This is a genomic window from Kribbella amoyensis (assembly GCF_007828865.1).
Lineage (GTDB): Bacteria > Actinomycetota > Actinomycetes > Propionibacteriales > Kribbellaceae > Kribbella > Kribbella amoyensis.
In genome coordinates this window covers 5,167,629-5,398,314 of the sequence record NZ_VIVK01000001.1, presented here as the reverse complement: position 1 = coordinate 5,398,314, position 230,686 = coordinate 5,167,629, and the positions used below count along the sequence as shown (strand labels likewise).

The 230,686-nt window shown below is 70.7% G+C and carries 210 protein-coding genes, 2 pseudogenes and 3 riboswitches (2 of these 215 only partly in view); of the genes and pseudogenes, 73 read left to right on the top strand and 139 right to left on the bottom strand.

All coding sequences use genetic code 11. From position 1 onward, the window contains the following. The 3 genes in view from FB561_RS25250 to cobT are tightly spaced (at most 16 nt apart) and all read right to left on the bottom strand, a layout consistent with a single transcriptional unit that may run on beyond the window. Positions 1-390 carry the 5' end (the start) of a TrmH family RNA methyltransferase gene (locus FB561_RS25250; protein ID WP_145810922.1) on the bottom strand. Its footprint begins 417 nt before the window's first position, so the window shows 390 of its 807 coding nt (coding positions 1-390); its start codon is at positions 388-390; the stop codon falls past the left edge of the window. Positions 391-406: 16 nt separating this feature from the next. Further along, positions 407-1,627, bottom strand: coding sequence for a uroporphyrinogen-III C-methyltransferase (gene cobA, locus FB561_RS25245; RefSeq protein WP_145810920.1), 1,221 nt, complete (start codon positions 1,625-1,627; stop codon positions 407-409). After that, on the bottom strand, positions 1,624-2,676 hold the full coding sequence (cobT, locus tag FB561_RS25240) for a nicotinate-nucleotide--dimethylbenzimidazole phosphoribosyltransferase (protein ID WP_202880731.1): 1,053 nt from the start codon (positions 2,674-2,676) through the stop codon (positions 1,624-1,626). Before cobT ends, cobA begins: the two co-directional genes overlap by 4 nt. Before the next feature lie 148 nt (positions 2,677-2,824). On the opposite strand from cobT, the gene FB561_RS25235 reads away from it, so the two are divergent. Beyond that, entirely contained in the window at positions 2,825-3,355 is a 531-nt protein-coding gene (locus FB561_RS25235) for a YbhB/YbcL family Raf kinase inhibitor-like protein (RefSeq protein ID WP_145810915.1), read from the top strand. Between the two features lie 45 nt (positions 3,356-3,400). Here FB561_RS25235 and FB561_RS25230 read toward each other — a convergent pair whose 3' ends face one another. The 5 genes from FB561_RS25230 to FB561_RS25210 all read right to left on the bottom strand — a co-directional run bounded on the left by FB561_RS25230 (position 3,401) and on the right by FB561_RS25210 (position 10,040). Further along, a complete protein-coding gene (locus tag FB561_RS25230; RefSeq protein ID WP_145810913.1) occupies positions 3,401-4,285 on the bottom strand; it encodes a carbohydrate ABC transporter permease in 885 nt (294 codons plus the stop codon). Further along, entirely contained in the window at positions 4,285-5,226 is a 942-nt protein-coding gene (locus FB561_RS25225; RefSeq protein ID WP_145810911.1) for a carbohydrate ABC transporter permease, read from the bottom strand. The genes FB561_RS25230 and FB561_RS25225 overlap by 1 nt, the downstream gene beginning before the upstream one ends. Beyond that, entirely contained in the window at positions 5,223-6,503 is a 1,281-nt protein-coding gene (locus tag FB561_RS25220) for an ABC transporter substrate-binding protein (protein WP_145810909.1), read from the bottom strand. The genes FB561_RS25225 and FB561_RS25220 overlap by 4 nt, the downstream gene beginning before the upstream one ends. A 175-nt stretch (positions 6,504-6,678) precedes the next feature. Next, positions 6,679-8,817, bottom strand: coding sequence for a 3-hydroxyacyl-CoA dehydrogenase NAD-binding domain-containing protein (locus FB561_RS25215; RefSeq protein ID WP_145810907.1), 2,139 nt, complete (start codon positions 8,815-8,817; stop codon positions 6,679-6,681). Continuing rightward, positions 8,814-10,040: an acetyl-CoA C-acetyltransferase gene (locus FB561_RS25210; protein WP_145810905.1), complete on the bottom strand. Its 1,227-nt coding sequence runs from the start codon at positions 10,038-10,040 to the stop codon at positions 8,814-8,816. Before FB561_RS25210 ends, FB561_RS25215 begins: the two co-directional genes overlap by 4 nt. 89 nt (positions 10,041-10,129) lie before the next feature. Here FB561_RS25210 and FB561_RS25205 point away from each other — a divergent pair, with 89 nt between their 5' ends. Beyond that, positions 10,130-10,867 (top strand): MerR family transcriptional regulator, encoded by a 738-nt coding sequence (locus tag FB561_RS25205; protein WP_170284756.1) that lies wholly within the window; start codon positions 10,130-10,132, stop codon positions 10,865-10,867. A gap of 1,412 nt (positions 10,868-12,279) precedes the next feature. Here FB561_RS25205 and FB561_RS25195 read toward each other — a convergent pair. The 11 genes and pseudogenes from FB561_RS25195 to FB561_RS25145 all read right to left on the bottom strand — a co-directional run bounded on the left by FB561_RS25195 (position 12,280) and on the right by FB561_RS25145 (position 23,338). Continuing rightward, positions 12,280-12,552, bottom strand: a complete 273-nt coding sequence (locus FB561_RS25195; protein ID WP_145810901.1) for a DUF6510 family protein — start codon at positions 12,550-12,552, stop codon at positions 12,280-12,282. Beyond that, entirely contained in the window at positions 12,549-13,301 is a 753-nt protein-coding gene (locus tag FB561_RS25190) for a ferredoxin reductase (RefSeq protein ID WP_145810900.1), read from the bottom strand. The genes FB561_RS25195 and FB561_RS25190 overlap by 4 nt, the downstream gene beginning before the upstream one ends. Then, a complete protein-coding gene (locus FB561_RS25185; protein WP_145810898.1) occupies positions 13,271-13,867 on the bottom strand; it encodes a molybdopterin-dependent oxidoreductase in 597 nt (198 codons plus the stop codon). Before FB561_RS25185 ends, FB561_RS25190 begins: the two co-directional genes overlap by 31 nt. Before the next feature lie 51 nt (positions 13,868-13,918). After that, positions 13,919-15,060 (bottom strand): annotated as a pseudogene (locus tag FB561_RS25180) (acyl-CoA dehydrogenase family protein). 10 nt (positions 15,061-15,070) lie between these two features. Further along, the gene (locus tag FB561_RS25175) at positions 15,071-16,216 is read right to left on the bottom strand and encodes a CaiB/BaiF CoA transferase family protein (protein WP_145810896.1); all 1,146 of its coding nucleotides are present in this window, start codon (positions 16,214-16,216) and stop codon (positions 15,071-15,073) included. 33 nt (positions 16,217-16,249) lie between these two features. Beyond that, positions 16,250-16,651, bottom strand: a complete 402-nt coding sequence (locus FB561_RS25170; RefSeq protein WP_145810894.1) for a hypothetical protein — start codon at positions 16,649-16,651, stop codon at positions 16,250-16,252. Beyond that, positions 16,648-17,391, bottom strand: coding sequence for an SDR family oxidoreductase (locus FB561_RS25165; protein ID WP_145810892.1), 744 nt, complete (start codon positions 17,389-17,391; stop codon positions 16,648-16,650). The genes FB561_RS25170 and FB561_RS25165 overlap by 4 nt, the downstream gene beginning before the upstream one ends. A 16-nt stretch (positions 17,392-17,407) precedes the next feature. Continuing rightward, on the bottom strand, positions 17,408-18,310 hold the full coding sequence (gene sigJ, locus FB561_RS25160; protein WP_238335044.1) for an RNA polymerase sigma factor SigJ: 903 nt from the start codon (positions 18,308-18,310) through the stop codon (positions 17,408-17,410). 44 nt (positions 18,311-18,354) lie between these two features. Continuing rightward, a complete protein-coding gene (locus FB561_RS25155; protein WP_145810890.1) occupies positions 18,355-18,924 on the bottom strand; it encodes a DinB family protein in 570 nt (189 codons plus the stop codon). Between the two features lie 34 nt (positions 18,925-18,958). Then, positions 18,959-20,419: a cobyric acid synthase gene (locus tag FB561_RS25150; RefSeq protein ID WP_145810888.1), complete on the bottom strand. Its 1,461-nt coding sequence runs from the start codon at positions 20,417-20,419 to the stop codon at positions 18,959-18,961. 1,299 nt (positions 20,420-21,718) lie between these two features. Beyond that, complete coding sequence (locus FB561_RS25145) at positions 21,719-23,338, bottom strand: MFS transporter (RefSeq protein WP_145810886.1); 1,620 nt, start codon at positions 23,336-23,338, stop codon at positions 21,719-21,721. Positions 23,339-23,437: 99 nt separating this feature from the next. Here FB561_RS25145 and FB561_RS25140 point away from each other — a divergent pair, with 99 nt between their 5' ends. From FB561_RS25140 to FB561_RS25130, 3 genes are all read left to right on the top strand, one after another. Further along, positions 23,438-23,731: a GNAT family N-acetyltransferase gene (locus tag FB561_RS25140; protein ID WP_145810884.1), complete on the top strand. Its 294-nt coding sequence runs from the start codon at positions 23,438-23,440 to the stop codon at positions 23,729-23,731. After that, entirely contained in the window at positions 23,728-24,261 is a 534-nt protein-coding gene (locus tag FB561_RS25135) for a YbaK/EbsC family protein (RefSeq protein WP_145810882.1), read from the top strand. The genes FB561_RS25140 and FB561_RS25135 overlap by 4 nt, the downstream gene beginning before the upstream one ends. A gap of 148 nt (positions 24,262-24,409) precedes the next feature. Then, positions 24,410-25,234: a helix-turn-helix domain-containing protein gene (locus tag FB561_RS25130; protein ID WP_145813351.1), complete on the top strand. Its 825-nt coding sequence runs from the start codon at positions 24,410-24,412 to the stop codon at positions 25,232-25,234. A gap of 21 nt (positions 25,235-25,255) precedes the next feature. On the opposite strand, the gene FB561_RS25125 is transcribed toward FB561_RS25130, so the two are convergent. Both FB561_RS25125 and FB561_RS25120 read right to left on the bottom strand, forming a co-directional pair. Continuing rightward, positions 25,256-25,690: an organic hydroperoxide resistance protein gene (locus FB561_RS25125; RefSeq protein ID WP_145810880.1), complete on the bottom strand. Its 435-nt coding sequence runs from the start codon at positions 25,688-25,690 to the stop codon at positions 25,256-25,258. A 40-nt stretch (positions 25,691-25,730) separates the two neighbouring features. Beyond that, the gene (locus tag FB561_RS25120) at positions 25,731-26,684 is read right to left on the bottom strand and encodes a quinone oxidoreductase family protein (protein WP_145810878.1); all 954 of its coding nucleotides are present in this window, start codon (positions 26,682-26,684) and stop codon (positions 25,731-25,733) included. Between the two features lie 70 nt (positions 26,685-26,754). Between FB561_RS25120 and FB561_RS25115 the strand changes: the two genes are divergently transcribed. After that, the gene (locus FB561_RS25115) at positions 26,755-27,423 is read left to right on the top strand and encodes a TetR/AcrR family transcriptional regulator (RefSeq protein ID WP_145810876.1); all 669 of its coding nucleotides are present in this window, start codon (positions 26,755-26,757) and stop codon (positions 27,421-27,423) included. Here the strand turns inward: FB561_RS25115 and FB561_RS25110 are convergent. From FB561_RS25110 to FB561_RS25095, 4 genes are all read right to left on the bottom strand, one after another. Continuing rightward, positions 27,407-28,153, bottom strand: coding sequence for a sulfite exporter TauE/SafE family protein (locus tag FB561_RS25110; RefSeq protein ID WP_145810874.1), 747 nt, complete (start codon positions 28,151-28,153; stop codon positions 27,407-27,409). The genes FB561_RS25115 and FB561_RS25110 overlap by 17 nt on opposite strands. A 133-nt stretch (positions 28,154-28,286) precedes the next feature. After that, positions 28,287-29,438: an SPFH domain-containing protein gene (locus FB561_RS25105; protein WP_145810871.1), complete on the bottom strand. Its 1,152-nt coding sequence runs from the start codon at positions 29,436-29,438 to the stop codon at positions 28,287-28,289. A 132-nt stretch (positions 29,439-29,570) separates the two neighbouring features. Further along, the gene (locus tag FB561_RS25100; protein WP_145810870.1) at positions 29,571-30,077 is read right to left on the bottom strand and encodes an NfeD family protein; all 507 of its coding nucleotides are present in this window, start codon (positions 30,075-30,077) and stop codon (positions 29,571-29,573) included. Positions 30,078-30,223: 146 nt separating this feature from the next. Beyond that, a complete protein-coding gene (locus FB561_RS25095; protein ID WP_145810867.1) occupies positions 30,224-31,006 on the bottom strand; it encodes an ABC transporter ATP-binding protein in 783 nt (260 codons plus the stop codon). Positions 31,007-31,094: 88 nt separating this feature from the next. Here FB561_RS25095 and FB561_RS25090 point away from each other — a divergent pair, with 88 nt between their 5' ends. Beyond that, positions 31,095-31,829 carry a hypothetical protein gene (locus tag FB561_RS25090; RefSeq protein ID WP_145810865.1) on the top strand — a complete coding sequence of 245 codons (735 nt, stop codon included), beginning with the start codon at positions 31,095-31,097 and terminating at the stop codon, positions 31,827-31,829. Positions 31,830-31,857: 28 nt separating this feature from the next. Beyond that, a complete protein-coding gene (serB, locus tag FB561_RS25085; protein WP_145810864.1) occupies positions 31,858-33,072 on the top strand; it encodes a phosphoserine phosphatase SerB in 1,215 nt (404 codons plus the stop codon). Here serB and FB561_RS25080 read toward each other — a convergent pair. After that, positions 33,069-33,878 (bottom strand): hypothetical protein, encoded by an 810-nt coding sequence (locus FB561_RS25080; RefSeq protein ID WP_145810862.1) that lies wholly within the window; start codon positions 33,876-33,878, stop codon positions 33,069-33,071. The two genes, serB and FB561_RS25080, sit on opposite strands and share 4 nt — an antisense overlap. A 156-nt stretch (positions 33,879-34,034) precedes the next feature. On the opposite strand from FB561_RS25080, the gene FB561_RS25075 reads away from it, so the two are divergent. From FB561_RS25075 to FB561_RS25055, 5 genes are all read left to right on the top strand, one after another. Next, positions 34,035-34,940 carry a GNAT family N-acetyltransferase gene (locus FB561_RS25075; RefSeq protein ID WP_145810859.1) on the top strand — a complete coding sequence of 302 codons (906 nt, stop codon included), beginning with the start codon at positions 34,035-34,037 and terminating at the stop codon, positions 34,938-34,940. Between the two features lie 378 nt (positions 34,941-35,318). Next, positions 35,319-36,416: a cyanophycinase gene (locus FB561_RS25070; protein ID WP_145810857.1), complete on the top strand. Its 1,098-nt coding sequence runs from the start codon at positions 35,319-35,321 to the stop codon at positions 36,414-36,416. After that, the gene (gene cphA, locus FB561_RS25065) at positions 36,413-39,220 is read left to right on the top strand and encodes a cyanophycin synthetase (RefSeq protein WP_145810855.1); all 2,808 of its coding nucleotides are present in this window, start codon (positions 36,413-36,415) and stop codon (positions 39,218-39,220) included. The genes FB561_RS25070 and cphA overlap by 4 nt, the downstream gene beginning before the upstream one ends. A 76-nt stretch (positions 39,221-39,296) precedes the next feature. Continuing rightward, positions 39,297-39,830, top strand: coding sequence for a copper chaperone PCu(A)C (locus tag FB561_RS25060; RefSeq protein WP_145810853.1), 534 nt, complete (start codon positions 39,297-39,299; stop codon positions 39,828-39,830). Continuing rightward, positions 39,827-41,029, top strand: a complete 1,203-nt coding sequence (locus tag FB561_RS25055; protein ID WP_145810851.1) for a Dyp-type peroxidase — start codon at positions 39,827-39,829, stop codon at positions 41,027-41,029. Before FB561_RS25060 ends, FB561_RS25055 begins: the two co-directional genes overlap by 4 nt. Positions 41,030-41,035: 6 nt before the next feature. Here the strand turns inward: FB561_RS25055 and FB561_RS25050 are convergent, their stop codons facing one another. The 5 genes from FB561_RS25050 to FB561_RS25030 form a co-directional block, all read right to left on the bottom strand. After that, a complete protein-coding gene (locus tag FB561_RS25050; RefSeq protein ID WP_145810849.1) occupies positions 41,036-41,896 on the bottom strand; it encodes a hypothetical protein in 861 nt (286 codons plus the stop codon). 55 nt (positions 41,897-41,951) lie between these two features. Then, positions 41,952-43,646, bottom strand: a complete 1,695-nt coding sequence (locus FB561_RS25045; protein ID WP_145810847.1) for a Mur ligase family protein — start codon at positions 43,644-43,646, stop codon at positions 41,952-41,954. Continuing rightward, on the bottom strand, positions 43,647-44,417 hold the full coding sequence (gene fabI, locus FB561_RS25040) for an enoyl-ACP reductase FabI (protein WP_145810845.1): 771 nt from the start codon (positions 44,415-44,417) through the stop codon (positions 43,647-43,649). Between the two features lie 36 nt (positions 44,418-44,453). After that, positions 44,454-45,158: a 3-oxoacyl-[acyl-carrier-protein] reductase gene (gene fabG / locus FB561_RS25035; RefSeq protein ID WP_145810842.1), complete on the bottom strand. Its 705-nt coding sequence runs from the start codon at positions 45,156-45,158 to the stop codon at positions 44,454-44,456. 99 nt (positions 45,159-45,257) lie between these two features. Further along, entirely contained in the window at positions 45,258-45,470 is a 213-nt protein-coding gene (locus tag FB561_RS25030; RefSeq protein WP_145810840.1) for a dodecin, read from the bottom strand. A gap of 74 nt (positions 45,471-45,544) precedes the next feature. On the opposite strand from FB561_RS25030, the gene FB561_RS25025 reads away from it, so the two are divergent. Further along, a complete protein-coding gene (locus FB561_RS25025; protein ID WP_145810838.1) occupies positions 45,545-45,892 on the top strand; it encodes a DUF3099 domain-containing protein in 348 nt (115 codons plus the stop codon). Positions 45,893-46,103: 211 nt separating this feature from the next. Then, positions 46,104-46,307 (top strand): hypothetical protein, encoded by a 204-nt coding sequence (locus tag FB561_RS25020; protein WP_145810836.1) that lies wholly within the window; start codon positions 46,104-46,106, stop codon positions 46,305-46,307. A gap of 124 nt (positions 46,308-46,431) precedes the next feature. Here FB561_RS25020 and moaA read toward each other — a convergent pair whose 3' ends face one another. Then, on the bottom strand, positions 46,432-47,442 hold the full coding sequence (gene moaA / locus FB561_RS25015; protein WP_145810834.1) for a GTP 3',8-cyclase MoaA: 1,011 nt from the start codon (positions 47,440-47,442) through the stop codon (positions 46,432-46,434). Positions 47,443-47,510: 68 nt separating this feature from the next. Between moaA and FB561_RS25010 the strand changes: the two genes are divergently transcribed. Next, positions 47,511-48,353, top strand: coding sequence for an SURF1 family cytochrome oxidase biogenesis protein (locus FB561_RS25010; protein ID WP_238335043.1), 843 nt, complete (start codon positions 47,511-47,513; stop codon positions 48,351-48,353). Beyond that, a complete protein-coding gene (locus FB561_RS25005) occupies positions 48,250-50,079 on the top strand; it encodes a glycoside hydrolase family 15 protein (protein ID WP_238335200.1) in 1,830 nt (609 codons plus the stop codon). The genes FB561_RS25010 and FB561_RS25005 overlap by 104 nt, the downstream gene beginning before the upstream one ends. Before the next feature lie 9 nt (positions 50,080-50,088). Here FB561_RS25005 and FB561_RS25000 read toward each other — a convergent pair whose 3' ends face one another. After that, the gene (locus tag FB561_RS25000) at positions 50,089-50,724 is read right to left on the bottom strand and encodes a TetR/AcrR family transcriptional regulator (RefSeq protein ID WP_145810832.1); all 636 of its coding nucleotides are present in this window, start codon (positions 50,722-50,724) and stop codon (positions 50,089-50,091) included. A 30-nt stretch (positions 50,725-50,754) separates the two neighbouring features. Here FB561_RS25000 and FB561_RS24995 point away from each other — a divergent pair, with 30 nt between their 5' ends. Both FB561_RS24995 and FB561_RS24990 read left to right on the top strand, forming a co-directional pair. Beyond that, positions 50,755-51,699, top strand: a complete 945-nt coding sequence (locus FB561_RS24995; RefSeq protein ID WP_202880730.1) for an alpha/beta fold hydrolase — start codon at positions 50,755-50,757, stop codon at positions 51,697-51,699. 124 nt (positions 51,700-51,823) lie between these two features. Continuing rightward, complete coding sequence (locus FB561_RS24990; protein ID WP_145810830.1) at positions 51,824-52,579, top strand: SDR family oxidoreductase; 756 nt, start codon at positions 51,824-51,826, stop codon at positions 52,577-52,579. Between the two features lie 226 nt (positions 52,580-52,805). Here the strand turns inward: FB561_RS24990 and ligD are convergent, their stop codons facing one another. Then, positions 52,806-53,864, bottom strand: a complete 1,059-nt coding sequence (ligD, locus tag FB561_RS24985) for a non-homologous end-joining DNA ligase (protein WP_145810828.1) — start codon at positions 53,862-53,864, stop codon at positions 52,806-52,808. Between the two features lie 162 nt (positions 53,865-54,026). Between ligD and FB561_RS24980 the strand changes: the two genes are divergently transcribed. The 6 genes from FB561_RS24980 (at position 54,027) to FB561_RS24955 (ending at position 64,018) form a co-directional block, all read left to right on the top strand. Continuing rightward, a complete protein-coding gene (locus FB561_RS24980) occupies positions 54,027-55,619 on the top strand; it encodes a M4 family metallopeptidase (RefSeq protein ID WP_145810826.1) in 1,593 nt (530 codons plus the stop codon). 145 nt (positions 55,620-55,764) lie between these two features. Continuing rightward, on the top strand, positions 55,765-57,486 hold the full coding sequence (locus FB561_RS24975; RefSeq protein ID WP_145810824.1) for an NAD(P)/FAD-dependent oxidoreductase: 1,722 nt from the start codon (positions 55,765-55,767) through the stop codon (positions 57,484-57,486). Continuing rightward, on the top strand, positions 57,479-58,858 hold the full coding sequence (locus tag FB561_RS24970) for an adenylate/guanylate cyclase domain-containing protein (protein ID WP_145810822.1): 1,380 nt from the start codon (positions 57,479-57,481) through the stop codon (positions 58,856-58,858). Before FB561_RS24975 ends, FB561_RS24970 begins: the two co-directional genes overlap by 8 nt. Positions 58,859-58,945: 87 nt before the next feature. Further along, on the top strand, positions 58,946-61,348 hold the full coding sequence (locus FB561_RS24965) for a lamin tail domain-containing protein (RefSeq protein ID WP_145810820.1): 2,403 nt from the start codon (positions 58,946-58,948) through the stop codon (positions 61,346-61,348). A gap of 117 nt (positions 61,349-61,465) precedes the next feature. Next, entirely contained in the window at positions 61,466-61,882 is a 417-nt protein-coding gene (gene msrB / locus FB561_RS24960; RefSeq protein WP_145810818.1) for a peptide-methionine (R)-S-oxide reductase MsrB, read from the top strand. A 99-nt stretch (positions 61,883-61,981) separates the two neighbouring features. Continuing rightward, the gene (locus tag FB561_RS24955; protein WP_238335042.1) at positions 61,982-64,018 is read left to right on the top strand and encodes an AAA family ATPase; all 2,037 of its coding nucleotides are present in this window, start codon (positions 61,982-61,984) and stop codon (positions 64,016-64,018) included. 48 nt (positions 64,019-64,066) lie between these two features. On the opposite strand, the gene FB561_RS24950 is transcribed toward FB561_RS24955, so the two are convergent. The 4 genes from FB561_RS24950 to hemE all read right to left on the bottom strand — a co-directional run bounded on the left by FB561_RS24950 (position 64,067) and on the right by hemE (position 67,790). Then, a complete protein-coding gene (locus FB561_RS24950) occupies positions 64,067-64,444 on the bottom strand; it encodes a VOC family protein (RefSeq protein WP_145810816.1) in 378 nt (125 codons plus the stop codon). Between the two features lie 2 nt (positions 64,445-64,446). Then, the gene (hemQ, locus tag FB561_RS24945) at positions 64,447-65,208 is read right to left on the bottom strand and encodes a hydrogen peroxide-dependent heme synthase (RefSeq protein ID WP_145810814.1); all 762 of its coding nucleotides are present in this window, start codon (positions 65,206-65,208) and stop codon (positions 64,447-64,449) included. Next, positions 65,205-66,626, bottom strand: a complete 1,422-nt coding sequence (gene hemG, locus FB561_RS24940; protein WP_238335041.1) for a protoporphyrinogen oxidase — start codon at positions 66,624-66,626, stop codon at positions 65,205-65,207. Before hemG ends, hemQ begins: the two co-directional genes overlap by 4 nt. A gap of 144 nt (positions 66,627-66,770) precedes the next feature. After that, complete coding sequence (hemE, locus tag FB561_RS24935; protein WP_238335199.1) at positions 66,771-67,790, bottom strand: uroporphyrinogen decarboxylase; 1,020 nt, start codon at positions 67,788-67,790, stop codon at positions 66,771-66,773. Between the two features lie 138 nt (positions 67,791-67,928). Between hemE and FB561_RS24930 the strand changes: the two genes are divergently transcribed. Both FB561_RS24930 and FB561_RS24925 read left to right on the top strand, forming a co-directional pair. Then, positions 67,929-68,531, top strand: a complete 603-nt coding sequence (locus tag FB561_RS24930; RefSeq protein ID WP_145810807.1) for a DUF3000 domain-containing protein — start codon at positions 67,929-67,931, stop codon at positions 68,529-68,531. Continuing rightward, positions 68,528-69,787 carry an HRDC domain-containing protein gene (locus FB561_RS24925; protein WP_145810806.1) on the top strand — a complete coding sequence of 420 codons (1,260 nt, stop codon included), beginning with the start codon at positions 68,528-68,530 and terminating at the stop codon, positions 69,785-69,787. Before FB561_RS24930 ends, FB561_RS24925 begins: the two co-directional genes overlap by 4 nt. A gap of 76 nt (positions 69,788-69,863) precedes the next feature. Here the strand turns inward: FB561_RS24925 and FB561_RS24920 are convergent, their stop codons facing one another. Genes FB561_RS24920 through FB561_RS24910 form a run of 3 tightly spaced genes read right to left on the bottom strand, consistent with a single transcriptional unit; the run spans position 69,864 to position 71,745 of the window. Continuing rightward, the gene (locus FB561_RS24920) at positions 69,864-70,352 is read right to left on the bottom strand and encodes a glutathione peroxidase (protein WP_145810804.1); all 489 of its coding nucleotides are present in this window, start codon (positions 70,350-70,352) and stop codon (positions 69,864-69,866) included. Next, positions 70,349-71,032, bottom strand: a complete 684-nt coding sequence (locus tag FB561_RS24915) for a dienelactone hydrolase family protein (RefSeq protein ID WP_145810802.1) — start codon at positions 71,030-71,032, stop codon at positions 70,349-70,351. The genes FB561_RS24920 and FB561_RS24915 overlap by 4 nt, the downstream gene beginning before the upstream one ends. Before the next feature lie 20 nt (positions 71,033-71,052). Continuing rightward, positions 71,053-71,745: a hypothetical protein gene (locus tag FB561_RS24910; protein WP_238335040.1), complete on the bottom strand. Its 693-nt coding sequence runs from the start codon at positions 71,743-71,745 to the stop codon at positions 71,053-71,055. A 268-nt stretch (positions 71,746-72,013) separates the two neighbouring features. Here FB561_RS24910 and FB561_RS24905 point away from each other — a divergent pair, with 268 nt between their 5' ends. The 3 genes and pseudogenes from FB561_RS24905 to FB561_RS39270 all read left to right on the top strand — a co-directional run. Continuing rightward, positions 72,014-73,213 (top strand): thiolase family protein, encoded by a 1,200-nt coding sequence (locus tag FB561_RS24905; RefSeq protein ID WP_145810800.1) that lies wholly within the window; start codon positions 72,014-72,016, stop codon positions 73,211-73,213. Further along, positions 73,210-75,324 carry a 3-hydroxyacyl-CoA dehydrogenase NAD-binding domain-containing protein gene (locus FB561_RS24900; protein ID WP_202880729.1) on the top strand — a complete coding sequence of 705 codons (2,115 nt, stop codon included), beginning with the start codon at positions 73,210-73,212 and terminating at the stop codon, positions 75,322-75,324. Before FB561_RS24905 ends, FB561_RS24900 begins: the two co-directional genes overlap by 4 nt. A gap of 150 nt (positions 75,325-75,474) precedes the next feature. Beyond that, positions 75,475-76,218, top strand: a pseudogene (locus FB561_RS39270) (DUF222 domain-containing protein); the annotation flags it as partial. A 637-nt stretch (positions 76,219-76,855) separates the two neighbouring features. Here the strand turns inward: FB561_RS39270 and FB561_RS38790 are convergent. After that, positions 76,856-78,211, bottom strand: a complete 1,356-nt coding sequence (locus FB561_RS38790) for a hypothetical protein (protein ID WP_238335039.1) — start codon at positions 78,209-78,211, stop codon at positions 76,856-76,858. Between the two features lie 47 nt (positions 78,212-78,258). Here FB561_RS38790 and FB561_RS24885 point away from each other — a divergent pair, with 47 nt between their 5' ends. Further along, positions 78,259-79,038, top strand: a complete 780-nt coding sequence (locus FB561_RS24885; RefSeq protein ID WP_145810797.1) for an aminoglycoside adenylyltransferase domain-containing protein — start codon at positions 78,259-78,261, stop codon at positions 79,036-79,038. Here the strand turns inward: FB561_RS24885 and FB561_RS24880 are convergent. The 4 genes from FB561_RS24880 to dxs form a co-directional block, all read right to left on the bottom strand. Beyond that, positions 79,035-80,516 (bottom strand): APC family permease, encoded by a 1,482-nt coding sequence (locus FB561_RS24880; RefSeq protein ID WP_145810795.1) that lies wholly within the window; start codon positions 80,514-80,516, stop codon positions 79,035-79,037. The two genes, FB561_RS24885 and FB561_RS24880, sit on opposite strands and share 4 nt — an antisense overlap. Positions 80,517-80,589: 73 nt before the next feature. After that, entirely contained in the window at positions 80,590-81,969 is a 1,380-nt protein-coding gene (locus FB561_RS24875; protein WP_145810793.1) for a hypothetical protein, read from the bottom strand. A gap of 173 nt (positions 81,970-82,142) precedes the next feature. Continuing rightward, positions 82,143-83,510, bottom strand: a complete 1,368-nt coding sequence (locus FB561_RS24870; protein ID WP_238335038.1) for a hypothetical protein — start codon at positions 83,508-83,510, stop codon at positions 82,143-82,145. 40 nt (positions 83,511-83,550) lie between these two features. After that, the gene (dxs, locus tag FB561_RS24865; protein WP_145810789.1) at positions 83,551-85,446 is read right to left on the bottom strand and encodes a 1-deoxy-D-xylulose-5-phosphate synthase; all 1,896 of its coding nucleotides are present in this window, start codon (positions 85,444-85,446) and stop codon (positions 83,551-83,553) included. Positions 85,447-85,603: 157 nt separating this feature from the next. On the opposite strand from dxs, the gene FB561_RS24860 reads away from it, so the two are divergent. Next, entirely contained in the window at positions 85,604-86,113 is a 510-nt protein-coding gene (locus FB561_RS24860; RefSeq protein WP_145810787.1) for a ribonuclease FAU-1 family protein, read from the top strand. Between the two features lie 12 nt (positions 86,114-86,125). Here the strand turns inward: FB561_RS24860 and rfbB are convergent, their stop codons facing one another. Beyond that, on the bottom strand, positions 86,126-87,124 hold the full coding sequence (rfbB, locus tag FB561_RS24855) for a dTDP-glucose 4,6-dehydratase (RefSeq protein WP_202880728.1): 999 nt from the start codon (positions 87,122-87,124) through the stop codon (positions 86,126-86,128). Positions 87,125-87,178: 54 nt separating this feature from the next. On the opposite strand from rfbB, the gene FB561_RS24850 reads away from it, so the two are divergent. Continuing rightward, positions 87,179-87,673, top strand: coding sequence for a DUF402 domain-containing protein (locus FB561_RS24850; protein ID WP_145810786.1), 495 nt, complete (start codon positions 87,179-87,181; stop codon positions 87,671-87,673). Here FB561_RS24850 and FB561_RS24845 read toward each other — a convergent pair. Genes FB561_RS24845 through FB561_RS24825 form a run of 5 tightly spaced genes read right to left on the bottom strand, consistent with a single transcriptional unit; the run spans position 87,670 to position 92,852 of the window. Further along, entirely contained in the window at positions 87,670-88,542 is an 873-nt protein-coding gene (locus tag FB561_RS24845) for an ABC transporter permease (protein WP_145810784.1), read from the bottom strand. The genes FB561_RS24850 and FB561_RS24845 overlap by 4 nt on opposite strands. Then, positions 88,542-89,438, bottom strand: a complete 897-nt coding sequence (locus tag FB561_RS24840) for an ABC transporter permease (RefSeq protein WP_145810782.1) — start codon at positions 89,436-89,438, stop codon at positions 88,542-88,544. The genes FB561_RS24845 and FB561_RS24840 overlap by 1 nt, the downstream gene beginning before the upstream one ends. Continuing rightward, positions 89,435-90,592: an ABC transporter ATP-binding protein gene (locus FB561_RS24835; protein WP_145810780.1), complete on the bottom strand. Its 1,158-nt coding sequence runs from the start codon at positions 90,590-90,592 to the stop codon at positions 89,435-89,437. Before FB561_RS24835 ends, FB561_RS24840 begins: the two co-directional genes overlap by 4 nt. Beyond that, the gene (locus FB561_RS24830; RefSeq protein ID WP_145810778.1) at positions 90,589-91,812 is read right to left on the bottom strand and encodes an extracellular solute-binding protein; all 1,224 of its coding nucleotides are present in this window, start codon (positions 91,810-91,812) and stop codon (positions 90,589-90,591) included. Before FB561_RS24830 ends, FB561_RS24835 begins: the two co-directional genes overlap by 4 nt. Before the next feature lie 14 nt (positions 91,813-91,826). Continuing rightward, positions 91,827-92,852 (bottom strand): LacI family DNA-binding transcriptional regulator, encoded by a 1,026-nt coding sequence (locus FB561_RS24825; protein WP_145810776.1) that lies wholly within the window; start codon positions 92,850-92,852, stop codon positions 91,827-91,829. 269 nt (positions 92,853-93,121) lie between these two features. Here FB561_RS24825 and FB561_RS24820 point away from each other — a divergent pair, with 269 nt between their 5' ends. Together FB561_RS24820 and FB561_RS24815 are read left to right on the top strand one after the other, a co-directional pair. Beyond that, entirely contained in the window at positions 93,122-95,035 is a 1,914-nt protein-coding gene (locus tag FB561_RS24820) for a Na+/H+ antiporter (protein ID WP_202880727.1), read from the top strand. Continuing rightward, entirely contained in the window at positions 95,035-95,454 is a 420-nt protein-coding gene (locus tag FB561_RS24815; protein WP_145810772.1) for an HIT family protein, read from the top strand. Before FB561_RS24820 ends, FB561_RS24815 begins: the two co-directional genes overlap by 1 nt. A gap of 25 nt (positions 95,455-95,479) precedes the next feature. On the opposite strand, the gene FB561_RS24810 is transcribed toward FB561_RS24815, so the two are convergent. From FB561_RS24810 to FB561_RS24775, 8 genes are all read right to left on the bottom strand, one after another. Then, on the bottom strand, positions 95,480-96,040 hold the full coding sequence (locus FB561_RS24810) for a HEAT repeat domain-containing protein (protein WP_145810770.1): 561 nt from the start codon (positions 96,038-96,040) through the stop codon (positions 95,480-95,482). Positions 96,041-96,107: 67 nt separating this feature from the next. Beyond that, positions 96,108-96,824, bottom strand: a complete 717-nt coding sequence (locus tag FB561_RS24805; RefSeq protein WP_145810768.1) for a sulfite exporter TauE/SafE family protein — start codon at positions 96,822-96,824, stop codon at positions 96,108-96,110. Positions 96,825-96,961: 137 nt separating this feature from the next. Continuing rightward, entirely contained in the window at positions 96,962-99,736 is a 2,775-nt protein-coding gene (gene acnA / locus FB561_RS24800; RefSeq protein ID WP_145810767.1) for an aconitate hydratase AcnA, read from the bottom strand. A gap of 186 nt (positions 99,737-99,922) precedes the next feature. After that, on the bottom strand, positions 99,923-100,855 hold the full coding sequence (locus FB561_RS24795; RefSeq protein WP_145810765.1) for an LLM class F420-dependent oxidoreductase: 933 nt from the start codon (positions 100,853-100,855) through the stop codon (positions 99,923-99,925). Positions 100,856-100,865: 10 nt separating this feature from the next. Further along, positions 100,866-105,032, bottom strand: coding sequence for a hypothetical protein (locus FB561_RS24790; protein ID WP_145810764.1), 4,167 nt, complete (start codon positions 105,030-105,032; stop codon positions 100,866-100,868). Positions 105,033-105,162: 130 nt separating this feature from the next. Beyond that, on the bottom strand, positions 105,163-105,600 hold the full coding sequence (locus FB561_RS24785; RefSeq protein ID WP_145810762.1) for a YybH family protein: 438 nt from the start codon (positions 105,598-105,600) through the stop codon (positions 105,163-105,165). A gap of 112 nt (positions 105,601-105,712) precedes the next feature. Further along, entirely contained in the window at positions 105,713-106,888 is a 1,176-nt protein-coding gene (locus FB561_RS24780; RefSeq protein ID WP_145810760.1) for a class I SAM-dependent RNA methyltransferase, read from the bottom strand. Then, positions 106,885-108,915: an APC family permease gene (locus FB561_RS24775; RefSeq protein ID WP_145810758.1), complete on the bottom strand. Its 2,031-nt coding sequence runs from the start codon at positions 108,913-108,915 to the stop codon at positions 106,885-106,887. Before FB561_RS24775 ends, FB561_RS24780 begins: the two co-directional genes overlap by 4 nt. 145 nt (positions 108,916-109,060) lie before the next feature. Between FB561_RS24775 and FB561_RS24770 the strand changes: the two genes are divergently transcribed. Together FB561_RS24770 and FB561_RS24765 are read left to right on the top strand one after the other, a co-directional pair. Continuing rightward, positions 109,061-109,723 (top strand): potassium channel family protein, encoded by a 663-nt coding sequence (locus FB561_RS24770; protein ID WP_145810756.1) that lies wholly within the window; start codon positions 109,061-109,063, stop codon positions 109,721-109,723. Then, complete coding sequence (locus tag FB561_RS24765) at positions 109,723-110,394, top strand: potassium channel family protein (RefSeq protein ID WP_145810754.1); 672 nt, start codon at positions 109,723-109,725, stop codon at positions 110,392-110,394. The genes FB561_RS24770 and FB561_RS24765 overlap by 1 nt, the downstream gene beginning before the upstream one ends. Positions 110,395-110,460: 66 nt before the next feature. Here the strand turns inward: FB561_RS24765 and FB561_RS24760 are convergent, their stop codons facing one another. The 8 genes from FB561_RS24760 to FB561_RS24725 all read right to left on the bottom strand — a co-directional run bounded on the left by FB561_RS24760 (position 110,461) and on the right by FB561_RS24725 (position 115,908). Beyond that, positions 110,461-111,438, bottom strand: coding sequence for a helix-turn-helix domain-containing protein (locus FB561_RS24760; RefSeq protein WP_145810752.1), 978 nt, complete (start codon positions 111,436-111,438; stop codon positions 110,461-110,463). A 174-nt stretch (positions 111,439-111,612) separates the two neighbouring features. Next, a complete protein-coding gene (locus FB561_RS24755) occupies positions 111,613-111,978 on the bottom strand; it encodes a hypothetical protein (protein WP_145810750.1) in 366 nt (121 codons plus the stop codon). Positions 111,979-112,116: 138 nt separating this feature from the next. Continuing rightward, positions 112,117-112,689, bottom strand: a complete 573-nt coding sequence (locus FB561_RS24750; protein WP_145810748.1) for a dienelactone hydrolase family protein — start codon at positions 112,687-112,689, stop codon at positions 112,117-112,119. A gap of 149 nt (positions 112,690-112,838) precedes the next feature. Then, positions 112,839-113,675: a DUF3159 domain-containing protein gene (locus FB561_RS24745; protein ID WP_145810745.1), complete on the bottom strand. Its 837-nt coding sequence runs from the start codon at positions 113,673-113,675 to the stop codon at positions 112,839-112,841. Further along, positions 113,668-114,057 carry an OB-fold nucleic acid binding domain-containing protein gene (locus FB561_RS24740; RefSeq protein WP_145810743.1) on the bottom strand — a complete coding sequence of 130 codons (390 nt, stop codon included), beginning with the start codon at positions 114,055-114,057 and terminating at the stop codon, positions 113,668-113,670. Before FB561_RS24740 ends, FB561_RS24745 begins: the two co-directional genes overlap by 8 nt. Positions 114,058-114,111: 54 nt before the next feature. Then, positions 114,112-114,804, bottom strand: coding sequence for a DUF3710 domain-containing protein (locus FB561_RS24735; RefSeq protein WP_145810741.1), 693 nt, complete (start codon positions 114,802-114,804; stop codon positions 114,112-114,114). A 97-nt stretch (positions 114,805-114,901) separates the two neighbouring features. Next, complete coding sequence (gene dut / locus FB561_RS24730) at positions 114,902-115,354, bottom strand: dUTP diphosphatase (protein WP_145810739.1); 453 nt, start codon at positions 115,352-115,354, stop codon at positions 114,902-114,904. Further along, complete coding sequence (locus tag FB561_RS24725; RefSeq protein WP_202880726.1) at positions 115,351-115,908, bottom strand: PaaI family thioesterase; 558 nt, start codon at positions 115,906-115,908, stop codon at positions 115,351-115,353. Before FB561_RS24725 ends, dut begins: the two co-directional genes overlap by 4 nt. A gap of 52 nt (positions 115,909-115,960) precedes the next feature. Here FB561_RS24725 and FB561_RS24720 point away from each other — a divergent pair, with 52 nt between their 5' ends. Continuing rightward, positions 115,961-116,416: a DUF3093 domain-containing protein gene (locus tag FB561_RS24720; RefSeq protein WP_145810737.1), complete on the top strand. Its 456-nt coding sequence runs from the start codon at positions 115,961-115,963 to the stop codon at positions 116,414-116,416. A gap of 34 nt (positions 116,417-116,450) precedes the next feature. Then, a complete protein-coding gene (locus FB561_RS24715) occupies positions 116,451-116,759 on the top strand; it encodes a DUF4235 domain-containing protein (protein ID WP_145810735.1) in 309 nt (102 codons plus the stop codon). A gap of 84 nt (positions 116,760-116,843) precedes the next feature. Here FB561_RS24715 and FB561_RS24710 read toward each other — a convergent pair whose 3' ends face one another. From FB561_RS24710 to FB561_RS24700, 3 genes are all read right to left on the bottom strand, one after another. Next, positions 116,844-117,143: a DUF4193 domain-containing protein gene (locus FB561_RS24710; protein WP_145810732.1), complete on the bottom strand. Its 300-nt coding sequence runs from the start codon at positions 117,141-117,143 to the stop codon at positions 116,844-116,846. A gap of 265 nt (positions 117,144-117,408) precedes the next feature. Continuing rightward, complete coding sequence (locus FB561_RS24705; protein ID WP_145810730.1) at positions 117,409-118,209, bottom strand: inositol monophosphatase family protein; 801 nt, start codon at positions 118,207-118,209, stop codon at positions 117,409-117,411. Next, on the bottom strand, positions 118,206-119,306 hold the full coding sequence (locus tag FB561_RS24700; RefSeq protein WP_145810728.1) for a ferrochelatase: 1,101 nt from the start codon (positions 119,304-119,306) through the stop codon (positions 118,206-118,208). Before FB561_RS24700 ends, FB561_RS24705 begins: the two co-directional genes overlap by 4 nt. A 46-nt stretch (positions 119,307-119,352) precedes the next feature. Here FB561_RS24700 and FB561_RS24695 point away from each other — a divergent pair, with 46 nt between their 5' ends. Then, positions 119,353-120,552, top strand: coding sequence for an MFS transporter (locus tag FB561_RS24695; RefSeq protein ID WP_145810726.1), 1,200 nt, complete (start codon positions 119,353-119,355; stop codon positions 120,550-120,552). 2 nt (positions 120,553-120,554) lie between these two features. On the opposite strand, the gene FB561_RS24690 is transcribed toward FB561_RS24695, so the two are convergent. Next, positions 120,555-121,160 (bottom strand): trimeric intracellular cation channel family protein, encoded by a 606-nt coding sequence (locus FB561_RS24690; protein ID WP_145813335.1) that lies wholly within the window; start codon positions 121,158-121,160, stop codon positions 120,555-120,557. Positions 121,161-121,330: 170 nt separating this feature from the next. On the opposite strand from FB561_RS24690, the gene FB561_RS24685 reads away from it, so the two are divergent. Beyond that, positions 121,331-122,311, top strand: a complete 981-nt coding sequence (locus FB561_RS24685; RefSeq protein ID WP_145810724.1) for a phosphotransferase family protein — start codon at positions 121,331-121,333, stop codon at positions 122,309-122,311. Here the strand turns inward: FB561_RS24685 and FB561_RS24680 are convergent. Next, positions 122,308-123,057: a peptide deformylase gene (locus FB561_RS24680; protein WP_238335037.1), complete on the bottom strand. Its 750-nt coding sequence runs from the start codon at positions 123,055-123,057 to the stop codon at positions 122,308-122,310. The two genes, FB561_RS24685 and FB561_RS24680, sit on opposite strands and share 4 nt — an antisense overlap. 97 nt (positions 123,058-123,154) lie before the next feature. On the opposite strand from FB561_RS24680, the gene fdhD reads away from it, so the two are divergent. The 4 genes from fdhD (at position 123,155) to FB561_RS24660 (ending at position 125,615) form a co-directional block, all read left to right on the top strand. Beyond that, complete coding sequence (fdhD, locus tag FB561_RS24675; RefSeq protein WP_145810722.1) at positions 123,155-123,985, top strand: formate dehydrogenase accessory sulfurtransferase FdhD; 831 nt, start codon at positions 123,155-123,157, stop codon at positions 123,983-123,985. A 67-nt stretch (positions 123,986-124,052) separates the two neighbouring features. Beyond that, positions 124,053-124,652 carry a sigma-70 family RNA polymerase sigma factor gene (locus FB561_RS24670; RefSeq protein WP_145810720.1) on the top strand — a complete coding sequence of 200 codons (600 nt, stop codon included), beginning with the start codon at positions 124,053-124,055 and terminating at the stop codon, positions 124,650-124,652. An 8-nt stretch (positions 124,653-124,660) separates the two neighbouring features. Next, complete coding sequence (locus FB561_RS24665; RefSeq protein WP_145810718.1) at positions 124,661-125,380, top strand: anti-sigma factor; 720 nt, start codon at positions 124,661-124,663, stop codon at positions 125,378-125,380. 13 nt (positions 125,381-125,393) lie between these two features. Continuing rightward, the gene (locus FB561_RS24660; RefSeq protein WP_145810716.1) at positions 125,394-125,615 is read left to right on the top strand and encodes a hypothetical protein; all 222 of its coding nucleotides are present in this window, start codon (positions 125,394-125,396) and stop codon (positions 125,613-125,615) included. Here FB561_RS24660 and FB561_RS39045 read toward each other — a convergent pair. After that, complete coding sequence (locus tag FB561_RS39045) at positions 125,612-128,386, bottom strand: AAA family ATPase (protein WP_145810714.1); 2,775 nt, start codon at positions 128,384-128,386, stop codon at positions 125,612-125,614. The genes FB561_RS24660 and FB561_RS39045 overlap by 4 nt on opposite strands. Continuing rightward, the gene (locus FB561_RS24650) at positions 128,383-129,507 is read right to left on the bottom strand and encodes a metallophosphoesterase family protein (RefSeq protein WP_145810712.1); all 1,125 of its coding nucleotides are present in this window, start codon (positions 129,505-129,507) and stop codon (positions 128,383-128,385) included. The genes FB561_RS39045 and FB561_RS24650 overlap by 4 nt, the downstream gene beginning before the upstream one ends. Positions 129,508-129,721: 214 nt before the next feature. On the opposite strand from FB561_RS24650, the gene FB561_RS24645 reads away from it, so the two are divergent. From FB561_RS24645 to FB561_RS24625, 5 genes are all read left to right on the top strand, one after another. Next, complete coding sequence (locus FB561_RS24645) at positions 129,722-130,276, top strand: GNAT family N-acetyltransferase (protein ID WP_145810710.1); 555 nt, start codon at positions 129,722-129,724, stop codon at positions 130,274-130,276. Then, positions 130,269-130,766 (top strand): phosphatase domain-containing protein, encoded by a 498-nt coding sequence (locus tag FB561_RS24640; RefSeq protein ID WP_145810708.1) that lies wholly within the window; start codon positions 130,269-130,271, stop codon positions 130,764-130,766. Before FB561_RS24645 ends, FB561_RS24640 begins: the two co-directional genes overlap by 8 nt. A 117-nt stretch (positions 130,767-130,883) precedes the next feature. Beyond that, positions 130,884-131,909 carry an NADPH:quinone reductase gene (locus tag FB561_RS24635; RefSeq protein ID WP_145810706.1) on the top strand — a complete coding sequence of 342 codons (1,026 nt, stop codon included), beginning with the start codon at positions 130,884-130,886 and terminating at the stop codon, positions 131,907-131,909. Between the two features lie 72 nt (positions 131,910-131,981). Next, the gene (locus tag FB561_RS24630; protein WP_238335036.1) at positions 131,982-133,499 is read left to right on the top strand and encodes a TldD/PmbA family protein; all 1,518 of its coding nucleotides are present in this window, start codon (positions 131,982-131,984) and stop codon (positions 133,497-133,499) included. Then, positions 133,496-134,902: a metallopeptidase TldD-related protein gene (locus tag FB561_RS24625; RefSeq protein ID WP_145810703.1), complete on the top strand. Its 1,407-nt coding sequence runs from the start codon at positions 133,496-133,498 to the stop codon at positions 134,900-134,902. Before FB561_RS24630 ends, FB561_RS24625 begins: the two co-directional genes overlap by 4 nt. A 66-nt stretch (positions 134,903-134,968) precedes the next feature. Here the strand turns inward: FB561_RS24625 and FB561_RS24620 are convergent, their stop codons facing one another. Both FB561_RS24620 and FB561_RS24615 read right to left on the bottom strand, forming a co-directional pair. Continuing rightward, a complete protein-coding gene (locus tag FB561_RS24620) occupies positions 134,969-135,382 on the bottom strand; it encodes a DUF805 domain-containing protein (protein WP_145810700.1) in 414 nt (137 codons plus the stop codon). Between the two features lie 107 nt (positions 135,383-135,489). After that, positions 135,490-136,149: a class I SAM-dependent methyltransferase gene (locus FB561_RS24615; RefSeq protein ID WP_145810698.1), complete on the bottom strand. Its 660-nt coding sequence runs from the start codon at positions 136,147-136,149 to the stop codon at positions 135,490-135,492. Between the two features lie 460 nt (positions 136,150-136,609). Here FB561_RS24615 and FB561_RS24610 point away from each other — a divergent pair, with 460 nt between their 5' ends. After that, on the top strand, positions 136,610-138,544 hold the full coding sequence (locus FB561_RS24610) for a DUF2157 domain-containing protein (RefSeq protein ID WP_238335217.1): 1,935 nt from the start codon (positions 136,610-136,612) through the stop codon (positions 138,542-138,544). 77 nt (positions 138,545-138,621) lie between these two features. Beyond that, positions 138,622-140,163 (top strand): PfkB family carbohydrate kinase, encoded by a 1,542-nt coding sequence (locus FB561_RS24605; RefSeq protein WP_145810697.1) that lies wholly within the window; start codon positions 138,622-138,624, stop codon positions 140,161-140,163. A 30-nt stretch (positions 140,164-140,193) separates the two neighbouring features. Here FB561_RS24605 and FB561_RS24600 read toward each other — a convergent pair whose 3' ends face one another. Beyond that, positions 140,194-141,099, bottom strand: coding sequence for a Mom family adenine methylcarbamoylation protein (locus tag FB561_RS24600; RefSeq protein WP_475422036.1), 906 nt, complete (start codon positions 141,097-141,099; stop codon positions 140,194-140,196). Positions 141,100-141,450: 351 nt separating this feature from the next. Between FB561_RS24600 and FB561_RS37970 the strand changes: the two genes are divergently transcribed. Together FB561_RS37970 and FB561_RS24595 are read left to right on the top strand one after the other, a co-directional pair. After that, positions 141,451-141,606: a hypothetical protein gene (locus tag FB561_RS37970; RefSeq protein ID WP_170284754.1), complete on the top strand. Its 156-nt coding sequence runs from the start codon at positions 141,451-141,453 to the stop codon at positions 141,604-141,606. A 91-nt stretch (positions 141,607-141,697) separates the two neighbouring features. Beyond that, positions 141,698-143,086 carry an amidase gene (locus FB561_RS24595; protein ID WP_145810693.1) on the top strand — a complete coding sequence of 463 codons (1,389 nt, stop codon included), beginning with the start codon at positions 141,698-141,700 and terminating at the stop codon, positions 143,084-143,086. 4 nt (positions 143,087-143,090) lie between these two features. Here the strand turns inward: FB561_RS24595 and FB561_RS24590 are convergent, their stop codons facing one another. From FB561_RS24590 to clsA, 17 genes are all read right to left on the bottom strand, one after another. After that, on the bottom strand, positions 143,091-144,827 hold the full coding sequence (locus FB561_RS24590) for an IucA/IucC family protein (RefSeq protein ID WP_145810691.1): 1,737 nt from the start codon (positions 144,825-144,827) through the stop codon (positions 143,091-143,093). Then, a complete protein-coding gene (locus FB561_RS24585) occupies positions 144,824-146,107 on the bottom strand; it encodes a lysine N(6)-hydroxylase/L-ornithine N(5)-oxygenase family protein (RefSeq protein ID WP_145810689.1) in 1,284 nt (427 codons plus the stop codon). The genes FB561_RS24590 and FB561_RS24585 overlap by 4 nt, the downstream gene beginning before the upstream one ends. Before the next feature lies 1 nt (position 146,108). Continuing rightward, a complete protein-coding gene (locus tag FB561_RS24580; RefSeq protein ID WP_145810687.1) occupies positions 146,109-146,654 on the bottom strand; it encodes a GNAT family N-acetyltransferase in 546 nt (181 codons plus the stop codon). Then, complete coding sequence (locus FB561_RS24575) at positions 146,651-148,327, bottom strand: IucA/IucC family protein (RefSeq protein WP_145810685.1); 1,677 nt, start codon at positions 148,325-148,327, stop codon at positions 146,651-146,653. Before FB561_RS24575 ends, FB561_RS24580 begins: the two co-directional genes overlap by 4 nt. Further along, positions 148,324-149,856: a pyridoxal phosphate-dependent decarboxylase family protein gene (locus tag FB561_RS24570; protein WP_145810683.1), complete on the bottom strand. Its 1,533-nt coding sequence runs from the start codon at positions 149,854-149,856 to the stop codon at positions 148,324-148,326. The genes FB561_RS24575 and FB561_RS24570 overlap by 4 nt, the downstream gene beginning before the upstream one ends. Before the next feature lie 225 nt (positions 149,857-150,081). After that, positions 150,082-150,846 (bottom strand): hypothetical protein, encoded by a 765-nt coding sequence (locus FB561_RS24565; protein ID WP_145810681.1) that lies wholly within the window; start codon positions 150,844-150,846, stop codon positions 150,082-150,084. A 60-nt stretch (positions 150,847-150,906) separates the two neighbouring features. Beyond that, the gene (locus FB561_RS24560; RefSeq protein WP_145810679.1) at positions 150,907-152,208 is read right to left on the bottom strand and encodes a serine hydrolase domain-containing protein; all 1,302 of its coding nucleotides are present in this window, start codon (positions 152,206-152,208) and stop codon (positions 150,907-150,909) included. Next, positions 152,205-155,069, bottom strand: coding sequence for an aminomethyl-transferring glycine dehydrogenase (gcvP, locus tag FB561_RS24555; RefSeq protein WP_145810677.1), 2,865 nt, complete (start codon positions 155,067-155,069; stop codon positions 152,205-152,207). The genes FB561_RS24560 and gcvP overlap by 4 nt, the downstream gene beginning before the upstream one ends. A 75-nt stretch (positions 155,070-155,144) precedes the next feature. Continuing rightward, positions 155,145-155,237: riboswitch (glycine riboswitch) on the bottom strand. Positions 155,238-155,352: 115 nt separating this feature from the next. Continuing rightward, positions 155,353-155,967: a MerR family transcriptional regulator gene (locus tag FB561_RS24550; protein ID WP_145810675.1), complete on the bottom strand. Its 615-nt coding sequence runs from the start codon at positions 155,965-155,967 to the stop codon at positions 155,353-155,355. Between the two features lie 262 nt (positions 155,968-156,229). After that, positions 156,230-156,724 carry a bifunctional nuclease family protein gene (locus tag FB561_RS24545; RefSeq protein ID WP_145810672.1) on the bottom strand — a complete coding sequence of 165 codons (495 nt, stop codon included), beginning with the start codon at positions 156,722-156,724 and terminating at the stop codon, positions 156,230-156,232. Between the two features lie 115 nt (positions 156,725-156,839). After that, positions 156,840-157,526 carry a transcriptional regulator FtsR gene (gene ftsR, locus FB561_RS24540; protein WP_145810671.1) on the bottom strand — a complete coding sequence of 229 codons (687 nt, stop codon included), beginning with the start codon at positions 157,524-157,526 and terminating at the stop codon, positions 156,840-156,842. Beyond that, positions 157,510-158,034, bottom strand: a complete 525-nt coding sequence (locus FB561_RS24535; RefSeq protein ID WP_145810669.1) for an FHA domain-containing protein — start codon at positions 158,032-158,034, stop codon at positions 157,510-157,512. Before FB561_RS24535 ends, ftsR begins: the two co-directional genes overlap by 17 nt. Before the next feature lie 117 nt (positions 158,035-158,151). Further along, positions 158,152-158,535, bottom strand: coding sequence for a glycine cleavage system protein GcvH (gene gcvH, locus FB561_RS24530; protein ID WP_145810667.1), 384 nt, complete (start codon positions 158,533-158,535; stop codon positions 158,152-158,154). 38 nt (positions 158,536-158,573) lie between these two features. Beyond that, a complete protein-coding gene (locus FB561_RS24525) occupies positions 158,574-159,476 on the bottom strand; it encodes a DUF881 domain-containing protein (RefSeq protein ID WP_238335035.1) in 903 nt (300 codons plus the stop codon). Positions 159,477-159,478: 2 nt separating this feature from the next. After that, entirely contained in the window at positions 159,479-159,811 is a 333-nt protein-coding gene (locus tag FB561_RS24520; protein ID WP_130379362.1) for a small basic family protein, read from the bottom strand. After that, positions 159,808-160,644, bottom strand: coding sequence for a DUF881 domain-containing protein (locus tag FB561_RS24515; RefSeq protein ID WP_238335034.1), 837 nt, complete (start codon positions 160,642-160,644; stop codon positions 159,808-159,810). The genes FB561_RS24520 and FB561_RS24515 overlap by 4 nt, the downstream gene beginning before the upstream one ends. After that, positions 160,641-161,240 carry a cardiolipin synthase ClsA gene (gene clsA / locus FB561_RS24510; RefSeq protein WP_145810665.1) on the bottom strand — a complete coding sequence of 200 codons (600 nt, stop codon included), beginning with the start codon at positions 161,238-161,240 and terminating at the stop codon, positions 160,641-160,643. Before clsA ends, FB561_RS24515 begins: the two co-directional genes overlap by 4 nt. A gap of 252 nt (positions 161,241-161,492) precedes the next feature. Here clsA and FB561_RS24505 point away from each other — a divergent pair, with 252 nt between their 5' ends. Together FB561_RS24505 and FB561_RS24500 are read left to right on the top strand one after the other, a co-directional pair. Next, on the top strand, positions 161,493-161,867 hold the full coding sequence (locus FB561_RS24505; RefSeq protein ID WP_145810663.1) for a YciI family protein: 375 nt from the start codon (positions 161,493-161,495) through the stop codon (positions 161,865-161,867). Then, a complete protein-coding gene (locus FB561_RS24500; protein ID WP_145810661.1) occupies positions 161,864-163,066 on the top strand; it encodes an RNA polymerase sigma factor in 1,203 nt (400 codons plus the stop codon). The genes FB561_RS24505 and FB561_RS24500 overlap by 4 nt, the downstream gene beginning before the upstream one ends. A 6-nt stretch (positions 163,067-163,072) precedes the next feature. On the opposite strand, the gene FB561_RS24495 is transcribed toward FB561_RS24500, so the two are convergent. From FB561_RS24495 to FB561_RS24475, 5 genes are all read right to left on the bottom strand, one after another. Continuing rightward, entirely contained in the window at positions 163,073-164,062 is a 990-nt protein-coding gene (locus FB561_RS24495; protein ID WP_145810660.1) for an NAD(P)-dependent alcohol dehydrogenase, read from the bottom strand. A gap of 305 nt (positions 164,063-164,367) precedes the next feature. Beyond that, complete coding sequence (locus tag FB561_RS24490; protein WP_145810657.1) at positions 164,368-167,814, bottom strand: error-prone DNA polymerase; 3,447 nt, start codon at positions 167,812-167,814, stop codon at positions 164,368-164,370. A 45-nt stretch (positions 167,815-167,859) separates the two neighbouring features. Further along, positions 167,860-169,500: a DNA polymerase Y family protein gene (locus FB561_RS24485; RefSeq protein ID WP_145810655.1), complete on the bottom strand. Its 1,641-nt coding sequence runs from the start codon at positions 169,498-169,500 to the stop codon at positions 167,860-167,862. After that, positions 169,500-170,351 carry a hypothetical protein gene (locus tag FB561_RS24480; RefSeq protein ID WP_238335033.1) on the bottom strand — a complete coding sequence of 284 codons (852 nt, stop codon included), beginning with the start codon at positions 170,349-170,351 and terminating at the stop codon, positions 169,500-169,502. The genes FB561_RS24485 and FB561_RS24480 overlap by 1 nt, the downstream gene beginning before the upstream one ends. Positions 170,352-170,431: 80 nt before the next feature. Further along, positions 170,432-171,028 carry a hypothetical protein gene (locus tag FB561_RS24475; RefSeq protein ID WP_145810654.1) on the bottom strand — a complete coding sequence of 199 codons (597 nt, stop codon included), beginning with the start codon at positions 171,026-171,028 and terminating at the stop codon, positions 170,432-170,434. 122 nt (positions 171,029-171,150) lie between these two features. On the opposite strand from FB561_RS24475, the gene FB561_RS24470 reads away from it, so the two are divergent. From FB561_RS24470 to FB561_RS24460, 3 genes are read left to right on the top strand one after another with little or no spacing between them, the layout of a single operon-like run. Next, the gene (locus FB561_RS24470) at positions 171,151-171,681 is read left to right on the top strand and encodes a hypothetical protein (protein WP_145810652.1); all 531 of its coding nucleotides are present in this window, start codon (positions 171,151-171,153) and stop codon (positions 171,679-171,681) included. Further along, entirely contained in the window at positions 171,678-172,061 is a 384-nt protein-coding gene (locus tag FB561_RS24465) for a hypothetical protein (protein ID WP_145810650.1), read from the top strand. Before FB561_RS24470 ends, FB561_RS24465 begins: the two co-directional genes overlap by 4 nt. 13 nt (positions 172,062-172,074) lie before the next feature. Next, entirely contained in the window at positions 172,075-172,539 is a 465-nt protein-coding gene (locus FB561_RS24460) for a PPOX class F420-dependent oxidoreductase (protein ID WP_145810648.1), read from the top strand. Positions 172,540-172,599: 60 nt separating this feature from the next. Here FB561_RS24460 and FB561_RS24455 read toward each other — a convergent pair whose 3' ends face one another. The 13 genes from FB561_RS24455 to FB561_RS24395 all read right to left on the bottom strand — a co-directional run bounded on the left by FB561_RS24455 (position 172,600) and on the right by FB561_RS24395 (position 183,740). Continuing rightward, on the bottom strand, positions 172,600-173,292 hold the full coding sequence (locus FB561_RS24455; protein ID WP_145810646.1) for a GntR family transcriptional regulator: 693 nt from the start codon (positions 173,290-173,292) through the stop codon (positions 172,600-172,602). A gap of 106 nt (positions 173,293-173,398) precedes the next feature. Next, positions 173,399-174,364: a quinone oxidoreductase family protein gene (locus FB561_RS24450; RefSeq protein WP_145810644.1), complete on the bottom strand. Its 966-nt coding sequence runs from the start codon at positions 174,362-174,364 to the stop codon at positions 173,399-173,401. Positions 174,365-174,443: 79 nt separating this feature from the next. Then, positions 174,444-175,358 (bottom strand): amidohydrolase family protein, encoded by a 915-nt coding sequence (locus tag FB561_RS24445; RefSeq protein ID WP_145810642.1) that lies wholly within the window; start codon positions 175,356-175,358, stop codon positions 174,444-174,446. Between the two features lies 1 nt (position 175,359). After that, positions 175,360-175,752, bottom strand: coding sequence for a cupin domain-containing protein (locus tag FB561_RS24440; RefSeq protein ID WP_145810641.1), 393 nt, complete (start codon positions 175,750-175,752; stop codon positions 175,360-175,362). After that, entirely contained in the window at positions 175,752-177,338 is a 1,587-nt protein-coding gene (locus tag FB561_RS24435; protein WP_145810639.1) for an FAD-dependent monooxygenase, read from the bottom strand. The genes FB561_RS24440 and FB561_RS24435 overlap by 1 nt, the downstream gene beginning before the upstream one ends. Positions 177,339-177,341: 3 nt before the next feature. Next, entirely contained in the window at positions 177,342-178,070 is a 729-nt protein-coding gene (locus tag FB561_RS24430; RefSeq protein ID WP_145810638.1) for an SDR family NAD(P)-dependent oxidoreductase, read from the bottom strand. Continuing rightward, complete coding sequence (locus FB561_RS24425; protein ID WP_145810636.1) at positions 178,067-178,768, bottom strand: GntR family transcriptional regulator; 702 nt, start codon at positions 178,766-178,768, stop codon at positions 178,067-178,069. Before FB561_RS24425 ends, FB561_RS24430 begins: the two co-directional genes overlap by 4 nt. Beyond that, entirely contained in the window at positions 178,765-179,628 is an 864-nt protein-coding gene (locus FB561_RS24420; RefSeq protein WP_145810634.1) for a fumarylacetoacetate hydrolase family protein, read from the bottom strand. The genes FB561_RS24425 and FB561_RS24420 overlap by 4 nt, the downstream gene beginning before the upstream one ends. Positions 179,629-179,670: 42 nt before the next feature. Next, positions 179,671-180,066, bottom strand: coding sequence for a RidA family protein (locus FB561_RS24415; protein ID WP_145810632.1), 396 nt, complete (start codon positions 180,064-180,066; stop codon positions 179,671-179,673). Further along, a complete protein-coding gene (locus tag FB561_RS24410; protein WP_145810630.1) occupies positions 180,066-181,154 on the bottom strand; it encodes an Ldh family oxidoreductase in 1,089 nt (362 codons plus the stop codon). Before FB561_RS24410 ends, FB561_RS24415 begins: the two co-directional genes overlap by 1 nt. Beyond that, entirely contained in the window at positions 181,151-181,933 is a 783-nt protein-coding gene (locus FB561_RS24405) for an ABC transporter permease (RefSeq protein ID WP_145810628.1), read from the bottom strand. Before FB561_RS24405 ends, FB561_RS24410 begins: the two co-directional genes overlap by 4 nt. Next, entirely contained in the window at positions 181,930-182,718 is a 789-nt protein-coding gene (locus tag FB561_RS24400; RefSeq protein ID WP_145810625.1) for an ABC transporter ATP-binding protein, read from the bottom strand. The genes FB561_RS24405 and FB561_RS24400 overlap by 4 nt, the downstream gene beginning before the upstream one ends. 2 nt (positions 182,719-182,720) lie before the next feature. After that, positions 182,721-183,740: an ABC transporter substrate-binding protein gene (locus FB561_RS24395; RefSeq protein WP_145810624.1), complete on the bottom strand. Its 1,020-nt coding sequence runs from the start codon at positions 183,738-183,740 to the stop codon at positions 182,721-182,723. A gap of 461 nt (positions 183,741-184,201) precedes the next feature. On the opposite strand from FB561_RS24395, the gene FB561_RS24390 reads away from it, so the two are divergent. Both FB561_RS24390 and FB561_RS24385 read left to right on the top strand, forming a co-directional pair. Beyond that, positions 184,202-185,461, top strand: a complete 1,260-nt coding sequence (locus tag FB561_RS24390) for a sensor histidine kinase (RefSeq protein WP_145810622.1) — start codon at positions 184,202-184,204, stop codon at positions 185,459-185,461. Further along, positions 185,458-186,135 (top strand): response regulator, encoded by a 678-nt coding sequence (locus FB561_RS24385; RefSeq protein WP_145810619.1) that lies wholly within the window; start codon positions 185,458-185,460, stop codon positions 186,133-186,135. Before FB561_RS24390 ends, FB561_RS24385 begins: the two co-directional genes overlap by 4 nt. 24 nt (positions 186,136-186,159) lie before the next feature. Here FB561_RS24385 and FB561_RS24380 read toward each other — a convergent pair whose 3' ends face one another. Continuing rightward, positions 186,160-186,693 carry a MarR family winged helix-turn-helix transcriptional regulator gene (locus tag FB561_RS24380; RefSeq protein WP_145810617.1) on the bottom strand — a complete coding sequence of 178 codons (534 nt, stop codon included), beginning with the start codon at positions 186,691-186,693 and terminating at the stop codon, positions 186,160-186,162. Between the two features lie 120 nt (positions 186,694-186,813). Here FB561_RS24380 and FB561_RS24375 point away from each other — a divergent pair, with 120 nt between their 5' ends. After that, positions 186,814-187,479: an FMN-dependent NADH-azoreductase gene (locus FB561_RS24375; RefSeq protein ID WP_145810615.1), complete on the top strand. Its 666-nt coding sequence runs from the start codon at positions 186,814-186,816 to the stop codon at positions 187,477-187,479. Positions 187,480-187,589: 110 nt separating this feature from the next. Here the strand turns inward: FB561_RS24375 and FB561_RS24370 are convergent, their stop codons facing one another. From FB561_RS24370 to FB561_RS24305, 14 genes are all read right to left on the bottom strand, one after another. Further along, positions 187,590-188,417, bottom strand: a complete 828-nt coding sequence (locus FB561_RS24370) for a putative RNA methyltransferase (RefSeq protein ID WP_145810613.1) — start codon at positions 188,415-188,417, stop codon at positions 187,590-187,592. Between the two features lie 60 nt (positions 188,418-188,477). Beyond that, positions 188,478-189,278: an ABC transporter permease gene (locus FB561_RS24365; RefSeq protein WP_238335032.1), complete on the bottom strand. Its 801-nt coding sequence runs from the start codon at positions 189,276-189,278 to the stop codon at positions 188,478-188,480. 76 nt (positions 189,279-189,354) lie between these two features. Further along, the gene (locus FB561_RS24360) at positions 189,355-190,389 is read right to left on the bottom strand and encodes an ABC transporter ATP-binding protein (RefSeq protein WP_238335031.1); all 1,035 of its coding nucleotides are present in this window, start codon (positions 190,387-190,389) and stop codon (positions 189,355-189,357) included. Position 190,390: 1 nt separating this feature from the next. Beyond that, complete coding sequence (locus tag FB561_RS24355) at positions 190,391-191,482, bottom strand: LolA family protein (protein ID WP_238335029.1); 1,092 nt, start codon at positions 191,480-191,482, stop codon at positions 190,391-190,393. A 163-nt stretch (positions 191,483-191,645) separates the two neighbouring features. Beyond that, a complete protein-coding gene (locus FB561_RS24350; protein ID WP_145810612.1) occupies positions 191,646-192,263 on the bottom strand; it encodes an LURP-one-related family protein in 618 nt (205 codons plus the stop codon). Continuing rightward, entirely contained in the window at positions 192,260-193,699 is a 1,440-nt protein-coding gene (gene bluB, locus FB561_RS24345; RefSeq protein ID WP_145810610.1) for a 5,6-dimethylbenzimidazole synthase, read from the bottom strand. Before bluB ends, FB561_RS24350 begins: the two co-directional genes overlap by 4 nt. Beyond that, complete coding sequence (locus FB561_RS24340) at positions 193,696-195,051, bottom strand: cobyrinic acid a,c-diamide synthase CobB (protein WP_145810607.1); 1,356 nt, start codon at positions 195,049-195,051, stop codon at positions 193,696-193,698. The genes bluB and FB561_RS24340 overlap by 4 nt, the downstream gene beginning before the upstream one ends. Beyond that, positions 195,048-195,662 (bottom strand): cob(I)yrinic acid a,c-diamide adenosyltransferase, encoded by a 615-nt coding sequence (cobO, locus tag FB561_RS24335; protein WP_145810605.1) that lies wholly within the window; start codon positions 195,660-195,662, stop codon positions 195,048-195,050. Before cobO ends, FB561_RS24340 begins: the two co-directional genes overlap by 4 nt. Then, positions 195,662-197,698 carry a putative cobaltochelatase gene (locus tag FB561_RS24330; RefSeq protein ID WP_145810603.1) on the bottom strand — a complete coding sequence of 679 codons (2,037 nt, stop codon included), beginning with the start codon at positions 197,696-197,698 and terminating at the stop codon, positions 195,662-195,664. The genes cobO and FB561_RS24330 overlap by 1 nt, the downstream gene beginning before the upstream one ends. Before the next feature lie 71 nt (positions 197,699-197,769). Then, positions 197,770-197,896: riboswitch (cobalamin riboswitch) on the bottom strand. Between the two features lie 69 nt (positions 197,897-197,965). Next, complete coding sequence (gene surE, locus FB561_RS24325; protein ID WP_145810602.1) at positions 197,966-198,733, bottom strand: 5'/3'-nucleotidase SurE; 768 nt, start codon at positions 198,731-198,733, stop codon at positions 197,966-197,968. A gap of 58 nt (positions 198,734-198,791) precedes the next feature. After that, positions 198,792-202,508 (bottom strand): cobaltochelatase subunit CobN, encoded by a 3,717-nt coding sequence (gene cobN / locus FB561_RS24320; RefSeq protein ID WP_145810600.1) that lies wholly within the window; start codon positions 202,506-202,508, stop codon positions 198,792-198,794. A 56-nt stretch (positions 202,509-202,564) separates the two neighbouring features. Further along, positions 202,565-202,632: riboswitch (cobalamin riboswitch) on the bottom strand. A 27-nt stretch (positions 202,633-202,659) separates the two neighbouring features. Then, on the bottom strand, positions 202,660-203,643 hold the full coding sequence (locus FB561_RS24315) for a DUF3500 domain-containing protein (protein ID WP_145810598.1): 984 nt from the start codon (positions 203,641-203,643) through the stop codon (positions 202,660-202,662). Beyond that, positions 203,634-204,317: a histidine phosphatase family protein gene (locus tag FB561_RS24310; RefSeq protein ID WP_145810596.1), complete on the bottom strand. Its 684-nt coding sequence runs from the start codon at positions 204,315-204,317 to the stop codon at positions 203,634-203,636. The genes FB561_RS24315 and FB561_RS24310 overlap by 10 nt, the downstream gene beginning before the upstream one ends. Continuing rightward, on the bottom strand, positions 204,314-205,327 hold the full coding sequence (locus FB561_RS24305; RefSeq protein ID WP_145810594.1) for a cobalamin biosynthesis protein: 1,014 nt from the start codon (positions 205,325-205,327) through the stop codon (positions 204,314-204,316). Before FB561_RS24305 ends, FB561_RS24310 begins: the two co-directional genes overlap by 4 nt. Before the next feature lie 141 nt (positions 205,328-205,468). Between FB561_RS24305 and FB561_RS24300 the strand changes: the two genes are divergently transcribed. From FB561_RS24300 to FB561_RS24285, 4 genes are read left to right on the top strand one after another with little or no spacing between them, the layout of a single operon-like run. Next, positions 205,469-206,281, top strand: coding sequence for a serine hydrolase (locus FB561_RS24300; protein ID WP_145810592.1), 813 nt, complete (start codon positions 205,469-205,471; stop codon positions 206,279-206,281). Beyond that, positions 206,278-207,345: a mandelate racemase/muconate lactonizing enzyme family protein gene (locus FB561_RS24295; RefSeq protein WP_145810590.1), complete on the top strand. Its 1,068-nt coding sequence runs from the start codon at positions 206,278-206,280 to the stop codon at positions 207,343-207,345. Before FB561_RS24300 ends, FB561_RS24295 begins: the two co-directional genes overlap by 4 nt. Further along, a complete protein-coding gene (locus FB561_RS24290) occupies positions 207,342-208,208 on the top strand; it encodes a C40 family peptidase (RefSeq protein ID WP_145810588.1) in 867 nt (288 codons plus the stop codon). The genes FB561_RS24295 and FB561_RS24290 overlap by 4 nt, the downstream gene beginning before the upstream one ends. 39 nt (positions 208,209-208,247) lie before the next feature. Next, positions 208,248-209,546 carry an ADP-ribosylglycohydrolase family protein gene (locus FB561_RS24285; RefSeq protein WP_145810586.1) on the top strand — a complete coding sequence of 433 codons (1,299 nt, stop codon included), beginning with the start codon at positions 208,248-208,250 and terminating at the stop codon, positions 209,544-209,546. Between the two features lie 57 nt (positions 209,547-209,603). On the opposite strand, the gene FB561_RS24280 is transcribed toward FB561_RS24285, so the two are convergent. From FB561_RS24280 to coaE, 8 genes are all read right to left on the bottom strand, one after another. Next, positions 209,604-210,746 carry a TerC family protein gene (locus tag FB561_RS24280; RefSeq protein ID WP_145810584.1) on the bottom strand — a complete coding sequence of 381 codons (1,143 nt, stop codon included), beginning with the start codon at positions 210,744-210,746 and terminating at the stop codon, positions 209,604-209,606. 253 nt (positions 210,747-210,999) lie between these two features. Beyond that, the gene (locus tag FB561_RS24275; protein ID WP_145810582.1) at positions 211,000-211,353 is read right to left on the bottom strand and encodes an MmcQ/YjbR family DNA-binding protein; all 354 of its coding nucleotides are present in this window, start codon (positions 211,351-211,353) and stop codon (positions 211,000-211,002) included. Between the two features lie 206 nt (positions 211,354-211,559). Further along, on the bottom strand, positions 211,560-213,665 hold the full coding sequence (gene uvrB / locus FB561_RS24270; RefSeq protein ID WP_145810580.1) for an excinuclease ABC subunit UvrB: 2,106 nt from the start codon (positions 213,663-213,665) through the stop codon (positions 211,560-211,562). A gap of 45 nt (positions 213,666-213,710) precedes the next feature. Beyond that, positions 213,711-214,490 (bottom strand): hypothetical protein, encoded by a 780-nt coding sequence (locus FB561_RS24265; RefSeq protein ID WP_145810578.1) that lies wholly within the window; start codon positions 214,488-214,490, stop codon positions 213,711-213,713. Between the two features lie 43 nt (positions 214,491-214,533). After that, positions 214,534-215,526, bottom strand: coding sequence for a hypothetical protein (locus FB561_RS24260; RefSeq protein WP_145810576.1), 993 nt, complete (start codon positions 215,524-215,526; stop codon positions 214,534-214,536). Beyond that, positions 215,523-216,620: a PT domain-containing protein gene (locus FB561_RS38300; RefSeq protein ID WP_202880725.1), complete on the bottom strand. Its 1,098-nt coding sequence runs from the start codon at positions 216,618-216,620 to the stop codon at positions 215,523-215,525. Before FB561_RS38300 ends, FB561_RS24260 begins: the two co-directional genes overlap by 4 nt. Then, on the bottom strand, positions 216,617-217,786 hold the full coding sequence (locus FB561_RS24250; RefSeq protein WP_238335028.1) for a PrsW family glutamic-type intramembrane protease: 1,170 nt from the start codon (positions 217,784-217,786) through the stop codon (positions 216,617-216,619). The genes FB561_RS38300 and FB561_RS24250 overlap by 4 nt, the downstream gene beginning before the upstream one ends. A gap of 174 nt (positions 217,787-217,960) precedes the next feature. After that, complete coding sequence (gene coaE / locus FB561_RS24245) at positions 217,961-218,575, bottom strand: dephospho-CoA kinase (protein ID WP_145810572.1); 615 nt, start codon at positions 218,573-218,575, stop codon at positions 217,961-217,963. Positions 218,576-218,676: 101 nt separating this feature from the next. Here coaE and FB561_RS24240 point away from each other — a divergent pair, with 101 nt between their 5' ends. After that, complete coding sequence (locus FB561_RS24240; RefSeq protein ID WP_170284753.1) at positions 218,677-221,436, top strand: AfsR/SARP family transcriptional regulator; 2,760 nt, start codon at positions 218,677-218,679, stop codon at positions 221,434-221,436. Between the two features lie 100 nt (positions 221,437-221,536). Here FB561_RS24240 and rpsA read toward each other — a convergent pair whose 3' ends face one another. Both rpsA and FB561_RS24230 read right to left on the bottom strand, forming a co-directional pair. Further along, a complete protein-coding gene (rpsA, locus tag FB561_RS24235; RefSeq protein ID WP_145810569.1) occupies positions 221,537-223,018 on the bottom strand; it encodes a 30S ribosomal protein S1 in 1,482 nt (493 codons plus the stop codon). Positions 223,019-223,265: 247 nt separating this feature from the next. Then, positions 223,266-224,171, bottom strand: a complete 906-nt coding sequence (locus FB561_RS24230; RefSeq protein ID WP_145810567.1) for a phosphotransferase family protein — start codon at positions 224,169-224,171, stop codon at positions 223,266-223,268. Between the two features lie 81 nt (positions 224,172-224,252). On the opposite strand from FB561_RS24230, the gene FB561_RS24225 reads away from it, so the two are divergent. The 4 genes from FB561_RS24225 (at position 224,253) to FB561_RS24210 (ending at position 227,021) form a co-directional block, all read left to right on the top strand. Continuing rightward, the gene (locus tag FB561_RS24225) at positions 224,253-224,810 is read left to right on the top strand and encodes a TetR/AcrR family transcriptional regulator (RefSeq protein ID WP_145810565.1); all 558 of its coding nucleotides are present in this window, start codon (positions 224,253-224,255) and stop codon (positions 224,808-224,810) included. Continuing rightward, entirely contained in the window at positions 224,807-225,361 is a 555-nt protein-coding gene (locus tag FB561_RS24220) for an SRPBCC domain-containing protein (protein ID WP_145810563.1), read from the top strand. The genes FB561_RS24225 and FB561_RS24220 overlap by 4 nt, the downstream gene beginning before the upstream one ends. Before the next feature lie 72 nt (positions 225,362-225,433). Beyond that, a complete protein-coding gene (locus FB561_RS24215) occupies positions 225,434-226,180 on the top strand; it encodes a MerR family transcriptional regulator (RefSeq protein WP_145810559.1) in 747 nt (248 codons plus the stop codon). 49 nt (positions 226,181-226,229) lie between these two features. Then, a complete protein-coding gene (locus tag FB561_RS24210) occupies positions 226,230-227,021 on the top strand; it encodes a class I SAM-dependent methyltransferase (protein ID WP_145810558.1) in 792 nt (263 codons plus the stop codon). A 62-nt stretch (positions 227,022-227,083) separates the two neighbouring features. Here the strand turns inward: FB561_RS24210 and pgfA are convergent, their stop codons facing one another. Next, the gene (gene pgfA / locus FB561_RS24205; protein WP_145810556.1) at positions 227,084-228,175 is read right to left on the bottom strand and encodes a cell envelope lipid trafficking protein PgfA; all 1,092 of its coding nucleotides are present in this window, start codon (positions 228,173-228,175) and stop codon (positions 227,084-227,086) included. Positions 228,176-228,286: 111 nt separating this feature from the next. On the opposite strand from pgfA, the gene FB561_RS24200 reads away from it, so the two are divergent. Both FB561_RS24200 and FB561_RS24195 read left to right on the top strand, forming a co-directional pair. Continuing rightward, complete coding sequence (locus tag FB561_RS24200; protein ID WP_145810554.1) at positions 228,287-230,104, top strand: hypothetical protein; 1,818 nt, start codon at positions 228,287-228,289, stop codon at positions 230,102-230,104. Then, positions 230,101-230,686, top strand: partial view of an acyltransferase family protein gene (locus tag FB561_RS24195; protein ID WP_145810552.1) — the start only. It continues 638 nt past the right edge of the window; 586 of the gene's 1,224 nt are visible here — the first part of the coding sequence; its start codon is at positions 230,101-230,103; its stop codon lies off the right edge, out of view. Before FB561_RS24200 ends, FB561_RS24195 begins: the two co-directional genes overlap by 4 nt.

Here is a 230,686-nt window from a genome sequence, read left to right as displayed (position 1 = left end):
GTCCACGATGTCGTCGAAGATCGCGAGCCGACCGTGCCGAACGCCGTCCAGCAACGCCCCCAGATCGGCCGGCGGCTGACGCCGGTACGACGCCAGCGCGCCGCGGTGCACGTGGAATCCGGTCACCTGCTCGGCGAGTTCCTCGGTCACCACGTACACGGGGACGTCGGGCCACTTCGCCAGTACGTCGGCCAGCGAGTCGAGCCACCGAGGCGCGAGCAGGAAGGACCGTGGTTCGTACCCGGCCTCGCCCGCGCGGCGGATCACCTTGTCCCCTTCGGCGATGAACAGGCCGTGCTCCTCCTCAAGCAGGCGGCGCAGGTTCACCTCCCGCAACTGCACGTAGTCCGCCAGCCGCGGATCGTCGGCCGCCTCGACCGGGACGATCACGAGCGCCCGACCGCCGTCACCCCAGCACCTCGCGGGCCACGTCCACCACGTTGCCGATGACAACGATCGCCGGAGCTCCGACCCCGGCCTCGGTCATCGCCGGCGCGATTCCGGCCAGGTCGGACGTGACCATCCGCTGACCCGGCAACGTCCCGTCCGCGATCGCCGCGGCGGGCGTGTCGGCCGGCCGGCCGTGCTCGATCAGCGAGGCCGCGATCTTCGGCAGGTTCTCCACCGCCATCAGCAGCACCAGCGTGCCCCGCAACTGGGCCAGTGCCGCCCAGTTCACCAACGAGTCCGGGTGATCCGGCGGAATGTGCCCGGACACCACGGTGAACTCGTGCGTCACCCCGCGATGCGTCACCGGGATCCCGGACACCGCCGGAACCGAGATCGAGCTGGTGATGCCCGGGACGACCGTCCACGGCACCCCGGCCTCGGCACAAGCGATCGCCTCTTCGAACCCGCGGCCGAAGACGTACGAGTCGCCGCCCTTCAACCGCACGACCACCTTGCCCTGCTGGGCCCGGTCGACCAGGATCCGGTTGATCTCCTCCTGCTGCGCCGAGCGCCCGCGCGGCAACTTGGCCGCGTCGATCAACTCGACCTCGGGATGCAGCTCCTCCAGCAACGGTTGCGGCGCCAGCCGGTCCGCGACCACCACATCCGCCTCGGCCAGCAGTCGCCGGCCGCGCACGGTGATCAGGTCGGGGTCGCCGGGACCGCCACCCACCAGGTACACGCCCGGCCGCTTGGCCAGCGAGTCCCGCGCACCGAGCGCACCGGTCCGCAGCTCCTCCAGGATCGCGTCCCGCACGGCCGCCGATCGCCGGTGGTCACCACCCCCCAGTACGCCGACGGTGACGTGGTCGTGCTGCCCGGAAGCAGGCGTCCACGCGGTCGCCTGTGAGCGGTCGTCCGAGCGGACACAGAAGATGCGCCGCTCCTCCGCCTCGGCCGACACCTGGTCGTTGACCGCGGCGTCGTCGGTCGCGACCACCACGTACCACGCGCCGTCGAGGTCGCCCGCCGCGTACCCGCGCTCGATCCACTGCAGATCGGGGTGGCCCAACAGGCCCTCGATCGTCGGTGTGATCGCCGGGGAGATCAGCTCGATCTTCGCGCCCGTCTCGAGCAGCCGTGGCAGCCGCCGTTGCGCGACCCCACCGCCACCGACCACGACCACGCGTCGGCCGGTCAGCACCAGCCCGGACAGGTACGGCGCCGGCTCGCTCATGCGTCACCCTCCGACGTGATCCCGGCGGACTCGAAGGTCGCCATCTCGGCCAGCGCCCGCACCGCACAAGTCACGATCGGGTACGCCAGTACGGCACCGGTCCCCTCCCCCAGCCGGAGATCCAGGTCGACCAACGGCTGCAGTCCAAGGGCCTTGAGCGCGACCGCGTGCCCCGGCTCGGCCGAGCGATGCCCGGCGACGCAGTACTCCGTGACGGCCGGGTGGAACGCCTGGGCGACCAGCGCCGCGGCTCCCGCGATCACCCCGTCGAGGATCACGGGCACCTTGTTCGCCGCAGCGCCCAGGATGTACCCGGCGAGTGCGGCATGCTCCAGCCCGCCGTACGCCGCGAGCGCGCCGGCCGGATCGGAGGCCGGGACCTCGTGCAGCGCGAGCGCGGCGCGGACGATCTCGGTCTTGTGCGCGAGCGTGGTGTCGTCGATCCCCGTCCCGCGCCCGGTCACGTCGGCCGCGGTCGCACCCGTGAACGTCGCGATCAGCGCCGCGGACGCGGTCGTGTTCGCGATCCCCATGTCGCCGGTGAGCAGGCACCGGTACCCGTCGGCGACCAGGCGGTCGGCCAGCCCGAAGCCCACGTCGATCGCGGCCCGCACCTCCTCCGGCGTCAGGGCCGGCCCGGTGGACAGGTCGCGGGTACCCGGCCGGACCTTCGCGTGGACGATGTCCAGCTCGTCCACCGAGACGGCCACGCCGACGTCCACCACGCGCACGTCGACCCGGTTGTTCGCGGCGAACGCGTTCACCGCGGCACCACCGGCGGCGAAGTTCGCCAGCATCGCGGCGGTCACCTCCTGCGGCCACGGCGATACGCCCTGTGCGTGCACCCCGTGGTCGGCGGCGAAGACGGTGACGACCGCGGGACTCGGGACCGGCGGCGGGCAGCTCCCGGTGATCCCGGCGATCCGGACGGACAGCTCCTCGAGCACGCCGAGCGATCCGGCCGGCTTCGTCAGCACCTGCTGACGCTCCGTGGCCGCGCGCAACGCCGCCTCGTCGGCCGGCCCGATCCGGGCCAGGTACTCCTCCACCGCGGTCCTCCAGTCGCATCCGCGGGCCGCCTGGACGCGGCCCGCCCCCGATCTTCGCATCTCCGGGCCGCGTCCCGGTCCGGGCCCACGGCCGGTGGACAGTAATGTCGGCATCACCACACGTCCCGAGATCCCGGGAGGATCACCGATGTCGCTCGAACGGCCAGAAGCCCAGGACCCGTACGAGAAGCTGCCCCAGGTCGGCTCGTTCACCGTCACCAGTACCGACTTCACCCACGGCGGCCCGCTCGGCGACGCCCAGGTGTTTGCCGGTGGCAACACGTCCCCGCAGTTGAGCTGGTCCGGATTCCCGGCCGAGACCAAGGGTTTCGTGGTGAGCTGCTACGACCCGGACGCGCCGACGCCGTCCGGTTTCTGGCACTGGACGCTGGTGAACCTGCCCGCCGACGTGACGGAGCTGCCGGCCGGCGCCGGCGCGACGCCGCGGCTGGACAACGGCGCGTTCCACGTCCGCAACGACTACGGCAGCAAGGACTTCGGCGGCGCCGCGCCGCCCGCCGGTGACCGGGCGCACCGTTACTACTTCGTGGTGCACGCCCTCGACGTCGAGCGGCTGGACGTCGACGAGGACGCGAGCCCGACCGTGGTGAGCTTCAACCTCTGCTTCCACACGCTGGCGCGGGCGATCGCCACACCGACGTACCAGGCCACCGAGTAACCCCACCGGCCGGTGCGGCAGGTACGCCCTGCCGCACCGCCTGGCTCAGTCCTTGATGCCGGACTGGGTGACGCCCTGGATCAGGTACCGCTGCAGGAACGCGAAGATCAGCACCAGCGGCACGATCGACACGGCCGCGGCCATGAACAGCTCGTGGATGTTGATCGTCTGCGCGGTGATGAACGACGACATCGCCACCTGCACCGTCCACGACGACGAGTCCTGCCCGATCACCAGCGGCCAGATGAACGAGTTCCAGTTGCCGATGAACGTGATCGCCGCGATCGCCGCGAAGAACGGCAGCGAGTTCGGCACCACGATCCGCAGGAACGTGCCCAGGTGGCCGGCCCCGTCCACCCGGGCCGCCTCCTCCAGCTCCTTGGGGAAGCCGAGGAAGTACTGCCGGAACAGGAACGTCGCGAACGCGTTGAACAACGTCGGGATGATCAGCCCGCGCAACGAGCTGACCCAGCCCAGCGACGACACCACGATGAAGCTCGGGATGAAGCTCACCGCGGCCGGGATCATCAGCGTCGCCACGACCGCGTAGAACACCTTGTCGGCATGCCGGTACGGGATCCGGGCCAGCCCGTACCCGGCCATCGACGCCAGGATCAGCTGCCCGCCGGTGCCGAGGATGCCGACGACGGCCGAGTTCCACAGCGCCCGCGCCATCGGTACGTTCTCGTCCCGGAACAATTCGCCGAAGTTCCCCCACTGCAGGTCGCTCGGGAAGAACTTCCACTCCGGCGCGGTGATGTCCGCCTCGGTGGACAACGCGTTCCGCAGCACCAGGTAGAAGGGGATCAGGAACAGCACGGCCGCGATCAGCAAGGCGATCCAGCGCAGGATCATCCCGACCACGCCGAGCGGACTGCGGGTGTGGCCGATCGGCTGCGGGGTCCCGGTGGTTCTCTCCGCGGTCGCCATCAGTCGTTCGCCTTCCCGAACCCGAAGATGCGGTTCTGCAGCAACGTGAGCAACATGATGATCACCGCCAGGATGAGGGCCCCCGCCGATCCGCGGCCGAGGTCCTGGATGGCCCCGAGCGACGTGGAGTAGAGGTACACCAGCGGCGGCCGGGCGAAGCTCGCACCGGCGCCGAGCAGGTTGTAGAACTCGTCGAACGCCTGGTACGCCGCGATCAGGTTGAGCAACAGCACCGCCACCGAGGTCGCCCGCAACTGCGGCAGGGTGATGTACCGGAACGTCTGCCAGCCCGGCTTCGCCCCGTCCACGTACGCCGCCTCGTACAGCGTCGGCGAGATCCGTTGCAGACCGGCGATGAACAGGATCATGTAGAACCCGAGCTGCAGCCACAGCCGGACGGTCACCAGCGGCAGCCAGTACCACGGCGGGTCGATCGTGGACAGCCAGGCGATCTGGTCCAGGCCGAGCCAGCCGAGCACCGTGTTCGCCAGGCCGAACCGGACGCCGTTGAAGATCGACAGCTTCCAGATCAGCGAGGCGACCACGTACGAGCACGCCGTCGGCAGGAAGAACACCGACCGGAAGAACGCCCGGGCCACCTTCACCTGGTTGACCAGCAACGCCAGCGCCAGCGAGAGCACGAACGTCAGCGGCACGATGAACACCGCGAACACCGTGAACGTGCCCAGCGCCGACAGGAAGTTCCGGTCGGTCAGCATGTCCACGTAGTTGCGCAGCCCGACGAACGACGTCGGCGTCACCGTGTTCTGCGCGTCGAAGAAGCTGAGCACCAGGCTCCACACGATCGGCAGGTAGCCGAAGATCAGCAGCCCGACCACGAACGGCCCGACGAACACCCAGAACCACAGGGTGTTGCCGTGGATCCCGGCCGTCTTCGGCCGCCGCCGTGGAGCGCGCGACCGAGAGGCCAGCCGGCTCACCCGAAGAGCCTCTGGAGCTCGGCCGAGACGGTCTTCTCGGCCTTGGCGATCTCGGCCGCCGGATCGGCGCCCTTGCGGATGATGTTGGTCAGCATGTCGCCGTAGGCCGTACCCATCTTCGGCGTCCACGCGGGATTGTCGGTCTTGCCGTAGTCCTGGGTCAGCTTGACCGTGTCGGCGGCCGCACCGGACTGCAGCTTCGCGGCCTTCGCGGCCAGGCTCTTGCGCGGCGGGATGTGGAAGCCGTAGTTCAGCGCCCAGTCCTCCTGCAGGTCGGTCTTGTCGATCCACAGCCACTTGACGAACTTCTTCGCCGCTTCCACGTTCGCGCTCTTCGCCGACACGAACTGCGTCCAGCCGCCGGAGTACACCGCGGCCGTGCCCTGGGCGTCCAGCTTCGGGAACGCCATCACGCCGAGGTCGTCGCCGAACGCCTTCTGCATCGCGGGCAGCGCCCACATCCCGATCCACTGCATCGCGGTCAGGCCCTGCACGATCGCGCCCGGGTCGGTCCAGTCGGTCGGCGCCCCGAGCAACAGGCTCTTGCTCTCGTACAGCTCGCGCAGCTTGCCGAACGCCTGCGCGGCCCGGGCGTCGGTGAAGCCCGGCTTGTTGTCCTCGGTCAGGTACGCCCCGCCGGACGACCACAGCGCCGGGCCGCCGAGGGCGAGACCGCCGTCGTTGCCGACGAACAGGCCCTTCACCTTGTCGGTGGTGAGTTCCTTGGCCGCGGCGATCAGGTCGTCGATCGTCTCCGGCGGCTTGATCCCGGCCTTGTCCAGCAGGCTCTTGCGGTAGTAGATGACCTGCGGGTCGACGATCATCCGGACCCCGTAGACCTTGCCGTCCACCGTGTTGGTGGCCAGGTCGCCGGGCTGGAAGTCGTCCTTGACGTCGGCGATGATGTCGTCGAGCGCGACCACCTGGTTGCTCTTCACCATCGCGATGTTCAGCTGGCTCTCGAACACGTCCGGGCCCTTGCCGGACAGCAGCCCCGACGACAGCTTGGTCGCGTAGTCACCAGGCGTCCACTGCACCGAGACGGTCGCGTCGGCGTACTCCTTGGCGTACCGCAGCGCCGCTTCCTTCGTACCGGTCTCGCCGTACAGGTGGTACCACTGCGACAGCGCGGCCTTGCCGCCTTCGCCGCCGCCGCTGGGAGGTCGCCCGGTATTGCCGCCGCACGCCGCCGCGAACGCGGCGACGGCCGCGAGGCCTCCGGTCCGCTTGAGGAGATCCCGCCGGGACAGACCGGGGTTCGGGAGAGAAGCAGGCATGAACAACCACCCTTCGAAGGCAGCGCCGCGCACCAACCTGGCGGCGAGGGGAGAGCACCAGGTGAACGTCCTTCGACGTTAACCGCCGGTTTCGCACACGTTACAACGCGCTCGAACGCCCAGGAAGCTCAAACGATGGAAATTCTGCGGCCAGTCGCGGAAAGTTCGCGTCCGGTCAGAACGTCTCCCCCGCCTCCGCCTTGCGCACCAGCAGGGCCGGCGGAGTGAACCGCTCACCGTACGCCGCCGCGAGCTCGCGCGCCCGGGCGACGAAGCCCGGCAGCCCACCCGCGTACTGGTTGACGTACTGCAACGCGCCGCCGTACAAAGGCGGGAAGCCGATTCCGAAGATCGAGCCGATGTTCGCGTCGGCCACCGAGCGCAACACGCCCTCGTCGAGACACTTCACCGTCTCCAGCGCCATCGCGAACGTCATCCGCTCCTGCAGATCGGTGAACGGCACCTCGGCCGTCCCGCCGAAGTGCTCGACCAGTCCTGGCCACAGGTGTTTCGGCCCGTCGGCCGGGTACTCGTAGAACCCTGCCCCGGCTGCCTTGCCGCGCCGGTCGAACTCCGCCACCAACCGGTCCGTCACGGCCATCCCGGGATGCTCGTCGAACGCGCCCGCGCTGTCCCCGGCCGCCCGGGCGGCGTCGCGGATCTTCTGCGGCAGCGTCAACGTCACCTCGTCGAGCATCGCCAACGGCGGCGCCGGGAACCCGATCTGCGTCGCGGCCCGCTCGATCGTCACCGGGTGCACCCCCTCGCCGACCAGCGCGGCGCCTTCCATCACCAACGTGCCGAACACCCGGGAGGTGAAGAAGCCCCGGCTGTCGTTGACCACGATCGGCGTCTTGCGGATCTGCCGGACCAGGTCGTACGCCTTGGCCAGTGCGCGATCCGACGTCTTCGCCCCGACGATCAGCTCGACCAGCGGCATCCGGTCGACGGGCGAGAAGAAGTGCATGCCGAGGAAATCATCGGGTCGGTCGATGCCTTCGGCGAGCGAGGTGATCGGCAGTGTCGACGTGTTCGAGCAGAGCAGCGCGTCCGGCTCGACCACGCCGGCGATCTCGGCGAAGACCTTCTGCTTCAGCTCCTCGCTCTCGAACACGGCCTCGATCACCAGATCACAGCCGGCCAGGTCGTTCGGGTCCGCGGCCGGCGTGATCCGGCCGAGCAGCTCGGCCGCCTGCTCCGGTGTCGTCCGCCCTTTGCCGACCTGCTTGGCGAGCAGCTTCTCGGAGTACGCCTTGCCGTTCTCGGCGGCTTCCAGGCTGACGTCCTTGAGGACGACCTCGATGCCCACCTTCGCGCACACGTACGCGATTCCGGCGCCCATCATGCCCGCGCCGAGGACGCCGACCTTGCGCGCGGAGTACGCCGGGACGCCGGCGGGCCGGGACGCGCCGGCGTTGATGGCCTGCAGTTCGAAGAAGAACGCGTTGATCATGTTCTTCGCGATCTGCCCGGTGGCGAGCGACACGAAGCACCGCGACTCGATCCGGCTCGCGGTGGCGAAGTCGACCTGGCTGCCCTCGACCGCGGCGCTCATGATCGCCTTCGGGGCCGGATACGGCGCGCCCTTCAACTGCTTGCGCAGGTTCGCCGGGAAGGCCGGCAGGAACGCGGCCAGCTTCGGCGACGACGGCGTACCACCGGGGATCTTGTAGCCGTCGCGATCCCACGGCTGCTTGGCGTCGCCGTCGTACGCGTCGATCCACGCGCGGGCCCGGGTCAGCAGCTCGCCGGCCGGGACGATCTCGTCCACGATGCCGGTCGACAGAGCCCGCGACGGCTTCATCCGCTGGCCTTGCAGCAGCACCTTCGTCAACGCGTCCTGCAGGCCGAGCATCCGGACCGTCCGCGTGACCCCGCCACCACCGGGCAGCAGGCCGAGCGTCACCTCGGGGACACCGAGCTCGATCCGCTCGTCGTCGGCCACGATCCGGTGGTGGCAGGCGAGCGCGATCTCCAGCCCGCCGCCGAGCGCGGCCCCGTTGATCGCCGCGACCACGGGGAGGCCGAGCGTCTCCAGGATCCGGAGCTGGCACTTCGCCTCCTCGACGGTCTCGAACACCTCGGCCGCGTTCTCCGGGCGCGCCTGCGCGATCAGGTGCAGGTTTCCGCCGGCGAAGAACGTCTTCTTGGCGCTCGTGACGATGACGCCACGCAGTTGGTCCCGCTCCACCTGCAGCCGCTCGACCGTCGCCGCCATCGCGGTCAGGTACGCCTCGTTCATCGTGTTCGCGCCGGCGTCCGGGTCGTCCATCGTCAGCGTGACGACGCCGCCGTCCTCGGTCCAGGAGATCATGCCGCCAGCCTCTCGATGATGGTCGCGACGCCCATCCCGCCGCCGACGCACAGGGTTGCCAGGCCGTACCGCAGCTCGCGCCGCTCCAGCTCGTCCAGCAGGGTGCCGATCAGGATCGCGCCGGTCGCGCCGAGCGGGTGACCGAGCGCGATCGCGCCGCCGTTCACGTTGACCTTCTCGTGCGGGACGCCCAGATCGGCCATGAAGTGCAGGACCGCGGCCGCGAACGCCTCGTTCATCTCGAACAGGTCGATGTCCGACACCTCGAGACCGGCCTTCGCCAAGGCCTTGCGGGCGGCCGGGGCCGGTCCGGTCAGCATGATGGTCGGATCCGCGCCGCTCACCGCTGTCGCGACCACGCGGCCCCGCGGTGCCTGGCCGAGCGCCTCCCCCGCCTTTTCGTTGCCGACAGCAACCAGCGCCGCGCCGTCGACGATGCCGGACGAGTTGCCCGCGTGGTGCACGTGGTCGATCCGCTCGACCGTGACGTACTTCTCCAGCGCGACCGAGTCGAAGCCGCCGTGCTCGCCGATCGCCGCGAACGACACCGGCAACCCGGCCAGCGTCTCCACCGTCGTCCCCGGCCGGACCAGCTGGTCGTGGTCCAGGATCCGCAGCCCGTTGCGATCCTTCACCGGGACCACCGAGCGGCCGAAGTACCCGTTGGCCCAGGCCTTCGCGGCCCGCGCGTGCGACTCCGCGGCGTAGGTGTCGACATCGGTCCGGGAGAAGCCGTCGAGGGTGGCGATCAGGTCCGCGCTGATGCCCTGCGGGACGAAGTTCGTCGCCAGCGCGGTCTCCGGGTCCATCGCCCACGCGCCGCCGTCGGAGGCCATCGGGACCCGGGACATCGACTCGACCCCGCCGGCCAGGATGAAGTCCTCCCAGCCGGACCGGACCCGCTGCGCCGCCTGGTTGACCGCCTCCAGGCCGGACGCGCAGAACCGGTTGAGCTGCACGCCGCCGGTGGTCTCCGGGTACCCGGCCGCCAGCACCGCGGTCCGGGCGATGTCCATGCCCTGGTCGCCGATCGGGGTGACGACACCGAGGACGACGTCGTCGATCGTGGCCGGATCCAGCTCCGGGTGCCGCGCGCGCAGTTCGGTGAGCAGGCCGGTGATCAGCTGGATCGGCTTGACCTCGTACAGGGCGCCGGTCGGCTTGCCCTTGCCGCGCGGGGTCCGGATCGCGTCGTAGAGGAAGGCTTCGCTGGCTGCGGTCATCGTCGATCCCGTCGGTGTGGGGTGAACACCCCTGATTGTGACAGTTGCGCTGTCACAATGGTCAAGGCCCGCCGATTATGATCTGCGCCATGTCAGAAGTCACCGCGGACGAGGCGACCCTGACCGTCGACGAACTGTCCGCCCGGGTAGGGATGACGGTGCGGACGCTGCGGTTCTACGCGGGCCGGGGACTGATCCCGCCGCCGGTCCGCCGCGGCCGGGTCGGGTACTACGGCCCCGAGCACATCGCCCGTCTCGACCTGGTCCGGGAGCTGCAGGCGCACGGGTTCACGCTGTCGGCGATCGAGGGGTACCTGGACCGGATCCCGACCGACGCGACCCCGCAGGACATCGCGCTGCACCGTACCCTGCTCACGCCGTGGATGCGGGACCTGCCGGAGACCCTGGACCGGGCGGCGCTGATCCGGCGGACCGGGCGTGACCTGACCGACGACGACATCGAGATGCTGGTCGCGCTCGGCGTGGTCGAACCGACGCCGGACGAGGACGTGTTCCAGGTCGCCACGGCACACCTCAGCCTCGGCGTGGAACTGCTCGACCTCGACCTCCCGGTGGAGGCGGTGCAGGCCGCCGGCCGGATCTTCACCGAGCACGGCCGCGCGATCGCCGAGGAGCTGACCGAGGTGTTCCAGACCTTGGTCTGGCCGCACTACCGCGACTCGGGCGGACCACCGGAACACATCCAGCAGCTCGTCGAACGCTTCAAGCCGGTCACCATCCAGGGTCTCGTCCTCGCCTACGAACGCGCCGTCGGCGAGACCCAGCGCGACACGATCCGCCGCTCCCGGACCAAACCCCGCCGCTAGGCCGTCTCGACAAAGGCGGCACCGAGCTCGCCGAGTCGCTCAACCGCATACGCAGAATCGATCAGCGACTCGGGCGTGTGGAGGCCCGGCGGGACGGGGTCGCCGTGCAGACCCAGGAGGCGTTCGACGCCGAGCGCGAGACCGGCCGCGGTCAGAGGTCGTTGACCGTCCGGGTGCACTAGGCACCGGCTCATCGTCATGCACTCCCCACCCCGCGCACCCACATCGCGCCCCATCCCGTATCCCCGCACGTTGGCCGCGACCTTGTGCACCCATCGCCCACCCTGACCAGCTCATCCCAACCAACCCGCGCACGAAGTCGCCCGCCAGCACGACTCCGTGCACGCACCGACCGCCACGAACGCGGCCACTCGGCTGACAGGCACACAAAGTCGCCTCCGCACACGGGAGCACGCTGCGGATGCGTCTGCGGCAGGACCCCCAACGAGGCCTTCGTGACTTTGTGCGCGTACCGACCACGGCCCGCGGGCCGGCTTGGCCGGCGCGCGCACAAAGTCGCCGACCAGCACGACTCCGTGCACGCACCGACCGCCACGAACGCGGCCACTTGGCTGACGGGCGCATAAGGTCGCCTCCGCACACGGCGGACAGTCCCGATGTACTCGCCGCGGACACCGAGGAGGTTGAGGAACCGAGATGGTTGAGGAGGGAGCACGCTGCGGATGCGTCTGCGGCAGGACCCCCAACGAGGCCTTCGTGACTTTGTGCGCGTACCGACCACGGCCCGCGGGCCGGCTTGGCCGACGCGCGCACAAAGTCGCCGGCCTGCGTGACTCTGAGCACCGACCGACCACCACGAACGCGGCCACCTGGCTGACGGGCGCACAAAGTCCGCCACCGACTCACCGAGCACACCGAGCCCTCGTACACGACAGCGACTTCGGAGCGAGGCAGCGACACCGCGGCGCCGACACCGCGGAAGCGACCTGGGCGGGGCAGTTCTCTGTGCGCCTACCGGCCGCAGTGGGCGTGTCCGAGTGGCTGGAGAGTGCACAAAGTGCAGGGGCAGGGTGCAGGGGCCCAAGCGGGGCAAGCATGACTCCGTGCGCGAGCGCCGCGGGCGCGTGGCTGGCGAGTGCGTTATGGCGGCCGCCGTTGTGACCATCACCCCGCGCCGGGTGCCGTTGTGACGACCACCCCGCGCCGGGTGCCGTTGTGACCATCACCCCGCGCCGGGTGCCGTTGTGACCATCACCCCGCGCCGGCTGCCGTTGCGACCATCACCCCGCGCCGGCTGCCGTTGCGACCATCACCCCGCGCCGGCTGCCGTTGCGACGACCACCCCGCCGGGTGCCGTTGCGACGACCACCCCGCCGGGTGCCGTTGCGACGACCACCCCGCCGGGTGCCGTGCGGTCGGCCGCGTGGTTGGCGGGGATTGTCCAGTACTGGCTAGGCGTTCGGGACTTTCAGGTAGGTGAGACCTCGGAGGTCGAGGTACGTGTCATCCGGTGTCGTGACGACGCGCAGCAGGACTTGGTCGCAGCTTGCGCAGCGGGCGACCATGCCGGGTGCGTCGACGTACAGCCTGGTCTCGGCGAAGACACCTGTCTGGCCGCAGCCCGCGCAGCGTGCGATCGCCGCGGTGAGGTCCACGGCGAAGATCTCGCGCAGCTTGCCGGCGGCGGCGTTGCCGTCCAGGTGGGTGGGGACGTCGGCGGTCATCGCGGTCCTCCTGTCGGTCCGAAGCGTTCTGTCCTGATCCGGCTCGGGTCGTGCCCGCCGGCGACGAGGAGGTCGGCGACCGCCTCGACGAACGGCGTCGGCCCGCACACGTACGTCGTCAGCTCGTCGTCCGGCGCGAAGGCCTTCTCCTGCAGCAGGTCGGCGTCGATCCGCCCGACCCGCGGCTCCCCGGGTGGCGCCTCCCGGGTGTAGACGAAGGTGAGGTCGACGTCGTCCGACGCGGCCAGCTCCTTCAGCCCGTCCACGTAGATCACCGACGCGGGACGACGGACCGAGTACAGCAGCCGCACGGGTGTCGTACTCCCCTCGGCGGCGTGGGCACGCAGCATCGCCATCAGCGGCACGATCCCCGAGCCACCGCCGATCAGCTGGACCGGACCAGGCTGCTCCGGCTTCCAGACGAACCACCCGCCGACCGGCCCGCGGACCTCCAGCGGATCACCGGCCTTGAGCACCTCGACCAGGTACGGCGAGACCTCCCCGTCCGGGACCTGCTCCACGGTCAGCTCGATGCCCTGACCCGACCAGGCGGACGCGATCGAGTACGACCGGGAGGCCCGGTACCCGTCCGGCGCGGTGAGCCGGACGTCCAGGTGCTGTCCGGCCAGGTGACCCGGCCAGTCCGGCAGGTCGACCACGATCGTCCTGGCCGTCGCCGTCTCCTGGCGGATCTCGGTGACGGTGCCGACCTGCCAGGTCAGTCGCCTGCGTAGCGCTGTTCTTTCCATGGGTCTCCGTACTCGTGGTAGCCGGCGGTCTCCCAGAAGCCCAGGTCGTTCGTGTCGGACAGCACCAGGCCGCGGACCCACTTCGCGCTCTTCCACAGGTACAGGTGCGGCACCAGCAGCCGGGCCGGGCCGCCGTGCTCCGCGGCGAGCGGGTCACCGTCGTACTCGTACGCGATCCAGGCCTGGCCGTCGAGCAGGTCCTCGAGCGGCAGATTCGTCGTGTAGCCGCCGTAGCTGTGCGCCATCACGAAGTCGGCCCCGGTCTCGACGTCCTCGAACAGCGTGTCCAGCGAGACGCCCTTCCAGTCCGTCCCGAGCTTGGACCAGCGGGTGACGCAGTGCAGGTCGGTGGTGATGTCCTCGGCCGGCAGCGCCTGCAACGCCTGCCAGTCCCACCGGTACACCTCGCCGGTCTCGCTGGCGATGCTGAACTCCCAGTGCTCGGTCAGGATGTGCGGCGTCGGGCCCGCCGACAACACCGGGAAGTCCCGGGTCAGGTACTGCCCCGGCGGCAGGTCCGACCCACCCCGGCGGCGCCCGGTGAACCCCGGCGACACGATGCCCATGACAAGCCCCCTCCGGCTCGGCGGTACTTCTCGCAGTCTTCCACGAACCGGTCAGATTCCCATCGTTCTCCCGATGATCTCCTTCATGATCTCGGTGGTGCCGCCGTAGATCGTCTGGATCCGGGTGTCGAGGTACGCCTTGGCGATCGGGTACTCGGTCATGAAGCCGTAGCCGCCGTGCAACTGCAGGCAACGATCGGCCACCTTCTGCTGCAGTTCGGTGGTCCACCACTTCGCCATCGCGGCCTCGGCGACCGTCAGCGTGCCGGCGTTCAGTTCCTCGATGCAGCGGTCCACGAAGACGCGGGCGATCTGCGTCTCGGTGGCCAGTTCGGCGAGCACGAAGCGGCTGTTCTGGAACGAGCCGATCGGCCGGCCGAACGCCTTGCGCTCCTTCACGTACGCCAGCGTGGACCCGAGCATGTTCTCGCAGGCCGCGGCGGCGACCACGGCGATCGCGAGGCGCTCCTGGGGCAGTTTCTCCATCAGCTGGACGAAGCCGTTGCCCTCCTCGCCGAGCAGGTTCGCCGCCGGGACCCGGACGTGGTCGAAGAAGAGCTCGGCGGTGTCCTGCGCCTTCAGGCCGATCTTGTCCAGGTTCCGCCCGCGCTCGAAACCGGGCATGCCGCGTTCGGCCACGAGCAGTGAGATGCCCTGGTGCCCGGCCGCCGGGTCGGTCTTCGCGACGACGATGACCAGGTCGGCCAGGATGCCGTTGGAGATGAACGTCTTCTGCCCGGTCAGCACTACTCGTCGCCGTCGCGGACCGCGGTCGTCCGGATGCCCTGCAGATCGCTGCCCGCGCCCGGTTCGGTCATCGCGATCGCGGTGATCGTCTCGCCGCTGCAGAACTTCGGCAGCCAGCGCGCCTTCTGCTCGTCGGTCGCGTAGTCGAGCAGGTACGCGGAGGCGATGTCGGTGTGGATGGTGAACCCGACACCGCTGGCCCGGGCCCGGGTGAGCTCCTCGATCAGGACGGCGTTGAAGCGGAAATCGCGCACCCCGCCCCCGCCGTACTCGGCCGGCATCATGAACCCGAGCAACCCGGCCGCTCCCGCGGCGGTCCACAGCTCACGTGGGACGATACCGGCCTCCTCCCAGCTGCCGTGGTGCGGCACGATCTCCTTGTCGCAGAACGCCCGCGCTGTCTCCCGGAAGGCGTTGTGGTCGTCCTCGAACAGCTGACGGTGCACGGGCGGTCTCCTATCGGTCCTGGACGGCGGCGCCTCGGTCCTGGACGGCGGCGCCGGAGGCGAGCAGGTCGTCGACATCGGGGATACCCCAGTCGGTCAGCGCCGCGCGGGTGTGCTGACCCGGCCGGGCCGGTGGCTCGCCGAGCTCCGCGGGGGTCCGCGAGAACCGTGGCGCCGGGGCGGCCTGCCGGATCCCGTCCCGTTCGACAAAGGTGCCCCTGGCCACGAGATGCGGGTGGTCGCCGGCCAACGGCAGCACCGGGGCCACGCAAGCGTCCGAACCGTCGAACACCTCGGTCCACTCGGCCTGGGTCCGCCGCGCGAACGTCTCGGCCAGCACCTTGCGCAGCTCCGGCCAGTTCGCCTGGTCGTACCGGTCCGGCGCCGTGATCCCGAGCCGGTCCACGAGTTCGTCGTAGAACAGCGGTTCCAGCGCGCCGACCACGACGTACTGGCCGTCGGAGGTCTCGTACACGTCGTAGAACGGGGCGCCCGTGTCGAGCAGGTTCGTGCCGCGCTCCTGCTGCCAGGCCCCGGTCGCGAGGGCGCCGAGCATCATCGTGGTCAGGTGAGCCGCGCCGTCCACGATCGCGGCGTCGACGACCTGACCCCGGCCGCTCCCCCGGGCCTCGATCACCGCGGCCAGCACCCCGGTCACCAGGTACATCGAGCCGCCGGCGAAGTCGCCGAGCAGGTTCGCCGGGACCTGGGGCGGTCCACCGGCCCGGCCGATCAGGTGCAGGGCGCCGGACACCGCGAGGTAGTCGATGTCGTGCCCGGCCGACTGCGCGAGCGGCCCTTCCTGGCCCCACCCGGTCATCCGACCGTACACGAGGGCCGCGTTCACCGCGTGGCAGTCCGCCGGGCCGAGACCTAGCCGTTCGGCCACGCCCGGGCGGAATCCCTCGATCAGGATGTCGGCCTGCTCGACCAGCCGCAGCACGGTGGCGATGGCGGCCGGTTGCTTGAGGTCGAGGGCGACACTGCGCCGGCCACGGTTCAGCAGCTCGTACTCCGGTGGGCCCAGCGCGAGGCCCCCGCCCGGGCGGTCGATGCGCAGCACCTCGGCGCCGAGCTCAGCCAGGTGCAGGCATGCGAACGGCGCCGGGCCGATCCCGGCCAGCTCGACCACCTTGATCCCGCGCAGTGGACCCATGGCGTCATTGTGACAGTAGAACTGTCACGGTCGTCAAGTCGTCCGTGGCCCCAAGGCCGACCGGGCGGCGAAGATCAGCAGCAGGGGCAGCAGGACCGACAGCGCGAGCACGATCACCAGGACAACGGCCAACGGGGAGTCGGTACGGAGGTGGTGCGCGTGGAAGACCAGGTGCGGCGCCGAGAACAGCAGGTACGCGACCAGAGCCAGCACCACGATCCGCAGTTCGAACCACACCGCGGCCGCGATCACCACCACCGCGATCCCGAGCGTGGCCCCGCCGAAGTCGCGGAAGAGGTGCTCGCTGTACGGCGGGGTCCAGTCGACCGTGGGGACGTCATTGTAGAAGCTGGCCGGGAACAGCGCGGTCCACAGTCCGAGGACCACCTGGATCGCCGCGAGCGTGATCAGACCGGCCCGGACGACGCCCCTCACGATCGGACGGCCAGGCGCAGGTAGTCCGCGAAGGTGGTGCGTCCGTACGGCGCGCCGTCGGCGAGCAACGCGCCCGCGGAGTACGCGCGGAACGCCTTACCAGGAAGGCGAAGCGGGACGACCGGTCGACGTGAACCACGCGCCTCCTTCCATGCGTGGGCCAGCTCGACGGCGGATCGTTGCTCTGGGCCACCGATATCCGCGACCCGGTCGGCCGGGTCGCCCGAGGCCAGTTCGGTGAGCCGTTCGGCGACGTCCTCGACCGCGATCGGCTGCAGCTTGCCGGCCGGGGCGAGCAGGACGGGGAGAAAGCGTTGCGCCGTGAACACCTCGTCCACCAGGTTGTGGAACTGGGTCGCCCGCAGGATCGTCGACGGTACAGCCGACGCCTGGACGAGCCGCTCGGCCTCCACCTTGGCCCGGTAGTACGCCATCGGGACCTGCTCGATGCCGACGATCGAGATCAGTACCAGGTGTGGCGTGCCGGCCGATTCGAGGGCCCTGAGCAACGTTTTCGTCTGCTCGGCGTCGGCGCTGCGGCGGCTGGTCGCGAGGTGGACGACGACGTCGGCGCCGTCGACGGCCGGCGCCAGTCCCACTCCGGTCCCGAGATCGCCGGTGACCAGGCCCGGGCCGCCGCGCCGGCTGAGCACCCGCACGTCGTGACCGGCCGAGCGCAGCCGCTCGACGGTGGGCCGGCCGAGGGTCCCGGTCCCGCCGGTGACGAGGATGGTTCGCATGGTGGTTTCCTTTCGTTCACCAACCCTGACCCGACAGCCCGCCGAAACGTGACACCTGCCCGGCGGCGTACCCGAGTTTGTCCGGATTCATCGCGAACTCCAGCCCCACCACCTCGTCGTCCGCGAACGTGACGAAGCAGATCGCGAGCACCCCGTCCGGGCCGACCGCGACGATCGCGGGCTCGCCGTTCGCTTCGGCGAAGTACGGCACCACGCCTGCGCCGAAGCGCTGCAGGGTCCCGATCAGGTACCGGGCGACCTTCGTCCGGCCGGTCACGGGTCGGCGGGCCGCGTTCGCCTTGCCGCCGCCGTCCGCGCGGGACACGACGTCCTCGGCCAGCAGACGTTCGAGTTCGGCGAGCTCGCCGAGTTGTGCGGCCGCGAGGAACCGCTCGACGAGCTGCCGCCAGCGATCGCGGTCCACGTCGGCCCCTGTCCGGGGCTCCTGGGCGACCCGCTTGCGCGCTCGTGAATGCAGCTGCCGCGCGTTGATCTCCGTGGTCCCGACCAGCTCGGCCACCTCGCGATGCGAGTACCCGAACGCCTCCCGCAGCACGTACGCCGCGCGCTCGGCCGGGCCGAGGCGTTCGAGGATCGTCAGCAGCGCGAACGAGACCGACTCGCGCTCGGTGGCGAGGTCGAGCGGTCCTGGTTCGCGGAGCCCGGTGAGGACCGGCTCGGGCAGCCACTCCCCGACGTACGTCTCCCGGCGGGCCCGGGCGGACGTGAGCCGGCTGAGGCAGAGGTTGGTGACCGTCTTCGCGAGGAACGCGCCCGGGTCGTCGACGTCGTCGTGGTCCACGGAATGCCAGCGCAGCCAGGCGTCCTGCAGCACCTCCTCGGCATCCGTGACGGTCCCGAGCATCCGGTACGCGATGCCGAACATCCGTCCGCGCTGCCGCTCGAACTCCTCGACCACCTCGGCCCCGACGTCACCCCGCCATCCTCGCAGCCGCCGCGTGGTCAGGTGCGGAAGGTGTCGGCCGCCGCCTGGATCTGGTCGTGGAACGTGCGCCAGCCCTCGTCGTCGAGCGCATCGGAATCGGCTCCGCCCTTGCCGTCGATCAGCTCGCGGACGATGTCCAGATGGCCCGCGTGGTGAGCGGTCTCGCCGACCATCCGGATCAGCAGCACGGCGAGCGTGGTCGACCGAGCGCCCTCGGGCCAGTGCGCCACCTCGGCCGGCGCGTCCAGGTCGAGCTCGTCGATGGTCCGGTCGGCGTGCTCGCAGGCGCGCCGGTACAGGCCGATCAGGTACTCGCTCGACTCCGACGGCAGCGGCCACATGTCGGCACCGTCCCAGATCGACCCGTCCTCGACCCAGGCCAGCTTCTCTCCGGCGGATCGGCCGAGGCAGCCGCCGAGGTAGCTGTACTCGAGCCCGGCGAGATGCTTGACCAGGCCGAGCAGATTCGTCCCCGACGGCACCAGCGGCCGGCGCAGGTCGTACTCTCCGAGGCCGTCCAGGTTCGCCAGGATGGCCGCGCGGCTCTCCCGCAGCTTCTGGTGCAGCTCCGCCTTGATGTCTGTCATACCCGCGGACGTTAACGCAGCCCGCGGACAGTTCTCAGCCCGGCGCTCCTGGCGGCACGAACCGCAGCCCGCTGGGCGCGCCCCGCTCGATCAGATCCAGCAGCGCGTCGGTGTCGAGGTGTTCGTCGATCGCGTCCGCCAATCGTTCCAGCCGCTCCTCCCGCAGTCCCGCGAACGAGACCGACCCGTCCGGCGCCCGCTTCCCGGTCAGCCCGGCCACCTCGGTGAGGAACGCATGCCGCGCGGCGTCGTCGTCCAGCAACCCGTGCCAGATCGTCCCCCACGTCGCGCCCGCCCGGCAGCCACCCGGGAACTCCTCCGCGTCCCCGACCACCCGCACCACCCCGTGGTGGATCTCGTACGCCGTGGGCGCGGGCCGGGCCAGCGTCTTCTCGACCGCGAACTCGGTTGCTACCGGCAACAACCCGAGCCCGTCGTGCCGGCCACCACCTTCGACCCCGTACGGATCGTCGATCACCCCGCCGAGCACCTGGTACCCACCGCAGATCCCGAGGACGGGCCGATCCGCCGCGACCCGGGTCGCGACCGCGTCGGCCAGTCCGGTGGACCGCAGCCAGGCCAGGTCGGACGTGGTCGCGCGGGATCCCGGCAGGACGACCAGGTCGGCGTCACGGACCTCGGCCGGGCTCGCGGTGAAGAACACGCTCGTCGTCGGTTCCACCGCGAGCGCGTCGAGGTCGGTGAAGTTGCTGATCCGCGGGAACCGCACCACCGCGATCGTCAGCACCTCCGAATCCGCCGTGGTCCGCCGGGCCGGAATGTCCAGCGCGTCCTCGGAATCCAGCCACAACTCGGGCAACCACGGCACCACGCCGTACGTCGGCCGGTCCGTCACCGAGGTCAGCATGTCGATACCGGGCTGCAGCAACGAGACGTCCCCGCGGAACTTGTTCACCACGAACCCGCTGATCAATCGCTGGTCCTCGGGTGAGAGCAGCGCCACGGTGCCGAACATCGAGGCGAACAACCCGCCCCGGTCGATGTCCCCGACCACGACGACCGGCGCGCCGGTGTGCTGAGCCAGGCCCATGTTCACGTAATCGGACTGGCGCAGGTTGATCTCCGTCGGACTCCCCGCCCCCTCGCTGATCACCACGTCGTACCGGGACGCGAGATCGTCGTACGCGGCGAACGCGGCCTTGGCGAGCTCGGCCCGCTCGGTCAGGAAACCGCGCGCACTGAGCTCACCCCACGGTTCACCGAGCAGGACGACGTGGCTGCGGCGGTCGCTCCCGGGTTTGAGCAACACCGGATTCATCGCGGCCTCGGGCTCCGCACCGGCGGCGACGGCCTGGATCCACTGCGCCCGGCCGATCTCGGCACCGTCGGCACACACCATCGAGTTGTTCGACATGTTCTGCGCCTTGAAGGGAGCAACCCGAACCCCCCGCCGCCCCAGCCACCGGCAAACCCCGGTCACCAAAGTCGTCTTCCCAGCATCAGAAGTAGTCCCAGCAATCAACAACGAACCCACCCCAAGATCCTAAGCGCCCCACCACCCACCACCCACCTTGAGCACCACCCAGCCACCGATCCCGACTTTGAGCACCGGCCGGCCACCGATCCCGACTTTGAGCACCGGCCAGCCGCTGCACGTTCGCCTCTCCCGACCACCCCGCGCACAAAGTCGGCCAGGAGCCGCCGCCCACCCACCACCACGCCGACTTTGAGCACCGGCCAGCCACCCGAGTACTCCCCTCCCGACCACCCCGCGCACAGAGTCGCCCGCTGGCCAGCGCCGACCCCGGTACCGGCTGTGCTCAAGCGGAGCGAACGGCCAGCCGCGGTTGCCGACGGCCGCGGGGTCGCCGACGGCTGACGACTTGACTGACGGCTGACGGGGTTTCCTGGCCGATGGCGCGCTGCAGCGCGCCAGTCATCAAACAACCCGCCAGCCACCCACGACCACGCCGACCTTGAGCACCACCCAGCCATCCCCGAAGCCACCACCCGGCCGGTACGTACACAAAGTCGACCAGGAGCCGCCGCCCACCCACCACCACGCCGACCTTGAGCACCACCCAGCCACCCGCGTACTCCCCTCCCGACCGCCCCGCGCACAAAGTCGCCCGCTGGCCAGCGCCGACCCCGGTACCGGCTGTGCTCAAGCGGAGCGAGCGGCCAGCGGCCGGCCGCGGGTTGCCGACGGCCGCGGGGTCGCCGACGGCTGACGCGTTGCTTGACGGCTGACGCGTCGTCAGACGGCTGACGAGTTGTTTGACGGCTGACGGTGTTTCTTCGCCGATGGCGTGCTGTAACGCGTCAGCGGTCAAACAACCCGCCAGCCGCCCACCACCACGCTGACCTTGAGCACCAATCAGCCAACCCGATGTCGCCTTTGGGCATCAATCAGCCACGCGAGTACTTCCCTTCTGACCACCTCGCGCACAAAGTCAGCCCGATGGCCAGCGCCGACCCAGGTAGCGGCGCCGGGAGGCGGTCGATCGGGTGCCCGGGCGGGTGGCGGGGCGACGCCAGTTGGCGAGCATCATCGCGAGCGGGTTGCTCGACGGCTGACGGGGTTGCTTGGTCGATGGCGTGCTGCAGCGCGCTAGGCGCCAGACAACCCGCCAGGCGCCCACCACCGCGCCGACCTTGAGCACCAGCCAGCCACCCACGTACCAACCACGTGGCTGGTGTGTGCACAAAGTCGGCGGTGCCCGCACCGGCGGTGGCGACCCCGTACCGGCGGCGGTGCCCGCACCGGCGGTGGCCCGTGCCTGCGGTGGCCCGTGCCGGCGGTGGCGGCGGCCCGTGCCGGCGGTGGCTTGGGTCAGTCGTTGGGGTTGGGGTTGGGGTTCTGGTTGGGGGTGGGGTCGGGTGGGGGGTTTTGTTCGTCGGGTGGGAGGACTGGGGTGATGCGGCGGCCTTGGGCGTCGACGCTGGGGAGTCTTGGGGAGGTGCCTTGGAAGCGGCTTGCCGACGCGCGCTCACGGGCGGACAGCGGCTTCGCTACGTTCTCCAACGACTGCTGCTCGGCGTCCACCCCGAAGAACCACGCGATCAACCCGCCCACCAGCATGACCGCGGCGCCGATGATGTAGCCGACCGTCAGCGGCCCGCGGGCGGGGTTGTCGCCTTCGCCGATCAGCGACGCGAACAGGAACGGCGCCACCACGCCACCGGTCAGCTGGGAGATCGCGAAGAAGAACGAGATCGCCTGGCCGCGGAGTTCGATCGGGAAGATCTCGCTCACCGTCAGGTACGCCGAGGACGCTCCCGCCGACGCGAAGAAGAAGACCACGCACCACAGACCGGTCAGGCTCAGCGCGTTCAGCGCACCGGCGTTGAAGAGCAACGCGGTGACGAACAGCACGACCGCGGAGACCGAGTACGTGGCCAGGATCATCTTGCGCCGGCCGATCGTGTCGAACAGGTGGCCGAGCAACAACGGTCCGGCCAGGTTGCCGAGGGCGAACGGGAAGAAGTACAGCGCGATGCTCGAGTCGTTCAGCCCGAAGTACGACTTCAGCACCAGCGCGTAGGTGAAGAAGATCGCGTTGTAGAGGAACGCCTGGGTGACCATCATCGAGAAGCCGAGGAACGACCGGCTGCGGTAGTCGCGCAACATCACCCGGGCGATCTCGCGGTACGTCACCGGCGGGTAGTCGACCACGTTGATCGCCTCGTCGTCGCCGACCTTCCGCAGTTCGCCGCCCTGCCGCCGGACGGTCTCCTCGATCCCGTCGACGGTCCGCTCGGCCTCCTCGACCCGGCCGTGCGTCATCAGCCAGCGCGGGCTCTCCGGGATATGCCGGCGCAGGTAGATGATCATCAGGCCCATCACCGGCCCGATCAGGAAGCACAGCCGCCAGCCCCATTCGATCGGGACCAGGTCGTCGTTGAGCAGCACCAGGCCGACCGCCGACCCGATCAGCGCGCCACCCCAGTAGGTGCCGTTGACGCCGATGTCGACGCGGCCGCGGTACTTCGACGGGATCAGCTCGTCGATCGCGGAGTTGATCGCGGCGTACTCACCGCCGATCCCCATCCCGGCGACGAACCGGCACAGCGCGATCGACCAGAAGTCCCAGGTCAGACCGGCGGCGCCGGAGGCGATCAGATAGACGAGCAGCGTGATGATGAACAGGTTCCGCCGGCCCCACTTGTCGGTCAGCCGGCCGAACACCAGGGCGCCGACGACCTCACCGGCCAGGTAGATGGAGGCGAGCAGCCCGACCTGGGCGGTGGTCAGCCCGAGCGTCTGCGGCTCCTTCAGCACGTTGCCGACGAGCGAGACGAGCTGGATCTCCAGGCCGTCGAGGATCCAGGAGACGCCGAGCCCGACGACGATCATCCAGTGGAACCGGGTCCACGGCAACCGGTCCATCCGGGCCGGTACCAGGCTCGGTATCGCCTTGCCCTCCTCCAGAGCATGATCGGTGCTGCTCATCAGCGGCTCCTCTGATCTGTGAAATTGTCCTCAGGCCCGGTCCCCGCCCGCCGAGAACCAAAACCTGGCCCGGGTTCGGCGGCTGGCTAGAGTGACGGCATGGACAACGAGTTCCGGGTCGTCGACAACCCCTCCCTGCACCGGTACGAGGCGCGTGATGCCGACGACAACCTGATGGGCTTCGTCGACTACCGCCGGACCGAGCGCGCGATCGTCTTCCGGCACGCGGAGACCCTTCCGGAGTACCAGGGCCGCGGCGTGGCCGGGCGGATCGCGGGGCAGTCGCTCGACGAGGCGCGCGCGGCCGGACTGCGGGTGAAGCCGGCCTGCCCGTTCTACCTCGACTACCTCTCCAAGCACCCCGAGTACGCCGACCTGGTGGAGGCACGGTGACGGTCCCGGCCATGGGCAAGCTGGAGTGGCGCCCTGCCGCCGAGGTGCCCGAGTTGCTCGGCGAACCGGTCCGCGCCGCCCTCGGCGATCGACCCGGGTACGCGGTCGCCATCGACCCCGCGCTCGCGGACACGGCCACCTTCTGCGCGGAGTACGACGTCCCGATGGCCGCCTCGGCGAACTGCGTCGTCGTGCACGGCAAGCGCGCCGGCGAGTCCACGTACGCCGCGGTGATGGTGCTCGCCACCCACCGGGCGGACGTGAACGGGGTGGTCCGCAAGCACCTCGGTGTCCGGAAGATCTCGTTCGCCGCCCAGGACGACGCGGTGAGCCGGACCGGGATGGAGTACGGCGGCATCACCCCGATCGGGCTGCCGACGGACTGGCCCGTGCTCGTGGACGAGGCCGTCGCCCAGGCCGGACCGGTCGTCATCGGCAGCGGGATCCGCGGGTCCAAGGTGCTGATCGACGGTGCCGAGCTCGCCGAACTGCCGACCGCGACCGTACTCGCGCTCGGCTCGCCCGCCTGATTACTCCCGCCGGGCGCCCGGGACCGCTAGCATCGGTCGGGTCTTGGGTGAGAGGCTGCTTCGGCCTGCCCTCGAATGGCTGGTACTACCTGGGGAAGGCGGGGTGACCGTGGCTGGCGACGACGGCGGGCCGACCGCACTGCGGATCATGCTCGGCGGTCATCTCCGGCGGATGCGCGAGGCGGCCGGGATCAGCCGGGCCGACGCGGGCTGGCAGATCCGCTCCTCGGAGTCGAAGGTGAGCCGGATGGAGCTCGGCCGGGTCGGCTTCAAGGAACGCGACGTCAAGGACCTGCTCGCGTTCTACGGACTCCGCGACGAGCGCGAGCGGGACCGGCTGATGGAGCTGGCCCGGGCGGCGAACAACCCCGGCTGGTGGTCCCGGTACGGCGACGTGATGCCGGCCTGGTTCGCGAACTACGTCGGCCTCGAGGTCGCCGCCAAGCTGATCCGGACGTACGAGGTGCTGTTCGTCCCCGGGCTGTTGCAGACCGAGTCCTACGCGCGGGCCGTGGTCCAGCTCGGCCGGTCGTACCTGCCGAAGGAAGAGATCGACCAGCGCGTCGCCCTGCGGGTGGAACGGCAGCAGATCCTCACCAGGTCGAACCCGATCAAACTCTGGGTCGTCATCGACGAGGCGGTCCTGCACCGCCCGATCGGCGGCCGGGACGCGATGCGCGAGCAGATCGAGCACCTGCAGGCGATGGCCCGGCTGCCGAACATCACGTTGCAGGTGATGCCGTTCAGCAGCGTCGGGTACCCGAGTGCCGGTGGTGCGTTCAGCGTGCTCCGGTTCCCCGAGGGCGACCTGCCGGACGTGGTCTACATCGAGCACGCGGCCAGCGCGCTGTACCTGGACAAGATCGAGGACCTGGACGAGTACGCCGCGATCATGGACGCGCTCAGCATCGCCGCCTCGCCGGTCAACGACACCCAGAAGGCGCTGCATGAGGCGCTCGCCCGGATGTCCTGACCGGGACGAGCGCCTCCGCCCTCACTCCGCGAGGCTGAGGTCGACCTTCAGGTTGCCGCGGGTCGCGTTGGAGTACGGGCAGACCTCGTGCGCCTTCGCGACCAGCTCCTCGGCGACGGCCTTCTCGACCCCGGGCAGGGACACGACCAGGGCCACCTCGAGTCCGTAGCCGACGCCGTCCGCGATCGGCCCGATGCCCACCTCGGCGGTGACGGTCGAGCCCTCGGCGTCCTGGCGGGCCTTCCGCGCGACCAGCTTCAGCGCGCTGTGGAAGCAGGCCGCGTACCCGGCGGCGAACAGCTGCTCCGGGTTCGTCCCCTCGCCGGTGCCGCCCATCTCCTTCGGCGGCGCGACCACGACGTCCAGCTTGCCGTCGTCGCTCGCGGCGCGGCCGTCACGGCCGCCCTCGGCGGTGGCGCGCGCGGTGTACAGAACCTTCTCGACTGCGATGGTCATGCAGGAATCTCCCGGTGTTCGAGGGGGTGGGATGGGTGGATCAGCGGCTGGGGTCGAGCAGGAGCTTGCCGACGGTCTTGCGGGCGCGCATGTCCTCGTGCGCCCGGGCGACCTCGGACAGCCCGTACTCCCCGCCGACGACCGGGTGCAGGTCACCGGCCAGCGCGAGGTCGAACAGCTCACGCAGCGGATCGGCGAGCAGCGCCGGCTCCCGGAAGCAGTCCGCGAGCCAGAAGCCGGCGATCGTCTTCGAGCCCTTCATCAACCGGCGCGAGTCGATCGGCTGCGCGGGCTCCCGGGACGCGGCACCGAAGGTGACCAGGCGGCCGAACCGGCCGAGCGCCTCGAACGACTCGTCGAACGTCCGGCCGCCGACCATCTCCAGCACGATGTCGACCGGCCGGCCGGCGTTGGCCGCGAGGATGCGGTCCTTCAGCCCATCGGGGTCGCCGTCGATCGCGGCGTCGACGCCGAGCGCGAGAACGCGGTCCCGCTTCTGAGCCGAGGACGCGGTGGCGATCACGCGACCGGCGCCCCACAGCTTCGCGAGCTGCACGGCGAGCGATCCGACGCCCCCGGCGCCCGCATGGACGAGGACGGACTCGCCGGCGCGGAGATGGGTCGACGTCTTCAGCAGGTGCCACGCGGTGGTGCCCTGTAGAACGAGCGCGAGCGCGTCGCCGTCGCTGACACCTTCGGGTACGTCGAACGCGTACGGCGCCTGGGCGACCGCCTTCTCCGCGTACCCACCCGAGCCGACCAGCGCGACCACGCGCCGCCCGTCCTCGGTCCGGCCGACGACCTCGCCACCTGGGATCAGCGGCAGCGTCGCCTTGGCCAGATAACTGTTCTCGACCTGATGGGTGTCTGCGTAGTTGATGCCCGCCCGGCCGACGGTGACCAGTACCTGACCCTCCGCCGGAACCGGCTCGGCGACATCACTGACAGTCAGCACCTCGGGGCCACCGAACTCGGTGATCTGCACGGCTCGCACGACTCTGCGCGTCCCTTCCACGTCGGCTTCTCTACGTTGTACTATACACCGTACGTTAGGAGGGACGAGGATGACGCCGGCCAAGACCCGGACCCCGCGGAACACGCTCAGCGCCGAGCTGATCGTGCGGACCGCGCTGGACCTGATGGAGACCAAGGGACTCGACGCGTTCAGCCTGCGCGGAGTGGCCGCGGCCCTCGGGGTCGGGCCGATGGCGCTGTACACCTACTTCCGCAACAAGGACGACCTGTACGACGCGGTCCGCGACCACCTGATGGCGCTGGTCCCCGACGTCCCGGCGGACGTGCCGTGGCCCGACCAGGTCCGCGCCGTCTGCCGTGGCCTGCGCACCCTGATGCTCGAACATCCTTGCCTGGCGCAACTACTCTCCGGGCGCCCGTTGAGCGGCCACGAGACCGCGCGGACCGCGGAGGGTCTGCTCGGCGTCCTGCGCTCGGCCGGGTTCGACAAGGAGACGGCCGCGCGGACCCATACGACGTTGTTCACCTACGTGCTCGGATCGACGTCGTGGGAGATCCAGATGGCGGCCGAGCGGCGTGACCCGGACGCGTGGCGGCGGCTGCGGACGACGATGGAGTCGCTGTCGTCGGCCGAGTTCCCGACCGTGGTCGGGCTGGCGCCGGAGCTGGCCCGGACCACCGGCGGCGACGAGCAGTTCGACTACGGCCTGGACCTGTTGCTGGCCGGCCTGGAGGCGAAGGTCAGAAGACCAGCGTGACGATCGCGATCACACCGATCACCACGATCAGGGCGCGCAAGGCGATCGGCGGCAACCGGCGGCCGTAACGGGCGCCGAGGAAGCCGCCGATGGTGGAGCCGACCGCGATCAGCGCTGCGGCCAGCCAGTCGACATCGGCGACGATGATGAACAGGATCGCGGCGACGGTGTTCACCACGGTCGCCAGGACGTTCTTCAACCCGTTCATCCGTTGCAGGTTCGCGTCCAGGCCGAGCCCGAGGATCGCCATCAACAGGACACCCTGGGCGGCGCCGAAATATCCGCCGTACACCCCGGTGAGGAACACCGACGGCATCACCCACCAGGCGCCGCTGTGGGTGTGGGTGGGGACGCTGATCCACTTCGACAGCCAGGGCTGGAAGGCGACCAGGACACAGCCCAGCAGGATCAGCACCGGCACCACCGCGTGGAACGCGGAGTCGGGGAGCGTCAGCAGCAGCACTCCCCCGACGAGGCCCCCGAGCAGTGACGCCGGGACCAGCCGGATCATCCGGCCGCGCTGGCCCGCGAGTTCGCGCCGATAGCCGATCGCGCCGGCCGCCGTCCCCGGCGCCAGCCCCACGCTGTTGCTGACGTTGGCCAGCACCGGAGGGATGCCGACGGCAAGCAACGCCGGGAAGGTCAGCAGTGTCCCCGACCCCACCACGGCGTTGATCGTGCCCGCACCCGTTCCCGCCAGCAGAACGAACAGCGCTTCGTACCATGTCATTGTTGTCAGACTCTACGCAGCGGTCCCGCGCGACCGCGCATCCGTCCAGTCGTTGGGCGGCCGGACGGTCCCCCGGACAGCAGCCGGCCCGGCTACCGAGGACTGGTAGCCGGGCCGTTTCTGCGTCTGTCGGTCAGCGCTCGACCGGCGGTTCCGGGGACGGCGGCGGGGTCGACTGCTGCGGCGCGGCCTCCGGCGCGGAGCCGACGGCGGGCGGCGGGACCTGCGAGCGCGAGCTGACCGCGGCGTTCTGCGCGGCGGCGATCGCTTCCTGGACCGCGTTGTCGGCCTCGGCGACGGCCGCGTCCGGCGCGGCCTCCTCCAGCTCCGGGGTCACGTCCTGCGGCTGCTCCCACTGGCCGTCGGCCTTCTGCGGGATCCCGGCGATCTGGCCGACGGCGCTGCCGAGACCCTCCATCGCCTTGCCGATCTCGCTCGGGATGATCCACAGCTTGTTCGAGTCGCCCTGCGCGATCGACGGCAGCATCTGCAGGTACTGGTAGGCCAGCAGACCCTGGTCCGGCTTGCCGGCGTGGATCGCGTTGAAGACGGTGGTGATGGCCTGCGCCTCACCCTGCGCCTTCAGGATCCGGGCTTCCCGCTCGGCCTGCGCGCGCAGGATCCGGGACTCCTTGTCACCCTGCGCGGTGAGGATCGCGGACTGCTTCTGGCCCTCGGCCGACAGCACGGCCGACTGCCGCATACCTTCGGCGGTGAGGATCGCGGCGCGCTTGTCGCGGTCCGCGCGCATCTGCTTCTCCATCGAGTCCTGGATCGACGGCGGCGGGTCGATCGAGCGGAGCTCGACCCGGTTGACCCGGATGCCCCACTTGCCGGTCGCCTCGTCCAACACGTACCGGAGCTTCTCGTTGATCTCCTCGCGGCTGGTCAGCGTCTGCTCCAGGTCCATGCCACCGATGATGTTCCGCAGCGTGGTCATGGTCAGCTGCTCGATCGCCTGGATGTAGTTGGAGATCTCGTACGTCGCGCGCACCGGGTCGTTCACCTGGAAGTAGATGACGGAGTCGATCGACACCATCAGGTTGTCCTCGGTGATGACGCCCTGCGGCGGGAACGCGACCACCTGCTCGCGCATGTCGATCGTGTAGCGCACCTTGTCGACGAACGGGGTCAGCAGGTTCAGGCCCGGTTGCAGGCCCACCTTGAACTTGCCGAACCGTTCCACGATGCCGACGGTCTGCTGCTGCACGACCCGGACGGACTTGACCAGTGTGACGATGACCAGCAGGGCGACCAAGGCCAGCACTATCAGGAACGCGGTCACGTGACCCCTCCACTCGAACGATCAGGGACGGACAGTCTTTCCTATCGACGGGCCACTGCCCGGCACGGTTCCGTCACGATCCGGCCACACGACAACGGGGCGTCGAGGCAACGATGTCCTCGGACTTCGAGCCTACTGGTCGCGCGGTGGCTGATCGAGTTCCGGCTGCTCGAGTCCGAGCGGTTCGCCGATCGGGTACACCACCGCGGTGGCGCCGTCGATCGCCATCACCTCGACCCGGGTGCCGGGGCTGATCGTCGACATCTCGTCGTACGGGCGGGCCGTCCACAGCTCGCCGCCGAGCTTGATCGAGCCGCCGCCGTCGGGGTGGATCTCCTTCACCACCACGCCACTGCGGCCGATGACGTGCTGCGAACCGGTCTTGATCTCGACCCCGTGATGGATCTTGCGGACCAGCAGCGGACGGATCGCGGCCAGCATCGCGGCCGCCGTGATCAGGCCGATCACGATCTGCAGCCACAGCAGTCCCGGGAACACCACCGCCACGCCGGTCGCGGCGAGCGCACCGGCCGCCAGCATCAGCAAGGTGAAGTCCAGCGACGCGAGCTCGGCCAGACCGAGTACGACGGCGATCCCGAGCCAAGCCGCCCAGACGTTGTCCCGCAGCCAATCCATCATTTCCCAAGCCTATCCAGGAACCGGACCTCCGGCAGGTCCACAGCCCCTGGGACGCACCGGCTCCCCGCCGGGATTCCCGAACTGTTACCCGCAGGAGAAATCCGCGCCTCTTTCGAGACGGAGAGGTCCAGCTGATCAGCAGGAGCTCAGAAAGCGCGCGCGGTGTACCGGCCGGCCACGTGGTCCAGGGCCAGCGGCATCTCGAAGGTCTCGCTCAGCGTCTCGGCGGTGAGCGCCTGCGCGATCGGACCGGCGGCGACCGTGCGTCCGCGCTTGAGCAGCAGCGCGTGGGTGAATCCCGGCGGGATCTCCTCGACGTGGTGCGTCACCAGCACCATCGAGGGTGCGCCCTCAGCGGTCGCGATCGAGCTGAGCGACCGGACCAGCTGTTCGCGGCCACTGAGGTCGAGACCGGCGGCCGGCTCGTCGAGCAGCATCAGCTCGGGGTCGGTCATCAGCGCGCGGGCGATCTGGACCCGCTTCCGCTCGCCCTCCGACAAGGTGCCGAAGGTGCGGTCCGCGAGGTGGCCGATGCCGAGCTCGGTCAGCAACTCCTTGGCCCGCTGGTGATCCAGCTCGTCGTACTCCTCGTTCCAGCGGCCGAGCACGGCGTACGAGGCGGAGACCACCACGTCGGACACGGCCTCGGCCCGCGGCAGCTTGTCGGCCAGGGCCGCGCTGGTCAGGCCGATGCGGGGCCGGAGCTCGAACACGTCGACGGCGCCGAGTACCTCGCCGAGCAGGCCGACGACCCCGGTGGTCGGGTGCAGCTGGGCCGCGAGCACCTGCAGCAGCGTGGTCTTGCCGGCGCCGTTCGGGCCGATCACCACCCACCGGTCGGTCTCGTCGATGGTCCAGTCGATGCCGTCCAGGAGACGGGAGTCCCCGCGAACGATCGTGACACCGGCCAGCTCCGCCACAGCAGTCATGCAGCACAACCTACTGGGGCGCCGCACGCGCCTCGCGAGGACCCTGCTGGTGTCGGACCGACACCATGAGGGTGGGAGACTGGCGGGCGTGCTGACCACTGCCGCCTCGGTCCGGTTCACCGTCTGGACGAACGCGATGCTGACCGGCGCCTGCGATCCGGACACGGCCGCGCACCGGATCCTCGGCGACGACGTCGGCCACCACGTCTCCGGCCTCGCGGCCCACCCGACGCCCGCCACGTTGCCGGTCGCGCTGAACCTGCTGCGCGCCGCCGGAGCGAAGCAGGCGTTCCTCGCGTTGCCGATTCCCGGCGACCCGATCGGCCTGGCCGGGCCGCCGTCCTTCAACGAGTCCGCGCTGGAGGCCGGTGAGGCGGTCGTGCTGGCCGGCGCCGAGATCGGCCTCGTCCCGGCGTACGTCGGGCCGGCGGTGCAGTGGTCCGTACTGCCGGCGGCGAGCCCGTCGCCCGCGGACTTCGGCGAGGCGGATCGTGGTCTGCGGGCCGCGTTGATCCAGGCCGCCGACTCGCTGGCCGAGCTGGACGTGGCCAAGTGGAAGCCGGAGATCGCGGACGCGCTGATCGACATCCGGAAGATCGGTTCGGGCAAGGGCGACGACCTAGCCCCCGGGTACGAGCCGCGCGCCGTGAAGACGGCGGCGACGGCGCGGCGGTGTCTGGCGATCGCGGACGCGGCGTTGGACGACGACGGCGCCGCGATCACGGGCGCCGACGCGGACGCACGCCGCCGGACCCTGCTCGAGCTCGCCGCCGCGGCCAGGCGCGCGCTCGTCGCGGCATGTGGACCGCCCGTCTCGTTCTGACGGGTCCTTGGGTAGCGTTTGCCCTGCCATGACAGGACAGGCTGAGCAACAGACGCCCCCGCTGGACCGCCCGACGCTGCTGGTCACCCTCACCGGGGAAGACCGGCCGGGCCTGACGTCCGCCGTACTGTCGACGCTGGCCGGCCGCGGCCTCGAGGTGATCGACGCCGAGCAGGTCGTGCTCCGCGGTCATCTCGTCCTCGGCGTGCTGCTGTCGGCACCGCGCGACCACAAGCAGCTGAAGAAGGAGCTCAAGGACCTCGGTGAGCGGCTCGGCGTCGACATCGACGTCAAGAAGGGCTTCGGCGACAACGAGCCACGGCGCAAGGGCCGGACCCAGGTCACCGTGATCGGCAGCCCGCTGACCGCGCAGGGCTTCGCCGCGATCGCCGGCCGGATCGCCGACACCGGCGCGAACATCGACCGGATCAGCCGGATGGCGCGGTACCCGGTCACCGCGGTGGAGATCGCCGTCTCCGGCGCCGACACCGACGCGCTGCGGACCGTGCTCGCGCTCGAAGGCGTCCGGCAGGGCCTGGACGTCGCGGTCCAGGCGGGCGGGCTGTACCGGCGCGCGAAGCGGCTGATCGTGATGGACGTGGACTCGACCCTGATCCAGGGCGAGGTGATCGAGATGCTGGCCGCGCACGCGGGCCGGCTGGACGAGGTCGCCGAGGTGACCGAGCGGGCGATGCGCGGCGAGCTCGACTTCGCCGACTCGCTGCGGCACCGGGTGGCCGCGCTGGCGGGGCTGCCGGCCTCGACGCTCGACGAGGTGCACGGCGCGATCCAGCTCGCGCCCGGCGCCCGGACGATGGTGCGGACGCTGAAGCGGCTCGGGTACCAGTTCGCCATCGTCAGCGGCGGGTTCAGCCAGATCACCGACAAGCTGGCCGCCGACCTCGGCATCGACTACGCCGCCGCGAACGTGCTGGAGATCGTCGACGGCAAGCTCACCGGCCGCGTCGTCGGCGACATCGTCGACCGGGCCGGCAAGGCGGTCGCGCTGCGCCGGTTCGCCGAGTCGGCCGGTACGCCGCTGTCCCAGACGGTCGCGATCGGCGACGGCGCCAACGACCTCGACATGCTCGCCGCCGCCGGGCTGGGCGTCGCCTTCAACGCCAAGCCGGTCGTCCGCGAAGCCGCCGACACCCACCTCAGCGTCCCGTACCTGGACACGATCCTGTACCTGCTCGGCATCTCCCGCGAAGAGGTCGAAGCCGCCGACGCCGACCCGGCCTAGCGCAGCTTGCCGATTTTCGCCGCCGGCGGCGGGACGACCGGCGTCTTCTGACCGAAGCCGCGCAGGATCACCCGGACGTTCAGCGAGGATCCGTCCTTCGACCTGACCACGTATTCGATCCGCCGCGGCACCTCGTGCGCGTCGACGGCCACCGAGACGTTGAGCGTGCCGACCGCGTCGCGGATCATCGGCCAGGCGAAGAACTCCCCCGCCGCCTTGCGCGGATCGACGGTGAAGATGTACTCCTGCCCCGCTTCGGTGGCGTCGACGGCGGGTTGCCCACCCCGCTGGAAGCTGGTCGCGTGGGTCGCCCCGCCGAGGACCTGGTACGACAGTGCCAGCCCGATCACCGTGTCCGCGATCTCGTTCGCGTCCCGCTCGGCCCGGCTCTTGCCCTTCGGGTTCAGCCGCACCCACGGCCGGCGGCTGCTCCCGGTGAGGCTGTCGTCCTCGAAGTAGGTGACTCCGCCCGACCGGATCACCAGGGGTACCTCCTTGGTGCTCGCCGAGAGGTCGGCGGAGGTGCCGGTCAGCCGGACGTTCGCGCGGTAGTCGAGGTCGGTGTACCGCCTGTCGCCCCCGCGTTCGATCAGCAGGACCTCGACCTGGAAGCTGCCCTTCTTCTTCAGCGCGGCGAGCGTCCGGTTCGCCAGGTTCGCCTTCGTCAGCTCGGCCGGAACCGGGGACGTCACTGCCGGCGTCGGCGTCGGGCTCGGGGTGAGCACCGCCGGCGCGGCCGCCGGAGCGCCGCCGCAGCCGGACAGCGCCAGAGCCGACGCCAACAGGCAGGGAACGATGAAACGCACGGGGTACTCCTCCTGGTGTGACGGTCGCCGGTGCGGGGCGGCGCCAGATCATCACACGGAGAGGACCCCGGCGGCACCGAACGACGATTGCAACTTGCTGCAATCCCGACCGAAATCGGTTTGCGGTGGGTGGACTCAGGTCGGAGGATCCGGGGCGTGACCTCTCCCCTCGAACTGCCCGCGTCCTTTGTCAGCAGGCCCGCGACCGTCGCCGACGTCGGCGCCATCCACCAACTGGTCCGGGCAGTTGAGCTCGATCTGGTCGGGCAGGAGGAAACCGGGGCGGACGCGATCGAGGCTTCGTTGACGCGACCTGGGTTCGACGCTTCGGCCGACTCGCTTGTCGTCGTCGATGAGAACGGCGAGCTCGCCGGGTGGGCCTGGGTGAACCGGGGCCGGCGGTCGCAGGTCGACGTACACCCGGACTTCCGCGGCCGCGGTGTCGGTACGGCGCTGGTCGGGTGGGTCGAGCTGCGGGCCAAGGACGTCGGGGTCGAGTGGGTCTCGCAGACCGTCGACGACCTCGACGTGGCCGGGACCGAGCTGCTGCGCGCCCGTGGGTACGAGGTGCTGGCGACGAACTGGTTGCTCGAAATGGCCGTTGCGGACGGACAACCCGCGGTCCCGGACGGGATCGTGATCCGGCCGTTCCAGCCGGGCGACGAGCAGGCCGTGTACCAGGTGATCCAGGACGCGTTCGACGACTGGCAGCCGCGCCGTAAGGAGTACGAGGAGTGGGCCCGGATGACGATCGAGCGGGCCAGCTTCGCGCCCGGGATCTCGCCGGTCGCGATCGCGGGTGACGAGGTGGTCGGCGCGGTGCTCTGCCTCGATCTTCCTGGCGCGACGGAGGGGTACGTGGACGAGCTCGCCGTTCGCAAGGATCAGCGGGGCCGTGGAGTCGCGCGGGCGTTGCTCGCCGCCGCCGCGGAAGGGATCCGGCGGCAGGGCCTGGACACGGTGACACTGTGGACGCATTCGGGGACGGGCGCGCTCGCGATGTACGAGCGGCTCGGGATGCGGGTCCGGCGCAGCACCACCGTGTACCGCGTCCGGACCTGACGATCACCAGTTCGTGACGAGCTGGTGACTCGCGGCGATGGCGCGCGTCCCACCCGCCGCATCCGCCGCCGCATCCGCCGCCGAGTCTGCCGCCGCACTTTGAGGGGTTAACCCCTGAGATGCAGGGTTGACCCCCCGAAATTCGGTGGGCCAACCCGCAACCTGGCAGGCCAACCCCTCAAAGTGCGCGGGCCGGCAGGCACATGGCCGGGTCGGCGAGGTGCGTGGCGGGGGCGGCAGCCGCGTGGCCAGGTCGGCGAGGTGCGTGGCCAGGGCAAGTGCGTGGCCGGGGAGGTGCGTGGGTGAGGCGGGGCGGGGTCGGCGTACACGCCGGTGACCGACGCGGAGAGTACGGGCCCCAGCACCTATCCTTCGCGTATGTCTGAACCAGGGGTGCACAGCGGGCCGGGGCCGTTGTTCGCGATCGGTGGCGCCGAGGACAAGCTGAAGAAGCGCACGGTGCTGCAGGAGTTCGTGGAGGCGGCCGGTGGGGCCCGGGCCCGGATCGCGGTCGTGCCGACGGCGTCGTCGCTCGGGCCCGACGTGGTCGACGTGTACTCCGCCCTGTTCGCCGCACTCGGCGCCGAGACCGTGGTCGGGGTCCGGCCGGAGACGCGCGAAGACGCCGACGACCCGGCGTTCGTCGAGCCGCTGGCCAGCGCGACCGGGATCTTCATGACCGGCGGCAACCAGCTCAAGCTGAGTGGCGTGGTCACCGGGACGGCGTTCGGCCGGGCCGTGACCGCGGCGCACGCGCGGGGTGCCGCCGTCGGTGGGACGTCGGCGGGCGCGAGCATCCTGGCCGAGCACATGATCGCGTTCGGGCGGTCCGGGGCGACGCCGCGGCAGCGGATGAGCCAGCTGGCCGGCGGACTCGGGCTGGTCCAGGGCGCGATCGTCGACCAGCACTTCGCCCAGCGGAACCGGTACGGCCGGTTGCTGTCGCTGGTCGCGCAGTCCCCGGGGCTGCTCGGGATCGGCGTGGACGAGGACACCGCCGCCGTGGTCCGCGGCACCCATCTGGAGGTGGTCGGCCGCGGCGCGGTGACGATCTTCGACGGCAGCCGGATCACCTCGAACGCCCACCACGCCAAGCGATCCGAGGCGTTGCTCGCGTCCGGGGTGGTGCTGCACGTCCTGCCGGCCACGGCGACGTTCGACCTGAAGGCGCGCGCCCTGCTGTCGTACGGGCCGCAACCGCCGGCCGAGGAGATCGCCGAGATGCAGGCGGCCGGCGCGGATCTGCGCAAGCTGGCCAGGGAGATCGCGGCGGAGGGGGTGTCGCCGCGGTACTACGCCGAGCGCAAGCGCCGGGCCGGCAAGCGGGTCGCCCAGACCAGCAGACGTGCGGCGGCGGCCGAGTCCAGACCGGAGGCGACCGAGCCCCTGCGCCCGGGCGCCGAACCCAGCCGACCAGAACACGAGCCGGCCTCCGGGCCGGACAGCCAGCCGCAACCAGACAGTGGGACCGTATGACCGACACCGCCTCGACCCCGCCCCAGGGCGCCCCCAGCCCGGACCTGAAGATCATCGAGACCCGCGTCTACCGCGGGCCGAACGTCTGGAGTTACGACCCGGCCATCCACCTGGTGGTCGACCTGGGATCGCTGGAGAGCTTCCCGTCCAACACCATCCCCGGTTTCACCGAGCGGTTGCTCGCGGACCTGCCCCGGCTCGACCAGCACCACTGCTCGCGCGGCCGCAAGGGCGGGTTCATCGAGCGCCTGCACGAGGGGACCTGGCTCGGCCACATCGCCGAGCACGTCGCCCTGCAGCTGCAGCAGGAGGCCGGCCACGACATGCGGCGCGGCAAGACCCGCCAGGTCAAGGGTGTGCCCGGCCGGTACAACATCACCTACGCGTACGCCGACGAGGCGGTCGGCCTGGCCGCCGGCGAGCTCGCGGTCCGGTTCGTCAACCACCTGGTCCAGCCGGACCCGGACTTCGACTTCACCACCGAGCTCGAGCGCTTCATCAAGCAGGCCGAGCGAACCGCGTTCGGGCCGTCCACGCAGGCGATCGTGGACGAGGCGGTGTCCCGCGACATCCCCTGGATCCGGCTGAACAAGGCCAGCCTGGTCCAGCTCGGCCAGGGCGTGTACGCGAAGCGGATCCGGGCCACGATGACGTCCGAGACCGGCTCGATCGCGGTCGACGTGGCCAGCGACAAGGACCTGACCACCCGGCTGCTCGCGTCCGCTGGTCTGCCGGTCCCGCGCTCCGACTCGGTCCGGACGGTCGACGAAGCCGTCACGGTCGCGAACAAGATCGGGTACCCGGTGGTCTGCAAGCCGCTCGACGGCAACCACGGCCGCGGGGTCTGCCTGGACCTGCAGGACGCGGACGCGGTCCGGGCGGCGTTCCCGATCGCGGCCGAGCAGTCCCGCCGGGGCTGGGTGATCGTGGAGAACTTCGTCACCGGCAAGGACTACCGCTGCCTGATCATCAACGGCCGGATGGAGGCCATCGCCGAGCGGGTCCCCGCGCACGTGGTCGGCGACGGAGTACACACGATCGCCGAACTGGTCGACATCACCAACGCTGATCCGCGTCGCGGCGTCGGCCACGAGAAGATCCTGACCCGGATCACCCTCAACAACGCGGCCCGTGAACTCGTCCGCGGCCAGGGCTTCGAGCTGGACGACGTGCCGCCCGAGGACGTGATGGTCAAGCTCACCCTGACCGGCAACATGTCGACCGGTGGCATCTCGATCGACCGGACCCTCGAGGCGCACCCGGAGAACGTCGAGATCGCCGAGGAGGCGGCCCGGATGATCGGGCTCGACATCGCCGGCATCGACTTCATCTGCCCGGACATCACCCAGCCGGTCCGGGAGACCGGCGGCGCGATCTGCGAGGTGAACGCGGCCCCCGGGTTCCGGATGCACACCAACCCGACGGTCGGCGAACCGCAGTACATCGCCAAGCCGGTGGTGGACATGCTGTTCCCGCCGGGGGCGAAGAGCCGGATCCCGATCGTCGCGGTGACCGGGACGAACGGCAAGACCACCACCGCGCGGATGATCAGCCACGTCCTCAAGGGTCTGGGCCGCAAGGTCGGGATGACCTCGACCGACGGCATCGTGATCGACGAGCGGTTGGTGATCCGGTCCGACGCGTCCGGCCCGAAGTCGGCCCGGATGGTGCTGCAGAACCCGCGCGTCGACTTCGCCGTGTTCGAGGTCGCCCGCGGCGGGATCCTGCGGGAGGGACTCGGGTACGAGCGCAACGACGTCGCCGTGGTGCTGAACATCCAGCCCGACCACCTCGGTCTGCGCGGTGTGGACACGCTGGAGCAGCTCGCCGACGTGAAGGCCGTCCTGGTCGAGGCGGTACCGCGGGACGGGTTCGCCGTGCTCAACGCGGACGACCCGCTGGTCCGCAAGATGCGCCGGCGCTGCTCGGGTCAGGTGGTCTGGTTCAGCATGGCCGAGGCGGGCAGCGAGGTCCGCGACTACATCGAGGGGCACTGCCGGCGCGGCGGCCGGGCGGTCGTGCTGGAGCGGTCCGAGCTGGGCGACATGATCGTGATGAAGCACGGCACCCGGTCGATGCAGCTGGTCTGGACACACTTGCTGCCGGCAACGTTCGGCGGCCGGGCCACGATGAACGTGCAGAACGTGATGGCCGCCGCGGCCGCCGCGTTCGCCGCCGGTGCGCCGCTGCATGACATCCGGCAGGGCCTGCGCACGTTCAACACCTCGTACTACCTGTCGCCCGGCCGGCTGAACGAGCTGGAGGTGGACGGCCGGCACGTGATCGTCGACTACTGCCACAACGCGCCGGCGATGCGGATGCTCGGCGACTTCGTGGACAAGCTCGGCGAGAGCCTCGGCGCCTCCTCCGAGGCGGGCCGGCCGTCGCGGATCGGCGTGATCGCGACCGCGGGTGACCGGCGGGACGACGACATGCGCGAGCTCGGCGACGTGGCCGCACGGCACTTCGACGTGATCGTGGTCCGCGAGGACGTCCGGCTGCGCGGACGCAAGCGGGGCGAGTCGGCGGAGCTCATCACCGAAGGTATCCGGGCCGCGATGGCCGACGGTGCACGGTGCCGCTCGGTCGAGACGGTGCTGGAGGAGTTGTCCGCGGTGCAGCACGCACTCGGCCGCTCGAACCCCGGCGACCTGGTCGTGCTCTGCGTTGACCAGCACCAGTCCGTCCTGGCGGAGCTGGAGTCGGTGTCGCACCTGGCCCAGGCTGGTTCGCGGTCCGGCGACGAAGGCGGCGACCCGGACTTCGTCAAGCCCGACGAGGAACCTGACGACGCAGCCGAATGACGGGTGGGTGAGCGGGGACACACCGGTGCCCCCGCTCCCCCGGAACTCGGACCGGCCGCGCCTCGTTGGCCAGTCCGTGAAGAAGACGTTGCTGCTGGCGTGTTTCGCCGTCGCCCTGCCCCTGCTGGTGTCCTGCGGTTCCGGGGAGGACAAGACGGCTCCGGCGGCCGAGACCGTCGCGGCCAAGCCGACGGTGATCGTCGAGGACGCCTGGGTGCGGGCCACGGTCGGCGCCAAGGACACCTCGATGACGGCCGCGTTCATGTCGCTGACGAATCCGAGCGGCGCGGACATCAAGTTGACCTCGGCAACCTCTCCGGTGGCCGGGATGGTCCAGCTGCACGAGATGGCGATGCGGGACGGCAAGATGGTGATGCAGGAGAAGGCCGGCGGGATCACCGTGCCGAAGGAGTCGCACACGCACCTCAAGCCGAGCGGCGACCACGTGATGCTGATGCAGCTCGGCAAGGCGCTGAAGCCCGGTGACGAGGTGCCGCTGACGCTGACGTTCTCCGACGGGACCTCACACGACCTGACCGTCCCGGTGAAGAACTTCACCGAGGAAGAGGAGCACTACCACCCGTCCGAAACCCCCACCCCGGCCCCTTGACCGAGCAGACCGGCCCGAGCCGTCGCCGGCTGTTCGGGTACGCCGGGGCCGCGGTCGCCGGTGCGGTCGTGGCGGGCGGCGCGACGGCCGCCGGATTGCGGGCTGAGGGCAACGATCCCGTCGAGGCCGGGCAGACCCGCGACCTCACGCCGTACGGCGACCACCAGCCCGCCATCGCGGCCGCACCTCCCAAGCACGCGGAGCTCGTCGCGCTCAACCTGCTCGGTGGTTCGGATCGGGCCGCGCTCGGCCGGCTGATGCGGCTGTGGACCGCCGACATCGTCGCCCTGACCGCGGGCCGCCCGGCTCCCGGTGACACGGCACCCGAGCTGGCGGTACCGAACGCCGCCCTCACCGTCACGGTCGGATTCGGTCCTCGGGTCTTCACGTTGCCCGGGCTCACGACCGCCAAGCCACCGGGATTCGCCGAGCTTCCCGTGATGAAGCACGACCGGTTGCAGCCCGGCTGGTCCGGTGGGGACCTGCTCGTCCTGGTCGGCGCCGACGACCCGGTCTCGGTCGTTCACGCGGTTCGGCGGCTGGTCGCGGACGCGGCGCCGTTCGCCGAACCCACCTGGCGGCAGAGCGGCTTCTGGAACGGCACCGGCCCCGACGGACGACCCGTCACCGGCCGGAATCTCTTCGGCCAGGTGGACGGCACCGGCAACCCGGCACCGGGTACGCCGGACTTCGACGCGACCGTCTGGGCCGAGGGGCCGGAGTGGTTCCGTGGTGGGACGACGCTCGTGGTCCGGCGGATCATGATGAACCTCGACACCTGGGACGAGCTGACCAGGTCCGAACAGGAACGCGCCGTCGGCCGCAAGCTGTCCACGGGCGCTCCGCTGACCGGTACAGCCGAGCACGACGACCTCGATCTGGACGCCCGTGACGCCGACGGCCGGCTGGTGATCGCCGGGAACGCGCACTCGCGGCTCTCCCACCCCAGCGAGAACGACGGCCGGCGGATCTTCCGGAAAGGCCTGAACTACGTGCGGGACACGGGCGCCGTCCGCGAGAGCGGTCTCGTCTTCCTCAGCTACCAGGCGGACGTCTCCGGCCAGTTCCTGCCGTTGCTGGCCAGGCTCGACGCGGCCGACGCCCTGAACGAGTGGACCACCACGATCGGCTCGGCCGTCTTCGCGATCCCGCCGGGCTTCCGCGAAGGTGGCTGGCTCGCCGAGAGCCTGCTGCGCTGAACCGGGTCAGCTCACCGGCTGCCGGCGGCTGAGCAGGCGTCGGGGCTGCTCCTGCTGGTCGATCCAGTCCAGGTCGTCGGAGAGGACGGCATCGTTGCCGCGCTCGGCGTACGGGTCGGGCGGGGGCGGCGGAGGCGGCAGGGCGCGGAGTTTGAGGGCCGTCATCGGGATCGCGAGCAGCACGCCCAGCACCAGCCACGGCCAGTACTCGCGGAGCAGCGGCTCGAACGCCTGGAAGAACGCGTGCGTCCCCTGGTCGGCGACCTCGTTCACCGGGCCGCCCATCGATCCCGCGATCGCCCGCACGCCCTGGACCACGCCGAAGCCCAGCAGGTACGCCCCGGCGACGAACGGCCAGAAGGACGCCGACCGCCACCCGCGGCGCCAGCAGCAGATGTAGAGCAGCAGCGCGAGTCCGGCACCGACGAGCAGCCCGTTGAGCTGCCAGAGCCACCGCCAGTCCTCGAGCCGGGCGGCCGGGCGCAGGGCGTACCAGGCGACCGGGACCGCCAGCGCGAGGGCGGCCATCACGGTGCTCCGGGTGCCGAGCGCGCCGCAGAACCCGCCGACGACGCTTGCCACCAGCAACGTGATCAGCAGGTCGCGCTGGTCGAGCGAGTGGCCGCTCCACCACCAGGTGCCGGCGGCAACCACCAGGACGAGCGGCACGGTCACCCGCAACCGGGCGGCCAGCAGGCCAGCGGCCACTCCCCCGGCGAACCCGCCCAGGACGAGCAGGTCCACCCGGGACCCGGTGGCCGGGACCAGCGTGCCGGCGTCACCCGGCAGCCGGTCCAGGTAGGTCGCGGCGAAGCCGGCCACGAACCAGGCGATCACCGCCGCCGGGATCCTCCACAGATAGCGCATGACACCCCGCTTTCCCGAAGAAAGCCGTCACCCCCGGTCCGGGGTGGGCCGGGGGTCAGTGCTGTGCCCGCTCGACCTTGCCTCGCAAGATCTCCGGGGTATCGACGGTAGCCCCCTCGGACCGCAACCAGTCGTCAAGACGCGCCCGATCCTGCAGAACCATGATCGCGACCACGTCGCCCGGACCCGCCTCGGCGACCAGCGCCTTGGCCGCGTCCAGCTCGCTCGGGTACGACGGAACGTCGTCGACGCCGACCGACCGGGTGCCCTCGCGGAACACCTCGTCCAGCTCGGACGGCGGCCGGCCGCGCAGATAGGTGTCCTTGTGCCCGATCACCACCCGGTCCGCGCCGCGGGCTCCGATCGCGCCCATCGCGGTGACCATCTCGTCGGACCGGTCGCCGGGTGAGCCGAGGGCGAGCAGCAACCGGGATCCCTCCGGCCGAACGCCCTCCATGATCTCCAGCAGCGCCTCGAGCCCGGCCTCGTTGTGGGCCAGGTCGATCACGACGGTGAAGTCGCGGACCGTGTACATGTTCATCCGGCCCGGGTTGTCCTCGTTCGGCGCGAAGCTGGTCAGGCCCTCGATCACGGCGGCCCGCGGCAGGCCGAGACCGAGCGCGGCGGAGGCGGCGGCGAGCGCGTTCTCCACGTTGTAGTGCGACAGCCCGGACAGTGTCATCGGGACGTCGACCACCTTGACCAGCGGCTCCGCGTCGGTCGCCTGGTCGAGCACGGTGATGAACCCGTCCAGCACCGTCGTCGCCCGGCCGCCCTCGTCCAGGACGGTCCGGATCGACGGCGAGTCGGGATCGCGGGAGAACACCCAGCACTTGGCCGGCGATCCGAGCCGCATCGCGAACGTCCGCGGGTCGTCGCCGTTCACCACGCACCAGCCGCGCGGCCGGGTGATGTGGGTGATCACGGCCTTCACCTCGGCCAGCTGGTCGACGGTGTCGATCCCGCCGAGGCCGAGGTGGTCCGCGGTGACGTTGGTGACGACCGACACGTCGTTGTACGCGACCCCGACGCCACGTCGCAGGATGCCGCCGCGCGCGGTCTCGGTGACGGCCAGCTGGATCCCCGGCTGCGAGAGCACCTGACCGGCGCCGCTCGGGCCGGAGAAGTCGCCGTACTTGACCAGCTCGCCGTCGAAGTACACGCCGTCGGTGCTGGACCAGCCGACGTGCAGGCCGGCGGCGCGGCCGATGTGCGCGATCATCCGCGAGGTCGTGGTCTTCCCGTTCGTCCCGGTGACGGCGACGACCGGGACCTTCGGCCGCAGCGTCGGCGGCGGATCACCGGCCGGTTCGTTGCGGACCCGGTCGCCGACGCGGCCGACCAGGTCGGCGAGGTCGGATGCCGGCTCCTGCGGGTCGAACGCGTCGAGCACCTCGACGATCGCGGCGCCCAGGGCGCGGGCGCGGTTCTCGTGGGCCCACGGGTACGCGACGACCAGGCGGTGTACGTCCGCCTCGGCGCGGACGCGGACGCCGATCCGGCCGATCCCGGCCTCCCGGGCGATCCGCCGGACCACGTGACCGGCGACCCGGATCGCGAACCGCTGCCGGAACCCGGACCCGATCCGGCCCGGCCGCGTCGTGCCCAGACCGAGCGCCGACGCGTACGCCTTCGCCTGCGGGGCCGGTGCGTCGACGAGCGCGGTCAGGTCGAGGGTGAGCTTGACCGCGGCCCGGCTGAAGTACAGGTTGGCCCCGTCCAGGACCCGGAGCTCCACCAACGAGGTCATCTACGCACCCATCGCGTGGTAGCCGCCGTCGACGTGCACGATCTCGCCGGTGGTGGACGGGAAGTAGTCGCTCAGCAGGCCGACGATGGTGCGGCCGGTCGGCTCCAGGTCGGACGGGTCCCAGCCCAGCGGGGCCCGGTCCAGCCACGGCTCCTCGAACTTCTCGAAGCCCGGGATCGCCTTCGCCGCCAGCGTCTTCAGCGGGCCGGCCGAGACCAGGTTGCAGCGGATCCCCCGCGGCCCGAGATCGCGGGCGAGGTACCGCGAGGTGGACTCCAGCGCCGCCTTGGCCACGCCCATCCAGTCGTAGCCCGGCCAGGCCACGGTCGCGTCGAAGGTCAGGCCGACGACGCTGCTCCCCCGGCCCATCAACGGCGCACAGGTCACCGCGAGCGCCTTCAGGCTGTACGCCGAGACGTGCACGGCCCGGGACACGTCGTCCCACGGTCCGTCCAGGAACTTGCCGCCAAGGATCGTCTCGGGGTTCCCGTACGCGATCGAGTGGACCACCCCGTCCAGGCCGTCGACGTGTTCGCGGATCTTGTCCGGCAGCGCGGCCAGGTGCTCCGGATCGGTCACGTCCAGCTCGAGCACCGGTGGTTCGACCGGAAGCCGGCCGGCGATCCGCCGGGTGATGCCGAGCGCGCGGCCGAAGTTGGAGATCAGCACGGTGGCGCCCTGTTCCTGCGCCACCTTGGCCGTCGCGAACCCGATCGAGGAGTCGAGCGTGACTCCGGCGACCAGGATCCGCTTGCCGTCGAGGATGCCCACCGGCGTCCCTTTCTCAGAAGATGGTGGTGGTGATGATCAGTTGCCCATACCGATGCCGCCGTCGACCGGGATCACCGCGCCGGTGATGTAGCCGGCCTCGTCGGACGAGATCCAGCGGACCGCGTTCGCGATCTCCTCGGTCAGCCCGAACCGGCCGAGCGGGATCTGGCCGAGGTACTGCTTCTGCGTCTCCTCCGGCAGCACCGCGGTCATGTCGGTCTCGACGAACCCGGGCGCGACCACGTTCGCGGTGATGCCTCGGCTGCCGAGCTCGCGGGCCATCGACCGGGCCATCCCGACCAGGCCGGACTTGCTGGCCGCGTAGTTCACCTGGCCGGGCGAACCGAGCAGGCCGACGACCGAGGAGATGAACACGATCCGGCCCTTGCGCATCCGCAGCATCCCCTTGGCCGCGCGCCGGGCGACCCGGAACGAGCCGCTCAGGTTGGTCTGGATGACCGCGTCCCAGTCCTCGTCGGACATCCGCAGCAACAGCGTGTCCTTGGTGATCCCGGCGTTCGCGACCAGCACCTCGACCGGGCCGTGCTCGGCCTGGATCGTCTCGAAGGCGGCCTCGACCTGCTCGGTGTCGGTGACGTCGCACTTCACCGCGAGGAAGCCGGGTGGCGGCTCGGTGCTGTTGTAGGTGATGGCGACCTTGTCACCGGCCGCCTTGAAAGCGCCGGCGATGGCCAGGCCGATCCCCCGGCTGCCGCCGGTGACCAGTACCGATCTCGACACGTCTGCGTCTCCTCACCTGTTCGGGAACGGCAGAACGCTATCGCCCGGCCCCACCGGTCCCGCGAACCGGGCGGGTCCGGGCGGTTCGCGCCGGGCGGCTCAGGCGTCCTCGAGGCGGAATCCGACCTTGAGGCCGACCTGGTAGTGGTCGATCTCGTTGTCGACGATGTGGCCCCGGACCTGGGTCACCTCGAACCAGTCCAGGTGCCGCAGGGTCTCGCCGGCCCGGCTGATCGCGTTCTTGATCGCCTGGTCGACGCCGTCCTTCGACGTGCCGACGATCTCGGTCACGCGGTAGGTGCGATCTGTCATCGTCGTTCCCTTCGTAGGTGGCTGCGGCAACGCTGGCGTTCCGGCGTACCGTTGTCTATTGGTGAGGAGGATAGATGCAGCGACGACATGAGCGGGACGCCGAAACGGTCATCTCGGTGACCAGTGCGCAGCCCGGCCGCTCCGAGGATCTGGACAGCCGCATCGTCCGGTACGCCTGGATGATGTCGCTGCGGATCGTCTGCTTCGTGCTGGCGGTGCTGACGCCGTCGCCGTGGCGGTGGATGTTCATCGTCGGGGCGGTGTTCCTGCCCTCGGTCGCGGTGGTGCTGGCGAACGCGCACAAGACCCGGAAGCTGTCCGCCGGCGAGGCCTTCGTGGCCCCGGACCGGCCGCAGTTGCAGGGTCCGGCCGGGCCGGTCGTCTCCGGCGATCCGGGGCCGGGATCCGACACCAAAAAGTGATCCACGCCGGGACTGGATTCTCACGAGGGATTCGTGTCAGAATCTCCCGCGTGCTCTGAAGTTCACGGATGGAATTCAGAGACTTGATGCGGCGTCGGACGGCTCCCCCCGTGGCTGTCCGACGTCGCTTCATTTGTGCCAGGGTAATGATTATTGAGTGGTCAGGAACAATTGCTGTCCGCGCAATTGAGGATGCAGGAGACGTCCACCGATGACCGACGAAGCGCTGTCGACCGTGTGCTCTGCAAAGGGATGCGGCGCCCCGGCGCAGTGGGCGCTGCGCTGGAACAACCCGAAGATCCACACCGAGGATCGGCGCAAGACCTGGCTGGCCTGTGACGAGCACAAGGACAGCCTCGGCGACTTCCTGACGCGGCGTTCTTTCCTGCGCGAGGTGGAGCCTTTCAGCGGTTGAGAACAACCGTGGCGAAGGTAACGAGCGAAAAAGTAAATTTCCTGTTCAGATTCGCCCGGCGGACTGGGAACCTGCGCCCTTTCCTGCTCGGGGAGTTCAGGTAGATCCGCGCGTTCGTCCCGGGTCAGCCACCGATCGCCGACATCGGCCGGGCCGGCTGCAGGAAACTCGGGTCCGCGATGCCGTGCCCCGGCAACTTCCCGCGCATCGCCTTCCGCCAGCGGTCCGCGAGGTCCTCGTCGCTCGCGCCGTCCCGCAGCGCCGTCCGCAGATCCGACTCGGTCCGCGCGAACAGACAATCCCGGACCTGACCGTCGGCCGTCAGCCGGACCCGGTCGCAGTCACCGCAGAACGGCCGGGTGACGCTGGCGATGATCCCGACGGTCTGCGGACCACCCTGGACCGTGAAGGACTCGGCCGGCGCACTTCCGCGGGCCGCCGCGTCCGTCGGGGCCAGACCGAACCGGTCGCCGAGTAGCGCGAGGATCTCGTCCGCGGTGACCATCGTGGCCCGGTTCCAGCCGTGCTGCGCGTCCAGCGGCATCTGCTCGATGAAGCGCAGCTCGTACCCGTGGTCCAGGCAGAACTGCAGCAGTTCGGGCGCCTGGTCGTCGTTCAGCCCGCGCATCAGCACCGCATTGACCTTGACCGGGGTCAGACCGGCCGCCTGCGCCGCCTCCAGCCCGGCCAGGACGTCCTTCAGCCGGTCCCGGCGGGTCAGTTGCTGGAAGGTGTCCGGGCGGATCGTGTCGAGGCTGACGTTGACCCGGTCCAGCCCGGCCGCGGCGAGTGCCTCGGCCTGCCGGGCGAGCCCGATGCCGTTGGTCGTCAGCGACACCTGCGGGCGCGGCTCGAGCGCGGTGGTGCGGTCGACGATGCCGACCAGGCCGCGGCGCAGCAGCGGTTCGCCGCCGGTGAAGCGGATCTCGTCGACGCCGAGCCGGGTCACCGCGACGGTGACCAGGCGGACGATCTCGTCGTCGGTGAGCAGCTCGGGTTTGGCCAGCCAGTCCAGGCCTTCCTCGGGCATGCAGTACGTGCAGCGCAGGTTGCACCGGTCCGTCAGGGAGACCCTGAGGTCGGTGGCGACCCTGCCGTAGTTGTCCGCCAGGCCCGGCTGCGTGGTGGTCCTCACCTTGTCCAGCGTACGTGGCCGGGGCGGGCGAGGGCGCTGTGTTTCACGTCATGGCTTAAGTTCGAAGCGTGCGTCGTTTGCTCAACACCCGCTGGATCGGGACCGCGCTCGTCATTCTGGTGCTGTCGGTGGCCTGCGTGCAGCTCGGTCGCTGGCAACTGCATCGCCTGGACGAGCGGACGGCGCGCAACCACGTGACCACGAGCAACCTGGCCGCCGCGCCGACCGGTCTGGACCAGATCGTCGGGCCGGACCGGGTGGTCGGTCAGCAGCACGACTGGCGGACCGCGGTGGTCACCGGCCGGTACGACGCGACCAAACAGGTGGTCGTGCGGTACCGGAACGTGAACGACAAGCCGGGTTTCGAGATCGTCACCCCCCTCGTCCTGGCCGACGGCTCCGCGATCCTCGTCGATCGCGGTTTCCTGCCCCGCGAAGGCGGCAAGCTCGCACCGGCCACCGTCCCCCCGGTACCGGCGGGCGAGGTGACCGTCACGGGCCGCCTGCGCCGCAGCGAACACGGCGGCCACACCAGCGGTGGTACGCCGGTCGACGGCACCGCCCGGCTCATCAACGGGCCGGAGTACGCCCCGGTGCTCGGGCTGAAGCTGTACGACGGGTACCTGACCGTGGACCACCAGGAGCCGGCCGCGGATCCGGCCTTCGGTGGATTCCCCGGTCCCGAGATCGATTCCGGGCCACACTTCTTCTACGCGCTGCAATGGTTCTTCTTCGCCCTCCTGGCCATTGGCGGCTTGGTGTATTTCTCCAGACAGGACGTGCGCGGTGACGACTCCGGCGACGAAGGTGAAGAAGGCGAAGACGATCCCGAACCGGTCCCGGCCGGACCGGCGGATCGAGGACTACGCGCTGATCGGGGACCTGCAGACGGCGGCCCTGGTCGGGACTGACGGCTCGATCGACTGGCTCTGCTTCCCCCGGTTCGACTCCCCCGCGTGTTTCGCCGCGCTGCTCGGCGACGACGGCAACGGGCACTGGCGGATCGCGCCGCGGGACGCCGACGCGACCAGCAACCGGCACTACCGCGAGGGCACGCTGGTCCTGGAGACCGAGTGGTCCACGGCGAGCGGCTCGGTCCGGGTGATCGACTTCATGCCGTTGCGGGGCGCCGCGCCCGACCTGGTCCGGATCGTCCAGGGCATCAGCGGCACCGTCTCGATGCGCTCCGAGATCCGGCTCCGGTTCGACTACGGCCACGTGGTGCCCTGGGTCCGGCACCTGGACGGACGGGTGGTCGCGATCGCGGGCCCGGACGCGGTCTCGCTGCGCAGCGACATCCACCAGTACGGCCGCGACTTCGCCACGTACGGCGACTTCGAGATCAGCCCGGGTGAGACCGCCTGGTTCGTGCTGACCTGGCATCCCTCGCACGAGCCGGTGCCGAAGCCGCCCGACGCGCTCGCCTCGCTCGCGCCGACCGAGCGGTTCTGGACCGAGTGGATCGCGCAGGCGACCGACTCCGGCGACCTGGCCGAGGAGGTCACCCGATCCCTGCTCACGCTCAAGGCGCTCACCTACGCCCCGTCCGGCGGGATCGTCGCCGCTCCGACCACGTCGCTGCCCGAGTCGCTCGGCGGACCACGGAACTGGGACTACCGGTACTGCTGGTTGCGCGACGCAACGATGGCGCTGGCGGCGATGCTCCGGTTCGGGTACTCCGACGAGGCGCACGCCTGGCGGAACTGGCTGCTCCGGGCGATCGCCGGTTCGCCCGAGGACCTGCAGATCATGTACGGCGTGACGGGTGAGCGCCGGCTGTCCGAGTTCGAGGCGCCGTGGTTGCCCGGGTTCGCCGGCTCGTCCCCGGTACGGATCGGGAACGCGGCCGCCGAGCAGCTGCAGATCGACGTGTACGGCGAGGTGATGGACGTGCTCGCGCTGGCCCGGGAGAGCGTGATCGGGCCGAGCGACGACGCGTGGGCGTTGCAACGCGGGCTGATGCAGCACCTCGACACGGTCTGGTCGGAACCCGACGAGGGGATCTGGGAGGTCCGCGGCGACCGCCAGCACTTCACGTACTCGAAGGTGATGGCCTGGGTCGCGTACGACCGGGCCGCCCGCGCGGTCGAGCGGTTCGGGATGAGCGGGCCGGCCAAGCGCTGGCGGGCGACCTGCAACCAGCTGCACCAGCAGATCTGTACCGAGGCGTTCGACACCGACCGCAACACGTTCACCCAGGCGTACGGCAGCAAGGCGCTCGACGCCGCGGTCCTGCTGATCCCCCAGGTCGGGTTCCTGCCGGCCGACGATGCGCGCGTGGTCGGCACGGTCGACGCGATCCAGCGCGAGCTGTCGGTCGACGGGTTCGTCCAGCGGTACCTGACCGACACGGTGGACGACGGGCTGTCGTCCGGTGAGGGCTCGTTCCTGATCTGCAGCTTCTGGCTGGCCGACGCGCTCGCGCTGATCGGCCGGATCGGCGAGGCGCGCAACCTGTACGCGAAGCTGGTTGCCCTCCGCAATGACGTGGGCCTGCTCGCGGAGGAGTACGACCCGACGAACAAGCGGATGCTGGGGAACTTCCCGCAGGCCTTCTCGCACCTCGGCCTGGTCAACACCGCCTGGCACCTGAACGCCGCCGAACCAGGAAGCGCGCTCCGCCCGTCCGCGTACTGACGCTCTCGGTCAGGTCTGATCCGGGCGGCCGCCGGCGAGCCATCCGTCGCAGAGGGCGACCCAGCCCGCGATCAGCTCCGCGTCGGTGAGCCCGAGGGGTGGCGCGCCCAGGGTCCAGGTGGAGCGGCGGGCGTTGACCATCGCCCCGAGCAGGTGCACCGCGAGCCCGTCCACGAACCGGGGTTCGGCGGTCGGCCGGGCAGCGGACAGCCAGGCCGTCAGCAGGTTCCGCATGGTGCGGTACCCCGCGTCCGACACCCCGGCCCGGAATCGATCGCGGAGCGCCGGCAACCGGTGCCCGTTCCGCTCCAGGACCAGAGTGATGAGCTGCTGCCGGTCCATCTCGGCCAGGATCAGCGCGCCGACCTCGCCCGTACTCGCGACCGGCCGCTCGCCGTCGCCCTGGTACTGCAAGCCGGCGGCCGCCACCGATTGCAGGTGCGCCTCGACGGCGGCTTCGAGCAGGGCGTCCTTGCTCGCGAAGTGCCGGTACATCGCGCCCCGCCGCGGGACCAGACCGGCCGCCTCCTCGATGTCGCCGACCCTCACCGAGTGGAAGTCGTGCTCGGCGAACAGCCGGAGGCCGGCCGTCAGCAGCCGGTCGCGCGTCTTGCCGACGGCCGGACCGGTGAGTCTGTCAGGCATCCGCGCATCCCCTTGTCGACGCTGTAATCCGTGGATTACATTACACGTAATCCACGGATTACAGAGGAGTCGGTGATGGAGAGGAAGTCCCGGCAGCTCGGCGACACCACGCTCGAGTACGTCGACACCGGAACGGGTGACCGCCCGGTGGTGTTCTTGCACGGCGCCCTGATGGACGAGCGGCTCTGGGAGCCCGTGGTGGAGTTGCTGCGCCCGCACCTGCGCTGCATCGTCCCCGTGCTGCCACTGGGCGCGCATCGACTCCCCAGGCCGGAAGGAGCCGATCAGAGCCCCGCCGCCGTTGCCCGGTTGGTGGGTGAGCTCATCCGGTCCTTGGGGCTTCGCGAGGTGACGCTGGTGGGCAACGACACCGGCGGTGCGCTGGCTCAGCTGCTGGTGGCCGAGCAACCGGACCTGGTCGATCGACTCGTACTGGTGTCATCCGACGCGTTCGAGAACTTCCCGCCCGGTCTTCCTGGCCGGACGATGGCGATCGCGAGTGCCGTACCGGGCGGTCTGCGGATGGCGATGGCCACGCTGCGGATCCCGGCTCTGAGGCGCTTGCCGATGACGTTCGGATGGATGGCGAAGCGGCCGATCGACGCCGCGGTCTTCGGCGCGTGGCTGGCCGCGTTCGGCGCCGACGGCCGGGTCCGGCGCGATGTGATCAGGATGATGAAGGCGGTCGACCGGCGGCAGCTCGTCGACGCTGTCGAGCGGCTGCATCGCTTCGAGGGCGGGGCGCTCATCGTCTGGGCCGCCGAGGACCGGGTGATGCCCGTCGAGCACGCCGAGCGTCTCTCGCGGGCGCTCAGGAATTCCGAGGTGAAGCTCGTCGACGACTCGTACACGCTCGTGCCGCTGGACCAGCCCGATCACCTTGCGGCGCTGATCGCCGACTTCGTCACGTCAGCCTCGCGATCAGCGCAAGTGCCGGTCGAGGAATCTGCTCCGGCGAAGCCGATCCATCGATGAGCCGGATGGGTGCCGACAACTGGCGAGGGTTCGCGCCGAGGCGGCGTCGGCCGGCTCACCACGGGAGACACTCGGCCCGGCGTGCGCGGCGGCGCGCGGGCACGCAGTACGGCAGGATGGGGCCGTGGACCTCGGACTTCGCGATCGCACCTACATCGTCACCGGCGCCAGCGGCGGCCTCGGCCTCGCCACGGCGCGCGTTCTCGCCGAAGAGGGCGCCCGGCTGGTGATCTCCAGCCGCAACGAGGAGTCGATCGCGAGAGCCGCCGCCGAACTCGGCGAGAACGTCGTCGGCATCCCGGTCGACAACGCCGACCCGGAAAGCGCCGAACGCCTCGCCGCGACCGCGGTCGCCAAATGGGGTGCCCTCCACGGCGCCCTGATCAGCGTCGGCGGCCCGCGCCCCGGTACGGTCCTCGACTCCGAAGAGGACGACTGGCGAGCAGCCTTCGACAGCGTCTTCCTCGGCGGCCTCCGCATCGCCCGCTCGGTAGCCCGCTCCGGCTCGGACGGCACCTCCATCGCCTTCGTGCTGTCGTCGTCGGTGAAGGCGCCGCTGAACAATCTCGCCATCTCCAACGGCCTGCGTCCAGGGCTCGCGATGGTCGCCAAGAACCTCGCCGACGAGCTGGGCCCGAACGGCATCCGCGTCAACGGCCTCCTGCCCGGGCGTATCGCCACCGATCGGGTCCGGGAGCTCGACCGCAAAGCCGGCGACCCGGAATCCGCACGGCGCGCTGCGGAGAAGCTGATCCCGCTGAGGCGCTACGGCACGCCGGAAGAGTTCGGGCGGGTGGCGGCGTTCGTGCTGTCGCCGGCAGCCTCCTTCGTCACCGGCACGATGATCCCGGTCGACGGCGGCTACCTCCGCGCCCTCTGAACCCCAGCGCGACCACCAACGAACGCCGTCCCTCCCGCCGGCACCACCGCGCACCTCGGTACCAACGCGCAGCACCGAGTTCCGGCCTCACGACGCCGAACGAGCTGACCACGCCGAACTCAGGACAAGATCCGGGGACCTGGCACACCAGCACACCCTGTCCCAGGTCCCGACTGCGTGTCCTCCCCCAGCTACCCGGGACCTCGGACAGGGTTTGGGGAGCTTGCTAGTCGCGCGGCCTGTCCCGGTCCTTCGACGGCTGGACGCGTTTCGGTTCGCCTGGCATTTTCGGGTACTCCGGTGGGTACGGGAGGTCGCCTTCGCCGTGGTCGCGCTCTTGCTTGGCCGACAGCTCCAGCAGGGACTCCAGGGAGAACGCCTTCTCCCCCACCGCCGCATGCAGGTCGCCCACCTCGGCAAACCGCGCAGGCATCGTCAGCACGTCGAAGTCGTCCGGCACCACGTCGCCAACCTCTTCCCACCGCAGCGGCGCCGACACCCGCGCTCGCGCGTTCGGGCGGACCGAGTACGCCGAGGCGATCGTCCGGTCGCGGGCCATCTGGTTGAAGTCGATGAAGACGCGTTCGCCGCGTTCCTCCTTCCACCAGTTGACGGTGACCTGGTCCGGCATCCGGCGGGCGAGTTCGCGGCCCAGTGCGATCACGGCGCGGCGGGCTTCGACGAAGTTCCACCGCGGCTCGATCGGGACGTACACGTGCAGCCCGCGACCGCCCGAGGTCTTCGGGTACCCCTCGAGGCCGTGCTCGGCGAGGAGTTCGCGCAGGACCGGTGCCGCCTCGGCCGCGTTCTTGAAGTCCGTCCCGGGTTGGGGGTCGAGGTCGATCCGGAGCTGGTCCGGGAAGTCGACGTTGGGGCGGCGGACCGGCCACGGGTGGAAGGTGAGGGTGCCGAGGTTGACCGCCCAGGCGACGACGGCCAGCTCGGTCGGGCAGACCTCGTCGGCGGGGCGGCCGCTCGGGAAGGTGATGGTGGCGGTCTCGACCCAGTCGGGGGCGCCCTTGGCGACGCGCTTCTGGTAGAACGCGTCGCCGCGGTTGTCCATCCGGGTGGACAGCTTCGCGCCCTCGAACCAGCCGCCGGGCCAGCGCTCGAGCGTGGTCGGCCGGTCCCGGAGGGCGCCGAGGATGCCGTCGCCGACCGCGACGAAGTAGTTCACGATGTCCAGCTTGGTCAGGCCGCGGTCGGCGAAGTACGGCTTGTCGGGGTTGCTCACCCGTACCGTCCGCCCCGCGATCTCCAGCTCGATTGCCTTGGTCGCCGCCATGCTCGCGAACCTACCGCCCGGCACCGGCCAAGTCCGCCGGCAGCGCGCGGGAAAGCGAACTTTTCGCAACCCCTGGCCACCCTTGGTGACTGAGCGGTAACGTTCCAGCACCTCGTTCCTGGGGCGTGAGGCCCCCGGGACACTGCTTGAAGGAGCGCGAGGATGAACAGATCCGCCCTGCTCGCCGCTGCCACCGCAGTGGCGACCGTCACCGCCCTCGGTCTGGGGACCTCCACCGCCACCGGAGCCCCGAAGGCCGATCCCGCCCCCGCCCCGGCCGCCGCGGCCGCCCAGGTGAAGGCCGCGATCGCGGACCATCTCGGCACGCTGCGCGCGACCGGCGCCGACGCGTTCGCGGTCCGCGACGTGATCGTCGACGCGGACGGCACCAGCCATGTCCGGATGGACCGCAGTATCGGCGGCCTGAAGGTCCTCGGCGGCGACGTCGTCGTGCACCAGGCCAAGGACGGCGCCTGGAAGGGCGTCAGCCAGACCCTGACCCGGTCCGCGAACGTCGGCCGGACGCCGAAGGTCAGCATCGCCGGCGCCACCGCGAAGGGACTGGCCGGAGGGCACAAGGCCGAGGGGAAGCCGGCGCTGGTGATCGAGGCGCGCAAGGGCGCCCCGAGGCTCGCCTACCTGGTCGAGTCCGCCGGGACCCAGGCCGACGGCACCCCGAGCCACGTCAGCACCACGATCGACGCGCTGACCGGCGCGAAGCTGATCAGCGAGCAGCACATCCACACCGCCACCGGCGACGGCAAGAGCCTGTACAGCGGCACGGTCCCGCTGGACACCAGTACGGCGACCGGCGGGTTCACGCTCACCGACAGCGTTCGCGGCGGTGGCTGGACCACCGACGCGAACAACAAGACCGACTCGATCCTGTGCCAGCTGTTCGGGATCGGCTGCCCGGCCGCGACCCGGTTCACCGACGCGGACAACCACTGGGGTACCGGGACGACGGCCGACCGCGCCTCCGCGGCCGTGGACGCCCACTACGGCGCCGCGAAGACGTTCGACTACTACAAGTCGACCCACGGCCGGAACGGGATCTTCAACGACGGCAAGGGCGTCCAGAGCCGGGTGCACTACGGCACCAACTACGTGAACGCGTTCTGGGACGGCACCAAGATGACCTACGGCGACGGCGACAACGTCGTGGCGGGTCCGCTGGTCTCGATCGACGTGGCCGGTCACGAGATGTCCCACGGTGTCACCACCGCGACCGCGAACCTCACCTACTCCGGTGAGTCCGGCGGCCTGAACGAGGCGACCAGCGACATCTTCGGCACCCTGGTCGAGTTCTACGCCAACAACACCAACGACCCGGGCGACTACTACATCGGCGAGGAGATCATGAAGGACCGCCCGGCGCTGCGGTTCATGGACAAGCCGAGCAAGGACGGCAGCTCCAAGGACTGCTGGTACTCCGGGATCGGCAACATCGACGTGCACTACTCGTCCGGGGTCGCCAACCACTTCGCGTACCTGCTCGCCGAGGGCAGCGGCGCGAAGACGATCGGCGGGCTGCCGCACAACTCGTCGACCTGCAACGGCACCACCGTCGGCGGCATCGGCAAGGACAAGGTCGGCAAGATCTGGTACCGCGCGCTGACCACGTACTTCACCACCGGCACCACCTACGCGCAGGCCCGGACCGCGACGCTGAACGCGGCCACCGACCTGTACGGCGCGGCCAGCCCGGAGCGGGCGGCCGTGGCCGCGGCCTGGTCCGCGGTGAGCGTGAACTGAGCCGCAACAGCGGTTGATCCGCGACCTGATCGCGATCAGCCGCTCGTTGGGTACTTCGCCGGTCCTGTCCCACTGGGGCGGACAGGACCGGCGATCAAACGTTTGGGCCGTTGCCTGCCCCCGGCGGCAGACTTACCGTCGCAGCATGGGTGGGGAACCCGACGCCAGGCCGAGCCTGCGCGCGGCAAGGCCGTTGCTGCTCGTCGTCGACACCGATCCGGAACGACTGGATCGCATCGAGGCCGAGTTGGAACGGAGCTTCGGCGTCGATTTCAGAGTCCGCGGTGAGCTCACCGCGGACGCCGCGCTGGCCGGTCTCCAGTTCGCGCACGAACTGGGGCAACGCGTGGCGGTCGTCCTGGTCGATCACGCGCTCGCCGAGAACGAGCGGGCGCAGATCCTCGAGCAGGCCCGCACGCTGCATCCCGACGCCCGCCGGGCGCTGCTGATCGAGTGGGGCGCCTGGGCGCGCCGGACCACCGCGGCCGCGATCCTGGCCGCGATGGCCGTCGGGGACATCAACTACTACGTGCTGAAGCCGTGGATCGAGCGGGACGAGCTGTTCCACCGGACGGTGGCCGAGTTCGTCCAGGAGTGGTCGCGGAACGAGGTGGACAACCTCCGCGAGGTGGTCGTGGTCGCCGACGAGCGATCCCCGCGCGGCCACGCGATCCGCGGGCTCCTGGTCCGCAACGGCATCCCGAGTGCGTTCCGCGCGACCGGTACGCCGCTGGCGGACCTGGTCCTGCGGGAGCTCGACGAACCCGATCCCGGGGATCACGTGCTGGTCTGGATGCCCGCGATCGGCGGGACGTTGTTGCGCGATCCGACCGACGCCGAGGTCGCCGAGGCGTGGGGCGTCCGGACGACGCTGAAGGACGAGCAACGGGAGTTCGACGTGCTCGTGATCGGTGGTGGGCCGGCCGGCCTCGCGACCGCGGTGTACGCGTCGTCGGAGGGCCTGAGCACCCTGGTCGTCGAGCGGGAGGCGATCGGTGGCCAGGCGGGGACGAGCTCGCTGATCCGCAACTACCTCGGCTTCTCCCGCGGCGTCACCGGGTCGGAGCTCGCGCAACGCGGGTACCAGCAGGCGTGGGTGTTCGGCGCGCACTTCCTGCTGATGCGCGAGGTCCTCAAGCTCGACCAGGAGGGCGGCCATTTCCGGGCGGAGATCGGCGACGTCGGTGAGGTCCGGGCCCGCGCGGTCGTGCTCGCGATGGGCGTCGCGTACCGGCGGCTCGGCGTACCGGCGTTGGAGAAGCTGAGCGGCGCCGGGGTGTACTACGGGGCGTCCGTGTCCGAGGCACACGGGTTGACCGGCCTGGACGCGTGCGTGGTCGGCGCGGGGAACTCGGCCGGCCAGGCCGTGCTCCACCTGGCCCGGTACTGCCGCCTGGTCACGTTGGCGATCCGCGGCAAGGACCTGTCCGCGAGCATGTCGCAGTACCTGATCGACGCGATCGATGCCGCCGACAACGTGGTACTCCGGACCTCGTGCGAGGTGGTCGACGGGGGCGGCGACGGCCGGCTGGAGACGATCACGCTGCGGGACCGGACCACGGGCGCGGAGGAGGCGCTCCCCGTCGACGGGCTGTTCGTGATGATCGGCGCGGAACCGGGCACCGGCTGGTTGCCCGAGGCGGTCGGCCGGGACCGGTACGGGTTCGTGCTCGCCGGGACCGAGGCGGCCGCCGATCCCCGCTGGACCCTGGACCGGCCGCCGCAGCCGTACGAGTCGACCGTGCCCGGGTTGTTCGCGGTCGGCGACGTCCGCTGCGGCTCGGTGAAGCGCGTCGCCTCGGCGGTCGGTGAGGGCTCGGTCGTGGTGTCGCAGGTGCACACGTTCCTGAAGGGTCCCGATGGCTGACCGGAAGTTCGCGTACTCCGGCGGGATGCTCGTCGCCACCACGATCGTCCTGCTGGTCCCGCTCGCGTGGTTGCTCCTGCTGCTCCGCAAGCCCTCCCTGGACGTGCACTTCGAGCACCATCCGACCCACTTCTGGCTGGTCCTGCTGACCGCTCTCGTCAGTGCCGTACTCGCCTACGCGACCGGTGCGGCCGCGATCCGGCGCGGCGATCCGCGGGTCCTGTTCGTCGCGCTCGCGTTCCTGTCCGCGGCCGGGTTCCTCGGGCTGCACGCGTTGGCGACCCCGGGCGTCCTGCTCAGTACGCCGAACGCCGGGTTCACGCTGGCGACCCCGGTCGGTATCGCGCTGGGTTCGGTGTTCGCGTGCGTCTCCAGCCTGCGGTTCCACGGTGACCGGGTGGTCAAGGCGATGCGCTGGGGCCGCTGGGCGCGGGCCGGGCTGCTGACCCTGATGGCGTTGTGGGCGATCGCCTCGGTGGCCAAATTGCCGCCGCTGCAGGGCAAGGCGGTCCCGGAAGTTGCCGACGGCATCCTTACCGGGCTGGCGATCCCGGCCGTCCTGCTCTATGCGCTCGCCGGCGCCCGGTACCTGGTGCTGTGGTGGGAACGGCCCTCGTTGATGCTGCTCTCGATGATCTCGGCGTTCGTGCTGCTGGCCGAGGCGATGATCGCGGTCGTCTTCGCGCGGAACTGGGCGCTGTCCTGGTGGGAGTGGCACATCCTGCTGCTGTCCGCGTTCACGCTGGTGCTCGTCGGGGTGCGGATCCAGTGGTACGAGGAACGATTCTCCGACCTGTACCTGAAGGACACCGTCGCGGGGCGGCGCGAGCTGAGCGTGCTGTTCGCCGACCTGCAGGGGTTCACCAGCTTCTCGGAGAGCCACGAGCCCGGCGAGGTCACCACGATGCTGAACACGTACTTCGAGGTGGTGGTGCCGCCCGTGGTCCGCCGGCACGGGGGCGAGGTGGACCGGATCATCGGCGACGCGTTGATGGTGACGTTCAACAAGCGCGGGAACCAGCCGGACCACGCGGAACGGGCCGCGGCCGCCGCGCTCGCGTTGCAGGAGGCGGCCGGGAAGGTCCAGGGTGAGCACCCGAACTGGCCCCGGTTCCGGGTCGGGGTGAACAGCGGGATCGCCTCGGTCAGCCTGCTCGGCACCGAGGGCGGCCGGACCCACACGGTGATCGGCGACACGGTCAACGTGGCCTCGCGGATCGAGGGCAAGGCCCCCGTCGGTGGGGTCGCGATCGGCCCGGCGACGCTGGCGCTGTTGCCCGGGGCGCGGACCGAGTCGCTCGGCCTGGTCGACCTGAAGGGCAAGGCCGAGCCGGTCGAGGTGTTCCAGCTGCTGTCGCTGCCCCTCGGCTGAAGGATCACCCTCGCCTTCCTGCGGCGGTCCCTGGTGTTCATGTGTTGGACCTTGGCGGGGCCTGGTCCGGGTGTGAGAATCCGGCACATGTCTGCCCAGAACCGATCACGGCGCCGACTGGGCGCCCTCGTGGTCACCTCCAGTCTGCTGCTGTCCGGGGCCGCCGTGATCGCGGCCGCTCCGGCGCTCGCCGCCTCGTCCACCGTGGTGATCACCGAGGTGTACGGCGGTGGCGGCAACTCCGGTGCGCCGTACACCAACGACTTCGTCGAGCTGACCAACAACAGCGACGCCCCGGTCGACGTGACCGGCTGGTCGATCCAGTACGCGTCCTCGGCCGGGACCTCCTGGGCGAACAAGATCACCCTGTCCGGCACGATCGCGCCGGGCGGCGTCTACCTCGCCCAGGGCGCGTCGGGTGGAGCCAACGGCCAGCCGCTCCCCGCGGCCGACGCGACCGGCAGCGTCAACCTGTCGGCCACCTCGGGCAAGGTCGCGCTGGTCACCTCGACCACCAGCCTGACCTGTGCGACCGGCTGTGCGAGCGCCGACGGCGTGGTCGACTTCGTCGGGTACGGCGCGGCCAACGACGCTGAGACAAGCCCGGCGCCGGGCCTGTCGAACACGACCTCGGCGACCCGCAAGGACCCGACCAAGGACGGCGACAACAACGCTGCCGAGTTCGCTGCGGAGAACCCGTCGCCGAAGACGCTGACCTCGACGCCGCCCGACCCGGACCCGGTGGACGCGAAGATCCACGACATCCAGGGCACCGCGCACCGGTCGCCGCTCGCGGGCAAACTGGTCGGCAACGTCACCGGCGTCGTCACCGCGAAGAGCGCCAACGGGTTCTGGTTCCAGGACCCGCAGCCGGACGACGACCCGGCGACCAGCGAGGGCCTGTTCGTCTTCACCAGCTCGGTCCCGACCGTGTCCGTCGGCGACGTCGTCACCGTGCGCGGTACGGTCGCCGAGTTCCGGCCCGGCGGTTCGGGCGGTACCGACAACCTGACCACCACGGAGCTCACCAACCCGACGGTCACGGTGACCGGTACCGGCTCGGTCCCGGCGCCCACGATCGTCGGCCCGGGTGGCCGCGTCCCGCCGTCGACCGTGATCGACGACGACTCGTCCGGCGACGTCGAGACCACCGGCACCTTCGAGCCGGCCACCGACGGCCTGGACTTCTGGGAGTCGCTGGAGGGTATGTGGCTCGGCATCGACCAGGCCCAGGCGACCGGACCGACCAGCTCGTTCCGCGAACTGTCCGTCGTCCCGGTCGGCTCCGGCCTGCGCACGGTCCGCGGCGGCATCCTGCTGCAGCAGACCGACAGCAACCCGGAGCGGGTCCTGCTGGACGACGTGCTGACGCCCATCCCGGACGCCAAGACCGGTGACACGGTGACCGCGCCCGGCGGCGGGCCCTTGACCGGTGTGCTCGACTACGCGTTCGGCAACTTCAAGTTCCTCCCCACGCAGACCCCGGTCGTCGTCGACGGCCAGGTCGCGCGGGAGAAGTCGAAGGCCTCCTCTCCCCTGCAGGTGTCGGTGGCGACGTTCAACGTCGAGAACCTGGACCCGTCCGACGGCGCCGCCAAGTTCGACGGACTGGCCCAGGCGGTGGTGCGGAACCTCGCCTCTCCGGACATCCTCGGTCTGGAGGAAGTGCAGGACAACGACGGCGCGGTGAACTCAGGGAGCACTGGAGCGGACCTCACCCTGACCATGCTGGCCGACGCGATCCGCCGGGCCGGCGGTCCGAAGTACGCGTGGCGGCAGATCGACCCGGTGAACAACGCCGAGGGCGGCGAGCCGGGCGGCAACATCCGGGTCGCGTTCATGTACCGCACCGACCGGCCGGTGAAGTTCGTCGACCGGGCCGGTGGTGGCCCGACCACGCCCACCACGATCGTCACCGACAAGTTCGGCCGGCCGCAGCTGAGCTCGTCGCCGGGCCGCGTCGACCCCACCAACCCGGCCTGGGCGGCGACCCGGGTCCCGCTGGCCGGCGAGTTCAGCTGGCACGGGCAGAGCCTGTTCGTGGTGGTGAACCACTTCAGCTCCAAGGGCGGCGACGACCCGTTGTGGGGCCGGTTCCAGCCGCCGGTCCAGTCGTCCGCGCCGAAGCGGCACCAGCAGGCGCAGGCGGTCCGCGGGTTCGTCGACCAGATCCTGGCCAAGGACAAGGGCGCGAACGTCGTCGTCCTGGGTGACCTGAACGACTTCGACTTCAGCCGGACCGCCGACATCCTGGTCGGGTCCGGCCGCACCTCGCTGATCAACCTGCCGCGCACGCTGCCGGCCAAGGAGCGGTACAGCTACGTGTTCGAGGGCAACAGCCAGATCCTCGACCAGATCCTGATGTCGCAGAACCTGCGGCCGGGGTTCTCCTACGACATCGTGCACATGAACAGCGAGTTCCCGGACCAGATCAGCGACCACGACCCGCAGGTGGTCCGGATCACGCCGCTGCCGTCCTGGTACCGCTGACCTAACGGCGCGCTTACGGGCCGGGGCCGGGCGGGGTTTTCCTTGCCCGGCCGCCGATAATGGAGAGGAGCCGGAGCCCCTGGGGTTTCCGGCTCCTCGACTGAGGAGGTACCGGCAGTGACTGACAGCACCAGGCAGTACGCGGTGAACAAGACCGACGAGGAGTGGCGCGCGCAGCTGTCCCCGGCGGAGTTCCAGGTTCTGCGCAAGGCGGGCACCGAGCGCCCGTTCACCGGTGAGTACACCGACACCAAGACGGTCGGCGTGTACAAGTGCCGGGCCTGTGACGCCGAGCTGTTCCGGAGCGAGACGAAGTTCGACTCGCACTGCGGCTGGCCGTCGTTCTTCGCTCCGCTGTCCGAGGACCGGGTGGAGTACATCGAGGACTCCACGCTCGGGATGAAGCGGGTCGAGGTCCGCTGTGCGAACTGCGGCTCGCACCTCGGCCACGTGTTCGAGGGTGAGGGCTACGGCACCCCGACCGACCTGCGGTACTGCATCAACTCGGTCAGCCTCTCCCTGCAGCCCGCCTGACCCGCGGGACGGCACCGAACGCCGGTCGTCGGCCGCCGACGCACTAAAGTGAGCCAGCGCGGAACCAGGCCAGGTGCCCGACGGGCGGAAAGGATCCCAGTGGCTGACGACACCCGGAGACCAGGCGTGCTCGACGCGCTCGCTGCCGACCAGCCCTGGGAGATCCCGGCCGGCTGGCCGGCGAGTGTGCGGAGCCGATTGCGGGCCTGGGGCGACGACCCGAACGCCGTTCGGCCGTTGCGGGCCGGCGCCTTCCCGGACTTCGTCAACGGGACGCCGGCCGCGGTGTGGTTCACCCACCAGGTCGCTCCGTTGCTGACCGGCTGGATCCCCGTCCTGCACGGTGAGCGCGCCGATATCGGTGCCGAGCTCACCCGCGACTTCCACCGGCCGTCGGTCCGCTTCGGCGGCGCCGGCCACCTGGTCCGGATCGCGCCGACCGACTGGCCCCTGCAGGCGATCTCGGGGGCCCGGGGATTCCGCGAGGAGAGCCGCCGGCAGGCCGTGAAGCTGAGCCGGGACGTGATGAGCCTGTTCCTCGACGCCCCGCCGATGGCGGCGCGGGCGGAGGCCCTGGTGACCGCGTTCGACCGCGTGCTGGCCGACCGCGAGGCCCTGCGGATGCACGCCTCCGCCGACTACGACACGATCGCCCAGTACTGGCGGACCAGTGCGCTCACCGACCTCGAGCGCGCGGTGCTCCCGGAGCTGGCGGGACCGACGGCCGCGCTGCACTACTCGCTCAACTCGTTGCGGGACGCGCACGCCAAGCTGTCGATGGTGATGCCGGACGACCCGGGCGACTTCGCCCAGCTGCTGTCCGGCCTGATCCTGACCACCGGGCTGACCGGCCAGCCGCAGGCGGTCGGGCAGATCCTCGGCAACGCCGCCTGGGACGTGGAGAACGCCCTGGCCGGTCTGCGCGACGGCTTCGACAAGGACGAGTGGCTGGCCGGTAACACCGCGTGGCTGGGCCGCGCCGTTCGCCGCGACCACCAGGTCCTCGCCCGCTCCTGGGCGGCCGCCGCCACCCGCGTCTCGGTGCACCTGGCCGGCGTTCTCGGTGACGCGCCTTGGCCGGAGCCGCAGGTACCGGACCTGCACGAGTTCTTCCGGCTGCTCGACCTGGAGCGCCGGCTGACCGCCGACGCGACCGCGGGCAACTCGGACCAGTCGCTCACCGCTGCCTGGGGCGCCGTGAAGGCGAGCCAGTCCGCCGATGCGCAGGCCGAGGGTGAGCCCGCGGAGTCCGGCCCGAACCAGCCGGCCGCCCCGGTGGAGGCCGGGGACGGGGCACTGGCCGAGCTGGAGTCGCTGATCGGGCTGGAGTCGGTCAAGGAGTCGGTCCGCCGGATGGTGGCCGAGATCAAGACCAACCTGCGGCGCGCCGAGCTCGGCTTGGCGAGCCACGAACGCGCCCGGCACATGGTGTTCGTCGGCAAGCCCGGTACGGCGAAGACGACGATCGCCCGGCTGCTGGCCCGGATCTACCAGGACCTCGGCGTGCTGGAGAAGGGCCACGTGGTCGAGGTCGACCGGTCCGACCTGGTCGGCTCCAGCGTCGGTACCACCGCGCCGATGACCGCCGCCAAGTTCCGCGAGGCGCTCGGCGGCGTGCTGTTCGTCGACGAGGCGTACACGCTGGTCCCGGAGAACAGCCCGGGTGACTACGGCCTCGAAGCCGTCGCCACGCTGCTGAAGATGATGGAGGACCACCGCAACGACTGCGTCGTCATCGTCGCCGGGTACCACCGGGAGATGCAGCGGTTCATGGAGTCCAACACGGGTCTGTCGTCGCGGTTCCCGAAGATGCTGTCGTTCAGCGAGTACAACACCGACCAGCTGGTCGCGATCTTCGCGCTGCAGGCCCGGCAGAAGGGCATGATCATCACCGACGACGTGCTCGACGTGGTCCGCCGGGTGATCCCGCCCGCGCCGCGTGGCCACAACTTCGGTAACGGCCGCTTCATCCGGAACGTGCTCGAGGAGGCCATCTCCAACCAGGCGACCAGGCTCGCCCAGCGGGACCCGGACACCCTGACCGAGCGTGACCTGCGGATGATCTTCCCCGAGGACGTCAAGCCGGCCGCCTCGATGCGCGCCGAGGACTACCTGCTGCAGAAGCCGGGAACCTGAGCCCTACTCCCCCAGCAACACCGGCCGCCTGCCAGCTCCTCGTCCACGTCAGATCGGCGTGGCCAGGGCGACCGGGTTGCCGTCCGGGTCGGACACGTAGGCCTGGCGTTCGCCCCATGGCATCGTGGCCGGCTCCTGGAGGATCTTGTACCCGGCGTCGCGGAGCTTCTCCAGCTCGACCTCGACGTCGTCCACGTACACGAACAGCTCGAACCGTGGCGCCGTCCCGACCGTGATGCCGAGCTGCGCCTCGGGCCAGCTGGTGTCGGCCAGACCGAGCGAGGAGTCGCCGCGTTCGAGGCCGACGTAGTGCGGGTCGCCCTCCAGCGGGAACTGGTACACCGACTCGTAGCCGAGCCGGCCGTAGAACTCGATCGACCGCCGCACGTCGCCGACGTACAGGACCGGGAACGCCTTCCGCGGCATGATCAGGCCAGGTTGGCGACCAGCTCGCCGAGCTCGGTCCGCCGGCCGGTGTAGAACGGCGTCTCCTCGCGGACGTGCCGGCGGGCCGTGGACGCGCGCAGGTCCCGCATCAGGTCGACCATCCGGTACAGCTCGTCCGCCTCGAAGGCGAGCATCCACTCGTAGTCGCCGAGCGCGAACGACGCCACCGTGTTCGCCCGGACGTCCGGGTATCCCCGGGCCATCTTGCCGTGCTCGGCGAGCATGAACCGGCGCTCCTCGTCCGGCAGCAGGTACCACTCGTAGGAGCGGACGAACGGGTACACGCAGACGTACGCGCGCGCCTCCTCGTCGGCCAGGAACGCGGGGATGTGGCTCTTGTTGAACTCGGCCGGCCGGTGCAGCGCCAGCTGGGACCAGATCGGCGCGAGGTGCCGCCCGAGCCGGGACCGGCGCAGCGCGTGGTATGCCTTCTGCAGCGCGTCCGAGGACGGCGCGTGCCACCAGACCATGAAGTCGGCGTCGGCGCGGAAGCCCTCCACGTCGTACCAGCCGCGGATCACCACGTCGTCGGCGGCGAGCTTGCCGACCAGGTCCGCGAGCTCCGCGGCCAGCTCGTCGCGGTCCGCGTCACCGAGCGGGGTCTCCACCTTGAAGACCGACCACATCGTGTAGCGGATCACGGTGTTGAGCTCGCGGGCCTTCGGCTTCGCGGTCCGGGTCTCGGACGGCGCGGCGGTCTCGGCGTTCGCGGGCTGCTCGGGCTGGGCTGGCGTCTCGGTCACGGGGCCATTGTCGCCAATGCGTCCAGATGACCGCGCACCCGGGTTGCCGCCTTGGCCCCGGCGGCGACACACGCGGCGATCCCGACCCCCCGGTACGCCGCGCCGCAGACCGCGAGACCGGGCTGCTCGGCGACCGCGCGCTCCACCCGGTCGACCCGGTCCAGGTGCCCCACGGCGTACTGCGGGAGGCCGCCGCCCCACCGCGTAACGAGCGAGCCGACGACCGGTGCCTCCAGGCCGATCGCCTGGCGCAGATCGGCCGAGGCGAGCGCTACCAGCTCCTCGTCCGACCGCTGCAGCACGTACTCCTCACCGAGGCGGCCGACCGAGCAGCGCAGTACGGCGAGGTCTCCCCCGGCCTCGGCAGACCACTGCCACTTGGCGAAGGAGTACGTCGACGCCTTGATCGTGCGGCCCTCGACGGACGGGACCAGGAAGCCGGATCCGGTCGCGGACGCGGGGAAGTCGCTCTTCCGGACGGCGAGGGTGACGATCGCCATGCTCGCGTACTCGATCGCGGCCAGCTCGACCGAAGCGGCGGGGACCAGGTCGGCGAGCATGCGCGCGGCCGGGGTCGCCGGGGTGGCGACGATGACGGCGTCCGCCTTGACCAGGGTCGGCGCGGGCACGGGGCCGGTCACGAGCTCGTACCCGTCGGGGGTGCGGGTGATCCGGCGAACGGTCGCGGACCGGCGGATCTCGACGCCCCGGCTGGTCAGGTCCTGCTCGAGCGCCGTGATCAGGCGGTTGATGCCGCCGCGGATCCCGGCGAACACGGGCGCCCCGTCGGCCGCCCGGCGCTGGCTGGCCGCGCGGAGCTCGGTGGTCGCGGCGAGCAGGCCGGGGGCGGTCCGGAGCTTGGCGTACAGCTCGGGGACGGCGGCGGCGAGGGAGATCTCCTCGGCCCGGCCCGCGTACACGCCGCCGAGCAACGGGTCGACGAGCTTGTCGGTGACGGCGCGACCCATGCGCTCGGCAACGAACCGCCCGATGGCGACGTCCTCGGTCAACTCCGGCTGCGGGAGGCCGGCCTCCTGAGCCACGCGATCGGCGGCCTCGGGGCCGAGGACATCGGTGGTGGTGGCGGGGTCGGCCGGTACGCCCATGACGGTCGGCGGGATGGCGCGGATCCGGTCGCCGATCCAGAGCCCGGCCGAGGTGGTCGCCGGGTGGACGACGTCGTCGGCCAGACCGACCGCCTTGATCAGGTCGGTCGCTTCCGGGCGGCGGGCCAGCACCGACTCGGCACCGAGGTCGACGGGGACGCCTTCCAAGGTGTCGCCGGCCAGCTTCCCGCCGAGCCTGGGCGAACCCTCGAGTACGACGATCCGGGGCGCATCCGGCTCCCCGGCCAAAGCATGAGCAGCAGCAAGCCCACTGACCCCGCCACCGACAACAACCACCGTCCGCACATCCACGGCCCCATCCTCACCCATGGGATTCCAGCACCCGCCCCCACCCCGCTGTGGTTGCGGCAGGCAAGGGCCGAGGCCGATGGCAGGTTGTCGAGTGGCTGGCGGGTTGTAACGCGTTAGTGGGCCGACAACCCGCCAGCGGCGAGGTCAGCGGGCCGACTTCTGTTGGACTGCTCGCACCACGCGGTGGAGGACTTCGGGGTCTGCGGTCGGGGGGACGCCGTGGCCGAGGTTGAAGATGTGGCCGGGGGCGGCTTGGCCTTCTGCGAGGATTCGGTCGATTTCCGGCTCGATCGCCTCCCAGCCCGCGGACAGCAGAGCGGGGTCGAGGTTGCCCTGGACCGGTTTCGGGGTGCCGCTGGCCGCGGAGATCCGGCGGACTGCTTCGTCCAGGGGGACTCGCCAGTCGACGCCGACCACGTCCGCGCCGGCTTCGCTCATCAGGCCGAGCAGCTCGCCCGTGTTGACACCGAAGTGCAGGCGCGGGACGCCGTACTGCTCCAGCGCCGCGAAGACCTTGGCCGAGTGGGGCTGGACGTACTCGGCGTAGTCCCGGGGCGAGAGCGCTCCGGCCCACGAGTCGAAGAGCTGGATCGCCGAGGCGCCGGACTCGATCTGGACCGCGAGGTACGCGATCGCCACGTCGGCGAGGCGGTCGGCCAGCGCGTGCCAGAGCTTCGGGTCGCCGTGCATCAGCGCCTTGGTCTTGGCGTGGTCCTTGCTCGGCCCGCCCTCGACCAGGTACGACGCGACGGTGAACGGCGCGCCCGCGAATCCGATCAGCGGGGTGGTACCGAGCTCGCCGACCAGTTGCTTCACCGAGTCCGCGATGTACGGCACGTCGGACGGCTCGACCGGGCGGACCGCCGTCAGGTCGTCGGCGGACCGTACCGGGGACGCGACCACGGGGCCGACGCCCGGCTTGATCTCCAGGTCGACGCCGACCGCCTTGAGCGGCATCACGATGTCGGAGAAGAAGATCGCCGCGTCGACACCGTAACGGCGTACCGGCTGCAGCGTTATCTCCACGACGAGGTCGGGCCGCATACACGACTCGAGCATCGTGGTGCCCTCCCGGATCGCCCGGTACTCCGGTAGCGAGCGGCCCGCCTGGCGCATGAACCACACCGGCGTGTGCGGTCCGGGCTCGCCCCGGGCGGCCAGCAGAAAGGCGGAACGGTCGGTAGCAGTCGGTGATCGATCAGGCGATGTGAAGGGCACGGCATCGATGATCCCATGCCCGTGAAGCGGTTACCGGCGCGTCGTCCCCGGCGCCGGTGAGTAATCAGTCGTAGGCTGCGGAGCATGGGTGCCCGCAAGCAGGTCGACGCGCCACCCGCGGAGTTCGCCGAGGCGGTCGCGCAACTGCGCGAGGCCCGGCTCCGGCCCGAGGTCTTCGTCGAGGAGATGCCCGCGCCGCAGCGGATCGCACCGCACGCGGCCGCGGTCAGCGCCGACGTGACGGTCGACGGTGACGATGTCGCCACCGGCCGTCTGGTCGTCCTCTACGACCCGGACGGGAACGACGCCTGGCAGTCGACCTTCCGCTGTGTCGCGTACGTGCGCGCTGCCGTCGAGCCGGAAATGGTGACGGACGCGCTGCTCGGTGGCGTGGGCTGGACCTGGCTGATGGAGGCGCTGGCGGACCGGGGTGCCGAGTACTTGGCGCCGAGCGGTACCGTCACTCGGGTGGTATCCGAGAGTTTCGGCGGGATGGCCGACGACGAGGCGACGGCGGAGATCGAGATCCGCGCGTCCTGGAGTCCTGTGCCAGGCCCGGGCGGTCGGGTCGACGTGACCCGGCACGCGGAGGCCTGGGGCGAGGTGCTGTGCACCGCCGCCGGCCTGCCACCGGTTCCGCCGGGCGTGGTCGCCATGCCGACCCGGCGCGGTCAGCGGGGCCGATGAGCCCGGCCGAGACCCAGCAGCCCGTCCCGGACGACCCCACCGCGAACCTCCCGCTCCTGGAGTTGCGCGACGGGCTCTCCGAGGTGGTCGACGAGAACGCCGCCCTGACCGACGCGATCGAGGCCTTCCGGTCCGGGACCGGCCCGGTCGCCGTGGACGCCGAGCGAGCGTCCGGTTACCGGTACTCCCACCGCGCGTACCTGGTCCAGCTGCGGCGTGAGGGCGCCGGGTCGGCCCTGGTCGACCCGATCCCGTTCGGGGACCTGTCCGCACTCGGTGACGCGATCGTGGACGCCGAGTGGATCATCCACGCCGCGAACCAGGATCTGCCGTGTCTGGCCGAGATCGGGATGGTGCCGCGAGCGGTGTTCGACACCGAGCTGGCCGGCCGCCTGCTCGGGTACCCGAAGGTCGGGCTGGCGTCGCTGGTCAGCGAGGTGCTCGGCTTCCGGATGCGCAAGGAGCACTCGGCCGCGGACTGGTCCACCCGCCCGCTGCCGGCGCCCTGGCTGGTGTACGCCCAGCTCGACGTGGAGATGCTGATCGAGCTGCGCGACGCGATCGAGGCCGAGCTGCGCCGCGAGGGCAAGTGGGACTGGGCCCAGCAGGAGTTCGCCGCGATCCTTGCCGCTCCCCCGCGAGAGCCGAAGCCGGATCCGTGGCGCCGCACCTCCGGGATGCATCGGGTCCGGAACCGTCGCAGTCTGGCCGTGGTCCGCGCGTTGTGGGAGGCCCGCGACCAGATCGCGTCGTCGGCCGACATCTCGCCGGGCCGGATCCTCCCGGACGCCGCGATCGTCGAGGCGGCCGCCGCGATGCCGGTCGACCGGGACACGCTGCAGCGCCTGACCGCGTTCAAGGGACGCGGCGCCCACCGGCACATGCGGACCTGGTGGGAGGCGATCGACCACGCCCGTAAGCTGCCCGAGTCGCAGCTGCCGAAGCAGGGCCCGCGGTACGACGGCCCCCCGCCGGCGCGGGCCTGGGCCGACCGTGATCCCGACGCCGCGGCGCGGTTGTCGGCGGCACGGGCCGCGGTGAGCGAGATCGCCGAGGCACACCGGCTGCCGACCGAGAATCTGCTCGCTCCGGACACGATCCGGCGGCTGGCCTGGGCGCCGCCTGCGGACGCCTCGGTCGAGGTGGTCACCACGTTCCTGCGCGACCACGCGGCGCGCGAGTGGCAGATCGGCCTGACCGTCGAGGTCCTCACCGACGCCCTCGGCAAGACCGCCCCGGCCGAACCGCTCACCTGAGACCGCCGGCCCAGCCCTGAGACCACCGGCCCGACCGGGCCGCTGAACTCGGTCCAGCGGCCCGGCCGGGCGGGGCTCAGTTCGGGAGCAGCCGCTCGATCGCCTCGACGACCTCGTCCGACTCGGGCTCGGTCCGCGGCCGGAACCGCGCCGCCACCGTGCCGTCCGGGGTGAGCAGGAACTTCTCGAAGTTCCACTGGATGTCGCCCGCCTCGCCCGCGGCGTCCGGGGTGAGGGTGAGCTCGGCGTACAGCGGGTGCCGGTCGTCACCGTTCACGTCGAGCTTCGCCAGCATCGGGAAGGTGACGCCGTACGTCGTCGAGCAGAACGTCTCGATCTCCTCGGCCGTCCCCGGCTCCTGTCCGCCGAACTGGTTGCACGGCACCCCCAGCACGGTGAACCCGCGCGCGGCGTACCGCTTCTGCAGGTTCTCCAGGCCCTCGTACTGCGGGGTGAGGCCGCACTTCGACGCGACGTTCACGACGAGCACGGTCTGGCCCTTGTACTCCGCGAGCGACGTCGCGCCGCCGGACAGGGACTGCAACGGGAGGTCGTACAGGCTCATGCGGGATCCTCATTCGGAAGGTGACGGGACAGGAACGCCTCGGTGCGCTGCCATGCCAGGGCGGACGCCTCGGCGTGGTGGAAGGCGGGCATCGGATTGTCGAACGCGTGCCCGGCGCCGGGATAACGGTAGACCTCGACGTCGCCGAGCGCGGTGACGATGGCGTCCACGGTGTCGGGCGGCAGGTAGTCGTCCGCGTCGCCGAAGTGGTGCAGGCTCGTCGCGTCCACCTCGGGCGCGAGGCCGAGCAGGTTCGGCAGGGCGGAGCCGTAGTAGCTGACCAGGACGTCGGGCGACGAGACCGCCGCGACGTTGAACCCCAGCCCGCCACCGAAACAGAAGCCGACCACCCCGACCTGGGTGTCACGGCCACGCAAGTACTCCAGCGCGGCCACCGAGTCGGAGACCGCGGTCGGCCAGTCGAGCCGGCCCATCACCCCGAGCGCACGCTCGAGCAGATCGGGCGCGTCGGGATCCAGGTCGACGTCGGGCAGCCGCCAGTACACCTCGGGCGCCACCACGTAGTACCCGAGGGCCGCCAACTGGGCGCCGCGCTCCTGGATGTACTCGGAGACCCCGAAGATCTCCTGAAGCAACAGCACACCGGGTCCGGTACCGGACGCGGGTTCCCAGACGTGGACGGGCATCAACCCCGTACCGGTATCGATCTCCAGAGTCACACGGCGCAGCGTACTCGCTACTACCGAATGTGCACGGACTCCTCTTCGACCAGCGCCGGACCCGGTGTTTCAGCCGGCTCGTGGACGGTCGGTTTCGGCATCCAGCGCTTGCATTCGGAGATCGCGTCGTTGAGCAGCAGGAAGAGCCGCTCGTCCGGATCCGGGACGCAGGCCTGCGAGATCCCCTCCACCGCGCAGGAGACCGCTCTCGGCGCCGTCCGCCGGGCGAAGTCGGGGGTACCCCGATGCGGGCGGGCGGTGAACGACCGCGCCCACTTCGTCGCCGACGGGACCGCGTCGAGTACCGCCTGCGACTCCGGCGACATGCTGTCGGCCGGACGTCCGTCCAGCTGCGCCAGCTGCCGTTCGGCGACCAGCAGCGCGACCGCGAGGATGTACTGCCGCTCCTGCGACACCACCGGTAGCGCGTGCTGGATGCAGGCGGCGGTAACCCGTGGGACGACGTGTGGGTCGTCCGGGGTCAGCCCGATCACCGATGGGACCAACGGCGCGAGCCGGGATCGCCCGGCATCGGTCGTGCAGTCGTTGACGTCGCGGGCCACCCCGGCGAGCAGAGGATGTGTGCAGCCCGGATGGTCCGACCACGGCTCCCCCGCCAGGTACGACGCGAACTCCATGAAGCAGGCGCCCTTCCGCGGATTGCGATGTTTCCCCCGGCTGAGCACCGGTACCGCCAGATCAAGGTTGTTCATAGAACCGCTCCTGAGACGTGCGTGGCTTCCAGCATGCGCCTGATCGCGCCCGGATGCCACGGGTTACCGGACACCCACCACTCAGCAACTCCGACCGCTCTGGACCGGTCACGCTCAGCAGTCCCCCGCCGACGCCGGCCGGCCGAGTTGATGAGTGCTGGCGGTCCGGGGACGGGCTGTGAGCAGCGGCACAGGCGCGCCTTCTTGGGGCGTTGTGTTACCCACGGGTAGCATTCAGGCAGCTTCCGAGACGAAGGAGGGCGCCCTCGTGCCCCGTGAGATCCGCGATGTCGTGTTCGTCGACGGCGTTCGCACCCCGTTCGGCAAGGCCAAGGGCCAGTACGCCGAGACCCGCGCCGACGACCTGGTGATCAAGTGCATCCGTGAGCTGCTCCGGCGCAACCCGTCGTTGCCGGCCGAGACCGTGGACGAGGTCGCGATCGCGGCCACCACCCAGATCGGCGACCAGGGCCTGACCATCGGCCGGACCGCCGCGCTGCTGGCCGGGCTGCCGAACACCACGCCCGGCTACGCCATCGACCGGATGTGCGCCGGCGCGATGACCGCTGTCACCACCACCGCCGCCGGGATCGCGTTCGGCGCGTACGACGTGGTCGTGGCCGGCGGGGTCGAGCACATGGGCCGGCACCCGATGGGCGAGGGCGTCGACCCGAACCCGCGGATCATCTCCGAGAAGCTCGTCGACACCTCCGCGCTGGTGATGGGCTCGACCGCGGAGAACCTGCACGACCGGTTCCCCACCATCACCAAGCAGCGCGCCGACGCGTTCGCCGCGGCCTCCCAGGAGCGCGCCGCGAAGGCGTACGCGAACGACCTGATCCAGCCCGACCTGGTCCCGGTGGCGACCCGCTCGGCCGAGAACGGCTGGGGCTACGCTGCCACCGACGAGCCGATGCGCCCGGGCACGACGGTCGAGGACCTGGCCGCGCTGAAGACCCCGTTCCGCCCGCACGGCCGGGTGACCGCGGGCAACTCCGCCGGCATCAACGACGGCGCCACGGCCTGCATCCTGACCTCGGCCGAGGCGGCCGCGCAGTACGGGCTGACCCCGAAGATGAAGCTGGTGTCGTACGGCTTCGCGGGCGTCGAGCCGGAGGTGATGGGCGTCGGCCCGGTGCCGGCCACCGAGAAGGCGCTGAAGCTGGCCGGGCTGACCATCGACGACATCCAGGCGTTCGAGGTGAACGAGGCGTTCGCCGTTCAGGTATTGGCGTTCCTCGAGCACTACGGCATCGCCGACGACGACCCACGGGTCAACCCGTACGGCGGCGCGATCGCGTTCGGGCACCCGCTGGCCTCGTCCGGGGTCCGGCTGATGAACCAGCTGGCCAAGCAGTTCGAGCAGCGCCCCGAGGTCCGGTACGGCCTGACCACGATGTGCGTCGGCCTCGGCATGGGCGGCACCGTGATCTGGGAGAACCCGAACTGGGAAGGGGCGGCCAAGTGAGCCTGCAGGAGCTGATCGACGAGGCGGTCGCGATCGAGACCGACGAGGTCGTCACGTACGCGCACTCGCGCGACGTGGTGCTGCCGAACAAGGCCGGCACGATGGCGCTCATCACCCTCGACAACGGGCACGACCACACCAAGCCGAACACCTTCGGCCCCAAGGGTCTGGCCTCGCTCAACACCGCGATCGACACCGCCCTCGCGCGGGACGAGGTCGTCGCCATCGGGGTCACCGGCAAGCCGTTCATCCTGGCCGCCGGCGCCGACCTGACCGGCGTACCGAAGCTGGCCGGCCGGGAGCAGGCGCTGAACCTGGGCCGGATCGGCCATGGCGTGCTGCGCAAGCTGGTCGACGGTGGCAAGCCGTCGTTCGCCTTCGTCAACGGGGTGGCGCTCGGCGGCGGGCTCGAGGTCGCGCTGCACGCGCAGTACCGGACGATCTCGGTCGCGGCCGGGATGCTCGCGACGCCCGAGGTGTTCCTCGGCCTGATCCCCGGCTGGGGCGGCAACTTCCTGCTGCCGAACCTGATCGGCGCCGACAAGGCCGTCAAGGTCGTCGTCGAGAACGCGCTGAACCAGAACAAGATGCTCAGCGGTCCGGAGGCGGTGAAGTTCGGCCTCGGCGACGTGCTGCTGGAGTCGGCCGACTTCCTGGAGCAGTCGCTGCTGTGGGCGAGCCGGGTCCTCACCGGCGCTGTCGAGGTGACCCGGCCGGAGATCGACCGGGGCGACGCCTGGGACGCTGCTGTTGCCCGAGGCAAGGGATTCGCGGACCTCAAGGTGAGCGGCGCGGCGCCCGCGCCGTACCGGGCCCTGGACCTGATCGCGGCGGCCAAGGACAACGACCGCGATCGTGGGTTCGCGGCCGAGGACGAGGCGCTCGCGGACCTGATCATGAGCGAGGAACTGCGCAGCGGTCTCTACGCGTTCGACCTGGTCAACAAGCGCGCCAAGCGGCCGGCCGGGGCGCCGGACAAGTCGCTGGCGCGGCCGGTCGGCAAGGTCGGTGTCGTCGGCGCCGGCCTGATGGCCGGTCAGCTCGCGCTGCTGTTCGTCCGCCGGCTGGAGGTCCCGGTGGTCCTCACCGACCTGGACCAGGAGCGGGTCGACCGTGGCGTCGGGTACGTCCACGGCGAGATCGACAAGCTGCTCGGCAAGGGCCGGATCCGCCCGGATAAGGCGAACCAGCTGAAGGCGCTCGTCACCGGGTCGGTCGATCGCGCGGTGTTCGCCGACGCGGACTTCGTCATCGAGGCCGTGTTCGAGGAACTGCAGCTGAAGAAGACGATCTTCGCCGACCTGGAGAAGATCGTCCGCCCGGACGCGATCCTGGCGACCAACACGTCCTCGTTGTCGGTGACCGCGATGGCCGCGGACCTGGAGCACCCGGAACGCGTGGTCGGGTTCCACTTCTTCAACCCGGTCGCGGTGCTGCCGCTGCTGGAGATCGTCCGCGCCGACCAGACCGACGACGCCTCCCTGGCGACGGCGTTCGCGGTCGGCAAGACCCTGAAGAAGTCCTGCGTGCTGGTGAAGGACGCGCCCGCCTTCGTGGTCAACCGGCTGCTCACCCGCTTCCTGGGCGAGGTCAGCGCGGCGGTCGACGAGGGGACGCCGATCCCCGAGGCGGACCGCGCCCTGTCCGCCCTTGGGTTGCCGATGCCGCCGTTCGTCCTGCTCCAGCTGGTCGGTCTGCCGGTCGCGTTGCACGTGGCGGAGACGATGCACGGGGCGTACCCGGAGCGGTTCACGGTGTCGGAGAACCTCGTCAAGGTGGTTGCCGCCGGCAAGAGCTCCTTCTACGCGTGGAGCGCCGACGGCAAGCCCTCGGTCGACCCCGAGGTCGAGGCGATCGTGACGGTCGGCGACAAGCCCTCCACCGCCGACGAACTGCGCGAGCGGGTCCTCACGGCGCTGGCCGAAGAGGTCAAGATCATGCTCGACGAGGGCGTTGTCGCGGAGGCTCAGGACATCGACCTCTGCCTGCTCCTCGGCGCGGGCTGGCCGTTCCACCTGGGCGGCATCACGCCGTACCTGGACCGCACGGGCATCGCCGAGAAGGTCAACGGCGAGCGCTTCCTCCCGCGTGGCGTCGCCGGCGTGAGCTGACCCGAAGACCGCTGGGGGTCGGTGCGGAGCCGGAAGCCCGCTCCGGCCCCCAGCATGGATAGCGAGCTCTCGAGTTTCGCCTTGTTCGCAGAGCGTTCTGTGGATACTTGATTTGCGCTTCGCTCGATCCGTTGACATAGAATCGCACGCATGTTCGAAGGCGACGTGACCGAGCTCGACGCGACCGGGGTCCTGACCTCGGCCGCCGAGCTCCGCGCCGAAAGAGACCGGCTGGAAGCCCGCCTCCTCCAACACGCCCAGTACTTCGCCGACCTCCACACGGTCGACGCCCTCCAGTCCGATCACAGCGACAACCACGACGGCGGGTATGACAGGTGCGGGCGCGAACGCGGCATCGTCTACGGCGGCGAGGGCTGTCCCGCGATCGCCGAGTTCGCCCCCGCCGAGTTCGGAGCCCTGCTCGGTACCTCGGCCGGTGCGGCAGGCAACTACATCGGCCAGGCCCTCGCCCTGCGCCACCGCCTGCCACGGATCTGGGCAACCGTCCTGAACGGTGAGGCGACTCCCTGGAAGGCGTGCAAGGTCGCGACCGCCTGCTTGGACCTGTCGCAGGAGGCCGCTGCGATCGTCGACGAGCGTGTCGTCGGCCTGGTCGACACCGTGACCCCGATCCGCCTGCACAAGATCGTCACCGCCGCCCGCTACGAGGCTGACCACGAGGCGGCCCGCGCTGCCGCAGAGCGGAAGGCCCGTGAACGAGGCGTCTACATCGGCCGCACCGACGTTTACGGCACCAACTCCATCTGGATCCTCGCCGCCAGCGGTGACGTGATGCGCTTCGACGCCACCATCGACGCCCTCGCCGAAGCACTGAAGACCCTCGGCGACCCCGACCCCCTCCGCCTCCGCAGAGCCCGCGCCCTAGGCATCCTCGCCGACCCGGCCCACGCCCTGGCAATCCTCAACGCAAGCCGCAAAGGCGTTCAGCCCACCCCAGCACTCCCGGATGGAGCGGACCAGGCTCTCGGTCAGCCCAACTCCGCGCGGCCCAACCCGGCGAAGCCGACGGTCGTGGGTTCTGCGGCAGCCGTGGTGCAGGCGGAGCCTTGGGACGCAACGCCCGACGCCCAGGAGACGACTACGGGGCACGACGCGGCCGCACGCCGGGCCCTCAACGCCAACCTCGCTCAACTCGACGGCATCGCCGGCTCCCGCACCAGTCGCACCATCGTCTACGTCCACCTCACCGACCACGCGCTGACCACCGGCCACGGCGTCGCTCGCCTTGAAGGCGCGGGCCCGCTGCTCGCTGACCAGCTCGCCGACTTGATCGGCCACCGTCCGTACTCGATCCGCCCGGTGATCGACCTGAACAACAAGATCAGCGTCGACGCCTACGAGATCCCCCGCCGTCTCCGCGAGCAACTCAAACTGATCCACCCTGTCGAACAGTTCCCCTACGGCACCGCGGAAACAACGCTCGCCACCGACCTTGACCACATCCAGCCGTACGACCCGAACGGTCCACCGGGTCAGACCAGCACCACCAGCCTCATCCCGCTGCGGCGCTTCAGCCACCGGGTGAAGACCCATGGCCGCTGGAAGGTTCACCGGACGACGAACGGCGCCCTCGAATGGACCAGTCCCCACGGCTTCGTCTTCCACGTCGACCACACCGGAACCCGCCGCGTGCACCCCGCCGAACCCCGGCCGGGCTGACGTCGTCCACCCACTCGCGCCGACAGTGATACGGCGACGCGCCCACGAGGTACTCCACCACCCACCAGCTCAGCGCGTACGCCCGGTCGGCGTCGTCGTCGAACTGGTTCGGGCCTGGCAGTTTCTGCAGCGTCGGCAGGTACTTCGTGCGGACCGTCTTGCGGTACGGGTCGACCGTCCACTCCGGGTCGTCCTCGATCGAGTGGGCCCGGACGTACTCCGCGACGCCCTCGACCAACCAGATCGGCGTCTTCGCTCCGATCGGCACCGTGGCCACGTGCGTCATCTCGTGAACCAGCAGATCTTCCTCGAGCGTCTTGCGCATCGACGGGTTCACCACGATCCGGCTGCCGATCACCGGGCCGGACTCCTGACCGACCTGCTCGCCTTCGTGCAGCGTCACCGCCTTCGCCGCGATCGTCCAGCCCTGGCCGTTGCCGGCGGTCCACAGGGTCGCCATCACGCGCGGCTCCGACATCGCGACGACCAGGACGGCGCCGTTCCACGGGCGCGGCCAGTGGCGGCGGACGGCGTCGACCGCGCCTTCGGAGACGCGCGCGATCTTCTGGCCGAGGGCCGCTTCGGTTTTGTCGACGACCACGACGACCTTGCCCCGGCGGACGACCGTGACCTCGCCGAAGTCCCACGGCTGGCGGTGGCCGTCGTTGCTCAGGGTCTCGTCGATGGCGCCGTCCTCGACCAGCACCCAGAGGTTGGCCCGGCGGACGAAGGTGTAGCCGAGGTCGGTCTGCACCGGCTTCGGGTCGAGGCCGGCCAGCTGGTACCGCATCATCACGCGGGTCGTGTACGTGGTCGGGCCGTACTTCTCGGCCAGCGGCGGCACGTCCCAGCTGTCCGCGGTGAAGTACTTCAGGCTGCTGAAGCCGAACTTGCGCAGGTTCGTGAAGAGCAGCCGTTGCCGGGCCACCAGGGCGGGCTGCTTGGGATCCACGACGGCGAGGAAGCCCTTCAGGTCGCCCTTCAGCACAGCGGTCGCGCGGTGGGCGAGCAGGATGTCGACCTCGTGCTGCCGGGACTTCTTCTGCGCCTCGGTGAGCTCGCTCGCCGGCGGTGTCGCCTCGACGGCGGCGGCGGTACTGCCCGGTGCGTCGCCCTCGTCGCCGGACCAGGAAGCGGCCGCGGCGCCCGCGGAGCCGGCCAGGAGCAGCGCTGCGACGCCCGCGATCAGGCGTCTGGGGTGCTTCATCCGAAAATCCTGCTCTCTACGGCGACCGGCTGAGGGATCCTACCGTCATGACGCCGTACTCCGAGCTCAACGAACTGCTGGCCGACCTCACCTCCTCGGCACGGGACATTCTCGGCGACCACTTCGTCGGCGCCTACCTGCAGGGCTCCTTCGCCTTGGGCGACGCGGACCTGCAGAGCGACTGCGATTTCCTGATCCCGGTCAGCGCGCCGATCACCGCGGACCAGGAGAAGGAACTCCGCGTCCTCCACGACGAGATCCCCACCCGGCCGGGCTTCTGGACCAAGCACCTGGAGGGCTCGTACCCGCTGCTCGACGAGCTGCGCACCCTGGACGGTCTCGGCAGCGACTGGCTGTACATCGACCACGGGTGGCGCGACATGCAGTGGTCCACGCACTGCAACACCGAGGTGGTGCGCTGGACGTTCCGTGAGTACGGCGTGACGCTGGCCGGCCCGGATCCGCAGTCGCTCGTCGACGTAGTCCCGGCGGACGCGCTCCGGGAGCGGATGCGGTCCGACATCCCGCGGTTGCTGGACGACCTGGCGACCTGGGTCTCGATCGAGATGGCGTGGGGGCAGCGGTACGCCGTGACGACGTTGTGCCGGATGCTCTACACGCTCGACACCGGCCGGGTCGCGTCGAAGAGGGCGTCGTTGCTCTGGGCGATCGACGCCCTGGATCCGCGCTGGTCCGAGCTGTGCCGCCGAACGCTGGACGGCCGCGCCCTCGGGTTCGATCCCGAGGACGCGGCCGCTCCGGCAGACGTCGCCGCCACCGTCGCACTCGCGGCCGAAGCGACCGCGATCGCCCGGCGGACGGCTTAGGCCTTGGTGGACTCGCCCGTGCGCTCCTCCACGCCCACGCGGCTCTTGCGGTAGCCGTACACGGCGTAGACGAGGAAGCCGAGCACCATCCAGATCGCGAACCGCAGCCAGGTCTCCAGCGACAGGTTCAGCATCAGGTAGATGCAGATCGCGGCAGACAGGATCGGGATGACCGGGTTCCACGGCACCCGGAAGGCGCGCTCGATGTCGGGGCGGCGCTTGCGCAGCAGCGGGACCGCGATCGAGACCAGGGTGAACGCGGCCAGGGTGCCGATGTTCACCATCTCCTCCAGCTTGCCGATCGGGGTCAGACCGGCCACGATCGCGACCAGTACGCCGATCCCGACGGTGAGCCGGTACGGGGTCCCGAACTTCGGGTGCGTCTTGCCGAGCTGGCGCGGGACCAGGTGGTCGCGGCTCATCGCGAACACGACCCGGGCCGCGCCGATCATCAGCGTCAGCACGACCGTGGTGAGACCGGCGACGGCACCGGCCGAAATCAGCGTGGCGAACCCGGGTTTGCCGACCGAGCGGAACGCCTCGGCGAGCGCGGCCTCGCTGTTGATGTCGGTGTACTTGATCATCCCGGTGATCACGATGCAGACCAGCACGTACAGCACGGTGCAGATCGCCAGCGATCCGAGGATGCCGCGGGGCAGGTCGCGCTGCGGGTTCTCCGCCTCCTCGGCGGTGGTGGCGACGACGTCGAAGCCGATGAACGCGAAGAACACCAGCGAGGCGCCGGAGACCAGGCCCATGATCCCGAACGTCGACGGGGTGAACCCGAACAGCGCCTGGAACAGCGGCGTGGTGATGGTGACGTCGCCGTTCTCGGCCGGCACGCTCGGCGGGATGAACGGGGTCAGGTTGTCGCCGTTGACGTAGAACAGGCCGGCCACGATCACGAACAGCACCACGAACAGCTTCACCGCGACCAGCGCGAGGTTGACCCGCAGCGACTCCTTGATCCCGATCGTCGCCAGCACCGTCAGCACGATCACCAGCAGCATCGCCAGCACGTTGACGCTGCTGTCCGGCCCGATCGACTCCGGCCAGCCGAGGCCGATCTGCTCCAGGAAGAGCGCGGCGTACGTGGACCAGCCCTGGGCCACGACGCTTGCCCCGAGCATCAATTCGAGCAGCAGGTCCCAGCCGATGATCCAGGCGAAGATCTCACCCAGGGAGAAGTACGAGAACGTGTACGCCGACCCCGACACCGGAACAGTCGAGGAGAACTCCGCGTAGCAGAGCGCGGCCAGTCCGCAGCAGATCGCGGCGAGCACGAACGACAGCGCGATGCCGGGACCGGCGTACGCCTGGGCGGCGCGGCCGGTCAGGGTGAAGATGCCGGCGCCGATGATCACGCCGATCCCGAACACGGTCAGGTCCAGGGCGGTGAGACGCTTCTTGAGTTGGTACTCCGGCTCGTCGGTGTCGGCGATCGACTGCTCGATCGTCTTGGTCCGCAACAGACTCATCCGTACGCCTCCTCGAGATCCTCACACGTCACCCCGAGCATGTTCCTCTCACCGGGTGAGGTCAAACCGCCACTCAGCGTCGAGGTCGATAGTCCTTGAGGGAGAGCCAGAGCGACGCCTCGGTGAAGCCGGTCCGGGTCAACAGGATCCGATCCCGGTTCACCTGGTCGGTGCCGTGCCGGGCCAGGTCCTCGTAAAGCTCCTCTACCTTACTCAGCCCCAACTCCCTGACCAGCAGCCGCACGGCCAGCCAGCTGACGCCGTACACGTCGGCGTTGCTCTGGTAGAAGCCGAGGTCCGACGGCAGCGACTGCAGGGCCGGCAGCGCGTCGTCGACGACGTCCTGCTCCCACTTGGCCAGTTCCCCCGGTCCGCTGATCTCCTCGATCCCGCGCCAGGACACGTACTCCGCCGCGCCCTCGGCGAGCCAGAGCGGTTCGTACCCGCCGAGGTCCGCGGTCGCGACATGGGTGATCTCGTGCGACAGCAGGATCTCGTCGATCCGGTCGCGCTCCTTCGGGTTCACCACGATGTACGCCCCGGAGACGGTGCCGTCGGCGGTGTCCTGGCCGGGCAGCGAGGAGAACGTCGACCCCGCCGACGCGGCCGACTCCACGTCCTCGTCGGCGAACCGGGCGTCCCGGACCTCGGTGTCGTCCAGCGCCGCCACCAGCACCGAACCACGCCAGCGCCGCGGCCAGTACGCGGTCACCTGCGCGAGCGCTTCGGTGGCCTCGGCAACGATCGCCTTGGCCCGCTCGGTGTCACCCTCCTCGACCACGGCCAGCACCCTCGCTCCGTGGCGGACCTCGATCGGGCCGAGGTCCCACACCTCGCGGTGCGCGCCGGGCCCGAGGTCGTCGTCCAGGTCGTCGTCGTCCACCAGGATCCAGCGGCCGCCCCGCTGCACGAACGTGTACCCGAGCTCGGTGGTGACCGGATCCGTGTCCACCTTGGGGATCTGGTACCGCATCAGCACACGGGCCAGGTACGTCGAGGCGCCGTGTTCGCGGGCCGCCACCGGGTCGAACCGCTCCTCGGCCTGGCTGTACCCGATCTCGGCGAAGTCCAGCTCGACCAGGTTGTCGAACAGCACCCGCTGCTGGCGACGGAGCTCGGCGTTCGCGGGGTCCACGTCGGCCAGGAAGAGGTTCGCGTTCCGGGTCCGGACCGCCTTCGACCGGCGGAGCAGGATCGTGTCGACGGCGAGCCGGCGGGCCGCGATCGCAGCCGCGGTCTTGGACGGCGGCTTGGTGCCCTGGTTCGGGGTGGGCGGGGTGATCCGGGCGGCCGGCGGCCGGGCCCGGGCGTCCTCCTCGCGCTCCTCGACCGCGTAGACCACACCACCGGAGACGAGCGCGACCGCGACGAGCAGGCCGAGCCAGCGGCGGGGCCCCGGGGGCGGAGCAGGAGCGCCTGGCGGGGCGGCGCTCGATGGCGTGGTGACACTCACGTCGGGTCGATCCTCCGGTCCGCCCGTCAGTAACAGCCCGGCTACCCTACTCGGTCCGGCAGGATCCACCACCGACACGCCGGGGATCCGAAGTTGCCCCCGGAATCCCCGCGTTGCCCTGGGTGACATCGACCACAATGCGTGCTGATGGCAAGGGTTTACCGCCGGACCGGTCAGGTCGCGGCGGCGGCCTGGAGGGCCCGGAACAGCCCTGCCTCGGTGATCCCGACGTGCTCGAGCATGATCCGGTCGCGGGCGGCCTGGCTGGTCCCGAGGGCCGCGAGTTCGCGGTAGAGGGTGCCGACCTCGGTCCCGCCGAACCGCTGGAACAAGTAGTCGACGGCCAGCCAGGACAGCGGGTACGAGCGGTCCGAATTCTGGAAGAAGGTGGCGTCCGACGGCAGCGCCTTCGCCTTCGCCAGGTAGCTGGTCCGGACCTTCTCCCGGTAGGTGTCCAGCGCCAGGTCTGACGCACCGGCCATCGGCAGGTACTCGACGTAGGTCGCGGCGCCCTCGACCAGCCAGCGCGGCGCGTACGCCCCGTACGCCGCGGTCGCGACGTGGGTGAACTCGTGCGCGAGGATGCGGGAGTCCACCTTTGCCCTGTTCCGCGGATTCACGACGACGTAGGAATCGGTTCGCTCCCCCACCCCGTTCACCTCGCCGGGCAGGGTCCGGTACACCCAGGTCGCCATCGCCAGCGCGTCCTCGGCGTTCTTCGGCAGGGTGTAGTCGGCACCGCGGACGACCTTGTCGTCGAGGGCGATCACGACGCCGGATCCGGTCCAGCCGCCGGGCCAGCTCCCGCTCACCGCGCGGACGGCTCTGCTCGCCTTCGCGACCAGGCTGGTGGCCAGCTTGCCCTGGCTCTTCTCGACCACGACCAGCACCCGCGGCGCGCGCTTCACCAGCACCTGGCCGACGTCCCACGGCTCCTGGTGCGAGCCCCGCGGCAACCGGCGGTCCAGGTCGGTGTCGGCAACCAGCATCCACCGGCCGTTGTCGCGCTGGGTGAACGTGTACCCGAGCATGGTCCGCGCCGGCACCCGGTCGATCCCGCGGATCTGGTACGTCATCGCCACGGCCACCACGTACGTGGACGGGCCGTACTTGTCGGTCAGCGCCTGGTCGTACTGCTCCTGGAGCCGCTCGTACCGCAGGCTGGCGAACCCGAACTGCCGCAGGTTCGCGAACAACGTGCGCTGCCGGTCCACCAGCTTCTGGTTCCCGGCGTCCACGTCGGCGAGGAACTGGTCGACCTTGTTCGCCCGGACCGCCTGCGCGCGGCGGGCGAGCACCTGGTCCACACCGGCCGCACGAGCCGCCTGGTCCCGGGCCCGGACACCGGCCGCCTCGTCCGCGGCCGCCGTGGACGCGTCCAGGTCGCCCGAGGTGGACCGATGCAGCGCGAGTCCGCCACCGACGGCCGCGGCGACGAGAGCGAGCGACAGCAGCAACGGCCACACCCGACGCTCCCGCTTGGCCGAGGAGTGCCGCGCCCGCGCATGCCGGGCCCCGGCGCGGTCCGCGTCGGTGGGCATGCGGGAGCCGCCGGGTGGGATCCCGTCCCGGCCCTCGGGGTCAGGCTCCGCCGGGCCTGCCGCTCGCGGTGTCTGGCTCACTGGTGATCGCGTCCCCTGGGTGCTTGGCGATCATCTCTATCACGTCCCGCGCCAGTCCCTGACCGGTCAGCCCGATCTCCTGCAGGACCGCGGCCCGCTTGGCGTGGTCGAGGAAGCGCTGCGGGATGCCGAAGTCGCGCACCGGCGTGGTCACCCCGGCGTCCCGGATCGCCTGCGCGATCGCGGCCCCGCACCCGCCGGCCCGGCCGTTGTCCTCGATCGTCACGACGTACTGGTGGTCGCGGGCCAGCTCGACCAGCTCGGCCGGGACCGGCTTGACCCAGCGCGGGTCGACCACGGTCACGCCGAAGCCCTGCGCACCGAGTCGCTCGGCCACGTCCACGGCGGTCGCCGCCATCGCGCCGATCCCGATCAGCAGGACGTCGTGACCGGTCCGGACCAGCACGTCGACCTGGCCGATCCGCTCGATCGCGTCCATGTCGGGGAACACCTCGCCCTTCGCGTACCGGAGCACGGTGGGCGCGTCGTCGACCTCGATCGCCTCGTTCAGCAGCTCGGCCACCCGGGCGCCGTCGCGCGGTGCGGCCAGCCGCAGCCCCGGGACGACCTGCAGGATCGACATGTCCCACATGCCGTTGTGGCTGGCGCCGTCGTCACCGGTGACCCCGGCCCGGTCCAGCACGAACGTGACCCCGCACTTGTGCAGCGCGACGTCCATCAGCAGCTGGTCGAAGGCGCGGTTCAGGAACGTCGCGTACAACCCGACGACCGGGTGCAGCCCGCCCATCGCCAGTCCGGCCGCGCTCGTCACCGCGTGCTGCTCGGCGATCCCGACGTCGAACGTCCGGTCCGGGAACGCCTCCGCGAACGCGGCCAGCCCGGTCGGGTGCAGCATCGCCGCCGTGATCGCGACCACGTCCGGCCGCCGGTGCCCGATCTCGACCAGCTCTTCGGCGAACACGTCGGTCCACCCGCGCGGCTTGTGCAGCGGCCGGACCTGGTGGAAGTTGTCCTCCTCGTCCTGCTCGGCGGCGGCGTACCCGAAGCCCTTCTGGGTCACCGCGTGCACGATCACCGGGCCGCCGAACGCCTTCGCCCGGGCCAGCGCGTCCTCCATCGCCTGCCGGTCGTGGCCGTCCACCGGGCCGACGTACTTCAGGCCGAGGTCCTCGAACATGCCCTGGGGGGCCAGCATGTCCTTCAGGCCCTTCTTCACCCCGTGCAGCACCTCGTACATCGGCGGGCCGACCAGTGGGGTCCGGCCGAGGTTCTTCTTCACCAGCTCGAGGATCTTCTCGTACCGCGGGTTGGTCCGCAGGCTGGTCAGGTGGGTCGCCAGGCCGCCGACGGTCGGGCTGTACGAGCGGCCGTTGTCGTTGACGATGACGACCAGCTTGAGGTCCTTGCCGGAGGCGATGTTGTTCAGCGCCTCCCAGGCCATCCCGCCGGTCAGGCCGCCGTCGCCGATCAGCGCGACCACGTGCCGGTCCTCACCGCGCAGCCGGTACGCCTTGGCCAGGCCGTCGGCGTACGACAGCGCGGTCGAGGCGTGGCTGTTCTCGACCAGGTCGTGCTCGGACTCGGCCTGGCTCGGGTACCCGGACAGGCCGCCCTGCTGACGCAGCGTGTCGAACTTCGGCGCGCGGCCGGTCAGCAGCTTGTGCACATAGGTCTGGTGGCCGGTGTCGTACACCAGCCGGTCGGTGGGCGAGTCGAACACCCGGTGCATCGCCAGGGTGATCTCGACCATGCCCAGGTTCGGCCCCAGGTGGCCGCCGGTCCTGGACACCGTCTCGACCAGCACGTCGCGGATCTCCGCGGCCAGCTCCCCCAGCTGTTGGTCGGTCATGCCCTTGAGGTCGGCCGGTCCGCCGACCGTCTCCAGCACGCGCATCGAGCTCCTCCGCAGGTTGTCCTCGAATGGTCGAGTCTAAGCACGCGCCGGACGGATTCCGAACGCGACCGGGCTCCCCGGGCCAATCTCACAGGGTCCGACGCCGGCCGCGGCGATTTGTTCGCTCGTGCCGGGAGCCTCACCTAGAGTGATCGGCATGGAGATGGTGCGGACCCTGTTCCGCAAGTTCGACGGCACTCCGCACCGGTTGATGGAGTCGCTCGACCTCGGCGAGGACGAGCACGGCCTGTGGGTCGGCTCCCGGCCCGGCGACCGGGCCCAGCGCGCGGACGGCAGCTGGATCTCGGTCGACCACACCAGGGTCCGGCTGTTCCCGCGCGGCCAGTGGTGGAGTGCCCTCTTCAACGACGAACCACACCCGACCCGGATCTACTGCGACATCATCATGCCCGCGGAGTTCGGGGTCGAGTCGGTCACCGCCGTCGACCTCGACCTGGACGTCCGGCTGTACCGGGACGGCACCGTCAAGGTGATGGACGAGGACGAGTTCCGCACTCATCGTGAGGCCTACGGGTACCCGCCGCAGGTCGTCGCCACGGCTCAGGCCGCGTGTGCCTGGGTCGTGGACCACATCGACTCGGCCGAGCCGTTCCGGTCGGTGTACGAGCACTACCTCCAGCGGGTCCGCGAGCTCACGCCCGGCTGACCCGCGGCGCGCTCAGCGGCCGAGCACCTTGTACTTCGCCTCGGCGGCCGACTTCTGCGGCTCCCACCAGCCGGTGTTGGCCTTGTACCAGTCGATGGTGGCGGCCAGCCCGGCGTCGAAGTCGGCGTACCGCGGCTCCCAGCCGAGCTCGGTGCGGATCTTGGTGGAGTTGTTCGAGTACCGCAGGTCGTGGCCGGGGCGGTCGTTGACGTGCACGTACCCGTCGGCCGGCTCGCCCATCAGGGTGAGGATCTTCTCGATGATCTGCTTGTTGTTGCGCTCGTCGCCCGAGCCGATCAGGTACGTCTCGCCGAGCCGGCCGTCGGTGATGATCCGGTGCACGGCGTCGTTGTGGTCGTCGACGTGGGTCCACTCCCGGACGTTCTCGCCGGCGCCGTAGAGCTTCGGCTTGTCCCCGATCAGCACGTTGGTGATCTGCCGCGGGATCAGCTTCTCGACGTGCTGGTACGGGCCGTAGTTGTTCGCGCAGTTGGACAGCGTCGCGGCCACCCCGTACGACCGGGCCCAGGCGCGGACGAGCATGTCCGAGCCAGCCTTGCTCGCCGAGTACGGGCTGGACGGGTCGTACGCGGTCTCCTCGGTGAACTGCTCGACCGAGTCCAGCGGGAGGTCGCCGAACACCTCGTCGGTGGAGATGTGGTGCATCCGCTTGTCGTGCTTGCGGACCGCCTCCAGCAGCGTGAAGGTGCCGATCAGGTTGCTCTTGATGAACGGCGACGGGTCGTTCAGCGAGTTGTCCACGTGTGACTCGGCGGCGAAGTGGACCAGCACGTCGGTCGCGGCGACCAGCTTGTCCACCAGCTCGGTGTCGCAGATGTCGCCGTGCACGAAGGTGACCTGCTCGGCGACCGGGTCGAGGTTGCTCTGACTCCCGGCGTAGGTGAGCGCGTCGAGCACGGTGACTTCCGCGTCCGGGTACCGCCGGACCGTGTCGTGCACGAAGTTCGAGCCGATGAAGCCGGCGCCGCCGGTGATGAGCATCCGTCGCATGCGGCACAGGATAGCGGCGTTCGAGGTGACCGGCCGCGCCGGTACGGTGACGCCATGCGCAACGTCCGCGTGGTCTACCGCAAGTACGACGGCAAGCTGCACTGGCACCAGTGGATGCGGTACCTGGGAGAAGACCAGTACGGCGTCTGGTTGGGTGCGCCGGCGGGCGCGATCGCGCAGCGCGGCGACGAGCCGGAGATCACGATGCCGGCAGCCTGCGTGCAGCTGTTCCCACGGGACAAGTGGTTCACCGCGAGCTTCAACGACGTGCCGCAGAAGACGCTGATCTACTGCGACGTCACCACGCCGGTGACCTTCGGCGACGAGGAGTTCACCATGGTCGACCTCGACCTGGACGTGGTGAAACGCCGCGACGGCACGTTCTACGTGGACGACGAGGACGAGTTCGCCGAGCACCAGGTGAAGTACGGCTACCCGGCCGACGTGGTCCGGGCCGCGCAGGCGTCCTGCGACTGGCTGGTGGCCGCGGTGATGACCGAGGAGCCGTTCCTCACGACGTACAAGAAGTATCTGGACCAGGTCCGTTAGGGATCCGGGTCCTCCTTCACCTGGGCGACCAGCTGGGTCGGGTTGACGAAGCGCAGCGCGACCACCAGCAGCACCATCATCACCAGCATGTAGATGACCGCCATCGCGTCGACGGACTGCTGGGCCCGGATGCCGGCCGCGTTCATCGAGTTGAACAGCGCGACCACCAGCGTGTTCGAGTCCGGTCCCGCGGTCAGGAAGGTCAGCTCGAACATCCCGACGGTCCGGACCAGCACCAGGATCGACGACGCCAGGATGCCGGGCACCAGCAGCGGGGCCAGGATCCGGGTGAAGATCGCGAGCGTGCGGGCGCCGGACATCCGGGCGGCCCGTTCGATCGCGGGGTCGATCTGCTCGATGAACGGCGTCATGGTGAGGATGACGAACGGCACGCACGGCACCAGGTTCGCCAGGATCACCCCGGACAGGTGCCCGGCCAGCCCGAACTTGTAGAGCACGGTGGCCAGCGGGATGCCGTACGTGATCGGCGGCATCATGATCGGCAGCAGGAACGCGAGGTACACGACGCGCTTGCCCGGAAACGTCTTGCGGGCCAGCACGTACGACGCCGGGACGCCGACCAGGACCGACAGCAGCACGACGGCCGCGGCCACCTCGAGGGTGACCACGATGACCTGGAACAACCCGAAGTCGGTCCAGGCCTGGCTGTACCACTGGGCCGTGTACCCCTGCGGCAGCCAGGTCCCGAACCAGCGGGTCCCGAACGAGTTCACCAGTACCGAGCCGACGATGCCGACCAGGAACACCAGGAACAGCGCGACCGCGCCCCAGACCAGCCAGCCGGCCGGGCTGGCGACGATCCGGCGACGGGCCGGGGCCGCGCCGGCGGTGGGATCGAGCGTCGCCATCAGCCTTTACCTCCGGTCGAACCGACGTAGAACCTGCTCCGCCACAGCAGCACCAGGCCGATCACGAGCAGCTCGACCACGCCCATGATCACCGCGATCGCGGACGCGAACGGATAGTCGTACTGCTCGTACGCCGCCTGGTACGCGGCGATCGAGATCACCCGGGTCGAGCCGGTCGGGTCGCCGACCAGGATCGCGGACGGGAACACGCTGAACGCCAGCACGAAGGTCAGGCAGAACGTCGTCGCCAGACCGGGGGCCAGCAGCGGCAGCGTGATCCGCCGGAACCGCGCCCGCCAGTCCGCGCCGAGCGTCGCGGCCGCGCGTTCCAGACTCGGGTCGATCCCGGACAGGTAGGACAGGATCAGCAGGAACGCGAACGGGAACCCGGTGATCACCAGGGAGAAGAACACGCCCCAGTAGTTGTTGATCAGCCCGAGCGGCTCGTCGACGATCCCCGCGCCCTGCAGCGCCCGGTTGAGCCAGCCGGCCGGGCCGAGGAAGTTCAGCAGGCCCTCGGCGGTGAGCACGGTGCCGAGCGTGATCGGGATGACCAGCAGCGTGGTGATCAGCCGCTTGCCGCGGAACCGGCCGCGCATCCGGTACGCGATCGGGACCGAGGCGAGCACGTTGAACAGCGCCGCGGGGACGGCCAGCCGCAACGTCTTCCAGATCGTGTCCCGCTGGAACGCGTCGGAGAAGAACCGCTGGTAGTCGCCGAACGCGCCGCCGCCCTTGGTGGGCTGGAACGACAGCCCCAGCCCGTACAGGAACGGGTAGATGAACAGCCCGATCACGAACACGAGCGCGGGGACCAGCAACAACAGGGTGCTGTCGATCCCCCGCTCGGCCAGCCGGTGCCGCAGACTCAGGCCCGTGGTGGCCGGCGAACTCATGAACCGTCACCACCAGTTGCCGACAGCACCTTCTCCGGCGCACCCGGGTCGCCGAGCGCCGGCGTGGAAGCCGGCAGGGCCTCGTCGCCACGGTCGAACACGAGCAGCCGGTCCGGCGCGACCGAGACCGACACCGCGTCGCCGGCGGCCACCCGGTCCGGCGTCCGGATGTGCAGCCGCAGACCGTGCTCGGTGATCGCCTCGACCGCGAGCTCGCGGCCCTGGTACTCGACCACCTCGACCTCGGCCCGCAGGACGTTGCCGTCCTGCGCCGGCCCCGCGATCACCAGGTCCTCCGGCCGGACCGCGGCGACCACCTGGTCGCCCTGCCGGACCGGCGTCATCGCGGTCGCGGCCAGCCGTACCCCGTTGCCTTCGACAACGACCTGGCGGCCCTCCTCGGCCACGGTGAGCTGGAGCAGGTTGCGGAAGCCCATGAAGTCGGCGACGTGCCAGTTCGCCGGCCGGGTGTGCAGTTCCTCCGGCGTACCGATCTGCTGGACCTGACCCTTGCGCAGCACGACGAGGCGGTCGGCCATCGATAGCGCCTCCTCCTGGTCGTGCGTGACGTAGACCGTGGTCAGGCCGAGGCTCTGGTGCAGCCGGCGGATCTCGGTCCGCATCTCCAGCCGGAGCTTGGCGTCCAGGTTGCTCAGCGGCTCGTCCATCAGCACCAGCGACGGCTCCAGCACGACCGCGCGGGCGATCGCGACCCGCTGCTGCTGGCCACCGGAGAGCTGGCCGGGCAGCTTGCCGGCGTGCTCCTCCAGCTGGACCAGCTTGATCGCGTCCGCGGTCCGCTGGGCGATCTCCGCCTTCGGGAGCCGGCGCATCTGCAGGCCGAACGCGATGTTGCCGCGCACGGTCAGGTGCGGGAAGAGCGCGTAGTTCTGGAACACCATGCCGAAGCCGCGGCGTTCCGGCGGCAGCGTGTCGATCCGCCGGTCGTCCTGCCAGATGCTGCCCGCGGTGAGCGGGAGCAGCCCGGCCAGGCAGTTCAGCGCGGTCGACTTGCCGCACCCGGACGGCCCGAGCAGGGCGATGAACTCACCGGCCCGGACCGACAGGTCGAGGTCGCGGAGGGCGTCGTGCCCGCCGAAGCTGCGGCCGACACCGTCCAGCCGGAGCTGGTCGAAGGTCGCGGTGCCGGTCACTGCTGCTTCACCTTCGAGCCGCCGATCTCGCGGTCCCACTTGTCGAACGCGGCGACCATCGCCTTGTTGTCCAGCGGAACCTCCTTCGGCGTCTTCGCGATCAGCTCCTCGTACTCCGGCCGGCCGAACTTGGCGATCGCGTCCTGGCTCTTCTGCGGCGCCATCGAGATGTCGACGCCCTCGACCGCGGGACCCGGGTAGAAGTAGCCGTCGTCGTACGCCTTGGCCTGCTGCTCCTTGGTGAGCATGAACTGGATCAGCTGCAGCACGGCGGCCTGCTGATCACCGGAGGCGCCCTTCGGGATCACCGCGTAGTGCGCGTCGGTGACGAAGTGGAAGCCGTTCAGGGTGGTGATCTTCGCCGACTCCGGCACGGTGCCGAGAACGCGCGGGTTGATGTCCCAGCCGGTGGTCGAGGCGACGATGTTCACGGTGCCGTTGGCCAGGTCCTTCATCGTCTGGGTGGTGCCGCTGGGGTAGGTGTTCACGTACTTGCCGAGTTCGGCCAGGTACGCCCAGGTCTTCGCCCAGCCGTTCACCGGGTCCATCGGGTCCTTGTCACCGAGGATGTACGGCAGCCCCATCAGGAACGTCCGGCCGGGACCGGAGTTCGCGGGCCGCGCGTACGCGACCTTGCCCGGGTTCGCCTTGGCGTAGGCGAGCAGCTCCTCGGCCGTCTTGGGCGGGTTCGCCACCTTCTCGGGCAGGTACTCGAACAGCGGGCCGGACGGGTAGTACGTGACCACGACGCCGGCCTTGCCGCCGAGCTCCTGCATCTTCGCGGCCGGCTCCTGGTACGTGTCCATGTTGCTGAGCCGGTCCTTGAACGTCGGCAGGACGTCCTGCCACAGCCCCTGCTCGGCACCGGCCGACAGCCCGTCGGTCCCGGTCAGCACCAGGCCGATGTCGAGCCGGCCGGCCGACTGCTGCGCCTTCAGCTTGCCGACCAGGTCGGGCGCCGGCGCCTTCGAGTACGTCACCTTCGAGATGACGTCCGGGTGCTGCTTCACGAAGTCGTCGATCATGCCCTGGGTCAGCTGCAGGTTGCCCGCGACATCGAGGATGTTCAGCGTGACCGGCTTGGCCGGCTTGTCCGGGACCTGGCCGGGGTCGGCGCCGCTCGATTCCGCGCCCGGGGCGGTGGGCGCGCCACAGGCGGCGACCAGGCCGACCAGCAGAGCGCTCGTGGCGAGGATGGTGCTGCGCAGACTGGTGCGCATGGGTGTTCCCTTCGTCAGCGCCGCGGAGTACGGCGGGCGGATTGCTGCGACGTGGAGTTGATGGGGCCGGTGGTTTCCCGGACGACGAGTTCGGTGGGCATCTCCCGCACCCGGTCCGGGATGTCGGCGCGCTCGCCGAGCAGGTGCAGGAGCAGGTCGACCGAGGCGCGGCCGGTGCGTTCCTTCGGGATGTTCAGCGTGGTCAGCGGCGGGTGCACCATGGTGGCCATCTGGATGTCGTCGATGCCCACCACGCTCAGCTGCCCCGGGACGTCGACGCCCCGGGCCCGCAACGCGCTGAGCAGCCCGAACGCGGTCAGGTCGTTGTAGGCCACGACCGCCGTGACGCCGGAGATCAGCGCGCCCTCGGCCGCGTCCACCCCGCCCTCGAACGTGGGCGGGAAGTGCCCGAGCTCGACCAACTCGGTCCCGGTGGCGGTGGCGGCGACGCGGAGTCCGCGCAGCCGTTCCCGCCCGGACCAGCTGGACCGCGGGCCGGCGACGAAGCCGATCCGGTGATGCCCGAGCCCGGCGAGGTGGTCGACGATCAGCCGCATCCCGGCCGCGTTCGCGATCGCGATGGCCGGGATCGAGCCCTCCTTGCGGTTCACCAGGACCACGGGGGCCGCGAACGTCGCCGCCTCCCGCAGTTCGGCCGGCCGCATCCGGGGCGAGCAGAGGATCAGGCCGTCGACCTGCTTGGCCAGGGACCGGACCAGGCCGAGCTCGGCGCCCGGATCCTCGTCGCTGTCGGCCACGAACACCTGGTAGTCGGCCTGGTGCGCCTGGTGCTGGATGCCCTTCACCACCGACGGGAAGAACGGGTTCGCCAGGTCGGGCAGGATCAGGCCGAGGTTGCCGGTCCGTCCGGTGATCAGTCCCCGGGCGGCCCGGTTGGGCCGGTACCCGAGGTGGTCGGCGACCCGCAGCACCCGCTCCCGCGTCGCCGGATCGACCATGTCCGGCAGCGAGAGGGCCCGCGACACCGTGGACGGGGAGACGCCGGCGGCCTTGGCCACGTCGCGAATGGTCACCGCCATGCGGGCTCTCCTCTCCAGGGTCACGGTGTTCGGATTGCCGGGAAGTCTGAAACCGATTGCAAACGATGTCAATGGTTCGACGGCCGACTTTCCGCGGAAAACGCCGAACGGTTATAGAGGTGCGCCCAACCCAATAAAACAAGGGAATTCTGACTCGCCCTGCGATCTTGCCCTGGTTCAGTGATTCATGAAATGGTTTGCAGCGGCCGCCGAGGTCGGCCGGTGGGACGGCGTACGGTCGCGACGGCGCGCGGGCCGCCTGCGACACTATGGCGGTGGATATCGCGATCGAGATCGTCGCCCTGGTCGCCGTGGTCGCGGCCGGTGCCGCGTTGGCCCGCAGGATCGGCGTCTCGGCGCCGCTGTTGCTGGTGGTCGTCGGCGTGGCCGCGTCCTACCTGCCGTTCGTCCCCCGGGTCGAGTTGTCCCACGAGGTCGTCCTGGTCGCCTTCCTGCCGCCGCTGCTGTACTCGGCGGCGATCCGGACCAGCCTGGTCGACTTCTCCCAGCACCGCCGGTCGATCGGCACCCTGTCGGTCGGGCTGGTGGCCTTCACCACCGTCGGCGTCGGACTGGTCGCGTACTTGCTGCTCGGCTGGCTCGCCGAGCGGGACGGCCAGGAGCCGCTGCCGTTGTGGGCCGCCTTCGCGATCGGCGCTGTCGTGGCCCCGCCCGACGCGGTCGCCGCGACGGCGATCGCGAAACGGGTCGGGCTGCCGCGCCGGGTCGTCACGATCCTCGAGGGCGAGAGCCTGGTCAACGACGCCACCGCGCTGGTCTGTCTGCGGACCGCGATCGCGGCCGCCCTGGTCACCCCGACCGTGCTCGAGGTCGGCCTGGACTTCCTCCGCGCGGCCGGCGGCGGTGTGCTGGCGGGTCTTGTGGTCGCGCTCGTGCTGTCGAAGGTACGCCGCCGCCTCACCGACCCGGTCCTCGACACCACGCTCAGCCTGACCGCGCCGTTCATCGCCTACGTCGCCGCCGAGAACCACTACGTCCACGCGTCCGGTGTCCTGGCGGTTGTCGTCACCGGCCTCGTCCTCGGTCACAAGTCGCCGATCATCCAGTCGGCCGCGTCCCGGATCTCGGAGCGCACGAACTGGCGGACGATCCAGTTCCTGCTGGAGAACACCGTCTTCCTGCTGATCGGGCTGCAGACCCGGTGGATCCTCGACGACCTGTCCCGGAGCCCGCTGTCGGCGACGACGATCGCGCTCACCACGATCGGCGTCTTCCTCGCCGTCGTCCTGCTCAGGCCGCTGTGGGTCTTCCCGACCACCGTCCTGTCCCGCCGGATCCTCGGTCGCTCGCGGCCGGGCCCGATCTCCTGGCAGGCCCTCGCGGTGGTGTCCTGGGCCGGGATGCGCGGCGTGGTCACGCTGGCGGCGGTGTTCGTGCTGCCGGAGTCCACGCCGCACCGCGAGTTGCTGGTGTTCATCGCCCTCGCCGTCACCGCCGGCACCCTGCTCCTGCAGGGCTCCACCCTGCCGTGGCTGGTCCGCAAGATGCGGCTGCCCGCGCCCGACCCGGCCGAGGACGCGCTGCAGGAGGCGGGCGTACTCCAGGCCGCGCACCGGGCCGGCGAGGAGGAGCTGGACCGGCTGATCACGCCGGACACCCCCGAGGACGTGGTGAATCTTCTCCGCCAACGCGGTGAGGCGCGCGCCCTCGCCGCCTGGGAGCGGCTCGGCCGGCCGGAGACCGAGTACGAGACGCCGAGTGAGTCGTACCGGCGGCTGCGGATGGCGATGCTGCAGAAGGAACGCGAGTACGTCATCAAGGTCCGCGACAAGGGTCTGGTGCCGGACGAGGTACTGCAGCGGGTCCAGGTGTCGCTCGACATCGAGGAGTCCATCCTCGACCGGGCCGAGGCGGACGACGTCGGCGGCCGCTCCGAGGACCTGCGGCTGCCGCTCCGGCCGGGTGGTGAGTGCGAGCACCTGGCCGACGCGCCGATCGTGGTGACACCCAACACGCCCGAGGGCTGCGAGGAGTGTCTGGCCGACGGCAGTACCTGGGTGCACCTGCGGCTGTGCCTGGACTGCGGCCATGTCGGCTGCTGCGACTCGTCCCCGCAACGGCATGCCAGCAAACACTTCGCGTCCACTCAGCACCCGGTGATGCGCAGCTTCGAGCAGGGCGAGAATTGGCGCTGGTGCTTCGTGGACGAGAAACTCGGCTGATGACGGACTGCCTGTTCTGCAAGATCATCGCGGGGACCACGCCGGCCCACCTCGTGCTGGAGACACCCGAGGTGGTCGGCTTCCTGGACATCCGGCCGGTGTTCAAGGGCCACACGCTGATCGTGCCGCGCGAGCACATCGCGACCATGGTCGAGCTGCCCGACGAGCTCACGGTGCCGCTGTTCGGGACCGCCCGGTCGGTCGCCGCCGCGGTCCGGAACGCGTTCGGCGCCCAGGGCTCGTTCGTTGCCGTCAACAACGTCGTCTCCCAGTCCGTGCCGCACCTGCACGTCCACGTGGTCCCGAGGACGAAGGGTGACGGCCTGCGCGGCTTCTTCTGGCCCCGCACCAAGTACGCCGACGACACCGAGGCGGCCGAGTACGCCGACAAGCTCCGCGGCGCCCTCGCCGAAGGCTGACCGCCGGCCCGGCCGCCGGTCCGCGTCAGTGCAGGTCGCGGTCGAGGCGGGTGGCGAGTTGATCGAGGGCTCGTTCTACCGCGGCGCGGACCGCCTGGTCGGGATCGTCGCGGTGGGCCTCGATCGCCTCGACGTGCTCGTACTCCCCCGCCGCGCCGACGGCCCGGACCGCGGCGGCGCGGACCCGAGGCAGTTCGTGGTCGAGCATCGGGAGCAGCGCGTCGACCAACTGGCCGAGCTCGCGGTGGGCGGTGATGCGGGCGACGTGTTCGCGGACCCGCCAGGCCGGGTCGTCGGCCGCGATCAGCAGCGCGTCGACCACGTCGTCGCGCCAGACGTACAGGAACGCCCGGGCCGCCCAGACCCGGACCCAGTAGAAGTTCACCGGATCCAGCTCGGCCCAGCCACCGACCGACGGGCCGGCCAGCCATTTCAGCTTCTCCAGCAACGGCGGGACGAAGGCGTCCTCGGGCGCGACCACGCCGGTGAGCAGGTCGACGCTCCAGTCGATCACCGCGTCGTCCCCGTGCTCGGCGCAGGCCGCCCGGATCAGCTCGCGCGGAGTTTCCCGCTTGTCGGCAACCATGGTTCAGTAAAGCGCGCCGGGCGGACAGTTTCCGGCCAGCGCAGCTTCCGGTCGGGGCAGCGAGCGGTCAGAGCAGCGAGCGGGCGATGACGACGACCGACGAGATCGCCGACAACACCAGGACGGCCTGCCGGAGCCGGGGACCGTGGATCCGCCGTTGCAGCGGGACGGCGAGCCCGAAGCCGATCGCCAACGCGGGAATCCACGACGCGCCGTACGCGAGTTGGTGATGGGTCAGCCGGCCGCCGATCTCGAGCGCGACCAGCGACACGATCGACCCGATCAGGAAGAACGCGGCCAGGGTCGCGCGGAGGCGCGGACCCTGCTCGTGCTGGAGGACCACGGCGGCCGGTGGTCCGCCGATCGACGCCGCGGTCGCGGACACCCCGGCGACGGCGCCCGCGATGACCAGGTTGCGCCGGTTCGCGCGGACCTCGAAGCGCCAGGCGGTGAGGACGACCGCGATCAGGACGATGAGCCCGACCACGGCGCCGATCAGCCGCTCCGGCAGGTACGCGAGGATCAGTACGCCCAACGGCGTCGTCGTGACCCGGGCGACCGTGAGCCACCCGGCTTGTGGCCAGTGGACGTGGCGCCATTCGTGGGCGAGTGTGAGCGCGGGCATCACCATGCCGAGGATGAGCATCGCGCCGGGCATCAACGACGGGTCCAGCAACGCCACGACGGGTGCCGCGACCAGCGACAAGCCGAGCCCGATGGTGCCCTGGACGCAGGCCGCGACCAGGACCGCGAGAGCGGCCGGCAGCAGGATGTGCAACTCCATGCGGCCGGCCGGCCTCCTGTCAGCTCAGTTCGGACGTGGGCGGATGTCCTGGGCAGTCGACAACGCCCCAGCCGTCCTCGACGTGCCACTCGCGGACCGAGCCGGTCTCCGCCTCGGTCCGCGTGCGGGCGCTGTCCTCAGTTCGCGATCAGCGAGCGGAGGACGTACTGCAGGATGCCGCCGTTGCGGTAGTAGTCCGCCTCGCCGGGGGTGTCGATGCGGACCACCGCGTCGAACTCCTTCGCCGAGCCGTCCGGCGCGGTCGCCGTGACGTGCACCGTGCGCGGGATCTCGCCGTCGTTGAGCGCGGTGACGCCCGCGATGTCGAACGTCTCCTCGCCGGTCAGGCCGAGGGACTCCGCGTTCTCGCCCTCCGGGAACTGCAGCGGCAGGACGCCCATGCCGATCAGGTTGGACCGGTGGATCCGCTCGAACGACTCGGTGATGACGGCCTTCGCGCCGAGCAGCGCCGTGCCCTTCGCGGCCCAGTCCCGCGACGAACCCGAGCCGTACTCCTTGCCGGCCAGGATCACCAGCGGCGTCCCGGCCTCGGCGTACGCCTGGGCCGCGTCGTAGATCGTGGTGACGGGCGCGTCGGCCTGGGTGAAGTCGCGGGTGAAGCCGCCCTCGGTCCCGGGGGCGATCTGGTTCCGCAGCCGGATGTTCGCGAACGTGCCGCGGATCATCACCTCGTGGTTGCCCCGGCGGGAACCGTAGGAGTTGAAGTCCTTGCGGTCCACGCCGTGCTCGGCCAGGTACTTGCCGGCCGGGCTGTCGGCCTTGATCGAACCGGCCGGGGAGATGTGGTCGGTGGTGACCGAGTCGCCCAGCTTCGCGAGCACCTTGGCGCCGGCGATGTCGGTGACCGGCGACGGCTCGTTCGCCATCCCCTCGAAGTACGGAGGCTTGCGCACGTAGGTCGAGTCGGCGTCCCAGTCGAAGGTCTTGCCCTCCGGCGTCGGCAGCGACTGCCAGCGCTCGTCGCCGGCGAAGACGTCGGCGTAGTCCTTGGCGAACATCTCCTTGTTGATCGAGGTCGCGATCGTCGCCTCGACCTCCTCGGCGCTCGGCCAGATGTCGCGCAGGAACACGTCGTTGCCGGCGGTGTCCTTGCCCAGGGCATCGGTCTCGAAGTCGAAGTCCATCGTGCCGGCCAGCGCGTAGGCGATCACCAGCGGCGGCGAGGCGAGGTAGTTCATCTTCACGTCCGGGTTGATCCGGCCCTCGAAGTTGCGGTTGCCGGACAGCACCGACACGACCGCCAGGTCGGACTCCTGGACACCGGCCGAGACCGCCTCGGGCAGCGGGCCCGAGTTGCCGATGCAGGTGGTGCAGCCGTAGCCGACCAGGTGGAAGCCGAGCTTCTCCAGGTACGGCGTGACGCCGGCCTTCTCGTAGTAGTCGGTGACGACCTTCGAGCCGGGCGCGAGCGAGGTCTTCACCCACGGCTTGCTCGCCAGGCCCTTGTCGACCGCGTTCTTGGCCAGCAGCGCGGCGGCCAGCATGACCGACGGGTTCGAGGTGTTGGTGCAGGACGTGATCGAGGCGATCACGACGTGGCCGTGGTCGAGCTCGGTCTCGGCACCGTCCAGGGTGATCTTGGTCTTCTTCGACGGCCGGCCCGAACTACCGTGCGGGACGTGCGGCGCGTCGTCCACGTTGCCGTGGCCGTTCGGCGCGTCGCTGGCCGGGAAGCTGCCGGTCTCCGACGGGTCGACCTCCAGCTCCTCGGTCGCGTAGTCGGTGAGCGCGCCGCGGAACGCCTCCTTGGCTCCGCTCAGTTCGATCCGGTCCTGCGGCCGCTTCGGGCCGGCGATCGACGGGACCACGGTGGACAGGTCCAGCTCGAGGTACTCCGAGAACCGCGGCTCGACGTCCGGGTTGTGCCAGAGGCCCTGTTCCTTGGCGTACGCCTCGACCAGGGCGACGTCGTCGTCCTTGCGGCCGGTCAGCCGCAGGTAGTCCAGGGTGACGTCGTCGATCGGGAAGATCGCGCAGGTCGAGCCGAACTCGGGGCTCATGTTGCCGATGGTGGCGCGGTTCGCCAGCGGGACCGCGGCCACGCCGTCGCCGTAGAACTCGACGAACTTGCCGACCACGCCGTGCGCGCGCAGCATCTGGGTGATCGTCAGCACCACGTCGGTCGCGGTCGCGCCGGCCGGGACGGCACCGGTCAGCTTGAAGCCGACGACCTTCGGGATCAGCATCGACACCGGCTGGCCGAGCATGGCCGCCTCCGCCTCGATACCGCCGACGCCCCAGCCGAGCACGCCGAGGCCGTTCACCATCGTGGTGTGCGAGTCGGTGCCGACGCAGGTGTCCGGGTACGCCTGGCCGTTGCGGACCATCACGGTCCGGGCCAGGTGCTCGATGTTCACCTGGTGCACGATGCCGGTGCCCGGCGGGACGACCTTGAACTCGTCGAACGCGGTCTGGCCCCAGCGCAGGAACTGGTACCGCTCGCGGTTGCGCTCGTACTCCAGCTCGACGTTGCGCTCGAAGGCGTCCTGGCGGCCGAAGACATCGATGATGACGGAGTGGTCGATCACCAGCTCGGCCGGCGCCAGCGGGTTGATCCTGGTCGGGTCGCCACCGAGCTCGGCGACGGCCTCGCGCATGGTGGCCAGGTCGACGACACACGGCACGCCGGTGAAGTCCTGCATGATCACCCGGGCCGGGGTGAACTGGATCTCGGTCTCCGGCGCGGCCGCCGGGTCCCAGCCTCCGAGCTTGCGGATGTGCTCGGCGGTGATGTTCGCACCGTCCTCGGTGCGCAGCAGGTTCTCCAGCAGCACCTTGAGCGAGTAGGGCAGCGTGTCGGCGCCCTCGACGCCCGCCAACCTGAAGATCTCGTACGACTGTCCGTTGACCTCGAGTGCCCCCTTGGCACCGAAGCTGTCGACGCTGGCCATCAACCTGCTCCTCTATCCGGTCCGATCCACCAAGATCCCATCCTGCCGAGTCACCGGCGCGGCCGGCAGGTCAGGTTCCCCTAACCTCGGCGCCGCAGGATCTCTCGACATCAAGATACACGACATCGAGTCACCTTGCCGTCAACCGACTCGGACTGCTCGAGGCGGTCGACGGCAAGGTCCGGCTCAGGAGACCTGCGGCAGGACCTCGGACGCGATCAGGTCGAGGTGGTCCAGGTCGGCCAGGTCCATGATCTGCACGTAGTAGTGCTCGGTGCCGATCTCGGCGAACCGGCCGAGCTGGTCGACCACCTGGTCCGGCGTCCCGCCGACGCCGTGCTCCGCCAGCTCCTCCAGGCTCCAGCCGACCGCGTCGGCGCGCCGCTTGACCTCGGCGTCGTCCTTGCCGACGACCACGCGATGAGCCGCCGACAGCTTCAGCGTGCTCGCGTCCCGGCCCTCGGCCTCACACGCCGCGCGGACCCGGTCGTACAGCACCTTGGTCTCGTCGACCGGCTTGAAGCCCGCGTTGAACTCGGCCGCGTACTTCGCCGCGAGGGCGGGCGTCCGCTTCTTGCCGGCACCGCCGATGATGATCGGCGGATGCGGCTGCTGCACCGGCTTCGGCAACGCGGGCGAGTCGGTCAGCTGGTAGTGCTTGCCGTCGAAGTTGTACTTCTCCCCCACCGGCGTGTCCCACAGCCCGGTGATCAGCTCGAGCTGCTCGGTCAACACGTCGAACCGGCCGACCGTGTCCGGGAACTCGATCCCGTACGCCTCGTGCTCGGCCTTGAACCAGCCGGCCCCGAGTCCGAGCTCGACGCGGCCGCCGCTCATCTGGTCCACCTGCGCGACCGAGATCGCGAGCACGCCCGGGGTACGGAACGTGGCCGAGCTGACCAGTGTGCCGAGCCGGATCCGCTGGGTCTCGCGGGCGAGTCCGGCCAGCGTGATCCACGAGTCGGTCGGTCCGGGCAGACCGTCCTCCTCGCCCATCACGAGGTAGTGGTCGGACCGGAAGAACGCGTCGAAGCCGCAGTCCTCGGTCTTGCGGGCCACGGTCAGGAGGTCGTCGTAGGAGGCACCCTGCTGGGGTTCGGTGAAGATCCGGAGCAACATGCGGACCACGCTATCTCGCGGTGGTGTACAGCCTCTCCAGGTACGACGGTTGCCAGTCCGGGCCGCGTCGGTACAACCGCCGCACGAGCCCCTCGATGTCGAACTCCGGCGGCAACGGGTGGTCCCACCAGTCCGGCACCTGGTCGTACCACCGGTCCACCCGGACCGTCCGCCCGGCAGCGTCGATCCGGGCGAACAACCAGCCGCCCTGCTCACTCTGCGACTCGGTCAGCCACAACTCCCCGAGCAACGCGCTCAGCCGCGACGCGGCGTACTCCGGGTCGTCCACCGGGGGTGGCTCCAGGTCGAACCGGTAGGAAGGCGCGGCCGGATCCAGCACCTGCACCTGGATCGTGAACCCCGAAGGAACGATCGCCGTCCGGGCCCGGCACCACTCCCGGAGCGCCGCGAACGCCGCCGACTCCTTCGGCCGAGGCCGGGGCCGCTCGTACTCCGACCGCATAGCCTCCTCCAAAGACCCCGCCGGCACCTCGACCCGAGGCCCGTCACCACCGACCAGCCCCAGCCCAGGAATCACCATCCCCGAACTAGGAGCTGGCGCAACCAACTTCTCCGCGGCAGCGCTCTCCGTTGCCCCAGCCTGCTCAGCTGAGCCGGAGTCCGCCTCGGAGGTGGCGTCGTGGTGGTCGGTGGACGCGGTAACGGCCGGATTGTCCGCGTCGGCCGACTCCTCGGTCGCGGTCTCAGCGGCAGTCAGCTGACCAGCAGCCTCACCCTCGCCCAGCCCAGCGACCTCAGCGCCCGCGACGGCCCCAGCCCCAGCAACCCAACCGGCCGGCCAGAACACACCGTCGGCGGCACCCGCATCAGCACCGTTCGCCGGACCTTCCGGCGCGGCGGCAACATCGTCGCTCTGACTGCCGTCCCGGGTCGGCTGAGCGTCTTCCTCGGCGCCATCGGACGCCCGCGCACCGAACCCACGCCAAACGCCCTCATCCGGCTCATCCTCGTCAGTGGGTCCGCTGACCGCCTGCGGCGAGGCGCCGGGTGCGGCCTCAGATCCATGCTCAGCAGGTCGAGGCGGCGCCCAAGAGCTGTCCCCGAGCTGATCGGCCGTCCAGTCGGCATCCCCGATCAGCTCGTCGTGGAACTCGTCACCGGCAAGACCGAAGTCCTCTTCAGGCTGCCGCTCAACCGCCGAGAACCGCCCAGCGAACGGGCTCTCATCGGCCTCCCCCACCGGCGCGAACGGTGAACGCGACGTCGGGTAGTACTCCTCCTCGACAACCTCATCAGCCCGCGCATCGGCCTCATGGGTCGCGCCCTCTTCGGAGCCGTCGGCGGCGGCCGCGGTCTCGACAGGCCCGTCCGTGACGACCGGAATTTCAGCGGTAGGAGCCTCGTCGGCAAGCGCGCCATCAGCCCCGGCGGCCGAAACCTGCTCAGCCTCGCCTGCCCCGGCTACCTCCGGCTGCTCGACTCCAGCTTGAGCCTCCGCCGTGGAACGCCAATCCACGTCGTCATCCGAACCACCCTCAACCACGGGCCGACCCGCAGCACCGCCGGCGTCGCCTACAGCCGCCGCGTCCCAGGCGCTGTCAGCGTCGGCTCCATCACCAACGCTCCGCTCGGACGCCGCCTCAGCCCCGAAGTCCGTACCGCCGTCGTGAAGGGCATCGGCTTCCCCGACGAGCCCGCCAACAGCCTCCGCACCGCGCCCGCCCTCGACGCCAGGCACATCCCCGGCAGAGCGAGCATCGCCGGTACCGCGCAGGTTCCCCGCACCACGCAGGTCCGCAGTATCGCGCAGGTCTCCCGCACCAGGCAGGTCCGCAGCACCACGCAGGTCCGTGTCGTCCTCGGCACCGTGTGCGTCCTCGGTGTCGCGACTTGGGGTTCGCCAGGCGACGTCTGCGTCGGTGTCTTCTGTTGGTGCGGTTCGTGGGTCGCCGTACTCCGCGGCTGGTGGGGTTGCGGGCGGTTGTTGGGGCTGGTTGTTGGCCGACTGCGGTGGTTCGGGTGCGGCCTGGGTGAAGGGCTGGTCCAGGTCGTCTTCGTCGACGCCGAAGAAGGAGCTCTGGTCGGCGTCGGGGAGCCGGCTGGCGGGGCGTTCGGAGCGGTGGGGTGGGGCGACGTGCGGGTTCGCGGCGAGGTAGGCCGCGGCGTCTTCGATCCACTCACCGTTGATCCACGCGCCACCGACCCAGTCGCGGTTCGGCCGCGGAACGTCTGCCGTTCGCCCGCCGGCAGCCGACTGCGCGTCCGCCCGCTGCTGCTGCTCGACCCGCTGCTGCTCCTCAGCATGCTGCTGCGCGTCGGCTCGCCTTCGCTCGTCGGCCCGCCGCTGCTCCTCGGCAGCCCGCGCCTGTTCCTCAGCCCGCCGCTGCTCGTAGGCCTGCCGCTGCTGCTCGGCAACCCGCGCCTGTTCCTCAGCCCGCCGCTGCTCGTCGACCCGCTGCTGTTCGGCCTGCCGCTCGGTCTCAGCGCGGTCGGGCAGCGCCGCTGCGTCGACCTGCTCAGGTGACAGCTCGACCGCAGACGGCGCGCTGAACGCCTGAGCGTCCGCCTCCGCCCAGGTGCTTGCCTGCGCCTGCTCATCGGACTGCGGCTGGTCCTCGGCGCGGTTCGGTGATTGCGCCGCAGCGTCAGCCCGACTGGATGCTTGCGCCCCCGACTCGCCCCACGCAGGAGCGTGGTTGGGTGGCTGCGGCTCCGCCTCGGCGGGGTACTCCGGCTCCGTCCCCACGCCGGAGCCCGCAGGTGGGTCCTCGATCAGGGGGATGACGCCGGTGTCTTCGGTGTCGTCCAGCGTCGACGACTCCGGGGCGTCCGCTTGCGGTGGGGCGGGAGCTTGCTGACGGGCGGCTGCGTCGGCTTGCGCTTCATCTTTGCCGTCGGCCGGCGGAAGGACTCCGGTCTCGTCGGCGAACGGGTTGAACTCGCTGGTGGCTTGGTCCGGCCACTGCTGGGCCGGTTTCTGGACGAAGGGGTTCTCGTCCGACCAGACGACCTCGTCGGTGTCCGTGTCCGGGGTGTACGACGATGCTGCAGCCGACGGGCCGTCCGCGAAGAGGCTCGCGTAGTAGTCCTCCCCTTCGGCCACAGGGCTGCCGACGCGGGGCGGTTCGGACGACGGCAGGGGGCGGTCGTACCTCGGGCCCTCGGGTTCCGGGTCGGGTTCGGGATCCGGGCCGGTGAGGCCGAGGTTGGCGAGGGAGGCGTTCTCCTCCTCGCGTTTGCGCTTGCGCCCGAAGCGGCGTTTACGGCTGACGACCCCGTACACCGCGGGCGGCTGTTCCGGCTGCGAAGCAGGCTCCGGCTCGTACGACTCCACCCCGTACGACGCCCCGTAGGACGGCTGGGACGACGGCTCGGACGGGCCCTCGTCGTACGGCGGCTCGATCTTGTACGGGGCGTCGTCGATCGGCTGACCCGTGAACGGGCTCACCCCGGGCGGCACGATGAAGAGCTCTTCTTCCTCCTCTTCCACCTCCGCCTCGGCTGCGGCATCGACCTCGGCCGCACGCGCCGTCGGACCCGGCAGCGAGTCCACGTAGGCCGTCGCCTCGGTCGCCGACACGCCCTTGAACTGCTCGGCCGCGATCAGGCCGGCCCGCAGATCCGGCTGCAGCGGCGACCTCGGCCCGATCCCGAGTTCCTCGAAGAAGTCCCGCAACCCGTCGAACGTCAGCCCGTCCGACCCGGCCGCCCGGATCAGTGTGGTCGCCGCCGGGACCAGGTCCGCCGGGCTGCCCCGGTGCCCCGCCCACTGCGAGGCCCAGCCGGCGAGCTCCTCCGCGGCGTCCTCGTCGGACGTCACCCAGGTCGCGATGTGGTGGAAGCCGTCGTCGGCCGGTTGCCAGGGGTCGCCTTCGTACGCGGCGCGCGCCCACGTCCCGTTGAAGCTGCCGTACACGAAACCGAGCTGGCCGGCCGCGATCCGGCGCTTGACCTCGGGCTGGCCGATCCAGTCCGGGGCGCCCGCGACCAGGTCCGTGCCCGCGGTCCTGCTGTGCTCGGTGTGGTACCCGAAGACGATCGCGCGGCCACCGTCCAGCCGGACCATCCGCAGGTCGGAACCGGTCTCGTCCTGGTGGTACCAACCCTGCTCGTCGGCGTACCAGCGCCGGTCGAAGCCGGTGGCATGGGCGACCGCCGCGAGTGCGCTCCAGCGGGCGCGCAGCTCGTCCGGGTCGTCCAGGTCCACCAACGGCATGAGGGGCAGGTCTCCAGCGTCCAGGCAGTCGCACGGCCGATCAGCCGGCCATCACCAGGCCAGAACCGTACCCGAGCGGCCGGACCGCTAACCAGTCACCGGTTCGAGGCTCGGGCACGGGCGGCTGGGGTCAGGGCTCGAGGTCGGTCACACGGCGGCCGCTCCGGACGTCGAAGGGCACCGACGCCTGGTCGTGCACGATCGACCACGCTCCGTCGATCTTGCGGAAGCCGAACGTGGCCCGAACCCACATCCCGCTCGTCGTCGCGCCGTTCTGCAGCGTGCCGCTGAGCCGCCCGAAGCAGTGTCCGAACGCAACCTTCTCGTCCACGGTGAGGGTGAGGTCACGCACCTCGTAGGACACCTTCTCGAAGAAGGTGAAGACGTTCTTCCAGTTCGACAGCTTGGCCTCCACACCGACGTGTTGCAGCGGCGGCTCGACGTCGAAGGACACGACGTCGGCCGAGTAGAGCTGCCGCAGGCCGTCGAGATCCTTGGCCTGGATCCGGTCGGCGATCCTGCCGATTTGCTGCCGGAGCTCGGCTTCGTCCCGTTCGATCTGAGTCATCACGGTCTTCCCTTCGCGGTGACCACTCGGGGTCACCGGCGTCGTCGAGTCTGGTCTCACCACTCGACTCCGCTGCGCCCCGTTTTGTGACGTCAGCGGGGAAGAACTACCTTCACCGGCTCCGGTCGGTGGGCTCGAGCACGGCGACGCACTCGATGTGATGGGTCATCCCGAACAGGTCGAACGCGCGCAGCGAGCTGATCCCGTAGCCGAGCCCGTCGAACGTCTTCAGGTCCCGGGCCAGCGCGGCCGGATCACAGGCGACGTACGCGATCCGACGGGGCGACAGTGCCGCGATCCGCCGGACCACATCCTTGCCGGCGCCGGTCCTCGGTGGGTCCAGGACGACCAGGTCCACCTTCTCCAGCCCCTTGCCGACGGCGACGTTCAGTACCTTCCCCACGTCGCCCTGTTCGAGCGACACGGCAGGTTGGTCGTGGAGGTTGCGGCGGGCGTTCTTGACCGCGTCCTTGTCCCCCTCGACCGCGAGCACGGCGCAGCCCGCCTCGGCGAGGAAGGCCGCGAACAGCCCGACGCCGGAGTACAGGTCGAGCGCGTTCTCGCCCTCGGCCGGTTCCAGCCCGGCCATGACGGCGTCCACGAGGGTGGTCGCGGCGGCCGGGTGGACCTGCCAGAAGCCGCCCGCCTCGACCCGGAACCGGCGGTCCCGGACCACCTCGACGACCCGGCCGGAGTGGTCCTCGTCGGTGAGGATCGCGGTCTTGCCCTCCGACGACACCACCGCCTGGACCGACGACGTCCCCGGCCAGCGCTGTCCGAGGACGGGCGGCGTGTCCGGGTGCGCGATCAGGCACCGGTCGATCGGGATCAGGTCGTGCGAGCGGTGCGCGTACATGCCGGGCTTGCCGTCGGCCACGGCGTACCGCATCCGGGTCCGCCAGCCGAGGCCGTCGTCACCGGGTGACTCCATCACCACGGTCCGCTCGATCCCGCCGATCCGGCGCAGCGTGTCCGAGACCACGGTCGCCTTCAGCCGGCGCTGCTCGACGATGTTCGCGTGCTGGAAGTCGCAGCCCCCGCACAGCCCCGGCCCGGCGTACGGGCAGGGCGGCTCGATCCGTTGCGGCGACGCCACCAGGACGTCCACCGCGTCGGCCCGCAGGTACTTCGCGGTCCGCTCCGTCACGCGGGCGCGGACGGTCTCTCCCGGCAGCGCGTGCCGGACGAAGACGACCTGTCCCTCGTACCGCGCGACACAGTGCCCGCCGTGCGCCACCGGCCCGACCTCGAGCTCCAGTACCGCACCGACGTCGTGTTCTTCCGTCACCGATCTCCTGACGTCTTACGGGCGCCGCGGCGTACCTGCCCGGCGACCCTCTCCACCCGGTCCTGCCGCTCCTCAGCCGCCTGCGACGAGATCAGCTGGTACGGAACGGACGTAACCATGACACCAGGTGTGAACAAGAGCCGCCCCTTGAGCCGCAGCGCGCTCTGGTTGTGCAGGATGTGCTCCCACCAGTGACCGACCACGTACTCGGGGATGTAGACCATCACCACGTCCCGCGGCGACTGCCGTCGGATGTCGCGGACGTACTGCAGGATCGGCCGGGTGATCTCCCGGTACGGCGAGGCCAGCCGCTTCAGCGGGACCGGGATCTCGTGCCGCTCCCAGTCGGCCTGCAGCGCCTCCGACTCGTCCCGGTCGACGTCGACGGTGACGGCCTCCAGCGTGTACGGCCGGGCCGCCTTCGCGAACGCCAGCGCCCGCAGCGTCGGCTTGTGCAGCTTGGACACCAGCACGATCGAGTGCACCCGCGACGGCAGCATCAGCTGCTCGTCGCCCTCGACGGCGGTCTGCCGGCCGACCGCGTCGTAGTGCCGCTTGACGCCCTTCATCAACACGAACAGAACGGCCATCGAGATGATCGCGATGTACGCGCCGTGGGTGAACTTGGTGATCAGCACGATCACCAGCACCACGCCGGTCATGGTCAGGCCGATCGCGTTGATCACCCGGGACCGGACCATCTGGTGCCGCCGGGCCTGGTCGGTCTCGGTCCGCAGCAGCCGGGTCCAGTGCCGGACCATGCCGATCTGGCTGATCGTGAACGAGACGAACACCCCGACGATGTACAGCTGGATCAGCCGGGTCACCTCGGCGTCGAACACCACGATCAGGAAGATCGCGAACGCGGCCAGGATGATGATGCCGTTGCTGAACGCGAGCCGGTCGCCCCGGGTGTGCAGCTGCCGCGGCAGGTACCCGTCCCGGGCCAGGATCGAGCCGAGCACCGGGAAGCCGTTGAAGGCGGTGTTCGCGGCCAGCACCAGGATCACGCCGGTGGCCGCGGCGACCAGGTAGAAGCCGGGCGAGAAGTGGTCGAAGATCCCCTTCGCCAGCTGGCCGATCACCGGGTCCTGGTGGTACCCGGGGCCGACCGGGACACCGTCGCGGAGCAGCTGGTTGGCCGGGTCCTCGGCGAACCGGACCTTCATCACGTTGGCCAGCGTGACCACGCTGATCACCATCGCGATCGAGATACAGCCGAGCAGCAGCAGTGTGGTCGCGGCGTTCTTGCTCTTCGGCTTCTTGAACGCCGGGACGCCGTTGCTGATCGCCTCGACCCCGGTCAGCGCCGCGCAGCCGGACGAGAAGGCCCGCAGCACCAGGAACGCCATCGCGAGGCCACTGGCGCCGTGCAGGTACGGGTCCTCGGGGGCGATGTCGAAGTTCGCGGTCTGGGCCATCGGCAGGTTCCCGAACAGCAGCCGCCCGAAGCCCCAGGCCGCCATCCCCAGGATCGTCACCATGAACACGTACGTCGGGATCGCGAACGCCGTCCCGGACTCGCGGACACCGCGCAGGTTCATCGTGGCGAGGAACAGCACCGCGATCACGGCAGCGGTCGCCTGGTGCCCCTCCAGCGCGGGGATCGCGGACGCGGCGTACTGGGCGGCCGAAGAGATCGACACGGCCACGGTGAGTACGTAGTCGACCATCAGCGCGCTGGCCACGGTCAGCCCCGCGGTCGGCCCGAGGTTGACGTTGGCCACCTCGTAGTCGCCGCCACCGGAGGGGTACGCGTGCACGTTCTGCCGGTACGAGGCGACCACGACCAGCAGGACCAGGGCGACGACGATCGCCACCTTCCAGGAGAAGGTGAGCGCGGTGAGTCCCGCCAGCGACAGCGTCAGGAAGATCTCGTCCGGAGCGTACGCGACCGACGACAGTGCGTCACTGGCGAACACGGGCAGCGCGACGCGCTTCGGCAGCAGCGTCTCACCCAGCTGGGTGCTACGCAGTTTGCGGCCGAGCAGCAGTCGTTTGCCGATATCGCCGAGAGCGGGAGTCACACCGGTGATGTTAGAGCCAGCGAGGTCGTCTGTGGCACTTGCCCGCCAGGGCGGGTGAGTCCACACGCGACCTGTGGTCCGGTGTAGCGTCTACTCCGCCGATTCGACCAGCGGCCCCGCCCCGGGGGCAAGGAGTGATCACGAAGTGCACGTCGTCATCATGGGCTGCGGACGCGTCGGATCGACGCTGGCCCGAACGCTCGAGAAACGCGGCCACACGGTCGCGATCATCGACCAGTCCGCGGACTCCTTCCGCCGGCTCAGCCCGAACTTCGCCGGCCGGACCATCACCGGGATGGGATTCGACCGGGAGATCCTGATCGAGGCCGGGATCGAGCAGGCCGAGGCGTTCGCCGCGGTCTCCAACGGCGACAACTCGAACATCCTGGCCGCCCGGGTGGCCCGGGAGACGTTCGGCGTCGAGAACGTGGTCGCCCGGATCTACGACCCGGGCCGCGCCGAGGTGTACCAGCGGCTCGGCATCCCGACCGTCGGCACGGTGAAGTGGACCGTCGACCAGATGGTCCGCCGGCTGCTGCCCAGTGGTTCGGAGCCGGAGTGGCGGGATCCGTCCGGCACCGTCCGGCTGGCCGAGGTGCACGTGCACTCCGGCTGGGTCGGTCGCGCCGCGTTCGACATCGAGAAGGCCACCGGGGCCCGGGTCGCGTTCCTGACCCGGCTCGGCGAGGGTCTGCTGCCGAAGTCCGACACCGTCATCCAGGAGGGTGACCTGGTGCACGTGGTGATGCTGGAGCGCGAGGCCGGGGCGATCGAGTCCCAGCTCGGCGCCGAGCCTGAGGAGCTGTGATGCGGGTCGCCATCGCCGGCGCGGGGAACGTCGGCCGGTCCATCGCCGGGGAACTGCTGGAGAACGGCCACGAGGTCCTGCTGATCGACAAGGACCCGCGCGCGATCAAGGCCGAGTCGGTTCCGCGGGCCGAGTGGCTGCTCGCCGACGCCTGCGAGCTGTCCTCGCTGGAGGAGGCCGCGTTGCAGCGTTGCCAGGTCGCGATCGCGAGTACCGGGGACGACAAGGTCAACCTGGTCGTCTCGCTGCTGGCCAAGACCGAGTTCGGCGTCCCCCGGACCGTTGCCCGGGTCAACCACCCGCGGAACGAGTGGATGTTCAACGAGGCCTGGGGTGTGGACGTCTCGGTGTCCACGCCGCGGATCATGTCGGCACTGGTCGAGGAGGCCGTCTCGGTCGGCGACCTGGTCCGGCTGTTCACCTTCCGCCAGGGTGACGCGAACCTGGTCGAGCTGACCCTGCCGGAGGACTCGCCGATGATCGGCCGCCGGGTCGGCGACGTCGACTGGCCGACCGACACCGCGCTGGTCACCATCATCCGCGAAGGCCGCGTCCTGCGCCCGGACCCGGAAGGAACCCTCGAGCTCAACGACGAGCTGCTGTTCGTCGCGGCGGACGAGACCGAGGAGCAGCTCGAGGACATGCTCTCGCCTCACCACCGCAAGGGCTGAGCTCGACCGAGGGCCGACCGTCTCACTTCCCCACCGCGGCCTACTCTGCTGCGGGGACCGGCCGTCTCACGCTCTCGCGGGGCGGCGGCTGGTCTCGCCGCTGAGGGAGGCGCTCGGCTGGCGGCCGTACGCCGAGCGGTACTCCGCGGCGAAGCGGCCGGCGTGGCAGAAGCCCCAGCGCGCCCCGATCCCGGCGACGGTCTCGGCGCCGGGGTCGGCCGCGACGAGCTCGCGGTGCGCCTCGGCCAGTCGGAGCCGGCGCAGGTACCCCATCGGCGTCGTGTCGAGGTGCCGCCGGAACGCGATCTGGACCGCCCGCAACGTCACCCCGGCCGCGTCGGCGATGTCGGTCGCCGCGATGTCACGCCGCGGGTTCTCCTCCAGGAACGCGATGGCACGGCGCAGCGTCGCGGGACGCGCGTCGTGCCGGTCCTCGATCGTCGGCTCCGTGGCCGCGGTACTCCCGAACGCGGTGAGCACGCTCGCGGCCAGCAACTGGGCAGCGTTCGACACGATCAGCGGCTCGGTCCGGATCTCCGGCTGGTCGAGGATCTGCTCGCTGACGAACCGGATCGTGCTCCGCAACTGCCGCCCGGCGGCGGCCGAGACCGGGCGATGGCCGAGCAGCTGGATCGCTGCGCCGGCGCCGTCCCCGGCCGGCTCCGCGACCCGGTCGAGCAGCTCAGGGTCGAACAGCACGATCGAGTACCGGGCGTTGTCGACGCGCCCGGAGTACGGACGCTCCGGCGGGACGAGGGACACCATGTCCCCCGGCCCGAAGGAGTCCGTCCACCCGTCGGTGGCGTGGTCCCGGATGGTGCCGGACTCCACTCCGCACAGACAGACCTTGGTCATCGGCGCGGCCACGTAGCTGAGCTCGAACCCGATGTCCACCGAATCGACCGTGACCGGCCCCAGCTGCTCCCTGCGGATCCGGGTCGGGCTGTCGGCCGCGTCGCTGCCGATCCGGACCTTCGTGTACGCAGCGCTCAGGAACTCCTCGGTCCGGTCGAGATCGTCGCTCTCGAAAAGGATGGCGTCCATCCCGCCCCCACTCCACGGCAAGCAGCGTCGTCAGGCGAGTGACGACGTGCGCAAAGGGTGTGGGCCGCTGTCTGACCCGGGGTACGAAACCTACGCCCTGTGCACCGGACCGCGAAACCCCCGCGCCGATCGGATCCGGCCAAGGAGCAGGAGGGGATGGACCAGCAAGAGGCACTAGTAGCGAAGAACCCGGATGCGGTCGGCCGTGTTGACGGCGCCCGGGTAGTCCCAGCGGCCCAGGTAATAGATCCTGTCGTATCTCCGATACGTCGCATTCCAGTTCCAGAGCGTGAGGTTGCCCTTCAGACTGACCACGGAGCTGACCCTGTCCTTCCAGCCGTACGGAAGGTCGTACTCGCCGTACGACCGAACCACGTAGCGGTCGCCGGTGCCGTTGGCGTAGTCGTACAGGCAACCGAGCGCGTCGGCCGGGCAGTCATAGGCCGTCACCCCGGCCGTCGCGTTGATCGGTGTCAGCACTGCGGCTGACGCTCCCACCGCCCCCACAAAGGAGGCGGCAAGCCGCACGTACTTTCGCATCTCACTCCCGATTCTCGAACTGCTTGGGCTGTCTCACCTCCGCACAGACTCGCTGTCACCGCTGTCCTGCACCTGTCGTGATACCGACCTCGGCGACAGGGCCCGACAGATCTGTGGCCGGACGACCAGGCCACCTCGCTAGCGGGACAGGAAGTCCACGATGCGCCGGACGGCCAGGGTGGCGGCCTCCGCGTCGTACGTCGAGAGCGAGCTGTCCACGAAGAGGTGCCGGTCCCCCGGGTACACGAAGAGCTCCCCGTCGGCGGCCTCCTTGACCAGTTCCCGGGCCGCGTCGATGTCGCCCTCGCCGGCGAAGAACGGGTCCGCGTCCATCCCGTGCACCTGGACCGGGACGCCCTCGGGCCAGCCGGAACCGAACTCCGCCGGCGGGACGCACGCCTCCAGCAGCACCGCGCTCCGGGCGCCGGGCCGGGTCTGGGCCAACTGCTGCGCGGGCATCACGCCGAGCGAGATCCCGATGTACACCAGCTCCTCGGGCAGGCCCTTCGCGGCGGCGAGCGCGCGTTCGCCGATCGTGCCGAAGCCGACCTCCTTGGCGTACCCGATGCCCTCCTCGAGGGTCTCGAAGGTCCGCCCGTCGTACGAGTCGGGCGTGTGCACGGTGTGTCCCGCGCGGCGCAACTCGTCCGCGATGGCGACGACACCGGGGGTCAGGCCCTGGGCGTGGTGGAACAAGACGACCTCGGACATCACAACGACTCCTGTTCTGGGATCCAGCTGATGATCCAGAACTCTAGAACGATCCATGGATCTGGATCAATAGGGCCACGCGCATTCGGACCGGACAGACGTGAGCCCCCGGCGGTCGGATCCGCCGAGGGCTCAGGTCCTGCGTCTGGTTACTTCTTGCCGCCGCGCAACAGGTGCGTGACGTGGTCGCGCGCCTCGTCCCACTTCTCCGGTGGAAGCGAGCCGCGGAGCACCGCGTACGCCAGCCAGAGCGCCAGCGCGTACAACGGCAGGCCCATGCCGACCTTGGCGATGCCCAGGGCGTTCAGGCTTCCCGTCAGGTACAGCGGGACCTGGACGAGCAGCCGGACCACGAAGAGACCGGCGAACACGGCGGTCGCCCGGGTGAAGCCGCGCAACATCGCCGGGTCCTTGCGCCACGCCGTCCCGGTCTGCGTGACCAGGCCGTAGATCACCCCGAACAACGGCCACCGGAAGACGACCGTCAGCCCGTACAGCAGGCCGTACCCGAGGTTCGTCAGCAGGCCGGGCAGGTAGACGTCCTCGGCGCGGCCGCTGCGGTTCGCCACCCAGGCCGAGATGAGGACGCCGATGAAGCCACCGAGCACGTTGCGCAGCGGCTGCCGGCGGATCAGCCGGAGCGCGGCGACCGCAGCCGCGCAGGCGATCGCGACGATCAACGCGAGCTGCAGGTCGTGGTCGGAGACGCCGTAGACGATCAGGAACGCGATCCACGGCAGACCGATGTCGAGCAGCGCGCCCCAGCCACCGAGCGCGCGGAAGAAGTCCTTGTCCGTGGTCTGCGGCTTCGCCTCGGCCGCCGCCGGCGGCTCGTCGGTCTCCGGCCGCGCACCGGCGGACGCGGCCTGCCGCTCGAAGTCCTCGAGCTCGGGACGCAGCACTTCGGCCATCCGGTCCTCGAGGTGCTCCCCGAGGGTCGGGTCGACGCTGTCGTCGACCCCGGAGTCGCGGCGCGGCTCAGCCATGCGCGGCCGTCGGACGGAGCTCGTAGCGCGGGTTGAACATCACCCGGTCGCCGTCCACGATGCCGATCCGCCCGGAGGCGATCAGCTCCGATCCGGGGTGGATGCCGGCGATCTTGCGCCGTCCCAGCCAGATCAGCTTCACCGTGCCGGTCCCGTCGTACAGCTCGCCCTCGAGCGCCGGGACGCCGCCGCGCGGGCTGAAGGTGATCGTCCGCAGCGTGCCGTACAACGTGACCAGCTCGCGGTCGTGGCACCCCGTGATCGAGCGCGCCCCACAGTCGTGCGCGAAGTCCTGCAGCACCTCGGCGTCCTGGCGGTCCTGGTCGCCGGCCAGGCCGCGGAACGCGCGTCGCAGCAGCCCCGCGGGTTTGTCGCTACCCATGCCGTCAGTGTAATCCGCTCGGCACGGGTCCGAAGCCGTCCGCACGCACCGGACTCAGGCCTCTTCCTCGGTGGCGGGCTGGGCGCCCGGCGGGAGCCGCAGTGCCAGCGATTCGCGCGGCGCCATCGGCTCGGAGCCACGGACCACGACCACGTTGCGCAGCGCCTCCTCCATCGGCGGCGCGGCGTCCGGCTCGACCGCGGCCCGGCCGAGCACGGTGGCGCGCAGCAGCCAGCGCGGACCGTCGACGCCGATCACCCGTGAGGTCTGGCTGAAGATCTGGCCCTCCGGGTCCTGCACCGGCACGACCAGCACCAGCTCGGTCCCGAACGGGCCCTCGGTCTCGGACGCCGTGCCGCCCATCCGGGTCGCCTCGGCGGCGATCTCGCGCCGCACCTCGGACCAGATGCCGGCCGTCCGCGGCGCCGCGAACGCGCGCAGCTCCAGCGCGGAGTCCTCCAGCACCAGCAGGATCGCCTGGACGTCGCCGCTCTGCTCGTCGACCTGCAGCCGCAGCTCCATCCCCGGCAGCCCGGTGATCACCAGCGCGCCGAGATCGATCCGGTCCTCGGCCTCCAGCGTGGCCTCGTCCACCTCGGTGACGTCGTACGGCCCGTGGCCGCGCTCGGCGCCGGTCTGGTCGTCCTCGGCCGCGTCGGCCGCGACCTCGTCGGCGGTGGTCTGCTCGGCCGCCTCGGCCGCTGCCGACCCGGTGTCCTCGTTCTTGGCCTTGCGGCGGAAGATCACTGCTCTTGCCTACTTCCTGGATCGTCAATCAGATCGGTGCGGCGGTACGAACCCGCCGTAGTCTCGCTCATTCCGCAGGTCAAAGCGCGGTACCCGGTCAGCGTGTCACACCGCCGAAACCGCCGGTCGAGCCGTACCCGCCGTCGCCCCGCGCGGACCCCGGCAACGTGGTCACCTCGACGAACCGCGCCTTCTCCACCCGCTGGATCACCAGCTGCGCGATCCGGTCGCCCCGGTGCAACGTCACCTCGGTCGCGGGGTCGAGGTTGACCAGGCACACCTTGATCTCGCCACGGTAGCCCGCGTCGACGGTGCCCGGCGCGTTCACGATCGACACCCCGTGTTTGGCGGCCAGCCCGGACCGCGGATGCACGAACGCGGCGTACCCGTCCTGCAACGCGATCGCGATCCCGGTGCCGACCAGCGCCCGCTCCCCCGGCTTCAGCGTCACGTCACTCGTCGTCACCAGGTCCGCGCCGGCATCGCCCGGATGCGCGTACGCCGGGACCGGCAGGTCCGGGTCGAGCCGCTGGATCAGTACCTCGGTCATGGATTCACCTCGTAGTCGTGGACCTGGTCGGCCGTCATGTCGGTGCCGTGCTCGATGAAGTGCTCGGGTGGGACCACGACGAACACCGCGCTCGCCCGCAACGCCACACTGCCGTCGGGCCCGCCCAACCGGCCGACCGCCTTGGCGTACATCCGCCGCCCGGCGAACCCGAGACACCGGGCCTGCAGCGACAGCGTGGTCCCGACCGGTACCGGCCGGATGTAGTCGGTCTCGAGCCGCCCGGTCACCATCGGCCGGCGCAGCAGCCAGGCGAGCCCGCCGAGTGTCTCGTCCAGCGCCAGCGCGAGGACGCCGCCGTGGGCCAGGCCCGGGGCGCCCTGGTGGTCCGCGGTGACGGTGAACTCGCCGGTGATGGTGACGTCCGGCCCGGCCGTCGACACCAGCCGCAGTCCGGTCGGGTGGGACGGCCCGCACGCCACGCAGTTCTCGTAGTGGGACGGGAGCATGGTCCCCGGCGCGGGAGCGTCCGGGTCGCGCACCGGCGGTTCCAGCTCGTGTTGCGGGTTCGCCGTCCGGCTCGGTGGCTCGATCACGAGAGGCGACCCTACCGACGCGCTCCGGCGGGGTCCGTGCCAGGCTGGTGCCGTGCCGACCTACCGGGAACGACTGAGCGTGCCGGTGCGCTGGTGGATCATCGCCGCGCTCGCCGTCCTGACGCTGTACGTGATCACCGCCGTCCCTGCGGGCCAGCTGGCCGGCTTCCTCGTCGCAGGCATCGCCGCCACCCTGCTGATCGTCGCCTTCGTCCGGTACGGCGGGGCGCAGGTCCAGGTGGACGAGGGCAGTCTGCGGGCCGGGCGGGCGTCGATCGAGCGGGCATACCTGGGCGAGGTGGAGGCGCTGACCGGCGACGCGGTGAAGTACGCGTTCGGCCGGGACTGCGACCCGTCCGCGTATCTCGTCCTGCGCAGCTACCTGCCGGGCGCGGTCCGGGTCCGGATCACCGATCCGCAGGACCCCGCGCCGTACTGGCTGATCGCCACGCGGCACCCGGACCGGCTGGCTGCGGCGCTGACCGGCGACAGCGTGGCAAGATCCTGAGCAAGGGACCGCTCGCGGCAACGAGGAGGCAGTGGTGATCGGAGCCAAGATCGGCTGGAAGCTCGTGCTGGCCGTGTTCACGATGGTGGTCGGCCTGGTCGCCAACAAGGCGGTCACGACGGCCTGGAAGCTCGGGTCCGGCGGCGATCCGCCGAAGGGCAACAAGGCCGGCTACGTCGAGGTGGTCAGCTGGGCGGTGGCCAGCGGTGCCGCGGCGGCGGCCGCCAAGCGGTTCGCCGAGCAGCGCGCCGCCCAGTACTACCTGAAGTCGACCGGGCACCTGCCGCCCGGGTACGAGAAGGAGGCCGTGAAGGCCGAGGCGAAGGACGTCGTCAAGGCCTGAAACGACCACGGGACCGCCCCCGGACAGGGGACGGTCCCAAGTGGTACGACTCAGCCGAGCAGGGCGCGAGTGCGTTCGCCGAGGTCAGGCAGCGCAGTCGCGGCAGATCAGCTGGCCGTTCTTCGTGGTCGCGAGCTGGCTGCGGTGGTGCACCAGGAAGCAGCTCGAACAGGTGAACTCGTCGGCCTGACGCGGGAGCACGCGCACTGCGAGCTCCTCGTGGCTGAGATCCGCGCCGGGCAGCTCGAAGCTCTCCGCCGCCTCGGCCTCGTCCTCGTCGACCTTGCCGGAGTTCTTGTCGTGACGGCGAGTCTTCAGTTCCTCGATCGACTCCTCGTTGGAGTCCTCATCCGTCTTGCGCGGGGCGTCGTAGTCAGTCGCCATGGTGTTCCCTGCCCTCTTCGTACCCGTGGTGTTGCCTTGCTGAGCCCATGAACGGGTAGAGCGGCCGAGAAATTCCCGGTCCTGCGAAACCCTTGACAGCGAGGCTGGGATCGGCCTCAATGCCGGTCCCGAGGACGGGATTGTGCCCTATCGACCGGGCTTCGCGCGCGCCGGGGTCCACCTTCTGGCCCGCGTGTCGCAGATTGAGTCAGGACCGAACAATGAATTGCTCGTTAGTGCGCGATATGAGCACTAACGAGCATCTTCAGTCCCGCAGCGGGTTGGCCGCCGCCAACGCGTCGTGCAACGGGCCGAAGACGGCTGGTGTCGCCGCGATGGACATCTCCGGCGAGACCGGCTCGCCGTGCAGACCGCCGACCGTCGCCCCGGCCTCCGCGGCGATCAGCGCGCCGGCGCCGTAGTCCCACGGGTTCAGGCCGCGCTCGTACACCGCGTCCAGCCGCCCGCAGGCGACGTAGCACAGGTCGATGGCGCCGACGCCGATCCGGCGGATGTCGCGGACCTGGGTGATCAGGTCCAGCACCACCTCGGCCTGGGTCTTGCGCCGGACCGGGTCGTAGCCGAAGCCGGTCCCGACCAGGGCGGTACTCAGCTCGGTACAGCCGGACACCTCGATCGGCTTGCCGTCCAGGTACGCCCCGCCGCCCAGCGTCGCCGTGAACACCTCGCCCTTGGGCGCGTCCACGACCACCCCGGCCACCGTGCGCCCCGCGGACTCGACCGCGATGGAGACCGCGTAGGTCGGGTGGTCGTAAAGGTAGTTGACCGTGCCGTCGATCGGGTCGACCACCCAGCGCACCCCGCTGGTGCCGAGCACGTCGTCACCCTCCTCGCCGAGGAACGAGTCGTCCGGCCGGGCCTGCAGGATCCGGGCCCGGATCAGCTCCTCGGACTCGCGGTCGACCGCGGTGACCACGTCGGTCACCGTGCTCTTGGTGTCGGCCACGGTGATGGTGCCGCGGCGGCGCTCCACGATCAGCTGGGCGGCCTCGTTCGCCACCTCGACGGCCAGCTTCAGCAGGTCCTGGGCGTTGTCGTCGCTCATGCGGTTTCCTTCTCGGTGGTCGTGGGTGCCGTCCGGTCCGGGCGGCGCAGGGCTGGGCAGCAGTCGGGGCGGCAGTCGTCCCAGCCCGGGCCGAGCTTGCCGACGCAGGGCCGCTCCGGCTGGTCGCCGCGCTCGGCCGCGGCCCGCTCGATCACCAGGTCGCGCAGCATCGTGACGAACTTCGGGTCGGTCCCCGGCGTCGCGGCGCGGGCCATCGGCAGGCCCAGCTTGTCCGCGGTCGCCGCGGCCTCGGTGTCGAGGTCGTAGATGACCTCCATGTGGTCGCTGACGAACCCGATCGGGACTACCGCGACACCGGGGACACCGGCCGCGGCCAGCTCCTCCAGGTGGTCGTTCACGTCCGGCTCGAGCCACGGCACCCGCGGCGGGCCGGACCGCGAGCAGTACACCAGGTCGGTCCGCCGGGTGGTCCCGGTCCGGCGCTCCAGCTCGGCGCTGATCTCGGCCGCCACGTCCAGGTGCCAGCCCACGTACGCGTTGCCGTCCGGGCCGCTGGTCTCGTTCATCGCGGTCGGGATCGAGTGCGTCACGTACGCGATCGCGGATCCCTCCGGCAGCCGGCTCAGCGCCTCGGCGGTCGACTCCACGAACGACGCGACGAAGCTCGGGTGGTTCGCGTAGTGGCGCAGCTTGTCGATCCGCGGCGCCCCCTCGACCTGCGCGGCCGCGTCGGCGAGATTCTCCCGGTACTGCCGGCAGCCGGAGTACGACGGGTACGCGCTGGTCACGATCACCACGGCCCGCTGGACCCCGTCCTCGGTCATCTCGCGAATCGTGTCGGTCAGGTACGGCGCCCAGTTCCGGTTGCCCCAGTAGATCGGCAGGTCCAGGCCGGTGTCCGCGAACGACTCCCGCAGGGCCGCGAGCAGGGCCCGGTTCTGGTCGTTGATCGGGCTCTTGCCGCCGAATCCGTAGTAGTGCTCGCCGACCTCCTTGAGCCGCTCGTCCGGGATGCCACGGCCGCGGGTCACGTTCTGCAGGAACGGCAGCACGTCCTCGGGTTTCTCGGGACCACCGAAGGACAACAGCAGGACGGCGTCGTAGGGGGAAGGATCAGGCGACACGGGGTGGGGCATACGACGATGTTCTCAGGCCGGGCAGATACGGTGTGCACGGTCCCCCATGCTGAAGCCCTACGTCCACCTCATGCGCCGTCCCGGTGCCGCCGCGTTCTGCGCCGCCGGGGTCCTCGGGCGTATGCCGATCTCGATGATCGGTCTCGGCCTGGTCATCCTGATCGCCCAGGAGAGCGGCTCGTACGGGCTGGCCGGCGCGGTGTCCGGGGTCGCGGTCGTCGCGGGTGCGCTGACCGGGCCGATCCAGGGCCGGCTGGTCGACCGGTTCGGCCAGCGCACGCTGATCCTGCTCGGCAGCGTGGTCTGTACCGTCGCGCTCGGCGGTCTGCTCGTCGCGGTCCGTGCCGACGCGGCGGCCTGGGTGCTCTACGTCCTCTCGTTCGTTGCCGGCGGCACCCGTCCCCAGGTCGGCTCGTTCGTCCGGGCCCGGTGGACCCACCTGCTCGGCCGCGGCCGGGCGCTGCAGACCGCGTTCGCGCTGGAGGCGGTCGGCGACGAGGTCGTCTTCATCGTCGGCCCGGTCCTGGTCACGTTCCTGGCCACCCAGGTCAGCCCGTACGCCGCGCTCGCGTCGGCCGGCGTCCTCGGCCTGGCCGGCGGTATCTGGCTGGCGCTGCTGCGGGCCTCGGACCCGCCCGGACGCGGCCGGGCGAGCGGGTCCGAGCAGGCCCCACTCCCCTGGTTGTCGCTGATGCTGCTCAGCCTGATCGGCCTCGGTCTCGGGGCCGCGCTCGGCAGCGCCGAGGTGGTCACGATCGCGTTCACCGCGGCCGAGGGTCGGCCCGGGATGTCGGGCGTCGTGCTGGCCGTCTGGGCGTTCGGGTCGTTGCTGGCGGGTCTCTGGTACGGCTCGGTGCACTGGCGCGCGCCGGTCGAGCGGCGGCTGCTGATCGGCGCCGTCGCGCTGGCGATCGCGTTGTTCCCGTTGCCCTTCGTGCCGAACATCCTGGTCCTCGGCATCGTGTTGTTCTGCGCCGGTCTGACGATCGCGCCGACGATGGTCGCGGTCACCGCCTGCGTCGAGGAGTGGGTCCCACCGCAACGACTGACCGAGGCGATCACCTGGACCGTGACCGGCATCCTGCTCGGCGTCGCCCCGGGCAACGCGGCCGCCGGCCACGCCGTCGACCTGTGGGGCGCTTCCAAGGCGTACTGGGTGCCGGCCGTCATCGGGATCGCCTGTGCCGTCGTCGCCGCCGTCTCGATCGCCTTCGCCCGGCCGAAGACCCGGTTCGCCCACAACTGACGTCAGGTGGTCCGCGGCAGCGGGGCGTTCCAGCCGCGGCGGATGGCGACGAGGCGGATCAGGAAGCAGACCACCGCGGCCGCGAACGGTACCCAGAGCGCGTCGTAGTCGAACGCCGAGGCGAGCACCACGATGCCGGCGCCGAGGAAGGCCGGGGTGGCGTAGATCTCGGACCGCAGTACCACCGGGACGCGGCCGGACAGGACGTCGCGGATGACGCCGCCGCCGATCCCGGAGATGGTGCCGAGCATCGCGGCCGACAACGGCGACAGCCCGACCTCGAGCGCCTTGCGGGCCCCGATCACGCAGAACAGGGCCAGCCCGGCGGCGTCGAAGATGTTCACCAGCCGCTCGACCCGGCCGATCCGGGGATGCAGGAAGAACGTCACCAGCCCGGCCACGACGGGGACCACCAGGTACCGCCAGTCCTGCAGCGCGGCCGGTGGCGTCGCCCCGATCAGGACGTCCCGCAGGAAGCCGCCACCGAGCCCGGTGACCAGGGACAGCACCAGGATGCCGAACACGTCGAGGTTCTTCCGGACCCCGACCAGGGCCCCGGTGATCCCGAAGACGAAGATCCCGACCAGGTCGAACACGTGCAGCGCCATCGAACCGTCCACGGCCGCACGGTAACCGCTGGCCGGCCGCTCCCCCGGTGCGGCCTCGCCCTTCGAGACAGCAACCTGGAGGGCTCCGGCTCGGCCGAGTTCACGGGCTCGTGCGCGATGGCACCGAAAAGAGCGCGCGTGAACGGGCTCGTTGCAACTACCGTCTGCGCATGGCCGGACCACCCGTCGTCGACTACGCCAACACCTCGGCACGTCCGTCCTGGCGCACCCTGCCCGAGGTACTCCGGCGCTCCCTGGTCGTTGCCCTTGGCACCGAGATCCGCACTGCCGGGCCACCGGTCGGGTCCGGGTTCACCGGCGGGTTCGCGGCCGCGGTCACGCTGGCGGACGGCCGGGAGGTCTTCGTCAAGGCCGCTCCCGAGTCGCTGCACGCCTACCGCGCGTACCAGCGCGAGGCCGAGATCGTGCCCCAGCTGCCGAGCGCGATCCGGGTCCCCGAGATCGTCGCGACCGCCCACGCCGCCGACGACGAGACCCGCTGGTTCGCGGTGATCTCGGCACGGATCGACGGCCGGATGCCCGGGTCACCGTGGACCGCCGACGACTTCGCGGCCGTCACCGCGACCTGCGAGACGATGGCGTCCGCGCTCACCCCGTCACCGCTGCCCGGGTTGAAGCTGTTCAGCGCCGTCGTGGGCGACGAGGTCCGGGTGCCAGAGCAGGTACGCAGCGGTGACCGGCCGTTGCCGACCGGCTTCCAGCCGTGGTTGGAGGGCGCGATCCCCGAGTTCGCGGACCTGGTGAGCCGGTACCCCGTGGCATTGGCCGGTGACTCGGCGACGCACAACGACCTGCGGCCCGACAACCTGCTGATCGACCCGGCCGGTCGGTGCTGGACCGTCGACTGGAACTGGCTCGCGCTCGGACCGGCCTGGCTCGACTGGGCCGGCCTGCTGCCGATCGCGCAGCACCACGGCATCGACACGGCCGCCGCGATCCGGCGCAGCCCGTTGACCGCGGATGTCCCGGCCGACGACCTGGACTGCTTCGCCGCGGTCATCGCCGCCTACATGCTGAGCGACCTCGACGCCCCACCACCGCGCGGCTGTACGCCGGAACTACGGCGCCACCAACGCCTGTACGCGTGGACCTTCCTCGACTGGCTCGCCGCCCGTCGAGGCTGGTGCTAGGCGAGCTCGAAGCCGAGGACCTCGGCGGCTCTGGCCGGGACCGGGGCGTCCCAGTGGTCCAGGTAGTTCTGCGTCGTGCAGAGCGAGCGGGTCTCCACCTTGTCGACGTACACGGTGCCGCCCAGGTGGTCGGTCTCGTGCTGGAAGATCCGCGCCTGCCAGCCAGTCAGCTCCCGCCGTTGTGGTGTGCCGGCCGGATCGAAGTACGTCGCCTCGACCGCGAGATGACGGTTCACGACGCCGGTGTACCCGGGCATGCTCAGGCAGCCTTCGAAGAAGCCACGCCGCCGTCCGTCCAGTGCCGCGTACTCCGGGTTGACCACGGCGAAGAACTCCAGCGGGTACCGCTGCCGCGCCTCGGCCACCTCGGCCGACACGGGCGCCGGATCCTCGAGCACGGCGACCTGGATCGGGATCCCGACCTGGGGCGCCGCGCCTCCGACCCCGGGCGCCGTCAGCATCGTCCGGCGCAGCAACGCCACGAACTCGCTCAGTACCTGGTCGTCCACCTGGCCGTCGTACAACGCGGCCGGCTGCCGGAGCACCGGATCACCGAGCGAGACGATCGGCGCCACCCCGTCCTCGTCGCCGTACTTGTCGAGCAAACCGGTGATCGCGTCCTTGATCGTCGTCGCGCCAGTCATCGTCTGCGGTGTCACTCCTTGGGTCACTCCTCGAGGGCTGAGCAGTCCGGTCAGCGGGGCGGTCGCCGTGCCGGCCAGCAGGGTACGCCTGGTGATGCGCACGTCTCCTCCGTCCGTCGGCTGGGCGGTCACCCCATTCTCGGGACCAGGTAGGTCCGGAGCGGCGGCGCCTCGCGGAGGGCTGACATAGATTGGCGGTATGAGCAGAGGGCCGGTCACCAGGTTCAAGGTCGAGGTGCTCGACGGTGAGCGCACGTCCCGGCGCGAGGACGTCGTGGTGACCGAGGAACCGCTGGAGCTCCGGCTGGAGTGGCCCGGCCGCCCGGCCGAGCCGCTGGTGGTGACGATGCGGACACCTGGTTCGGACTTCGAGCTCGCGGCCGGCTTCTGTCTCGGCGAGGGCTTCGCGGTCCGCCCGGACGCGATCCGGACCGTTGCCTACTGCACCGATGTGAAGCTGACCAGGGAGCAGCAGTTCAACACCGTCACGGTCACTTTCGACGGACCCCCGGACCGCGAACCACCCCAGCGGTACGGCGTGACGTCGGCCGCGTGCGGCGTCTGCGGTCAGCAGAGCCTCGACGAACTCGCCGAGCGCGACTACGCCCCGGTCGACCCGGTCCAGGTCCCCGTGGACGTGGTCCGCCGGTTGCCCGACCTGCTCCGCGAGGCCCAGCCGACGTTCGGGCGGACCGGCGGGTTGCACGCGGCCGGGTTGTTCACGGCGACGGGCGACCGGGTGATCGTGAAGGAGGACGTCGGCCGGCACAACGCGGTCGACAAGGTGGTCGGCTGGACCGTGCTGAACCAGCAGACCCGGAGCGGTCTGGTGCTCGCGGTCAGCGGCCGCGCGGGGTACGAGATCGTCCAGAAGGCGGTCGCCGCGGGCCTCGGCATGATCGTCGCGGTCGGTGCGCCGTCCAGCCTCGCGGTCGACCTGGCCCGGCGGTTCGGCGTCACCCTGGTCGGCTTCACCCGGCCGGACCGGTGCGTCGTCTACGCGGCGCCGGAACGGGTACTCCACGGCTGACCCATCCGCCCGGGCCGCGGCTCCGAAGGGGAGGCGTACTGATCGAGCGATCGAAGAGGATGCGCCTGTGAGCGAGGAGTCGACGGCCTTGCCGTGGCCCGTGGCGGTCGGGCCGGGCGGCAGTACGCCCGTGGACCTGATGGCGCGGGTCGCGCGGGGCGACTCGGACGCGTTCAGCCAGCTGTACGACCAGATGGTGCCGCGGGTGTACGGCCTGATCCGGCGGGTGCTCCGGAATCCGGCCCAGTCCGAGGAGGTCACCCAGGAGGTGATGGTCGAGGTCTGGCGGACCGCCACCCGGTACGACGCCGACCGTGGCTCGCCGACCTCGTGGATTCTCACGATGGCGCATCGGCGGGCGATCGACCGGGTCCGCTCCGAGCAGTCCGCGACCGACCGGGAGCAGGCGGTCGCGGCCGCCTCCGCGAGCCCGGAGTACGACGAGGTGGCCGAGGCGGTCACCACGAATCTGGAGGTGGAGCAGGTCCGGCACTGCCTGTCCGCGTTGACCGAGCTGCAACGGGAGTCGGTGACGCTGGCCTACTACGGCGGATACTCGTACCGCGAGGTGGCCGAACTGCTGGACGCGAAGCTGGCGACGATCAAGGCGCGGATGCGGGACGGGTTGATCCGGTTGCGCGACTGCCTGGGAGTGACGGGGAGGTGAGGGGGACGATGACACCGGACGTGCACGCGTTGACCGGACCGTACGTGCTGAACGCTCTGCCCGAGGACGAGCGGATCGAGTTCGAGGCGCACCTCGCCGACTGCGCCGCCTGCAGTGCCGAGGTCGCCGAACTGCGGGAAGCGAGCACCAAGCTCGGCACCGCGGTCGGTACGCCACCTCCGCCGGCCCTGAAGGCCCGGGTCCTGGCCGAGGTCGCGACCACCCGGCAGTTGCCGCCGGTACTGCGCTCGGCCGAACCGCTCAAGGTGAAGAAGAGCCGGATGAGCCGGCGCTCGTTCTTCTCGCTCGCCGCGGCCGGTCTCGCGGTCGCGGGCGCCGGCGGGATCGCGATCGACCAGTACCGCGAGAACCAGCGGACCGAGCGGCAGAACGAGGAGCTCGCCGCCCTGCTCGCCCAGCCGGACGCGAAGACGGCACGGGACGCGGTCGAGGGCGGTGGCCGCGCGACGATCGTGATGTCGCCGAGCCAGGATCGCGCGATCGTCCTGCTGCACGGGCTGCGGGCGCTGCCCGACGGGAAGACGTACCAGCTCTGGCTGATGGACCGGTCGAACACCCCGCACTCGGTCGGCCTGGCCGGACCGGAGACCACGACGGTCATCCAGGGCGGCCTCGCCAACAAGGTCGCCCTCGGCATCACCGTGGAGAACGCCCCGGGTGCGACCAGCCCGACCTTCCCACCGGCCGCGCTCATCGCCATGGCGTGACTACGCTCGGAGCATGCTTCCGTACCTGATCGCGCTGGCGGGCCTGGCGGCCACCATCGGGGTCTTCACCCTCCTGGCAGCCTGGTCCCGCCGCCGCGGCACCGCCGGAGCAGCCCTCGGCGGAGCCATGGCCGCGTACAACGAGGCGTACCACACGACCGCCTACGCGACCCACCAGGAACAGCAGTCAGCGGCTGACCGCAAGGCCCAGCAGGGCTCCCCCGACGACCTCTAACCCAGCTTGATGAAGGTGGCGCGGGGGACGTACTCGTAGCGTTCCGGCATGCAGGTCAGGATGATGACCTGACCGTGGTCGCCGGCCCGGCCGAGCAGGGCGCCCATGTCGCGGAGGCGGCCCTTGTCGGACCAGCCGAGGGCGTCGTCGAAGATGACCGGGACGCTGTTGTCGCCGGTACTGACCAGGTGGCTGATCGCGAGCCGGGTGATGATCGCCAGCTGCTCCTGAGCACCCGTCGACAGCGCCTCGACCCGGAGCCGCGCGCCCTCCAGCTCCCGCTCGGCGACGGCCAGGTCGTCGTCCAGCCACACCCGGAAGGTCGGTCCGTACACGCTCCGGCCGAGCGCCTCGATCCGCGTCTGCAACGGCTCGGCGTATTTCGTCTGTGCTTCCGCCCGATGCCGGCCCAGCGTCTCGTGCACCCGCCGGGCCGCGTCCGCACGACGGTTCAGGCCCTCGTACTCCGCGCGCAGTGCCGCCAGCTCCAACTCGGCCGTGTCCTGCCGGGTCGCCAGCCCGTCGCGCCCGGACTGCTCCAGCCGGCCCTCGGTCGTCCGCAGCGAATCCCGCAAGGTGTCCCGCTCGCCCTGCAGCCGGCCGGCCACGGCCAGCGCGTCCGCCAGATCACCCGCGACCTCGTCGGCACCGGCGGCATCGGCCTGCTCCTGCACGACGGTCAGCTCGTCCAGCACGGTCTCGACGTCGGCCGTGGCCTTCTCTTCCTCGGCCTCGACCTGGTCGTCCGGCAGTACCGTCCGTGCGGCGTCCAGCGCCTCCTCGGCAGCGGCGACCCGCTCGGCCGCCAGCTCCGCCCGCGCCCGGGCCTGCTGCGCCTCGGACCGGTCCTCGTCGGCGGCCTTCCGCGCCTGAGCCGCCGCGAACTCCGCGTCCGCCAGCAACCGCTCGGCGGTCGCGAACTCGGTCCGCGCGCCCTCCAGCAGCAGCTGCGCACCGGCCAGGTCCCCCGGGGCCGCGGCGGCCGGGATCACCAGGTCGTCGAAGTCGAAGGTGTCCTCCTCGAACTCCTCGAACAGCGACATCTGCCCAGGCACGTCCTCGACGATCGGCTGCTTGCCCTTGGCCGGTGGCTCTTCCTCCTCCTCGGGCTCGGAGTCCGTGATCCCGAGCCGCGCGCACAGCACCGCGATCCGCTCACCCGGGTCTCCCCCGGACGTCAGCGACCGCTCGGTCCGCCGCGCCTCCTGCAACTCCGCCGATGACTTCTCGCCCTTGCGGAGCAACTCCCGCGCCGCCGGCAGATCCCGTACACCGGCGCGCTTCAGCAGGTCCTTCTCACGGCGCACCGCCTCGTCCACCAAGGAGCGCAGCGTCGCCGCCTCACCTCCCGCGCGGACGGTGACCTCGACCTGCCCCGGTACGCCGACGACGAGCTCGCCGGAGACCAGGAGCGACACCTCGGCGCCTTCGTCGAGCTCCGCGGGCACCGGTGATCCCCCGCCGTCCAGGCCGGTGCCCGACAACGCGACCACCTCGGCCCCGACCCGGCGTACGTGCACGTCCGGGACGCCGGCCGCGAGTGCCGCGCGGGCCTCGACCACCTTGGCGCGCGCGTCCTCCAGGTCGGTCACGATCTCGTCGGTGACCCGGATCCCGTCGAGCACCGCGGACGCGGCCGCGATCCGGGACCGGACCTCGACCAGCTCGGTCTGCAGCCCCAGCAACCGGTCCAGCTCGGCCCGGTCGGTCAGCTCGGCGACCTTCTGCTCCGCGGTCTGCACCTCGGCGCGGCGGGCGTCCTTCAGCTCGACGACCTCGGCCAGCGCAGTCTCCGCGGCGTGCACGGTCTCGGCCGCCTTCTTCGCCACGGTCTCCGCGTCGATCCGGCGGTCCGCGAACTCGGCCGCGGCCTGGGTGAACCGCTCGACGTCCGCGAGCAACCGCTCCCGCTCGACCCTGGTCCGGGTGTGGTTCTCCAGCCGGGCCCGCGCCGTCTCCGCCCGCGCGCGGACCGAGTCCCGGCGGAGCAGGATCTCGTCGGTCGCCTTCTTCCGCTCGCGCAGCTCCTCGACCGACTTCAGGTGCTCGGCCAGCCGGGTGCTCAGGTCGTCCAGGTCCAGGGTGAGCCGCTCGGCGCGACGGATGTCGGCCTGCACCTCCTCCATCGCCTTGACCGCCTGGGCGCGGACCAGCTCGGCCGCCTCGACCGCGTGCGCCGACTTCGCGTACTCCCCGGTGGGCCGGCCACGCGGCGTCCAGTACCGCAGGTACTCGTGCTCGACCGCGCTCACCAACGGCATCGACGCGCCGTCCACGGGAGTGCCGGACTCGGCCGTGACCGCGGTGATCAGCGGCTCGGCGTCGGCCGGGGTCGGCAGCACCAACGACTGGCCCTGGCTCACCATCAAGGTCTGCCAGAGCACCGGGTCGACGTGCTCGGCGAACAGCCGCTCGGCCTCGTTGTGCGCCTCGCGGCCGGTCCAGGACGTCCGGCGGCCGTCGCTCTCGACGACGGTGAGCTCGGTGGAGCGGTCCTTCAGCCAGCGCTTGGTGTAGGTCAGCTCGCGGCCACCCAGGGTCAGCTCCGCGGTCACCTCGGGACCGACGTCGTGGCCGACCGGCTGGATGTCCACGATCCGCTTGGACTTCGAGTCGTCCGGCAGATCGAAGACCAGCCCGAACGCCTCGACCAGGCTGGACTTGCCGACCTCGTTGTCGCCGACGACGACCGTGGTCCCGATCGAGGGCAGCTGGACAGTACGGTCCTGCACGCCACGGAAGTTCCGCAGCGTCAACCTGTGCAGCCTCATCCCGCGTCCCGCGCCAATCGGTGCATCAACGTCAACGCGGCCCCGGCCCCGTCGTCACCGGAAGCCAGCGCCTGCCGCAGCTCCTCCATCGCGGCCCGCGCCGGTCCGCTCAGCTGCAACGCGTCCAGGTCGGCCGCGTCCGGCGCGGGCCGGACGGTCCAGAACTTGGCCCACCGCTCCACGCTGGCGAACACCTCGCCCTGCGCGTCGACCATCGCGTCCAGCCGGCTCAGCAGCGGCAACGGCAACGACCCGTCGGCGGCGAGCCGGACGTACGTCCGCTCCTTGTCCGGGAGCTCGGCGAACCAGTCCTCCAACGCGGTCAGCGACTCCTCGTCGTCCAGCTCGACGTGGTGCTCGACCATGTGCCAGGCGCCGACCCGCCGCGGCTCGACCGTGATCGCGGTGTCGGTCAGCGTCACGGCGAGCACGTTGCCCGGATGCGTCTCCTCGGGCGCGGTCACCTCCTGCGTCCCGGAGAACCAGATCCGCTCGGTCACCTCGGTCGTCGAGTGCCGGTCACCCAGCCCGACGTAGTGCAGCCGCCCGTCGGCGACCGCGGCCTCGAGCGCCGCCTGGTCGATCGTCGGCACGTCCGACATCCCACCGCTCAGGCTGGTCAGCTGACCGTGGGCGAGCAGGATCCGCACCGTCCCGGCCGGCGCCGCCGACAGCTCGGCGTACCCCGGCGCCGCGGGATCGGACAGCGGTCGCCGGGAGCGCCACGGGGCTCCGACGAGCTCCACGCCGGGCACGATCTCCAGCGGCTCGGACCCGGTCAGCACGGTGACGTGCTCCGGCTTGTGCCCGGTCCACTGCGCCGACGTCCAGAGCGAGCCCGGCTCGAGCGCGTCGTGGTTGCCCGGCAGCAGGACGACCGGGACCTCGATCCGCTTCAGCGCCTCGCACGCGCGCAGGATCGTCTGCCGCTCGACCTGGTTGTGCTCGAACACGTCCCCGGTCACGACGACGAACGCGGCCCCGGTCTCGCGCGCCACCTCGCCGATCCGTGCCACCGCGTCCAGCCGCGCCTGACCCCACCGGGCCTGACCGTCCGGGCCCAGGAACCGGCGCATCATCCCCAGCTGCCAGTCCGAGCTGTGCAGAAACGTGATCTCCATCGCGCGAGAAACCTAACCTGAGGCACCGACAACCGCCCAACCCAACACACCTACAACGCGTAACCGCCCGGCATCCGAACACGCATTCGGAACTTTCCGGTCCGGTCTCCTCCCTGAAGCGCACCACCTGGGTCACCAGGCCGAGCGCGACCGCCTGCACGTCGACCTCTAAACCCGTTGCCGCCCGGCCGCGGGATCGCCCAGGATCGGCGGCATGGAGATCGTCCTGGAGACCGAGCGGCTGGTGCTGCGCCGCTTCACCGGAGGCGATGCGGAACTGCTGGTGGAGCTGGACTCCGACATCGAGGTGATGCGGTACCTGACCGGTACGCCGACGCCGCGGGGCGAGATCGAGCAGAAGATCCTGCCGGGGATGCTGGCGGTGTACGCACGGCACCCGGGGCTGGGGACGTTCGCGGCGCACGAGAAGGCGTCCGGGGAGTTCGCGGGCTGGTTCGGTCTGCAGCCGACCGCGACGGCCGGAGAGCTCGGCGTCGGGTACCGGCTGCGGCGTGAGGTCTGGGGACGTGGCTACGCGAGCGAGGGCACCAGGGCGCTGATCGCGAAGGCGTTCGACGACGGGGCCGAGCGGGTGGTCGCGGACACGATGGCGGTGAACACCAGGTCCCGGCGGGTGATGGTGAAGTCCGGGCTGCGGTTCGTCCGGGTCTTCCACGTCGCCTTCGAGGACCCGCTGCCGGGCACCGAGCACGGCGAGGTCGAGTACGCCGTCGACCGCGCGACCTGGTTAGCTGGGAGTCGTGCCTGACGCCAAGCCGCCGTACGCCGTCCTGGACATCGACGCGACGTTGTCCGACACGAGCCGGCGGATCCACTTCCTGGACCGGCGGCCGAAGGACTGGAACGCGTTCTTCGCCCACGCCAAGGAGGACGCCGTCCTCGACGAAGGGCTCGCGGTCGCGACCACGCTGGCCGAGACGCACGAGATCGTCTACCTGAGCGGGCGGCCCGAGCGGTTGCGCCGGGACACGGTGAAATGGCTGAAGGACAACGGCTTCCCGGAGGGCCGGATCTTCCTGCGCGGCAACACCGACCGGCGGCCGTCCGCGGTGATGAAGCTGTACCGGCTGAAGGCGCTCCGCGCGGAACGCCCGGTCGCCGTGCTCGTCGACGACGACGTCCGGGTCTGCGACGCGGCCGAGAAGGCCGGCTTCACGGTCCTGCGAGCCGACTGGGGACTCGACCCGGAGACCCAGCCGACCCTCTTCGACGCCCAGGAAACCGAAGGCCGCACCTGACGACCTGCACGTAGGCCGGGTCGTGCTCAGCAGCAGAGTCCTCGCGGTTCCGGGAAGGTTGGCGGACCGGCCGCGGTTGTCACCAGGTACACGCTCTCGATCTGACGAGGAGTACCGATGAAGGCCGTAGTGCACAGCGAGCAAGGGACCGCGGACGTCCTCCGCCTCACCGACCTCGACCTCGGCGAACCGGCGGCCGGTGAGGTTCGCCTCCGGATCGCGGTCTCGGGCGTGAACCCGACGGACTGGAAGGCCCGCAGCGGCCTGTACGGCGAGGGCGACATCCCCGTCTCGGTCCCGAACCAGGACGGCGCCGGCATCGTCGACGCGGTCGGCCCCGACGTGGAAGGCCTGTCGGTGGGTGACCGTGTCTGGGTGACGCTCGCGGCCCACGAACGTCCCGCCAGTGGGACCGCGCAGGAGTACACCGTGGTCCCGGCAGGACGCGTCTTCCCGCTCCCCGAAGGCGCCGGCTTCGATCTCGGCGCGAGTACCGGAGTTCCCGGGATCACGGCGCATCGCGCGTTGACGGTCGGCGAGGACCTGCCGACGCGGATCGCCCCTGGCGCGTTCGACGGCAAGGTCGTCCTCGTCGCCGGTGGCGCGGGCGCGGTCGGGCACGCCGCGATCCAGCTCGCGCGCTGGGCCGGCGCGACCGTCGTCACCACGGTCAGCGGCCCGCCGAAGTCGGACTACGCCAAGGCCGCGGGCGCTCACCACGTCGTGAACTACCGCGACGACGACGCGGCCGAGCAGATCCGCGGGTTCGCTCCCGGCGGGGTCGACCTGATCGTCGAGGTCGCGGCCGGCCGCAACAGCGCGCTCGACCTCGCCGTCCTCAAGCCACGCGGCACGATCGCGATCTACGCCAACGACGGCGACGCGCCGTTCGCCCCGAACGTCCGCCAGAACATGGGCCTCAACGCCCGGTACCAGTTCGTCCTGCTGTACAGCGTCGGCTGGGACAAGCTCACCGCGGCCGCCGAGGACCTCAACGCGGCCATCGCCGCGGGCGCTCTCCCGGTTGGCGAAGCAGCCGGTCTCCCCCTGCACTACTACTCCCTCGACCAGGCCGCCGAAGCCCACCGCGCGGTCGAGTGCGGAGCCACCGGGAAGGTCCTGCTGAAGATCGCCGAGCTGTAGGGATCACGCGGTCCGCGGCAGGGTTCGCGGGTCCGCTCCGATCTGTCCGGGGCACGGGCTAAGGTCGAACTCGTGCCTGAAGTCGATGCTTCCTTCCTTGCTCTTCCCCGCCGGGAACTGGCCGAGGCCGCGTTGCGCCGGGCCCGGGACCTGGGCGCCGAGTTCGCCGAGTTCCGGCTCGAGCGGATCCGGTCGGAGTCGATCTCGTTGCGCGACGGCGTGCTGGAGTCCGCGCGTGACGACGAGGACCTCGGTCTCGCGGTCCGGGTGATCCACGACGGGACGTGGGGCTTCGCCGCCGGGGTCGCGCTGACCACCGACGAGGCGATCCGGGTCGCCGAGCAGGCGGTCAACCTCGCCCAGGTCTCCCGGCCGATCAACAGCGAGCGGATCGAGCTGGCCGACGAGCCCGTGTACGACGCCGTCACCTGGGTGTCGGCGTACGACGTGGACCCACAGAGCGTGCCGCGGGCGGACAAGGTCGCGCTGCTCACCGACTACTCCCACCGGCTGCTCTCCGCCGCCGGGGTCGACCACGTGACCGCGTCCGTGGCCACCGTCCACGAGTGCAAGTACTACGCGAACTCCAAGGGCACGTCGTACACGCAGCAGCGGGTGCGGATCGGCCCGGAGATCCAGGCGGTCGCCGTCGATGCCGAGACCGGGCGGTTCGACTCGATGGCGAGTTGCGCACCGCCGGCCGGCCGCGGCTGGGAGTACCTGACCGGGACCGGCTGGGACTGGGACGAGGAGCTCGCCGCGATCCCCGGCTGGCTCGCCGAGAAGATGGCCGCGCCGAGCGTCGAGCCGGGCCGGTACGACCTGGTCGTCGACCCGACCAACCTGTGGCTGACGATCCACGAGTCGATCGGCCACGCCACCGAGCTGGACCGCGCCCTCGGGTACGAGGCGAACTACGCGGGGACCAGCTTCGCCACCCTCGACAAGCTCGGCACCCTGCAGTACGGCTCCCCCGTCATGCACGTCACCGGTGACCGCGTGGCCGACCACGGCCTGTCCACGGTCGGGTACGACGACGAGGGCGTCGCCGGGCAGCAGTGGGACCTGGTCAAGGACGGCGTCCTGGTCGGGTACCAGGTGGACCGCCGGATGGCGAAGGTCAACGAGGACGTGCTCGGGACACCCCGGTCGAACGGCTGCGCCTACGCCGACTCGGCCGGCCACATCCCGATCCAGCGGATGGCGAACGTCTCCCTGCAGCCGGCCGAGAACGGTCCCTCGACCGAGGAGCTGATCAGCCGGGTGCGGAACGGGATCTACATCGTCGGCGACAAGTCCTGGTCGATCGACATGCAGCGGTACAACTTCCAGTTCACCGGCCAGCGCTTCTACAAGATCACCGACGGCAAGCTGGACGGCCAGCTCCGCGACGTCGCGTACCAGGCCACCACGACCGAGTTCTGGGGGTCGATGGAGGCCGTCGGCGGACCGCAGACGTACGTACTGGGTGGCGCGCTGAACTGCGGCAAGGCCCAGCCGGCCCAGTCCGGCGCGGTCACCCACGGCTGCCCGTCGGCGCTGTTCCGCGGCGTCAACATCCTCAACACCACGCAGGAGGCCGGCCGGTGACCGCGATTCAGCTCACCCCGCAGGACACGGTCGAGCGCGCCCTCGACCTCGCCGCGACCGAAGGGGCCGACGGCTGCGTCGTCCTGGTCGCCGAGACCTCGAGCGCGAACCTGCGCTGGGCCAACAACACGCTGACCACGAACGGTGCGATGCGCGGATCCGACGTCACCGTGATCGCGACGGTCGGCGCCGGTGAGGGAACGGCCGCGGGCGTGGTCAGCCGGTCCTCGGTGACCGACGCGACCCTGCGCGAGATCGTCGCGTCCGCGGTCGCCGCCGCCCGCGCGTCCGGCCCGGCCGAGGACGCCCGCCCGCTGGTCGACGGCCTGGTCGGCGCCGACTGGGCCGAGGAGCCCGACGAGACCTCGGTGACCGTGTACGCCGACTTCGCCCCCGCCCTCGGCGAGACGTTGCAGCGGGCAACCAAGGAGAACCGCTGGCTGTACGGTTTCGCCGACCACGAGGTGGTCACCCTGTACGTCGGGTCCTCGGCCGGGCTGCGACTGCGGCACACCCTGCCACGCGGTCACGTCAGCGAGACCGGCAAGACGGCGGACAAGAGCCAGTCCGCGTGGGTCGGCGCGGCGACGCGCGACTTCACCGACATCGACCCGCTCGGGCTCGACGCCGAGCTCACCCGGCGCCTCGGCTGGGCGAGCCGGACCGTCTCGGTCGAGGCCGGCCGGCACCCGACGATCCTTCCGCCGGCGGCCGTGGCCGACTTGATGACGTACCTGTACTGGACCCTCGACGGCCGCGACGCGCACGAAGGACGCAGCGTGTTCTCGAAGCCGGGTGGCGGCACCCGCGTCGGCGAGGTGCTGTCGACCCGCCCGGTCGGCCTGCGGTCCGACCCGCACGTCACGGGCCTGGAGACGTTCCCGTTCGCGGTCGCGCGGTCGTCCGGCGGATCGGCCAGCGTGTTCGACAACGGGCTGCCGCTGTCCGGGACCGACTGGATCCGCGCCGGCAAGCTCGAGCACCTGATGACCAGCCGGTTCACCGCCGAGCTGAGCGGCGCGACCGCGGTGACGCCGGCCATCGACAACTACGTGGTCTCGGTGGAGGGCGCGACCGGGTCCGTCGACGACCTGGTGAGCGGGCTCGACAACGGCCTACTGCTGACCTGCCTGTGGTACATCCGCACCGTCGACCCGCAGACCCTGCTGCTCACCGGGCTGACCCGCGACGGCGTGTACCTGGTCGAGAACGGCGAGGTGGTCGGTGCCGTGAACAACTTCCGCTTCAACGAGAGCCCGGTCGACCTGCTCGGCCGGTTCACCGCGGCCGGCGCGACGGTGCCGTCGTTCTCCCGGGAGTGGGGCGACTACTTCTCCCGGACCGCGACGCCGCCACTGCTCGTCCCGGACTTCAACATGTCCACGGTGAGCCAGGCCAGCTGATCCTCTCGACGCAAGAAGGTCCCGCGAAACCGGTGGTTTCGCGGGACCTTCTGCGTGTGGTACGGGTCAGACCGTCGGGTACCCGGGGTCCGCGTTCGGCGTACCGGTGCCGAAACGCTCGGCGGCCTTCGGGTCCGGGCCGTGCTGGTTGTCGCCGGCGTTGCCCTCGGTGGCGAGGAAGACGATCAGCACGATCCAGCCGATGATCGGGACGATGCCGATCAGGATCCACCAGCCGGTCCGGTTGGTGTCGTGCAGCCGCCGGACCGTGACACCCAGGGTCGGCAGCAGGACGGCCAGCGAGTACAGGCCGGACAGCAGGCCCGTACCGGTGTCGTTACGGGTGCCGATCAGCCCGTCGACGATGGAGAGCACGATGGAGATGATCACGCTGAACAGCGTGAACATCCAGTACTCCTTGCGCCGTGCACGACCGGTGAACACGACGTATTTCTTGAGTACCTCGGTGTACCACTGCATTGCTATCTCCGTTGCTCGAAAATGAGACGTCGAGCGAGCCTGACGGAACAGGTTCCCGTCCGTCAACGCACACACGGCATGGTGACCACACCGCAACCTGACGTTCGTCAGGCGGCCGGTTTGGCCTGGGTGATCCGGAACAGCCGGCGGGAGTCCTCCTGGTACGGCTCGATCCCCCCGAGCTCCCACCGGTCGGCGAGCTCCCGGACCAGGCCCTCGTCGAAATACCGTCCCACGAACCCGTCCTTGGTCGCCAGGCCGTCGCCGAGGTCCTCGCACCGGCCGTACCCGGTGTCATCCGTCGACCACACCGTGTAGACGAACAGCCCACCGGGCCGGAGCACGCGGCGGATCTCCAGGACCAGCGAACGCAGCTCGGCCCGGGAGAAGGCCATGTTCAGCAGCAGGTTCGCGTACACCGCGTTGACGGTGCCGTCGGCGGGTGGGAGCGGATCTCGCACGTCGTGCAGGGCGGCCGTCACCCGGTCGTCGAGTCCCTCGGCCTGCGCTTCCCGGCGCAACTGGTCGAGCGCCGATTCGCTGAAGTCGGTCGCGTGCACGCTGAATCCCTGCCGGGCAAGGTAAAGCGCGTCCCGGCCGTGGCCGGCGCCGAGCTCAAGCACGTCGTCGATGCCCGCGGCACCGAACAGTCGGACGGTCCACCGCGCGGCCGCGGACGGCTCGGCCCCGTGCAACCACCGGTTCTGCTCGTACGCCGCCTGCCAGCGATCCTGCTGAGCCCGAGCGAGCTCCTGTCCAGTCTTCATCCAGCTCTCCCCGTGTGTCCACGCCGGTCCTGGACGACCGACAGACCGCAGCAGCCTACGCGACGAATTGAGTAGACGTACTCAGGCGTCGTCCCGTTCCGCCCGGAAGAGTGGTCACCACCACAGCCAAGGAGCGAGGATGAACGTTCAAACCGCCAGTTTTCACTGCCCTGCCTGCCGAACCCTGCTCCAGCTGACGCCGGCCCCGCCGGTCGCGCCCGCTCCTTGGATGCCTCCGACAACCATCCACCCACCGCTGCCCGCACCGATGGCGCCGCGATCCTTCCCGATCCGCCCCGAACTGCCGGCGCCGCCGGTCTCGCCGGCGCCGGTCCCCGAGCCGACCAGCGGCACCCGGCTTCCGCCCTACCCCGCACCTGCTCCCCCGCAGGCCGCACCCCCTCCCGCACAGGCCGCGCGTGCTTCCGTGCCTTTCCCCGCGCCTGGCACGCGTCCGTCCGTGCCTTTCCCCGCGCCTGGCACGCGTCCGCCCGAACCTTTCCTCGCGCCGGGCGCCCCTCGGCCCGCGGCTGCCGCGCCGAGTACCCCCAAGCCACCCAAGGAACGGCGCCGCCTCAGCCCGCAGGCCACGTTGCTCGGTCTCGGCGTCCTGCTCCTGCTGGCCGCCGGCGTCACGTTCCTCGCGGTCACCTGGGACAGCCTGCCGGTCGGCGCGCAGGTCGGGATCATGGCGACCCTCGCCGCGATCGCCCTCGGCGGCGCCGTCCCCGCCGCCCGCCACCGCCTCGACGGCACCGCCGAAGCCCTCGCCGTTCTCGGCGGCGGCCTGCTGATCGTCGACCTGTACGGCACCCGCGCCCTCGGCCTCGTCGATCCCGAGGCGATCAGCCTGATCGACCACATCGCCCTGATGGCCGCAATTGTTGCCACGGTCAACTTTGTGCTGCACCGTCTGGCCAAGTCGGTCAAGACCTTCGGCATCACCACGGTCGTCGCCGCCCAATTCCCCGTCCCCCTCCTCATCGCCGGCCACGTCAACCTCGCCGTACTCCTGCTCGCCCTGCTCACCCAGTCGGTCATCACCGTGCTGCTGTCGGCGAAGAGCACCCGCACGGTCCGCCTCACCGGCGCCACCTGCGGGACCCTGGTCTTCACCGGCCTGACCGTCCTCGGCGCCATCCGCGTCTTCCTCGCGCTGGTCGCTCAGCACGACCCCTACTTCGCGGACCCGTTCACGCAGACGCTTGCTCTCAGCGCCCAGTTCACCGCCGTCGTCTGCCTGGCCGCGGCCACAGGGATCACCCTGATCCACCGAGGAGCACTGCCCCGCGTTCTGCCGCCGCTGCTTGGCCACACCTTCTGCATCACCGCGGCCGCGTTCACGATCTCGATGTTCCTCCCCCAGGTACCGACGGCCGGCCGCTGGCTCACCACCGCGCTCGCAACCGTACTGACGCTCACCCTGCTCCTCACCAACCAGCAGAACCCGCTCCGCAAGACCCTGCTGACCCTGGCGACCACCATCACCGCGGCCATGACCACGCTGACCGCCACGCTCCTCGCGGATCTGCTGCACCTCAGCCTGATCGCCGCGCTGATCGCCGTACTCGCCTTCATCGCCGCCTGGCGTCACCGCCTCGACGTCGCCGTGGCGGGTGCCACCGCGAGCCTCGCCGCGCAGGCCGCGATCGTCCTCACCCTCCCCCAGGAACACCTCACCCGCTGGACCGGCGGAATCGCCCTGGCCGTCGTTGCCGCCTGCACCATCGCCGCCGCCACCCGGTACGTGGGCCGCGCCCCCGAACGCGCCCTGCTGGCCGCCGCCGCCTGCGCGACTGGACTCGCCGAGATCGTGATCCTGACGACCGCCTCCTCCGACACCGGCACCGGCATCGTCCTCACGATCGCCGCCGCCCCCCTCGTGGCGTACGGCCTCCAACCGGCTCGCCGTGCCGTCCTGCTCATCGCGGGTGCGTTGCTCATCATCGCCAGCATCGCGTTCGTCGCCGGCTCCGGCACCACCACGGTCGAGTGGTTCACCCTGCCGCCGGCCGCCATCATGCTGGCCATCGGCATCCTCCGCTGGCGCGACCAGCCCAGCTGGCTCTTCCTCGGACCTGGCCTGCTGCTGGCCCTGGCCCCCTCCACCTTGCTTGCCAACGGCAACGACATCCCCAGGACCACCCTGGTCGTCGCCGCCGCCACCGCGGCCATCCTGATCGGCACCCGCGGCTCGCTCCAGGCCCCGTTCGTCCTGGGCGCCGCGGCCCTCACCAAGATCGCCGTCTGGCAACTCCTCGAAGTGGCCCCGCTGATCCCCCGCTGGATCACCCTGGCCCTGGCCGGCGCCGTCCTCCTCGCCGTAGGCGCAACCTACGAACGCCGCCTCCACCAAGCCAAAGCCGCCGCCCGCTGGATCACCGCCCTGCGCTGACCCGACTACTTTGCGCTTTCACAGACGACCCGGATCGCGGATACTGGTGTTCCGGACATCGAGCACCTGGGGGGCGAATGGCCGAGCGCGCCGACTGGGACTCGCCCGACGCCCTGGTACTGATCAACGTGCTGGAGAAGCTCCGAGCACGGGACGGGCTGATCCTGTCCCGGCTGCAGGACGAGCGCAATCCGGTCGCCGCACCTCTGCTCGGTCTGGCCGCCACCCGGCGGTACGCGACGGTGCACAACGTCAAACCGGCGTCGGCAGCGCTCGAGGTGGTCGGGCAGTGCGTGCGGCACACCATGAGCGGCACCGAGCAGATCGTCGCCGACGCGATCCTCGCACTCGGGTTGTTCGCCGACGCGTACACGCGGCACGGCATCGATCCGCGGGCGATCCAGTCGCTGAGCGCCGACTCGCTCGGCCGCCGCCGGACGGCGCTCCTGGGGCACTGGCGACGGCTGCACGAGTCGCTCGGTCACCCACCCACCGATCCACCGAGCGACCGCGCACTCCGCGGCACGACGGAACGCGAGGTCCTCCGCGAACTGGCACGTCAGCTCATCCGCCGCGAGGTCTACTCGGTCGGCTCGAAGGGTGCCGTCCTGCCGGCGTCGGGCGACGCGCCGGTACCGGCGTCGGCGGGCAGCGGCGGCAAGGTGATCGTTGTCGGCGGCGCCGTGATGGACGCGACGTTCCGGACCAAGCAACTGCCGGCCCGGGAGACGTCGAGCGAGGCGTACGGTTTCGACCTCTCCCCCGGCGGCAAGGGCCTCACCCAGGCGGTGGCGGCGGCCAGGCTCGGGCTGGACGTGTCTCTCATCGCCGCCGTGGCCGACGACCGTTTCGGCCAGGAGATCATGCACTACCTGCGCGACGAAGGTGTCGACACGTCCCTGGTCAAGGTCGTGCACGAGGCCAGGACGCCGTTCACCGGTGTCATCGAGATGGAGCTCGGCGACAGCATCGCGGTGAACTGGCGCAACCAGGTCGACGTCCGCCTCGACGTCCGCGACATCGACCAGCATTCGCGCGCGCTGGCCGGCTGCGACGTCGTCCTGGTGACCTTCGAGATTCCGCGCGAGACGGTGCAGCAGACGCTCGCGCTGGCCAAGAGCGAGGGTGACGACTCCCCACTCGTGATCGTGACACCGGGCCAGCCGTACCCGGACGAGACGATCTCGCGGCATTCGCTGACCCAGATCGACTACCTGGTCGCGCACGCGTGGGAGCTGGGCAGGTACGCCCCGGCCGGACAGGACCGCTTCGACCCCGATCCCGTCGCCCGCAACATGCTCGCGTACGGCGTGGACACCCTCTGCCTGCTCGTCAACGGCGGGTGCACCGTCTATTCGGAAGCGGCGCACGAGGCTTTCATGGTGCCGACGTTCCCGTCGATCTACAAGGAATCCTCGGCGGCCCGGGACGCTTTCTGCGCGGCGCTCGCCGCCAAACTCATCGACAACGAGCGGGCGTTCTCCGAGCAGGTCGCGCTCTGGGCGGCGGCCGCGATGTCGTGTGCGACCGCCGATTTCCCACTGTCGAATTCCATGCCGAACCGCAAACGGGTGGAGACCTTGCTCAGCCGGTCACATTTCACCATCAAGGCGCCCTGACAAAGGCCGCCGGGAATCACCGGCAGCGGGTCAGCGCCGCAGCCGTTTCTGGTCGTCGGGAGCGACGAATTCGGTCTCGCCGCGGACCCGGCAGCAGAAGATCGTTGAATCGAGCAACGTCGCCCGGCTCTGCTGGACCGACCCGGGATGCCGGGTCTTCAGCTCGGCCAGGTTGGCCGTTCCGAAGCGGGCGCGGAGCTGCCGCGGACTGGCGTACTGCCGATCGACGTACAGGTACGGACGCGGCGCGATCGACATCCAGCGATGCCAGTTCGCGGCGCGGTAGCTCGAGCCGGTGAAGCCCAGGTTCGGGTCGACGGCGGTGGTGAGCAGGTCGACGCCGGGGCACTCCTGCCGGACATACGAGCGGACCTTCGCCAGCAGGTACGAGATCGCGTTCGCCGGCGCTATGTCGAAGGAGTAGACCCGGGAGATGTCCCAGGCCCGCTCCCGTGGCACCTGGAACTGCACGGCCAGCTGACGCCCCACCTGCCGCCACTCGAGCGGGGACACGCTGCAGAGGCTCACCGGGAGGCGGTAGACCGGGTCGACCAAGGCGAAGTTGAGCGACCCCGGCCGGGCACTGCGCAGGTAGTGCAGGTTGGTGAAGATCCGGGCCGCGTCGGCCTCGGAGTACCGGACGAACAACAGCTCCTGCAGGAGGAACTTGCTGTCGGGGATCAACGCCCTGATCCGGGCCTGGTCGGCGCGGAGATCGGCACCGCTGCGCCGGATCTCGTCCTGGAGCTGCCGTTGACTCAGCGTCCCGTCCTGCCGAGCTACCCGCGGCAGGTGCAGCAGGGTGCGCACGGCGAGGGCGCGGGGCTCCAGTCCGTTGCGGACGGCAGCATCGCGGACCAGGTCGGAAAGCAGCGAATCGGGCCGACGGCAATCATCGAGCGAGAGTCGCAGAACCGTCGACGTGACGGGACTCATGGACACGCGAGAATGCTAGCGGACATCGCCCGGTTCGCCGCACTTCCCGCCAATCCTGGGCAACGTTTCGCGGCCGCGGACCAGGACGCCACCGCGAGCTGCCAAATGGCACCACGAGTGGACCAGTTGGCACGCTTTTCGCCGGATCGCTGCGGAACTGCCCGGCCGGCTCGGCCAGAAGAGCGTCGGTGCACCTTCTCCCGATGCCACATTTCCGCATTGACAGCCTTTTGACAGGACATTTACTGGGAGTACGAACTCAACCCCGGAAAGGGAACGGCTCAATCTAACCCAACCATCGCAGATTACAAGAGTCCGACCGACAGCTGATTCACAGAAAAGAGGGACATCATGCCAACCAACGAATTACTCGCGGCCCTGGTGGTCGTGGCGTCGGCCGTGATCCTGATCTCCTTCTGGCGACAGATCCTGTTCATGCTGCTGTTCGCCGCGGTCATGGTCTTCTGCCTGGGCGTGTACAACGTCGCCGTCGCGATGCACGGCTGAGGACGGCGCGGCAACGACGCCGCGTCCCGTTCTTGCCGACGACCCGCCTGGGGCTCCCCCGGGCGGGTTTTGTTTTCGTAGGCTCGGCAGGGTGAGTGACGACGCCGCCGATCTCAGTCTCACCGAATTGCTCCCTTTGCTGGAGCGCCGCCGCCTCTCGGCCCGTGAGCTGGTCACCGATTGCCTGCACCGGATCGACGCGGCCGAACCGGTCGTTCGCGCGTTCGTCACCCGTACGCCCGAACTCGCTCTCGAAGCCGCGGACCGGGCCGACCACGCCCGGGCGACCGGAGCAGGGACCGGTCCGCTGGCCGGTGTCCCGGTGGCGGTCAAGGACGTGTTCCTGACCAGGGGGATCCTGACGACCGCCGGCAGCCAGATCCTCGCGAACTATGTCCCCGCCGAGGACGCCGCCGTCTGGGAACGGCTCGCGGCGGCAGGCGCCGGCCTCCTCGGGAAGACCACCACGCACGAGTTTGCCTACGGCACCGCTTCGGCGCCGACCAGCAATCCCTGGGACAGCCGCCGCACGCCCGGTGGCTCGTCCGGTGGCTCGGCGGCCGCACTTGCCGGACGGATGGTCCCTGTTGCCACTGGCACCGACACAGGTGGATCGTTACGCATCCCGGCCGCCGCCTGCGGAGTTTGCTCCTTGCGCAGCGCACAAGGCCGGGTGTCCCGATTCGGGGTGATCCCGTTGAGTCCTTCGTTCGACGTCGCCGGCCCGATGGCGCGGCGCATGTTGGACGTGTCGCTGTTGATGCGGGTCCTTGCCGGTCACGATCCGCGGGACACCGGCAGCCGGGACGAGCCGGTCCCTGGCTATCCGACGAGTCCACCGTCCGACCTGCGCGGTGTTCGCATAGGTCTGCCGATCGCGATGTCGTGGCAACAGGTCGACGACCGGATCGCGACCGTTTGCCGAGAGGCACTCGGCCTCTTGACCGCCCAGGGCGCGGAACTGGTCGAGATCGAGAACCCGCCGAGCGCGGCCGTCGTCCTGGCCAAGCAGTACGGGGTATTCGACACCATCAACGAGACAGAGGCGCACCAGATTCACGACGCCCTCGTCGCGCACAGCCACCTCTACACGCCGCAGGTCCGCGACCGGGTCCAGAAAGGCGAGCAGATCAGCTCGGAACGGTACGACGAGGCGCTTCGGCTCCGGCGGCAGTGGTCGGCCGAGTGGCGTGCCCTGATGACGCGGCACCGTCTGGCCGCGGTCGCTCATCCGACGATCGACGCGCCGCCGCCCATCATCGATGTCCACGGTCCGCCCCAAGGTCCACGGATCCGGCTCTCGGTGCCGTGGTCGATCGCCGACTTCGCCGCGCTCAGCGTGCCCGCGGGACTGGACAACCGCGGACTCCCGGTCGGACTCTCGCTCGCCACCTTGCCCGAGTGGGAGGCCGACCTGCTCGGGCTCGGCATCCTGATCGACGAGGAACTGCAGCTCTGGCGCCACGGTCCACCCTGCTGACCACTCACCAAGGGCGTTTCGGGGGGATGGCTGTTGCTGTGTGGAGGGGGTTGGGCATGCGGCCGGTGACGGGGATGGGTGGGCGGGTGTCGAGGTCTTGGTAGCCGAGGGTCAGGCGGTAGCCGTTGAGGGGGTAGCGGGCGAAGGTCTGGCCGTCGAGGGCTGTCGCTTCGAGGCGGGTGGCTTGGCGGGGGAAGGTGGTTGCGTAGAGGTCGAGTTCGCCGCGGATCAGGCCCCAGAAGCGGTCGGGCGGGATGAGGTCCAGGTCGGCCAGGGGGTTGAGGACGCCGAGGAGGAGGGCGTCGACGAGGTACTGGCGGAGGACGTGCCAGGGTTTGCGGGGGAGGACGCGGGCGTGGGAGTCGGGTTCGTGGCCGCGGGCGGGGACCGGGTCGGTGGAGACGTTGACGTCGTCGATGAGGTCCTTGACGACGATGCGGGCCGGCATCCCCTCTGGGCCGCAGATGACGGCGAGGTTCTCGCCGTGGGGGTTCACCGTGATGCCGTAGTGGTGCATCAGGTGGAGTAGCGGGCGGAGCAGCGCTGCGAAGAGGTCCGCGAGCCAGGTCTCCGGGTCGGCGCCGGACTGGTCGATCATGGCCACCACCAGTGGTTCGCCGGCCGCGTCACGGTGCAGTACGGCGGCCAGCGGCCAGGCGGACTCGCCCTGTTGGAGTCGGGGGTGCAGCGGGTCCCGCCAGATGCACCCGAGCGTTTCCGTCCACTGGTAAGGGATTCCGGGCGCCGTGGAGAGCTGGGGATGCCGCACCGTCACGGATGCCACCTCGCCGAGCAGCTCGGTACCGAGGCGGCCCAGTACCTCGTCGCGGGACCAGAGTCCGCGGAGCCATTGGGTGACCATCGGGGCGGCCAGGGAGCAGTGTTCGGGGATGCCGCGGTACACCGACGTGTTGAGGATCTTCAGCGGTAGCTTCACCTGGTACCGAAGGGGGTCCGTGATGTTGACGACAGTACGGATCGACTGTGTCGGCAAGTACTCGTCGGGCGCCTCCCCCAGCACCACGATCTCCCCCGTGGCCAACTCGCGCGCCCACTGCGTCCGTACGACGTGGTCCAGCTGCCACGGGTGAACTGGCATCCAAACGTACGCGTCCGGGTCGTCCAGCTTCGCGCGGAACTCGTCCAGTACCGCCGTACCCAGCTCCCGCTCGACCACGGCGTGCTCCGACAGGTCCGGCGTACCGCGGAACTCCGCGAGGCCACGGCGAACGGCGAGCCAGACCAGGCGGAGCGGGGTCCGGGCCTCGGGCGCGTAGCGGGCGCTGTCGGTTGCGGAGAAGCCGAGGCGGCCCTTGTTCGCGACGAGCAGCGGGTGGCCCGTGAGGTGGCCGTCCAGCTGCCAGTGTTCCAAGCCGAGCAGGTCCTTGTTGCGTACCGCCGTACCCGCCATGGTCACGTCGGCGGCCAGCGTGTTCGACAACTCGGCCACGTACCCGGCCACGGTCGAACCGTGGATCCCCAGCACGTCCGCGGCGTCCACCAGGAACTGCACGGGGTCCGCGGCCGGCTCGCTCTCATCGTTGCCGAGGATGCCCGCGACCGTACGGCGGACCGAGCCCGGCGTCACTCGGTAGCTTCCGAAGGCTCCCCGGGTCGCGCCGAACTCGTACACGACGGTCCCCAGGTCCAGGCGGCCGTCGACCGGGTGCAGCAGCTCCTCCGTGCAGAACTGCGCGATCAGCTTCTCCAGCAGCTCCGTGGAGCATCGCGTCCAGCTCATGCAGGTACGACGAAGTCGGTGAACGCGGTGAACTTCGGCAGCCGGAACACCTCACGACCGGCGACGGCGTTGAGGATCGTCGCGTTGCGAATGGCCCCGATCCCCAGGTCCGGTGCGGCGACTCCGTGGCTGTGCAGATCCGCATTGGCCACGAACAACCGGCCGTCCGTTCCGACACTGTGGTCCCGGTTGATCACCCACCGACCAGCGGCGTCCCGTTGCACCAGCGACTCGACGGACGCGTCCAGGAACGACACAGCGCGATTCCGGTACCCCGTGGCCGCGACCACGACATCGGTGACGTGGTGGAAGGTACGACCGCTGTCCGTGTGGCGCAGGGTGAGCTCCACTCCGTCAGCGCGAGCAACAGCGGACTCCACGGCGACACCACACTGCAGCTCGATCGGTGCGGTCGCCGCGGTCCCCAGGTCGCGTTGGTAGAGCACGTCGTGGATGTCGTCCAACGTGTCCGAGGAGATGCCCTTGTAGTGCCGCCACTGTTCCTTGACCAGCTTGTCCCGCGCCGGTTCCGGCAACGAGTGGAAGTAGTCCACGTACGACGGGGTCGTCATCTCCAGCACCAACTTGGAGTAGTCCAGCGGTGCGAACGACGGCGTCCGGGTCAACCAGCTGACCGCGGGACCACCGGCAGCATTGGCCCGCAACAGGTCCAACGCGCACTCGGCCCCGGACTGCCCCGACCCGACCACGGTGACCCGGCCGGACCGCAGTACGTCGTCCCGCCGGTAGAGGTAGTCCGCCGAGTGCAGGAACCGTTCCTCGGCCAGCCCCTGCAACGCGGGCGGCAGGTTCGGCTCCGTACCGACCCCGAGGACCAGGTGGCGAGCAGTGAACTCCTCCACGGCCTCACCGCGTTGCACAGTCACCGTGAACACGTCCCCGTCCCAAGACACCGCGGTCACCTCGTGTCCGAAATGCAGCGAGTCCAACTGGGCCGCACACCACCGCAGGTACGCCTCGTACTCGCGCCGCGTCGGGTGGAACTGCTCGCGCACGTAGAACTGGTACAGGCGGTCGTTGTCGCGCAGGTACGACAGGAACGACAGCCGGTGTGCCGGTTCGACCAGGCTGACCAGGTCGGCGAGGAACGACACCTGCAGCATCGCGTCGTCGAACATCAGCCCGCGATGCCAGGTGAACTCGGGCCGGCTGTCCAGCACCGCCAGCGAGACGTCGTCGAGCCCGTCCGCCAACGCGGCCAGGCCGAGGTTGAACGGGCCGGCCCCGATCGCGAGGACGTCGTAAGGGGCGGTTGTCATGTCATGCCTCCACGGTCCGGGGACGAACCATCAGTAGTGCGGTCTTCTCGGGCAGCCGGAGCTCCCCCTGGGTGACGAAGCCGGCCGCCGCGAACGCACGGACCGACGCGACGTTGGCCGCGTCCGGCTCGGCCACGACGCGGTCGCACCGCGGATCCGCCCGCAGCAACGCGTCCGCGACCGACCTGAGCAGCCGGCGGCCGAGCCCCTGACCGGTCCGGACGGTGTCGCCGATGGCCACGTGAACGCCCCAGTCGTGCTCGTCGCTCGCGTAGTACTCCGCGAGCCGGTCGTGCCGGACGCGGTACAGCTCCACGTAGCCGAGGTCCTCGGTGTCGAGCGCGACCATGCACGGCGTCGAGTGCTCACCAGCGGCTTGTTCGTCGAGCACCTGGGCCCACCGCTCCACGGACCAGTCCTGCTGCCACCACTTCCGGATGTGCGGCTGCGCCATCCAGTCCGCGATCCTGGTGGCGTCCTCAGCGACCGCGGGCCGCAGGTCGAAGCCGTCGTCCAGGTGCAGCAGCGGCGTCGTCTCGCACCTCACCGCACGCCCTCGAGCCGCAGCGGATTCGGGATGTCGAGGTACACCGACTGGTTGTCCAGCGGCGCGACCACCTCGTCGATCCCCTTCAGCCGGGTCCGGATGTTCGCCTTGCAGGGCAGGGTTTCCGCGGCCAGCCAGCGCCTCGGCAGCCGGTCGCCGTCGGGCCCCGCGGCCCGCAACCCGGGCAGTGCCGCGGCCAGCCGGTCCCGAACCACCTGCAGCAGCTTGTCCTCGTCCGCGGTGCCGTCCATGCCGAGGGCCCCGATGACACCGAGGGCCTGGTTGTGCAGCAGGTAGTACGTGAGCCGGTCGTCCACGATCGCGTCGTCCACCACGGCCAGCGTGGAGTCGCGCAACCCGGTGACCCCGAGCAGGCTCTCCAGGTGCGACGAGGCCAGGTAGTACCCCTGGTTGTCCCGGTACGCGCCACCGGTGATGCGGCCGGCGTCGTCGAGCCGTACCAACGTGTTCTGCTGGTGACCCTCCAGCCCGATCCCCGTCTCGGCGTACAGGCACAGCATCGGCACCAGCACCTCGTCCACGTACGCCGCGACCCAGCCGGCCGGGTCGTCCGCGACGGCGGGCAGCTCGCTCAACCGGCTGACCCCACCGGGACGCGGCGCGACCAGGCCCGCGAGACACGCGTAGCTGTCCACGTCGGCCGGGACCTCGCGCACCGCGACGTCGAGACCGGTCAGGGTGGGACCGCCCTCGTCCAGCGCGATCCAGGCCGGGTCGCGGACGATGGAGAACCGCGGATGCGCGGTCGCCGTGCCCGCGTTGTACGCCGCGTCGAGGAGCCGGTTGATCTCCAGTCCGCGGCGCAGCTCGGTCGGGGTCGACTCACGCTTCGAGTTCGTGATCCGCAGGCCGAGCGACAACTTCAGCATCACCGGCAGATCGGGGTGGAACAGCGTGCGCAGACTCGACGTCGGGAACCACTGCGCGCCCGACGGACCGAGCGCCGCCACCCGGCCGTCACCGATCAGCGCGGCCACCCGCGGCCGGCGGACCAGGTCGGCGGCCTGCCACGGATGCGCCGGCACCAGCACGGTCCCGGGCGACGGCGTACTCCCGGCCAGCGCGGCCATCAACTGCAAGGCGTCCAGTCCCTGCAGTGATGGCGCGCCGGCCACCTGGTCCGACGACACCAGCTCGGCGTCGACCTCGAACCAGTGGACCGCGAACCGGCCACCGAGCTCCGGCGAGTACGCCGCCAGCTCGGCCCCGTGCACCCCGTCCCGGCTCTTCGGCGCCGGGTGGGTCAGGTGCCCGAACACCAACGCCTGCTCGGCTTCCAGGAACCGGCCGAGCGCACCCTGCGAGGCCGGGCTCTCCGCGGCCTCCTCGGTGGACGGGCCCTCGACGAACGTCGCCACGTTGCGCACCGACTCGGCGGTCCGCGCGGCCAGGTCGTCGATCTCGCCCGCGTCCGCGCCGGTCGACAGCAACCGGACCAGGTCCTCGGGGACGGCGGGCGTACCGTCGACGCGAACGTCGTCGAAGAGGTGGTACCCGGTCGGTGAGGCGTGTTGCACCACAGCCCTCACCACCCGAGCCTCCGCTTCGAAGGTCAATCGGCCAAGGGCGACCGGGATCCCGGCCTCGCGGGTGTAGCACCGCAGGATCGCGTTGAGGTGCGCCGCGACCGCCGTCTGTTCAGGAGTAGTCACGCGGCACCCTCACCACCGGTCGAGACCAGCGCGCCCCGGGACGCGATCACGTCGCGTCCGGTCGCGACGACCTGATCGAGCAGTTCCTCGATGTCGGTCGCCGTGGCGTTCGGGTTGAGCAGGGTGAGCTTCAGCGCGACCACGGCCGGACGGCCGGACCGGGCGGGGATCTTGGTGCGGCCGATCAGCACCCGTCCCGAGGTCAGCAGCCGGCGCCTGATCTCGCCCTGGACCGCGTCCAGGGCGGCCGGTTCCAGCTCGGTCCCGGCGACCCGGAACAGCACCGTCGTCAAGGTCACCGGGGCCAGCAGCTCAAGGTTGCTGTCGGCAACAACGCGGGCCGCTGCCGCGTGGGCGAGCTCGTGACAGGCGTCCAGCATCCGGCCGAGCCCGGCCCGTCCGTACGCGGTGAGCGTGGTGGCGACCTTCACCGCGTCCGGCCGGCGGGTGGTCTGCAGGCTTCGGCCGAGCAGTCCGTCCAGCCCGGAGTCGATGTCGTCGGCCGGGTTCAGGTAGTCGACCGACCGGCCGAGCGAGGCGAACCTGGTCCGGTCCGCGACCAGCAGCGCGCTCGTCGCGGCCGGCTGCCAGCCGATCTTGTGCAGGTCGAGCGTGACCGAGTCGGCGGCCGGCAACTCCGCCAGCAACGGCGCCAGCCGGTCGGAGAACAACGCCCCGAACCCGTACGCCGCGTCCACGTGCAGCCAGGCCCCGTACCGATGGGCGAGCTCGGCCGCACCCGCGATCGGGTCGATCGAACCGTAGTCGGTCGTCCCCGCGGTCGCGACCACGGCGACCGGCGTCCGGCCCGGCCTGGCGAGTTCGCCGGCCAGCACGTCGAGGCGCATCCGGAAGTCGTCGTCGGACGGGATCGTGACGGCGGCCTCCTCACCGAGCCCGAGGGCGGCACAGGCTCGCTGAACAGAGAAGTGGGCCAGCTCGGAACAGAACACGACCGGCCGGGGAATCCCCTGCACGCCGTGCCGGCGGACGTCGATCCCGAGCGACGCGGCGGCGCTGTCCCGGGCGATCAGCACGGCCAGCAGGTTCGAGATCGAGCCGCCCGGGGTGAGGACGCCGTCGGCCGAGGTACCGAGCCCGGCCAGACCCGCGAGCGCGCGGACGACCCACTGCTCGACGGCCAGCGTCGCCGGACCCGAGTCGTACGTGTCCATCGACGCGTTGCTCGCCGACGCCAGCGCGTCCGCGTCGACGGCGACCTGGAGCACCGGCGGCTGCAGGTGCGCGGCCGCGTGCGGGTGACTCAGGTCGATCCCGTTCTCGGCCAGCACACTCGCGATCAGGTCCAGCGCGGCCGACTCCCCGACACCGGTCGACGGCACCCGCGGCTCGCCCAGCAGTTCGGCCGTCCGCCGCAACACCGCCGCCGGCGGCCCCGCCGGCAACGGCCCCCGGGTCCGGTCGGCCACCGTGGTGGCCAACGGCCAGCGAGGAAGGGTCAGATCGAACGGGCTCTGCGGCACCGATGGCAACGAGCTGACCGCGGTGAGACGCGCGGGCTGCGGCATCCAGGCTCTCCAGGGAAAGTTGTCGAGTAAGGCAAGCCTTACTAAGGCGGACCTAACTTACTTCCGCCCCTCCGCCCCGTGTCAACCGGGGTGCCCACAGTGACCATCCCTCGGGCGACACGCCGTTTCCCCCATCCAGCAAGGCGTTCCAGGGCAGGCCGAACCTTCCCCGTCACGTACTTGTGGCAAGCCTCACGCCCCCATTCCGGACGGCCCGGAACGCGGCTACTTCCCGTCGAGCTCGAAGCTGCCCCGCTGCACCGAGTTGAGCTGCATCTCGAGCACGGCCAGCGTGTTGCTCAACAGGACCATTCTCAGCGCCCCGGCCTTGCTGCGGTTGCGCATCTCCTCCGACGCACCGCTCGGGTACCGATAGGGGATGACCCCCCGCCCGACGTCGGCAGTGGCACTGAACCGGCAGACCTCCGCGGCCCTGGTCAGGTCGAGCATCGACGCCGTGTAGCCCAGGTGGCGCGGTTCCTCATCTTCGGATGGGACGTCGACCAGGCGCAGGACCAGCGCATAGCGGACCTTGGCGGTCGCCTCGACGGTCCGCCTGAACAGATCGTCGGCCGGCTCCTGATCGTCCTTCCCGGCCTCGTGGCCCGGACCGGCCTCGACGATCAGGTCGCCCAGCGTCGTCGGCGCGAAGTCGTACTGACCCCGCTCGGCGCCTGGGTCGGTCAGTTGCCGGTCCAGGACGATGCCGACCGTGCTGGTCCTTGGGTCACCCCTGTCGAGCTTGAACGGCCGCTCGCCGTCCCGGAGCCCGTCGCAGCGCTCTGATCCCGCGGCTTCCAGGTCGATCGGCGGGGTCTTGGCGACCGCTCGCTCGACCTGACCGCGAATCGTCCTCAGCGTTCCGGCGTGCTGGTCGATCACGTCCTGCCGGCTCTCCTGCGGGTCGGACCAGTGATCGACCGCACCCCTGACGACGAAACCGAGCAGCACGACGACGATCCCGACGGACACGATCCGGAGCCACGGCATGTCCTCACCGTAGTTCGGAGGTCACCCGTGGTTCTCGGTCACGGCCGCTTCCGGCCGTGGTCAGCGGCCGTACGGACGACGGGTGAGGCTGAAGGTGGCGATGTTGAGTTCCTGGATGGCGCCGGTGTCGTCGCGGATCACCTTGAGGTTCTCGCCGGCCAGGTAGCCGTCGCGGCCTCGGTACAGGTCGGGGCCGAGCGGGGTGAAGCGGGAGGTGAGGCCGCCGGTGATCTGGAGGATGCCGCAGCTGACCACCATCGTCAGCGGGGTGTTGCCCCAGTACCAGTGGCCGAGCAACTCCTCGCCTTGGGCCAGCCGTGGTTCGGGGACCCATTCCTGCGGCAGCGGTGGTTCGTGGGCGACCAGGGTGCGCATCAGGTCGAGCGGGACGGACGCGCACTTGCCGTACGTCGCGTTGCCCAGCGTCACGGCACCGATCCGCCGGGCCCGGTCCACGAACAACCCGGCCAGGAAGCCCGGCATCGAACCGGTGTGGCCGACGAAGACGTACGGGTCGTCCGCGTACAACCGCAGACCCAGCCCGTACGAGCCGGTGAGGGCCTCGCGCGGATCCGAGGCCGACGGGGCCGCCATCTCCTCGACAGTGTCCCGGCTCAGCACCTCGTACACCGGGTCGATCCAGAACGCCGCCAGCTTGGCCAGGTCCTCGATCGTGCTCCACAGCTGACCGGCCGGGGCCATCGCGGCCGCGTCGTGGGCCGGTTCCTCCTCGAGCCGACCGCTGAACGGGTGCACCGAGAACCCCTGGGCCGCGGGCGCCGCCGGGAAGTACGAGGTCCGCTTCATCTCCAGCGGCCGGAGGATCCGCTCCACCACCAGGTCGAACCAGGCCTCGCCGCGCACCCGCGCCACGATCTCACCGAGCAGGCCGTAGCCGAGGTTCGAGTAGTGGTGCCGCCGATCCGCCGGACCGGCCGCGTGCGCGTCGTCCATCGCGGCCGCGAGCTCGTCGAACGTGACGCCCGGGTTGCGCTCCCACCACGGCCCCTCGGGCTCGGCGTTCATCCCGCCCGAGTGCGCGAGCAGGTGCCGGATCGTCCGGTCCCCGAACGCGATCCCGGGCAGATGCTTGCCAACGGCATCGTTCAGCCCGAGCAGCCCGTCGTCCCGGCACTGCAGCACCAGGATCGCGGTCAGCGTCTTCGTGATCGACCCGATCCGGTACTGCACGTCCGGCCCCGGCGCGCCCCCGTCCACGGTGGCGAACCGCCCCCGCGACCCGGTCCACACCAAGGCGCCGTCCCGCAGCACCCCGGCGTTGATCGACGGCAACCTCCACTCGGACTGCGCCGCGGCCACCTCCGCGAACAGGGCGGCCGCGGTGTCAGGACGAAGGGTCACTCAAAGGCCTCCGGGGACGGGCAGGAGCAGATCAGGTTGCGGTCGCCGTACGCACCGTCGATGCGGCGGACCGGCGGCCAGTACTTGGTGGTCCGGTCGACGGAACGCGGGAACGCGGCCTCCTCACGGGTGTACGCGTGGTCCCACTTGTCGTTGATCACCGAGGACGCGGTGTGCGGCGCGTTCACCAGCGGGTTGTCGCCGGCCGGCCACTCCCCCGCCACGACCCGGTCGATCTCGTGCCGGATCGCGATCATCGCGTCGACGAACCGGTCCAGCTCGCCCAGGTCCTCGGACTCGGTCGGCTCGACCATCAGCGTGCCGGCCACCGGGAACGACATCGTCGGCGCGTGGAAGCCGTAGTCGATCAGCCGCTTGGCGACGTCGTCGACGGTGATGCCGGTCTCCTTGGTGATCGGCCGCAGGTCCAGGATGCACTCGTGCGCGACCAGGCCGTTCTCGCCGGTGTAGAGCACGGGGAACGCGTTCTCGAGCCGCTTGGCGACGTAGTTCGCGGTCAGCACCGCGTTCTTCGTCGCCGCGGTCAGCCCCTCGGCGCCCATCATCCGGATGTACGCCCAGGAGATCGCCAGCACCCCGGCCGACCCGAACGGAGCAGCGCTGATCGGGCCGACCCCGGACTCCGGTCCGGCCTGGTCGAGCAGCGGGTGGTTCGGCAGGTACGGCGCCAGGTGCTCGGCCACCGCGACCGGACCGACACCAGGGCCGCCGCCACCGTGCGGGATACAGAACGTCTTGTGCAGGTTCAGGTGGCTGACGTCGCCGCCGAACTCGCCCGGCTTGGCGAGGCCGAGCAGGGCGTTCAGGTTCGCGCCGTCGACGTACACCTGGCCGCCGTGGTCGTGGACGATCCGGCAGACCTCGGTGACGCTCTCCTCGTACACGCCGTGCGTCGACGGGTACGTGATCATGATCGCGGCCAGCTTCGCCGCGTGCTCGGCGGCCTTGGCGCGCAGGTCGTCCAGGTCGATCGTGCCGTCGTCGTTGCCCTTGACAACGACGACCTTCATCCCGGCCATCACCGCGGACGCCGCGTTGGTACCGTGCGCGCTGGCCGGGATCAGGCAGACGGTGCGCTCGCTGTCGCCGTTGGCCAGGTGGTACCCACGGATCGCGAGCAGCCCGGCCAGCTCACCCTGCGAGCCCGCGTTCGGCTGGATCGACACCTTCGCGTACCCGGTCACCTCGGCCAGCCAGCGCTCCAGCTGACCGATCAGCTTGACGTACCCGGCGGCGTCCTCGATCGGCGCGAACGGGTGCAGGTCGGCGAACTCGGGCCAGGTGACCGCTTCCATCTCGGTGGTCGCGTTCAGCTTCATCGTGCACGAGCCGAGCGGGATCATGCCCCGGTCGAGCGCGTAGTCCTTGTCGCTCAGCTTGCGCAGGTACCGCAGCATCGCGGTCTCCGAGCGGTGCGTGTTGAAGACCGGGTGGGTCAGGTACTCGGTGCTGCGGGCAACGGCCTGGTCGAGCGCCGGGCCGGTGAGCGCGGCGTCGTAGGTGACGCCGAAGGCCTGGCAGACCCGGCTCAGCACCGAGGCGTCGGTCTTCTCGTCGCAGGACAGGCCGACGTGGTCGGCGTCGACGAGGCGCAGCCAGATCCCGTGCTGCCGGGCCGCGTCGACCACGTCCGCCGCGCGGCCTGGGACCCTGGCGAGCACGGTGTCGAAGAACTGCTCGTGCACGACCTCGATGCCGCCGGCCCGCAACGACGCGGCCAGGCTGTCGGCGTGCCCGTGCACCCGCTCGGCGATCGCCTTCAGGCCGTCCGGACCGTGGTACACCGCGTACATCGACGCGACCACGGCGAGCAGCACCTGCGCGGTACAGATGTTCGAGGTCGCCTTCTCGCGACGGATGTGCTGCTCCCGGGTCTGCAGCGCCAGCCGGTACGCCGGGGCGCCGTCCGCGTCGACGGAGACGCCGACGAGGCGACCGGGCAACGACCGCTCCAGGCCGGTCCGGACCGACATGAAGCCGGCGTGCGGGCCACCGTAGAAGAGCGGAACGCCGAAGCGCTGGGACGAGCCGATCACGATGTCGGCCCCGGCCTCGCCCGGCGCCTCGAGCACGGTCAGCGCGAGCAGGTCGGACGCCACCGCGACCAGGGTGTCGCGGGCGTGCGCGGCCTCGATCAACGGCCTCAGGTCGCGGACGGCTCCACCGGCGCCGGGGTACTGGACCAGGAAGCCGAAGAAGTCACCGTCCGGCAGGCCGTCGGTGGTGTCGGCGAGCACGACCTCGATCCCGAGCGCCTCGGCCCGGGTCCGGACCACGGCGATGGTCTGGTCGAAGCAGTCGGCGTCGACCAGGAACCGGTCGCTCTTGCTCTTGCGGTTCCCCCGGTGCGCCAGCGTCATCGCCTCGGCGGCCGCGGTGCCCTCGTCGAGCAGCGACGCGTTCGCGGTCGGCAGCCCGGTCAGGTCGGACACCACGGTCTGGAAGTTCAGCAGCGCCTCCAGCCGGCCCTGCGAGATCTCCGGCTGGTACGGCGTGTAGGCGGTGTACCACGCCGGGTTCTCGACCAGGCGGCGGACGATCACCGACGGCGTGAAGGTGCCGTAGTACCCCTGGCCGATCATCGAGGTGGCGATGGTGTTACGGGCGGCGAGCTGCCGGAGCTCGGTCAGCGCGTCCACCTCGGAGGCGGGCTCGGGCAGCCGGAGCGGCTCGGCCGACCGGATCGAGGCGGGCACCGCGGCATCGACGAGCGCGTCGACGTCGGCGTACCCGAGGGCGCGCACCATCGTGGCGACCTCGTCAGGGCGTGGCCCGATATGGCGGTCGGCGAAGGCGGCCGAGACCAGCGGGGTGGGGGTGGAGGAGTCTTGCGCAGTCATCGAGAGAGGCTCCGTTGCTGACAGTTCTGCCGGTGGCCTCCCCCTCTGTCACGCGCGGACACGCTTCAGAGTCGCCTGTGGCACCCGGTCCATGGGCCTGAGAGGTTCCGGGGAGGAATTGCCCCTTCGGCGCCCGGGCATCGCCCGGAACTCTCCCGCGTGCTGTGTGCGGCTATCGCCGAGGTTACCAGCAACCGGGCGGTTCATCGGGCAGTACGCACCCGGGCAGCAGAACGCCCACCCGCCGGGGAAGTGAGTGGGCGCGGAGAGTGAGGACGGTGGTTCAGCCGGTCATCCGGGCGCGGCGGCGAGCGGCGAGTTCGTCGCTCGCGTGCGGCTCGGCCTCGTCGCCGTGGCCGGCCCGCTCGGTCGGCAGCTCGGACAGCGAACCCTCGACCTCGCGCCAGACCCCGCCGAGCGCGATCCCGAAGACCCCCTGACCGCCGGCCAGCAGATCGATCACCTCGTCCGGCGAGGTGCACATGTAGACCGAGGCGCCGTCGCTCATCAGCGTGATCTGGGTCAGGTCGTCGATCCCGCGCTGGCTCAGGTGCGCGATCGCGGTCCGGATCTGCTGCAACGAGATGCCCGCGTCGAGCAGCCGCTTGATCACCTTGAGCAGCAGCACGTCGCGGAAGCCGTAGAGCCGCTGGGTGCCGGACCCGGTGGCCGGGCGCACCGACGGCGACACCAGACCCGTCCGGGCCCAGTAGTCGAGCTGGCGGTAGGTGATCCCGGCGGCCGCGCACGCGGTCGGGCCACGGAACCCGACGTCCTCCGGCATCGGCGACAGGTCGTCGTCGAAGAGCAACCCCTGAACACCCGCGGCCGCGGCCGCGTCGGCGTGCGCGTCGGACGTCGACTGCGCCGTCAGATCAGTGTCGCCGGTGCGTGTCACGCCTGCGCCTCCCTGGGTACCGACTGGAACGGATCACATCCGTGGAGTTACAACACTCCACAACTCCTTCAAGGTAAGCCGCCGACCAGGGCCGGTCAACGACAACGGGTCCGAGCCGGGAGCGTGTCGCGCTCCCGACCCGAATCGTTACCTGTCCGGGCTTGTACCAGGTGGGTTCAAGTCCGGGCGCTGTTCAGGTGTGAAAGTCCGTCTTTTCGTCGATGCCGACGGGTGAGTACCCCGTTCGGGTCCGCCCTACACGTCAGCTCTTGTCGAAGTCCTCAGGTGTGACCTGATCGAGAAACTCGCGGAACCGCTCGACCTCTTCTTCTTCCTCGACCTCGTCGGCGCCGTCGGTCTCGCTGTCCGGCACCGGGATGCCGGCCTCGGCCAGGATCTCCTCGGCGCAGAACACCGGCGTCCCGGTCCGCAGCGCGAGCGCGATCGAGTCCGACGGCCGGGCCGAGATCTCGGTCTTGTCGTCGAAGACCAGGATCGCCTCGAACACCCCGTCGGTGAGGTTGACGATCCGGACCTGGCTGAGCGTGTGCCCGAGCACCCGGATCGTCTCCGCGAACAGATCGTGGGTCAGCGGCCGGGGCGGCTCCATGCCCTGCTGGGCGAAGGCGATCGCACTGGCCTCGGCCGCACCGATCCAGATCGGCAGGTACCGCTCACCGCCGACCTCCCGGAGCAGCACGATCGGCTGACTCGAGGGCATCTCCACCCGGACTCCGACCACGTCGACTTCGCGCACACCATCAGCCTACTCTGCACACCCAGTCACGGCAGGTCGGTGGTCACCGCCCGGCTTCGACCCCAATCCGGGAGCACCTCGTACGCCGGACGCGAGGTGGTCCGGCGTCCAGCGATCAGCGCGGCAGCCGGGCGCGGACCAGGGCCGCGTGCAACCGGACGGCGAGCGCGGCGAGCTCCTCGGTCCGCTCGGTCCGGCGAGGTCCGGTCACCTGCTCGATCAGGCCGGCCTCGCGATCGGCGGCGGTCCGGAACGGCCGCAGGTGCCGTGGTTCCACGCCGTGCCGGCCGAACTCCGCGGCCGCCCGCGCGATCAGGATCGCGTCCCCGTCGTAGTGGTTGCCCCGGGCCACCAGCAGGCTGTGGCTCTCCAGCTCGGCGAGCAGCTCGGCCGAGATCCCGGCCGCCGCCCGCAGTTCGTCCCGGGTCAGCTTCAACTCGGTGCCGTGGACACCGAAGTCCTCGGCGGCCGGCAGCCCGGCCGGCTCGGGCAGCTGCTCGGGGGCCGCGGGCCGTCCGCCGGGGGTCGGCCGCAGCCCCCGGTCGATCGCGGCCAGGTGCTCCTTGATCACCTTCAGCGGCAGGTACTGGTCCCGCTGGGCGGTGAGCACGTACCGGAGCCGGTCGACGTCGGCGGCACTGAACTTGCGGTACCCCGACGCGGTCCGGGCCGGCGTCACCAGTCCCTCCGCCTCGAGGAAGCGGATCTTGGAGATGGTGACGTCGGCGAACTCGGCCCGCAGTACCTGCAGCACCTCGCCGATGCTGCTTCCTCCGGCGCCTGCGTCAGGCTTGCTGGCCACTGGCGTAGTAGACCAGCCGGTACTTGCCGATCTGGACCTCGTCGCCGTTGGTCAGCTGGACCTCGTCGATCCGGTCCCGGTTGACGTAGGTGCCGTTCAGGCTGCCGACGTCGCGCACCTTCACCCCGGCCGGGTCGCGCCGGAACTCCGCGTGCCGGCGGGACACCGTGACGTCGTCCAGGAAGATGTCGCTGTCCGGGTGCCGGCCGGCGGTGACCACGTCGACGTCGAGCAGGAACCGGCTGCCCGCGTTCGGGCCGCGCTGCACGATCAGCAGCGCCGACCCGGCCGGCAGCGCTCCGACGGCGGCCTCGTCCTCGACCGACAGCTGGTCACCGGTGTCGATCCGCTCGGTCTCCGGCTCGGCCGGGATCGGCGTCAGCATCGCGGTGTCGGTGACGCCGGGGGCGGGCACCGGACGGTCCGCGCCAGGGAGCATCGTTCCGCACTGCGAGCAGAACCGGCTGCCCTCGGAGTTCTCGTGCCCGCACTGGTTGCAGAACGGCATGCTGTGATCCTCCCGATCGCCGGCGGTCCGGCGACGTTGTCTCGTAGATCCCCGTGTGATGACAAGTGTGGACTGTGACCTCAACCCTCGACCGGCGGTTGAGGTCCGGACAACCTATCAGCTCTGGTCGAGCTGGCCCTTGTAGGTGTCGGCATCCATCAGCGCCGCCACCTCCTCGTCGTCGTCCACCTGGATGTCCAGCAGCCAGCCCTCGCCGTACGGGTCGGTGTTGACCAGGTCGGGCTGGTCGGCGAGCGACTCGTTCACCGCGGTGACGGTGCCGTTCACCGGCGCGAACAGGTCGCTGACGCTCTTGGTGGACTCCAGCTCGCCACAGGCGTCGCCGGCGCGCACCGCGGCGCCGACCTCGGGGAGCTGCACGTACACGATGTCACCGAGCGCGTCCTGGGCGAAGTCGGTGATGCCGACCCGCACCGGGCCGCCGTCGCCGGCCTTCACCCACTCGTGCTCGGCCGTGTACTTCAGGTCTTCGGGGTACACCTCGGTCCTCTTTCGCTCAAGTTCCGGTTGATCGGATCTCACTTGGTGGGGCTGGGCGCCGGGCGAGCGTAGCGATGCTCCTCCGGGGCGTGCAAGGCGGAGATCTGGACCTGCGGCAACTCGGTCACCTCGGCGGTTCCGCCGATCTGTGGGCCGGTCACCTCGCTGACCAGACCACCGGGGAAGTTGGCCGCCTCGGCCAGGTTGTGGGACTCGCCGATCGCCTCGATCACGTACGGCGACGCGACCCGCTCGCCGTCGATCCGGACACCGGGCGAGTCGTCGACGAAGTCGGTACTGGCGACCACCCGGACGGTGCCGTTGATCTGGATCGCCTCGGCACCGGCGTCGCGGAGTTCCTCGATCGCGTCGAGCAGGTTGCCGGCCTGCATCTTGCCGTCCGGGTCGTTCAGCGTGATCCGGACGCCGGGGCCCTGCGCGGGCAGCGTACCGGCCAGGATGCCGAGGGTACGGACCTGCTGCTCGGCCTGTTCGCGGGCGGTCTGCGCCTTGTCCGCGCTGGACGACAGGGTGTTCTTCCGGTCCTCCAGCTCGGTGATCTCGCTCTCCAGCCGGCGGTTGTTCTGGTTCAGGCCGTCCAGGATCGCGATCAGGTCCTCGCGGCGGGCGTTCTGGTACCCGTCGTCGGCGCGGTTCACCCGGACCTGGACGACGGCCATACAGGCGACCAGCGCGAGCACCACGGCGACGATCGCCTGACCGCGGGACGGCTTGAACCCGGCCTTCAACCGGCGCCAGGCCAGGTTCGGCGTCTTCTTCGGCTTCGGCATCGGGGTCGGCGCGTCGGGGTGCGCCGACGCGGCCTTCGGCTCAGCCGCTTGCTCGGCCTTCGGCTCAGCCCTTTGCTCAGCTTTGGCGGTCAGCTCGGCCTGCTCGGCCTGGTCGGCCGGGTCCGGTGGTTCGTGCTGGTCGTCGGTCATGATCAGGCCCGGAAGATGTGACGGCGGATGGCGGCCATGTTCGTGAAGATCCGGATGCCGAGCACGACCACCACGCCGGTGGACAGCTGCGACCCGACGCCGAGCTGGTCACCGAGGTACACGATCAGGGCCGCGATCAGCACGTTGGACACGAACGAGACGACGAACACCTTGTCGTCGAAGATCCCGTCCAGGAAAGCACGCAGGGCGCCGAAGACCGCGTCCAGCGCGGCGACGACGGCGATCGGCAGGTACGGCTGGGCCCAGTCCGGCACGTCGGGCGCGACCAGCAGGCCGACCACGACGCCGATCACCAGGCCGAGGACGGCGATCACCTGGGCCCACCCACCTTCGCGTACCGCAGCGCGATGGTCGCATCGGCTGGCACCAGCAAGGAGTCCTCCGTCGTGGTCGTCATCCGGACATCGAAGTTGCTGACCAGGTACTGCACCCACTGGCCGCCCGAGCTCTGCGCGAACCGGGCCGGCAACGTCGCGGTCTCACCGATCGCCAGCACCGTGTACGGCGGGGTGAGCGAGCTGTAGTCGACCGTGATCGCGCTGCCGGCGCCGCGGATCGCGGTCAGCGAGGTGAGCCGGTGGCCGTTCACCGAGATCGCCTCGGCGCCGGCCGTCCACAGCCCGTTCACCAGCTGCTGCAGATCGACGTCCAGCAGCCGGCCCTCCTTGTTGTCCGCGTTCTTGGCGTCGTCGACGACCACCTTGAGCCCCGGGCCCGTCACCGCGACCACGCCGGTCTGCAGTTCCAGGTCGTCGAGCCGCTGCTGCAGGGCGGCGCCCGAGTCGGAGTTCGCCAGGCCGCTCGCCTGCAGTCTGCGGACCTCGTCGGCCAGGCTGGTCTGCCGGCCGCGCAGGTCGTTCAGCCGGGTGTCGGCCTGCTCGACCCGGGCGATCAGGTCCTTGCGCTCCTTGTCGGCGGCCGGCGCGCTGCGGTAGTTCTGCGACGCCGCGATCGCGAGCAGGAAGCCGAGCACGGTGAACGCGACCACCAGCATGATCCGGTGCCGGGACCGGTTCGGCCGCCCCTGCGCCGGCCGGGTCCGCGCGGCGACGGCGTACCCCTCGTCCAGCGGGTGGGCCATCAGGTTGTTCAGCAGCGACATCGACGCGTCGACGCGGCGCTGACCAGGTGGAGCCTGCTGAGTCACGATCCACCTGGTTCGCCGACCGGTTTGACCGTCTGGATCAGGTGCCGCAGCTGCGCGAAGTACAGTGCGCCGGCCCAGTAGTACAGCGCGGTTCCCCAGATCGCGAACGCCCAGCCGAACACCCGGGCCAGCAGGTTCAGCGTGCTGTCGCCGTCGCCCAGCAACAGCAGCGGGAACGCGTACAGCAGGCAGAAGGTCGCCGACTTGCCGAGGAAGTGCACCGGCAGCGCGTTGAAGCCGCGGCGGTGCAGCGCGGGCAGGGTGAACGTGAGCAACAGGTCACGCAGCGGCAGCGCGATCGCCAGCCACCACGGGATGATGTCGCGCAGCGCCAGGCCGAGCACGGTGGCGAAGATGTAGAGACGGTCGGCGACCGGGTCGAGCATCTGGCCGAGGCGGGTGGTCTGGTTCATCCGCCGGGCGATCTGGCCGTCGGCCCAGTCGGTGAAACCGGAGACCGCGAGCACCAGCAGGGCCCAGCCGTCCTCCTCCGGTCCGAGGACCAGCCACAGGAAGAGCGGCACACCCAGCAACCGCAGAATGCTGAGTGCGTTCGGGATCGTCAGTACCCGGTCGGACACCTCCAAGTCCGGCACGCGACCCTCCCTTTCCCCTGTAGCGCCCCTGTCCCGTCCGCAACTCTACTGGGGCGCACCACCAGGTTTCGCCCCGGCCACACCGGGGTAGCCCGGATTGGCCCCTGATACTCGAACGGCACCGGCCGGCCGCGGCTACGCACGTCACCCACCGGTGACCCGATCGAGACCAAAGCGCGACGCGTCGCGGCCTGCTGGGATGGTCCCCGGCGGCCTCTATGGTGAGGGCACCGACAAGACACAGGGGGCGGTGTGAAGTTCCTGATCCTGATCTACGACAACCCGGAGTCGCGCAAGATCTGGGGGACGCTGACCGACGAGCAGCGCCGCGAGGGCGTCCAGGGGTACCGCGACCTGAACGCCGCGCTCGACGCCGCCGGGGCGAACCTGGCCCACGACGCGCTCGCCGATGCGGACCAGACCAAACAGGTGGCCGTGCGCGACGGCCGGGTGCTGACCACGGACGGGCCGTTCGCCGAGGTGAAGGAGCAGCTGGCCGGGTTCTACCTGGTCGACTGCGAGTCGATGGAGAAGGCCTGCGAGTACGCCGCGCTGGTGCCCGAGGCGAGCGGCTTCGGCATCGTCGAGGTGCGGCCGATCATGGACCTGAGCTTCCTCGGGATATGAGTCCGGACCCGGCGATCGAGGACCTGCTGCGCGAGCTGGCCCCGCAGGTGCTCGGCCCGCTGGTCCGGCGGTACGGCGGGTTCGACACCTGCGAGGACGCGGTCCAGGAGGCGTTGCTGGCCGCCGCGACCCAGTGGCCCGTCGAGGGTGTCCCGGACAGCCCGCGGAGCTGGCTGATCACCGTGGCCTCGCGCCGCCGGATCGAGCTGCTGCGCAACGAGGCGGCCCGCCGGCGCCGCGAGGAAACGGTCGCCGCCACGGAGCCGGCCGATCCGGCGCCCGCGCCGGACGTCGACGACACGCTCACCTTGTTCCTGCTGTGTTGCCATCCCGCTCTCACTCCCCCGTCGCAGATCGCGCTGACCCTGCGGGCGGTCGGCGGCCTCACCACCGGGGAGATCGCGCGCGGCTTCCTGGTGCCCGAGTCGACGATCGGTCAGCGGATCAGCCGGGCGAAGTCGTCGATCAAGGCGGGCGGTGCGGGGTTCCGGCTGCCGCCTGCCGAGGAGCTGGCCGATCGGATGGCCGCCGTCCTGCAGGTGCTCTACCTGATCTTCAACGAGGGCTACACCGCGAGCTCCGGCGACGCCCTGCACCGCGTCGAGCTCAGCGCCGAGGCGATCCGGCTCACCCGCCAGCTCCGCGCCCGGCTGCCCGAGGACGGTGAGGTCGCGGGATTGCTCGCGCTGATGCTGCTGACCGACGCGCGGCGGCCCGCTCGTACGTCGGCCGGCGGCGCTTTGGTACCGCTCCCCGATCAGGACCGCCGGCTCTGGGACCAGGGGATGATTGCCGAGGGCACCGACCTGGTCACGGCGACGTTGAAGTCCGCGCCGGTCGGTCCGTACCAGCTGCAGGCCGCGATCGCCGCCGTCCACGACAGCGCGCTCCGCGCCGAGGAGACCGACTGGCGCGAGATCCTGATGCTGTACGAACTGCTGGAGTCGGTCTTCCCCGGTCCGATGGTCAGCCTCAACCGCATCGTCGCGGTGGCGATGGTCCACGGCCCCGAGTCCGCCCTGCCCCAACTCGAGGCCATCGACCTGAAGAACCACCACCGGGTACCGGCCGTCCGCGCCCATCTCCTCGAACTCTCCGGCGACCACGAAGCCGCCCGGTCGTCGTACGAGGAGGCCGCCCGCCTGACCTTGTCGGTCCCGGAGAAGCGCTACCTGGAGTCCCGGGCGAAGTCGCTCTGATCTGGATCAGACCGTCAGGACGACCTTGGCGCGGGCGTGGTCGGTTTCGAGATAGCGGATGGCTTCGGCGGCCTCAGCGAGGGAATAGGTGCGGTCGATGGCCGATGCGAGTTGGCCGGCCTGGACGAGGTTGTTGAGGGCGGTGAGGTTCTGCTTGGCCGGGACCGCGGTGAGCAGGGCGATGCGGTGCCGGCGAGCCAGGCGGGCGGTGAGCTGGCCCTGGATCAGCAGCTTCATCGGACCGAACACGCTCCCGCCCCGGCTGACACCACCGCCCGACAGGATCAGGAGGCCGCCGTCGGTGAGTACTCCGCGGAGAGCGGACAGGCTGTGGTTGCCGACCAGGTCCAGCACCACGTCGTACCGGGCGCTCCCGCGGGTGAAGTCCTCCCGGGTGTAGTCGATGACCCGGTCCGCGCCGAGCGAGTCGACGAGATCGACGTTCCGCGTACTGCACACCGCGGTCACGTCAGCGCCGTACGCCTTGCCGATCTGGACCGCGTACGTGCCGACGCCGCCGGACGCACCGTTGACGAGGAGGCGCTGCCCTGATGCGAGGTGGGCGAGATCGCGGAGTCCCATCAAGGCGGTGTTCGCCGCGGTCGGGAGGGCGGCCGCTTGCTCGAAGGACAACCGCGCCGGCTTCAGCTCGACCACGCTGTCCGCCGCGAGCACGTACTCCGCGAACGCCGCCTCCGCCTCGCCGTACACCTCGTCCCCCGGCTGCAACCCGCGCACCGTCGGCCCGACCGCCTCCACCACCCCGGCGAAGTCGGTCCCGCGGATCCTGACGTTGGGGCCGTACCGTCCGAACGTCTTCCGGTCCATCACCCGCGCGATGTACGGGTCCCCGCGCATCACGTGCCAGTCCCGCGCGTTCACCGAGGCCGCACGGACCCGGACAAGCACCTCGTCCTCAAGGGGCTCCGGCTCCCCCACATTGGCCACCCGAAGCACCTCAGGGCCGCCGTACCGGTCCTGCACGATCGCCTTCACAGTTCTCCCCCAAGAAGAGAGGTGCTGGCCGACGCCCGTTACCGACTCGCCGACACCGCAACCACACCACCTACCGACCCACCACGGCCCGCCCCCAGCTACCAGCCTCCCCGACCGTAACCCGCCCAGCCCCCACCGACCATCCGGGACAACCCCAGATCTTCCACCCGCCGAGGTCGTCGTCGCCCGGCCCGGACAATTACCCGGGACCTCGGACAAGGTATTTCGTGTTCACGGTCCCGAGTTGTCGGTGCGGCGGAGGTGAACCTGTGGGCGTACAAGCATGCGGTGGTGGTTGGCGGGGGTTAGCGGAAGTCTCGGGAGGCTGTTCTGGCGGCCAGGGGGAGGCGTTCCAGTTTGTCGGCGATCAGGTTGGTGACGCCTTGGGAGCGTTCCAGGCGGCCTCGGATGATCAGGGCGCTGGATTCGCGGGCTGTTCTCCGGTAGCGGTTCCAGACGCCGGCTGAGCAGATGACGTTGATCATGCCGGTTTCGTCTTCCAGGTTGAGGAAGGTGACGCCGGCTGCTGTCGCGGGGCGTTGGCGGTGGGTGACGACACCGCCGACCAGGACCCTGGTGCCTTCTTCGGCGGTACGGAGTTGGTCGGCGCGGAGGATTCCGCGGGAGTCGAGGGTGGCTCGGACGTGGCGGATCGGGTGGTCGTCGGGTGAGATGCCGGTGGCCCAGAGATCGGCCATCGTGGTCTCCATGTCGCTCATGCCGGGCAGCATCGGTGGGGGTCCGGCGGTGCTGACTCCGGTGAGGTGGCCGGGGCGTTCCTCGGCGGCGCGGCCCGCGTTCCACAGGGCTTGGCGGCGGGAGAGGCCGAAGGAGTCGAACGCGCCCGCTGTCGCCAGCGCCTCGACCTGGGCCGCGGTCAGGCCGGTACGGCGGACCAGGTCGGCCATGTCCGTGTAGAGGCCGTTCTTCTCGCGTTCCTCGACGATCGCCTCGGCGACCGTGGTCCCGATCGACTTCACGCCGGCGAGGCCGAGCAGGACGGCGTGCGTCCCGTCCCGCCGGTGGGCGTCCGCGTCGAACGGCCGCTTCGGGTCGAACTCCCCCACCGGTGGCTGCTCCCGCAGCAGACAGCTGTCGTTGCCGGCAGCAACTTCACCGAGCTCCGAGACAGGGATCGGCTCGAGGGTGGCGTGGGCGAGGGAGGTCTGGAGGTCGGGGCGGTGGACCGTGACGCCGTGGCGGCGGGCGTCGGCGACCAGGGACTGGGGTGAGTAGAAACCCATCGGCTGGGCGCGGAGCAGAGCGGCGAGGAAGGCGGCCGGGTAGTGCAGGCGGAGCCAGGTGCTGGCGTAGACGAGCAGGGCGAAGCTGATCGAGTGGGACTCGGCGAACCCGAAGTTGGCGAACGCCTCGATCTTCTCGTAGATCTGGTCGGCCGTGTCGTCGGTGATGCCGTGCTCGGCCATCCCGTCGTACAGCTTGGCGCGCAGGGACGAGATCTTCTCCACCCCGCGTTTCGACCCCATCGCCCGCCGGAGCAGATCCGCGTCCTCGCCGGTACAGCCGCCGACCGTCATCGCGATCTGCATCAGCTGCTCCTGGAACAGCGGTACCCCGAGGGTCCGCCGGAGCACGGGCTCCAGCTTCGGGTGCAGATAGGTGATCGGTTCGTCGCCGAGTTTGCGGCGGATGAACGGGTGCACCGCGCCACCCTGGATCGGGCCGGGCCGGATCAGCGCGACCTCGATCGCCAGGTCGTAGAAGCTGCGCGGCCGCAAGCGCGGCAACGTACTCATCTGGGCCCGGCTCTCCACCTGGAACACGCCGACCGAGTCCGCGTGGCAGAGCTGGTCGTAGACGCCGCGTTCCTCCTTCGGGATCCGGTCCAGGGTCCAGTCCTCGCCGAGGTGCTCGCGGATCAGGTCCATCGCGTACTGCAGGGCGGCGAGCATGCCGAGGCCGAGCAGGTCGAACTTGACCAGGCCCATCCAGGCGCAGTCGTCCTTGTCCCACTGCAGGACGGTCCTGTTCTCCATCCGGGCGTGCTCGATCGGGACGACGTGGCCGACCGGGATGTCGGTGAGCACCATGCCGCCGGAGTGGATACCGAGGTGCCGTGGGAACTTCAGCAGGTCCTCGGCCAGCTTCACCACCGGGGGCGGGATGTCGTGGTCGATGCTGCTGCGGACCGCGCCCCACGCGTCCACCTGCTTGGACCAGGCGTCCTGCTGGCCGGTGCTGTACCCGAGGGCCTTGGCCATGTCGCGGACGGCCAGCTTCGGGCGGTAGGTGATCACGTTCGCGACCTGGGCGGCGTTGCGGCGGCCGTACTTGCCGTAGACGTACTGGATCACCTCCTCGCGCCGGTCGGAGTCGAAGTCCACGTCGATGTCCGGCTCCTCGTCCCGGGCTGCGGACAGGAACCGCTCGAACGGCAGGTTGTAGAACACCGGGTCGATCGCGGTGATCTCCAGCGCGTAGCAGACCACCGAGTTCGCCGCGGAGCCCCGGCCTTGGTACAGGATGCCCTTGCGCTTGGCGAACATGACGATGTCGCGCACGATCAGGAAGTACCCGGGGAACTTCAAGTCCTCGATCACCGTCAGCTCCCGCTCGACCCGGACCTCCGCCTCCTCGAACAACTCGGCCGGCTTGTCCGCGTAGCGCTTCTTCACCCCGTCACGGCACAGCTTCTTCAGCCAGTCCATCGGGGTGAAACCCGGTGGGACCTCCTGGTGCGGCAGGCTCGGTTTGGCGGCGCGCAGGCTGAACGCGAGCTGGTCGGCCAGCTCCACCGACCGCGCGACGGCTCCGTCGTACCGATGGAAGCGGGCGAGCATCTCCTCCCCCGAACGCAGGTGGGCCGTCCCGGCGGGTGGGAGCCAGCCGTCCATCGCGTCCAGCGACCGCCGGGCCCGGACCGCGGCGATCGCGGCGGCCAGCTTGTGTCGGCGTGGCTGCGCGTAGTGAACGTTGTTCGTGGCAACGACCGGGAGACCCTGGTCGGCGGCCAGCCGGGCCAGGATCGCGTTCCGGCTGGTGTCCGTGGGCAGGCCGTGGTCGATCAGCTCCACCACCACCCGGTCGTGGCCGAACAGCGCGGTCAGCCGGTCGAGCTCCCGGGCGGCCGCGGCCGGCCCGTCGGCATGACCCCCGAGCTCGAGGGCGCGCCGGACCAGGCCCTTGCGGCAGCCGGTGAGGACCAGCCAGCTGTCCTCGCCGATCGCGGCCAGCTCTTCCAGGTCGTAGCTCGGGCGGCCCTTCTCCTGCCCGCGCAGCTGCGCCTCGGTGATCGCGCCGGCCAGCCGGTGGTACCCCTGCTGGCCCTCGGCGAGGACGAGCAGGTGGCTGCCCTCGGGATCGGCGATGCCGTTCTGCGGTTTGGTCAGGTCGAGCGAGAGCTCGGCGCCGAACACGGTCCGCAGACTCGCGTACTCCTCGGCGGCCTCGGCCATCCGGACCACACCGTAGAAGCCGTCGTGGTCGGTCAGCGCGAGCCCGCTCAGCCCGAGCCGGACGGACTCCTCGACCAGTTGCTCCGGCGAGGACGCCCCGTCGAGGAAGCTGTAGTACGAGTGGCAGTGCAGCTCGGCGTACGGCACCACCGGGCCGTCGGGCGGCTTCGGCTTGTCGGCCGGATCCGGGTCGTACGGCGGGCGGTGCCGCGACCAGGCCGGCCCGTCCCCGCCGTCGGCCTCCAGCAACTCGTCCGCGGGCGACGGCGGCCGGGACCGGTCCGACAGCCGGCGCTCCAGCTCCGACCACGGGATCGGCGGGTTGTCCCAGCCCATCAGCGCTCACCGCCAACCGCTGACGGCCGACCGGCACCGAAGACGTCAGTCATAGCTCGCCTCCAGGTACCAGTTGGTGTTGCGGATGGTGAAGAGCCAGGCCCGGCCCTCGGCGGTGACGAACTGGAACCGGGCCAGCCGATTGGTGGCTTCCTCGTCCCACCAGCGCTCCTCCACCGGCCACGGCCCGGCCCAGGCGGTGATCGGATGCAGCTTGCTGCTGTCGGCCACCTGGGGCGCCGGCTCGAGCCGGAAGGCGGCCGGGTCGCCGGACAGCAGACCGCGGGCACTCACGGCGATCTGCCGGCCGTCGGCAGCCAGGACGAGAGCCGGCAGCGGGGACGGGTACACCGTGCTCGGCGCCGGGGTCGGCCACCGGTTCGGCGTCCCCGAGATGGCCGGCAGCGAACCCGGCCACGGCTCGTCCGGGGAACGCGCCGGGATCGGCCGGTCGCCCCACGGGACCAGGGTCTGCCGCTCGACGAATCCCCGGCCGCCGCCGACCACCGCGGTGACGACGGCACCGTGGCCGAGCATGCTCTGCACCCTGGACAGGGCCCGGTGGATCCGCTCGTCCGGACCGCCGCCCCACAGCCCGTCGACGTGCGCACCGACCGGGTCGACCTGCTCGGGGATCAGCCGCAGCCTCACCACCGGCGAGGTCAGCTCGCTGGTCGCCGTCCCGCTGCCCTGGAGCTGCCAGCGGACCCGGTCGACCACGTCCGCGGCGCTGAACCAGCGCGGGTGCAACCACTCCCGCTCGTGCACCCGGCCGGACTCGGTGCCGACCTCGATCCGCAGCGTCGTGCAGACCAGGCCGAGCTCGGTCAGCCGATCGATCAGCTCGTCCGCGACTGCCCGGACCGCGAACGCGACCTGGTCGACCCGGTCCACGGCCGGCTCGAAGTCCAGTTTGCGGGCCAGCTCGGGCGGCACCTCCCGGGCCACCACCGGCCGGTCGTCACCACCCCGGGCCAGCCGGTGCGCGAACGCGCCGTCAGGACCGAACCGGGTCAGCACCTCGGTCGCCGGCAGCCGCGCGAAGGCGCCGAGCGACCGCAGACCGAGCCGGCGGAGCAGATCGGTCAGCTCGGGCCGCTCCAGCGCGTCGACGGTGAGCGGCGCGAGGAACTCGGCCGAACCACCCGGTGGCACCACGTGCACCCTGCTCCGCTCCGAGGCGGTCCGGGCGGCCTGCTCCGCGGCGAACGGGCCATCGGCGATCCCGACCCGGCTGCCCGGGACCTCGAACGTCTCCAGCCGGTCGAGCAGCTTCTCCGCGGCGGCCGGCTCGCTCCCGTAGTACCGGCTCGGGCCGCGGGCCTTCAGCGCGCACATGCCGGGCCGGATCACCTGGATGCCCGGGGTCAGCGCCTCCAGGCAGCCGATCACCGGGTCGAACGCGCGGGCGTCGATCACCGGGTCGTACTTGAACACCGCCAGCTCCGGGCACCGCGACTGGGCGTCCCGCGCCTTCAATCCGCGCCGCACTCCCTCGGCCCGGGCGGCGGCCGAACTCGCCAGCACCTTGCCCTTCACCAGCACCGCGACCGGGGTGTCCGGTGGATGCCCGGCCGCCGTGGCCGCCGCCGTCACCGGCCAGTCCGGCACCCACACCACCATCGTCCGGGTCTGCTCCCGGTCCTTCCCGCGGGCATCGGCCGGAGGAGAGAGAACGTGGTCCATCAGCCGGTCGCCTCCTGTTGCCAGGCAGGGGTCTCCGACAACGGCGTGGCCTGGGGCTCGACGGAACGGATCGCACCGTCCAGCGCCGGGAGCCAGAGATGGTGGCGGGTCGGCCGGACGGCGGCACCGCGGCCGGTGACGGCGACGGTGGCCTGGCGGGCGGTGAGATAGCCCTCACCGGCCCCCAGTCCGGTCCAGGTGTTGCCCTGAACCTCCAGCCGAGCTTCACTCCCCGGCCAGGACCCGACCGCGATCAGCAGCGCCCCGCGCGTCCGCAACCTGGCCGCCAGCCGGGACGCCTCCCCCGGCGTGACCTCGCCCGGCGGCCGGACCACCACGACGGTCAACGCGTCCACCAGCGCCGCGACCACACTCAGCCAGTCCCGCTCCGGGTCGGGCACCAGCACCAGCCGCTCGAGATCGACGCCGAGCGCGCGGGCCGCCTCGACGCCGAACGACGGCATCCCGACCACCCCGCACCAGGCCCCGTCGGCGGACGGACCGGCCATCATCGCCATCACCAACGCGGCCGACCCCCGCACGGAGTACACCGCGCCGCCGCGCAAGGGGGCACCGGAAAGCAGCTCGGAGACCGCCGGCAGGGTCGGCAGCGCCCGGTCGATGCTCGCGGTGTCGAGCGCCTGCTGCACCCGGCTCTCGGTCGTCCGCGGCGCGATCACCTCACGGCCGCGGCCGAGTGGCACCGGCGCCGCCTGCTCCTCCTCGGCCGCCCGCAGCCGGGCCGCCTTCTGCTCCTTGGCGCGCGCCAGCAGCGTGCGTGCCTGATCCAGCGCGGTGACCCGGCTCGGCTGAGCCGGTCGCGCCTCGTCGACCGCTGGATTCCCCGTCACAGATCCATGTTCGAACACCTGTTCGAACATGTCAATCGGGCCGTCCACCGGCCCGGTCACGCCGGGCTCAGGTCAGCAGATCAGGGCAGCAGATCAGGGCGGTACGCGCGGATCCAGGCGCCGATCGGGCCTTGTGGCCAGGAAGGGTCGAAGGAGGCCAGCGGGACACCGATGTGCCGCTTTCCGGACGCCTGGTCGACCGGCATCGCGGTCAGTGCCTGGCGCATCACCGCCGGGACCTGGGCCGGCAGCGTGACCATCGACCAGCCGTGCAGCCCGTGGTCGGTCATCGACGCCTGGTAGGACCGCGGGACCGGGCCGACGTGAAGCCGCCGGCGCGGGGTGAGCTGGACGTTGACCGGGCCGATCCCGGTCAGGTCGGGCCAGGCCAGCTGGTGGACGACTCCCCCGCCGGCCTCCCAGTGGATCCCGTAGCCGTCGAGGCGCAGCACGTTCGCGGCGACCGTCCGGCGGAGCTTCACCAGCAGGTACGCCAAGGCGAGGCCGGTCCCGAGCACGCTGACCAGGATCCCGACGAGCAGACCGCCGAGCGACCCGAGCAGCAGGAGCACGACCGCCAACAGGACGAGCAGCAGCACCATCGGCGCCAACGCCCGGCCGTGGGTGCTGCCGGCCATCCGGAATTCGGCCTGCGGTGGACTGGAGTACTGACTCACGCACGAAGAGTACAAAGCACGCGGGGCAAACCAGGATGACCACTAGGTCTTGTCTAATAGTCCAGCGCCGTGGCGAGCCGGGCAGCAGACGGGGATTGCCGGACAGGACCTAAGCTCACCGCATGTCGAGGATCGAGCATCCGCGGTTCCGGGCGGCGCTGCGTGAGGTGGAGGACAGCATCGACGCCGCTTGGCAGGCGTTGCGCACGCAGCTCGGTACCGCGGACGAGGACGGCCTGGCCGAGATCGTGCTGCAGGATCCGTCCGAGTTCGACTGGCGCGTGGTGGACGCCGCGCTGAAGCGGTCCACGTGCGCGGAGTGCGGGTCCTCGCTGGGCGCCGGGCCGACCGGGTGTTCGCGGTGCGAGCTGGCGAACGGGTTCCGGTTCGCCGCGCGCGAGACCGATCGGCCGGACGTTGCTCCGGGCAACGAGCATGCGATCCGGGTGGCGTCCGCGGTGGCGCGGACCCGGCATCGGTACACCCCGCGCGCCCGCTGCGGGTACGAGCTGCTGCTGCCCGACCTGCTGGCCGGCGCGCTGCCGACCACACCCGAGGCGCAGCGGGCCAAGGCACTGATCAACCAGTTGAGCGATGCCGAGCTCGAGTCCGTCGTCACCCTGGACGACCTGCGACGGGAGGTCCGCGGATGACCGATCTGCTCGAGGCCGAGGTCCGCCGGCACCACGACGACCTGGCCGCCTGGCTCGGCAGCGAGGCGGATCCGGAGGTGCTGGCGACGTTCGAGGCGATGCACCGGCCGGAGTTCAGCCTGGTCACGATCGAGGGCCGGACACTCGACCTGCCGACGTTGACGCGGGCGCTGGCCGGCGCGCGGAACGCGGTCCCGGGGATGACCATCGGGATCGAGGAGTTCGAGGTGGTGATCCGTACCGCGGACGCCTCGGTGGTGCGCTTCCTCGAACGGCACTCCCCCACCTCGCTCCGCCGGGTCACCGCGGTCCTCGTACCGGACGAGGGCGCGCGGCACGGCGTACGGTGGCTGAGCGTGCACGAGACTCCGGTGGCCTGATAAGGGTTGGGGTATGCCGAGATCGATTGCGACCAACACCACCACGGACCTGGCCGGGCTGCTCGAGTTCGTCCGGCCGCGTCACCACATGCTGCTGATCACCCGCCGCCAGGACGGGTCGCCGCAGGCCTCGCCGGTGTCGGGCGGGGTCGACGAGCAGGGCCGGATCGTCATCTCCTCGTACCCGGAGCGGGCCAAGAGCAAGAACGTGCACCGGGACACGCGGACCAGCGTGCTGGTGCTGTCCGACGACTGGAACGGCGCCTGGGTCCAGGTCGACGGGACCGGCGAGGTGATCGACCTGCCGGACGCGGTCGAGCCGCTGGTCGACTACTTCCGCGCGATCTCCGGTGAGCACCCGGACTGGGACGAGTACCGCGAGGCGATGGTGAAGCAGGGCAAGTGCCTGATCCGGATCACCCCGACGAGCTGGAGCCCGATCGCCACCGGCGGCTTCCCGGCCCGCCTCGCCGACTGAACCGACCGAACCAGCCGAACAGGCCGATCCGTCCTTCTCCAGGAAAGTGAGAAGGACGGGTCAGGACTTCTTCGAGCGCCGTTCCATCGTCTGGGTGATGCGCTGCATCGCGCCCTCGAGGTGCGAGCGCAACGCCGTCTCGGCACCGCTCTCGTCGTGCGCCAGGCACGCGTCCAGGATCGCCTGGTGCTCGCGCCGGGTCTGCTCGATCCTCGCCTTGGTCTGCCGGGACCCGAACCGGTACCGCTCGCTGTTCTGCCAGACCGGCTCGATCGCCCGCGGCAGCCAGCGGGAACCGCCCGCGCGGTAGATCGCGAAGTGGAACTCGGTGTGTGCCTGCCGGGAGGCGATGATGTCGCCCGCCTTCGACAACCGGACGTGCTCGGCCAACGCGGTGCGGGCCAGCGAGGCGTCGCTGTCGGAGAACCGGGTCGCCGCCGCGCGGACCGCCAGCGTCTCCAGCGAGAGCCGGGTCTGGTGCGTGTCGCGCAGATCGTCCATCGACAACTCGCGGACCCAGGCCCCCTTGTGCGGCACGATCTCGACCAGCCCGAGCGCCTGCATCCGGCGCAGCCCTTCCCGGATCGGCATCTGGCTCATGTCCAGCCGCTTGGCCAGTTCCTCCAGCCGCAACGCGGTCCCGCTCGGCAGTTCGCCGGACAGGATGAGCTCGTGCAACTCGGCTGCGGCCTCCTCGGCGAGGGTGCGCCGGCCGCTGGGTCCCCCGGGGGTGAGCTCGAGTCGTCGGGTCATCTGCTGCGGGCTGCCTCTCCGTTGCTCTGCACACACGTCTGGGAGGTAACCGTAGCGGTGGATCGGCTTTCCCGGTCACTCCAACCGGAGTTTCCCCGCCGGCCGGTCACCGCAGCCGGGTGAGGTCCAGCAGCACCCGGCGCTCCGGCGTCCCCCGGGACAGCAGGTCCAGGACCGCCTCCGCCTGGGTGGCCGGGATCAGCTCGAGCTCCACCGCGATCCGGGCCGGCGCGATGTCGGCCAGGACCTGGGTGACCGCGCCCGGCTCGATCACGGTCCGCTGCATGTTGACCGGCAGGACCCGCAGGTCCCGGCCGATCAGCTGGTGCAGGTCGAGGGTGGCGAACTCGCCGGCCGTGTACCCGAGGACGGCGACCCGGCCGCCCGGCGTGATGTGGCTCATCACGCCACTGGTCACCGGACCGCCCACGGTGTCGATCACGGCGTCGCACCACGGCAGCTCGCGCCCGACCTGGCCGAGTTCGTCGACCCGGACCACCTGGTCGACCAGCCCGTGCAGGGGGTCGGCGGACTCCCCGGCGCGGGCGAGTCCGATCACCTTGGCCGCCCCCGCCGACCGGGCCACGGCGGCCGCCAGGCGTCCCACGAGACCGGTCGCCCCCGTCACCACGACCGTCTCGCCGGGAACCACCTGGGCGACCCGCCGTACCGCCGTGTGGGCGGTCAGCGCGGACGCCAGCAACGCCATCGCCGAGGCGGCGTCCAGTTCGTCGGGCAGCGGGTGCACGGACCCGTCCGGTACGACGGCGAGCGTGCCCCACGTCCCCGGCCGGGAGACGCCGACGCCGCCTCCGCGGATCAGTACCCGGGAGCCGGCGGCGTGCGTGCCGGACTCCAGCACCACTCCCGCGCCCTCGGTCCCCGGGACGAACGGAGGCTGCAACTGCTGGGCGAGCTTGCCTGCCAGCACCGTCCGGTCGAGCTGCGTCACCGGAGCGACCTGCAGCTCGACAAGGGTCTCCCCTGGCCCCACCGTCAGTTCGGCCTCTTCGGCCTTCAGCTGCTGGCCGGGACCGTAGCTGCGCAGCACAGTGCCCAGTCGCGCGTTCATCCGTCCACCCCACTCATCCCCGCTACCGCCGCAAACATTTGATATCTGATCACAGGTCGGCCCTGCCGAAAAGCTCGTCTCACGGCTGAGCCACCTCCTGGTCGAGCGGCTCGACCAGGCCGAGCGGCCGGGTCAGTGCCTCGGCGGTCCCGGCCCGGCGCCGGTCCAGGTCGTCGCTGCCCATCGGGAACGGCCAGTCGCTGCCGGCCAGCACCTGGCCGAAGGTTGCCTCTAGCAACGTCAGGACGGCCGGATCGTGCACCAGGTCGTCCACCGCGAACCGCTGCAGGGCTTCCATCACCGGCAGCGACGGCGGCTCGATCCCCGGCCGCGCGGTGTCGATCCCCCGCTGCCAGCGCCCGGCCAGCGCGGCGGTGACACCACCGCCGTGACACAGGCAGAACTTGATCCCCGGGTACCTCGCCGGCACGTCGGTGAACACCAGCTCGGCCGCCGCAAGCCCTGTTTCGTAAGGGTTTCCGAGCAGGTTCGACAGGTAGAACGCGTCCAGCCGCGGGTCCCGGCTGTGCCCCGGATGGACGAGCGTGAACGCCCGCAACCGGTCGAGGACCTCCCAGACCGGATCCAGGCCCGCGAACCCCGGAGTACCGAGCGCGAAGCCGCTGAAGATCCCCTCTTCGCCCAGCGCGGCCGCGAGCGCGGCAGCCGATGCGTTGAGCAACGGGAGATGCGCGAGCACCCGGATCCGCGGACCGGCGAGCTCGCGCAGACCCTGGTTCACCAGCGCGGCCCACTCGATGCCCTGGTCGTACCGGAACAGCGCGGGCGGTACGGAGACGACGGCACCGTCCAGGTCCTGCTCGTCGACCCAGGTCAGCAGGGCCGCGGGGTCACCGAGCTTGCCGAGCGGCAGCTTCTCGTGGCCGTCGACGACCAGGTACTCCGCGTCGGCCGCCAGCCCGAACTCGCCCCGATGCGCCGCCGCGAGCACCGTGGGCGGGATCAGGTGCGTGTGCACGTCCCAGCCGGTCATGTCAGCGTGCGTCCTCGTCGTTGTCGTAGAAGGACGGCCGCTCCGGGTAGTGCGGCCCGTCGTACACCTCGAGCAGGATCGACGTCTCCTCGGCCAGCGTCGGACCGTGGACGACGCCCTTCGGGTTCCAGTAGAAGCTGCCCTTGGTCAGCGTGGTCCCGGTCGGCAGGTACACGTACCGCCCGGACAGGCAGAACATGAACTGGTTCGAGGCGTGCTTGTGCTCCGACGGGATCCCGCTGCCCTGTTCGAACCGGACCAGCGCGATCGACGCCTCGGTCTCCGGGTCGCGCCAGAGCATCTTGTGGGACAGCCCGGCCAGCGACTTCTCCACCCACTCCAGGTCGTCCGTCTGCAGCAGGACCTCGCGCAGCGGTTCGTCGAAGGACGCCATCACTCACCCTCCCGTGGGACAGGCCGCCCGGTGACCCGGGTGTACAGCTCCTCGGCGATCCCGGGCCGCATCGGCGCGACGGCCGCCACGTGGCCGTCCGGCCGGACCAGGACGACCGTCTCGGCCGGTACGCCGTACCGCTCGGTCGCCACGCTGCCCGGGTCGAACAGGGACCGGTCCCGCAGGCCCGAGTCGAGCGGGGCGTCCCAGCGGGAGATCGCGTAGTGCTTCAGCGCCGGCGAGTCGTTCACCGGGAGCTCCGGCCGCCGCCGGACGTCGGTGAAGTACAGCGCCACGAACGAGTCCCGGCACAGCCCGTGGATCGTCTCCCGGCCGGACGGACCGTGCAGCGACAGGTCGGGAGCGCGGTCGCCGGCCCGGACCGCGGGCGGCTCGGCACTGGTCATCACCATCGACCAGTCACCGTGTCCCTCGACGTCGAGCCGGACGCTGAGCAACGTCCGCGTGTACGCCGTGGCCCAGTCGCTCCAGCCGGCTGTCACCGCGCCCCGCTCGTGCGACATGTACTTGCGGGCCGCCTCCGCCATCTCGCCCGACCCGTTGATCGCGACCGGACGCTGCTCCTGCTCGTACCCGTCGAGCAGTTCCGGCCCGGCCCAGCCCCGCAGGACCCAGGCGAGCCGCCACGGCAGGTTCGACGCGTCCAGGGCGCCGGTGTTCAGGCCGAGCGCCCACATCGGCGTGATCAGGTGTGCCGCATCGCCCATCAGGAAGACCTTGCGGTCCTGGGTCCACTCGTCCGCGACCCGGTGGTGCACGTTGTAGATGACCGTGCCGAGCAACTCGATCCGGTCCACCTCGCCGATGAACTGCTTGACCTTGACCAGCAGGTCCTCGTCCCCTGGCGGCTCGGCGCCCTGGGCCAGCGGGAACAGGAACCGCCAGTTGTCCGGCTGCCGGATCAGCACCATCCACTCGGACCGGTCCGCGAAGTACGCCAGGTACGGGTAGTCGCGGGCGTTGTTCACGTCCAGGTCGACCACGACGTCGATCAGCATGTACCGCTCGGGCAGCGTCTCACCGGTCACGGCCACGCCGAGCGCGTCCCGGATCCGGCTCCGGCCGCCGTCGCACGCGAGCAGGTGGGACGCCTCGATCCGTTCGGGTCCGGCCGGCGTCGACACCTCCAGGACGACCCGGTCGTCCTCGATCGCGAAGGACTCCAGCTTGGTCCGGGTCCGCACGGTGTTCCCGGTCCGTTCCAGCGCGGCCGCGAGGATCGGCTCCATCTTGGTCTGCGGCAGGTTGACCACGAACGGGAACCGGGTGTCGTTGACCAGCTCGGCCAGCTGGACCGAGGCGCGCGGCGTGTTCGTGGCCCGGTCGATGTCGCCGATCTCGTCGATCCGCAACGCGGCCGCGAGGATCTCGTCGACGCAGCCGTACCGGTCCCAGATCTCCAGCGTCCGCGACAACGTGGTGCCCGCCTTGGTGTCGGAGGACAGCACCGCGTCCTCCTCGAGCAGCACGAACGGCACGCCGTAGTGCGCCAGGCCGAGGGCGGTCGTCAGGCCGATCGGCCCGGCGCCCACGACCGCGACGGGGAGTTGGTCAGTCGAGGCCACGCATCACTCCGTGAAGTCGTCGAGCTTGGCGAACGCGCGTTCGCGGGTCAGCAGGGACCCGGTCATCGCGGCCGCGTCGGACAGCAGGAACAGCAGCGGGCCGACCACGTCCGCGGGGTCGCCGATGCCGGTGGTGTCACGCCAGTGGTCGAGGTCCGCGCCCGCATTCGCCGACCGGAACTGCTCGGTGTCGACGACGCCCGGCGCGATCAGGTTCACCCGGACCCGGTGCTCGGCCACCTCGGCGGCCAGGGTCCGGGCGAACGCGCTCAGCGCCGCCTTGCTGGACGCGTACGCGGCCGCGTGCGGGAACCCGGTCGAGGCCAGGCCGGAGGTGAACACCACCACCGACCCGTTGCCCCGGTCAACCATATGCGGGATCACGGCCTGGCAGACCCAGACCACTCCGTCCAGGTTGACCTTGAGCGTGTGCGTCCACTCGGCCGGGTCCAGGTCGATCACCGCGGCCCGGGGCTGGACGGCCGCGCCCGCGACCAGGCCGTCGATCCGCCCGTACCGCTCGACCACACTGCCGATCGCCTTGAACACGGCCTCGCGGTCCGCCACGTCGACCTCGTAGTACGCGATGCCCTCGCCGCGCGGCTCCACGACGTCGAGGACGACCGCGGTACCGCCGCGAGCCACCACTGCTTCGGCCAGGGCGGCGCCGATTCCACGGGAGCCGCCCGTGATCACCACGACCTCGCCGGTCGCGTCGAAGGTCACCTTCACGACGGCTCCTTCTGCTGCTTGGAGGTCATCGTCTCGGTGATCCGCTGAACGGCGCCGGCCAGGTGGTTGCGCAGGGCCTGCTCGGCGGCCTCCGGGTCGCGGGCCACGCACGCGTCCAGGATCGCCTGGTGTTCGAGCCGGTTCCGCTCGATCTGGATCACGGTCTGCCGGCTGCCGAACCGGTACCGCTCGCTGTTCTGCCAGACCGGCTCGATCGCCCGGGCCAGCCATTGCGAGCCACCCGCGCGGTACAGCGCGAAGTGGAAGTCGGCGTGCGCCTGCCGGGCCCCGATCGAGTCCTCCGCGCGGGACAGCCGCAGGTGGTCGGCGAGCGCGACGACGGCCTTCTGCTCGTCCTCTTCGCCGAAGTGCTCGGCGGCGGCCCGGATCGCCAGACTCTCCAGGGCGAGCCGGGTCTCGTGGGTGTCGTGCAGGTCCTCCAGCGACAGCTCGCGGACCCAGGCGCCACGGTGCGGGATGATGTCGACCAGCCCGAGCGCCTCCAGCCGCCGGAGTCCCTCGCGGACCGGCATCTGGCTCATGTCCAGCCGGCTCGCCAGCTCGACCAGCCGCAGCGGCGTACCGCTCGGCAGCTCGCCGGACAGGATCAGCTGGTGCAACTCGGCCGCGGCCGTCTCGGCGAGCGTCCGCCGCCCGCCACGGCCGCCGCCCGGCAGCAGCTCCAGCCGGCTGGTCACGCCAGCTCCTGGGGTACCAGGACGTTGCGCAGCTCGCCGATCTTGTCCGCGCGGGTGACGACCTCGTCGCCGGCCTTCAGGAACACCTGGGGCTCGCGGGCGTTGCCGATCCCGGCCGGCGTCCCGGTGAGCAGCAGGTCGCCCGGCCGCAGCGTCATCCCGAACGACAGCTCGCTGATCAACGTCGCGATGTCGTACGCCATCTGCTTGGTCGACGCGTCCTGCAGCGCCTCACCGTTCACCAGGCACTGCAGGTGAACGTCCTGCGGATCACCGAGCTCGTCCGGCGTGACGATCCACGGGCCGAGCGGCATCGTGTTGTCGATGCTCTTGCCCTTCAGCCACTGGCCGCCGTGCTGCCGTTGCAGGTCCCGCTGGGACACGTCGTTGGCGAGTGTGTACCCGAAGACGTGGCCGAGCGCGTCGGCCGGCTTGATGCTGCGCCCGGCCTTGCCGATCACCAGCGCGAGCTCGGCCTCGTAGTCCCACTTGGCCGAGATCACCGGGTCGTACGCGATCGGGTCGTTCGGCCCGACCACCACGTCCGGTCCCTTGGTGAAGAAGGTCGGGTGATCCGGCCGGTCGACGTCCTGGCCCTCGCGCTTGCCCTTCGACTCCTCGAAGTGGTCCCAGTAGTTCCAGCCGGTGCACAGGATGTCCCGGCGGAACCGGCGCAGCGGAGCCCGCAGCATGCCCGGCTCGAACGGGACCCGCTCGGCCCCGGCCAGCTCGTTGCGGACGGCATCGATCCCGGCCACGACCACGTCGGTCAGGTCCGGGTACGGGAGCAACGCCACCACGGCGTCCTCGACCACGCCGGGACGGTCCACCCCGGCGTACGTCACGGTCACGAAACGCATCTCAGACCCATTCGACGCCGCGCATGCGCTCACCCACCCCGGTCATGGGATCACCGCGATCGCGGAGATCTCGATCAGGTAGTCCGGATCCGCGAGCTTGCTGACCTCGACCAGGGTCGAGGCAGGCAACGGCTCCCGGAAGTACCGGGCCCGGACCTCGTGGATCTTGGCGAAGTCCTCCATGTTCCGGACGTACACGTCCACCCGGCAGACGTCGTCGAGCGTGCCGCCGGCCGCCGCGACCGCGGCCTGGACGTTATCCAGCACCTGCCGGGTCTGCTCGGCCACGTCGCCGACACCGGCGATGCTGCCGTCCGGACGCCGGGCGGTCATCCCGGAGACGAACACCAGCCGGCCGGTCGCCTCGATCGTGGTGGCCTGCGAGAACACCCCGTTCGGCGTTCGCAGCGCCTCGCTCGTGAGTTGGGTCTTCGGCATCAGTTCTGCTCCCCTCCGGTCGGTACCACAGCTCCGACCGCCTGCGCCGCGGCCAGCAACCCGTCCAGCGCCGACCGCTCGATCAGTACGCCGGTCCGCCGCTGCTGGCGCGCCCGCTCCGCCTCGATCTCGCCCGGCAGGTACAGCCGGTCCACCCCCGGCGCGGTCGCACTCCCCCGCACCCGCTCGGCCAGGTCGGACGAACGGCGCCGGAACTGCTGGATCCCGCCCAGCAGTTCCGGGTCGATCGCCAGGAACAGGTGGGCGCAGTCGTTCGGCCGGTCCGGCTCCCGGTACAGCGGCCGGACCTCGTCGCCCCAGCCGCCACCGCTGAGGACACCGGTGAGCACGTCGATCATCAGCGCCAGCCCGAATCCCTTGTGCCCGGCGGCCGGCAGCAGCATCCCGAGCACCGCCTCCTCCGGGTCGGTGGTCGGCACGCCGTCCGGGTCGGTCGCCCAGTTGTCCGGGATCGGCCGGCCCGCCGAGGCCGCCAGCCGGATCTTGCCCAGGGCAACGGCCGACAGGGCCATGTCCAGCACGATCTCCGGGCCGGCCTGGGTCGGGACCGCGATCGCCAGCGGGTTGTTGCCGACGATCCGCTCGGCGCCACCCGGGGCCGGCATCAACGGCGTGGTGTTCGACATCGCGACGCCGAGGCAGCCGGCCTCCGCGGCCTGCATGGCCCACCGGCTGGCGGCGCCGAAGTGGTGCGCGTTCCGGACCGACACCAGACCGATCCCGTACCGGCCGGCCCGCTCGATCGCGAGCCCCATCGCCTGCGGGCTGGTCAGCTGGCCCATCCCGCCGCGCGCGTCCGCGACGATCGCGGCCCCGGCGTCGTGCAGGACGTCCAGCTCGCGCTCCCGGGTGACCCCGCCGGCGTTCAGGCGCTCGACGTACATCGGGACGAGCAGGATGCCGTGCGAGCTGACACCGCGCAGTTCCGCGTCGACCAGGGCGTGCGCGATCTGGGCCGCGTCCGCCGGGTCGAACCCGAGCGAGGTGAAGACCGCCGAGACGGTGGCCTCCAGCCAGGCCGGGCGGACCAGGACGCGGCGGTCGGCGTCCGACGCCTGCGCGGTCATCGGTTCTCCTGGGCCCAGGGCAACCAGAGGTGCTCCAGCAGGACCAGGCCGTAGAACAGGACGATGCTCATGATGCTGAGCAGGCCGATCGCGGCGAACGCGAGCGGGGTGTCGGCGGAGGCGCCGGAGGTCCAGATCACGAACCCGAGGCCCTGGGTGGCGCCGGAGAACTCACCGATCACCGACCCGATCACGGCCAGTGAGATCGCCACCTTGAGCCCGGTGAACACCTGCGGCAGCGCGTAGGTGAAGCGCAGCTTGAAGAACTCCTGGAACCGGCTCGCCTTCAGCGACCGGAGCAGTTCGACCAGTTCGGCCGGGGTCGACTTCATCCCCTGCGCGGTCGAGATGACGATCGGGAAGAAGCAGATCAGCACCACCATCGCCACCTTGGGCAGCGGGCCGAAACCCCACCAGACCACCAGCAGCGGCGCGATCGCGATCTTCGGGATCGCGTTGATCGCGAGCAGCAGCGGATAGACCAGCCGCTCCAGGATCACCGACCGGACGATCAGCAGCGCGATCGGGACACCGATCAGGATCGACAGCACGAACCCGACCAGGGTCTCCAGCAACGACACCATCGTCTGCTGCAGCAGGTACCCGGGCTGCTCGAGGAACTTGGCGACCACGTCCGCCGGGCTGGGCAGCAGGAACGGCTCGATCTCGAACACGAGAATGGCCAGCCACCACACCGCGAAGATGCCGAGCACCCCGACGAACGGCAGCAGGATCGCGGCCGAGCGCGAGCTGGTGAGCCAGGACGATCTGGTACTCATCGGGGCGTGTCCACCACTTTCTCGGACAGCAGCTCGTGCAGGTGGCCACTGATCTCGGCCACCTCGGTGAGGTGCGCGTTCCGGCCGAGACTGCGCGGCCGCGGGATGTCGATCTCGACGATCTCGCGCAACCGGCCCGGCCGCGGCGTCAGCACCACGACCCGGTCGGCCAGGACGACGGCCTCCTCGATCGAGTGGGTGACGAAGACGATGGTGGTGGCCAGCTCCATCTGGATCCGCTGCAGCTCTTCGGACAACTCGGTCCGGGTGAGCGCGTCGAGCGCCGAGAACGGCTCGTCCATCAGCATCACCTTGGGCCGCCGGATCAGCGACCGGCACAGCGAGACCCGCTGCTGCATCCCACCGGACAGCTCGTGCGGAAGCCGGCGCTCGAACCCCTCCAGCCCCACCAGGCCGAGGAGTTCGTGCGCGCGGTCCCGGTACCGCTTGAGGTCCATCCCCTGGTCGGGGTCGCCGCCGCTGATCTCCACCGGCAGCATCACGTTCGACAGCACCGAGCGCCACGGCAGCAGGGCCGGGCGCTGGAACATGAACGAGACGTCCCGGCGCGGTCCGGTGACGGCGTCCCCCGCCACCGCGACCCCGCCGTACGTCGGGCTGAGCAGGCCCGCGATCAGCCGGAGCAGCGTGGACTTGCCACAGCCGGACCGGCCGATCAACGTGACGAACTCGTTCTCCTGGACGTGCAGGTCGATCCCCTCGAGAGCCTGGACCCGGCCCCCGCGTCCCTCGAAGACCTGCCCCACGCCGTCCAGCTTGATCATGCTCAGCCCTTCGGCGCCAACGCGCCGTCGACCACGTCGGCCGGCTTGATGTCGGTGCCGACCTGCTTGGCGTCGACGAGAGCGTCGATCACCTTCTGCACCCGGGCCGTGTCCACGTCGCCGAGCGGGCCGGTGAAGCCCTCCGGCTTCACGTACTCCTTCATCAGCTTCAGCTCCTGGGTGGCCACGTCGACGTCGAGGTTCGGCGCGTACTTCTTCATCGTCTTCGCCGCCCCCTCCGGGTCGTCGATGGCGTCCTGCAGACCCTTGAGCAGCGCGCCGGTGAACCGCTTGACCTGGTCCGGGTGGTCCTTGGCCAGGTCGCTGCGGGTGATGATCGCGTTGCCGTAAAGGTCCGGCAGCTTGTCGCCGTAAGGCAGCACGACCGCCTTGCGCTTCTTCGGGTCCGCCTTCTCCACCAGCGGCACACCGACCACGAACTGGCCGATGCCGTCGACCGTGCCGGCCGCGAGCAACTGCGGCAGCTGCGGCGGCGGGTTCGGCACGAACTTGGTCTGGTCGGCCGGGATCCCGGCGGCCTTGGCGTAGAGCGGGAACATCACCGTGTTGGTGGAGCCCGGCTGGTCGCCGATCTTCTTGCCGACCAGGTCCTCCGCCTTGGTGATCGAGCCACCCTGCAGCGCCACGATCGCGGCCAGCGAACGCTGGTGGATCATGCCGACGGTGGTGACCGGGAGCTTCTGCTTGCCCATCGTGATGACGGTGCCGGTGAAGTCACCGATGCCGTAGTCGGCCTGGCCGCCGGCCACCAGCTTCATCACGTCGACCGTGCCCGAGCCCGGGTTGATGGTGACGTCGAAGCCGGCGTCCTTGAAATAGCCCTTCTCGAGGGCGACATAAGCGTAGGCCTCGCGGCCGAACAAGTTGAACGAAGTGAGGTAGCTGACCTTCTCCAGGTTCTCGCCGCCGTCACCGCTGGTGCTGCCGTTGTCGTTGCACGCGCTCGCTAGAGCGAGCGCGAGAACCGCCACACCTGCGACGGCTGCACGTCTGAACCTCATGCCGGATGATCTCCTCTCCGATATTTGATCAAACATCAAATATGGAAGGCCGGTCAATCGGCCCCCGGGGGACTTCACGGTGTCTTTACGTCCACCGAATCTGGTCCCGCGGAGCCCGGGTTGCCGCCCGTCCTGGAGCCGTTCCCCATGCCTGTCCGTCCTGGACGAGCATCCCGCCCCGACCACAGACCGTACCTGCCCGGACAGCAGACCGCGACGCCCAGCCGGGCCGAAACTGGCTGATTGGTTCAAATTTGTGTAAACCCGGCCACGGACTGTGACTCAGGTCATGGGAACGCTCTCGTCCCGGGAACGAGCCACCTCCTTCCGCCGGTCACCGCGCCCACCCTTCCGCACCGGCGGCTCACCTCTTCCCCCGGGGTCCGGGCGCCGCCGGGATCAGGGCGACATTCCCTCCGTGGAGTGAAGGGCCTGACCGCGGGCTTTGACAGGATGTCCGGGTGGCGAACGTGCTGGCGCGCGGGTCGACGTACCTGCGCTGGGTCTACCTGCTGCTCGGCGCTGCCCTGGTCCTGGCGTTCATCCTGGTGGACAGCGCGCTGGTGGCGCTGATCGACGACCTGAACCTGCACCCGGTCCCGACCGGGATCCTGAGCGCGCTGGTCGTGGTCGTGCCGCCGGTGCTGCTCGGCATCCTGCCCGCGGTCCGCGAGGTGGAGGGCATCGCGGTCGAGTCGTTGCTCGGGGTCCGGTTCGAGGAGCGGCCGCTCGGCCCGGCCCGGACCTGGCCGCAACGCCGGCGGACCGCCGTCTGGTTCTGCCTGCACCTGGTCGCCGGTGGCCTGATCGGCTTCCTCACCACGGTGGTCGTCGGACTGGGCGCCGTGTTGCTCACGGCCCCCTTCCGCGACGCCGGCAGGTACGACCTGATCGACGGCATCTCGTACCACGTGGCCGGCCGCTGGACCGACCTGTGGATGCCCGCGACCGCGCTGGCCGGACTGCTCGCGCTCTTCCTGCTGTCCTCCGCTCTCGGCGCCCTGCTCGCGTACTCCGCGCCACGTTTCCTCGGTCCGACCCCGGCCGAGCGGATCGAGCTGCTCGAACGCCGGACCGCTACACTTGCCGAACGCAACCGACTCGCCCGGGAGCTGCACGACAGCGTCGGCCACGCGCTGAGCCTGGTGACGATCCAGGCCGCCGCCGCCCGCCGGGTACTCGGTACCGATCCCGCGTTCGCCGAGACGGCGCTGGCCGCGATGGAGACGTCGGCGCGGGCCGCCCTCGCCGATCTCGATCACGTCCTCGGCCTGCTCCGCGACGATCGCCGGCCCGGGACCGAGACGGCTCCGCAGGCCACCCTCGGCGACGTGGCCCGTCTGGTCGAGGCGACCCGGGCCGGTGGGATCACCGTCGACGTCCGGCGTTCGGGTGAGCTCGACGAGTTGCCCGCCGCGGTCTCGCGGGAGGCGTACCGGATCGTCCAGGAGGGCCTGACCAACGCGATCCGGCACGCCGGGCGGCCCGCCGACCAGGTCGAGGTGGAGCTGTCGATCAGCCTGGACGGCACCGGGCTGCTGCTCGAACTGACGAACCCGGTCACCGGCCCGTCCGACCACTCCGGCGGCGGCCGCGGCCTCGCCGGGATCCGTGAACGGGTCTCCGTACTGCAGGGCACCGTCGAGGCAGGAGCGGCCGCCGGCCGCTGGCGGCTCGCCGTCACCCTGCCGGTCACCGTCACCACGAAAGGACGCCAGTGAGCACCTCGGGGAACAGCAGCGCCGACATCCGCGTGGTCGTGGTCGACGACGAACCGCTGATCCGCAGCGGACTGCGCGCGATCATCGACGCCGAGCCGGGCCTGCACGTGGTCGGCGAGGCCGGGGACGGCGCCGAGGTGCTGCCGGTGGTCCGCCGGACCGGGCCCGACGTGGTGCTGATGGACGTCCGGATGCCCGCGGTCGACGGCATCCAGGCGACCCGGCTGCTGCTCGACGGACTCGAGTCCCCACCCCGGGTGCTGGTGGTGACCACCTTCGAGAACGACGACTACGTGTACGACGCGTTGCGCGCGGGCGCGTCCGGGTTCCTGCTGAAGCGCACTCCCCCGGACGAGATCGTCGCGGGGATCCGGACCGTGGCGGGCAGCGAGTCGCTGCTCTTCCCGGAGGCGATCAGGGCGTTGGCGCTCGCGCATGTCAGCGAGCAGGCGCAGCCGACGGGGCTGGACCAGTACCAGCTGACCGAGCGGGAGCAGGAGGTACTCCGGCTGATGGCGCGGGGCCTGTCGAACGCGGAGATCGCGGCCGAGCTCGTGCTGGGAGTACAGACCATCAAGACCCACGTCGCGAACCTGCTGGCCAAGCTGGGCGCGCGGGACCGGACCCAGGCGGTCATCCTGGCCTACGAGTCGGGCTTCGTGCCGTTGCGCTGAGCGCCGGTCGCGCTCAGCCTCACCTCAGTCGCCGGGGAGCAGGGTCTCGTCGGCGACGTTGCACGCGTTGTGGACCGGGTCCTGGCTGTTCGCCCTGATCGCGACGCGCTGCAGCAGCATCCGGAAGACGAGCCGGTCGCCGTCGTCCAGGCCACCGAGCACCTCGTCCTCGGCCTCCCGCAGCCGGCGCTCCAGGTCGCAGAGCGTCTCGCGGCCCTGCTCGGTCGGCACGATCAGTCGCGCGCGCCGGTCGGCCGGATCGGGCTGACGCTGCACCAGGCCGGCCTTCTCCAGGTCGTCGAGCAGGTACGTCATCACCGTCCGGTCGACGTCCAGGTGACCGGCCAGCTCCAACTGCCGCCGTGGCCCTTCGGCGTTCGCCGTGGCGAGCACCTGGTACCCCCGGGGGCCGCCCGGGACGTCCTCCAGCGCCGCGGCAGCGCGCTTGGCGTACCGACGGAAGACCACGCCGAGCGCCCAGCCGAGGTCCGCCTCGACGGACGTACCGGCCGCGCCGCGGGCTCGCACTTCGGGCGAAGGACTGGTCACGGAATCCATCGTACGGGGTGCCCGGGGCGTGGAATACGGTCTGACTTGAATATGTTCTGCTTCACAGACTATCTTCGGGACAGCTCAACGACGAGCCGACCCTCACCCGTTTCTGGAGAGGAACGAGATATGACCACCCTCCTTCGCGTCGACGCGAGCATCCGCGTCGACGGCTCCGTCAGCCGCGCCCTGGCCGACAGCGCCGAGGCCGCCTGGCGGGCCGAGCACCCGGACGGCGTCGTGGTCCGGCGCGACCTCGGCAAGCACCCGGTCCCGGCCGGCGTCTGGCAGACGCTGATCACCGACCGGTTCGGCTGGGAGGCCCCCGGCGACGCCGAGTTCGCCGACCTGGCGGCGGCCAACGCCGTGGCCGAGGAGATCCTGACCGAGTTCAAGGCGGCCGACGCGGTCCTGCTCGCCGTCCCGCTGTACAACTACGGCATCGCCCAGCACGTCAAGGGGTGGATGGACGTCCTGCTCACCGACCAGGGCCTGCAGCGCGGCGGGGACGTCGCCGGCCGGCCGCTCATCCTCACTCTCGCGCGCGGTGGCGGGTACGGCCCGGGCACGCCGCGGGAAGGCTGGGACCACGCGACGCCGTACCTGGAGCGCATCTTCGGCGAGGTCTTCCAGATGGACGTCCACAAGGCCGAGGCGGAGCTGACCCTGGCTCCGGTCACGCCGGGTATGGAGGAACTGATCGAGGCCGCCAAGGAGTCCGAGAAGGCCGCCCTCGACCACGCCGGCCGGCACGGCACCCAGGTGGCCCGCCGGCTCACCGGAGCAGCCGCCTGACGGTCTGCGTCAGCCCGGTCCGTTGACCGGGTGATACGAGTGGACCGGCCGACCCGCTGAAGGTCGCCCGTGAGTGCCGAGCTCGAGCCGGCACCCCCGCGGCCACCTGATCAGCCGGTGTGGCGCCAGCACGACACCGTGACCGAGAGCGTCACCGCTGCCGGGTCCGCGAGTGCCTTGATCCGTTCTGCGCGTTCTTCCCGCTCCAGATGCCGCGCGCTTGGCGTCATCGCGACCAGGTGCTCGATCGAGCGATGGTCCAGCCGCAGCGTGACCTCGACCGACTCCGCGGCGACCTGCTCGAATCCGGTCAGCGACCGGACCAGCCGGCGCTCCTTCTCCTCGTCCACCTTGACCAGGCCGAGGACGTCGACGAGCTCGCCGAGATGCCGCTGGTTCGGGGTGACGACGAGCAGGGTGCCGCCCGGGGCCAGGATGCGCGCCATCTCCCGCGCGTTGCGGGGCGCGAACACGTCGAGGATCACCTCGGCCGCGTGATCCTGGATCGGCAGTTCCTGCCAGGCGTCGCAGACCACCGAGCCGATCCGCGGATCCGCCTTGGCGGCTCGGCGCGCGGCGTACTTGGAGACGTCGAGCGCGATTCCCGGCCGGCCTGGTGATGCGCCGAGGACGCCGGCCAGGTAGTACGCCGTACCCGCTCCCACCTCCACGACCAGGCCGTCACCCGGTGGGGTCACGCGGATCAGGGCGGCCCGGATCGGTTCGTACCAGCCGGCAGTGAGGAACGTACCGCGCGCCTCGATCATCTCCGCGGTGTCGCCGTCGATCCCGGTGGATGCCGAGGGCAACAGGTTGAGGTACCCCTGCTTGGCCAGGTCGAAGGCGTGGCCCCGATCGCACCGCGCGGTCCGGCCGACCAGCCCGAGGTCCGCCCCACAGATCGGGCAGCGCAGGACGGAGACCAGGTCGGGGAGCATCGCACCATTGTCCCCCGCCTGCCTCGGTCAACCGGCGCCCGGGGTCTGCGGCGTTGTGGGTCAGCCGTTGATGTCGCGGCTGGTCAGGCGGGCCCAGGCCGCGGCGTAGAAGACCGCCAGGTACGCGGCCTGGAGCAGCAGGTTGCGCTGGATGGCGTCCCAGTACGGCGGGTCGCGGAGCAGGTCAGCGAACGAGGTCCAGCCGTACATCAGCAGCCACGGGTGGATCACGTCGATCTGCGGGATCGCGCCGAGGATCCCGAACACGATGAACGCGCCGAACGTCGCCGCCATCGCCGCCAGCGGGGTCGAGGTGAGCGAGCTGACGAACAACCCGATCCCGGCCAGGCCGAGCAACGAGGCGGCGATCACGACCGCGATCCCGAGGGCCCGCAGCAGTCCCTCGGCCAGCGGCACCGTCGATCCGGACAGCAGCGTGACGTCGCCGACCGGGAACAGCAGGAACCCGGCGATCAGGCCGGACACCCAGATCGTCAGCGTCGCGGCCAGGCAGAACACGGCGAGCGCGACCATCTTCGCCGCGAGCAGCCGCGATCGGCCGGCCGGGGCGGTGAGCAGATTCCGCAGGGTGCCGAGACTGGCCTCGCCCGCGAGCGACTCGCCGGAGATGACGGTGACCGCGGTCGGCAGGAAGAACGGCAACGACAACGCCAGGCTCGCGACGACGAGGAAGAACCCGTTCCCGGCGACCTGGCCGAGGAACCCCTCGGCGTCCCCGGAGGACCCGGACAGCCGGATCGCGACCCCGACCATCACGGGCACCGCGGCAAGTACTCCCAGCAACACCCACGTCCGAGCCCGCCCGAACACCAGGTGCAACTCGGACCGGAACAAGGCCACCGCATGCCGCCCCGCACTCGGCCCAGTACTGATCGTCCGGGCGAGGCGTGGACTCGCGGGGGTTGCTGAGGTCGGGCTATTCGGCGACATCGAAGCCCTCTCCGGTCAGGGCGACGAAGGCTTCTTCGAGGCTGGGGCGTTCGAGGGTGAAGCCGTGCAGGCGGACGTCGGCGGCGACCAGGGCGGCGGCGAACTTGTCGATCGGCAGCTCCCCCGGATCGCCGTCCACGGTCTCCTCGGTCTGGCGGAGATCGGTGACGCCCAGCCCGGCCAGGGTCTGCGCCGCGCGGCCGAGATCCGGGGTCCGGACGACGAGCCGGGGTCGCAGCTCGGACCGGAGCTCGGCCATCGTGGACTGGCGGACCAGCCGGCCGCGGCTCATCACCGCGGCGTGCGTGCAGACCTGCTCGACCTCGGCCAGCAGGTGGGTCGAGGTGAAGATCGTGGTGCCGTCGTTCGCGAGCTCGCGGATGAGCAGCCGGACCTCGCGAGTGCCCTGCGGATCCAGCCCGTTGGTCGGTTCGTCGAGGACCAGCAACTCCCGCCGCTGCATCAGCGCGACCGCGATCGCCAGCCGCTGCCGCATGCCGAGCGAGTACGCCCGGACCTTCTTCCCGGCGGCGTTCGACAGCCCGACCCGCTCCAGCGCCTCCCCCGCCCGCGCCTTCCTGGTCCGCGGGTCGGCGGTCCGGTCGGCCGCGTCGAACCGGAGCAGATTCGCCTGCCCGGTCCAGAACGGGTAGAAGGCCGGTCCCTCCACCAACGCGCCCACCCGCGGCAGGACGGACAGCTGGCGGGCCGGCATCGCCTCGCCCAGCAACTCCACCGACCCGGCCGTCGGCGCGATCAGGCCGAGCAGCATCCGGATCGTGGTCGTCTTGCCCGAGCCGTTCGGCCCTAGGAACCCGAAGACGCTTCCGGCCGGAACTTCCAGGTCGATGGCGTCCACCGCCACCTGCCCACCCCGGAACCGCTTCGTCAGACCCCGCGTCACCACCGGCGGCCGGTCATCGGTCGCCGAGGGCGCGGGCAGTGACTCGGTGGTGGAGCTGGTCGGGTCGGCGTCGGCAGGTGGGGTCGGGCTGGGTCCACCGGTGGGTGGGGTGGTCACGTCAGCGCGGAGCCTTGGGCGCGGCGGCGACGAGGGTGTCGGGAGTGACCAGGCCGACCAGGATGCGGCCGTCGTCGGTGATCAGCGCGCTGACCATCTTGCTGGTCAGGATCTTGCCCGAGCCCCAACTGCCCTGCACGGTGCGGGCGTTCGCCAGCAACTGGTCGACGGGACCGTTGCCCGGGGTGATCTTCGCGTCGTGCAGCACGGCCACGCTCTCCCAGCCCTGGCCGACCACGTCCGGCCGGTCACCGCGCGCCGGCGGCGTGGCCTTCGGCGTCCCCGGCTTGGGGGTGACGGACTTCGGGGTGGCCTTGTGCTCGCGGGGCGCCGGGACCGTCTTCTCCGTCACCTTCACGCCCTTCGGCGGGGTGAAGGCGAACGTGCCGGCCGACGGGACGTCGAACGAGACCGACGTGAAGCCGACCCGCAGGGCCGGGTCGTCGCCGGTGCGCGGCTTGACGGTGACCTCGAGCGGGACCCAGTTCTTCGAGTCGATCGCCAGCTCGACCGATCCGACCGTGGTCTTGTCGGTCCGCGGCACCAGGCGCAGCTTGTAAGCGTCCCGGCCGGCGACCTTCTCGGTGCCGGTGACCTCGACCTTGGTACTCGGGTCGATCGCGGCGAGGAACTTCTTCGCCACCGCCTGCGGGTCGTACGCCTCGCGCTCGGGCGCCACCTCCGGCTTCGCGGGCCGGGCCGGCAGCACGTACTTGCGGGCCTCGCGCTGGGACGAGTCGTACGCCCAGGCGGTCTTGCCGTCGGTGGTCAGGACGCGCTCGGCCATGTCGTCGAGCACGGAGACGCGGGCCTTGTCGGGCTGGGCGAACGCGACGCGGGCGGTGTGCTCACCACTCAGCAGGTCGGGCACGCCACCGCGGTCACCGTGGCCGTCCTCGACGCCGGGCAGCGCGGGCAGCCCCAGATCCGCTGCCGAGCGGACCGTCCCGCTCAGCCCGTCGACCTTGGCGGTCTGCACCCGGGTGAGCAGGTCCTGCGCCGTCAGTTCGGGTAGGTCGGGAGACGCGTCCGCGACCATCGGCCCGAACGCTCCCACGCCCGCGACCAGCGCGATCGCCGAAATGGGAACCAACCACCGTCGACTGCCCCTCGTTGTACCCATGTCACCAAGACTCGCACCGCGACCACCCGGATCCAAGCGCCGCGGGGACGGTTCACCCAAAAGAGTGAACCCACCGCCACCCCACGTACACCCCTGGTACTACGTCGCCCGGCCGCCTGGTCCCACCGGGCGATCAGCGGCTCTGGAGGGCGTCGAGCGCCACCGTCATCGCGGCCGCGACCCGGAAGTCCAGGCGGTGGTCCTTGACGTGCGCGGAGTAGCGGTCGCGGACCGAGAGCCGGCGCTCGACCGAGAAGACCGGATCACCGGTGGTCCGGTCGGTGAAGTCGAAGTGGAAGATGAACGGGATCGGGATCTCGCCGATGAACGGCACCAGGTCCCAGATCCGCCGCAGCACCGCGATCCCGGCGCTGCGTTCGGTGCCGTCGGCGTGCAGTCCGGCCGGCGTGGTCAGCTGCCAGCTGGACCGCATCAAGCTCTTGCCGAACTCCTTCTTGAACCAGCCGATCGGCTGCCCCTCGGCATCGAGCACGTCGTACCCGGAGCCGAGGTCGATCTTCTTGCGCGCCTTGAACGAGAACACCACCTGCGACTTGGTGTCGTCGGTGTAGAAGGTGACCTGCTCCTTCAGCGCCATCCGCTTCTGCTGTGCGAAGGCGAGTCGCCGGCCTTCGGAACCGTCCGGCTGCAGGACCGCGATCTCGTACTTGTTCGCCATCATCGTGATCCGCTGCCGGATCGTGAAGGCGGGCACGTACTGCGGCTGGGAACCATTGGGTGGCACAGTCATGCCGACGAGTCTGACACCCCGCGCGGCTCACCCCCACGAACGACAGCTGCCCCGCACGCGATCCCGCCCCACCGAAGCCCCCGCGCGAACCCGTCTGCCAGCTCGGAGTCACCCGGGCACTCCACCCGCAGTTCCCCGGCTCCCTGCAGGATCAGATCGCGCGCAACCTCCACCCCGAACTCCACCGCCTCGTCCTCGGTCCTAGCAGGTCGCCACAGCACCCCGAAGTCCGCAGTGGGCCGCCCGCCACCCAGCTGGACGACCAGCGCCTCCGCTGCCACGAGGTGTTCGGCCGACTCTCCACCATCGAGTACCACGACGCGGACGACCTCCCGTCCGCTACCGAGCCGCACAGCTCCCTCCGCAGCAGCAGAGGCATCCCGTACGGCGACCGCACGGCTCGCCGTCTCCCCCGGCAGTCCGCGCTGTCCCCAGGTTTCGTGGTGAACCGCCCACGTCAACGGGCGCCACGCCGCCCAACCAGTACGGACCAGCTCGGGCGCAGCGGCGAACTCCTCCACGTGTCCCACACAGAGGTACCCGAGCAGCTCCACGTGCGCGGGGAGATCCAGGACCGCCCCGACCTCACCCGGCTCGAAGAACGACACCCAGCCGACCCCGAGTCCCTCAGCACGCGCCGCGAGCCACAAGTTCTGCACCGCGATCGCCGCTGAGAACCAGGTGGTCCGCGGATCGGCGTGCCGCCCCAGTACGTGCCGTCCACCGCGCCCTGGATCGCAGGTGACGGCGATGTTGAGCGGGGTGTCGAGGATGGCCTCGATCTTCAGCCCGTCGAACGCGGACCGACGATCGGCCGGCAAGGACGCCGCGAACGCGTCCCGCTGAGCCACGGCCAGGTCGTGCACCTTCCGCCGGGTCGCCTCGTCCCGGATGAGCAGGAAGTCCCACGGCTGACTCAGCCCGACACTGGGTGCACGGTGCGCGGACTCCAGGACCCGGGTGAGGACGTCGTCGTCGATCGGCCGGTCCAGGAAGCCACGGCGTACGTCACGGCGTTCCGCGATCACCCGGTGCACCACGTCCCGATCCCGCGGCGGGTAGCCGGGCGCGACCCGCGGTACGTCGTCCGGGAGTCGTCCGACCGCGACCGTTGCTCGGGCGGACCGGCGCTTCGGCACGACAAGCTCCGCACCGCTCAGGAGGACCGCGGCCTCGGCGACGCTCGCAGTACCGGTCAAGCGGTCCACCGACTCGCTCGGTGTGGGGACCTGCTGGGCAGCAAGGTCCGCCGCAGTCGCCGTGAACAGTTGCGCACCCAGCGACGCCACGAGGCGCTGCAGACCCGGCTCGGTCTCTCTGCCTTCGACCGTGATCACCTGGCTCACCGCGGACGCGCCCACGGCATCGTGGACGAGGTCGCGAAGCTCGCGGTACGACGTCCCGGCGCGCAGGCCGATCCCCAGGACCAGGCTCACTTCTCCAGCCCCGCGTGGATCCGCGCTGCCGCTACAAGACGAGCGGGGACGTCCGGTGTCGCCGTCCAATGCAGATGCAGGTACGACGCGTGCACGGTCGGCCGGGTGATTCCTTCGGTGCTGCCGCCCGGGAGGTACCAAGCGGGTGAGTCGCCGTCGTCCGCGACGACCTCGGTGCGGTGGAACTCGTGTCCACGGACGCGCCGTCCCTCGTCGAAGAACGCCGTCGTCCTCGCGGCGATGGCGGTCCGGTATCCCAGCGTCAGCTTGCTCGTCATCCGCGCCACGGCAGGCAGGACGCCGGTCATCGGGTGCCCGTCCAGCTCACGGCACAGGTAGAGCAGTCCGGCGCACTCGGCGATCACGGGCAGACCGCCCGCGACGGCACCGGCCACCTGGTCCCGCAGGGCGACGTTCGCGGAGAGCGCCTCGGCGTGCATCTCCGGGAAGCCGCCCCCGAGGTACAGCGCGGCGGTTGCCTCGGGCAACTGGTCGTGCAACGGGTCGAACGTGACCACCTCGGCACCGGCCGCGGTCAGCAGCTCGGCCGTCTCGGTGTACCGGAAGGAGAAGACCGGCCCGCCCGCCATCGCGATCACCGGCCTGCCCGCCTCGGCCGGGGCGACCTCATCGGCCGGGTCCCACACGTCCGTCTCCAAGGGCACGGCCGCGCTCGCCGCAGCGACGAATGCCTCGAGGTCGACACCCGCGCGAACCAGCTCGGCCGCCGCCTCGACCGCGGTGTCCGCCTGACTCCTCTGCTCGTCGGCGGGAACCAGGCCGAGGTGACGGCTCGGGACGGTCAGCCTGGTATCGCGGCGGAGAACGCCGAGCACCGGGACACCGGTCGGGGCGACCCCGGCCCGGACCTCGGCCTCGTGCCGGTCGGAGCCGACCTTGTTCAGGATCACCCCGACGATCCGTACCTCGGTGTCGAAGGCAACGAATCCCTGGACCACGGCACCCACACTGCGACCGGCCGCCGAGGCGTCGACCACCAGGACGACAGGGGCCCGGAGCAACTTCGCGACATGGGCCGTGGAGGAGAACCCGTCGGTCCCGAGGGCGCCGTCGTACAGGCCCATCACGCCCTCGACCACGGCGATGTCCGCCCCCGCCGCGCCGTGGGTGAACAACGGTGCGACGCGTTCCTCGCCGGACAGCATCGCGTCGAGGTTGCGGCCGGGGCGCCCGGTCGCGACGGCGTGGAAGCCGGGATCGATGTAGTCCGGGCCGACCTTGAACCCGGCCACGGTGTGCCCGGCCTTCCGCAGGGCCGCCATCAGCCCGACCGCGACCGTCGTCTTGCCGGCCCCCGAGGCGGGTGCGGCCACGACGATCCGCGGGATCACCACTCGATCCCCTTCTGGCCCTTCTGCCCCGCGTCCATCGGATGCTTCACCTTGGTCATCTCGGTGACCAGATCGGCCGCGGCGAGCAACCGTGGATCGGCGTTCCGGCCGGTGATCACCACGTACTGGTGGCCCGGCCGGTCCGTCAGCGTCGCGACCACCTCGTCGACGTCGACCCAGCCCCACTTCATCGGATAGGTGAACTCGTCCAGCACGTACAGGTCGTGCGCCTCGGCCGCGATCCGGCGCTGGATCTCCCGCCAGCCCTCCAGCGCGGCGGCGGCGTGGTCCTCCTCGGTGCCGCTCTTGCGCGACCAGCTCCAGCCCTCGCCCATCTTGTGCCACTCGACCGGACCACCCTGACCCGTTGCCTCGTGCAACTGCCCGAGCGCCTTGAACGCGCTCTCCTCGCCGACCCGCCACTTCGCGCTCTTGACGAACTGGAACACGCCGATGTTCCAGCCCTGGTTCCAGCCGCGCAACGCCATCCCGAAGGCGGCGGTCGACTTCCCCTTCATCTCCCCGGTGTGCACCATCAGCAACGGCCGGTTCCGCCGCTGCCGGGTGGTCAGACCGTCCTTCGGTACCTCGGTCGGCTGTCCTTGCGGCATCAGGCGGCCCGCCGTTCCGTCACCGCGCGGACCAGGTGACCCGCCGCGACCTCGCCCAGATCCAGGTACTCCGCGCCGAGGTCGCCGGCCAGTTCTGCCGCCAGCCCGAGCCGGACGCCACGCCGTGACTCACAGTCCACGACGATCGTGGCGATCCCCTGCGCCGCGATCCACCCGGCGGCCTGACGAGCCCGGGCGAAGGCGTTCTCACCTTGGGTCGCCCGGCCGTCGGTGACGAGGACGAGCATCGGCCGGCGGCGCGGATCGCGGATCGCGGCGATTCGCAGGACGTCGGCCGCTTGCAGCAGACCTTCGGCCAGTGGGGTCCGCCCGCCGGTCGGCAGGGATTCGAGCCGGCGAACCGCGGTCTCGACACTGCCGGTCGGCGGCAGCGCGACCGTGGCCGTGGTGCGGGCGAAGGTGACCAGGCCGACCGTGTCGCGGCGCTGGTACGCGTCCAGCAGGAGCGAGACGATCGCCGTCTTCACCTCGCCCATCCGCTTCTTCGTCCCCATCGAGCCGGACGCGTCGACGCAGAAGAGGACCAGGTTGCCCTCGCGGCCTTCGCGGACCGTCATCCGGACGTCGGCCGGCCGCACGGCGAGACCCGGACCGGTCCGGCCGCGGGTGCGCTGGTGCGGCGCCGCGTTGCGCAGGGTCGCCAGCAGATGCGGGCGGCCGGACTCACGCCCGACCCGGACGCGGTCGCCGACGACGCGGCCCACCTCGGTGATCGCGCGCGACCGGCGGCCGGCGACCCCGGTCCCGGCCGACTGGATGCTGAGCAGGCGCGCCTTGTACGGCTCGGAACTGGCCGCGACCTGCCCGGCCGGCGCCGCGCCAGCTTGCTCGGCGTTGTTCGCGTCGTCGGCGCCGGAGGACGCGGAGTCGCGGTCCGACCCATCACGATCCGGCCCGCCATCATCCGGACCACCCTCAGGCCCGCCACCCCCGGGACCGCCGTCGGGACCACCGTCGGGATCGTCGTCCGGGTCTTGCGGCATGCTGTCGTTGATCGCCTGCTCGAGCTGCTCCTCGTCCAGCCCGGGCGCGTCGAACGGGTTGCGCCGCCGCCGGTGCGGCAGGGCGAGCTTCGCCGCGGCCCGGACGTCCTCCACCTCCACCACGGTCCGCCCCGACCAGGCCGCGTGTGCGACCGCGGTCCGCGCGGTGACCAGGTCCGCCCGCATCCCGTCCACGTCGAAGGCGGCGCAGATCTCGGCGATCTGCCGCAGCGCCGGGTCGGTCAGGATCACGTCCGCCAGCAGGCTCCGCGCCTTGACGATGCGCTCGGCGAGTTCGCGCTGCGCGGCGTCGTACCGGCCGACGAAGCTCGCCGCGTCGGCCTCGTACGCCAGCCGTGCCCGCATCACCTCGACCCGGACCGCGGGATCCCGGCTCGCGACCACGTCCACGGTCAGGCCGAACCGGTCGAGCAGCTGTGGCCGGAGCTCGCCCTCCTCCGGGTTCATCGTCCCGACCAGGACGAACCGCGCCGGGTGCGTCACCGACACCCCGTCCCGCTCGACGGTCGCCCGGCCCATCGCGGCCGCGTCCAGCAGGACGTCGACCAGGTGGTCGTGCAGCAGGTTGACCTCGTCCACGTACAGCAGCCCGCGATGCGCGGCGGCGAGCAACCCCGGCTCGTACGCCGTGATGCCCTCGGCCAGCGCGCGTTCCAGGTGCAGCGAGCCGAGTACCCGGTCCTCGGTCGCGCCCACCGGCAGTTCCACCAGCCGCGCGGGTCGCACCGCAGCGGCAGCGGCGTCATGGGGACCGTCGGGGCAGTCGGGATCGGGGTCGCCCGGGTCGCAGGAGAACCGGCAGCCGGTGACCACGTCGACCGGGGGCAGGATCTCGGTCAGGGCGCGGACGGCCGTCGACTTGGCCGTCCCCTTCTCGCCGCGGATCAGCACGCCGCCGATGGCCGGTGAGATCGCGGCCAGCACCAGCGCGAGCTGCAGGTCGTCCATCCCGACGACGGCGGTGAACGGGAAGCCCAGCGAAGGACGGGCAGTGGTCGGAGCAGACCGCATCAGCGGCGATTCCCTTCGTCCAGCGGGTGTCCACGCCCGCAACGGCACTCGGCACACCCGGGCACGCCAACGCTCCCGGGCGGACGGCGGCAGATGTCCTGGCTTCCGGGAATCACCCGGTCACAGTGGCGGGACCGCCCCGGACTCCCGGCCTCAGCCGGTCACCGGTGTTCCTCCACTGCCGTCCGCCAGATCATGGCACACGGCGACGCCCCGGGCAGCACTCCGGTCGGGTGGCGACGATCACCACCTACCGGCCGCGGAGCCTCAGGACTGGAGCGCTTCGGTCCACCGGTCGGTGGGAACCGCGACGTCGGTCTCGCGCACCCCGACGATGGGCGTGACGGTGACGTAGCCCTTGGCCAGCAGGGCCTCGTCGGTGGCCGGGTCGGGCGCGGCCTCCGGGTCCTCCAGCACGATCATCGGCTCGCCGGTCTCGGCGACGGTCCCGGCGATGCGGGACCGTTCGATCGGCGTCAGGTGGGCGCGCCGGATCCCCTCCAGCTCGGCCACCGGGCGATCCGGGACGTTCAGCGTGAGGACCGTGCCGGCCGGTTCGCCGACGAGCCAGTCGAGCGCCTCGGCCGCGACCGCGCCGGCGGTCTCCAGGTACTGCGGGGTCTCGGAGTCGATACTCACTGCGAGCGCCGACATCCCCTGGGTCGCGGCGGTGAGCGCGGCCGCGACGGTCCCGGAGTGCAGGATCGGTACGCCGATGTTGTGGCCGTGGTTGATCCCGGAGACGACCACGTCCGGCGCGGCCCCGAACGCGCCGACGGCGGCCAGCGTCACCGCGAGCGCGGGCGTGCCGGCGATCCCCGTGAAGGTGATGCCACCGGCCTCCTCGGACGCCGACTCGATCGGCCGCCCGACCATCCCGGCCCGGGCGGACCCGACGCCGCTCTGGTCGTCCAGCGGCGCGACCACGACCACGTCGTGACCCTGGGCGGCGACGGCTGCCGCGAGGGCGCGGATCCCGCGCGCCTGGTACCCGTCGTCGTTGGTGATCAGGACCCGGAGTCGCTCGGCAGCCATGACTCCACCCAATCACACCGCGTCGGGCCCGGCCTGAACACCGGACGTCGAGCAGGAGTCAGCGGTCCTCGATGTCACCCTCGGTCTCGAGCACGGCGGCCCGCAGGGTCTCCAGGGCTTCGGCGGACGGCTCGGACCACAGTCCGCGCTGGGCCGCTTCGAGCAGCCGCTCCGCGATCCCGTGCCGGGCCCACGGGTTGGACTTGCGGAAGAACTCCGCCACCTCATGGTTCGCGACGTACTCGGTGGTGAGCGTCTCGTACATCCAGTCGTCCACCACCCCCGCGGTCGCGTCGTACCCGAAGAGGTAGTCGACCGTGGCCGCCATCTCGAAGGCGCCCTTGTACCCGTGCCGCTGCATCGCCGCCATCCAGCGCGGATTCACCACCCGGGCCCGGAAGACCCGCTTGGTCTCCTCCTCCAGCGACCGGGTCTTCACCTGCGCGGGCACCGCCGAGTCGCCGATGTACGCCTTCGGGTTGGCGCCGGTCAGGTGCCGCACCATCGCCACCATGCCGCCGTGGTACTGGAAGTAGTCGTCCGAGTCCATGATGTCGTGCTCGCGGGTGTCGGCGTTCTTCGCGGCCACCTGGATCCGGGCGTACGCGCGCTCCATCGACCCACGCGCCTCGGCCCCGTCCAGGCCCTGGCCGTACGCGTACCCGCCCCAGACCGCGTACACCTCGGCCAGCTCGGCGTCGGTCCGCCAGTTCCGCGCGTCGACCAACGGCAGCAGGCCGGCGCCGTACGAGCCGGGCTTGGACCCGAAGACCCGGGCCGTCGACGCCCGCAGATCGTTGCCAGACGCAACGTCATCGAGGACGTGGGCACGCAGGTAGTTGTCCTCGGCCGGCTCGTCCAGGCCGGCGACGGTCCGGACCGCCTCGTCCAGCAGCGCCACCACGTGGGGGAACGCGTCCCGGAAGAACCCGGAGATCCGGATCGTGACGTCGATCCGCGGCCGGCCCAGCTCGGCGACCGGGACCGGCTCGAACCCGGTCACCCGGCGGGACGCCTCGTCCCAGACCGGCCGGCAACCGAGCAGCCAGAGCACCTCGGCCAGGTCGTCGCCCTGGGTCCGCATCGCCGACGTCCCCCAGACCGTCAGGCCGACCGAGCGCGGCCACTCCCCCGTCTCGGCGCGGTGCCGGGTCAGCAGCGAGTCGGCCAGCGCGACCCCGACGTCCCAGGCGTTGCGGCTCGGGATCGCCTTCGGGTCGACGGCGTAGAAGTTCCGGCCGGTCGGCAGCACGTTCACCAGGCCGCGGGTCGGCGAGCCCGACGGACCCGCCTCGACGAACCGGCCGTCCAGGGCGCGCAGCACGTTCGTCAGCTCGTCGCCGGTCCGGCCCAGCCGCGGCACCACCTCGGTCGCGGCGAAGGTCAGCGAGGCGGCCACGGCGGCGGAGTCGCGGCCGAGCACCTCGGCGATCACCACCGGCACCTTGGCCGCGTCCCAGCTCAGCGTCTCCATCCCGAGGACCAGCTTGCGGGAGACCGCCTCGAGCAGGTCCACCCCGTCCGCACCGCTGACCGCGGGCAGGTCCGCCAGTGTCGCGAGGTCGGCCAGCTCCGGGACCGGCTTGCCCGGATCCGCGAGCATCGCCGCATCGTCCACACCGAAGGTCTCACCGAGCGCCTTGCGCAACCCCGGCACCGCGCCCGCCGTACCGCCCCACATCTGGGCAGCGCGCAGGACCGCGAGCACGAGGTTCACCCGTGCCTCGCCGGCCGGACCGCCACCGAGGACGTGCAGGCCGTCGCGGATCTGCACGTCCTTGATCTCGCAGAGGTACCCGTCGAGGTGCAGGACGAACTCGTCGAACTCCTCGTCGTCCGGCTTCTCCGTGGTGTGCAGGTCGTGGTGCAACTGGGCCGCCTGGATCAACGTCCAGATCTGCGCCCGCAAGGTCGGTACCTTCTCCGGGTCGAGCGCCTGCACGGTCGCGTACTCGTCCAGCAGGTACTCCAGCTTGGCCATGTCGCCGTACGTCTCGGCGCGCGCCATCGGCGGGACCAGGTGGTCGACGATCACGGCGTGCCCGCGACGCTTGGCCTGCGTCCCCTCGCCCGGGTCGTTGACGATGAACGGGTACACCAGCGGCAGGTTCCCCAGGACGGCGTCCGGGGCGCAGTCGGCCGCCAGCCCGATCCCCTTGCCCGGCAGCCATTCCAGCGTGCCGTGCTTACCAAGGTGGACGACCGCGTGCGCGCCGAAGCCGCCGTCCTCGGGCGCGGCCTCCAGCCAGCGGTACGCGGCCAGGTAGTGGTGCGACGGGGCCATGTCCGGATCGTGGTAGATCGCCACCGGGTTCTCGCCGAACCCGCGCGGCGGCTGGATCATCAGCACCACGTTGCCGAACGTCAACGCGGCCAGCGCGATCGCCGGCTCCGGCCCGGACGTGTCCACGTACAGCGACCCCGGTGCCTCGCCCCACGCCTCCGTCATCGCGTCCCGCAACGTCACCGGGACCTGGCCGAACCACCGCTGGTACGTCGAGAGCGGGACCTTCGCCGCCGCACTCTCCAGTTGCTCGTCGGTCAGCCAGTCGACGTCGTGTCCACCGGCCGCGATCAGCCGGTGGATCAGCCCGTCGGCCCCCTCGGCACCCTGCAACTCGGTGAGGTCGAGCCCACCCAGGTCGTACCCGGCCGCCTGCAACCGGCCGAGCAGGACGACCGCGGACGCCGGGGTGTCCAGGCCGACCGCGTTCCCGATCCGGGCATGCTTGGTCGGGTACGACGACAGCACCAACGCGACCTTCTTCTCCGCGACCGGGACGTGCCGAAGTCGCGCGTGCGCCACCGCGATCCCGGCGAGCCGGGCGCACCGCTCCGGATCCGGCCGGTAGCTCGCGATCCCTTCGGCGTCGTAGGTCTTGAAGGAGAACGGGATCGTGATCAGCCGGCCGTCGAACTCCGGGATCGCCACCTGGGTCGCCGCGTCGAGCGGGCTGATCGCGGCGTCGCTCTCCAGCCACTGCTCGCGGGTCGAGGTCAGCGCGAGGCCCTGGATCAAAGGGATGTCGAGCGACGCCAGCGCGCCCGCGTCCCAGGCGTCGTCCGTACCACCCGCGCTCGCGTCGGCCGCCACGGTCCCACCGGCCGCGAGCAAGGTGGTGACCAGCACGTCACAGCTGCGGAGCAGGTCGAACAGGGCCGCGTTGTCGTCGCTCGACGGATCCAGGCCGCGCAGCGTCCCGCAGTACACCGGCAGCGGCTGAGCACCGGCGGCGTCCACGGCCTCGGCGAGCGTGTCGATGAAGGCGGTGTTGCCGGAGATCTCGTGGGCGCGGTAGTACACGATCCCGACCACGGGGCGTCCGTCCGGGGTGAACGGCCGGTCGTCACGTACCCCGTACGCCGGGAGCGCGTACGGCGGCTCGAACTCGTCCCCGGTGAGCAGCAGCGTGTCCCGGAGGAAGCCGGCCAGGTTCTCGAGGTTGGTGGACCCGCCTTCGCGCAGGTACGCGAGCGCCTCGGCGACTGCGCCGGCCGGGACCGTGGACAGCGACATCAGCTCGGCGTCGGGCGCGGCCTCACCGCTCAGGACGACGGTCGGGCGGCCGGAAGCGAGGACGGCGTCGAGCCCTTCCTCCCACGCGCGGCGGCCGCCGAGCAGCCGGACCACGACCACCTCGACCCCGTCGAGCAGGCCGGGCAGATCGGCGAGGTCGACCCGGGCCGGGTTCGCGACCTTCCAGCCGGCCTGCGCCTGTGACGCGGCGAGCAGATCGGTGTCGGCGGTGGAGAGCAGCAACAGGTTCGCGGGCATGCGCGGCCGGTCCTTCCTCGGGGTGTCCACGCCCCGGGTGGGCAGTACGACGGCTGCAGTTCCTGACTTCCGCGCGAACGCGGTCACAGTGGCGGGACCGCCCCGGACTCACACCGGGTTCCTGCAGGGTGCCGTCGATGACGGTGTGACTCTAGCCGACCTGATGGCGGCCCATCGCGTAGTGGGCGGCGAGCAGGTCGGTCCCCCAGTCGTTGCGGAGATCACGCCAGACGGTGTGGATGTGGTTCGCGTCGGTCTGGGTGTTGTCGTACTCGGCCAGGAAGGTGGGACCGGTGATCGAGTAGTAGTGGCCCTGGCCCGGTTCGGTCGCGCCGGCCCAGGCGAAGTGCAGGCGGTCGAGGCCGTGCTCGGTGATGTCCTGCCAGGTCTGCAGGCCGATCGGGCCGGTGGCACGGCCGATGTACTGACCGAGCAGCAGGCTGAAGATCTGCCGCTGCTCGGCGTCCAGCTCACCGTGGGCGAGACCCTGGTACAGCCGGGAGGCGTCGGCGACCGGGTCGTGCCGGGTGAGGATGTCGTCGGGTGCCGTCGGGGAGACGATCGCGATCTCCCGCTGCCCTGGTTCGAGCGCGTGCAGCAACTGGAACCCGAGGTCCTGTTCGGCGGCGAGGAACCGGCGGCCGGCGTACGGGCCGGTGCGGACCTCGGCCGGGTTCGAACCGAAGAACTGCGGGGTGAAGGCGATCGCGCCGTCGACCACGGTGACGTGCAGCGCGAGGTGATGCCCGTTGAGCCGCCAGGCCCACGGTCCGTCGCCGGCCGGGTCGCCGAGGACGCGGACGAAGTACCGCTCCCCCACCGTCGTGCCCTGCCAACCCCCGGTCTCCGCGGCCGGGACCGAATCGGGCAGCTCGCGCAGGATCACCTCGGCGGCGAGGATCGCGCGGGCGTCGGTCCGGCCGCGTTCGCTGCACGCCAGCTCGAGGAGGCGATGAACGTGGCTCTCCTGCTCGGCGGACAACGTGGCCAGCGGCAGCCCGGGACGGTCGCCCGGCAAGTACGTCCACTCCTGGTGATCCGGGGTGTCGAACGGTGCCGTGATCCTCGCCAGCTGCTCTGGGCTCAGCGAAGCCAGCAGGTTCCGCGCGGCTTCCCGGGTCTGCTCTACAACCATGCCGATCGCTCCCGTTCCGTCGGTTCGTGGTCCGTCCACTGCTCGAACGGCCGGTCCAGCTTGTACCGGAAGTTCGGCTGCCGCAGCAGGACGCGCGTCTCCGCGTTGTCCGGGTTGCGCAGGGTCTCGAAGAACTTCACCGACCAGTGGAACCAGCGCATGCAGAACAACCGCATGGTCAGCCCGTGCGACACCAGCAGCACGTTGCGGGGTGAGTCCGGCTTCTCGAAGTCGCGGTGCATCGTCTCCAGGAAGCTGGACACCCGGTCGTACACGTCCGAGCCGGACTCGCCGTGGGTGAACCGGTAGAAGAAGTGCCCGTACGAGTCGCGCAACTGCTCCTGGCGCTCGATGTCGTCGGTGTCCTGGAAGTTCGCCCAGTCCTGCTCGCGCAGCCGCGGCTCCTCCCGCGGTACCCCGGCCAGGTCGTCCAGGCCGAGCGCGTCCAGCGTCTGCAAGGCCCGCAGGTACGGCGAGACGTAGACCCGGACCGGCTCGTTCTCGAACACCTCGCGCAGCTTCTTCCCGGCCTCGGCCGCCTGCTCGTACCCGTGCTCGGTGAGCGGTACGGCGTGGTCGGGCAGCCGCTCGTAGATCGACTTGTCCACGTTGGCCTCGGACTCGCCGTGCCGGATCAGCGCGATCCGGTGCGGCCGCTGATGCAGCTTGGTCATCGGCTCTCCCCGCTCGATCCACCCGGCAGCCTGGTCCTCGGCGCCCTCGTCCCCGGCCGTGCTGCTCGTCGGCGGGGACGCAGGGCCAGGATCGCCGCGGTCGCCGCCGCCGCGTACGAGACCCGCCGCGCCAGGACCGCGGTCCGGCGGACGTCGGTGACCGTCGGCGCGAGCCCGTCCCCGAGGGTGCCGCGGTCCTCGACCTCGTCGTCGTACGTGTTCGTCCCGCCGAGCCGGAGGTCGAGCGCCCCCGCGAAGGCGGCCTCGACCGGGCCGGCGTTCGGACTCGGGTGCTTCTTCGCGTCCCGCTGCCAGACCCGCCAGACCTGGGCGGGCCGGCCGGACGTCACCCCGGTGAGCGCGGCGCAGACGCGGGCCGGGACCAGGTTGACCAAGTCGTCGAACCGAGCCGCGGCCCAGCCGAAGTTGCGGTACCGGGCCGACTTGTAGCCGACCATCGCGTCCAGCGTGTTCGCCGCGCGGTACCCGAGCAGGCCGGGTACGCCGAGGAGCCCGCCCCACACCAGCGGTGCGACGGTCGCGTCGGACGTGTTCTCGGCCACCGATTCGACCGTGGCCCGGGCCAGCTCGTCCGCGTCCAGGTCGGTGGCGTCGCGGCTGCAGAGGTGGCTCAGCCTGGTCCGGGCAGCGGGTACGTCCTTGTCCTCGAGGAGGCGGCCCATCACGTCCGCCTCACGCTCCAGGCTGCGTCCACCGAGTACGGACCAGGTCGCGGCCGCGGTCACGAGGGTGTTCGCGATGGGCCGGTTCCTCGTCAGCCGCTCGGCGACCGCGCCCACCGCGACCGTCGAACCCACGAGCACGGCCACATACGCCGTACCAGCCGCGCGCGAGTCGGCGTAGAGGGGGCGTTCGAGCTTGGCGGCGGCCTGACCGAATCCGGCGACCGGGTGGAACCGGCGCGGATCACCCAGCACCCGGTCGGCGGCGAACCCCAGGATCAGGCCGGCCGCCCGGCTCCCCACGCTGCTCCGGAGTGCTCTGGACACGAGGGAGAGTCTGCCAGGGCGGACGGGCAGCACTCACCAAGTACCACCGACCGGGCTCCCCCGGTCGTCCTCCACCGGCGACTCGGTCGTGGTGACCGGGTTGGTGAGTGGTGGGGGTCCGGGTGTGATTGGCTGACCGGCATGGGAATCGCAGACCTGCTCGCGGGGGTGGAAGCGCGCGGCGCGTTCGGTGTATGGCTGGGGCGGCTCGACGGGCTGCCGGTGTTCCAGCACCGGGCGGAGACGACGCACTACTCGGCGAGCACGATGAAGCTGCCGGTCGCGATGGCGATGATGCGCCGGGTGGCCGCGGGTGAGCTGGCGCTGGACCAGCCGATCCAGGTGCACAACGACTTCGCCTCGGCGGCCGGCGGCCGGTTCGGGGTGAACCCGGCCGAGGACGAGGCGCCGGCGACCTGGACCAGGATGGGTGCGAAGGTGCCGCTCGGCTGGCTCGCCACCGAGATGATCACGCTGTCCAGCAACCTGGCCACCGACCTGGTCCTGGAGCAGGTCGGCGTGGACGCGGCGAACGCGGTGCTCGCGGAGTACGGCTCGGGCGCGAGCGTGATCCGGCGCGGGATCGACGACGCGGCGGCGCAGCGGGCCGGGATCAGCAACCTGATGAGCCCGGCCGACCTGGCCGCGGTCCTGGTTGCGGTAGGCAACGACAAGACGCCGGGCGGGGAGTACGTCCGCGACCTGCTGGCCGGGAACCAGTGGAACGGCGAGATCCCCGCGGGGGTGCCGGCCGGGACCAGGGTCGAGCACAAGAACGGCTGGGACACCACGATCCGGCACGACGGCGGCATCGTCTATCCGCCGGACGCCGAGCCGTTCGTGCTGACCGCGTGCACGACCTCGGAGCTGCCCGACGCGGAGGCGCAACGACTGATCGCCGCGATCGCGACCGAGGCCTGGCAGCACCGGCACGACCTGGAGACGGTCCGATGAAGCTCAGTACCCACCTCGTCTCGGCGCCGCTGCACACCCCCTTCGTCACTGCACTGCGGACCGCGACGCACGCCGAGTCGCTGCTGGTCTCGATCAGCGACGGCGACCACACCGGCTGGGGCGAGGCGCCGCAGGTTTGGAAGGTCACCGGTGAGTCCCTGGCCGGGGCACAGGCCTGTGTCGAAGGACCGATCGCGGCCGCACTCGACGGGCTCGGCCCGGACGACCTGACCGACGCGTTGCGCCGGGTGCAGGGCGCTGTCCAGGGCAACTACGGGGCCAAGGCCGCAGTCGACGTCGCCTTGCACGATCTGGCCGCGCGCCGGGTCGGGCGGCCGCTGCACGGGTTCCTCGGCTCCACCGTCGATGTCGTCCGGACCGACGTGACGCTGTCCGCGGGCGACGCCTCGGCGTTGGCGCGGGCCGGGATCGACCGGCTGAACGACGGGTTCGACGTGCTCAAGGTCAAGGTCGGGACCGGGGACGCGGCCGCCGACTTCGACCGGGTCCGGCGGATCCGCGAGGCGGTCGGCCCGGACGCCCGGATCCGGCTGGACGCGAACCAGGGCTGGACCCGGCGCGACGCGGTCACCGCGATCCGCGCGCTCGAGGACGCCGGCTGCGCGATCGAGCTGGTCGAGCAGCCGGTGGCCGCCGCCGATCTGGACGGGATGGCCTGGATCACCGACCGGGTGAGTACGCCGATCCTCGCCGACGAGAGCGTGTACGGCGTGCGCGACCTGGTCGCCGTGATCCGCCTCGGCGCGGCCGACCTGGTGAACGTCAAGCTGGCCAAGTGCGGCGGCCTGGCCACCGCGCGGACCTTGCTGGAGCTGGCCCGCGAGCACGGGCTCGGCGCGATCGTCGGCTCGATGATGGAGAGCCACGTCGGCGTCGGCGCGGCGGCCGCTCTGGTCGCGGCGTACCCGACCAGCGCCGTCAACGACCTGGACGCGGCCTGGTGGCTGAAGGAGTCGCCGGTGCTCGGCGGGATCCGGTACGAGGGCGCGCGGATCCACCTGCCGTCGGCGCCCGGCCTCGGCGTGACAGGCTTGGCCGCATGAAGCTAGCCGCCGCCAAGGTCCCGGTCAGCACCGTGTGGACCTCCTCCGACGCTCCCCGCGACCTGGACGCCGCGGCCGTGGCCGCCGTGCCCGACGTCGCGGCGTGGGCGAAGTCGATGACCACCGAGACCCGCCTCGGCCTGCACGGCCGCACCCTCACCCAGCTGCTCTTCGCCGAGCCGGTGCTGGTCCGTTCGGAGAAGGGCGGCTGGTCCGAGATCGTCGCCCCGTGGCAGCCGTCGTCCGAGGACGCCCTCGGGTACCCGGGCTGGGTACCGTCCGCGCACCTCGGCGAGCTGCCGTCCGCCGCGACCTCCCCGGTCGCCGTGAAGGTGCCGACCGCGGCGCTCACCGCCGAGCCGGGTTCGGGCGCGCTGACCGAGCTGTCGTTCGGCACCGTGCTGGCTTCGACCGACCACGCCGACGGGTTCACCCAGGTGGCGTTGCCCGACGGCGCGAGCGGCTGGCTGGCCGACGACGTGATCCGTTCGGTGGAGGAGCCGTCCACGCCCGAGGACCGGATCCGGCTGGGCTCGCTGTTCCTGGGACTCGAGTACCTGTGGGGCGGCACCTCGGCGTACGGGCTGGACTGCTCGGGCCTGACACACGCGGTGAGCCGGGTGCTCGGCCAGCGGATCCCGCGGGACGCGCACGACCAGGCCGACAGGCTGGAGCCGGTCCCGCTGGACGAGGTCCGGCCGGGAGACCTGTACTTCTTCGCGCGGCCGGGCCAGCAGATCCACCACGTCGGGTTCGTCTCGGCCGAGGGGATGCTGCACGCGTCCGAGACCGGCAAGGTGCTCGAGAACGAGGCGCTGCTCCCCGAGCGCCGCGAGACCCTGGTTGCTGCCGCGCGCCTCTGATCTTCGGAAGACCACCGCCCCTGACGCCGAGGAGGAGTAGTGCACGACGTACTGGACCCGCGGGACCTCGTTCCGGACGAAGCCGAGCAGCTGGTGAGCGCCGGCTATCCCGCCGAGGAGCTGCTGGACCGGGCCCGGCAGGCGGCCGCCGACGCCGACCTCCCGGCGCTCGCCGCGATCGAGAACGAGCTGGCCGCTCTCCAGCGCCGCCCCGACTGGCCGTACGAGGAACCCGTCACGCCGACCGACCTGACCCCGTCGGTCGCCACCACCGAGTTCGACGAGGACGCCCTGCCGGACCGGGTGACCGGTGCCTGGCTCGGCCGGTGCGTAGGTAACACGATGGGCAAGCCGGTCGAGGGACTCGGCCGCGCCGAGGTCCGGAAGTACCTCGAGGCCGCCGGCGACTGGCCCTTGAGCGGCTTCGTGCCGTACCTGGAGGAGGTGCCGGCCGGTCTGACCCCGCACCCGTCCGCGGGTGAGGCCTCGGACGGACAGTTCGACGCGATCCCGCGCGACGACGACCTCGACTGGACGATGCTCGGGCTGCACGTGCTGGAGAAGTACGGGCGGGACGTCGGTACCCGCGACATCGCCCGCGAATGGCTCGACCGGATGCCGTTCACCCAGACGTACACCGCCGAACGTGTTGCCTATCGCAACCTCGTCACCGGGCTGCAGCCGCCGTTGACGGCCACCATCCGCAACCCATACCGGGAGTGGATCGGCGCCCTGATCCGAGTGGACATCTACGGCTACGTGAGTCCTGGCGATCCCGCCGAAGCCGCCCGGCTCGCGCTCACCGACGCGTTGCTCTCGCACACGGCCAACGGTGTCTACGGCGCGCAGTGGGCGGCCGCTCTCGTCGCCCAGGCGCTCGTGGTGGACGACGTCGCCGACGCGCTGCGGGTCGCGCTGGAGGTCGTGCCACCGAAGTCGCGGCTGGCGGAGAGTCAGCGGGCGCTGCTCGACCTGCACGCGAGCGGCGCCGGGTACGAGCAGGCGCTGGACTGGGTGGACGAGGCGCTCGACTACAACTGGGTCCACACGCTCAACAACGCGGGCATCATCACGACCGCGCTGCTGTGGGGTGAGGGCGACTACGTGAAGACGCTCGGCATCGCGGTCGGCGCCGGCCGCGACACGGACTCCACGGCGGCCACGGTGGGCAGCGTGTTCGGCGCGGTGCACGGGGCCTCGGCGATCCCGGCTGCGCTGGTCGCGCAAGGGCGGGGCATTGTGCGGAGCGCGGTCCGTGGGTTCGACCGCATCACCGTCGACGACCTCGCCGCCCGGACCAACGCCGTCCGCCGCTCCCTCCGGCCGAGCACTTCGTGACAACGGCGAAGCGCCCGGATCCGTGAGTCAGGATCCGGGCGCTTCGCCGTTGTCTGGTCAGGACTTCTTCGAGTCCGACTGCTGTGGCTCGGACAGGGTGTTGATCTCGGCCTTGGTGGCGTCGTCGACCTCGTGCACGGTCGCCTCGTCCAGCTCGCCGCCGCCGGCCTCGTGCGCCTGAGCGTCGGAGTCGGACCGGAGGTCGTCCTGCGGCCGGTTCGCCTCGGCGGCCGCCATGTTGCGGGACTTGTACAGGCTCGCGACCGTCGTGATGCCCAGCGTCACGATGATGAACCCGAGCGAGACCCAGATCGGGATCTCCGGGGCCCACTCGATGTGCTCGCCACCGTTGATGAACGGCAGCTCGTTCTCGTGCATCGCGTGGAAGACCAGCTTCACACCGATGAATGCGAGCACGACGGAGAGACCGATCGACAGGTAGATGAGCCGCTTCAGCAGGTCACCGAGCAGGAAGTACAGCTGGCGCAGACCCATCAGGGCGAACACGTTCGCGGTGAAGACCAGGAACGGCTCCTGGGTCAGGCCGTAGATCGCGGGGATCGAGTCCAGCGCGAACAGCAGGTCCGTCGTGCCCAGGGCGATGATGACGATCGCCATCGGGGTGACCAGGCGCTTGCCGTTCTTGATCACGGTCAGCTTGACGCCGTTGTACTCGTCGGTCGCGTTCAGCCGCTTCTTGGCGAACCGGATGACCGCGTTCTCCTTGTAGTCCTCGTCGTCGTTCTCGCCCTGCATCGCGAGGTGGACGGCGGTGTAGACCAGGAATGCGCCGAACAGGTAGAAGACCCAGGAGAACTCGTTGATCGCGGCCGCGCCGACGGCGATGAAGATGCCGCGGAAGAACAGGGCCAGGATGATGCCGATCAGCAGCGCGGTCTGCTGGTACTTCCTCGGCACCTGGAACCTGGCCATGATGATCAGGAAGATGAACAGGTTGTCCACCGAGAGCGAGTACTCGGTCAACCACCCGGCGAAGAACTCACCTGCGTACCGGCCGCCGGAGAAGACCCAGACACCCAGCCCGAAGACCACCGCGAGTCCGACGTAGAACGCGATCGCGGTCGCGGACTCCTTGGTGGACGGCTCGTGCGGACGACGGCCGATGATGAACACGTCGAAGGCCAGCAGGGCCAGCAGAACACCGACCGTGATGTACCAGACGTAGTCGTGAACGTGCACAGGCAACCTCCGGAGCGCAGACGAAAAGAACTCCGAAGGTCTCTTCCGCCTGGCTCGAACTGCTCGGGCCTGGCCGGCGGTACCGGGCGACGAGACGAACTCGCTGACCGTGATGACGATACCGCCGCGAAGGAATACTCCCCTTCAAACGACACCATTCTTGCGGGTCGGAGACCGAGTCACCAAATCGGCGACCCGGCGCGGCGCTGTCACGATCATCACGGGCCGCAGTGGGAATAACCTCGCTGCGTCATCAGGTTGCAGAAGGCGGACGCCTGCTCTTCGGCAACTTGGCGACCACGGTCGTGTACGAAGCGTCGACGAGTTCGAGAATCTCGTCGTCCGGGACGGCGCCGCCGAGCCGGACCGTGTTCCAGCCGGAGCGGCCGATGTAGGCCATCTTGCTGACGTCGTCCGGGTAGGCGCTGACGAGCTCGTCCGCCTCGTCCCGGTTCGCCCCACACTTGATCCCCACCGCCTCGCCGCCGAGGAACGCGAAGATCTTGTCCCCCACCTTCGCCACCACGTCCCCCTCCCAAGGCTCGTCCCGCCAAGCCCCAGGCATCCCGAGACAATGCTCGAGCAGTTGGTCCCCGCTGAGCCGCATCCACCCTCCTCAGACTCCAGCCAGCATCAACCCGCATACCCGACCCTGTCCACCACACCCGCTGGTCCTACCCGGCGTGGACGTGCAGGTACCGCGCACCCGACTCCTGCCGTACGCCGTGTCCACCTGCACGGACCGCAGACCCGCACGCAGGACGTTGCGCGCGGGCCCGACGGGCTGCTTTGGGCGGCAGATCTACCCCCGGGCTACTTCGCGCCGGCGTTGACCATTTGGCGGAGTTCCTTCTTGAGTTCGCTGATTTCGTCTCGGTAGCGGGCTGCTACTTCGAACTGGAGTTCTGCTGCCGCGTTGTGCATCTGGTCGGTCAGTTGCTGGATGAGATCCGCGAGGTCGCTGGACGGGAGACCGCCGGCCAGTTCCTTCGCCTTCTCGCCGGCCTTCTGCTTGCCGCCACCTGGGACTGGCGCCTTGCCACGGGACTGGGTCCGGCCGCTGCCGAGGAGTTCGGCGGTGTCGGCGTCCTCGCGGGCCAGCATGTCGGTGATGTCGGCGATCTTCTTGCGCAGCGGCTGCGGGTCGACGCCGTTCTCGGTGTTGTAGGCGATCTGCTTCGCGCGGCGCCGGTTGGTCTCGTCGATCGCCTGTTCCATCGACGGGGTGATCTTGTCGGCGTACATGAACACCTGACCGGACACGTTCCGGGCGGCCCGGCCGATCGTCTGGATCAGGGACCGCCCGGACCGCAGGAAGCCCTCCTTGTCGGCGTCCAGGATCGCGACCAGCGACACCTCGGGCAGGTCGAGGCCTTCGCGCAGCAGGTTGATGCCGACCAGGACGTCGAACTCGCCCATCCGCAGCTCACGGAGCAGCTCCACCCGGCGCAGCGTGTCCACCTCGCTGTGCAGGTACCTGGTCCGGATGCCCATTTCGAGCAGGTAGTCGGTCAGGTCCTCGGACATCTTCTTGGTCAGCGTGGTGACCAGGACGCGCTCGTCCCGCTCGACGCGGAGCCGGATCTCGTGGATCAGGTCGTCGATCTGGCCCTTGGTCGGCTTCACGATCACCTCGGGATCGATCAGCCCGGTCGGCCGGATGATCTGCTCGACGAAGCCGTCGGACTTGTCCTGCTCGTACTGGCCCGGGGTCGCGGACAGGTACACCGTCTGGCCGATCCGCTCGAGGAACTCCTCCCAGCGCAGCGGCCGGTTGTCCATCGCGGACGGCAGCCGGAACCCGTGCTCGACCAGGGTCCGCTTCCGGGACATGTCGCCCTCGTACATCCCGCCGATCTGCGGCACGGTGACGTGCGACTCGTCGATGACCAGCAGGAAGTCCTCGGGGAAGTAGTCCAGCAGACAGTGCGGCGCCGTCCCCGCCTCGCGGCCGTCGGTGTGCCGGGAGTAGTTCTCGATCCCGGAGCAGGTGCCGATCTGGCGCATCATCTCGATGTCGTACGTCGTCCGCATCCGCAACCGCTGAGCCTCCAGCAGCTGCCCGTTGCGCTCGAGCTCGGCCAGCCGGTCCGCCAGCTCGGCCTCGATCGAGTTGATCGCGTGCTCCATCTTCTCCGGCGCGGTCACGTAGTGCGTCGCGGCGCCGATGTAGAGCTCGTCCTCCTCGCTCAGCACCTCGCCGGTGACCGGGTGCAGCGTCATCAGCCGCTCGATCTCGTCGCCGAAGAACTCCACCCGGACGGCGAGCTCCTGGTACACCGGGAACACCTCGAGCGTGTCGCCGCGGACCCGGAAGGTCCCCCTGGTCCCGGCCAGGTCGTTGCGCGCGTACTGCACCCCGACGAGCTGGCGGAGCAGCCCGTCGCGGTCCATCTCGCTGCCGACCTTCACGTGGATCATCCGGTTCAGGTACTCGTCGGCGGAGCCCAGGCCGTAGATACAGGACACGGTCGCGACCACGACGACGTCCCGCCGGGTCAGCAGCGACCAGGTCGCCGAGTGCCGGAGCCGCTCGACCTCCTCGTTGATCGAGGAGTCCTTCTCGATGTAGGTGTCCGTCTGCGGGACGTACGCCTCGGGCTGGTAGTAGTCGTAGTACGAGACGAAGTACTCGACCGCGTTCTCCGGGAAGAACTGGCGCAGCTCGTTGGCGAACTGCGCGGCGAGCGTCTTGTTCGGCTGCAGGATCAGCATCGGGCGCTGGATCCGCTCGGCCAGCCAGGCCATCGTCGCCGTCTTACCGGTACCGGTGGCGCCGAGCAGGACGACGTCCTGCTCGCCCGCGTTGATCCGGCGCTCCAGATCGTCGATCGCGGTCGGCTGGTCGCCCGCCGGCTCGAAGTCGGACACCACCTTGAGCGGCGCGACCATCCGCTGCAAATCCGAGACCTGTCTCATGCCACCCACCGTACGGCCCGGTGCCGACAGTTTTCGAACGCCGGGTCAGAAGGAGCGGACCAGGGTCCCGTTCATGTTCAGGATCTCCTGCTTGCGGACCGGCCAGACCTCGCGCTGCAGGGCCGCGTCGGTGGCCGTGGTGAGGCCCTTGTGGTCCTCGAAGGCCTGGACGAACCCGGAGAACACCACCGGCTTCTTGCCCTTCGCCCCCGGCACCACCGCGGAGTAGTTGGTCGCGTAGCAGAGCTTGAGCGCCTTGTTCGGGCACGGACGGTAGCTGCCCTTGCCGATCACCACGTGCTGGAGGTTGTTCGACTCGACGTCGACCAGGTGCTCGGCGAACGCCTTGGCGCCCATCAGCTTGGTCTGCCGGATCCAGAAGAACCCATCGATCGCGCCCGGACGGCCCGGCTCGGGCAGCAGGTAGTTCAGCCCGGACCGCTTCTTGTCCGAGTCCTTCACCCAGCCCTTGGCCGGCGTGAACCAGACCCCGCCGCCGACCTCGACCCCGGTGTCGTACGGGCCCTTGGTGACCGGTGCCTCGGTCGGCTCGGGCGTGGGCGGCGTGTACATCGTGCCGACCGGCTCCGGCGTCACCGTGTCGGTCGCGGACGGTGTCCCGTCCTTCTCGCCGCCGGTGGTGACCAGCAGCACCACACCGGCCGCGATCAGCACCACGGCGAGCGCTGCGCCGCCCATGACGATCCACTGCGTCCGGCGGTTGGACCGGCGACCGGCCGGGCGGAACTGCGGTGGCGGGTAGCCACCGGAACCCCAGCCGCCCTGCGCGGGCGGCTGCTGGGGAGGTCCGTACTGCTGACTCATCTGGGCCTCTCGCACTGTCTGAACGGAAGGGTGGTGCTGGTGGTCAGAGACTGTCGACCACGGACTGCTTCATCGGTGCTGCCTCGGCCTCCGCCTTGGCCGCGTAGTCGGACCGGGACCGGAAGTCGAGCGCGGTGACGACGCCGTCCTTGCGCCGGTACGCCTCCACGTAGCCCTGGACCTTCACCTTGTTGGCGGTGGACGTGTAGGTGATCGCGACGCACTCCACCAAGACGTCCCGCGGGCACGGCAGGTTCCGGACGTTGCCGAGCTGGGCGATCTCGTTCTCGGTCTCGCCCTCGACGATGCCGAGGAGGAACGTCCGCGCCGTGGTGTTCAGCTTCTGCCGGACCCAGAAGAACGCCCGCGGCTCACCGTTCGGCGCGTAGGTGACCAGCTGCTTGCCCTTGGTCTCCTTGGCCAGCACGCTCCAGCCGTTGACCGGGACGACGGACACGCCGTGCTCGACCGGTACCGCGTTCGCAGGCGGCGTGTACGACGAGGCGGGCGGCGTGGTCACCGACACGGACGGGCTCGGCTCCTGCTTCGCGGTGTCGTCTCCCCCGGTGAGCAGGACGAGCGCGACGGCCACCAGCGCGACCACGGCGACCCCTGCGGCGATCGGGATGACCAGCGGCGGTATGGACGGCTTCTTCTTGGCCGGCGGGGGCCGCCGCAACGACGGCGGTCCCACCTTCTCGCCCCACGCCGAACTGGACTCGGTCGCCGGTCCACCGGGACTACCCGAGCCACTCGGCCCGCCACCACTCGGTCCACCCGAACCGGAGCTGTCGCCCCAACCGGACTCGGGCGCACCCGAGCCGGTCGAGGCGCGGCCCCAGCCGGAGTCCGTACCGGGTGAACCCCCGGCGGCGCCGCCGTCCGTCCACGGGGACGGGCGCGGCGGCACCTCGAGGGACCACGGGGAGGGCGGCAGCTCCTGTTCCGGGGCTGCCGCCTCCTCCTCGCCGGAGTCGGTCTTGCGGACCCACGGGTTGCTGGCGCCGCCCTGGTCCTTGTCGCGCTTGTTGTTCACTGGCTCGCAACCACCGACTTCAGCATCGCCGTCGAGTCAGGCTGCAGCGTCTCCGCCTTGTCCTTGCGCCCGTACACCCGGATGATCGTCATCACGCCGTCGTTGCGCTCGACCACGCCGACGAACCCCATCACCGGGAAGCTGCCGTTCTGGCTGGTCGCGGTCGCCTGGAACGCCTGGGTGGTGACCACCTTGACGTCCGTCTTGTCGTCCGGCCCCGGCTTCAGTTCCCTCGGCTGCCCCGACTTGAACCCGCCCGGCGTCGCCTTCTTCTCGATCTCGAGCAGCTGCGGCAGCACCGTCGCGGTGGTCTCGTCCGAGTTCGCCTTGAACGCGTTCACCATGAAGTACGCCTCGCCCTGCTTGAGCAGGTAGACGCCGTTGAACTTGTCCAGCGTCTTGCGGATGTACCCCGGCGCGGGCTTCACGTAGACGCCCTCGCCGACCTCGATGCCCTGGTCCGGGTTCGAGTTCGGGTCCTTGCTCGGGTCGCCGCTGGGCTCACCGGTGGGGTCGCCGCTCGGGTCACCGGTGGGCTGGGTGGTCGGCTGCGGGTCCGGCTGGACGGTGTCGTCCTTGCCGTTGCCGAAGATCAGCGCGAGCACGATGCCGATCACCGCGACGACGACGAGCGCGCCACCGGCGATGAACAGGATCTTGTTGCCGCCCTTGCCGCCGCGCTGGTTCCCGCCGAAGGGCTGCTGCCCCTGCGGACCCCACGGCGGCTGCTGCCCACCCGGGTACTGCTGCTGGCCCGGGTACTGCGACTGCTGCTGACCGGGGTACTGCTGCTGGTACGGCGCCTGCTGCTGACCCTGGTACTGAGGCTGGCCCTGCGGCTGGCCTTGCGGCTGTCCCTGAGGCTGGCCCTGGTACGGCGGTTGTTGCGGGCGGCCCTGGTACGGCGGCTGCTGCTGCGGCGGGTACTGCTGCCCGTAGCCGGGCTGACCCTGCTGGCCGGGCTGACCCTGCGGCTGGCCCTGCTGACCCGGCTGGCCGTAGCCCGGCTGGCCTCCGTACGGCGGCTGGCCCTGCGGCGGCTGGCCCTGCGGCGGGCGTCCACCCTGGCCGTACGGCGGTTGCTGGTTGCTCATGCGTGCGTCTCCCCGGTTCCGTCGAAGCCTGCCGGTGCACTGCCCTGGGCCGTCAGCCCGCGTTCGGACTTCGGCACGGAGCGGACCGAGTTGCCGCAGGCCGAGCAGAAGTCCGAGTGCGGCAGCAACGGCATCTCGCAGCGGGAGCAGAACGCCAGGTCACCGGACGCGTGGTTCGACCCACCGCGCGCGGCCGACTCCAGTGCGGCCTCCAGCAGACCCTTGTGCAGCACCGTGCGGACCAGGATGATCAGCGCGCCGAGCAGCACCAGGCCCCAGACGACCCCGAGCAGCGCGCCGACCGTCGACCCGTGGCCGCCGACGAACCCGAGCAGGTAGACGCCGCCCTGGAAGAGCGCGTTCACCAGGATCGCCTGCAGCAGCCCGACCACCCAGCGCGGGGTGAAGCCGTCGTACTTCTCGCCCAGCCCGGAGAACTCGGCCACCGCGAGCCCGGTCGCCGACCCGTAGATCAGCGGCTTGAGGAAGCCCTGCAGCACGACCACGGAGATCCACGTACCGGCGCTACTGCCCGGTCCGGCGAAGCCGCCGCTGATCCAGCCCCAGTGCAGCACCAGGGTCTCGAAGCAGGCGAACCCGACACCGGCCACCACACCGAAGGTGAAGCCGTCCATCAGGTCGTCGTACCGCGGCCGGGAGGCCAGGTAGATCGGGCCGATCTGCCGGATCAGCTCGGACACCACCGGGACCAGCAGGAGCAGGATCAGCAGATCCCGCCCGGCCGGGCCGCCGTCGTTGCCGCCGAGCGTGTCCGTGGACAGGCCGATCCTGTCGGACCACAACCAGGTGAACACCGCGGCGAGCACACCGGTGAGGAGGAACGCGGCCGCCACCACCGGGATCGGCTCGTCCTCCCACAGGTTCACGTCGTACAGGTAGAGGATGTAGACGATCGGAATCGCGAACGCCGCCACCATGATGGCCACCGGCAACGCGCCGAGCGCCGCGGTGACCACGGTCGCCAGCAGGGCGATGCCGAGCGCCACCTTGTACGTGTACGGCTGCCGGCCGGCACCCTGCGGCATGATCGTCGAGACCAGCTTGAACGAGGCCACCGGCTCGTCCGGCCTCGCGGCGTACGCCTTCTTGCGCTCGGCGTCCCCGGACTGCACGTCGTTGCCACAGTGATGGCAGAAGTGCGACACCTCGGGAACGTCAGAGCTGCAGCGCGGACATTCCACGCCATCCTCCCAATCTTGGCTCGCGGACCGGCGCGTGGATCGCACCGAGGGGTGGTCGGCCAGGTCCGGAGGGGACCGGGCGAACCGGCTGCGATTCTCGTACAGGCCGGCCCGGAAACATCATTTCCCGCGCAGGGGTCACGCTTTCGTGTCCGGACCGTGCCCTGCGCGCGCGGCCAGGTCGGTCCAGAGCGTGTCGATCCGGGCGTCCAGGTCGGCCGGCGAACCGGCGTTGTCGATCACCACGTCCGCGGCCGCCAGCCGCTGGTCGCGGGACGCCTGGCTCGCGATCCGGCTCCGCGCCTCGTCGGCGGCCATCCCCCGGATCGTGGTCAGCCGCTCCACCTGGACCTCGACGGGCACGTCCACGACCAGGACCAGGTCGAACTTCCCCGCCTGCCCGGTCTCCACCAGCAACGGGATGTCGTGCACCACGACCGCGTCGGCCGGCGCCTGCGCCTCGATCTCGGCCGCCCGGGCCCGGACCCGGGGATGGATGATCCCCTCCAGCTTCCGCCGGGCCGCCTCGTCGCCGAACACGAGCTTGCCGACCGCGGGCCGGTCCAGCTCGCCCTCGGGGGTGAGCACGTCGCCGAACGCCGCGACCACCTCGGCCAGCCCGTCGGTCCCCTTCGCGACCACCTCGCGCGCGAGGACGTCCGAGTCGATCACCACGGCACCCCGCTCGGCCAGCCGCGAGGAGACGGCGCTCTTGCCGGATCCGATGCCCCCGGTCAACCCAACTCTTAGCACCGCAGCACAGTACTGTGTGCCGGACGCCGGACGAACTCGGTCCCGGGACCCGGGCCAGGTGACACAGGGATCCGGCCGCGGTGCCGGCGAGGGGTGGTCAGGTGGAGATCCGGCTGCTCGGACCGTTCGAGGTACGCCGCGACGGCGCCCTCGTCGTGGTCCCGACCGGCCGGGTCCGGACCCTGCTGGTGATCCTCGCGCTCGCCGCACCCGACGCGGTCAGCGCGGACGCGATCGGCCGGCGGTTGTGGGGCGAGGAGCCGCCCGAGAATCTCCGGGCCAGCCTGCAGACCCTGGCGGCCCGGCTCCGGCGGGTGATCGGCCCCTTGGTGACGTTCGAGCCGGCCGCCGACGGGTATCAGCTGGCGATCGACCCGGACCGGGTGGACGCGACCCGCTTCCTCCGGCTGATCGAGTCGGCGAGTGGAACCGGCGAGCGGGCGCGGTTGGCCGAGGCGCTCGGGCTGTGGCGCGGTGAGCCGTTCGGCGGGATGGGCTCGGACTGGCTGGCGCAGGTCCCGAAGTCGCGGCTCGTCGAGGCATACCTGGCCGCGGTGGAGCGCCGCGTCGACCTGGATCTCGCGGCCGGCCAGGTGGACGCCGTGCTGCCCGAGCTGCGGCAGCTCACCGCCGACCACCCGCTCCGCGAACCGCTGTGGCACCGGCTCCTGACCGCCCTGTACCGCTCCGGTCGCCCGGCCGAGGCACTGGTCTCCTACGACGAACTGCGCCGCCGGCTGGCCGACGAGCTCGGCGTCGACCCGGCCCCCGAACTGCGCCGCCTGCACGCCGAGTTGCTGGCGGCAACCGAATCACCGATGTCGCGGACACCCGGCGGTACCGCCAAACCACGACAGCTCCCGCCCGCACCTCGGCACTTCACCGGCCGCGATGCCGCGCTGGCCGAGCTGGACCAGGTCAGCCGGTCGGCCCGGGAGGCGGGCGGCGTGACGATCGCGGCGATCCACGGCCAGGGTGGAGTCGGCAAGACCGCGCTCGCCTTGTACTGGGCGCATCGGGCGGCCGGCGAGTTCCCGGACGGTCAGCTCTACCTGGACCTGGAGGGATTCGGTCCCGGGGCTCCGATGACGACCGAGCTGGCCCTGGAGTTGTTGCTGCGCAGCCTCGGCGTACCGGGCGCGCACCTGCCTGACAGCGGTACGGCTCGCACCGCGTTGCTGCGGACGCTGCTCGCCGATCGCCGGATCCTCCTCGTCCTCGACAACGCGCGCGACGCCGAGCAGGTACGGCCGTTGCTGCCGGGATCCGCCGGGCTGGTCCTGATCACGAGCCGCAGCCGACTTCGGTCCCTCGCCGCGCGGGAAGGGGCGCATCGCCTGCCGTTGGAGCGGTTCACCGACGCCGACGCGGCCCAGTACCTGACGGCCACCTTCGACCAGCATCGCGTTCCCTCCGTACCGACCGAGCTCGCCGAGTTGGCGGCGTTGTGCGGGCATCTCCCCCTCGCCTTGGCGATCGCGGCCGAGCGGGCGACCCGGACGGTTTCGACCGGTCTGCGCGACGTCCTCGAGGAACTGCGCAACCACCCGGATCGGCTCAAGCTGCTCGACGTCGGCGAGGACGACGACGGCGCCCTGCGGGTGGTGTTCGACTGGTCGTACGAGGTCCTCGATCCGGCCGAGGCCAGGATGTTCCGGCTGCTCGGACTCCATCCGGTCCAGGAGCTCGGTCCGCACGCGGCGGCGGCGCTGGCCGCGGTGTCGGAGAAGGAGGCGCAGCGGCTGCTCGACGAACTGGTCGCCGTGCATCTCGTCGAGCCGCAGGACACCCGGTACCGCCTGCACGACCTGCTCCGGGTGTACTCGATCGGGCTGGCCGAGCAGCTCGGGACGGCCGCCGAACGCGGCGACGCGCGAGCCCGGATCTTCGACTGGTACGCGCAGTCCGCCTTGAACGGCAAGGTCGCCCTGGAACGGTCCCAACCGCTGATCGACTTCGGCGAACCACTGCCCGGCGTCCGGCCGCTGACCTTCGACGACGCCGCGGACGCCGCCGCGTGGTTCACCGCCGAACGGCGCGGCCTCGTCGCGGCCGCGTACGAAGCGGCCCGGCTCGGGGACGACCGGGCGGCGTACCGGATCGCGATCGCGTTGTGGCCGTACCTCATCTACATCCGCGCCCTCGACGAGCTCTTCGACCTGCAGGCGCTCGCGGTCGAAGCGGCCGGCCGGACCGGCGACCTCGCGGGTCAGGCGGTCGCGGCGAACGGACTTGGCGGCGCGCACCTGCACCGCCGCGACTTCGGCAACGCGGCCGAGCAGTTGCGGAACGCCCTGCGCCTGTTCGAGCAGCTCGGCGACGAACGCGGACGCGGGGCCACGCTGACCGATCTCGCCCGGATGCACCGGTGGGCGGGTGAGCCGGAGGAGGCGATCCGGCAGCACCAGCGCGCGATCGACGTGCTGGCGGCGTTCGACGACGACGTGGAGGTGGCCCGGAACTACTCCGGTCTGGCGTCGGCCCAACTCGCCGTGGGACGCGCTCGGGAAGCCGTCGGCGCGGCCGGCCACGCGGTCCGGCTCAATCGGAGCAGCGGCGAACGGCGGGCGGAGGCGTTCTCCCTCGACACCTTGGCCGGTGCGTTGCTCGCCGCCGGGGAACTCACCGAGGCGGTCCGGCACTATCAGGAGGCGCTGGCGCTCAGCCGCGAACTCAACGACCGGTGGGGCGAGGTCAGCTCGCTGGTCAATCTCGGCCGTGCCCTCCGCGACAGCGACAACCTCGCCAACGCCCACGAGCACTGGCGGCTCGCGCTCGGCATCCTCACCGAGACCGGCCTGCCGGGCACGCCCACCCTGGACCAGCAGACGGTCGAGGACCTGCTCGCCGGCCGGAGCTGACCGGTTCGGTCAGCAGACCGGCAGACCACCGGACCCGGACAAAGGCGAGGCCCCCGCACCCAGTACGGGGGTGCGGGGGCCTCGGGTCCTACTCGGCAGGTCAGCCCTGGCCGGTCAGCTTCTCACGCAGCGCCTGCAGCGCCTCGTCGGAAGCCAGCGCGCCCTCGGCGGGCGTGTTGTCGTTGACCGGAGCCGCGGACGAGGAGTACGACGACGCCTCGCCGGCCTCGACGTCGGCCGACTTGGCCTCCTCGATCTGCTTCTTGTGGGCCTCCCAGCGCGTGTGGGCCTCGGCGTACTGCCGCTCCCACTCCTCGCGCTGAGCGTCGAAGCCCTCGAGCCACTCGCCGGTCTCCGGGTCGAAGCCCTCGGGGTAGATGTAGTTGCCGTCCTTGTCGTACGTCGCCGCCATGCCGTAGAGCGTGGGGTCGAAGTCGTCCGACACGGGGTCGACACCCTCGTTCGCCTGCTTCAGCGACAGCGAGATCCGGCGACGCTCCAGGTCGATGTCGATGATCTTGACCATGACGTCGTCGTTGACCTGGACGACCTGCTCCGGGATCTCGACGTGCCGCTCGGCCAGCTCGGAGATGTGCACCAGACCCTCGATGCCCTCCTCCACGCGGACGAACGCACCGAACGGAACCAGCTTGGTGACCTTGCCGGGCACGATCTGGCCCATCTGGTGGGTCCGGGCGAACTGCTGCCACGGGTCTTCCTGGGTCGCCTTCAGCGACAGCGAGACGCGCTCGCGGTCCATGTCGACGTCCAGCACCTCGACGGTGACCTCCTGGCCGACCTCGACGACCTCGGTCGGGTGGTCGATGTGCTTCCAGGACAGCTCCGAGACGTGCACCAGGCCGTCGACGCCGCCGAGGTCCACGAACGCACCGAAGTTGACGATCGAGGAGACGACACCCTTGCGGATCTGGCCCTTCTGCAGCTGGGTGAGGAAGTTCATCCGCACCTCGGACTGCGTCTGCTCCAGCCACGCCCGGCGGGACAGGACCACGTTGTTGCGGTTCTTGTCCAGCTCGATGATCTTGGCCTCGATCTCCTGGCCGACGTACGGCTGAAGGTCGCGGACCCGGCGCATCTCGACGAGCGAGGCCGGCAGGAAGCCACGGAGGCCGATGTCGAGGATGAGTCCACCCTTGACGACCTCGATGACGGTACCGGTGACGACGCCGTCCTCTTCCTTGATCTTCTCGATCGTGCCCCAGGCCTTCTCGTACTGGGCGCGCTTCTTCGAGAGGATCAGGCGACCTTCCTTGTCCTCCTTCTGGAGAACCAGGGCCTCGACGTGGTCGCCGACGTTGACGACCTCGTTCGGGTCGACGTCGTGCTTGATCGACAGCTCGCGCGAGGGGATGACGCCTTCGGTCTTGTAACCGATGTCGAGCAGGACCTCGTCCCGGTCGACCTTGACGATGGTGCCCTCGACGATGTCGCCGTCGTTGAAGTACTTGATGGTCTGATCGATCGCCGCGAGGAAGTCTTCCTCCGACCCGATGTCATTGACCGCTACCTGCGGGGTGTTGCGCACTGCGGGGTCGAGAGGTGCCTCGATGCTGGCCGTCATGTGGTGGGTTGCTCCGTGGGCTGATGGTGTCGTGCGGGTGCGTCATGGACCTTTGATCGCACCAAACGCTGGGTTGCCTGACCGAACAGAATCACCACCGACTGCTGCGAGCACGGGCCTGCTCCGTCCGAGGTCGCGCGGGCCCATAGCGCATCTCACAGAATACGGGTATTGACGAAGGCAGCACAACCCGGGGCACCCGGGCATACCGGCCGCCCGCCGAGGTCGCTCGACGTGCTCACTGCTCTCAATGTACGACGTCGAGGTCCGGGCGGCCTCCGGACAGGTCGCCCGTGTCGGCGATCCGCCGGATCAGGTCGTGCGCGGCGGTGGTCACCGGGTTCTGCCCCGAGCGGGCCGCGAGGTCGAACAGCGCCCACAGATCCGCCGCCCGGCCCCGCTCCTCGAGCCGGTCCCCGAGCCCGGGCGCCCCGGCCCGGACGACGCGGAGTACCGCGGAGCCGAGCACCGGGTCGGTACAGAAACGCAGCACGTTCCCCAGGTCGGTGTACGGCGAGCCGGCGTGGGCGAACTCCCAGTCGATCAGCCCGGTGAGCTCGGCGGTCTCCGGATCGACGAGCAGGTTCTTCGGGTTGAAGTCGCTGTGGACCAGGCAGATCCGGTCCGCGCCGGTCGCCTCGAGGTCACCGATCCGGTCGATCACCCCGGTCAGCGACTCCACCTGGTCCCGGGCCAGGCCGAGGTCCTCGACCTTGGTGTGGAACCAGCGCAGCAGGTCGCTCTCGAACGACCGGATCTCCAGGTCGGGACCGGAGAACTCGCCGTACCGCAGGAACGGCATCCCGCTCAGCCGGACCAGCAGTTCGCCGAGCTGCTCCCCCACCTTCCCCCGCTCGTCGTCACCCGCGGTCTCGAGGTACCGCTCCAGGTTGATCCCCGGCAGCCGCTCGGTGAGCACATAAGGCGGGGCACCCTCCAGGTCGGGCTCCGGCATCGCGTCCAGGACTCGCGGCACCGGCAACAACCCACGAACCAGCCGCAGCAACGCCATGTCGACCACGGCCCGCTCCGGATGCCGCACGTACAACCGCAGCACCGCGTCCTCGCCGGCCGCGCTCACGGCGTACGTCTCCCCGCCGTAGCCACCCGTCAGCGGTACCGCGCTCGCCGCGATCGCCTCGAACCCGTCCATTCGCGCATCCTGCCCCATTCCCCCGACAGTTCGATTACGCTACTCTTGTTTCGAAACACCCGTAGCGGAAAGAAGGCGGACATGGTCAGGCCCAGGGACATGGCGGTCGACGGCAAGGTGCTAGCCGCGGCCGGCGAGGAGCTCCGGCACCGCGGGTACGACGGGCTGTCGATCGACCGGGTCGCCGAGCGGGCCGGGGTCGCCAAGACCACCATCTACCGGCGCTGGCCGTCGAAGGCCGAGCTGGTCGTCGCCCTGATCGCCCACCTGCGCGAGGACGTACCGTTCGCGCCGACCGACGATCCACGCGGCGACCTGACCAATCTGGTCGCCACGATCGCCGCCGGCCTCGCCGCCACTCCCCCCGCCCTGGTCGCCGATCTCGCCGCCGCGGCCGCCCGCGAACCGCGCGTCGGCGACCGGGTCCGCGCCCTCTGGGCCGAGCGGCACGCCGCCGTCACCGCCGTCGTCGCGAACGCCCAGCAGCAAGGGCTCGTCCTCGACCACGTCGCCCCCGAGACCCTCGTCGACCAACTGGTCGGCCCCCTGTACTACCGGCTCCTCGTCACGGGTGAGCCGCTCTCCGCCGACTACGCCAGGACGCTGGTCGACAGCGTGCTGGGCAAGGAGCCCCGATGACCGTCACCGCATCCACCCCGAAGAAGCCCATCACCAAGAAGAAGCGCCGCCGCCTGCTGATCGGCCTCGGCGCCGCGCTCGTCGTCCTGATCGGGTACTCCACGTACGCGATCGCCAGGCCGACCGTGCTGCACACCGAGATCGAGATCGACGCGAGCCCGGACGCGGTCTGGCGCGTCCTGGCCGACCGGGCGGCGTACCCGGACTGGAACCCGTTCATGGTCCGCTCGACCGGCGATCTCGTCGTCGGCAACGTCATCAGCAACACGCTGCGCGACACCAACGGCAAGGAGACCACGTTCGACCCGGAACTGCTCGCGGTCGAGCCGGGCAAGGAACTGCGCTGGATCGGCAGCGTCGGGTTCGGCGGCATCTTCGACGGCGAGCACGCGTTCCGGATCGAACCGCTGCCGGGCGGCCGGTCCAAGCTCGTCCAGGAGGAGGTCTTCCGCGGCGTCGCGGTCCCGTTCACCGCGGGCATGCTGCGCGACACCATCGAGCCGCAGTTCCACGCGATGAACCGGGCGCTCGCCGAGCAGGCCACGAAATAGGTTTGAAGTTGACGTAGCGACAACCTCTAGCGTCGGACCCGTCAGTCGATGGAGCGAGACGGGAGAACTGTGGTGGCCTGGTCGATCGCCGAGGTGGCCAAGGCGTCCGGCGTGACTTCGCGGACGCTGCGGCACTACCACGCGATCGGGCTGCTCGTGCCGGCCCGCACCGCGCCGAACGGCCGCCGGTACTACGCCGAAGAACAGCTGCTCACGTTGCAGCAGATCCTGCTGCTCCGCGATCTCGGGCTCGGCCTGGACGTGGTCGCCGAGGTGATCGCGCACCGCAGTACCGGCGACACGATCGCGGTGCTCGGCCGGCACAAGGAGTGGCTGCTGAAGGAACAGCAGCGGCTCGCCCACCTGGTCCGGACCGTCGACCGCACCATCGAGAGCATCAGAGAAGGAGGAGAAGTGACGCCGGAGAAGGTGTTCGAGGGATTCGAGCACAACCCGTACGAGGCCGAGGCGCGCGAGCGCTGGGGCGACGCGGCCGTCGACGCGAGCCGGGAGCGGATGCGCGGCTGGTCCGAGTCGGACGCCGAGAAGGCGCGCACCGGGTACCCGAAGGTGCACGAGGGGCTCGCGGCCCTGCGGGCGGAAGGAGCCGACGTGTCCGACCCGAGCGTGCAGGAGCTGATCCAGTTCCACTACGAGGTGACGTGTCTGTTCTGGACGCCGAACCGGGAGGCGTACAAGGGCCTCGGGCAGTTGTACGTCGACGACCCGCGGTTCCACGACGCCATCGGCGACGGCGGCGTGACCGAGTACCTGCGGGACGCGATGACCGTCTATGCCGACACCCGGCTGGACGGGTAACACCTACCGGTCTCGGGGGCTGCAGACCCCGGGACGCTAGGGTGACGGCGTGGTCGAGCCGCAGCGGATCGAGCTCACCGAAGCTCAGACATCCCACGCCAGCCGGACCTACTGGGACTCGGCAGCCGAGGAGTACCTGGCCGAGCACGGCGACTTCCTCGGCGACGACCGGTTCGTCTGGTGTCCCGAAGGGGTCGACGAGGAACACGCCCGACTGCTCGGCAGTACCCGCGGCCGGCGCGTCCTCGAAGTCGGGTGCGGTGCCGCGCAGTGCTCACGGTGGCTGAGCAAGCAGGGCGCCGACGTGGTCGCGTTCGACATCTCCCCCGAACAGCTCCGGATCGGCAAGGACCTCGACCGGCGCACCGGTACGTCGGTCCGTACCGTGGCCGCTGACGCGGTCGCCATCCCGTTCCGCGACGCCGCCTTCGACATCGTCTGCTCGGCCTTCGGCGCACTCCCGTTCGTCGCCGACGCCGAGGCCGCGCTGACCGAGATCGCGCGGGTGCTCAAACCCCAGGGGCTGCTGGTGTTCTCGGTCACCCACCCGATCCGCTGGAGCCTGCCGGACGATCCCACCCCGGCCGGACTGCGGATCAATCACTCGTACTTCGACCGCACGCCCTACGTCGAGGTCGACGACCACGACGTCCCCGTCTACGCCGAGCACCACCGCACCCTGGGCGACTGGGTCCGGGCGCTCACCGGGGCCGGGTTCGTGGTGGACGACCTGCTCGAACCGGAGTGGCCGGCCGGGCACGACCTGGTCTGGGGCGGCTGGGGACCGGACCGCGGCCGGCTCATTCCCGGCACCGCGATCTGGTCCGCCCACAAAGCCTGACCTCGGCCTGACCTCGTCCCGACGCCGGCCCGACGCCGGCCAGACGCCGGCCAGACGTCAGGTCAGCCGGACGCAGGACGTCGCCGGATCGAGAGCACGACCACCAGGCCGAGCAGCAGCAGCCCGACGACCAGCGCGACCAGCGGGACCCAGAAGCCGATCAGCTGGAGCTGGGCCGCCTTGTCCTGGTACCCGCCCTCGTCCCGGCCGTTCTCCCGGGCGCCTTCGATGTTCTTCTTCACCGTGGCGTCGTCGTACGCGATCGTCACCCGGGTCGCGGTGACCTTGGCGTCGCCCTGGTAGTCGAGGGTGGCGAGCTGTTGCTCCTGGCCCTTGATGATCGCGCCGGTGACCGGTTCGATCCACAGCGTCCGGGTGTTCTGGTAGCTGCGCTGCACCTCGACGGAGTCCAGGCCCTGTTCGCCGACCAGCTTGCCGGGGACGAGCAGCGGCTTGGCCTGCGGCAGGTCCTGCTTCGGCACGTCCTGCTCGAACACGTACACCTTCAGCCCGTTCAGCTCCGCCTCGCGCTTGAACGAGATCGGGTACGCCTTGCGGGTGGTGGTGTCCCAGAATTTGTACGTCTTCTTCTCGGTGCCGAACGGGAACTTCAGCACCAGGCCCTCGTGTCCCTGGAAGAACGGGCTGCCCTCCTCGGGCTTCAGCCGGTCCTCGGGCTTCAGCGTGGTGGTGATGTACTCCCCGCTGTTGTCGCCCGGGTCGCTCGGGTTCCAGCGCACCGCCTCACCGGTGTGCGCGTCCAGGACGACCCGCTCCTGCACGAAGCTCAACGGCGCGAGCTCGGTCTTGGCCGCGTCCTTCGTCGTGTCGTCGGGGAACTTGTAGTCCTTCGAGTCGTCGGTCACGACGGCGGTGTCGAAGACGACCACGTCCCGGCCGAGCGCCTTGCCGATCCGCTCGGCGGCGACCACGTCACCGCGGACCGTCCGCCGCGACTCCAGCTCGACGCCAGTCTTCTCGGCCAGGTCGGCCACGCTGAAGATGGTGGCGTCCGCCCCCACGGACACCGTGTGCGCGACCTGGTCCGCAGGCGCGACGGCAAGCGTCGGATAGGCGTAGAACTTGGCGAGTACGGCCACCCCGACGAAGAAGATCCCCAGTGCGATCACCAGGGCCCTACTGCGATTCCCCACGACATCCCCTCCCGGTCTGTCCGCGGGACGCTACCAGTGAGTAGCCACGCTGAACAGAGACGGGGACGGACAAAATCCGGCAGTGGCCGAACTGTCATATAGTCCCGGCCCATGAGGGGGATCCGAGCCGCGGTGGGGCGGCTGCGCCAACCGCCGGAACCGGCTGTCCTGCGGGTCGTCGTGCTCGCCGTCGCGCTCGTCCAGGCCGGGGTCCTCGGCCTGCTCGCGCGTCGCGGTTCGTGGCTGAGCGACGACCTCGACTTCCTAGTCCAGGGCAGCCGGGGGTTCGCGCCGACCGCGCTGCTGACGCCGTTGAACGACCACATCGCCCCCGGCCTGCGGTTCGTGTACGCGTCGTTCGCGCACCTGGCCCCGCTGAACTGGGACGTCACGGTCGCCTGGCGGGCGCTGCTGCAGGCGGTGGCGATCGCGTTGCTGGGCCTGCTTCTGCTCCGCCTGATCGGCCGGAGCTGGTGGGTGGTGATCGGCACGCTCTTCTACGCGTTGACGCCGCTGAGCATGCCCTCCTTCATGTCGCTGTCGAGCGGCGTGAACAATCTGCCCGCCCACGTCTTCGGCCTGCTCCTGCTGCACGCCACCCTCGACTGGTCGTCCGGTCACCGCCGCCGAGCGATTGCCCTGGGCCCCCTTTCGGTACTGATCTCCTTGTTCTGCTGGGAGAAGTCCGGGCTGATCCTCGTCACCGCACTGGCGCTCTCGATGTACGTCCGCGACTCGGCCGTCAGCGCCTGGGCCCGCCGCACCTGGCCGTACGCGGCCGCCCTGCTCGTCCCGGTAGTTGCCTTTGGCACCATCTACGCGACCCGTGGTACCCCGTCCGACGGCCACCTACCGGGCCCGGCACAGCTGGCCGACCTGGCCGCTCGCGCCTTCGCCGTACCTCTGGGCGCGCTCGTCGGCGGGCCGTGGGACTGGAGCCCGATCTCGGCGCCGTTCGGGATCGCGGAGCCGCCCGTCGTCGCCGTGATCCTCGGGGCCCTGGTCGCCGTGGTCCTCGTCGCCGGCGCCTGGCGGGACGATCGGCGGGCCCTGTGGTTATGGGGATCGGTGCTCGTCTACACGACGGTGACGTTGCTGCTCGTCTCGTACGGGCGCTTCGACGTCTTCGGGTCCACGTTCACCGTGCACTACCACTACTGGTCGGACCTCTCGATCCCGTTGACGCTGGCCGTGGTCCTCAGCGCCAGGTCGATCCGGATGCCGCTGCGGCTGGTGACCGCGGCCCCGGTCGCGGTCCTCGCCTGCCTCGTCGCGTACACGTCCGGCGCAATCGTCTCGGACGTACGATTCGCGAGCTTGTGGGGTCACAACCCCTCCCGCGAGTACTTCGCGACCGTGCGGGCCGAGCTGGACAAGGCCGGTCCGGCGGTCAACCTCTGGGACGTCACGATGCCAGGCAACGTCACCACCGTGTTCGCCGCGGACGCTCGCCTCTCCCCCGTGCTGCGGATGACCGGGATCCCGTTCCGGTTGCAGGCCGCCGGATCCGAGCCGTACCTCGTCGACGACACCGGCCGGCTGCGAACTGCCGACCTGGCCGTCTGGTCGAGGGCCGTCACACCGTCGACGGGCAACAAGATCTGCGGTGGGCTGCCGATCAACGGTACCGTCACGACGACGCTTCCGTTGAGGTCGACGGCAGCGGTCGCGGCCGGAGCCAACTGGTTCGCGCGGATCGGCTACTTCAGTCCTCATGAGGTCGAGTTGGAGGTCGAGTTGGTCGACGGGTCCGGACGGGTGGTCGCGATGCCGCGGCCGCCCGAGGCTTGGCCCGCCGGGGTGGGCACGATGTACTTCGGGGCCTCGGAGCGGACCGTGGCGACCGCGGTCAGGTTGCGGACGACTGATCCGCGGACCACGCTTTGTCTCGCGCAGATCGACGTCGGACTACCGAAGGTGAGTGGATGAGACGGCAACGGTTCCCGGCCCTCGACGGCCTGCGGGCGGCCGGTGCGCTGGCCGTGCTCACCACGCATGTCGGCTTCCACAGCGGTGACTCACTGAACGGTCCGTTCGCCGGGTTGCTGAGCCGGCTCGACGTCGGGGTGGCGATCTTCTTCGCGATCTCCGGGTTCCTGCTCTACCGGCCGCACGTGGTCGCCTGGTTCGAGGAGACCGAGCAGCCGCACCTGCTGCCGTACTTCCGCAACCGCGCGCTGCGGATCCTGCCCGCGCTCTGGGTCGCCGTGATCCTGGCCGCGGTGCTGGTCCGGCAACCGAGCGGGGTCGACTGGTCGACGTTCGTCCGGCACGCGACGCTGACGCAGATCTACGTGGACCGGCCGGCCGCCGATGGGCTGACCCAACTGTGGAGCCTGGCGACGGAGGTGGCGTTCTACCTGCTGCTGCCGTTCCTCGCGCGGTTGCTGACCAGCTACCAGCGGCCGACGCGGCGGGCGGTTCGCTGGCGGCTGGCCGTGCTGTGCTGCTTCACCTTGCTCGGTCCCCTGTGGATGGCCGGGATCAACGCGACCGGGCATCCGCGCGCCG

Excerpts from the sequence above, each read along its gene's own strand:
- cobA (WP_145810920.1), bottom strand. The coding sequence starts at position 1,627 with ATGAGCGAGCCGGCGCCGTACCTGTCCGGGCTGGTGCTGACCGGCCGA.
- FB561_RS25235 (WP_145810915.1), top strand. The coding sequence starts at position 2,825 with ATGTCGCTCGAACGGCCAGAAGCCCAGGACCCGTACGAGAAGCTGCCC.
- FB561_RS25230 (WP_145810913.1), bottom strand. The coding sequence starts at position 4,285 with ATGGCGACCGCGGAGAGAACCACCGGGACCCCGCAGCCGATCGGCCAC.
- FB561_RS25220 (WP_145810909.1), bottom strand. The coding sequence starts at position 6,503 with ATGCCTGCTTCTCTCCCGAACCCCGGTCTGTCCCGGCGGGATCTCCTC.
- FB561_RS25215 (WP_145810907.1), bottom strand. The coding sequence starts at position 8,817 with ATGATCTCCTGGACCGAGGACGGCGGCGTCGTCACGCTGACGATGGAC.
- FB561_RS25210 (WP_145810905.1), bottom strand. The coding sequence starts at position 10,040 with ATGACCGCAGCCAGCGAAGCCTTCCTCTACGACGCGATCCGGACCCCG.
- FB561_RS25205 (WP_170284756.1), top strand. The coding sequence starts at position 10,130 with ATGTCAGAAGTCACCGCGGACGAGGCGACCCTGACCGTCGACGAACTG.
- FB561_RS25195 (WP_145810901.1), bottom strand. The coding sequence starts at position 12,552 with ATGACCGCCGACGTCCCCACCCACCTGGACGGCAACGCCGCCGCCGGC.
- FB561_RS25190 (WP_145810900.1), bottom strand. The coding sequence starts at position 13,301 with ATGGAAAGAACAGCGCTACGCAGGCGACTGACCTGGCAGGTCGGCACC.
- FB561_RS25185 (WP_145810898.1), bottom strand. The coding sequence starts at position 13,867 with ATGGGCATCGTGTCGCCGGGGTTCACCGGGCGCCGCCGGGGTGGGTCG.
- FB561_RS25175 (WP_145810896.1), bottom strand. The coding sequence starts at position 16,216 with ATGGGTCCACTGCGCGGGATCAAGGTGGTCGAGCTGGCCGGGATCGGC.
- FB561_RS25165 (WP_145810892.1), bottom strand. The coding sequence starts at position 17,391 with ATGCGAACCATCCTCGTCACCGGCGGGACCGGGACCCTCGGCCGGCCC.
- FB561_RS25155 (WP_145810890.1), bottom strand. The coding sequence starts at position 18,924 with ATGACAGACATCAAGGCGGAGCTGCACCAGAAGCTGCGGGAGAGCCGC.
- FB561_RS25145 (WP_145810886.1), bottom strand. The coding sequence starts at position 23,338 with ATGAGCAGCACCGATCATGCTCTGGAGGAGGGCAAGGCGATACCGAGC.
- FB561_RS25140 (WP_145810884.1), top strand. The coding sequence starts at position 23,438 with ATGGACAACGAGTTCCGGGTCGTCGACAACCCCTCCCTGCACCGGTAC.
- FB561_RS25130 (WP_145813351.1), top strand. The coding sequence starts at position 24,410 with ATGCTCGGCGGTCATCTCCGGCGGATGCGCGAGGCGGCCGGGATCAGC.
- FB561_RS25125 (WP_145810880.1), bottom strand. The coding sequence starts at position 25,690 with ATGACCATCGCAGTCGAGAAGGTTCTGTACACCGCGCGCGCCACCGCC.
- FB561_RS25115 (WP_145810876.1), top strand. The coding sequence starts at position 26,755 with ATGACGCCGGCCAAGACCCGGACCCCGCGGAACACGCTCAGCGCCGAG.
- FB561_RS25110 (WP_145810874.1), bottom strand. The coding sequence starts at position 28,153 with ATGACATGGTACGAAGCGCTGTTCGTTCTGCTGGCGGGAACGGGTGCG.
- FB561_RS25100 (WP_145810870.1), bottom strand. The coding sequence starts at position 30,077 with ATGATGGATTGGCTGCGGGACAACGTCTGGGCGGCTTGGCTCGGGATC.
- FB561_RS25095 (WP_145810867.1), bottom strand. The coding sequence starts at position 31,006 with ATGACTGCTGTGGCGGAGCTGGCCGGTGTCACGATCGTTCGCGGGGAC.
- serB (WP_145810864.1), top strand. The coding sequence starts at position 31,858 with ATGACAGGACAGGCTGAGCAACAGACGCCCCCGCTGGACCGCCCGACG.
- FB561_RS25070 (WP_145810857.1), top strand. The coding sequence starts at position 35,319 with ATGTCTGAACCAGGGGTGCACAGCGGGCCGGGGCCGTTGTTCGCGATC.
- cphA (WP_145810855.1), top strand. The coding sequence starts at position 36,413 with ATGACCGACACCGCCTCGACCCCGCCCCAGGGCGCCCCCAGCCCGGAC.
- FB561_RS25050 (WP_145810849.1), bottom strand. The coding sequence starts at position 41,896 with ATGCGCTATCTGTGGAGGATCCCGGCGGCGGTGATCGCCTGGTTCGTG.
- FB561_RS25045 (WP_145810847.1), bottom strand. The coding sequence starts at position 43,646 with ATGACCTCGTTGGTGGAGCTCCGGGTCCTGGACGGGGCCAACCTGTAC.
- FB561_RS25030 (WP_145810840.1), bottom strand. The coding sequence starts at position 45,470 with ATGACAGATCGCACCTACCGCGTGACCGAGATCGTCGGCACGTCGAAG.
- FB561_RS25025 (WP_145810838.1), top strand. The coding sequence starts at position 45,545 with ATGCAGCGACGACATGAGCGGGACGCCGAAACGGTCATCTCGGTGACC.
- FB561_RS25020 (WP_145810836.1), top strand. The coding sequence starts at position 46,104 with ATGACCGACGAAGCGCTGTCGACCGTGTGCTCTGCAAAGGGATGCGGC.
- FB561_RS25000 (WP_145810832.1), bottom strand. The coding sequence starts at position 50,724 with ATGCCTGACAGACTCACCGGTCCGGCCGTCGGCAAGACGCGCGACCGG.
- ligD (WP_145810828.1), bottom strand. The coding sequence starts at position 53,864 with ATGGCGGCGACCAAGGCAATCGAGCTGGAGATCGCGGGGCGGACGGTA.
- FB561_RS24980 (WP_145810826.1), top strand. The coding sequence starts at position 54,027 with ATGAACAGATCCGCCCTGCTCGCCGCTGCCACCGCAGTGGCGACCGTC.
- FB561_RS24975 (WP_145810824.1), top strand. The coding sequence starts at position 55,765 with ATGGGTGGGGAACCCGACGCCAGGCCGAGCCTGCGCGCGGCAAGGCCG.
- FB561_RS24970 (WP_145810822.1), top strand. The coding sequence starts at position 57,479 with ATGGCTGACCGGAAGTTCGCGTACTCCGGCGGGATGCTCGTCGCCACC.
- FB561_RS24965 (WP_145810820.1), top strand. The coding sequence starts at position 58,946 with ATGTCTGCCCAGAACCGATCACGGCGCCGACTGGGCGCCCTCGTGGTC.
- FB561_RS24950 (WP_145810816.1), bottom strand. The coding sequence starts at position 64,444 with ATGCCGCGGAAGGCGTTCCCGGTCCTGTACGTCGGCGACGTGCGGCGG.
- FB561_RS24930 (WP_145810807.1), top strand. The coding sequence starts at position 67,929 with ATGGGTGCCCGCAAGCAGGTCGACGCGCCACCCGCGGAGTTCGCCGAG.
- FB561_RS24925 (WP_145810806.1), top strand. The coding sequence starts at position 68,528 with ATGAGCCCGGCCGAGACCCAGCAGCCCGTCCCGGACGACCCCACCGCG.
- FB561_RS24920 (WP_145810804.1), bottom strand. The coding sequence starts at position 70,352 with ATGAGCCTGTACGACCTCCCGTTGCAGTCCCTGTCCGGCGGCGCGACG.
- FB561_RS24910 (WP_238335040.1), bottom strand. The coding sequence starts at position 71,745 with ATGAACAACCTTGATCTGGCGGTACCGGTGCTCAGCCGGGGGAAACAT.
- FB561_RS38790 (WP_238335039.1), bottom strand. The coding sequence starts at position 78,211 with ATGAAGCACCCCAGACGCCTGATCGCGGGCGTCGCAGCGCTGCTCCTG.
- FB561_RS24885 (WP_145810797.1), top strand. The coding sequence starts at position 78,259 with ATGACGCCGTACTCCGAGCTCAACGAACTGCTGGCCGACCTCACCTCC.
- FB561_RS24880 (WP_145810795.1), bottom strand. The coding sequence starts at position 80,516 with ATGAGTCTGTTGCGGACCAAGACGATCGAGCAGTCGATCGCCGACACC.
- FB561_RS24870 (WP_238335038.1), bottom strand. The coding sequence starts at position 83,510 with ATGCCCACCGACGCGGACCGCGCCGGGGCCCGGCATGCGCGGGCGCGG.
- dxs (WP_145810789.1), bottom strand. The coding sequence starts at position 85,446 with ATGCGCGTGCTGGAGACGGTCGGCGGACCGGCCGACCTCAAGGGCATG.
- FB561_RS24860 (WP_145810787.1), top strand. The coding sequence starts at position 85,604 with ATGGAGATGGTGCGGACCCTGTTCCGCAAGTTCGACGGCACTCCGCAC.
- rfbB (WP_202880728.1), bottom strand. The coding sequence starts at position 87,124 with ATGCGACGGATGCTCATCACCGGCGGCGCCGGCTTCATCGGCTCGAAC.
- FB561_RS24850 (WP_145810786.1), top strand. The coding sequence starts at position 87,179 with ATGCGCAACGTCCGCGTGGTCTACCGCAAGTACGACGGCAAGCTGCAC.
- FB561_RS24845 (WP_145810784.1), bottom strand. The coding sequence starts at position 88,542 with ATGGCGACGCTCGATCCCACCGCCGGCGCGGCCCCGGCCCGTCGCCGG.
- FB561_RS24840 (WP_145810782.1), bottom strand. The coding sequence starts at position 89,438 with ATGAGTTCGCCGGCCACCACGGGCCTGAGTCTGCGGCACCGGCTGGCC.
- FB561_RS24830 (WP_145810778.1), bottom strand. The coding sequence starts at position 91,812 with ATGCGCACCAGTCTGCGCAGCACCATCCTCGCCACGAGCGCTCTGCTG.
- FB561_RS24825 (WP_145810776.1), bottom strand. The coding sequence starts at position 92,852 with ATGGCGGTGACCATTCGCGACGTGGCCAAGGCCGCCGGCGTCTCCCCG.
- FB561_RS24820 (WP_202880727.1), top strand. The coding sequence starts at position 93,122 with ATGGCGGTGGATATCGCGATCGAGATCGTCGCCCTGGTCGCCGTGGTC.
- FB561_RS24815 (WP_145810772.1), top strand. The coding sequence starts at position 95,035 with ATGACGGACTGCCTGTTCTGCAAGATCATCGCGGGGACCACGCCGGCC.
- FB561_RS24810 (WP_145810770.1), bottom strand. The coding sequence starts at position 96,040 with ATGGTTGCCGACAAGCGGGAAACTCCGCGCGAGCTGATCCGGGCGGCC.
- FB561_RS24805 (WP_145810768.1), bottom strand. The coding sequence starts at position 96,824 with ATGGAGTTGCACATCCTGCTGCCGGCCGCTCTCGCGGTCCTGGTCGCG.
- acnA (WP_145810767.1), bottom strand. The coding sequence starts at position 99,736 with ATGGCCAGCGTCGACAGCTTCGGTGCCAAGGGGGCACTCGAGGTCAAC.
- FB561_RS24795 (WP_145810765.1), bottom strand. The coding sequence starts at position 100,855 with ATGTTGCTCCGGATCTTCACCGAACCCCAGCAGGGTGCCTCCTACGAC.
- FB561_RS24790 (WP_145810764.1), bottom strand. The coding sequence starts at position 105,032 with ATGCCGTTGGTGGACCTGGACGACCCGGACGAGCTGCGCGCCCGCTGG.
- FB561_RS24785 (WP_145810762.1), bottom strand. The coding sequence starts at position 105,600 with ATGACTCAGATCGAACGGGACGAAGCCGAGCTCCGGCAGCAAATCGGC.
- FB561_RS24765 (WP_145810754.1), top strand. The coding sequence starts at position 109,723 with ATGCGGGTCGCCATCGCCGGCGCGGGGAACGTCGGCCGGTCCATCGCC.
- FB561_RS24760 (WP_145810752.1), bottom strand. The coding sequence starts at position 111,438 with ATGGACGCCATCCTTTTCGAGAGCGACGATCTCGACCGGACCGAGGAG.
- FB561_RS24755 (WP_145810750.1), bottom strand. The coding sequence starts at position 111,978 with ATGCGAAAGTACGTGCGGCTTGCCGCCTCCTTTGTGGGGGCGGTGGGA.
- FB561_RS24750 (WP_145810748.1), bottom strand. The coding sequence starts at position 112,689 with ATGTCCGAGGTCGTCTTGTTCCACCACGCCCAGGGCCTGACCCCCGGT.
- FB561_RS24745 (WP_145810745.1), bottom strand. The coding sequence starts at position 113,675 with ATGGCTGAGCCGCGCCGCGACTCCGGGGTCGACGACAGCGTCGACCCG.
- FB561_RS24740 (WP_145810743.1), bottom strand. The coding sequence starts at position 114,057 with ATGGGTAGCGACAAACCCGCGGGGCTGCTGCGACGCGCGTTCCGCGGC.
- dut (WP_145810739.1), bottom strand. The coding sequence starts at position 115,354 with ATGACCGAGGTACTGATCCAGCGGCTCGACCCGGACCTGCCGGTCCCG.
- FB561_RS24710 (WP_145810732.1), bottom strand. The coding sequence starts at position 117,143 with ATGGCGACTGACTACGACGCCCCGCGCAAGACGGATGAGGACTCCAAC.
- FB561_RS24705 (WP_145810730.1), bottom strand. The coding sequence starts at position 118,209 with ATGAGCGACGACAACGCCCAGGACCTGCTGAAGCTGGCCGTCGAGGTG.
- FB561_RS24700 (WP_145810728.1), bottom strand. The coding sequence starts at position 119,306 with ATGCCCCACCCCGTGTCGCCTGATCCTTCCCCCTACGACGCCGTCCTG.
- FB561_RS24695 (WP_145810726.1), top strand. The coding sequence starts at position 119,353 with ATGCTGAAGCCCTACGTCCACCTCATGCGCCGTCCCGGTGCCGCCGCG.
- FB561_RS24690 (WP_145813335.1), bottom strand. The coding sequence starts at position 121,160 with ATGGCGCTGCACGTGTTCGACCTGGTCGGGATCTTCGTCTTCGGGATC.
- FB561_RS24685 (WP_145810724.1), top strand. The coding sequence starts at position 121,331 with ATGGCCGGACCACCCGTCGTCGACTACGCCAACACCTCGGCACGTCCG.
- fdhD (WP_145810722.1), top strand. The coding sequence starts at position 123,155 with ATGAGCAGAGGGCCGGTCACCAGGTTCAAGGTCGAGGTGCTCGACGGT.
- FB561_RS24665 (WP_145810718.1), top strand. The coding sequence starts at position 124,661 with ATGACACCGGACGTGCACGCGTTGACCGGACCGTACGTGCTGAACGCT.
- FB561_RS24660 (WP_145810716.1), top strand. The coding sequence starts at position 125,394 with ATGCTTCCGTACCTGATCGCGCTGGCGGGCCTGGCGGCCACCATCGGG.
- FB561_RS39045 (WP_145810714.1), bottom strand. The coding sequence starts at position 128,386 with ATGAGGCTGCACAGGTTGACGCTGCGGAACTTCCGTGGCGTGCAGGAC.
- FB561_RS24650 (WP_145810712.1), bottom strand. The coding sequence starts at position 129,507 with ATGGAGATCACGTTTCTGCACAGCTCGGACTGGCAGCTGGGGATGATG.
- FB561_RS24645 (WP_145810710.1), top strand. The coding sequence starts at position 129,722 with ATGGAGATCGTCCTGGAGACCGAGCGGCTGGTGCTGCGCCGCTTCACC.
- FB561_RS24635 (WP_145810706.1), top strand. The coding sequence starts at position 130,884 with ATGAAGGCCGTAGTGCACAGCGAGCAAGGGACCGCGGACGTCCTCCGC.
- FB561_RS24620 (WP_145810700.1), bottom strand. The coding sequence starts at position 135,382 with ATGCAGTGGTACACCGAGGTACTCAAGAAATACGTCGTGTTCACCGGT.
- FB561_RS24615 (WP_145810698.1), bottom strand. The coding sequence starts at position 136,149 with ATGAAGACTGGACAGGAGCTCGCTCGGGCTCAGCAGGATCGCTGGCAG.
- FB561_RS24605 (WP_145810697.1), top strand. The coding sequence starts at position 138,622 with ATGGCCGAGCGCGCCGACTGGGACTCGCCCGACGCCCTGGTACTGATC.
- FB561_RS24600 (WP_475422036.1), bottom strand. The coding sequence starts at position 141,099 with ATGAGTCCCGTCACGTCGACGGTTCTGCGACTCTCGCTCGATGATTGC.
- FB561_RS37970 (WP_170284754.1), top strand. The coding sequence starts at position 141,451 with ATGCCAACCAACGAATTACTCGCGGCCCTGGTGGTCGTGGCGTCGGCC.
- FB561_RS24590 (WP_145810691.1), bottom strand. The coding sequence starts at position 144,827 with ATGAGCTGGACGCGATGCTCCACGGAGCTGCTGGAGAAGCTGATCGCG.
- FB561_RS24585 (WP_145810689.1), bottom strand. The coding sequence starts at position 146,107 with ATGACAACCGCCCCTTACGACGTCCTCGCGATCGGGGCCGGCCCGTTC.
- FB561_RS24570 (WP_145810683.1), bottom strand. The coding sequence starts at position 149,856 with ATGCCGCAGCCCGCGCGTCTCACCGCGGTCAGCTCGTTGCCATCGGTG.
- FB561_RS24565 (WP_145810681.1), bottom strand. The coding sequence starts at position 150,846 with ATGCCGTGGCTCCGGATCGTGTCCGTCGGGATCGTCGTCGTGCTGCTC.
- gcvP (WP_145810677.1), bottom strand. The coding sequence starts at position 155,069 with ATGACTGCGCAAGACTCCTCCACCCCCACCCCGCTGGTCTCGGCCGCC.
- FB561_RS24535 (WP_145810669.1), bottom strand. The coding sequence starts at position 158,034 with ATGCCGTTCTGCAACCAGTGCGGGCACGAGAACTCCGAGGGCAGCCGG.
- FB561_RS24525 (WP_238335035.1), bottom strand. The coding sequence starts at position 159,476 with ATGACCGACGACCAGCACGAACCACCGGACCCGGCCGACCAGGCCGAG.
- FB561_RS24500 (WP_145810661.1), top strand. The coding sequence starts at position 161,864 with ATGAGTCCGGACCCGGCGATCGAGGACCTGCTGCGCGAGCTGGCCCCG.
- FB561_RS24490 (WP_145810657.1), bottom strand. The coding sequence starts at position 167,814 with ATGGGCTGGGACAACCCGCCGATCCCGTGGTCGGAGCTGGAGCGCCGG.
- FB561_RS24485 (WP_145810655.1), bottom strand. The coding sequence starts at position 169,500 with ATGGACCACGTTCTCTCTCCTCCGGCCGATGCCCGCGGGAAGGACCGG.
- FB561_RS24470 (WP_145810652.1), top strand. The coding sequence starts at position 171,151 with ATGTCGAGGATCGAGCATCCGCGGTTCCGGGCGGCGCTGCGTGAGGTG.
- FB561_RS24465 (WP_145810650.1), top strand. The coding sequence starts at position 171,678 with ATGACCGATCTGCTCGAGGCCGAGGTCCGCCGGCACCACGACGACCTG.
- FB561_RS24460 (WP_145810648.1), top strand. The coding sequence starts at position 172,075 with ATGCCGAGATCGATTGCGACCAACACCACCACGGACCTGGCCGGGCTG.
- FB561_RS24455 (WP_145810646.1), bottom strand. The coding sequence starts at position 173,292 with ATGACCCGACGACTCGAGCTCACCCCCGGGGGACCCAGCGGCCGGCGC.
- FB561_RS24450 (WP_145810644.1), bottom strand. The coding sequence starts at position 174,364 with ATGAACGCGCGACTGGGCACTGTGCTGCGCAGCTACGGTCCCGGCCAG.
- FB561_RS24445 (WP_145810642.1), bottom strand. The coding sequence starts at position 175,358 with ATGACCGGCTGGGACGTGCACACGCACCTGATCCCGCCCACGGTGCTC.
- FB561_RS24440 (WP_145810641.1), bottom strand. The coding sequence starts at position 175,752 with ATGGCGTCCTTCGACGAACCGCTGCGCGAGGTCCTGCTGCAGACGGAC.
- FB561_RS24420 (WP_145810634.1), bottom strand. The coding sequence starts at position 179,628 with ATGCGTTTCGTGACCGTGACGTACGCCGGGGTGGACCGTCCCGGCGTG.
- FB561_RS24415 (WP_145810632.1), bottom strand. The coding sequence starts at position 180,066 with ATGCCGAAGACCCAACTCACGAGCGAGGCGCTGCGAACGCCGAACGGG.
- FB561_RS24410 (WP_145810630.1), bottom strand. The coding sequence starts at position 181,154 with ATGACCGCGCAGGCGTCGGACGCCGACCGCCGCGTCCTGGTCCGCCCG.
- FB561_RS24405 (WP_145810628.1), bottom strand. The coding sequence starts at position 181,933 with ATGAGTACCAGATCGTCCTGGCTCACCAGCTCGCGCTCGGCCGCGATC.
- FB561_RS24400 (WP_145810625.1), bottom strand. The coding sequence starts at position 182,718 with ATGATCAAGCTGGACGGCGTGGGGCAGGTCTTCGAGGGACGCGGGGGC.
- FB561_RS24395 (WP_145810624.1), bottom strand. The coding sequence starts at position 183,740 with ATGAGGTTCAGACGTGCAGCCGTCGCAGGTGTGGCGGTTCTCGCGCTC.
- FB561_RS24380 (WP_145810617.1), bottom strand. The coding sequence starts at position 186,693 with ATGGATTCCGTGACCAGTCCTTCGCCCGAAGTGCGAGCCCGCGGCGCG.
- FB561_RS24375 (WP_145810615.1), top strand. The coding sequence starts at position 186,814 with ATGACCACCCTCCTTCGCGTCGACGCGAGCATCCGCGTCGACGGCTCC.
- FB561_RS24370 (WP_145810613.1), bottom strand. The coding sequence starts at position 188,417 with ATGCTCCCCGACCTGGTCTCCGTCCTGCGCTGCCCGATCTGTGGGGCG.
- FB561_RS24350 (WP_145810612.1), bottom strand. The coding sequence starts at position 192,263 with ATGACTGTGCCACCCAATGGTTCCCAGCCGCAGTACGTGCCCGCCTTC.
- cobO (WP_145810605.1), bottom strand. The coding sequence starts at position 195,662 with ATGCCGCAAGGACAGCCGACCGAGGTACCGAAGGACGGTCTGACCACC.
- FB561_RS24330 (WP_145810603.1), bottom strand. The coding sequence starts at position 197,698 with ATGCGGTCTGCTCCGACCACTGCCCGTCCTTCGCTGGGCTTCCCGTTC.
- surE (WP_145810602.1), bottom strand. The coding sequence starts at position 198,733 with ATGGCTGCCGAGCGACTCCGGGTCCTGATCACCAACGACGACGGGTAC.
- cobN (WP_145810600.1), bottom strand. The coding sequence starts at position 202,508 with ATGCCCGCGAACCTGTTGCTGCTCTCCACCGCCGACACCGATCTGCTC.
- FB561_RS24315 (WP_145810598.1), bottom strand. The coding sequence starts at position 203,643 with ATGGTTGTAGAGCAGACCCGGGAAGCCGCGCGGAACCTGCTGGCTTCG.
- FB561_RS24310 (WP_145810596.1), bottom strand. The coding sequence starts at position 204,317 with ATGACCAAGCTGCATCAGCGGCCGCACCGGATCGCGCTGATCCGGCAC.
- FB561_RS24300 (WP_145810592.1), top strand. The coding sequence starts at position 205,469 with ATGGGAATCGCAGACCTGCTCGCGGGGGTGGAAGCGCGCGGCGCGTTC.
- FB561_RS24295 (WP_145810590.1), top strand. The coding sequence starts at position 206,278 with ATGAAGCTCAGTACCCACCTCGTCTCGGCGCCGCTGCACACCCCCTTC.
- FB561_RS24290 (WP_145810588.1), top strand. The coding sequence starts at position 207,342 with ATGAAGCTAGCCGCCGCCAAGGTCCCGGTCAGCACCGTGTGGACCTCC.
- FB561_RS24275 (WP_145810582.1), bottom strand. The coding sequence starts at position 211,353 with ATGCGGCTCAGCGGGGACCAACTGCTCGAGCATTGTCTCGGGATGCCT.
- uvrB (WP_145810580.1), bottom strand. The coding sequence starts at position 213,665 with ATGAGACAGGTCTCGGATTTGCAGCGGATGGTCGCGCCGCTCAAGGTG.
- FB561_RS24265 (WP_145810578.1), bottom strand. The coding sequence starts at position 214,490 with ATGAGTCAGCAGTACGGACCTCCCCAGCAGCCGCCCGCGCAGGGCGGC.
- FB561_RS38300 (WP_202880725.1), bottom strand. The coding sequence starts at position 216,620 with ATGAGCAACCAGCAACCGCCGTACGGCCAGGGTGGACGCCCGCCGCAG.
- rpsA (WP_145810569.1), bottom strand. The coding sequence starts at position 223,018 with ATGACGGCCAGCATCGAGGCACCTCTCGACCCCGCAGTGCGCAACACC.
- FB561_RS24230 (WP_145810567.1), bottom strand. The coding sequence starts at position 224,171 with ATGGACGGGTTCGAGGCGATCGCGGCGAGCGCGGTACCGCTGACGGGT.
- FB561_RS24225 (WP_145810565.1), top strand. The coding sequence starts at position 224,253 with ATGGTCAGGCCCAGGGACATGGCGGTCGACGGCAAGGTGCTAGCCGCG.
- FB561_RS24220 (WP_145810563.1), top strand. The coding sequence starts at position 224,807 with ATGACCGTCACCGCATCCACCCCGAAGAAGCCCATCACCAAGAAGAAG.
- FB561_RS24200 (WP_145810554.1), top strand. The coding sequence starts at position 228,287 with ATGAGGGGGATCCGAGCCGCGGTGGGGCGGCTGCGCCAACCGCCGGAA.